At 66.4% G+C, this 227,212-nt stretch carries 201 protein-coding genes, 1 tRNA gene and 2 pseudogenes (2 of these 204 only partly in view); 91 read left to right on the forward strand and 113 right to left on the reverse strand.

What is annotated here, in order from left to right:
- A protein-coding gene (locus tag PI990_RS25400; RefSeq protein WP_271658850.1) for an NAD(P)/FAD-dependent oxidoreductase crosses the window boundary here: on the forward strand, window positions 1-1,098 show its 3' portion. The gene continues 765 nt to the left of window position 1, outside the view; 1,098 of the gene's 1,863 nt are visible here — the last part of the coding sequence; its start codon lies beyond the left edge, outside the window; it ends in the stop codon at window positions 1,096-1,098.
- Window positions 1,099-1,341: 243 nt separating this feature from the next.
- Here the strand turns inward: PI990_RS25400 and PI990_RS25405 are convergent, their stop codons facing one another.
- The 5 genes and pseudogenes from PI990_RS25405 to PI990_RS25420 all read right to left on the reverse strand — a co-directional run bounded on the left by PI990_RS25405 (window position 1,342) and on the right by PI990_RS25420 (window position 6,245).
- Window positions 1,342-1,911 (reverse strand): DUF4166 domain-containing protein, encoded by a 570-nt coding sequence (locus PI990_RS25405; RefSeq protein ID WP_265169620.1) that lies wholly within the window; start codon window positions 1,909-1,911, stop codon window positions 1,342-1,344.
- Window positions 1,908-2,279, reverse strand: a complete 372-nt coding sequence (locus PI990_RS25410) for a hypothetical protein (RefSeq protein ID WP_271658851.1) — start codon at window positions 2,277-2,279, stop codon at window positions 1,908-1,910. Before PI990_RS25410 ends, PI990_RS25405 begins: the two co-directional genes overlap by 4 nt.
- 809 nt (window positions 2,280-3,088) lie before the next feature.
- Window positions 3,089-3,952 carry a methyl-accepting chemotaxis protein gene (locus tag PI990_RS31645; RefSeq protein ID WP_374981941.1) on the reverse strand — a complete coding sequence of 288 codons (864 nt, stop codon included), beginning with the start codon at window positions 3,950-3,952 and terminating at the stop codon, window positions 3,089-3,091.
- Window positions 3,953-3,991: 39 nt separating this feature from the next.
- A pseudogene (locus PI990_RS31650) lies at window positions 3,992-4,714 on the reverse strand (MCP four helix bundle domain-containing protein); the annotation flags it as partial.
- A gap of 151 nt (window positions 4,715-4,865) precedes the next feature.
- Complete coding sequence (locus PI990_RS25420) at window positions 4,866-6,245, reverse strand: CSLREA domain-containing protein (RefSeq protein ID WP_271658853.1); 1,380 nt, start codon at window positions 6,243-6,245, stop codon at window positions 4,866-4,868.
- A 329-nt stretch (window positions 6,246-6,574) separates the two neighbouring features.
- On the opposite strand from PI990_RS25420, the gene PI990_RS25425 reads away from it, so the two are divergent.
- The gene (locus tag PI990_RS25425; protein ID WP_271658854.1) at window positions 6,575-7,369 is read left to right on the forward strand and encodes an SDR family NAD(P)-dependent oxidoreductase; all 795 of its coding nucleotides are present in this window, start codon (window positions 6,575-6,577) and stop codon (window positions 7,367-7,369) included.
- Between the two features lie 400 nt (window positions 7,370-7,769).
- On the opposite strand, the gene recJ is transcribed toward PI990_RS25425, so the two are convergent.
- A complete protein-coding gene (recJ, locus tag PI990_RS25430) occupies window positions 7,770-9,485 on the reverse strand; it encodes a single-stranded-DNA-specific exonuclease RecJ (RefSeq protein ID WP_021217191.1) in 1,716 nt (571 codons plus the stop codon).
- An 88-nt stretch (window positions 9,486-9,573) separates the two neighbouring features.
- Window positions 9,574-10,113, reverse strand: coding sequence for a YaeQ family protein (locus PI990_RS25435; RefSeq protein WP_021217192.1), 540 nt, complete (start codon window positions 10,111-10,113; stop codon window positions 9,574-9,576).
- Between the two features lie 189 nt (window positions 10,114-10,302).
- On the opposite strand from PI990_RS25435, the gene PI990_RS25440 reads away from it, so the two are divergent.
- Window positions 10,303-11,985, forward strand: a complete 1,683-nt coding sequence (locus PI990_RS25440; RefSeq protein WP_271658855.1) for a hypothetical protein — start codon at window positions 10,303-10,305, stop codon at window positions 11,983-11,985.
- Between the two features lie 540 nt (window positions 11,986-12,525).
- On the opposite strand, the gene PI990_RS25445 is transcribed toward PI990_RS25440, so the two are convergent.
- The 9 genes from PI990_RS25445 to bacA form a co-directional block, all read right to left on the reverse strand.
- Window positions 12,526-13,701 (reverse strand): GGDEF domain-containing protein, encoded by a 1,176-nt coding sequence (locus PI990_RS25445; protein ID WP_271658856.1) that lies wholly within the window; start codon window positions 13,699-13,701, stop codon window positions 12,526-12,528.
- Window positions 13,702-13,881: 180 nt separating this feature from the next.
- On the reverse strand, window positions 13,882-16,611 hold the full coding sequence (locus PI990_RS25450; protein WP_271658857.1) for an AAA domain-containing protein: 2,730 nt from the start codon (window positions 16,609-16,611) through the stop codon (window positions 13,882-13,884).
- A gap of 297 nt (window positions 16,612-16,908) precedes the next feature.
- Entirely contained in the window at window positions 16,909-17,598 is a 690-nt protein-coding gene (locus PI990_RS25455) for a phospholipase D-like domain-containing protein (RefSeq protein ID WP_021217059.1), read from the reverse strand.
- 49 nt (window positions 17,599-17,647) lie between these two features.
- Complete coding sequence (locus PI990_RS25460; RefSeq protein ID WP_271658858.1) at window positions 17,648-22,900, reverse strand: DNA repair ATPase; 5,253 nt, start codon at window positions 22,898-22,900, stop codon at window positions 17,648-17,650.
- An 83-nt stretch (window positions 22,901-22,983) separates the two neighbouring features.
- Complete coding sequence (locus PI990_RS25465) at window positions 22,984-23,223, reverse strand: hypothetical protein (RefSeq protein WP_021217061.1); 240 nt, start codon at window positions 23,221-23,223, stop codon at window positions 22,984-22,986.
- Window positions 23,224-23,299: 76 nt separating this feature from the next.
- The gene (locus tag PI990_RS25470) at window positions 23,300-25,375 is read right to left on the reverse strand and encodes a hypothetical protein (RefSeq protein WP_442969301.1); all 2,076 of its coding nucleotides are present in this window, start codon (window positions 25,373-25,375) and stop codon (window positions 23,300-23,302) included.
- Window positions 25,376-25,412: 37 nt separating this feature from the next.
- Entirely contained in the window at window positions 25,413-26,042 is a 630-nt protein-coding gene (locus PI990_RS25475; protein ID WP_043240232.1) for an OB-fold-containig protein, read from the reverse strand.
- A 61-nt stretch (window positions 26,043-26,103) separates the two neighbouring features.
- Window positions 26,104-26,799, reverse strand: a complete 696-nt coding sequence (locus tag PI990_RS25480; RefSeq protein WP_043240230.1) for a PspA/IM30 family protein — start codon at window positions 26,797-26,799, stop codon at window positions 26,104-26,106.
- Window positions 26,800-26,813: 14 nt separating this feature from the next.
- Window positions 26,814-27,434: a biofilm formation regulator BacA gene (bacA, locus tag PI990_RS25485; protein ID WP_271658859.1), complete on the reverse strand. Its 621-nt coding sequence runs from the start codon at window positions 27,432-27,434 to the stop codon at window positions 26,814-26,816.
- 332 nt (window positions 27,435-27,766) lie between these two features.
- On the opposite strand from bacA, the gene PI990_RS25490 reads away from it, so the two are divergent.
- The 8 genes from PI990_RS25490 (at window position 27,767) to PI990_RS25525 (ending at window position 34,790) form a co-directional block, all read left to right on the forward strand.
- On the forward strand, window positions 27,767-28,966 hold the full coding sequence (locus tag PI990_RS25490) for a CaiB/BaiF CoA transferase family protein (RefSeq protein WP_184487556.1): 1,200 nt from the start codon (window positions 27,767-27,769) through the stop codon (window positions 28,964-28,966).
- Window positions 28,967-28,986: 20 nt separating this feature from the next.
- Window positions 28,987-29,871, forward strand: a complete 885-nt coding sequence (locus PI990_RS25495) for a TIGR02285 family protein (RefSeq protein ID WP_271658860.1) — start codon at window positions 28,987-28,989, stop codon at window positions 29,869-29,871.
- Between the two features lie 367 nt (window positions 29,872-30,238).
- Window positions 30,239-31,387: a copper-containing nitrite reductase gene (nirK, locus tag PI990_RS25500; RefSeq protein ID WP_442969302.1), complete on the forward strand. Its 1,149-nt coding sequence runs from the start codon at window positions 30,239-30,241 to the stop codon at window positions 31,385-31,387.
- 57 nt (window positions 31,388-31,444) lie between these two features.
- Window positions 31,445-32,257, forward strand: coding sequence for a formylglycine-generating enzyme family protein (locus PI990_RS25505; RefSeq protein WP_271658861.1), 813 nt, complete (start codon window positions 31,445-31,447; stop codon window positions 32,255-32,257).
- A gap of 65 nt (window positions 32,258-32,322) precedes the next feature.
- Complete coding sequence (locus PI990_RS25510; RefSeq protein ID WP_021217071.1) at window positions 32,323-33,051, forward strand: Crp/Fnr family transcriptional regulator; 729 nt, start codon at window positions 32,323-32,325, stop codon at window positions 33,049-33,051.
- 93 nt (window positions 33,052-33,144) lie between these two features.
- Window positions 33,145-33,816 carry an iron-sulfur cluster repair protein YtfE gene (ytfE, locus tag PI990_RS25515; RefSeq protein WP_271658862.1) on the forward strand — a complete coding sequence of 224 codons (672 nt, stop codon included), beginning with the start codon at window positions 33,145-33,147 and terminating at the stop codon, window positions 33,814-33,816.
- A 101-nt stretch (window positions 33,817-33,917) separates the two neighbouring features.
- Window positions 33,918-34,601: a Crp/Fnr family transcriptional regulator gene (locus PI990_RS25520; RefSeq protein WP_184487550.1), complete on the forward strand. Its 684-nt coding sequence runs from the start codon at window positions 33,918-33,920 to the stop codon at window positions 34,599-34,601.
- A 3-nt stretch (window positions 34,602-34,604) separates the two neighbouring features.
- Window positions 34,605-34,790, forward strand: a complete 186-nt coding sequence (locus tag PI990_RS25525; RefSeq protein ID WP_184487549.1) for a protein DnrP — start codon at window positions 34,605-34,607, stop codon at window positions 34,788-34,790.
- Window positions 34,791-34,950: 160 nt separating this feature from the next.
- Here the strand turns inward: PI990_RS25525 and PI990_RS25530 are convergent, their stop codons facing one another.
- The 6 genes from PI990_RS25530 to PI990_RS25555 all read right to left on the reverse strand — a co-directional run bounded on the left by PI990_RS25530 (window position 34,951) and on the right by PI990_RS25555 (window position 40,522).
- Window positions 34,951-36,798: a nitric oxide reductase activation protein NorD gene (locus tag PI990_RS25530; protein ID WP_271658863.1), complete on the reverse strand. Its 1,848-nt coding sequence runs from the start codon at window positions 36,796-36,798 to the stop codon at window positions 34,951-34,953.
- Window positions 36,799-36,926: 128 nt separating this feature from the next.
- Window positions 36,927-38,345, reverse strand: a complete 1,419-nt coding sequence (locus PI990_RS25535) for a cbb3-type cytochrome c oxidase subunit I (RefSeq protein ID WP_021217076.1) — start codon at window positions 38,343-38,345, stop codon at window positions 36,927-36,929.
- Between the two features lie 2 nt (window positions 38,346-38,347).
- Window positions 38,348-38,788 carry a c-type cytochrome gene (locus PI990_RS25540; protein WP_031286928.1) on the reverse strand — a complete coding sequence of 147 codons (441 nt, stop codon included), beginning with the start codon at window positions 38,786-38,788 and terminating at the stop codon, window positions 38,348-38,350.
- A 114-nt stretch (window positions 38,789-38,902) separates the two neighbouring features.
- On the reverse strand, window positions 38,903-39,151 hold the full coding sequence (locus PI990_RS25545) for a cytochrome C oxidase subunit IV family protein (protein ID WP_271658864.1): 249 nt from the start codon (window positions 39,149-39,151) through the stop codon (window positions 38,903-38,905).
- On the reverse strand, window positions 39,148-39,741 hold the full coding sequence (locus PI990_RS25550; protein ID WP_271658865.1) for a cytochrome c oxidase subunit 3: 594 nt from the start codon (window positions 39,739-39,741) through the stop codon (window positions 39,148-39,150). Before PI990_RS25550 ends, PI990_RS25545 begins: the two co-directional genes overlap by 4 nt.
- Window positions 39,725-40,522: a CbbQ/NirQ/NorQ/GpvN family protein gene (locus PI990_RS25555; RefSeq protein WP_271658866.1), complete on the reverse strand. Its 798-nt coding sequence runs from the start codon at window positions 40,520-40,522 to the stop codon at window positions 39,725-39,727. Before PI990_RS25555 ends, PI990_RS25550 begins: the two co-directional genes overlap by 17 nt.
- 194 nt (window positions 40,523-40,716) lie before the next feature.
- Between PI990_RS25555 and PI990_RS25560 the strand changes: the two genes are divergently transcribed.
- A complete protein-coding gene (locus PI990_RS25560; protein ID WP_271658867.1) occupies window positions 40,717-41,022 on the forward strand; it encodes a c-type cytochrome in 306 nt (101 codons plus the stop codon).
- 414 nt (window positions 41,023-41,436) lie between these two features.
- On the forward strand, window positions 41,437-42,018 hold the full coding sequence (locus tag PI990_RS25565) for an RNA polymerase sigma factor (protein WP_021217082.1): 582 nt from the start codon (window positions 41,437-41,439) through the stop codon (window positions 42,016-42,018).
- Between the two features lie 43 nt (window positions 42,019-42,061).
- Here the strand turns inward: PI990_RS25565 and PI990_RS25570 are convergent, their stop codons facing one another.
- Window positions 42,062-42,721, reverse strand: coding sequence for an EndoU domain-containing protein (locus PI990_RS25570; RefSeq protein ID WP_184487543.1), 660 nt, complete (start codon window positions 42,719-42,721; stop codon window positions 42,062-42,064).
- Between the two features lie 179 nt (window positions 42,722-42,900).
- Here PI990_RS25570 and PI990_RS25575 point away from each other — a divergent pair, with 179 nt between their 5' ends.
- From PI990_RS25575 to PI990_RS25595, 5 genes are all read left to right on the forward strand, one after another.
- Window positions 42,901-43,524 (forward strand): hypothetical protein, encoded by a 624-nt coding sequence (locus PI990_RS25575; RefSeq protein WP_184487542.1) that lies wholly within the window; start codon window positions 42,901-42,903, stop codon window positions 43,522-43,524.
- A gap of 190 nt (window positions 43,525-43,714) precedes the next feature.
- Window positions 43,715-44,311 (forward strand): hypothetical protein, encoded by a 597-nt coding sequence (locus PI990_RS25580; protein WP_271658868.1) that lies wholly within the window; start codon window positions 43,715-43,717, stop codon window positions 44,309-44,311.
- 192 nt (window positions 44,312-44,503) lie between these two features.
- Window positions 44,504-45,127, forward strand: a complete 624-nt coding sequence (locus tag PI990_RS25585; protein WP_271658869.1) for a hypothetical protein — start codon at window positions 44,504-44,506, stop codon at window positions 45,125-45,127.
- A gap of 188 nt (window positions 45,128-45,315) precedes the next feature.
- Window positions 45,316-45,942, forward strand: a complete 627-nt coding sequence (locus PI990_RS25590; RefSeq protein ID WP_271658870.1) for a hypothetical protein — start codon at window positions 45,316-45,318, stop codon at window positions 45,940-45,942.
- 144 nt (window positions 45,943-46,086) lie between these two features.
- Window positions 46,087-46,380, forward strand: a complete 294-nt coding sequence (locus PI990_RS25595) for a hypothetical protein (RefSeq protein WP_271658871.1) — start codon at window positions 46,087-46,089, stop codon at window positions 46,378-46,380.
- A 66-nt stretch (window positions 46,381-46,446) separates the two neighbouring features.
- Here PI990_RS25595 and thrC read toward each other — a convergent pair whose 3' ends face one another.
- The 4 genes from thrC to xerD all read right to left on the reverse strand — a co-directional run bounded on the left by thrC (window position 46,447) and on the right by xerD (window position 51,142).
- Entirely contained in the window at window positions 46,447-47,856 is a 1,410-nt protein-coding gene (thrC, locus tag PI990_RS25600) for a threonine synthase (protein ID WP_184487539.1), read from the reverse strand.
- A 93-nt stretch (window positions 47,857-47,949) separates the two neighbouring features.
- A complete protein-coding gene (locus tag PI990_RS25605; RefSeq protein WP_184487538.1) occupies window positions 47,950-49,254 on the reverse strand; it encodes a homoserine dehydrogenase in 1,305 nt (434 codons plus the stop codon).
- A 120-nt stretch (window positions 49,255-49,374) separates the two neighbouring features.
- On the reverse strand, window positions 49,375-50,103 hold the full coding sequence (locus tag PI990_RS25610) for a disulfide isomerase DsbC N-terminal domain-containing protein (RefSeq protein ID WP_021217090.1): 729 nt from the start codon (window positions 50,101-50,103) through the stop codon (window positions 49,375-49,377).
- Window positions 50,104-50,245: 142 nt separating this feature from the next.
- Window positions 50,246-51,142 (reverse strand): site-specific tyrosine recombinase XerD, encoded by an 897-nt coding sequence (gene xerD, locus PI990_RS25615; protein ID WP_271658872.1) that lies wholly within the window; start codon window positions 51,140-51,142, stop codon window positions 50,246-50,248.
- Window positions 51,143-51,218: 76 nt separating this feature from the next.
- On the opposite strand from xerD, the gene PI990_RS25620 reads away from it, so the two are divergent.
- Entirely contained in the window at window positions 51,219-53,048 is a 1,830-nt protein-coding gene (locus PI990_RS25620; RefSeq protein WP_184487535.1) for a cation:proton antiporter, read from the forward strand.
- 104 nt (window positions 53,049-53,152) lie between these two features.
- Window positions 53,153-53,827 (forward strand): hypothetical protein, encoded by a 675-nt coding sequence (locus PI990_RS25625; RefSeq protein ID WP_184487534.1) that lies wholly within the window; start codon window positions 53,153-53,155, stop codon window positions 53,825-53,827.
- A gap of 19 nt (window positions 53,828-53,846) precedes the next feature.
- Here the strand turns inward: PI990_RS25625 and PI990_RS25630 are convergent, their stop codons facing one another.
- Window positions 53,847-54,272: an acyl-CoA thioesterase gene (locus PI990_RS25630; RefSeq protein ID WP_021217094.1), complete on the reverse strand. Its 426-nt coding sequence runs from the start codon at window positions 54,270-54,272 to the stop codon at window positions 53,847-53,849.
- A 442-nt stretch (window positions 54,273-54,714) separates the two neighbouring features.
- Between PI990_RS25630 and PI990_RS25635 the strand changes: the two genes are divergently transcribed.
- Window positions 54,715-58,344, forward strand: coding sequence for a transporter substrate-binding domain-containing protein (locus tag PI990_RS25635; protein ID WP_271658873.1), 3,630 nt, complete (start codon window positions 54,715-54,717; stop codon window positions 58,342-58,344).
- An 88-nt stretch (window positions 58,345-58,432) separates the two neighbouring features.
- On the opposite strand, the gene rplS is transcribed toward PI990_RS25635, so the two are convergent.
- The 5 genes from rplS to ffh form a co-directional block, all read right to left on the reverse strand.
- Window positions 58,433-58,783 carry a 50S ribosomal protein L19 gene (gene rplS, locus PI990_RS25640; protein WP_043240180.1) on the reverse strand — a complete coding sequence of 117 codons (351 nt, stop codon included), beginning with the start codon at window positions 58,781-58,783 and terminating at the stop codon, window positions 58,433-58,435.
- 42 nt (window positions 58,784-58,825) lie between these two features.
- A complete protein-coding gene (gene trmD, locus PI990_RS25645; protein ID WP_043240177.1) occupies window positions 58,826-59,578 on the reverse strand; it encodes a tRNA (guanosine(37)-N1)-methyltransferase TrmD in 753 nt (250 codons plus the stop codon).
- 10 nt (window positions 59,579-59,588) lie between these two features.
- On the reverse strand, window positions 59,589-60,125 hold the full coding sequence (gene rimM, locus PI990_RS25650) for a ribosome maturation factor RimM (RefSeq protein WP_021220790.1): 537 nt from the start codon (window positions 60,123-60,125) through the stop codon (window positions 59,589-59,591).
- Between the two features lie 8 nt (window positions 60,126-60,133).
- Window positions 60,134-60,385 carry a 30S ribosomal protein S16 gene (gene rpsP / locus PI990_RS25655; RefSeq protein WP_021220791.1) on the reverse strand — a complete coding sequence of 84 codons (252 nt, stop codon included), beginning with the start codon at window positions 60,383-60,385 and terminating at the stop codon, window positions 60,134-60,136.
- Between the two features lie 194 nt (window positions 60,386-60,579).
- On the reverse strand, window positions 60,580-61,956 hold the full coding sequence (gene ffh / locus PI990_RS25660; RefSeq protein WP_021220792.1) for a signal recognition particle protein: 1,377 nt from the start codon (window positions 61,954-61,956) through the stop codon (window positions 60,580-60,582).
- A gap of 157 nt (window positions 61,957-62,113) precedes the next feature.
- Here ffh and PI990_RS25665 point away from each other — a divergent pair, with 157 nt between their 5' ends.
- The 3 genes and pseudogenes from PI990_RS25665 to PI990_RS25675 all read left to right on the forward strand — a co-directional run bounded on the left by PI990_RS25665 (window position 62,114) and on the right by PI990_RS25675 (window position 65,340).
- Window positions 62,114-62,914 (forward strand): cytochrome C assembly family protein, encoded by an 801-nt coding sequence (locus PI990_RS25665; RefSeq protein ID WP_021220793.1) that lies wholly within the window; start codon window positions 62,114-62,116, stop codon window positions 62,912-62,914.
- A 184-nt stretch (window positions 62,915-63,098) separates the two neighbouring features.
- Window positions 63,099-63,737, forward strand: a pseudogene (locus PI990_RS25670) (transporter associated domain-containing protein); the annotation flags it as partial.
- A 289-nt stretch (window positions 63,738-64,026) separates the two neighbouring features.
- The gene (locus PI990_RS25675; RefSeq protein WP_271658875.1) at window positions 64,027-65,340 is read left to right on the forward strand and encodes an MFS transporter; all 1,314 of its coding nucleotides are present in this window, start codon (window positions 64,027-64,029) and stop codon (window positions 65,338-65,340) included.
- Window positions 65,341-65,358: 18 nt separating this feature from the next.
- Here PI990_RS25675 and PI990_RS25680 read toward each other — a convergent pair whose 3' ends face one another.
- Genes PI990_RS25680 through PI990_RS25700 form a run of 5 tightly spaced genes read right to left on the reverse strand, consistent with a single transcriptional unit; the run spans window position 65,359 to window position 68,721 of the window.
- The gene (locus PI990_RS25680) at window positions 65,359-66,135 is read right to left on the reverse strand and encodes an SGNH/GDSL hydrolase family protein (protein WP_271658876.1); all 777 of its coding nucleotides are present in this window, start codon (window positions 66,133-66,135) and stop codon (window positions 65,359-65,361) included.
- Complete coding sequence (gene purT / locus PI990_RS25685) at window positions 66,132-67,313, reverse strand: formate-dependent phosphoribosylglycinamide formyltransferase (protein WP_271658877.1); 1,182 nt, start codon at window positions 67,311-67,313, stop codon at window positions 66,132-66,134. The genes PI990_RS25680 and purT overlap by 4 nt, the downstream gene beginning before the upstream one ends.
- Before the next feature lie 58 nt (window positions 67,314-67,371).
- Window positions 67,372-67,572 (reverse strand): DUF1289 domain-containing protein, encoded by a 201-nt coding sequence (locus PI990_RS25690; protein ID WP_021220798.1) that lies wholly within the window; start codon window positions 67,570-67,572, stop codon window positions 67,372-67,374.
- Window positions 67,572-68,096 (reverse strand): gamma carbonic anhydrase family protein, encoded by a 525-nt coding sequence (locus PI990_RS25695; RefSeq protein ID WP_271658878.1) that lies wholly within the window; start codon window positions 68,094-68,096, stop codon window positions 67,572-67,574. Before PI990_RS25695 ends, PI990_RS25690 begins: the two co-directional genes overlap by 1 nt.
- Window positions 68,097-68,118: 22 nt before the next feature.
- Entirely contained in the window at window positions 68,119-68,721 is a 603-nt protein-coding gene (locus PI990_RS25700) for a CoA pyrophosphatase (protein ID WP_263400096.1), read from the reverse strand.
- A 156-nt stretch (window positions 68,722-68,877) separates the two neighbouring features.
- On the opposite strand from PI990_RS25700, the gene PI990_RS25705 reads away from it, so the two are divergent.
- Complete coding sequence (locus PI990_RS25705; protein WP_043240155.1) at window positions 68,878-69,432, forward strand: NUDIX hydrolase; 555 nt, start codon at window positions 68,878-68,880, stop codon at window positions 69,430-69,432.
- A 40-nt stretch (window positions 69,433-69,472) separates the two neighbouring features.
- On the forward strand, window positions 69,473-69,976 hold the full coding sequence (locus PI990_RS25710) for a L,D-transpeptidase family protein (protein ID WP_021220802.1): 504 nt from the start codon (window positions 69,473-69,475) through the stop codon (window positions 69,974-69,976).
- 152 nt (window positions 69,977-70,128) lie between these two features.
- Here PI990_RS25710 and PI990_RS25715 read toward each other — a convergent pair whose 3' ends face one another.
- The 3 genes from PI990_RS25715 to purL form a co-directional block, all read right to left on the reverse strand.
- On the reverse strand, window positions 70,129-70,446 hold the full coding sequence (locus PI990_RS25715) for a Nif3-like dinuclear metal center hexameric protein (protein ID WP_043240153.1): 318 nt from the start codon (window positions 70,444-70,446) through the stop codon (window positions 70,129-70,131).
- Window positions 70,447-70,660: 214 nt separating this feature from the next.
- Complete coding sequence (locus tag PI990_RS25720; RefSeq protein WP_271658879.1) at window positions 70,661-70,975, reverse strand: CDGSH iron-sulfur domain-containing protein; 315 nt, start codon at window positions 70,973-70,975, stop codon at window positions 70,661-70,663.
- Window positions 70,953-74,849, reverse strand: a complete 3,897-nt coding sequence (purL, locus tag PI990_RS25725; protein ID WP_271658880.1) for a phosphoribosylformylglycinamidine synthase — start codon at window positions 74,847-74,849, stop codon at window positions 70,953-70,955. The genes PI990_RS25720 and purL overlap by 23 nt, the downstream gene beginning before the upstream one ends.
- A gap of 223 nt (window positions 74,850-75,072) precedes the next feature.
- On the opposite strand from purL, the gene mltF reads away from it, so the two are divergent.
- Window positions 75,073-76,530, forward strand: coding sequence for a membrane-bound lytic murein transglycosylase MltF (gene mltF / locus PI990_RS25730; protein WP_184487525.1), 1,458 nt, complete (start codon window positions 75,073-75,075; stop codon window positions 76,528-76,530).
- A 41-nt stretch (window positions 76,531-76,571) separates the two neighbouring features.
- Here the strand turns inward: mltF and tadA are convergent, their stop codons facing one another.
- The 6 genes from tadA to guaB all read right to left on the reverse strand — a co-directional run bounded on the left by tadA (window position 76,572) and on the right by guaB (window position 84,537).
- Complete coding sequence (gene tadA / locus PI990_RS25735; RefSeq protein WP_184487524.1) at window positions 76,572-77,057, reverse strand: tRNA adenosine(34) deaminase TadA; 486 nt, start codon at window positions 77,055-77,057, stop codon at window positions 76,572-76,574.
- Between the two features lie 2 nt (window positions 77,058-77,059).
- On the reverse strand, window positions 77,060-78,424 hold the full coding sequence (locus PI990_RS25740; RefSeq protein ID WP_271658881.1) for a multicopper oxidase family protein: 1,365 nt from the start codon (window positions 78,422-78,424) through the stop codon (window positions 77,060-77,062).
- Window positions 78,425-78,593: 169 nt separating this feature from the next.
- Window positions 78,594-80,174 (reverse strand): ABC transporter permease, encoded by a 1,581-nt coding sequence (locus PI990_RS25745; protein ID WP_021220809.1) that lies wholly within the window; start codon window positions 80,172-80,174, stop codon window positions 78,594-78,596.
- Window positions 80,174-81,193: an extracellular solute-binding protein gene (locus PI990_RS25750; RefSeq protein ID WP_184487521.1), complete on the reverse strand. Its 1,020-nt coding sequence runs from the start codon at window positions 81,191-81,193 to the stop codon at window positions 80,174-80,176. Before PI990_RS25750 ends, PI990_RS25745 begins: the two co-directional genes overlap by 1 nt.
- A 181-nt stretch (window positions 81,194-81,374) precedes the next feature.
- Entirely contained in the window at window positions 81,375-82,955 is a 1,581-nt protein-coding gene (guaA, locus tag PI990_RS25755; protein WP_271658882.1) for a glutamine-hydrolyzing GMP synthase, read from the reverse strand.
- 112 nt (window positions 82,956-83,067) lie between these two features.
- Complete coding sequence (gene guaB / locus PI990_RS25760) at window positions 83,068-84,537, reverse strand: IMP dehydrogenase (RefSeq protein WP_271658883.1); 1,470 nt, start codon at window positions 84,535-84,537, stop codon at window positions 83,068-83,070.
- A gap of 521 nt (window positions 84,538-85,058) precedes the next feature.
- Between guaB and PI990_RS25765 the strand changes: the two genes are divergently transcribed.
- Both PI990_RS25765 and PI990_RS25770 read left to right on the forward strand, forming a co-directional pair.
- Window positions 85,059-85,772, forward strand: a complete 714-nt coding sequence (locus PI990_RS25765) for an acid phosphatase (RefSeq protein WP_271658884.1) — start codon at window positions 85,059-85,061, stop codon at window positions 85,770-85,772.
- A 95-nt stretch (window positions 85,773-85,867) separates the two neighbouring features.
- Entirely contained in the window at window positions 85,868-87,223 is a 1,356-nt protein-coding gene (locus PI990_RS25770) for an OprD family outer membrane porin (protein WP_271658885.1), read from the forward strand.
- Window positions 87,224-87,266: 43 nt separating this feature from the next.
- On the opposite strand, the gene PI990_RS25775 is transcribed toward PI990_RS25770, so the two are convergent.
- Window positions 87,267-88,046, reverse strand: coding sequence for a sulfite exporter TauE/SafE family protein (locus PI990_RS25775; RefSeq protein ID WP_271658886.1), 780 nt, complete (start codon window positions 88,044-88,046; stop codon window positions 87,267-87,269).
- Window positions 88,047-88,155: 109 nt separating this feature from the next.
- On the opposite strand from PI990_RS25775, the gene PI990_RS25780 reads away from it, so the two are divergent.
- From PI990_RS25780 to leuA, 7 genes are all read left to right on the forward strand, one after another.
- Window positions 88,156-89,055 carry a LysR family transcriptional regulator gene (locus PI990_RS25780; RefSeq protein WP_271658887.1) on the forward strand — a complete coding sequence of 300 codons (900 nt, stop codon included), beginning with the start codon at window positions 88,156-88,158 and terminating at the stop codon, window positions 89,053-89,055.
- A 72-nt stretch (window positions 89,056-89,127) separates the two neighbouring features.
- Window positions 89,128-89,679, forward strand: coding sequence for a sugar ABC transporter ATPase (locus PI990_RS25785; protein WP_271658888.1), 552 nt, complete (start codon window positions 89,128-89,130; stop codon window positions 89,677-89,679).
- Between the two features lie 47 nt (window positions 89,680-89,726).
- Window positions 89,727-91,106 (forward strand): exodeoxyribonuclease VII large subunit, encoded by a 1,380-nt coding sequence (gene xseA / locus PI990_RS25790; protein WP_271658889.1) that lies wholly within the window; start codon window positions 89,727-89,729, stop codon window positions 91,104-91,106.
- Window positions 91,107-91,109: 3 nt separating this feature from the next.
- On the forward strand, window positions 91,110-91,931 hold the full coding sequence (locus PI990_RS25795) for a peptidoglycan DD-metalloendopeptidase family protein (protein WP_271658890.1): 822 nt from the start codon (window positions 91,110-91,112) through the stop codon (window positions 91,929-91,931).
- A gap of 153 nt (window positions 91,932-92,084) precedes the next feature.
- Window positions 92,085-93,371, forward strand: a complete 1,287-nt coding sequence (locus PI990_RS25800) for a mechanosensitive ion channel family protein (RefSeq protein ID WP_271658891.1) — start codon at window positions 92,085-92,087, stop codon at window positions 93,369-93,371.
- Window positions 93,372-93,453: 82 nt separating this feature from the next.
- Window positions 93,454-95,124: a flagellinolysin gene (locus PI990_RS25805; protein ID WP_271658892.1), complete on the forward strand. Its 1,671-nt coding sequence runs from the start codon at window positions 93,454-93,456 to the stop codon at window positions 95,122-95,124.
- A gap of 284 nt (window positions 95,125-95,408) precedes the next feature.
- On the forward strand, window positions 95,409-97,079 hold the full coding sequence (leuA, locus tag PI990_RS25810; RefSeq protein ID WP_271658893.1) for a 2-isopropylmalate synthase: 1,671 nt from the start codon (window positions 95,409-95,411) through the stop codon (window positions 97,077-97,079).
- Between the two features lie 73 nt (window positions 97,080-97,152).
- Here leuA and PI990_RS25815 read toward each other — a convergent pair whose 3' ends face one another.
- The gene (locus tag PI990_RS25815) at window positions 97,153-97,518 is read right to left on the reverse strand and encodes a winged helix-turn-helix transcriptional regulator (protein WP_021220824.1); all 366 of its coding nucleotides are present in this window, start codon (window positions 97,516-97,518) and stop codon (window positions 97,153-97,155) included.
- A 115-nt stretch (window positions 97,519-97,633) separates the two neighbouring features.
- Between PI990_RS25815 and PI990_RS25820 the strand changes: the two genes are divergently transcribed.
- Window positions 97,634-98,737, forward strand: a complete 1,104-nt coding sequence (locus tag PI990_RS25820; RefSeq protein WP_271658894.1) for an alkene reductase — start codon at window positions 97,634-97,636, stop codon at window positions 98,735-98,737.
- Between the two features lie 55 nt (window positions 98,738-98,792).
- Here the strand turns inward: PI990_RS25820 and PI990_RS25825 are convergent, their stop codons facing one another.
- From PI990_RS25825 to trmJ, 23 genes are all read right to left on the reverse strand, one after another.
- Entirely contained in the window at window positions 98,793-99,257 is a 465-nt protein-coding gene (locus PI990_RS25825) for a hypothetical protein (RefSeq protein ID WP_271658895.1), read from the reverse strand.
- Window positions 99,258-99,374: 117 nt separating this feature from the next.
- Window positions 99,375-102,326 carry a discoidin domain-containing protein gene (locus PI990_RS25830; RefSeq protein ID WP_271658896.1) on the reverse strand — a complete coding sequence of 984 codons (2,952 nt, stop codon included), beginning with the start codon at window positions 102,324-102,326 and terminating at the stop codon, window positions 99,375-99,377.
- Between the two features lie 219 nt (window positions 102,327-102,545).
- The gene (locus PI990_RS25835; RefSeq protein WP_271658897.1) at window positions 102,546-103,340 is read right to left on the reverse strand and encodes an amidohydrolase; all 795 of its coding nucleotides are present in this window, start codon (window positions 103,338-103,340) and stop codon (window positions 102,546-102,548) included.
- The gene (locus tag PI990_RS25840; protein ID WP_271658898.1) at window positions 103,328-104,476 is read right to left on the reverse strand and encodes a pyridoxal phosphate-dependent aminotransferase; all 1,149 of its coding nucleotides are present in this window, start codon (window positions 104,474-104,476) and stop codon (window positions 103,328-103,330) included. Before PI990_RS25840 ends, PI990_RS25835 begins: the two co-directional genes overlap by 13 nt.
- 158 nt (window positions 104,477-104,634) lie before the next feature.
- On the reverse strand, window positions 104,635-106,113 hold the full coding sequence (gene der, locus PI990_RS25845) for a ribosome biogenesis GTPase Der (protein WP_271658899.1): 1,479 nt from the start codon (window positions 106,111-106,113) through the stop codon (window positions 104,635-104,637).
- Between the two features lie 79 nt (window positions 106,114-106,192).
- Window positions 106,193-107,344 carry an outer membrane protein assembly factor BamB gene (gene bamB, locus PI990_RS25850; RefSeq protein ID WP_021220832.1) on the reverse strand — a complete coding sequence of 384 codons (1,152 nt, stop codon included), beginning with the start codon at window positions 107,342-107,344 and terminating at the stop codon, window positions 106,193-106,195.
- A complete protein-coding gene (locus PI990_RS25855; RefSeq protein ID WP_043240102.1) occupies window positions 107,337-107,981 on the reverse strand; it encodes a YfgM family protein in 645 nt (214 codons plus the stop codon). The genes bamB and PI990_RS25855 overlap by 8 nt, the downstream gene beginning before the upstream one ends.
- 25 nt (window positions 107,982-108,006) lie before the next feature.
- On the reverse strand, window positions 108,007-109,296 hold the full coding sequence (hisS, locus tag PI990_RS25860) for a histidine--tRNA ligase (RefSeq protein ID WP_184487505.1): 1,290 nt from the start codon (window positions 109,294-109,296) through the stop codon (window positions 108,007-108,009).
- A 13-nt stretch (window positions 109,297-109,309) separates the two neighbouring features.
- Window positions 109,310-110,422 (reverse strand): flavodoxin-dependent (E)-4-hydroxy-3-methylbut-2-enyl-diphosphate synthase, encoded by a 1,113-nt coding sequence (gene ispG, locus PI990_RS25865; RefSeq protein ID WP_043240098.1) that lies wholly within the window; start codon window positions 110,420-110,422, stop codon window positions 109,310-109,312.
- A gap of 3 nt (window positions 110,423-110,425) precedes the next feature.
- Window positions 110,426-111,466 carry a RodZ domain-containing protein gene (locus PI990_RS25870; protein ID WP_271658900.1) on the reverse strand — a complete coding sequence of 347 codons (1,041 nt, stop codon included), beginning with the start codon at window positions 111,464-111,466 and terminating at the stop codon, window positions 110,426-110,428.
- Window positions 111,463-112,218: a type IV pilus biogenesis/stability protein PilW gene (gene pilW, locus PI990_RS25875; RefSeq protein WP_271658901.1), complete on the reverse strand. Its 756-nt coding sequence runs from the start codon at window positions 112,216-112,218 to the stop codon at window positions 111,463-111,465. The genes PI990_RS25870 and pilW overlap by 4 nt, the downstream gene beginning before the upstream one ends.
- A gap of 13 nt (window positions 112,219-112,231) precedes the next feature.
- Window positions 112,232-113,380, reverse strand: coding sequence for a 23S rRNA (adenine(2503)-C(2))-methyltransferase RlmN (gene rlmN, locus PI990_RS25880; RefSeq protein WP_271658902.1), 1,149 nt, complete (start codon window positions 113,378-113,380; stop codon window positions 112,232-112,234).
- Window positions 113,381-113,404: 24 nt separating this feature from the next.
- Complete coding sequence (gene ndk / locus PI990_RS25885; RefSeq protein ID WP_021220839.1) at window positions 113,405-113,836, reverse strand: nucleoside-diphosphate kinase; 432 nt, start codon at window positions 113,834-113,836, stop codon at window positions 113,405-113,407.
- A gap of 93 nt (window positions 113,837-113,929) precedes the next feature.
- Window positions 113,930-114,130 carry a Fe-S cluster assembly protein IscX gene (iscX, locus tag PI990_RS25890; protein ID WP_021220840.1) on the reverse strand — a complete coding sequence of 67 codons (201 nt, stop codon included), beginning with the start codon at window positions 114,128-114,130 and terminating at the stop codon, window positions 113,930-113,932.
- A 9-nt stretch (window positions 114,131-114,139) separates the two neighbouring features.
- The gene (gene fdx / locus PI990_RS25895; RefSeq protein ID WP_021220841.1) at window positions 114,140-114,478 is read right to left on the reverse strand and encodes an ISC system 2Fe-2S type ferredoxin; all 339 of its coding nucleotides are present in this window, start codon (window positions 114,476-114,478) and stop codon (window positions 114,140-114,142) included.
- Between the two features lie 3 nt (window positions 114,479-114,481).
- Window positions 114,482-116,341 carry a Fe-S protein assembly chaperone HscA gene (gene hscA / locus PI990_RS25900; protein ID WP_271658903.1) on the reverse strand — a complete coding sequence of 620 codons (1,860 nt, stop codon included), beginning with the start codon at window positions 116,339-116,341 and terminating at the stop codon, window positions 114,482-114,484.
- A gap of 48 nt (window positions 116,342-116,389) precedes the next feature.
- Window positions 116,390-116,911: a co-chaperone HscB gene (gene hscB / locus PI990_RS25905; protein ID WP_271658904.1), complete on the reverse strand. Its 522-nt coding sequence runs from the start codon at window positions 116,909-116,911 to the stop codon at window positions 116,390-116,392.
- 8 nt (window positions 116,912-116,919) lie between these two features.
- On the reverse strand, window positions 116,920-117,243 hold the full coding sequence (iscA, locus tag PI990_RS25910; protein WP_021220844.1) for an iron-sulfur cluster assembly protein IscA: 324 nt from the start codon (window positions 117,241-117,243) through the stop codon (window positions 116,920-116,922).
- A gap of 26 nt (window positions 117,244-117,269) precedes the next feature.
- The gene (gene iscU, locus PI990_RS25915) at window positions 117,270-117,656 is read right to left on the reverse strand and encodes a Fe-S cluster assembly scaffold IscU (protein WP_021220845.1); all 387 of its coding nucleotides are present in this window, start codon (window positions 117,654-117,656) and stop codon (window positions 117,270-117,272) included.
- Between the two features lie 31 nt (window positions 117,657-117,687).
- A complete protein-coding gene (locus PI990_RS25920) occupies window positions 117,688-118,902 on the reverse strand; it encodes an IscS subfamily cysteine desulfurase (RefSeq protein ID WP_043240086.1) in 1,215 nt (404 codons plus the stop codon).
- Window positions 118,903-118,932: 30 nt separating this feature from the next.
- A complete protein-coding gene (iscR, locus tag PI990_RS25925) occupies window positions 118,933-119,439 on the reverse strand; it encodes a Fe-S cluster assembly transcriptional regulator IscR (RefSeq protein WP_021220847.1) in 507 nt (168 codons plus the stop codon).
- Between the two features lie 148 nt (window positions 119,440-119,587).
- On the reverse strand, window positions 119,588-120,364 hold the full coding sequence (gene cysE / locus PI990_RS25930) for a serine O-acetyltransferase (protein WP_021220848.1): 777 nt from the start codon (window positions 120,362-120,364) through the stop codon (window positions 119,588-119,590).
- Complete coding sequence (gene trmJ, locus PI990_RS25935) at window positions 120,364-121,137, reverse strand: tRNA (cytosine(32)/uridine(32)-2'-O)-methyltransferase TrmJ (protein WP_043240082.1); 774 nt, start codon at window positions 121,135-121,137, stop codon at window positions 120,364-120,366. Before trmJ ends, cysE begins: the two co-directional genes overlap by 1 nt.
- 145 nt (window positions 121,138-121,282) lie before the next feature.
- Between trmJ and suhB the strand changes: the two genes are divergently transcribed.
- Window positions 121,283-122,098, forward strand: coding sequence for a type III secretion system regulator SuhB (suhB, locus tag PI990_RS25940; RefSeq protein WP_271658905.1), 816 nt, complete (start codon window positions 121,283-121,285; stop codon window positions 122,096-122,098).
- Between the two features lie 94 nt (window positions 122,099-122,192).
- Here the strand turns inward: suhB and PI990_RS25945 are convergent, their stop codons facing one another.
- The 6 genes from PI990_RS25945 to queA form a co-directional block, all read right to left on the reverse strand.
- A complete protein-coding gene (locus PI990_RS25945) occupies window positions 122,193-122,747 on the reverse strand; it encodes a glycine zipper 2TM domain-containing protein (protein WP_021220851.1) in 555 nt (184 codons plus the stop codon).
- Between the two features lie 202 nt (window positions 122,748-122,949).
- Entirely contained in the window at window positions 122,950-123,864 is a 915-nt protein-coding gene (gene secF, locus PI990_RS25950; protein ID WP_184487499.1) for a protein translocase subunit SecF, read from the reverse strand.
- A 7-nt stretch (window positions 123,865-123,871) separates the two neighbouring features.
- Window positions 123,872-125,734, reverse strand: coding sequence for a protein translocase subunit SecD (gene secD / locus PI990_RS25955; protein ID WP_021220853.1), 1,863 nt, complete (start codon window positions 125,732-125,734; stop codon window positions 123,872-123,874).
- Between the two features lie 61 nt (window positions 125,735-125,795).
- Complete coding sequence (gene yajC / locus PI990_RS25960) at window positions 125,796-126,137, reverse strand: preprotein translocase subunit YajC (protein WP_184487498.1); 342 nt, start codon at window positions 126,135-126,137, stop codon at window positions 125,796-125,798.
- 56 nt (window positions 126,138-126,193) lie between these two features.
- Window positions 126,194-127,309 (reverse strand): tRNA guanosine(34) transglycosylase Tgt, encoded by a 1,116-nt coding sequence (gene tgt, locus PI990_RS25965; protein ID WP_271661355.1) that lies wholly within the window; start codon window positions 127,307-127,309, stop codon window positions 126,194-126,196.
- Between the two features lie 14 nt (window positions 127,310-127,323).
- On the reverse strand, window positions 127,324-128,373 hold the full coding sequence (gene queA / locus PI990_RS25970) for a tRNA preQ1(34) S-adenosylmethionine ribosyltransferase-isomerase QueA (RefSeq protein WP_271658906.1): 1,050 nt from the start codon (window positions 128,371-128,373) through the stop codon (window positions 127,324-127,326).
- Window positions 128,374-128,480: 107 nt separating this feature from the next.
- Between queA and PI990_RS25975 the strand changes: the two genes are divergently transcribed.
- From PI990_RS25975 to PI990_RS25985, 3 genes are all read left to right on the forward strand, one after another.
- A tRNA-Leu gene (locus tag PI990_RS25975) sits at window positions 128,481-128,566 on the forward strand.
- A 344-nt stretch (window positions 128,567-128,910) separates the two neighbouring features.
- A complete protein-coding gene (locus tag PI990_RS25980) occupies window positions 128,911-129,123 on the forward strand; it encodes a cold-shock protein (RefSeq protein ID WP_003298189.1) in 213 nt (70 codons plus the stop codon).
- 113 nt (window positions 129,124-129,236) lie between these two features.
- The gene (locus tag PI990_RS25985) at window positions 129,237-129,734 is read left to right on the forward strand and encodes an RDD family protein (RefSeq protein WP_031288248.1); all 498 of its coding nucleotides are present in this window, start codon (window positions 129,237-129,239) and stop codon (window positions 129,732-129,734) included.
- A 63-nt stretch (window positions 129,735-129,797) separates the two neighbouring features.
- Here PI990_RS25985 and lptG read toward each other — a convergent pair whose 3' ends face one another.
- Both lptG and lptF read right to left on the reverse strand, forming a co-directional pair.
- Complete coding sequence (gene lptG / locus PI990_RS25990) at window positions 129,798-130,859, reverse strand: LPS export ABC transporter permease LptG (protein WP_271658907.1); 1,062 nt, start codon at window positions 130,857-130,859, stop codon at window positions 129,798-129,800.
- Window positions 130,852-131,970 carry an LPS export ABC transporter permease LptF gene (gene lptF, locus PI990_RS25995; RefSeq protein WP_043240067.1) on the reverse strand — a complete coding sequence of 373 codons (1,119 nt, stop codon included), beginning with the start codon at window positions 131,968-131,970 and terminating at the stop codon, window positions 130,852-130,854. Before lptF ends, lptG begins: the two co-directional genes overlap by 8 nt.
- Before the next feature lie 143 nt (window positions 131,971-132,113).
- Here lptF and PI990_RS26000 point away from each other — a divergent pair, with 143 nt between their 5' ends.
- The 8 genes from PI990_RS26000 to rlmF all read left to right on the forward strand — a co-directional run bounded on the left by PI990_RS26000 (window position 132,114) and on the right by rlmF (window position 141,351).
- The gene (locus PI990_RS26000) at window positions 132,114-133,598 is read left to right on the forward strand and encodes a leucyl aminopeptidase (RefSeq protein WP_271658908.1); all 1,485 of its coding nucleotides are present in this window, start codon (window positions 132,114-132,116) and stop codon (window positions 133,596-133,598) included.
- A 63-nt stretch (window positions 133,599-133,661) separates the two neighbouring features.
- A complete protein-coding gene (locus tag PI990_RS26005; protein ID WP_184487495.1) occupies window positions 133,662-134,081 on the forward strand; it encodes a DNA polymerase III subunit chi in 420 nt (139 codons plus the stop codon).
- A gap of 9 nt (window positions 134,082-134,090) precedes the next feature.
- The gene (locus PI990_RS26010; RefSeq protein ID WP_271658909.1) at window positions 134,091-134,564 is read left to right on the forward strand and encodes a DNA polymerase III subunit chi; all 474 of its coding nucleotides are present in this window, start codon (window positions 134,091-134,093) and stop codon (window positions 134,562-134,564) included.
- A gap of 109 nt (window positions 134,565-134,673) precedes the next feature.
- Window positions 134,674-137,523: a valine--tRNA ligase gene (locus PI990_RS26015; protein ID WP_271658910.1), complete on the forward strand. Its 2,850-nt coding sequence runs from the start codon at window positions 134,674-134,676 to the stop codon at window positions 137,521-137,523.
- 55 nt (window positions 137,524-137,578) lie between these two features.
- Window positions 137,579-138,028 carry a hypothetical protein gene (locus tag PI990_RS26020; protein WP_271658911.1) on the forward strand — a complete coding sequence of 150 codons (450 nt, stop codon included), beginning with the start codon at window positions 137,579-137,581 and terminating at the stop codon, window positions 138,026-138,028.
- 13 nt (window positions 138,029-138,041) lie between these two features.
- Window positions 138,042-138,338, forward strand: coding sequence for a winged helix-turn-helix domain-containing protein (locus PI990_RS26025; RefSeq protein WP_184487491.1), 297 nt, complete (start codon window positions 138,042-138,044; stop codon window positions 138,336-138,338).
- Between the two features lie 109 nt (window positions 138,339-138,447).
- Window positions 138,448-140,277: an SLC13 family permease gene (locus PI990_RS26030; protein WP_271658912.1), complete on the forward strand. Its 1,830-nt coding sequence runs from the start codon at window positions 138,448-138,450 to the stop codon at window positions 140,275-140,277.
- Window positions 140,278-140,355: 78 nt separating this feature from the next.
- Window positions 140,356-141,351 carry a 23S rRNA (adenine(1618)-N(6))-methyltransferase RlmF gene (rlmF, locus tag PI990_RS26035; RefSeq protein WP_271658913.1) on the forward strand — a complete coding sequence of 332 codons (996 nt, stop codon included), beginning with the start codon at window positions 140,356-140,358 and terminating at the stop codon, window positions 141,349-141,351.
- 98 nt (window positions 141,352-141,449) lie between these two features.
- Here rlmF and PI990_RS26040 read toward each other — a convergent pair whose 3' ends face one another.
- Window positions 141,450-142,976: an MFS transporter gene (locus tag PI990_RS26040; protein WP_271658914.1), complete on the reverse strand. Its 1,527-nt coding sequence runs from the start codon at window positions 142,974-142,976 to the stop codon at window positions 141,450-141,452.
- Between the two features lie 110 nt (window positions 142,977-143,086).
- Between PI990_RS26040 and PI990_RS26045 the strand changes: the two genes are divergently transcribed.
- Window positions 143,087-143,986: a LysR family transcriptional regulator gene (locus PI990_RS26045; protein ID WP_271658915.1), complete on the forward strand. Its 900-nt coding sequence runs from the start codon at window positions 143,087-143,089 to the stop codon at window positions 143,984-143,986.
- A 130-nt stretch (window positions 143,987-144,116) separates the two neighbouring features.
- On the opposite strand, the gene PI990_RS26050 is transcribed toward PI990_RS26045, so the two are convergent.
- Together PI990_RS26050 and sbcD are read right to left on the reverse strand one after the other, a co-directional pair.
- Window positions 144,117-147,542, reverse strand: a complete 3,426-nt coding sequence (locus PI990_RS26050) for an AAA family ATPase (protein WP_271661356.1) — start codon at window positions 147,540-147,542, stop codon at window positions 144,117-144,119.
- Window positions 147,543-147,632: 90 nt separating this feature from the next.
- Window positions 147,633-148,853, reverse strand: a complete 1,221-nt coding sequence (gene sbcD / locus PI990_RS26055) for an exonuclease subunit SbcD (RefSeq protein ID WP_021220871.1) — start codon at window positions 148,851-148,853, stop codon at window positions 147,633-147,635.
- A 123-nt stretch (window positions 148,854-148,976) separates the two neighbouring features.
- On the opposite strand from sbcD, the gene PI990_RS26060 reads away from it, so the two are divergent.
- The gene (locus tag PI990_RS26060; protein WP_271658916.1) at window positions 148,977-150,305 is read left to right on the forward strand and encodes a TAXI family TRAP transporter solute-binding subunit; all 1,329 of its coding nucleotides are present in this window, start codon (window positions 148,977-148,979) and stop codon (window positions 150,303-150,305) included.
- Between the two features lie 7 nt (window positions 150,306-150,312).
- On the opposite strand, the gene PI990_RS26065 is transcribed toward PI990_RS26060, so the two are convergent.
- Entirely contained in the window at window positions 150,313-155,280 is a 4,968-nt protein-coding gene (locus tag PI990_RS26065) for a tetratricopeptide repeat protein (protein WP_271658917.1), read from the reverse strand.
- Between the two features lie 173 nt (window positions 155,281-155,453).
- Between PI990_RS26065 and yejK the strand changes: the two genes are divergently transcribed.
- The gene (yejK, locus tag PI990_RS26070) at window positions 155,454-156,461 is read left to right on the forward strand and encodes a nucleoid-associated protein YejK (RefSeq protein WP_271658918.1); all 1,008 of its coding nucleotides are present in this window, start codon (window positions 155,454-155,456) and stop codon (window positions 156,459-156,461) included.
- 58 nt (window positions 156,462-156,519) lie between these two features.
- On the opposite strand, the gene PI990_RS26075 is transcribed toward yejK, so the two are convergent.
- The 6 genes from PI990_RS26075 to PI990_RS26100 all read right to left on the reverse strand — a co-directional run bounded on the left by PI990_RS26075 (window position 156,520) and on the right by PI990_RS26100 (window position 159,958).
- The gene (locus PI990_RS26075; protein ID WP_021220875.1) at window positions 156,520-157,455 is read right to left on the reverse strand and encodes a glutathione S-transferase family protein; all 936 of its coding nucleotides are present in this window, start codon (window positions 157,453-157,455) and stop codon (window positions 156,520-156,522) included.
- 168 nt (window positions 157,456-157,623) lie between these two features.
- Complete coding sequence (locus PI990_RS26080; protein WP_184487483.1) at window positions 157,624-158,031, reverse strand: type II toxin-antitoxin system HicB family antitoxin; 408 nt, start codon at window positions 158,029-158,031, stop codon at window positions 157,624-157,626.
- Window positions 158,032-158,066: 35 nt separating this feature from the next.
- The gene (locus tag PI990_RS26085) at window positions 158,067-158,249 is read right to left on the reverse strand and encodes a type II toxin-antitoxin system HicA family toxin (protein ID WP_184487482.1); all 183 of its coding nucleotides are present in this window, start codon (window positions 158,247-158,249) and stop codon (window positions 158,067-158,069) included.
- Between the two features lie 153 nt (window positions 158,250-158,402).
- The gene (locus PI990_RS26090; RefSeq protein WP_271658919.1) at window positions 158,403-158,702 is read right to left on the reverse strand and encodes a GIY-YIG nuclease family protein; all 300 of its coding nucleotides are present in this window, start codon (window positions 158,700-158,702) and stop codon (window positions 158,403-158,405) included.
- Entirely contained in the window at window positions 158,699-159,397 is a 699-nt protein-coding gene (locus tag PI990_RS26095; RefSeq protein ID WP_271658920.1) for a glutathione S-transferase family protein, read from the reverse strand. Before PI990_RS26095 ends, PI990_RS26090 begins: the two co-directional genes overlap by 4 nt.
- Before the next feature lie 90 nt (window positions 159,398-159,487).
- Window positions 159,488-159,958, reverse strand: a complete 471-nt coding sequence (locus PI990_RS26100) for a nuclear transport factor 2 family protein (protein WP_271658921.1) — start codon at window positions 159,956-159,958, stop codon at window positions 159,488-159,490.
- Between the two features lie 118 nt (window positions 159,959-160,076).
- On the opposite strand from PI990_RS26100, the gene PI990_RS26105 reads away from it, so the two are divergent.
- Together PI990_RS26105 and PI990_RS26110 are read left to right on the forward strand one after the other, a co-directional pair.
- Window positions 160,077-161,027 carry a GlxA family transcriptional regulator gene (locus tag PI990_RS26105; protein ID WP_271661357.1) on the forward strand — a complete coding sequence of 317 codons (951 nt, stop codon included), beginning with the start codon at window positions 160,077-160,079 and terminating at the stop codon, window positions 161,025-161,027.
- A 414-nt stretch (window positions 161,028-161,441) separates the two neighbouring features.
- On the forward strand, window positions 161,442-162,569 hold the full coding sequence (locus PI990_RS26110) for an IS481 family transposase (protein WP_265170506.1): 1,128 nt from the start codon (window positions 161,442-161,444) through the stop codon (window positions 162,567-162,569).
- Between the two features lie 233 nt (window positions 162,570-162,802).
- Here PI990_RS26110 and PI990_RS26115 read toward each other — a convergent pair whose 3' ends face one another.
- The 4 genes from PI990_RS26115 to PI990_RS26130 all read right to left on the reverse strand — a co-directional run bounded on the left by PI990_RS26115 (window position 162,803) and on the right by PI990_RS26130 (window position 166,959).
- Window positions 162,803-163,564, reverse strand: a complete 762-nt coding sequence (locus tag PI990_RS26115; RefSeq protein ID WP_021220881.1) for an amino acid ABC transporter ATP-binding protein — start codon at window positions 163,562-163,564, stop codon at window positions 162,803-162,805.
- A 13-nt stretch (window positions 163,565-163,577) separates the two neighbouring features.
- Window positions 163,578-164,672 carry an amino acid ABC transporter permease gene (locus PI990_RS26120; protein ID WP_021220882.1) on the reverse strand — a complete coding sequence of 365 codons (1,095 nt, stop codon included), beginning with the start codon at window positions 164,670-164,672 and terminating at the stop codon, window positions 163,578-163,580.
- A gap of 10 nt (window positions 164,673-164,682) precedes the next feature.
- Window positions 164,683-165,867, reverse strand: coding sequence for an amino acid ABC transporter permease (locus PI990_RS26125; protein ID WP_271658922.1), 1,185 nt, complete (start codon window positions 165,865-165,867; stop codon window positions 164,683-164,685).
- Between the two features lie 63 nt (window positions 165,868-165,930).
- Window positions 165,931-166,959, reverse strand: coding sequence for an amino acid ABC transporter substrate-binding protein (locus PI990_RS26130; RefSeq protein WP_021220884.1), 1,029 nt, complete (start codon window positions 166,957-166,959; stop codon window positions 165,931-165,933).
- A 473-nt stretch (window positions 166,960-167,432) separates the two neighbouring features.
- Between PI990_RS26130 and PI990_RS26135 the strand changes: the two genes are divergently transcribed.
- The 8 genes from PI990_RS26135 to PI990_RS26170 all read left to right on the forward strand — a co-directional run bounded on the left by PI990_RS26135 (window position 167,433) and on the right by PI990_RS26170 (window position 177,214).
- Complete coding sequence (locus PI990_RS26135) at window positions 167,433-168,092, forward strand: alpha/beta hydrolase (protein WP_031288254.1); 660 nt, start codon at window positions 167,433-167,435, stop codon at window positions 168,090-168,092.
- 27 nt (window positions 168,093-168,119) lie between these two features.
- Window positions 168,120-170,027: an acyl-CoA synthetase gene (locus PI990_RS26140; protein ID WP_271658923.1), complete on the forward strand. Its 1,908-nt coding sequence runs from the start codon at window positions 168,120-168,122 to the stop codon at window positions 170,025-170,027.
- A gap of 301 nt (window positions 170,028-170,328) precedes the next feature.
- Window positions 170,329-171,267 carry a GGDEF domain-containing protein gene (locus PI990_RS26145; protein WP_271658924.1) on the forward strand — a complete coding sequence of 313 codons (939 nt, stop codon included), beginning with the start codon at window positions 170,329-170,331 and terminating at the stop codon, window positions 171,265-171,267.
- Window positions 171,268-171,341: 74 nt separating this feature from the next.
- The gene (locus tag PI990_RS26150; RefSeq protein ID WP_021220888.1) at window positions 171,342-172,502 is read left to right on the forward strand and encodes a dipeptidase; all 1,161 of its coding nucleotides are present in this window, start codon (window positions 171,342-171,344) and stop codon (window positions 172,500-172,502) included.
- 163 nt (window positions 172,503-172,665) lie between these two features.
- A complete protein-coding gene (gene rhlB, locus PI990_RS26155) occupies window positions 172,666-174,153 on the forward strand; it encodes an ATP-dependent RNA helicase RhlB (RefSeq protein WP_271658925.1) in 1,488 nt (495 codons plus the stop codon).
- 268 nt (window positions 174,154-174,421) lie between these two features.
- Window positions 174,422-175,378, forward strand: a complete 957-nt coding sequence (locus PI990_RS26160; protein ID WP_271658926.1) for an ornithine cyclodeaminase family protein — start codon at window positions 174,422-174,424, stop codon at window positions 175,376-175,378.
- The gene (locus tag PI990_RS26165; protein WP_271658927.1) at window positions 175,375-176,499 is read left to right on the forward strand and encodes an NAD(P)/FAD-dependent oxidoreductase; all 1,125 of its coding nucleotides are present in this window, start codon (window positions 175,375-175,377) and stop codon (window positions 176,497-176,499) included. Before PI990_RS26160 ends, PI990_RS26165 begins: the two co-directional genes overlap by 4 nt.
- A 73-nt stretch (window positions 176,500-176,572) precedes the next feature.
- Window positions 176,573-177,214 (forward strand): helix-turn-helix transcriptional regulator, encoded by a 642-nt coding sequence (locus PI990_RS26170; RefSeq protein WP_184487472.1) that lies wholly within the window; start codon window positions 176,573-176,575, stop codon window positions 177,212-177,214.
- Between the two features lie 278 nt (window positions 177,215-177,492).
- On the opposite strand, the gene PI990_RS26175 is transcribed toward PI990_RS26170, so the two are convergent.
- A complete protein-coding gene (locus PI990_RS26175; RefSeq protein WP_184487471.1) occupies window positions 177,493-178,269 on the reverse strand; it encodes an ABC transporter substrate-binding protein in 777 nt (258 codons plus the stop codon).
- 325 nt (window positions 178,270-178,594) lie between these two features.
- Here PI990_RS26175 and PI990_RS26180 point away from each other — a divergent pair, with 325 nt between their 5' ends.
- Window positions 178,595-178,756 carry a hypothetical protein gene (locus tag PI990_RS26180; protein ID WP_021220894.1) on the forward strand — a complete coding sequence of 54 codons (162 nt, stop codon included), beginning with the start codon at window positions 178,595-178,597 and terminating at the stop codon, window positions 178,754-178,756.
- Window positions 178,757-178,765: 9 nt separating this feature from the next.
- Here PI990_RS26180 and moaE read toward each other — a convergent pair whose 3' ends face one another.
- The 6 genes from moaE to PI990_RS26210 form a co-directional block, all read right to left on the reverse strand.
- Window positions 178,766-179,230, reverse strand: coding sequence for a molybdopterin synthase catalytic subunit MoaE (moaE, locus tag PI990_RS26185; RefSeq protein WP_271658928.1), 465 nt, complete (start codon window positions 179,228-179,230; stop codon window positions 178,766-178,768).
- A gap of 1 nt (window position 179,231) precedes the next feature.
- The gene (locus PI990_RS26190; protein WP_271658929.1) at window positions 179,232-179,480 is read right to left on the reverse strand and encodes a MoaD/ThiS family protein; all 249 of its coding nucleotides are present in this window, start codon (window positions 179,478-179,480) and stop codon (window positions 179,232-179,234) included.
- Between the two features lie 2 nt (window positions 179,481-179,482).
- Window positions 179,483-179,953 (reverse strand): cyclic pyranopterin monophosphate synthase MoaC, encoded by a 471-nt coding sequence (gene moaC / locus PI990_RS26195; RefSeq protein ID WP_271658930.1) that lies wholly within the window; start codon window positions 179,951-179,953, stop codon window positions 179,483-179,485.
- A gap of 116 nt (window positions 179,954-180,069) precedes the next feature.
- Window positions 180,070-181,461 (reverse strand): PhoH family protein, encoded by a 1,392-nt coding sequence (locus PI990_RS26200; protein ID WP_263402755.1) that lies wholly within the window; start codon window positions 181,459-181,461, stop codon window positions 180,070-180,072.
- Window positions 181,462-181,792: 331 nt separating this feature from the next.
- The gene (locus PI990_RS26205; RefSeq protein ID WP_271658931.1) at window positions 181,793-182,923 is read right to left on the reverse strand and encodes a polysaccharide deacetylase family protein; all 1,131 of its coding nucleotides are present in this window, start codon (window positions 182,921-182,923) and stop codon (window positions 181,793-181,795) included.
- A 58-nt stretch (window positions 182,924-182,981) separates the two neighbouring features.
- Window positions 182,982-184,166, reverse strand: a complete 1,185-nt coding sequence (locus tag PI990_RS26210) for a tetratricopeptide repeat protein (RefSeq protein ID WP_442969303.1) — start codon at window positions 184,164-184,166, stop codon at window positions 182,982-182,984.
- A 271-nt stretch (window positions 184,167-184,437) separates the two neighbouring features.
- Here PI990_RS26210 and yaaA point away from each other — a divergent pair, with 271 nt between their 5' ends.
- The 20 genes from yaaA to PI990_RS26310 all read left to right on the forward strand — a co-directional run bounded on the left by yaaA (window position 184,438) and on the right by PI990_RS26310 (window position 206,159).
- Entirely contained in the window at window positions 184,438-185,217 is a 780-nt protein-coding gene (gene yaaA, locus PI990_RS26215) for a peroxide stress protein YaaA (RefSeq protein ID WP_271658932.1), read from the forward strand.
- A 183-nt stretch (window positions 185,218-185,400) separates the two neighbouring features.
- Complete coding sequence (locus tag PI990_RS26220) at window positions 185,401-185,646, forward strand: hypothetical protein (RefSeq protein WP_271658933.1); 246 nt, start codon at window positions 185,401-185,403, stop codon at window positions 185,644-185,646.
- A 318-nt stretch (window positions 185,647-185,964) separates the two neighbouring features.
- Window positions 185,965-187,275 carry a GDP-mannose 6-dehydrogenase gene (algD, locus tag PI990_RS26225; RefSeq protein ID WP_043240280.1) on the forward strand — a complete coding sequence of 437 codons (1,311 nt, stop codon included), beginning with the start codon at window positions 185,965-185,967 and terminating at the stop codon, window positions 187,273-187,275.
- A gap of 116 nt (window positions 187,276-187,391) precedes the next feature.
- Window positions 187,392-188,873: a mannuronan synthase gene (alg8, locus tag PI990_RS26230; protein ID WP_271658934.1), complete on the forward strand. Its 1,482-nt coding sequence runs from the start codon at window positions 187,392-187,394 to the stop codon at window positions 188,871-188,873.
- A gap of 26 nt (window positions 188,874-188,899) precedes the next feature.
- Window positions 188,900-190,069, forward strand: coding sequence for an alginate biosynthesis protein Alg44 (locus PI990_RS26235; protein WP_271658935.1), 1,170 nt, complete (start codon window positions 188,900-188,902; stop codon window positions 190,067-190,069).
- A 40-nt stretch (window positions 190,070-190,109) separates the two neighbouring features.
- Window positions 190,110-191,459, forward strand: coding sequence for an alginate biosynthesis TPR repeat lipoprotein AlgK (algK, locus tag PI990_RS26240; RefSeq protein ID WP_271661359.1), 1,350 nt, complete (start codon window positions 190,110-190,112; stop codon window positions 191,457-191,459).
- Between the two features lie 10 nt (window positions 191,460-191,469).
- The gene (locus PI990_RS26245) at window positions 191,470-192,921 is read left to right on the forward strand and encodes an alginate export family protein (protein ID WP_271658936.1); all 1,452 of its coding nucleotides are present in this window, start codon (window positions 191,470-191,472) and stop codon (window positions 192,919-192,921) included.
- 28 nt (window positions 192,922-192,949) lie between these two features.
- Window positions 192,950-194,509 (forward strand): mannuronan 5-epimerase AlgG, encoded by a 1,560-nt coding sequence (gene algG, locus PI990_RS26250; RefSeq protein ID WP_184487465.1) that lies wholly within the window; start codon window positions 192,950-192,952, stop codon window positions 194,507-194,509.
- Window positions 194,510-194,520: 11 nt separating this feature from the next.
- Window positions 194,521-195,951 carry an alginate O-acetyltransferase gene (locus tag PI990_RS26255; RefSeq protein WP_271658937.1) on the forward strand — a complete coding sequence of 477 codons (1,431 nt, stop codon included), beginning with the start codon at window positions 194,521-194,523 and terminating at the stop codon, window positions 195,949-195,951.
- A 13-nt stretch (window positions 195,952-195,964) separates the two neighbouring features.
- A complete protein-coding gene (locus tag PI990_RS26260) occupies window positions 195,965-197,071 on the forward strand; it encodes a mannuronate-specific alginate lyase (RefSeq protein WP_271658938.1) in 1,107 nt (368 codons plus the stop codon).
- Window positions 197,072-197,244: 173 nt separating this feature from the next.
- A complete protein-coding gene (locus PI990_RS26265; RefSeq protein ID WP_043239986.1) occupies window positions 197,245-198,801 on the forward strand; it encodes an MBOAT family O-acyltransferase in 1,557 nt (518 codons plus the stop codon).
- 11 nt (window positions 198,802-198,812) lie between these two features.
- Window positions 198,813-199,964 carry an alginate O-acetyltransferase gene (locus PI990_RS26270; protein ID WP_271658939.1) on the forward strand — a complete coding sequence of 384 codons (1,152 nt, stop codon included), beginning with the start codon at window positions 198,813-198,815 and terminating at the stop codon, window positions 199,962-199,964.
- Between the two features lie 86 nt (window positions 199,965-200,050).
- Complete coding sequence (locus PI990_RS26275; protein ID WP_021220912.1) at window positions 200,051-200,695, forward strand: alginate O-acetyltransferase AlgF; 645 nt, start codon at window positions 200,051-200,053, stop codon at window positions 200,693-200,695.
- A gap of 140 nt (window positions 200,696-200,835) precedes the next feature.
- Window positions 200,836-202,281, forward strand: coding sequence for a mannose-1-phosphate guanylyltransferase/mannose-6-phosphate isomerase (locus tag PI990_RS26280; RefSeq protein ID WP_021220913.1), 1,446 nt, complete (start codon window positions 200,836-200,838; stop codon window positions 202,279-202,281).
- Window positions 202,282-202,449: 168 nt separating this feature from the next.
- A complete protein-coding gene (locus tag PI990_RS26285; RefSeq protein ID WP_271658940.1) occupies window positions 202,450-202,914 on the forward strand; it encodes a multidrug transporter in 465 nt (154 codons plus the stop codon).
- Between the two features lie 52 nt (window positions 202,915-202,966).
- On the forward strand, window positions 202,967-203,806 hold the full coding sequence (locus PI990_RS26290) for an SDR family oxidoreductase (RefSeq protein WP_043239976.1): 840 nt from the start codon (window positions 202,967-202,969) through the stop codon (window positions 203,804-203,806).
- Window positions 203,803-204,171, forward strand: coding sequence for a hypothetical protein (locus PI990_RS26295; RefSeq protein WP_410478779.1), 369 nt, complete (start codon window positions 203,803-203,805; stop codon window positions 204,169-204,171). Before PI990_RS26290 ends, PI990_RS26295 begins: the two co-directional genes overlap by 4 nt.
- 184 nt (window positions 204,172-204,355) lie before the next feature.
- Window positions 204,356-205,087 carry a hypothetical protein gene (locus tag PI990_RS26300; RefSeq protein WP_271658941.1) on the forward strand — a complete coding sequence of 244 codons (732 nt, stop codon included), beginning with the start codon at window positions 204,356-204,358 and terminating at the stop codon, window positions 205,085-205,087.
- Window positions 205,088-205,328: 241 nt separating this feature from the next.
- Entirely contained in the window at window positions 205,329-205,865 is a 537-nt protein-coding gene (locus tag PI990_RS26305) for a GNAT family N-acetyltransferase (RefSeq protein WP_271658942.1), read from the forward strand.
- Between the two features lie 57 nt (window positions 205,866-205,922).
- A complete protein-coding gene (locus tag PI990_RS26310; RefSeq protein WP_271658943.1) occupies window positions 205,923-206,159 on the forward strand; it encodes a hypothetical protein in 237 nt (78 codons plus the stop codon).
- Here PI990_RS26310 and PI990_RS26315 read toward each other — a convergent pair.
- Both PI990_RS26315 and PI990_RS26320 read right to left on the reverse strand, forming a co-directional pair.
- Complete coding sequence (locus PI990_RS26315; RefSeq protein ID WP_271658944.1) at window positions 206,156-206,473, reverse strand: cupin; 318 nt, start codon at window positions 206,471-206,473, stop codon at window positions 206,156-206,158. The genes PI990_RS26310 and PI990_RS26315 overlap by 4 nt on opposite strands.
- Window positions 206,470-207,375, reverse strand: a complete 906-nt coding sequence (locus tag PI990_RS26320; RefSeq protein WP_271658945.1) for a DMT family transporter — start codon at window positions 207,373-207,375, stop codon at window positions 206,470-206,472. Before PI990_RS26320 ends, PI990_RS26315 begins: the two co-directional genes overlap by 4 nt.
- Window positions 207,376-207,525: 150 nt before the next feature.
- Here PI990_RS26320 and PI990_RS26325 point away from each other — a divergent pair, with 150 nt between their 5' ends.
- Window positions 207,526-208,398: a helix-turn-helix domain-containing protein gene (locus PI990_RS26325; RefSeq protein WP_271658946.1), complete on the forward strand. Its 873-nt coding sequence runs from the start codon at window positions 207,526-207,528 to the stop codon at window positions 208,396-208,398.
- 456 nt (window positions 208,399-208,854) lie between these two features.
- Here the strand turns inward: PI990_RS26325 and PI990_RS26330 are convergent, their stop codons facing one another.
- Both PI990_RS26330 and PI990_RS26335 read right to left on the reverse strand, forming a co-directional pair.
- Entirely contained in the window at window positions 208,855-209,811 is a 957-nt protein-coding gene (locus tag PI990_RS26330) for a PA2778 family cysteine peptidase (protein WP_271658947.1), read from the reverse strand.
- Window positions 209,811-210,209 (reverse strand): PA2779 family protein, encoded by a 399-nt coding sequence (locus PI990_RS26335; RefSeq protein WP_263402730.1) that lies wholly within the window; start codon window positions 210,207-210,209, stop codon window positions 209,811-209,813. Before PI990_RS26335 ends, PI990_RS26330 begins: the two co-directional genes overlap by 1 nt.
- A 170-nt stretch (window positions 210,210-210,379) precedes the next feature.
- Here PI990_RS26335 and PI990_RS26340 point away from each other — a divergent pair, with 170 nt between their 5' ends.
- The 3 genes from PI990_RS26340 to PI990_RS26350 all read left to right on the forward strand — a co-directional run bounded on the left by PI990_RS26340 (window position 210,380) and on the right by PI990_RS26350 (window position 214,506).
- Window positions 210,380-210,889, forward strand: coding sequence for a sigma-70 family RNA polymerase sigma factor (locus PI990_RS26340; RefSeq protein WP_271658948.1), 510 nt, complete (start codon window positions 210,380-210,382; stop codon window positions 210,887-210,889).
- Entirely contained in the window at window positions 210,889-211,851 is a 963-nt protein-coding gene (locus tag PI990_RS26345) for a FecR domain-containing protein (protein ID WP_271658949.1), read from the forward strand. The genes PI990_RS26340 and PI990_RS26345 overlap by 1 nt, the downstream gene beginning before the upstream one ends.
- A 468-nt stretch (window positions 211,852-212,319) precedes the next feature.
- On the forward strand, window positions 212,320-214,506 hold the full coding sequence (locus tag PI990_RS26350; protein ID WP_271661360.1) for a TonB-dependent receptor: 2,187 nt from the start codon (window positions 212,320-212,322) through the stop codon (window positions 214,504-214,506).
- Between the two features lie 73 nt (window positions 214,507-214,579).
- Here PI990_RS26350 and PI990_RS26355 read toward each other — a convergent pair whose 3' ends face one another.
- The 4 genes from PI990_RS26355 to PI990_RS26370 form a co-directional block, all read right to left on the reverse strand.
- Window positions 214,580-215,524 carry a transposase gene (locus PI990_RS26355; RefSeq protein ID WP_271658950.1) on the reverse strand — a complete coding sequence of 315 codons (945 nt, stop codon included), beginning with the start codon at window positions 215,522-215,524 and terminating at the stop codon, window positions 214,580-214,582.
- A gap of 420 nt (window positions 215,525-215,944) precedes the next feature.
- The gene (locus tag PI990_RS26360) at window positions 215,945-216,268 is read right to left on the reverse strand and encodes a DUF3325 domain-containing protein (RefSeq protein ID WP_184487450.1); all 324 of its coding nucleotides are present in this window, start codon (window positions 216,266-216,268) and stop codon (window positions 215,945-215,947) included.
- Window positions 216,268-217,791 carry a PepSY-associated TM helix domain-containing protein gene (locus PI990_RS26365; protein ID WP_271658951.1) on the reverse strand — a complete coding sequence of 508 codons (1,524 nt, stop codon included), beginning with the start codon at window positions 217,789-217,791 and terminating at the stop codon, window positions 216,268-216,270. The genes PI990_RS26360 and PI990_RS26365 overlap by 1 nt, the downstream gene beginning before the upstream one ends.
- Entirely contained in the window at window positions 217,788-218,084 is a 297-nt protein-coding gene (locus PI990_RS26370; protein ID WP_021222039.1) for a DUF3649 domain-containing protein, read from the reverse strand. The genes PI990_RS26365 and PI990_RS26370 overlap by 4 nt, the downstream gene beginning before the upstream one ends.
- A gap of 368 nt (window positions 218,085-218,452) precedes the next feature.
- Here PI990_RS26370 and PI990_RS26375 point away from each other — a divergent pair, with 368 nt between their 5' ends.
- Window positions 218,453-218,776: a DUF3509 domain-containing protein gene (locus PI990_RS26375; protein ID WP_021222038.1), complete on the forward strand. Its 324-nt coding sequence runs from the start codon at window positions 218,453-218,455 to the stop codon at window positions 218,774-218,776.
- A 22-nt stretch (window positions 218,777-218,798) separates the two neighbouring features.
- Here PI990_RS26375 and PI990_RS26380 read toward each other — a convergent pair whose 3' ends face one another.
- On the reverse strand, window positions 218,799-219,287 hold the full coding sequence (locus PI990_RS26380; protein WP_021222037.1) for a phosphate-starvation-inducible protein PsiE: 489 nt from the start codon (window positions 219,285-219,287) through the stop codon (window positions 218,799-218,801).
- 269 nt (window positions 219,288-219,556) lie between these two features.
- Here PI990_RS26380 and PI990_RS26385 point away from each other — a divergent pair, with 269 nt between their 5' ends.
- Both PI990_RS26385 and PI990_RS26390 read left to right on the forward strand, forming a co-directional pair.
- Window positions 219,557-219,820, forward strand: a complete 264-nt coding sequence (locus PI990_RS26385) for a YebG family protein (protein ID WP_021222036.1) — start codon at window positions 219,557-219,559, stop codon at window positions 219,818-219,820.
- A 167-nt stretch (window positions 219,821-219,987) separates the two neighbouring features.
- Complete coding sequence (locus tag PI990_RS26390) at window positions 219,988-220,872, forward strand: sterol desaturase family protein (RefSeq protein ID WP_271658952.1); 885 nt, start codon at window positions 219,988-219,990, stop codon at window positions 220,870-220,872.
- Window positions 220,873-221,615: 743 nt separating this feature from the next.
- Here the strand turns inward: PI990_RS26390 and PI990_RS26395 are convergent.
- Window positions 221,616-222,293, reverse strand: coding sequence for a helix-turn-helix domain-containing protein (locus PI990_RS26395; protein WP_271658953.1), 678 nt, complete (start codon window positions 222,291-222,293; stop codon window positions 221,616-221,618).
- A gap of 555 nt (window positions 222,294-222,848) precedes the next feature.
- Here PI990_RS26395 and PI990_RS26400 point away from each other — a divergent pair.
- Window positions 222,849-223,301 carry a BRO-N domain-containing protein gene (locus PI990_RS26400; RefSeq protein ID WP_271658954.1) on the forward strand — a complete coding sequence of 151 codons (453 nt, stop codon included), beginning with the start codon at window positions 222,849-222,851 and terminating at the stop codon, window positions 223,299-223,301.
- Window positions 223,302-223,610: 309 nt separating this feature from the next.
- On the opposite strand, the gene PI990_RS26405 is transcribed toward PI990_RS26400, so the two are convergent.
- Window positions 223,611-224,714 (reverse strand): HD-GYP domain-containing protein, encoded by a 1,104-nt coding sequence (locus PI990_RS26405; protein ID WP_271658955.1) that lies wholly within the window; start codon window positions 224,712-224,714, stop codon window positions 223,611-223,613.
- Between the two features lie 10 nt (window positions 224,715-224,724).
- Window positions 224,725-227,212, reverse strand: the 3' portion of a protein-coding gene (locus tag PI990_RS26410) for a hybrid sensor histidine kinase/response regulator (protein WP_271658956.1). Its footprint extends 182 nt past the window's final position; the window shows 2,488 of its 2,670 coding nt (coding positions 183-2,670); its start codon lies beyond the right edge, outside the window — the gene reads right to left on this strand; it ends in the stop codon at window positions 224,725-224,727.

Below are 227,212 nucleotides of genomic sequence, written 5' to 3' on the forward strand. Positions count from 1 at the left end.
ACCAGCTACCAGGACTTCCTGCGCAAGGACGTGGGCCTGAGCGAAGCGGCCACCCGCTACTTCCTCGCCCGCACCAACGACTTCTCGGCCCTGAGCATCGACGCCGTGGCCGCCGCCGACGCTTATTCGGTGGGCTTCCCCGGCTTCGCCGCCATGGACCTCTCCCCCGTCAGCGAAGAAGCCAAGGCGGAGATGGAAGAGCCGTACATCTACCACTTCCCCGACGGCAACGCCTCGCTGGCACGCCTGCTGGTGCGCGGCCTGATTCCGGCCGTGGCCTCGGGCAAGGGCATGGACGACATCGTCCTCGCCGACTTCGACTACGCCAAGCTCGACGAAGCCAGGAGCCCGGTGCGCCTGCGCCTGAACAGCACCGTGGTCAGCGTGCGCAACCGCGATGGCGGCGTGGACGTCGGCTACAGCCGTGGCGGCCAACTGCACCGCGTGCGCGGCAAGCACACGGTGCTGGCCTGCTACAACATGATCATCCCCTACATCCTGCGCGACCTCTCCGCCGAGCAGGCCCACGCCCTGGCACAGAACGTGAAGTTCCCGCTGGTGTACACCAAGGTGGTGATTCGCAACTGGCAGAGCTTCCGCAAGCTCGGCGTGCACGAGATCTACGCGCCGAACCAGCCCTACAGCCGGGTCAAGCTCGACTACCCGGTGGACATCGGCGGCTACCGCCACCCGCGCGACCCGAACCAGCCCATCGGCCTGCACATGGTCCACGTGCCCACCAGCCCAAACATGGGTATGGACGCCCGCACCCAGGCGCGGGTCGGCCGCACCAAGCTCTACGCCATGAGCTTCGAGCAGATGGAAAAGGCCATCCGCGACCAGCTCCAGGCCATGCTCGGCCCGGTCGGTTTCGACCACCAGAAGGACATCCTCGGCATCACCGTGAACCGCTGGTCCCACGGCTACGCCTACTTCGCCAACAGCCTGTTCGACGATGAGGACGAGAGCGAGAAGCTGATGAACCTGGCCCGCACCAAGGTCGGCAACGTCACCATCGCCAACTCCGACGCCGCCTGGAGCGCCTACGCCCACGCAGCCATCGACGAAGCCTGGAGGGCGGTGGGCGAGCTGGGTTGATCGTCAACCGATGAAGAGGACGGGCTCCCAGATGGAGCCCGTTTTTTTATGAGGGCTGCGGTATTTCAGGCATAACGCGGTGCCAGGTTCGACTCCGCCCGGTGGAGGTAAAAAGCGACCTCCACCCTACACAACGGTCAGGTCTTTTCGGCGGGGATGCATCTGTAGGGGCGACTTCAGTCGCCAAGCGGCGCGCAGCGTCGCCGCTCTTCCTGTGGGAGCGAATTCATTCGCGATCGGACTTCACCCTGCCTCCGCCACCACAGCCGGCACCAGCTCCAACCCACCGCTATAGGACAACAACGTCCCCAGCCCCGGCAGGGAGAAGCCGACGAAGAAGTGATAACGCCCGTCTTCGATGCGCTTGTAGGCGGTGGTACGCGGCAACAGGAACAACGGCACACGGAGGCCACGCACCCAGGCCGCAATCGGCACCCAGCGCCAGCCGCCGTCGTGGCTGTCCACCTTCAGGGCCAGGCGCAAGGCACCGGTGCTTTCCTCCCAGTGCCCATCCGGCCAGTGCCCCACGGGGCGGAACAGGGAAACCAGGGTGGCGGATTCGGCGAAGCGCCGATTCCAGTGCAGGCCCGCCTCGTCGCTGTGGATATCCACCCGCAAGGGCACCCGTCGCGCCCCCAGGGGCAGCCCCAGCTTCGCCGCCAGCCGGCGACCCAGCCAACCGGCAAGACCGCTGCCGGTCGCCAGCTCCACCTCGCCCTGGAGCACCCCGCCCTGGCGGTGCAGCTGCTGCAACAAGGGGTGCAGCCCGGCGAAGCCCGCGCCGAACCAGCGCTCGACCAGCTCCGCGCTCATCGCCCAGCCAACTGGCGGCGCACGGCCTCGTCGTTCAGCTCATCGCCGATATGCACCCGCACCCGGCGGCTGCCGATGCCGGCGCCGAGCTCATGGAAGATGCGCTCCTCCACCTGGGACAGGCCGCCTTCGATCATCTCCATGGGGTGCACCAGGATGGTCGGCGCCATGGACATCCACTGGCCACGCAGCATCAGCTTGATGGCCTGGCGCAGCGCGACACGGGCATCGTTGAACTGCCCCACCAGCAAGCGCTCGGTGCTGAAAGTGGCATGCACGTCCTGCTCACGCTGGGCCACGAGTTCGCGGATCAGCATGCGGTTGCGATAGACCCGGACGTACAACATCGGCTTGAGAAGATCGAACACCATTACTCCTTGGAACGCTGTGAAAACCACGCCAACCCGGCGCCCGGCAACGCTATGCCGCCGCCAGGCCGCTTGTCCAGAGGCCTACAGGTGTTCGTCCGTGGGAGTGGGAGATGGTTCCCATGCCGGGAAGCGCTGGGCTGAAGCGGAGCGCACCCCGGCCCACCCTGCGAAGCGCAGCACGGCTCCGTAGGTTGGCGCCGAGTGCAGCGAGGCCCAACGCAGCGATGGCCATGTTGGAGCCAACCCGTGAAGCATTTCGCCAATGAATTCGCTCCCACCGGGAGAGGCGGCGCGGGGCGAATGAATTGGCTCTGTTTGCGTTAGCTGTTGTGGCTTTAATGCAAGCGCTCAAGCACGGCCCTTTCCGGGCCCCAAAGGGTTTGTGCCACCTCCACCGCATGGGTTTCGCTCCGCTCTACCCATCCTACGAAAGTCCGTGCGCACCACGTGGTGATGCGCTGGACGAAGAAAGGTGGGGCAGCCGCCAACGCCCCTCCAGGAGGCCGAACGCAGTCGTTGCGCCGGGGGACGAGCGGCATGGATGCCGCGAGAGGCGCGCCAGGCCATGGATGGCCCATCGCGCCGGCCCCAGAGCGGCGATGGAGTGAGGGAACCCGACGCAGTCGGGCCGGATGATGGGGCAAGTTTTTTGGTTCCTTTTCAACGACTGGAAAAGGGACTCGCCCGGGGGGGCGAAACCAGAAACATCACCAGAGCTCGGCAATCAGCTGGACTCAAATCCTCTAGCAACACTTAACGCAGACAGAGCCAATGAATTCGCCCCTACGGTCGCCCCGGAAATCGCATTACACGCTGAAGCGTGCCACCAGCCCTTTCAGGTCCACCGCCAGGCGCGCCACTTCGCTGCTGGCGACCGTGGTCTGGTGGGCGCCGGCGGCGCTCTGGATCGACAGGTCGCGGATGCTCATCAGGTTGCGGTCCACCTCGCGGGCGACGTGGGCCTGCTGCTCCGAGGCGGTGGCGATCTGCAGGTTGCGCTCGTCGATGGTGCCCACCGCTTCGGTGATTTCCTGCAGGGCGCGCCCGGCCTCGTCGGCGGACAGGCGCGTGGCCTGGGCCTGGCTGTTGCTCGCCTGCATGGCCTGAACCGCCGAGCCGGTGCCGTTCTGGATGGAGGCGATCATCTTCTCGATCTCCAGGGTCGAGGTCTGGGTGCGATGGGCCAGGGCGCGCACCTCGTCGGCCACCACGGCGAAGCCACGGCCCTGCTCGCCGGCCCGCGCCGCTTCGATGGCGGCGTTGAGGGCCAGCAGGTTGGTCTGCTCGGCGATGGCACGGATGACGTTGAGCACCTGGCTGATGTCCACCGCCTGCTGGGCCAGGCCCTGCACCTGGGCTTCGGTTTCCTGCACCTGCACCGAGAGGCTGCGGATCGCCTCCAGGGTTTCGGCCACGCGCTGGTTGCCCAGGTTCGCCGCTTCGCTGGACTGGCGCGCCGAGGTAGAGGCCGAGGCGGCGTTGCGGGCCACTTCCTCCACGGCGGCGGTCATCTGGTTGACCGCTGCTGCGGCCTGCTCGATCTCGGAGTTCTGCTGCTGCAGGGTGAGGCTGCCCTGCTCGGTGACGGTGGTCATTTCTTCCGCCGCCGAGGCGAGCTGGATGGAGGAATCGGAAATCTGCCGGATGGTCTGCCGCAGGTTCTCCTGCATGCGCTGCAGGGCTTCGCTGAGGCGCGTGGCCTCGTCCTGGCCGCTGACTTCGACGGTGCGGGTCAGGTCGCCCTTGGCGATGGATTCGGCGAAGCGCAGCGAGTCGCCCAGGGGCCGCACGATGCTGCGGGTGAGGGTCATGGCCAGGGCCACGGTCATCGCCAGGGCCAGCAGCACCGAACCGATGACGATGTTGATGCTGGTGTCGTAGGCATCGCTGGCGGCAACGCCCGAGCGCTTGACGCCAGCGGCGTTGAGGTCGATCAGCTTGGTCACGTGCTGCTGGTAGGTCGTCGCCAAGTCGCGTTGGCCGCCGTTGGCCCAGAGCAATGCCTGGGCGGGGTCGCGGCCTTGCAGGTCGATCAGCTTCTGCAACCCCGCCATGTAGGCCTGCAGGGCCTGCGCCGAGCCATCGAACACGCGCTGCTCTTCGGCACTGGTGATCATGTTACGGCGGTATTGCTCGCTCTTCTCGGTCAGGGTCTGGCGCGCGCTCTGCAACTGGTCGAGCGCGTTGCGCTGTTCGTCGGGGGTGGTGCTGGCCAGCAGCCTTAGGCTCTCCAGGCGGACGTGCAGCAGGCCGGTCTGGATGTCGTTGGCGGTCTGGATGGAGGGTAGCCAGTTGGTCTCGATGTCCTGCTCGGCACCCCGCAGCACATGCATCTGCTGCCATGAGAAACCACCGAGGACGATCACCAGCAGGGTGATCAGTGCGAAACACAGGGAAGCGCGCGAAGCGATGGTGATGGATCGTATGGACATGGCAGTACCTGCGGGTTGGGGTCTCGCCAGCGTCCCTGCCGATTCGGATTGCAGCTCCAGTCTTATCAGCCGAACCGGGCCGATCCTGAAATTGCTTTTTCTAATCGACGCTTCAGGCTTGAAACAATTTGCAAAAAAATCCGCCTATGCCTCAGGGCTTGGGTCGCTCATAGGCACCCAGGTCGCACAGCGCCATGCCGTCGCCGTCGCCATCCCGGGGGCGCATGGAGCCGCGCTGGTCCTGCTGGGTACAGGAACCGACGCCGGTGTCCACCGCTGGGCTGCGCGGGCGCAGGGCGTGGGTCGGCAGGCTGGAACCATTGGCCGCCAGCGGGTAGAGCACCCGAGTGAAGGCCTCGGCATCGTTCACCTGGATGTCGGCGGTGCAATTGCCGGTATCGGTGCCCAGCAGCAGGCCACTGGCCTGGTAGCTCGTTGTATCACCGCCATTGGCGCAGTTGGCGACGCCGATGGATTCGTTGCCGTTGCCGACGATCAGGCTGTTGCGAACCGACAGACGGCCATGGTTGAGCAGGCCGAGGGTGAGGTTGTCGGCGATGGTGACGTTGACCAGTTGCAGGCTCGGCGTACCGGCGAACATCGGGTAGTCGGAGCCGTTGGCGACCACGGCGTCGTAATCCCCCTCGCCGTTGGCGTTCTTCCCGGAGACGGTGACGTTGGTCAGCCTGAGCACGCCGTTGCCGTCGTTGCGGATGACCACGCCGGGCCCGTCGGCGCGGTGATGGAGGAAGGCGCTGCGGGCGACATCGGCGGTGCCGGTGTTGAACAGCGCCCCTCCGAGGGCGACCACGTCGTCGCCATTGGTGACGTTCTCGCTGAACAGGCTGTCGCGCACGGTGAGCAGGCCGCCGTTGAAGATGGCCCCGCCCAGGGCGCGGCCGGAGTCGCCGAAGTCGGCACGGTTGCGCTCGAACACCGAGCTGTGGACTTCCAGGGTGCCGCGGTTGGAGATCGCGCCGCCGTCGCCATCGTAGAAGCCGAAGCTGGCGCGGTTGTCCTGGAAGGCCACGCGGCGCACCACCAGGTAGCCGAAGTTCTCGATGGCACCGCCGTTGCTGGTGGTGTGGCCGTTGCGCAGGGTCAGGTCCTGGAGCAGGACGGTGACGCCGAGGTCGATCTCCAGCAGGCGGTCCAGGCCCGAACCGTCGATGACGCTGGCACCCACGCCGGCACCGACCAGGGTCAGGTTGCCGGCCCGCACGTCGAGGTCGCCGTTGAGGTTCTGGTCCTCGTCGAGGATCTCGCCCTCCTCCCCCATCGCTGGCGGCAGGGTCAGGGCGTAGATGCCGGCGGGCAGGACGATGCGGTTCTTGCCACCCAGGCGGTTGGCGGCTTCCACCGCGTCGCGCAGCGTGCAGTCGGCATCGCAGAGGCCGTCGAAGCCGTCATCGGTGCGGGTGACCTGGAAATCCCGCGCCATGGCCAGGGTCGGCAGCGCGAGCAGGGAGGCGAGCATCAGCAAGGTGGCCAGGCGCGGCGGGGTGCGGGAGTGGGTGCGGAGCTGGGTCATGGCGAGTTCCTTTCGGCGGGGGCCGGTCATTGGCTACGCAGCGGCGGCCTGCTCGGCTGCCACGTCGACATGGTCCGCATCCGCGTCCTGCCATCCTGGCGACCACGGGGCAATTGACCGGCCACCGCGGCGGCGGTTCACGGCCGTTCATCAGCCCGGAGCCCACCGGCCATGCCACCCGTCAGCTTGCGGCCAGCGGCCTGGAATCCTTTCGTCGCTCCGCTTGAATGACTCTGATCCTGTGCTTGACAGTTAAAATTATAATCATAATATAAATTGTGAATTACACGCATCATATAAACATTCCCCCTCTTCCCGGAGACCCCGCAATGAGCTCGCACAACCTCAAGGGCACCGCACTGATCACTGGCGCATCCTCCGGGATCGGCGCCACCTACGCCGAACGCCTGGCCCGCCGTGGCCTCGACCTGCTGTTGGTGGCCCGCGACCAGAAACGCCTCGACGAACTGGCCAAACGCCTCGGCGGCGAATACGGCGTCAAGGTGGAAACCCTCAAGGCCGACCTGACCCGGCGCGCTGACCTGCGCGCGGTGGAACAGCGCCTGGCCAGCGATGCCGCCATCAAGGTGCTGGTGAACAACGCCGGGGTGGCGCAGAACGGCCAACTGGCCGATGCCGACCTGGACCAGATCGACTCGATGATCGAGCTCAACGTCACCGCCCTCACCCACCTCTCGGTGGTGGCCGCCAAGCGCTTCGGCGAGGCCGGCGAAGGCGCGATCATCAACCTCGCCTCGGTGGTCGCGCTGATCCCCGAGATGTTCAACGCCACCTACAGCGCCACCAAGGCCTATGTACTGAGCCTGACCCAGACGCTGAACCACGAGATCGCGCCCAAGGGCGTGCAGGTACAGGCCGTGCTGCCGGGCATCACCCGCACCGAGATCTGGGAGCGCTCCGGCATCGACGCCGCGCACCTGGACCCGAACATGATCATGGAAGCCGGCGAGATGGTGGACGCCGCGCTGGCCGGCTTCGACCAGGGCGAACTGGTCACCATCCCCTCGCTGCCCGACGCCGCCGACTGGGCCGCCGTGGTCAGCGCCCGCACCAAGCTCGGGCCGAACATGTCCCGCAGCAGTGCGGCGGCGCGGTACAAGTGAGCACGACTTGGTAAGGCCCGGAAACTGCGGCGCTGCGCGCCGCTTGGCGACTGAAGTCGCCCCTGCAGGACTGCCGGGCTGACGCGCGGAGATGACCGCTGCGTAGGGTGGAGGTCGCTTTTTACCTCCACCAGGCGGAGTCGAACGTGGCACGCGGCTGTGCCTGGAACACGGGAGTTCGGCAGGGTTTCGAAATGGCTGGGGGTCGGAGAAACGGTGGGCTGAAGCGCCACCCTACGCCCCCTTGCCCATCCTGTACCCGCCGGCGCGATCAGCGTCGAACGTGACACGGGAAACATCGCCCACTCCATGAGCAACCAGCCGCTCGAAACCCCGCACGGTGGATGGATGAAGCGTCATCCACCCTACACAGCCGTCATCACCGTGCAGGGGGTGACGATCAGCGTGGCGCGATGTGCGCCACCATCAGTTGCACGCTTTCCTGCCCGCGGTATTCGTTGACGTCCAGCTTGTAGGCCACCTCCGCCCAGCGCACGGTGGGGTTGGGCCATTGGTCGCGGTCGATGTTGAAGGCGATGCCGTCCAGCTGCACCGAGCCGCATTCGGTCTTCAGCACCAGCTTGAGGTGGCGCTCGCCCACCAGGCGCTGCTGCACCACCTGGAAGATGCCGTGGAACACCGGCTCGGGGAAATGCTGGCCCCAGGGGCCGGCCTGGCGCAGGGCGCGGGCCAGCTCCAGGTGGAACTCCTGGATGCTCAGCTGGCCGTCGGAAAGCAGGCGGCCGGTGAGGTCCTCCTCGTCCAGCTGGCGACGCACTTCGGCGTCGAAGGCCGCGGCGAAGGCCCCGAAGTTTTCCACAGGCAGGGACAGGCCGGCGGCCATGGCGTGGCCGCCGAACTTGCTGATCAACCCCGGGTGGCGCGCGGCCACGGCGTCCAGGGCGTCACGGATATGGAACCCCTGCACCGAGCGCGCCGAGCCCTTGAGCAGGCCCTCGCCGGCGTCGGCGAAGGCGATGGTCGGGCGGTGGTAACGCTCCTTCATGCGCGAGGCGAGGATGCCGATCACGCCCTGGTGCCAGTCCGCCTCGAACAGGCACAAGCCGAAGGGCAGGTCTTCCAGGGGCAGGTCCTTGAGCTGCGCCAGGGCTTCGCGCTGCATGCCCTGCTCGATGGCCTTGCGGTCCTGGTTGAGCTGGTCGAGCTGCACCGCCATGTCGCGGGCCAGGGCCTCGTCCTCGCACAGCAGGCATTCGATACCCAGGCTCATGTCATCCAGGCGGCCGGCGGCGTTGAGGCGCGGGCCGAGGATGAAGCCGAGGTCGGTGGAGGTAATGCGCGCCGCCGGGCGACCGGCGACTTCCAGCACCGCCTTGAGCCCGGCGCGGGCACGGCCGGCGCGGATGCGCGCCAGGCCCTGGTGCACCAGGATGCGGTTGTTGGCGTCCAGCGGCACCACGTCGGCGACGCTCCCCAGGGCCACCAGGTCGAGCAGCTCGGCGAGGTTGGCGTCCGGGCGGCCGGTGCGGGTGAACCAGTCCAGCTGACGCAGGCGCGCGCGCAGGGCCAGCAGCACGTAGAAGATCACGCCGACGCCGGCCATGGCCTTGCTGGGGAACTCGCAGCCCGGCTGGTTGGGGTTGACGATGGCGTCCGCCGCCGGCAGTTCCGGGCCCGGCAGGTGGTGGTCGGTGACCAGCACCTTGAGCCCAGCCGCCTTGGCCGCCGCCACGCCATCGACGCTGGAGATGCCGTTGTCCACGGTCACCAGCAGGTCGGGGCGACGCTCCAGGGCCACGGCGACGATCTCCGGGGTCAGGCCGTAGCCATATTCGAAACGGTTGGGCACCAGGTAATCGACATGGGCCGCGCCGAGCATACGCAGGCCGAGCACGCCGACGGTGCTGGCGGTGGCGCCGTCGGCGTCGAAGTCGCCGACATAGAGGATGCGCTGGCGCTGTTCCAGGGCCTGCACCAGCAGTTCCACCGCCGCGTCGATGCCCTTGAGCTGCTGGTAGGGGATCAACCGCGCCAGGCCCTTGTCCAGCTCGGCGGCGGACTGCACGCCACGGGCGGCGTAGAGGCGGGTCAGCAGGGGCGGCAGGTCGCCGAGGTCAGGCAGGGTGGCGGGCAACGGGCGGGGATCGATACGCATGCGGCTCAGTCTTCAGGCTTGCGGGGCGGGAGGCCCGCCGTGGAACAGGGGGCCGCGCGACGGAGCCGGCGGCCGCGTGGGACAGCGGTCAGCGTTCGCCGGCCAGCCACTCCAGGGGGATCTCGTGCTGGCCACGCTCGTCGGTGATGAACAGCTCGCCGTCACTGATCATCACGCTCCAGTTGATGGCGCGCGGCATGTCCTTGGCGAGGTTCTCCAGGGCTTCCTGGTCGACCCCCACCACATTGATGTTCTTCAGGCTGCGCACACCGTCGAGCACCTTGGTCTGCCATACGCGCAGGTTGCCGTAGGCCACCAGGCTGAAGCGTTCGGTGCGACGCGAGCACCAGGTGATGCGTTCGGCATCCGGCTGGCCGACTTCGATCCAGTGCAGGACGCGGTCGTCGAGGCTCTTCTCCCACAGCGCCGGCTCGTCGACGTCCGACAGGCCGCGGCCGAACGCCAGCTGCTCGTGGTACCAGAGCGCGTAGGCGATCAGGCGCACGGCCAGGCGTTCCTCGGTTTCCGAGGGGTGCTTGGCGACGGTGAAACGCAGGTTCTCGTAGACGCTGCGATCGAGGTCGGTGAGATTGAGGTCGACTTTGTAGGGCGTCGCTTGCAGGGCCATGTGCGGGCTTCTTGGTTAGGCGAAAAGGCGGCAAGTCTAACCCGAAACCCGGCACCGCGCCCGGGCGCCGTCCGGCCGTTCGGCACCCGGAAATGCGCTCGGGTTCCCAGCCCGCGCGACTCGGGGTTGCCAGCCCGGGCCGGGCCCCTTTATAAGCCGCCCCGGTCCGCACTTCAGGAAAGGAAGCCAATGGAAGCGTTCATCATCGTGGCTGGCATCGTGGCACTCCTGGCCATCGCGCTGTGGCGCTCGGCCCGACGCACCCACGCCCCCCGCGTCAGCGCCGAGGGCGCCGCACAGATCAACCGGGTGGCCTTGCTCACCCTGCTCGAACCGCACCTGGGCCACCAGTTGGCGCAGCGCCTGGACGGCGAGGCACGCCAGTTGGCCATGCACCAGGTGGCCCCGGCGCTATTGCTCGCCGGCGACCGCGACCTGGCGCTGGGCGCCCTGGCCGAACTCACGGCCGGCTATCGCCAGTCCGCCCTGGAGGCGATGCTGGAGAACCAGCTGGAACAGACGGGCGCCCTCGCCGCCCTCGACCTGCTGGAAGCCAGCGCCAGCCCCCTGCCCGAAGCCCCCCTGCTGAGCATCCCGCTGATGGCCGCCGCCGGCCGCCGGGACCAGGCGCAGCAGTTGCTCGACAGCGTCACCGCCGGCCAGGAAGGCCAGGTAGGCCAGGCCCTGTCCGTCCGCCAGAACCTGCTGCTGGCCGGCCTGCAGCGCCAGCTGGAGCGCCCCGAAGCCGCCGACCGCAGCCTGGAGCGCGCCCGCGCCATGCTCAGCGTGCCGGTGCAGGACGCGCCCGCCGACTTCCAGGCCCTGCTGCGGGAATGCCTGGCCCAGGAACGCCTCGACCTGTTCACCGAGCTGGCCGTCGCCCCCGACGCGCTGCTGGCCAACGACGCCATCACCCTGCTGCTGGCAAGCAACCGCGAAGCCCAGGCCCTGGAGCTGCTGGCGCGCCCGGACATGCCGCTGCATGCCCTCGACTGGCACGAGCTGCTGCGCCTGGCCCTGGACAGCGAGCGCCCGCAACTGGCCGAACGCCTGCTGGCCCTGGCCCCCGAACAGATGCACCTGGAGCTGCTGGCCGACCTCATGGCCTGGCACGCCGGCCATGCCGATACCGCCCGTGCCGACGCCCTGCTGCGCGCCAGCGGCCTCGACGGCAGCGACGCCACCTGGCTGCGCCTGGAACTGGCCGGCCGCTGCACCGAGGCCCAGCCGGCCTGGAGCGCAGCATTGCTGCACCAGGGGCTGGAGGCCATGGAGGCGGTGGATAACGAGACCGATTGGATACGCCTGCGCCTGCTGGCACTGCGCAGCCGGCTGCAGGGCGAGGAAGCCCGCGACCCGGCAAGGATGACCGCCGACCTGGAGGAATTCGACGCCCTGCGCCAGCAACTGGACTGGGATGAACAGTTGGACCAGGCCTGCCACCTGGCCCGCCTGCAGCACCAGCTGGACTTGCAGGATGCCGCCCTGGAGACCCTGGAAAAGGCCGTGGCGCTCTGGGAAGCGCAGGAAATCGACGACCCGGACGAACGCACCTGGTACCTGGAAACCCTGGCCGAAGCCGCCATCGCCCTCGACCAGATGGAGCGAGCCACCGCCCTGCGCGATCGCCTGCTGGAACTGGACGGTGACAGCCGTGGCCTCGACGCCACGCTGCTGCGCCAGCACATCGACCAGGGGCGCTACCCGCAAGCCATCGCCCTGCTCGACCTGCGCAACCTCATGGCCCCCGAGAATCCCCTCGCCCGCCTGCGCCAGGCCATCGAACGCCTGCGCCCGGAAGCGCCGCAGCGGGCCGACGAGTTGCAAAGGGAGTTGCTCGATGCCCTCGCCAACGGCGCCCTGGGCACCTAAGAACGGCGGCGCTGCGCGCCGCTTGGCGACTGAAGTCGCCCCTACACAAAGCTGGGACATGACCGCTGTGTAGGGTGGAGGTCGCTTTTTACCTCCACCAGGCGGAGTCGAGCCCGGCACTGCGGCAATGCCTGGACCCCGCATTGATGGGTTTCGCGGAGCTCTACCCATCCTACGAGTCTGAAGTCGCCCAGGGACATGACCGCTGTGTAGGGTGGAGGTCGCTTTTTACCTCCACCCAGCGGAGTCGAGCCCGGCACTGCGGCAATGCCTGGACCCCGCATTGATGGGTTTCGCGGAGTTCTGCCCATCCTACAAGTCTGAAGTCGCCCAAGGACATGACCGTTGCGTAGGGTGGAGGTCGCTCTTTACCTCCACCAGGCGGAGTCGAGCTTGGCACGCGGTAATGCCTGGGACTGCGCATTGATGGGTTTCGCTCCGCTCTACCCATCCTACGAATTGGCCCTGTAGGTCGGGTGCAACCCGACGCATGCGTCTTGAGCCCGTTTTTAACGCCGCGATGGCCACGCAGGTCGTTTTTCAACTGCCCCGGGCGGGGCGGGTGGGAATGGCGGCGTGATAGTGCTCCACCCGGTTGCGGCCCTGGTTCTTGGCCTCGTAGAGCGCCTTGTCCGCCAGGGACAGCAGGCGGTACAGCTCGTGCCCGGCCTGGGAGGAAGTGGCGATGCCGATGCTGACGCTGAGGCGGCCCGGTCCGAGCAGGTCGCTTTCGGCGAACTCGCGGCGGATGCGCTCGGCCACCAGGGTGGCGGTGGCGGCGTCGGCATCGCTCAGCAGGCAGGCGAATTCCTCGCCACCGATGCGCCCGAACACGTCGTGCTTGCGCATGCGCGCGGTGGTCACCGCGCAGAAGGCCATCAGCACTTCGTCCCCGGCCGAGTGGCCGAAGGTGTCGTTGAGGCGCTTGAAGTTATCCAGGTCGCAGAGCAGCAGCGCCACCGATTCCTTGCGCGCCGCGCAGCCCTTGAGCAGCGTCTCGCCGGAGGTCATGAAGGCGCGGCGGTTGCCGATGCCGGTGAGCGGGTCGCTGAAGGCGGCGTGCTTGTACTGCAGCTCGGCGCGCTCCTTGACCATGGCCAGGGTGACGAAGGCCATGCCGATGCCGTAGAGCAGCGTCTCGAACACCATCACCGCGAAGAAGCCGGTGCTCTGTCCGTCCACCGCCGCCTGGAAGGGCACGCCGCGGTCGATCACCAGACGCACGCCGTAGGTGACGAAATGGATCAGGTGCAGCGCCAGCGCCGGTTTGACCGACACCTGCAGCTCACGCCGGGCGCGCCACAGCTCGAACGCGGCGAGCAGGGTGTAGGACAGGGTCATCGCCGTGCTGGCGAAGACCCGCAGCGGTAGCGATTCGTAGAAGGCCGGCACGGCGCACAGCCCGGCCCACAGCAGCGGCCCGGCGAGTATTCCCGGCAGGTACGCGCGGCGCCCAGCGAACACGCGCATGGCGGTCCAGTTCATGGCGCAGCTGAACTGCAGCACGATATTGCCGAGCAGGATGGGCACCAGGTCGATGTTCATCCCGCGCAGGCTGCCCAGCACCGTGGCCAGGGCGCCAAGCAGGAGCATCAGGCTCAGGTAGCCGAGGGTGGGTTCCGGGCTGCCCCGGCGCCAGGCGCGGCCGGCCAGCAGGCCGAGCAGCACGAGGATGTAGACGTCCACCAGCACCAGGGTGGGGATGTTCAGTGCCATGACGCCACTCCATGGCGAACGATCGCCGCCCCGGAGAGGGTCGGCGGGCTGGAGTGACGAGCGAGGGCGCGCATGGTGATACCGGAAAGGGCAGCGAATGAAAATGTGACTCGCGTCGCACTTTACGCGTAACCGTGTGCGCCCGCCACGGCCTGCCGTCGGCCAATGGCCAGCCGCCATTCACAGCCGCATCAGCAATGCCTCCAGGGCCACCTGGGGCTGCAGCTTCCACACCGCATAGCTGAGCGGAATCATCTCCAGGCCGGCGCGTGCCAGGACCTGGTAGCGCTCCAGGTCGAAGACGTCTTCGCTGGCGCCGGGGTAGCCGATCAGGTCGATGGCCAGCACCCGCTCGCCGCGCTGGCAGAACAGGTCCAGGCAATGCCCGGCCACCGGGTAGCCGGACCAGACGCGCACGCCCTGCCCTTGCAGCGCCTCCGCCACCTGCTGCTGGAAGGCATCCACCGCCTGGCCGCCGTGGTCATGGCCCTGGCCCTGTTCCAGGCGCTCCAGGTAGCGCCGCAGCAGGTGACCGGGGGCGAGCTGCCGTTCATCGCCGCTGAACAGCAACATCTGGTGCTCGCGGGCGCGGGTGATGGCGACGTTGAACATGTCTTCGCGGTTGAGGTAGTGGGCGGCCTGGGCGCCGGCAGCGTCGAGGGCGAAGCTGAGGATCATCAGGTCGCGCTCCTCGCCCTGGAAGCCGTAGGGCGTGGCCACGCGCACGCGGAACTGCGCCAGCAACTCGCCCGGCAGGCGCTCGGCGAGCAGGCGGCGCAGGTGTTCCACCTGGTCGCGGAAGGGCGAGAGCAGGCCGACACTGGGCTTGATCTGGCTGTCACGGTAGCGGCCCACATGCTCTTCGAGCAGCGCCAGGGCGCGCTCCGCCTCCACCGGGTTGTGCCCGGCCGGCACGCGCTGGCCTTCCAGCCGATGCAGGCTGAGGCTTTCGGCGGCGACCTGCTCGGGGCGCTCCTTCATCACCCGGATACGGCCGTTGTAAAAGGCCTCGTTGCTGAAGCGGATCAGCGCCGGGCGGCCACGGAAGTGTTCGTCGAGAAAGGTCAGCGCACGCTGGCTGGCCAGGCGCTCGCCCACCAGGTCGAGCAGGCTGTTGTCGCGGTAGCTCCAGGCCTGCTGGTCGCTCTCCGGCAGTTCGGCACGCTGCAGCAGCTGGCGCTCCTGGGCGCGGGAGAGGAAGGACACATGGCGCAGCTGGCGGCTGTCACCGGCCACCACCGCGCGCTTGCAACGCTGCAGGGCCGGCAGTGCGCTGGCGATGTCGCACTGGGTGGCTTCGTCGATCACCAGTACGTCGAACAGCCCCTCGCGCAGCGGCAGCACCTTGTGCAGGTCGTCCAGGCTCACCACCCAGATGGGGAAGGCGGCGAGCAGGCGCGCCGGGTCGAGTTCGTCGAACAGCGATTGCTGGCGCTGCGAGCTGCGCGCGCGGATCGCCTGGTTGTAGCGCAAGAAGGTCTGCCGGTCGCTGTCCAGCAGGCGTTGCAGGCGCTCCACCCGCAGGCTGTCGATGTACTGCCGGCTGTGGGCCTCGCGGCGGCGCTGGCAGTCGCGCAGGTCGTCGAGTATCTGCCAGTGGCGCACGCTGCCGCGTACCCGTCGCTCGACCCAGGGCACCTGCAGCCAGCGCTGCCAGAAGGCCAGGGTGCCGCGCTCGGCGCGCACCAGCAGACCGCTCCAGCGCAGGGCCTGGCGGCTGCGTTTGTCGAAGGCCCGGGACAGCGCGGCCTCCTCGTCCAGCAGGTCTTTCAGTGCCCGCTGCTGGCGGGCCACGGCGCCCTCCTCCAGCGGCGGCAGTTCGCCCTGCAGCAGTTGGTCGAGGCGCGCACGCAGGGTGCGCAGCAGGGATTGCTCCTCCACCTGCAACACGCCGTCGCGCAGGCCGAGGTCATCACGCAGCTTGTCGGCGATCACCGTGACCGCCTGCTGGCTGCGGCTGACCAGCAGTACGCTCTCGCCCTGCAGGTGGCGGTCCAGGGCCAGGGCAGCCAGGGTGTAGCTCTTGCCGGTGCCGGGTGGCCCAGCGACGAAGCTCAGGGGGTAGCGGGTGGCGTTGGCCAGGGCCTGGCGCTGGGCCAGGCTGAGGGATGCCGGCAGGGCTTCCGGACGGCTGGGGCTGCCGAGGGTCGCGCCCACTTCACCGCCCGCCTCAGCCCCCGCGTCTTCACCCAGCAACTGCCGCAGGGCCGGCGAATGACGCTCCGCTGCCTGTAGCAGTTGCAGTTCATGGAGGATGCCGCGGCTGCCGGCACCGCGCTCGGCCAGTGCCACCAGTGCCGCCGAACGCAGCGACAGGCGCTGGGCAGCCATGGCCTTCTTCAGGGGCGCGGCGTCTTCCAGGGCGGGGAAGGCGGTGGCCGGGAGCACCTCGCCGACCACGGTGAAGCGTTGCAGCCAGGCCATCAGGTCGGCCAGGTAGTGATCGTCCAGCGCGCCGCTGGGCAGCGGCAGGCTTTCCAGCCCCTGCTCGGCATCGGTCTTGAGCAGTTGGCGCAGCAGGCGGCGGTTGAGCTGGGGCTGGGCCAGGTCGATGGCCAGGCTCGGTGGCGCGCCCTCGCCGAGGCTTTCCAGACGCGCTTCGAAATACACCAGCGGCGCGCAGTGGCGCACCGCCTTGCCCTCGGCATCGCTGCGCCGCCCGCATACCGGCAGCACGCCGTAGATCAGCTGCAGCTCGCGCTGGTAGAGGCTCTGCTGTTGCAACAGGTGCTCGCCCAGCTCGGCGGAGAGCGCGGCGAAGGGCATGGCACCGCTGGCCAGTTCCTCGCGCCCGTCCAGCCAGCCCCAGCGCTCGGCCTTGAAGGTGCTGACATCGTCCAGTTGCAGTTCGCGGCTATCGGCCTGGTAGCAGGCGCGGTAGAAGGACAGGCGTTTCGCGATCGACGGCATGGGGCGTCCCGAGGCGGTTTCCAGCGGCGCATTGTGCCGGAATCAGGGGGTTGGGCTGAATCGGTTGGTGCGTGTTTTGGCGATGGGTTGGGGATTGGGGCGTTCGGGAGCGTCGAGGCAGCGGGGTGAAAGCGGTGGGCTGAAGCGGAGCGCCGCCCGGCCCACCCTACGCGCTGCCCCCTAGGTCGCCCCGGTACAAGCAGGCGGTTTCGAGCCTGGTACATCCGTGATGCCTGGGAGTCCGTATTGATGGGTTTCGTGCCTCTACCCATCCTACGAGAGCGGTGCCGCGCTCAATCAGCGCGGAGCATAGCGTTTCCACAGTTGTTCGAACTCGGCCTGGTAGCTGCCGACCAGGTGCGCGTTGTCGATCACCAGCAGGTTTTCCTCGTTGCTGGTGCTGGCGCTGCGGGTCCAGTTGAAGCTGCCGTTGAGCAACAGGCGGCCATCGAACAGGGCGAACTTGTGGTGCATGTGGAAGGGGCTGTCGTCGATGCGCAGGGGCACGCCGGCGGCCTGCAGCTGGCGGATGTCGCTGCCTTCGTCGAAGAGCTTCTCGTTGTCGCTGATCACCCGCACCGCAATGCCGCGCTGGTGGCAGGCGAGGATTTCGCTGCTGAGCTGGTCGTCGGAGATGGTGTAGACGCAGATGTCCACGCCCTGCCGTGCCTGCCGCAGCAGCTCGCGGATCTTGCGCCGGCATTCTTCGCCTGGGCTGAAGTGGGCGCTGGCGATGTTGCGCACCGGCGCGGCGCTGACGTCCAGGGTCTTGATCACCTGCTCCAGCCACTTCAGCGCCGGCAGGGTGTTGGCGGCGTCGGCCAGGGCCAACTCGCGCACCAGGTCGAAGGCGCGGTTGCGCAGGTAGCGCACCTGGTCCGGGCCCAGCTCGGTGCCCAGTTGGCGCAGTTCGTCGCGCTCCTCGTTGCTCAGCTTCAGGTCCAGCAGGCTGTCACGCAGCTGCTGATCGAGTCCGTCGAAATCCATGGAGCCTCCCTCTCTTCGGGTTGTTCGCCGGGCTGGCCAGCCCAGCGGGTCAGGACGATTCGCCACCCGGTGCCTTGCCGGCGCCCATCATCTCGCCCAGCTGGTTGAGGCGGTTGGAGATGTCGTTGATGCGGTGGTGGGTGCGCAGGTCGATGTCGATCTTCTTGTCCATCACCTTGATCAGCGGCAGGAAGCTGTTCTCCAGGCTCTCGGCCAGGCTGACCAGCACCTCGCGCACGCCCTGCTGGGCCGGGGCGACCACCTCGACCTCGAGGTTGGCCGGTTTCTGCACCAGCTTCTCCAGCCCGGCGAGCAGTTCCTGCCAAGGCACCTGGGCATCCGCCGGGGCCTCTTCCACGTCAGGCTGACGGGCGAGGCCGCGCACGCTTTCCACCAGGTCGTTGAGCTGGGCCACGACGCGGCCGCCAACGTCGGTGTCGCTGCCGCCCATGGACTTATTGCGCTGGAAGTCGCGCTTGATCTGCGCCCAGCGCTCGAGCTGTTCCGGGCTCTGGTTGCCGCGCAGCTCGGCGAGCTTGAGCAGGTTCTCCTCGGCGCCGGTGGTGAGCAGCTGCGACTCGCCCTGGTAGTGGTCGGCCAGCAGTTGCAGCAGCTCGGCGTCGTTCATCACGGCGGAGATCTTCTCCGCCATCTTGTTCATGTTGCGGTAGGAGCCCTGGAGCTTGAACGGTGGCTCGGTGCGGTACTGGTCGGCCTGGGCGGCGCTGGCGATGTACTGCTGGTTGACCTTGAGCACCACGTCGCGCACCTGCATCAGGCGTTGCAGGGTGGTGGTGATCTCGTTGATCTCGGCGCCGCTGTAGCTGTGGCTCAGCTCGTTGCTGGAGAAGGGCTTGCCCTCGGCCTTGGCGACGAAGCGATAGACATCGGCCATGTCGCGGGTGGCCAGGGGCGCCAGCACCGGGTTGGAGGTCAGGCCGTTCTCGATGTAGCTGAGGGAGAAGGCTTCCTGCATGCCGCCCAGGGTGTCGCCGAGGTTATAGATATCGGCACGGTTGGCGAGCATGTCGGGGATCTTGAACACGTCGCCGGACTCGGTGTACGGGTTGCCCGACATCACCACGCAGAACTTCTTGCCACGCATGTCGTAGGTCTTGGTACGGCCCTTCCACACGCCTTCGATGCGCCTGGTGCCGTCGCACAGCGAGATGAATTTCTGCAGGAATTCCGGGTGGGTGTGCTGGATGTCGTCGACATAGAGCATCACGTTGTTGCCCATCTCCAGGGCCAGGTTGAGCTTCTCCAGCTCCTGGCGCGAGGTGGCGTCCGGCGCCTGGGCCGGGTCCAGGGAGCGCACTTCGTGGCCCAGGGCCGGGCCGTTGATCTTCATGAAGATCAGCCCGAGGCGGTGCGCCACGTATTCCATCAGCGTGGTCTTGCCGTAGCCGGGGGGCGAGATGAGCATCAGCAGGCCCATCAGGTCGGTGCGCTTGTTCTCGCCCACGGTGCCCATCTGCTTGGCCAGGTTGTCGCCGATCACGCCCAGGTAGACGTCGTTGATCAGCTTGTTGCGCACGAAGGAGCTGAGCGGGCGCGGCTTGAATTCGGCCAGGCGCAGGGCATCGCGCTCGCGGCCGATGATGACCTGACGCAGCGCCTGGTAGCGCTGCAGCCCGGGCAGGAAATCCTCGCGGTGGCCGCGCAGGCGGGCGAAGAAGTCATCCACCGCCAGTTGCAGGCTGCGCTCGGCGATGCGCGGGTGCTCGCCCATGAGGTTGCCGACGGTGAAGCGCAGGTCGACCTCGGTGATGCGCCGCGGGAAGTCCTCGGCCAGCAGCGACAGGGCCACCGCCTCGGGGATGTAGTCGGCCAGGGCGGCATGCTCGCCCTCCGAGCACAGCCCCTGCAGCCAGTTGCTCGCCAGCGCCCATTGCGCCGCCGGGCGCTCGGCCAGGCGTGACAGGGCCTGCTGGTAGTCGTCCCACATGCGCGCGCCCTGCAGGCGCAGCTTGAGCGCCTCCTGCAGCTGGCGGGCGTATTTGCTGAAGGTGAATTCAATGCGTTCGGCGGCCAGTTCCTGCACCAGGTACTCGGCGGCTTCCGCCGGGGCGGCGGCGCCCAGCCCCAAGGGCTGCTCGACGAGGAAGGCCTGCATCGCGGCGAGGATTTCCGCCTGCAACTGCAGCAGGCCCTCGCGGCGGCCGAACAGCTGCTGGATGTGCCGGCTGGTACGGGCCCGCTCCGGCCATTGGGCGGCGGCTTCGTCGCTGCGGCGGATGTCCCAGAACAGGCTGGCGAAGGCCCGCGCCGGGGCGGCATGGCGCAGCAGCCCGGCGCTTTCGCGCAGCGGCAGCAGCTGGGCCAGGATGGCGGCGGCGTCGTGGTCGTGGATGCCCTTCTCGTAGCCTTCCTTGTAGCGCGGCGCGGCGAAGTCGCGGATCACCCGCGCCAGTTCGTCGGGCTGCCCCAGCAGTTGCTTGAGGCCGTCCAGGCTGAGGTTTTCCTGCCCGGCGTCGGCGGCGTCGAGCACCTGCCCGGCGAGGTATTCGGCGCGGTACAGCTGCGCGGATTCGGACTCCAGCGCCACCTGCCAGAAGGCCTTGAGGGCATCCAGCTCGGGGTCGCGCAGGGGTTCGAGGAAGTCGGTGCCGGTGAGGTGCAGGTGCAGCTCGTCGCCCCGGGGCATCAGGGTCAGGTCCAGCTCCTGGGTGTTGACGCTGAAGCGGTGGCGCGGGCCGAGCTTGATGACGTTGCCGCCCTCTTCGAACAGCTCGGTCTTGTCGCGCAGGGCACGCACCGCCTGGTCGCGGGCGCCCTTGAGGCGGGCCTCGACGTCATCGGCCTTGACGCTGTCCTTGAGCTCGCGCAGGCGCTCGGCCAGTTCGCGCAGCTTGAGGATCAGCGGGTCGGCGGCGAAGAAGGCGTTGAGCTCTTCGGCCTGGGTGAATTTCGCCGTTCGCCGGCCGAGGCTTTCGAGGATGCGCCGGGCCGCGTCGAGCAGGCCCTGGGCCTTGCGCTGGCGCTCGTCGAGCAGGGATTGCTTGTGCGCCTCGAAGGTTTCCAGCAGCTCTTCGCGCTTGGCGAGGATGTCGCCGAGGAACTGTTCGTGGTCGCCGAAGCGGCTCTCCAGTTCCTCCAGCTGCACCAGCAGGCGCGACAGCTGTTCGTCGCAGCGCTCCGGGTCCTGGGCCTGGCCCAGGGCGTTGGTGATGCCCTGGCTGAAGAGTTTGAACTGGGCACCGAACTGGGCCACGGTCTCGGTGGAACCCAGCCCCTTGCGCCGCTGCTCGGCGCGGGCCTTGGCCTGGTTGAGGCGGGCGTAGATCTCGGAGATGGATTCGATGATGCGGGTGCGCTGGGTGGCGTCGTCGATCTGCAACGAGGCCATCAGGCTGGAGAGCATGTCGAGGTCGGCGGCCATGGCCTGCAGCGCGGCCAGGGGCTCGGCCAGCTGGGCCACGGTCTCGGCCGTCTGCGCCTCGGCGTCGAGGGCCTCCAGGCGGGCGACGAAGGGCTGCAGCGCCTGCTCGCTGGCAAGGAAGCCGGCGGTGGCGGCGGCAGTGCGTTCCTGGGCCTTGAGCAGCTCGGCTTCCATGGCGTCGATGCGCGCCACGTCTATGTAGCGGTAGTCGCGGATGGTCAGCAGCAGGCCGCGCTGGGCGGTGATGCCGTTGAGGGCATCGACGAAGCTCTGCACCTGGTCCCAGCTGTCCGGCAGCAGGCCGTCGAGCAGGGCTTTCTGTTTCTCTTCGGCGCCGACCATGGCCTGGTCGGACTGGCGGCGGATGCTCTCGACCTTCTCGTATTCGTCGAGCACCAGCTCGGCGGTGGCGGCCACTTCGCGCAGCAGCGGCGCCAGGCCTTCCAACTGGTCGCTGCCGAGCCAGTGGTAGACGTCGAACAGGCGGCGGGTGTTCTGGCACAGCTGGGAGTAGCGCTGCACCGAGACCGCGGGGGTTTCGATCTCGCGGCTGAGGTCGTAGAGGTCGGAGACGCCACGCACCAGTTCGGCGTTGCCGATGCGCCCGAGGAAGCCACTGCGGGCCGGCTGGCGGGCGGCGTATTCCTCGGTGAAGAAGGGGGTCTGCCAGACCTGCATCGGGTGGATACGGGTGGGCTCGTCGCCCTCGGCGGCGAAGATCACCATGCGCCCGTCTTCCAGGCGCGCGTAGCCGTGGCCGAACAGCGGGTTCTGCAGCTGGCGGTTGATCATGTTGTAGGTGAGCAGCACCGCCCGCCCCTGTTCGGGGTGGTAGAAGATGTACTGCACGTCCTCGCCGTTGGGCGAGCGCACGGCACGCTTGAAGCGCATGCCGTCCATGGATTGCTCGAAGGTCTTGTACTCGCCGTTCTGCAGGTAGTAACCGCCGGGGAAGATGATGCCGTGGTCTTCCGGCAGCTGGACGCAGGCCAGGCCGATGGCGTCGATGCGCTCGACCTTGCGGGTGAGGCTGTTGAACACCAGGTAGCGCCACTGCTCCTCACGATAGGGCAGCACCTTGAGCAGGATCAGGCTGCCGAGGCGGGCGAACTCCACCTGGGCATCGTCGAGGGACTGCGTCTTGTCGAGCACCTCCTCGCGGTAGATGCCGAGGCCGTCCTCGGTGTTGTTCTCGACCTTGATGGTGAGGTCACCGCCGATGGTTTCGACGAACACCGTGTCGAGGATGTTCAGGTGCGGGAAGCGCCCCTGTACCACCATGTCGCGGGTGGCCTTCTTCCATTCGAAGTCGAAGGGCGCCGGCAGGGCGATGTCGCGCTCGCCACGGTTGTCGATGTAGCGCACATCGCGGCCGTCGGCGGAAATGGACCAGCGGAACACGCGGATGTCGGTGATGCGCTCGCCGATCTGGAAGCTCGCCAGCAACTTGCCGTCGCGGATGGCCAGCTGCAGCAGGCGGGTGTTCTTGTAATAGGTGTAGAGCTCGTTGAAGTCGTTGACGAAGCCCTGGGCCGCGAGGAACGAACCCTCCAGCGGCACCGGCTCGGCTTCGTAGCCCTCGCCCTCCTCCACCAGGCGGTAGAGGGAGAACACGTCGGCGACGTGGGTCTCCTTCTTCAGGCCGATGAAGACGTTGTAGCCGAACAGCAGGCAGTCGCCGACCTGGACGATGTCGCGGGCGATGCAGTTGTTCTCGGTGCGGATGCGCACCCGGCCGACCACTTCCATGCGGCTGTTGCCGAACTCTTCCAGGCGCTTCTGGTTGAGGGACTCGGTGGTCTGCCGCAGGCGTTGCCCCTGGTCCAGCAGGCGCTTGTGCAGCACCTCGTAGGCGCCGCCTTCGGCGACGGCCTTGTCCAGTACATCCTGAGCGGGGGTTGCGGCTTGGGCATCCGACATCGTGGTCTTCCTGAATCTGCGCTGTCTGCAAGCGAGGCGCCCCCACGCGGCGGTGGGGGCTGGGGGTGTGGGGCGTGGAGCGGTTAGGCGCCGATCTTCCGGGCGACTTCGGCGACCTTCTCGCGCATCGCCGGGTCGAGCTCCTCGGGCTTGATATGCGCGATGATCTTCTTCAGCACGCGGATTTCGTTCTCATCGATCACGCCGTCACGCTCGGCGATGGCCAGCAGCGAGCCCAGCTCGTGCACGTCCAGCCGGCCGTCGTTGGCGAAGCAGTGGATCGAGCGGAAGGACAGTTCCAGATAATCCCTGGGTTCGGACATGACATGTTCCCTGTTCATTCGTGGGGTTCAGGCACCCGGGTGCACCGGGTGCCTGGCGGTTTGAGGCAGGCCTTCGTCAGGCGCCGGCGACCGGGTCCTGGGGCTCAGCCTTGGCCGGTGCGGCGACGGCAGCGGCAGCGGCAGGCGCCGACTTGCCGTTGAGCAGGCGGGCGAGCACGTCCTGCACCACCGGGCTCTTGCCCACCACACCTTCGATGGCCTTGCCCACGGAGAGCGACTTGGCGAAGGAGTTGAAGAAGTCGCCTTCGCCGCCGACGATCTCGATCTTCGCCTTGCCCAGCGCGGTGGCGAGCACCTCGGCCTGGTCCTTGGCGATGTCCTTGTTGGCGGCGATGGCGGCCATGGCCTCCTCGAAGCTCTTCTCCAGCTGCATGCGGAATTCCTCGTGCTGGCGAGCGCTGTCGCTGAGGGCATCCAGGGCACCGAACTTCTTGCCCAGGCCTTCGGCTTCGGCGTTGAGGCGCTGCAGCAGGATTTCCGCTTCCGCCGAACCCAGGTCCTTGGTGGCCTTGGCCTTGGCGGCGCCGAGCTGTTCCTCGCCACGTGCCTGGGCACCCAGCTTCTCTTCCAGAACCTTGGCTTCGGCCAGGCCGTCTTTCTCCTTGGCAGCCGCGGCGGCTTCCAGCACGCGGGCATCGGCCAGGCCTTTCTCCTGCTCGCCGCGGGCCTCGGCAATCAGTTGCTCGGCGCGTACGCGGGCTTCGGCGAGGCCTTCCTTCTCCTTGGCGGCGGCGGTGACTTCCAGCACCCGCGCATCGGCCAGGCCGGGGGCGGCGCGCTCGGCCTCGATGCCTTCGGCCAGGCGTTTCTTGGCTTCGGCCTGCTTGGCCGCGGCTTCCAGCTCGGCCTGGGCCAGGTTGTTGATTTCCACGGCCTTGTGCTTGGAGCGGGTTTCGTCGGCTTCGGCCTGCTTGACCTGGCGCACCAGCTCCTGCTCGGCTTCGGCTTGCGCCTGGAGCACGATGACCTGCTTGGCGCGCTCGGCCTCGGAGATCTCACGCACTTCCTTGATGCGCTCTTCTTCCTGGGCCACGGTCTTCTCGACGGCGACGCGGTCGCGGATCACGTTGGCGATGTTCTTGCGCTGTTCTTCCAGCGCCTTTTCCTTCTCGATGCGCTGCAGCTCGACCTCGCGCTCGCGGGCGACCACTTCCAGGTCCTTGGCCCGGGTGACCTTCTCCACCTCGATGACCACGGCGCGCTGGCGGTTCTGCTGGGCCACTTCCACTTCGCGCTGGTGGTTCTCGACGCGCACGTCGATTTCCTGCTGCGCCTGGATGCGGGCCTGCTCGGCCTTGAGGCGTTCCTCTTCCTTGACCTTGGCGGTCTCGGCTTCCTCGCGGGCGCGGATGGTCTCGATCTCGCGCTTCTGCCGGGCCTCGGCGTCGGCCTGCTGGCGTTCCAGGGCCAGGGCGGCTTCGCGGGTCTCGACGTTCTTCTTCTGGATCGCCAGCTCTTCGTTGCGCTCCAGTTCGTTGGTGATGACGTTCTGCGCGGCGGTCAGCTCGGTGATCTTGCGGATGCCTTCGGCGTCGAGGATGTTGCTCGGGTCGAGGGAGTTCTTCGCGGTCTGCTCCAGGTAGTCGATGGCGACGTCTTCGAGCACATAGCCGTTCAGGTCGTTGCCGATCACTTCGATGATGCGGTCGCGGAAGTCCTGGCGGTTCTCGAACAGCTGGACGAAGTCGAACTGCTTGCCGACGGTCTTCAGCGCCTCGGAGAACTTGGCGTTGAACAGCTCGTTCACCGCGGCGCGGTCGGAAGCACGCTCGACGCCGATGGCCTTGGCCACCTTGAGCACGTCTTCCTGGGTTTCATTGACGCGCAGGTAGAAGGCCACGGTGATGTCGGCGCGCATGTTGTCGCGGCAGATCAGCCCGTCCTTGGCGCGGCGGTCCACTTCCAGGGTGATCAGCGAGATGCGCATGAACTCCTTGAGGTGGATGACCGGGTACACCAGGGCGCCGGTGAAGTGCACCTTGGGCGTGGAGGACATGTCGTTGACGATCAGCGCGGTGCCCTGGGGAACCTTGATGTAGAAGGCCTTGAACAGGGCCAGGATGCCGACCACGAACAGGACGACGAGTCCGAGCACGGTCAGGAAGGGCATCACCCACTCGATGTTGTTCATTTGCAATCACTCTCCTTTGATGCTGAGGCGCACCGGGTCAGATGCCCCGGAATTCGTCCTCGGTGATGACCCGATAGGCGTGCTGCGCCTCCAGGTATTCCAGTAATACGACGCGGTCGCCACGCTTGAAGCCCTTGGCCTCCTCGGCGCGGACCTTGAGGATCAGCCCGGCGCCACCGTCTTCGAGCACGGCTTCGCCATGCTCCAGGGTGACGCGGCCGCTGCGGATCACCGCGGTCTGGCCGAGCACGCTCTTGCTGGTGACGGCCTCCGCCTTGTGGAACAGCGGCCGCAGCGGGCTGCAGATGAGCGCCGCCACGGGCAGCGACAGGCCCAGCGCAACGACGGCCACCACCAGGCCCAGCGGGTAGCGCAGGAGGCCCAGGGGCAGGTGGCTGAGGACCAGGAGTTCGGCGAAATAACTGAGGAACCAGGAGCCGGCGAACAGCAGGCTGAGCACCAGGGTGACCGGTACGCCGTTGAGCTTGAGCTTCGACAGCAGGGCAGCGACGCCATCGCCGGCGAGCAGCGAGTCGGCCTCGACGTCCAGCAGGTCGACCTCCACCAGCCCGAGCGCGACGATCGCCCAGTAGATGATGGCCAGGCACAGCAGGAAGCTGAATAGCACGGTGGGGAACGACAGTGCGGTCTGCAGGAAGATGTCCATCGCTTTCCTATCCCTGAAAAGGCTGGACGGAGCCGAGCAGCTCCGCCCGTTCAACGGTGAATCAGGACTTGCCCTTGTCCTTCAGGCGGGCCAGCACGCTGTCGGCGCTGGTGCCGTCGGCGACGATGCCGGCTGCACGCAGCTTGGCATCGAGGTCATCGTCCGGGCTGCTGGTGGCGGCCAGTTCGGCTGCCGCCTCCAGTTTCGCCGCGCGCTCGGCCTGCTGGCGCTTGATGCGCTCCAGCGATTCGACGGCAGTGTGCAACTTGGTCTGCGAGCCGCTGTAGCGCTGGGCCACGGCCATCTGCGCCTTCTGCACGCTCTCGGTGGCCTTGACGGTATCCACCTGTTGTTTCAGATGCTTGATGTTGCCTTCGGCCTGGGTCACCGCCTTGCGCAACTGGGCAACGTTGGCGGCGAAACCGGCGACCTGCTCGCGCTCCACAAGCAGTTCGTTCTCCAGGTTGGCGATCTTCTCCGCCACTTCCTTGGCCAGGGCTTCGTTGCCCGCTTCCAGGGCCTTCAGCGCGTAGGCTTCGTACTCGCCTACCTTGGCGGCGCATTTGCCGGCACGGTCCTCGGCCAGTTTCTGCCGCGCCATGATCTCGGCCAGGGCTTCCTTGGACTTGCGCAGCTCCAGGTCGGCATCGCGAATCTCCTGGTCGAGGATACGCAGGGCCTGGCTGTCGACAATGGCCTCACCGGCTTCGTTGACACCGCCACGCAGGGCGGCCAGCAGCTTGCTCCAAACGTTCATGTGCATCCTCCAGGTCAGGCCTGAGCCTTCAGATAGGCTTCGTAGGCTTCGGTGGCCCGAATCACGTTGCTGGCGAGGGTTTCGATCTCGTAGACCACGTTGGACAGGATCGAGGTGGCGCTCAGGGCACCGAACATGGTGTAGCAACGCTCACCGCCGGGCAGCGTCTCCAGGCCGATGCTGGAAAGCGGGAACAGCTGGCGGCTGAGCAGCACTTCTTCGTTGAAGGCCACCAGGTCGGTGACTTCGCTCTGCGGCCAGAGCAGCGCCTCGACGATGATCTGCTCACCGTGCAGGGCGACGAACAGCGGCAGGTCGCCGTATTCATGCATGGTGACGTGCAAGCTCGGTTCGGCGCCTTCGATCAGCTCGATGCCGGCATCGCCACGGGTGAAGAGCTCGGTCGCGGCCAAGGCCTCGCAGAGCGCACGCGCATTCCAGATCTGAGGCATTTCCATGACCCCCTCCTTTTCCAGATTGACCGGCCCTGGCTGGGGCTGGCGCAGCTTGCGTTCAACCGCCAGAAGCGCCTGGGCGTTCTCCGGCAGTATCCAGACTTCCTTTTTCACCAGCCCCTGATCACGCAGGCGCTGGCGGAACAAACGTTGGTAATGGGCGGATGACTTGTTTTGCATGGGCGCAGAATAATTCATCACATGTAAGCTTTCAATACATCACATGTGATATTTGCGAGCCCCTGCAAAAGGCGCGCAGCACTAAGCCCCGAAGCGGGTCGGGAGGGTTCTGGAAGGGTGTGGGGATGAGCGCCGAGCATGAGGACCTGTCCCTGGTTTCCGATGTGCGCGATGGGTATCGCCAGGGATTAGAACCCCGTGACGTCCCCTTGGAAAGCGGACAGGGACCGAAGACCGACGTGTTTCACGAAAAAGCAGCCGGCGGACGGCTGCACTGCAACGGGGCAATGGTCTAGGCTACGCGGGATTTTTCCCTGCCCCACGGATGTGCCATGGATACCCTCGCCAAGCCCCTCGCCGGATTGAAAGTCATCGAACTCGGCACCCTGATCGCCGGCCCCTTCGCCTCGCGCCTGTGCGCCGAGTTCGGCGCCGAGGTGATCAAGGTCGAGTCCCCCGATGGCGGCGACCCGCTGCGCAAGTGGCGCAAGCTTTACGAGGGCACCTCGCTCTGGTGGTTCGTGCAGGCGCGCAACAAGAAGTCGCTGACGCTCAACCTCAAGCACCCGGACGGCATCGCCATCCTCAAGCAACTGCTGGGCGAGGCGGACATCCTTATCGAGAACTTCCGCCCCGGCGTGCTGGAGAAGCTCGGCCTCGGCTGGGAGGTGATCCACGCACTGAACCCGAAGCTGGTGATGGTGCGTCTCTCCGGCTTCGGCCAGAGCGGGCCGATGAAGGACCAGCCGGGCTTCGGTGCGGTGGGCGAATCCATGGGCGGGCTGCGCTACATCACCGGCTTCGAGGACCGCCCGCCGGTGCGCACCGGCATCTCCATAGGCGACTCCATCGCCGCGCTCTGGGGCGTGATCGGCGCGCTCATGGCGCTGCGTCACCGCGAGGTCAACGGCGGCCAGGGCCAGGTGGTGGACGTGGCGCTGTACGAGGCGGTGTTCGCCATGATGGAAAGCATGGTCCCGGAGTTCGACGTGTTCGGCTTCATCCGCGAGCGCAGCGGCAACATCATGCCCGGCATCACCCCCTCCTCCATCCACACCAGCGCCGACGGCCGCCACGTACAGATCGGCGCCAACGGCGATGCGATCTTCCGCCGCTTCATGCTGGCCATCGACCGCGAGGACCTGGCCACCGACCCGAGCCTGGCCAGCAACGATGGCCGCGATGCGCGCCGCGACGAGCTCTACGGGGTAATCGACCGCTGGGTGGGCTCGCTGCCCCTGGACCAGGTGCTGGCGACCCTGACCCGCGCCGAGGTGCCGGCCAGCCGCATCTACTCCGCCGAAGACATGTTCAACGACCCGCAATTCATCGCCCGGGAGATGTTCCTCCAGGCCCGCCTGCCGGACGGCAAGCCCTTCCGCATGCCCGGCATCGTGCCCAAGCTCTCGGCGACGCCGGGCTCGGCCGAATGGGTCGGCCCGGAGCTGGGCGAGCACACCGCCGAGCTGCTCGCCGGCCTCGGCTACGACGCGGGACGCATCGACACCCTGCGCAAGGAAGGCGCCATCTGAACCGCAGCACGCCACCCACCTTGCGGCACGCCCCATCGCTGCGCGCCCGCCTGCGCCGCGCCCTGCTCGGTTGCGCGCTGCTGGGCGCAGCCGGCGCCTGCCTGGCCGAGCCCGCCCCGCTGATCACCTGGACGGTGCGCGACATGGCGCCGTTCAACATCATGGAGGGCCCGCTCAAGGGCCAGGGCATCGCCGACCGCATGCTCGGCCTGTTGCAGCAGCGGCTACCGCAGTACCGCCACCTCAACAGCCGGGTCAACCGCGCCCGGGCCAACCAGATGTTCGCCCGCGACACCCTCACCTGCGACGCCGGGGTGCTGAGGACCCAGGAGCGCGAACAGCTGATGTACTTCTCCATCCCCACCCTGGGCGTGGTCACCAACGGCGTGGTGGTGCGCCAGGAGCGGGAGGCGCAGATGCGGCCCTTCCTGCACGACGGCAAGATCGACCTGGCGGCCTTTCTCGCCGACTCGCACCAGCGCCTCGGCGTGCTGGTGGAGCGCAGCTACGGGCCGGCGATCGATGCCACGCTGCATGCCGCCCCGCCCGAACGCCTGCTGGTGCACCACGGCAACAACGCCCTGGGCAGCCTGTTGCAGATGCAGGAGCACGGCCGCATCAGCGCACTGCTCGGCTACTGGCCCGAGGTGCGCTACCTGGCCGAGACCGAGGGCATGGAGGTCTCCAACCTGCGCTTCTACCCGGTGCAGGGCATGCCCAGCTACCTGCTGGCCCATGTCGGCTGCTCGAAGACGCCCGAAGGCAAGAAGGCCATCGAGGCGATAAACGAGGTGATCCGCGAGCTGCGCGGCGAGGAGCTGATCCAGCTCTACGCCCGCTGGCTGGACGGCCCCACCCGCGAGGCCTACCTGAAGGACGCCAAGGGCTTTTTCGAGAAGGATTGAGTCCCAAAACTATGCTGCCGGAGGGTTTTGAGCCCAGCTGAGTGCCGAGCCTTGCTGATGCGTTGCTATAGATTCGATGCGCTCCCCTCAAGCACGGCGCTTTCCGGGGTTCTTCAGGATTTCTGCAACTCCGCGCGATGGGTTTCGCTTCGCTCGCGGAACGCCGCCCGACACATCCTACGAAAGCCGCTGCGACGCAGCGCGCACCGCGAGTGATGCGCACATCGATCGACAAACGCGACCTGACGCACATCTCCCCCTGCGACAGGTTGTCCAGTTGCAGGCTTGTTTGTCTCAGCTCAAAGAACGTTTCTACCCACGCGGTATCTCTGTAGCCACGACGAATCGTCCTTTACGGAGATGCACCATGCACGATCAGGAAGAGCTGTCCCTTTCCCGCCGTACCCTGCTGGCAGGCGCGGTGGTGCTCGGTGTCACCGGCTCGGTACTTGGCAGCGCCAAAGCGATGGCCGGCGAGCCGGCACCGAAGAACATGGGCAAGGCGCCCGACCTGTCCAGGCTGGAACGGGTCAAGGTCGAGCTGGTGGCGCCGCCCTTCGTCCATGCCCATGAGGCGCGCGCCAGCGGCAAGCCGAAGGTGGTGGCGTTCACCCTGACCATCGAAGAGAAGACCCTGGTGCTCGATGACGAGGGCACCGAGGTCCACGCCATGACCTTCAACGGTTCGGTGCCCGGGCCGCTGATGGTGGTGCACCAGGACGACTACGTGGAACTCACCCTGGTCAACCCGGCCAGCAACAGCATGGCCCACAACATCGACTTCCATGCCGCCACCGGCGCCCTGGGCGGCGGTGCGCTGACCATCGTCAGCCCCGGCGAGCAGGTGAAGCTGCGCTTCAAGGCGACCCGCGCCGGCGTCTTCGTCTACCACTGCGCGCCGGGCGGAGCGATGATCCCCTGGCACGTGGTCTCGGGCATGAACGGCGCGATCATGGTGCTCCCGCGTGACGGCCTGAAGGACCGCGCCGGCAAGGCGCTGAAGTACGACAAGGTGTTCTACGTCGGCGAGCAGGACTTCTACGTCCCCCGTGACAAGGACGGCAAGTTCAAGCGCTACGCCAGCCCGATGGAAACCTTCGTCGACATGCAGGCGGTGATGAAGGGGCTGATCCCCAGCCATATCGTGTTCAACGGCAAGGTCGGCGCGCTGACCGGCAAGAACGCGCTCAAGGCCAACGTCGGCGAGACGGTGCTGATCGTCCACTCCCAGGCCAACCGCGATACCCGCCCGCACCTGATCGGCGGCCACGGCGACCACGTCTGGGCCAGCGGCAAGTTCAACAACCCGCCGGAGGAAGACCTGGAAACCTGGTTCATCCCGGGCGGCGCGGCCGGGGCGGCGCTCTACACCTTCCGCCAGCCGGGCCTGTACGCCTACCTCAACCACAACCTGATCGAGGGTGTGCTGCTGGGTGCCACCGCGCACTTCCAGGTCGAGGGTGAATGGAACGCCGACCTGATGAGCCAGATCGAGCCGCCGTCGCCGATCAAGTAAGCCGCCGGCCGGTCCGGGAGGGCCGGCCATCCCCCTTGGCCATCGGACGCCACCGCCATGCACAAGGCCACCCTGATCAGCCTGCCCGTCGCCTTCGCGCTCGGTGCAGCCGTGCTGCTCCTCACCCCCCGCCACGAGCCCGAACTGGCACCGGAAACGGTGACACTGACGGCCCGTGCCTTCACCTTCCGCCCCGCCGGCGACTACTGGCAGGAGGCGCGGGCCATCGATGCGCCTGCCCGACGCGAGCAGGTGCAGCCCAGCTTCGAGGTGATGAAGTACCAGGTCAGCCAGGGCGAATACGCCCGCTGCGTGGCCGATGGCGACTGCCTGCCGCTGAGCGAAGGCGACACGCCCCGCGACGACCTGCCCCTCACCGGCGTGAGCCTGCTGGACGCGCAGTTCTATGCCGACTGGCTGACCCGCCGCACCGGGCAGCGCTGGCGCCTGCCCAGCGATGTCGAATGGGCCTTCTTCGCCGGTTCGCGCTGGGCCGACGACGCCCTGCTCATCGACGACGATGGCAGCAACCCGGCACGGCGCTGGCTGGCGCGCTACAGCTTCGAGGCCGAGACGCGCACCGCCGAATCGGCCCGGGCACAGGTGCGCGGCAGCCACGGGCTCAACGAATTCGGCATCGCCGACCTCGCCGGCAACGTCTGGGAGTGGACCGACAGCTGCCACCACCGGGTCAAGCTGGACAGCCAGGGCGTGCAGCTCAGCCGCATCGATGCCTGCTCGATCCGCATCGCCGAAGGCCGCCACCGCGCCGCCATCAACGACTTCGTGCGGGACGCCCGCGGCGGTGGCTGTGCCGCCGGCCAGCCGCCGGACAACCTGGGCTTCCGCCTGCTCAGGGACATCCCTTGATCCCCCTCAAGTTCTGCCGCCTGCCCTAGGGGTTATGCTGCGGCGGAACCTTGGGAATCATTGCCGTGACTGCCGATCTCGCCCTCAACCGCGCCTGGCTCGCCAGCCTGCCGCCCTTCGCCAACAGCAGCCGCGAAGAGCAGGACGACATCCTCAGCCAGGCCGCCATCCTGCGCCTGCACAACGGCGACACCGTGTTCGAACAGGGAGCGCCGGCGGAGGCGTTCTACCTGCTGGTGCATGGTCGCCTCAAGGCCAGCCAGATCACCGGCGACGGCCAGCGCGTGCTGGTGCGGGTGGTCAACCCGGGCGACCTGTTCGGCTTCGTCCGCGCACTGGGCCGTGGCGACTACCCGGCCACCGCCTGCGCCACCCAGGACAGCCTCGCCCTGGCCTGGCCGACCCGCCAGTGGGAACCGCTGCTGGCCCGGCACCCCGGCTTCGCCCTGAACACCGTGCAGGCCATCGGCGTGCGCCTGCAGGAAGCCCATGTGCGCTTTTGCGAGCTGGCCACCGAGGAGGTGGAACGCCGCGTCGCCCACACCGTGCTGCGCCTGGTGCAGCAATCCGGGCGCCCGGAGGCGGACGGCATCCGCATCGACTTCCCGGTCAGCCGCCAGGACATCGCCGAGATGACCGGCACCACCCTGCACACCGTCTCGCGCATCCTCAGCGCCTGGGAGGATCGCGGCCTGGTGCGGGGCGGCCGGCAGAAGCTGCTGGTGTGCAACCCGCAGCGGCTGATGCAGATCGCCGGTGGCGACGAGCGGGAGCCCGCCCACGAGGACGCTTGACTGCAATCAAGGCGCCCGGCGCGGGCCGTCCCTAGACTGCCGCCATCACCACGACGCCTGCCCCGCCGTGCCCCACGCCATCGGAGGCCCGCCATGCACGACAACCTCACCGAACGCACCCTGAGCGAGCTGAGCTTCAGCCTGCCCGGCAGCACCGCGCTGTTCCACGACTACAAGCTCGACTTCTGCTGCGCCGGCCAGCGCAGCCTGGGCGACGCGGCCCGCGAGCGGGGCCTCGACGCCCAGCGCATCGCCGAGCAGCTGCAGGCGCTGCCGCCCGGCAGCCCCCAGGTCGACTGGCGCCTGACCAGCAACGCCGAGCTGATCGACCACATCCTCGAGCGCTACCACGCCGTCCACCGCGAACAATTCCCGGCACTGATCCCCCTGGCTGATCGCGTCGAGAAGACCCACGCCGACCACCCACAATGCCCAGCCGGGCTCACCGCGCACCTGAGGACGATGCAGGAGGAGCTGGAGTGGCACATGTGCAAGGAGGAAAGCGTGCTGTTCCCCTGGTTGCGCCAGGGCATTCCGCTGGCCCACGTGCAGGGGCCGATCGGGGTGATGCGCCATGAGCACGACGAGCATGCGCAGTCCCTGGCGGTGCTGGCCGAGCTGACCGACGACCTCACCCCGCCGGCCGACGCCTGCAACAGCTGGCGCCGCCTCTACAGCGGGCTGGAGACGCTGCGCCGCGACCTGATGCAGCACATCAACCTGGAAAACAACCTGCTGTTCCTCGGCGCCAACCACCCGGCCTGAAGAACGCACCGGAGGTGCGACCCGTGACAGCCTGCCTCATCACCCCCTCGGGAGGCGGCGTGCATACTGGCGGGATTTCCCCTGCCCAGGAACGCCCCGCCATGCACGCGCATCGCGTCCACCACCAGATTTTGTGTGGCCACCACCTGTTCAACGTGCTCAACGAGGAACAGCTGGAGCACCTGCTGGCCAGCAGCGCACTGCTCAACCTGGAGAAGGGCGACAAGCTGTTCCTCCAGGGCGAGCCGGCGCATGCGTTCTACTTCGTGATCTCCGGTGCGGTGAAGATCTTCCGCCTGACCCCGGAAGGCCAGGAGAAGGTGCTGGAGGTGGTCGGCAGCCGGCAGACCTTCGCCGAAGCCATGATGCTGATGGACACCCCCGACTACGTGGCCTCGGCCCAGGCGCTGGAGCCCACCCAGGTCTACCGCTTCGCCAACCGCACCTACATGGAGCTGCTGCACAGCAACCCGCAGCTACCCTTCTCCCTGCTCGCCACCCTGTGCGTGCGCCTGCACCGGCGGATCAACGAAATCGAAACGCTGTCGCTGAAGAACTCCACCCACCGCGTGGTGCGCTACCTGCTGACCCAGCTGAACCACCTGGGCGATGAGGCCCACCGCTTCGAGCTGCCCATGGCCAAGCAACTGGTGGCCGGACACTTGTCGATCCAGCCGGAAACCTTCTCCCGCGTGCTGCGCCGGCTGATCGACGAGCACATCATCGACCTGGACGGGCGCACCGTGCAGGTGCTCGATATCCCCCGCCTGGAACAGTTCGAGTAAGCCATGCGCCAGTGCCTGTACTGCCAGCATGAAAGCGGCGACGACCACGACGACGACTGCCCCCAGTGCGGCATGTCGCTGCCGGTCGGCCAGGCACTGGCGCGCCAACGCCGGCTGCAGCGCTTCCGCTGGTACTGCGTGATGCTCGCGGTGTTCTGCCTGGCGATGATGCTCTGGCTGCCACGCTGACCAACACCGCGAACCCCATCAAGACCGAGCCCGTAGGATGGGTAGAGCACCGCGAAACCCATCAGGACCGAGCGCCGAAGCAGCATGGGTTTCGTACCTCGCGGAACGCCGCCCGACCCATCCTACGAATGCCTCCTGACGACCCCGCCCGCGGGATGCTTCAACCCTGCCGCTGGGTGAGCTGGCGGTAGAGCTGGGGCAAGCGCACGGGGAGTTGCGCCGGGTCGTTGATCAGCAGGTGGCCTTGGCTGCCGAACAGGTAGGGCAGGTAGTCCGCCGCTTCGCGGTCGATGGTGATGCAGAACGGCAGCAGCCCGGCGCGGCGTGCTTCGAGCACGGCCTGACGGGTGTCTTCGACGCCGTAGCGGCCTTCGTAGCGGTCCAGGTCATTGGGCTTGCCGTCGGTGAGGATCAGCAGCAGGCGCTGGCGTTCCTTGCGCTCCAGCAGCAGTTGCGTGGCGCGGCGGATGGCGGCGCCCATGCGCGTGTAGTAGCCAGGGCGCAATGCACGGATGCGGCCGCGCACGCGGTCGTCGTGGCGTTCATCGAAGCTCTTCAGCTGGGTCATGCGCACCTGGTGGCGGCGCAGCGAGGAGAAGCCGTAGAACGCGAAGCGGTCGCCCACCGCCTGCAGCGCTTCGCCGAACAGCAGCAGGCTGTCGCTGATCAGGTCGATGATCCGGTGCTGGTTGTCGATGTGCGCATCGGTGGACATGGACAGGTCCGCCAACAGCAGGCAGGCGAGGTCACGTCGGGCCTGCCGGCGTTCGCGGAACAGCCCCGGCTCGCTGCACGCCCCCAGGCGCCGCTCGACGCTGAAGTCCAGCCAGGCGTCTAGGTCGAGCTCCGTGCCCTGGGGCTGGCGATGCAGCCACTGCGGCTGCTGGCGCAGGCTTTCGAACTGCCGGCGCAGGCGCCGTGCGATGGCCGCCAGGGCATCCGGCAACGGTGCCGGCTGGGCATCACGCGGCAGCATCGGCTGCAGGCAGACATGGTCGGCGAGCAGCTGCTGGCGGCGATGGTCCCACTCCGGCAGGCGGATGCCTTCGCCCAGGGGAATGTCATCGAACTCGGCGGCGGGCAGGTCGAGGTCGAGCTTCAGCCCGCCGCCCTTCTTCTGCCGCTGCCGCGACAGGCTGAGGTGGTCCAGATCGTCCGCGACCTTGGCCGCATCGAGGTCTTCGCTGTCGTCACCGGCGCGGTCCAGCTCGACGTGCTCGGACCAGCTGAACAGGTTCTCCAGACGGAACAGCAGCAAGCCACCGCGACCGGGGTCCTGCCCGGTGCGTTCGGCCCGTTTGCGTGCCTGGCCCTTGGCCTCGCTGTGGGCGGAGCGGCCCTGCTCGTCGCCCTCCACCAGCTCGGCGTGCTGTGGCGCGGCCAGGCGTTGCGGCGGGTAGAGCCATAGCGGCAGCGGCCAGGGGGCCTTCTCGCTGCGCGGCAGGCGCTCGAGGCTGCCCGGCTTGTGCAGGGCCTGTTGCAGCGCGCGCTCCAGGGCCGCTTCGGCGGGGGGCAAGGCGGCAGGATCGGGGCGCAGGCTCAGCAGCGCCTCCACCAGGCGCTGGTAGCGCGGGCGCAGCAGCGGGTAGCGCTGCAGCACGGCGAGGGTCCAGGCCTGGTTGTCCCGCGCCCAGTGGCGCATCGGCTGGCTGTGGGCGGCCAGCAGCGCCAGCCAGCGGTACAGCTCGCGGTTCAGTTCGGCATCGGGGTAGACGGCCAGCTGCGCGGGCAGGCGCAGGGAGTCGGCATCGAACCAGGCCACGGGCAACTGCTGGCAGGTGCCGGCCACCTGTTGCAGCAGGCTGCGGCGCACCAGCAGCTCGCGGGCGCTGGCCGCTTCCACACCGACACCGGCCTCGCCGCCGGTGCCCCGGAACAGCAGGAGCAGGCTGCGGCGCATGGCGTCCAGGGGCACGGCCGCCTCGTCGAATTCGGGGCTGGCACGGCGGGTGATGAAGCGGTGCCAGGCGCGGCCGAAGCCTTCTTCGACTTCGAGGTGAAGGGTCATGGGCACCTGCCTCCTGGGAGAGGGTTGGGGGTAAGGAGTGATTCGAGCCACCGGCAGATGCGGCCTGCCGGTGGCTGCGATAACGCGAAAGGCCCGTCGCAGAAGGACGGGCCCGGATCGGTAGACCCTCAGTTCATCTGCACCTCCCCCACGGCGACGCGGCCGCGCTGACGGAAGCTGAACAGGTAGCAGATGAGCCCGATGAGGAAGCCTACGCCGGCGTACAGGCGCAGCCAGAAGAACACCTTGAGCTGGTCGACCGTGGCCATGAACGGCAGCGCGGCGCCATCGGCCGGCATGCGCTGCAGCCAGATCTGCACGATGCCGGCGGCGGTGAGCAGCAGGGTGATCAGCAACATGGAGATGGTCATCAGCCAGAAGCCCCAGATCTCCAGGCTCTGGGCGCGGGCATCGGGTGCTTCGCCGATACCCCGCAGGCGCGGCATGGCGTAGCTGATCATGGTCATGACGATCATCGCGTAGGCGCCGTAGAAGGCCAGGTGGCCGTGGGCGGCGGTGAGCTGCGAACCGTGGGTGTAGTAGTTGACCGGTGCCAGGGTGTGCAGGAAGCCCCAGACGCCGGCGCCGAGGAAGGCGGTGACGGTGGTGCCCAGGGCCCAGAGCGAGGCGGCCTTGTTGGGGTGCTCACGGCGACGGCGCCTGACCATGTTGAAGGCGAACAGCACCATGGCGAAGAACGGCAGCGGTTCCAGCGCGGAGAAGATCGAGCCGAGCCACAGCCAGACGGTCGGAGCGCCGATCCAGAAGTAGTGGTGGCCGGTGCCGATGATGCCGGTGATCAGGGCCATGGCGATGATCACGTAGAGCCACTTCTCCACCACTTCGCGGTCGACGCCGGTGATCTTGATCAGCACGAAGGCCAGCATCGAGCCCATGATCAGTTCCCACACGCCTTCCACCCACAGGTGCACGACCCACCACCAGTAGTACTTGTCGCGGGCCAGGTTCTCCGGGTTGTAGAAGGAGAACAGGAAGAACACGGCAAGGCCCACCAGGCCGGTCATCATGACCACGCTGACGGCGGTCTTGCGGCCCTTGAGCAGGGTCATGCCGATGTTGAAGAGGAAGCCCAGCGCGACGACCACGATGCCCATCTTGGTAATGGTGGGCTGTTCGAGGAACTCCCGGCCCATGGTCGGCAGCAGCTCGTTGCCGGTCATCTTCGCCAGGCCCGCATAGGGCACCAGCAGGTAGCCGAGGATGGTCAGCACGCCGGCGGCGGCGAACACCCAGAACAGCACGATGGCCAGTTTCGGGCTGTACAGCTCGCGGTCGGCCTCTTCGGGGATCAGGTAGTAGGCCGCCCCCATGAAGGCGAACAGCAGCCAGACGATCAGCAGGTTGGTGTGCACCATGCGGGCGACGTTGAAGGGGATGAGCGGGAACAGGAAGTCACCGACCACGTACTGCAGGCCCATGATCAGGCCGAAGAGGATCTGCCCGACGAAGAGCATCAGGGCGAACACGAAGTACGGTTTGGCGACCGCCTGCGAGGCGAATTTCAGGTAGGGATTGCCCGGGGTCATGATCAACCCTCCTTGTTCGGCGGCCAGTTGTTGGTATCGATCTTCGAGGTCCAGCGCAGGAACGCGGCGAGGTCGGACACCTCCTGGTCGCTGAGGTTGAACTGCGGCATCTGCCGGCGGCCGGGCACGCCCAGCGGCTGCATCTTCATCCAGGCCGCGAGGAAGGTGTCGAAGGCTTCGTCACCGCCCCGGCGGATCACCACGTTGCCCAGTTCCGGCGCGAAGTAGGCGCCCTCGCCGAGGATGGAATGGCAGCCGACGCAGTTGTTCTGCTCCCACACCAGCTTGCCGCGCACCACCGACTCGGTGAGCGCGCCCTGGTGGGTGCGTTTGGGGAAGGTGGTCTCTGTGTGATAGGTCAGGGCGAGGAATACCAGGAAGAAGAAAACGCCTCCTCCCAGGTAGATGTTCCTCGCCATACCTTTAGTGAATGTCTCTGACATGGGCCCTCCTGGGTCACGGTTGCGTGGCCATTGTAGGAACCGCGCCCAGGCACCTCGCTTGATGGCAATCAAGAAAGACCGATTGTTCCAGTCAGGTATTTTTCCTGAGGAGAATCAGGGCATTGCGTGCAGGGCGAAGATCACCCCGCTGAGCAGCAGCGGCCAGCCGAGCAGCAGCGAACGCCACAGCCGAGGGCCGTGCCCCAGTTCCATGAAGCGCAGGGCGATGAGCCAGGCCTTGCCCAGGCCGAGCAGGAGGATCGCCGCCACCGGTAACAGCGCGGCGGGCTCGCGATGCCCCAGCCAGACCCCGGCGACGGACATGGGCAGCATCGCCAGCCAGGCGAATAGCAGCGCCTTCATGGCCCGGGCGCCAGTACGTAGACCAGCGGGAACAGCACCACCCAGACCAGGTCGACCATGTGCCAATACAGCGCGCCGGATTCCAGCCCGCCGAGTTCGCCGTCGCGATACGCGCCGCGCAGGCAGCGCAGGAGCATCCAGCCGAGGATCACCAACCCCAGCCACACATGCAGGAAGTGGAAGCCGGTGATCAGCCAGAACAGGGTGAAGAAGGTGCTGTATTCCAGGCCCAGTCCGAGCGTGGCGAGGTGGTGGTACTCGGAGGCTTTCAATGCCACATGGACCAGTCCCAGCAGCACCGCGACACCCAGCAGGATGGCCGCCTGGCCCTGCCGCTGGCGACGCACCCGTAGCACCGCCAGGGCCGCGCAGAAACCGGCGCTGAGCAGCGTCAGGGTCAAGGCCAGGGCGATGGACAGGTCCAGCTGCGCACGGCCGGCGCGGAAGCCTTCCACGTCCAGGCGCTGGGCCACGGCGAAGGCGACGATGAGGATGGCGAAGACGGTCAGCTCGGCGAGGATGAAGAACCACATCGCCAGGTCGCCCGGCAAGTGCCGGGCGCTGGCAGCGGCCTCAGGCGAAGTGGACATCGACCAGGTCCATCAACGCTGCCACCGTGGCTTCATCATCCGACAGCGGTTCGGCCAGAGCGGCCCGGCAGGCGTCACGGGGGGCCACGCCAGCGTTGAGCAGGCGTGCAGCGAGCACCAGCAGGCGCGTGGAGCAGACCTCTTCCAGTTCCTGGCGGCCGAGCCGGCGCAGGGCGGTACCCAGTTGCACCAGGCGCTGCGCCAGATCCGGCGCGACACCGGCTTCGCGGACGATGATGCCGGCTTCCGCGTCGGGCGTCGGGTAGTCGAAGCGCAGGGCGACGAAGCGCTGGCGGGTGCTGGGCTTCATGCCCTTGAGCAGGTTCTGGTAGCCGGGGTTGTACGACACCACCAGCATGAAGCCGGGCGGTGCCACCAGGGATTCGCCGGTGCGCTCGATGAACAGTTCGCGGCGATCGTCCGCCAGGGGGTGCAGCACCACCACGGTGTCCTGGCGCGCTTCCACCACTTCGTCGAGGTAGCAGATGCCGCCCTCGCGCACCGCGCGGGTCAGCGGGCCGTCCTGCCACCAGGTGCCGTCGCTGCCGATCAGGTGGCGGCCGACCAGGTCCGCCGCCGACAGGTCGTCGTGGCAGGCCACGGTGTACAGCGGTCGGTTCAGGCGCTGGGCCATGTGCTGGACGAAGCGGGTCTTGCCGCAACCGGTGGGGCCCTTGATCAGCACCGGCATGCCCTGGGCGGCGGCCTCGGTGAAGAGCGCCACCTCGTTGCCGGTCGGCTGGTAGAAGAGCGGCGGGGTGTTCTGGACAGGGGCGTTCATGGCGGGGCGATTCTCCGTTCGGGTTACGGCTGGGCACGCTAGCCAGCCGCGCCGAGGGGCTCAAGCGCGATGCGCGAAGTTCTTGATCGCCATCAAGCGGTGCCCCAGCGGAGCGCTCCTAGAATCGCCGCAGACGCCGGGAAAAACCGGCGCAACCGACCGGCGCACAGGCGCCCAGCCCTGAGGAGACGTTCATGAACAAAGCACTGGTTGCCCTGCTGCTCGGCGGGCTGCTGGCCCAGGCCAACGCCATGGCCAGCCCCGGTGAAAAGCTGTTCAAGGCCAAGTCGTGCGTGGCCTGCCATGCCATCGACAAGCAGGTGCTGGGCCCACCCTTCCAGAAGGTGGCGGCCAAGTACGGCGCCGACGGCGCAGCGCATATCAGCCACAGCATCCTCACCGGCAGCAAGGGCGTGTGGGGCCCCATCCCGATGCCGGCCAACGCCGTCAGCGAGGCAGAGGCCAAGGCCCTCGCCGAGTGGATCGTCACCCTCCAGTAACCCCGCTGCATGCGGTCGACGCACCTGGCGTTGGCCGCTTCCCCTCAATGGCCGGCTGAGCCTCCTGGTTCAGTGGTGGGCGCTGCTCGCCCACCATGGCCACCCTCGCCTTCTCCGGTTCCCATCGTTCGATAGCATCACCCCGGGCATTGCTGGAGTTCCGCCTGCCGCTCCCCGCCCCATGGGTTTCGCTTCGCTCTACGCCATCCTACGAAAGCCGTCACGCCCTGATCGCCCTGCCCCGGCCCCTGCGCCTGAAATCACCTCTCGTCATAGCCGCAGCGCTCGCCTCGCCTGTTAGAAACCCCTTCACAAACCCGGGCACGCCTTCGTCCTGCTTGCTCCGGCCGGTCTGGCAAGGACTGCCAGTGCAGCACCGTCGCCACCGGCATTTAGAAGGATCAAGGAATGGTTATGGCGAGCAACCTGGACGCGAGCCTGGAGCAGGGCACGCAGCGGAGACTGCTATGGAAATTTCTCATCGACCACGAACCCCTGATGCGCAAGCGCTGCCAGCAGCTGACGCGCAATCCCCACGATGCGGAGGACGCCCTCAGCGAGCTGCGCCTGCGCCTGTTCACCCTGCTGCTGCGCGAACCCGGGCGGCTGGAGGCTGTGGATAACGTGCCGGCCTGGCTGCGTCGGGTGGCCAGCAACCACTGCATCGACCGGCTGCGCAGCACACCCTCGACCTGCAACCTCGACTGGCTCGACCAGCAGTTGCACGACAACGCCGCCTGGCAGCCGCAGCAGCTCGGCCCCGAGCGCCAGGCCTGCCTGCAGGAGGCGGTGGAGGTGCTGGACAAGGCGCTGCACCGGCTGCCGCCCAAACTCGGCCAGGCCCTGGAGCAGCACTGCATCTGCGGTGTGGAGTACGTGGACCTGGCCGGCCTGCTGCACGTCAGCGAGCCCAACCTGCGCAAGCGCGTGCAGCTGGCGCGCCGGCAGTTGCGGGACTGGCTGGGCACCCTGTGCGAGGCGGGTAACGAGGGCTGAGAGGTGAAGCGGAAAGCCCGCCCCATAGGGGCGGGCCGACCGATCAGAAGTTGCCGATGGGGTAGGCGCTGTTGATGGTCCAGAGCCCCCCGATGTTGTTGAGGTAGCCGCCGATGGTGAAGGGGTAGCCGTTTTCGCCAACGCAGTAGTTCACAGCCCCCACCGAAGGTGCTGAAGGCCCGGTGAAGAAATTGGGGCCGCCAACAGGGCCCACGCCCTGGATGGGGTGGGTGTAGGCGTAGCGGATCGATTCGACGACCTGCACCTGGGTGCAACTGTCGGGGTAGAAGGTCGAGACTCCAGCCCCCGCCTTGGGCACCCAGACTCCAGCATTGGCCACCTGGATGCCACGACCGAGGTATCGATATGGCGCGGGGTGGTTGATGCCTGGCTGCACGAAGAAATCTCGCCCCGCAGTAATGCGTGCAGCGAAAGGCGCTGCGGGACCTCCCAGGACCGGATCATGGTTGCCGGGGCGGGAGTGAAAGCCCACCGCTGCGCCCGCCCCGTTGATCTCACCGCAAAAGATATGGCGCTGGTTGATCTGGGGGTTTATCCGGCTATTGGGCAGTCCACCGCCTATCTGCACCGGCAGCGGGTTGACCCCGGGCGCATTGGCTGTGCAGTTGATCTGGGCGAGGGCCGGCAGGCTGCAGCAGGCAGCCAGCAGCCCCAGGGGCAGGGTTCTCTTGAAGCATTCCATGGCGAATCTCCTTTACTTGGCTGGGCGGAAGGTGCCCAGCAGCAATGACGGGAGGCCGCCGCATCCGTGACGCCGCCCCGGCGCGCCGTGAAAGGACTTCACAGGTCGACGGGTCGGCCGTCATGGAAGCAGGCCCGGACAGGTGTCGGGGCCGTAACGGAACCAAGGAGAAGGGAACCATGACTACTTTCAACGTGAACTTCGCTGTCGACGACATGGAGGGCAAGACCGTGCTGGTCTTCCTCAAGCCGCAGAACCCGCAGCGCGACTACCGCATCCACGCCTGGCAGGTGCTCACCGGCTCGGCCGGGGCGACCGAGTCGTTCGACTACGAGGCGGTGATCGAGACCGACGTCTCCAGCAATGGCGAGAAGGCCGGCAACCTGATCGTCTCCGGGCGCAAGGCCACCCTGCCCGGCGGCCTGTTGCAGGCCGTCAGCCCCGGCGGCCTGTCGCCGCAGCTGGAGCCGGCGGCCACCTCGCTGGCCCAGGAAAAACTCACCCCGCAGCAGTGCGGCGTGATCAACAAGACCAACCCCTACATCCAGTTCGACAGCAACTGGTACGTCAACGGCCGCCCGGTGGTGACCATGCCCAAGGTGGACTCGCGCATGACCGTGAGCTTCGAGTACGAGCCCAATTTCTACTTCATGGTGGCCACGCCGCCCATGATCGGGCAGACCTACATCGTGCAGAACTTCTCGGACATGACCCAGTACGTGGCGCCCATCACCGCCACCGAAGTGGACGTGACCCTGAGCCGCCCGAACGGCCTGTGGACCTTCGACTTCCTGTCGCGCTGAAGCCCGCTCGACCCTGCATGAAAAAGCCCCCGGCGAGCGATCGCCGGGGGCTTTTCCTTCAGCGGGCTACCGGGCTGAAGCCCGGGCTACGACGCTCACAATTAATCGGCAAAGTGGCTGTTCCTGTTCCATTATCAACACCTGCCACGGCATCCGCTGGGGCGTTCAGGGAACCCAGGAGAAAGGGACCATGGCCACGTTCAACGTGAACTCCGACGACGACATCGAGGGCAAGACCATGCGGGTCTTCCTGAAGCTGCAGACCGCGCAAGCCGATTACCAACCCAGCGCCTGGCAGGTGCTCAGCGGGGCGGCCGGGGCAACCGAGCCGGTTGTCTACGAGGCGGTGATCGAGACCGACATTTCCAGCATCGCCAGGAAGGTCGTCAACCCGTCGCCCCTTGGCATATCGTCCCTTTCCAGCGATATGCTGCAGGCGGTCAGCCCCGTTGAAATGTCGCGGCTGCCGGGATCGCAAACGCTCACTCCGCAGCAATCCGGCGTGATCAACCAGAGCACTCCCTACATCCCGTTCGACAACAACTGGTACGTCAACGACCGCCCAGTGGTCGCCATGCCCTATGTGGACCCGAACATGACCGTGGGCTTCGAGTACCAGCCCAATTTCTACTTCATGGTGGCCACACCGCCCATGATCGGACAGACCTACATCGTGCAGAACTTTTCGGACATGACCCAGTACGTGGCGCCCATCACCGCCACCGAAGTGGATGTGACCCTGAGCCACCCGAACGGCCCGTGGCGTTTCGACTTCAACGCAAGCTGAAGCCCGCTCGACCCTGCATGAAAAAGCCCCCGGCGAGTGATCGCTGGGGGCTTTTTTCGTTGAGCGGGCTCCCGGGCTGAAGCCCGGGCTACGACGCTCACAATTACTCGGCAACGTGGCCGTTCCTGCTCCATTATCAACGCCTGCCCAGGCAGGTGCCGGGGCTACGAAGGAACCAAGGAGACAGGGACCATGACCATTTTCAACGTGCATTTCGATGTAGCGGATATGGAGGGCAAGACCGTGCTGGTCTTCCTTAAGCCACAGAACCCGCAGCGCGACTACCGCATCCACGCCTGGCAGGTACTCACCGGCTCGGCCGGGTCGACTGAGGCGTTCCAATACGAGGCGGTGATCGCGACCGATGTTTCCAGCCATGGTGGGAAGGCAGGCAGCCTGATCGTTTCCGAGCGCAAAGCCATCGAGCCCGGTAACCTGCTGAAGGCCGTGTGCTCGAGCAGCATGTTGCCGTATCTGGAACCAGCATCCCGCTCGTTGGCCGAAGCAAAGCTCACCCCGCAGCAGTGCGGCGTGATCAACCAGACCAATCCCTACATCCAGTTCGACAGCAACTGGTACGTCAACGACCGCCCGGTGGTGACCATGCCCAATGTGGACACGAACATGACCGTGAGCTTCGAGTACCTGCCCAACTTTTATTTCATGGTGGCCAATCCGCCCTTGGTGGGGCAGACCTATATCGTGCAGAACTTCTCGGACATGACCCAGTACGTGGCGCCCATCACCGCCACCGAAGTGAACGTGACCCTGAGCCACCCGAACGGCCTATGGAATTTCGACTTCAACGCAAGCTGAAGCTCGCCCCCCGTATGCAAGAGTCCCCGGCGAGCGATCGCCGGGGGCTTTTCCTTCAGCGGGCTACCGGGCTGAAGCCTGGGCTACGACGCTCACAATTAATCGGCAAAGTGGCTGTTCCTGATCCATCATCAACGCCTGCTCCGGCACGTGCCGGGGCTATGACGGAACCAAGGAGACAGGGACCCATGATGGTTTTCAACGTGCATTTCGATGTGGAGGACATGGAGGGGAAAACCGTTCTGGTCTTCCTCAAGCCGCAGAATCCGCAGCGCGACTACGACATCCATGCCTGGCGGGTACTGACTGGTTCGGCGGGGGCTACGGAGCGGTTCAGCTACGAGGACCGGATCGAGACCGATCTCTCCAGCACGGGCAATGCCCCGGATGAACAGATCATCTCCGCACGCGTGGCCGTCCAGCCCGGCCAGCTGCTGCAGGCGGTCAGCCCGGCGGGGCTGTCTCCGCGCCTGCAACCGGCCCCCACATCGCTGGCGCAGGAAAAGCTCACCCCGCAGCAGTGCGGCGTGATCAACCAGACCAACCCCTTCATCCAGTTCACGTGCAACTGGTATGTCGGCGGCCACCCGGTGGTGAGCATGCCCAAGGTGGACCTGAACATGACGGTGAGCTTCGAGATGATGCCGGGGCACTTCTACTTCATGGTGGCCTCCCCACCGCTGGCGGGGCAGACCTACATCGTGCAGAACTTCTCGGACATGACCCAGTACGTGGCGCCCATCACCGCCACCGAGGTGGACGTGAACCTGAGCCGCCCGGGCGGTTTGTGGAGCTTCGACTTCAGCGCCAGCTGAAGCCGTCTGGCAAGGAGCCCGGCGAGCGATCGCGGGGCTTCCCGCCTTCCGGTTGCATCTATGAACGGCCATCAACCGGCAACCGGGCCGCTCCTGGCACATGATCAGCGTTCACCCGGTTCGCGGGCCCGATGGAGAAGGGATATGAACGACAAAGTCACGATCACTATCGATGACCAGGACCTCAAGCTGGTGAAGAGTACGCAATACACACTCGTCACATTCAAAAAAATCACCGGTACCCCCCTCCTGAACCCGGTCTGGTGCTCACCGCCCTTCTCGGAGCCGCCCACATTCATCGACTTCAACGCCAACAGTCCCTACCTCGACTACGAGCCCAGCAAAGACTCCACGCCTTTCAAGCTGGACGGTTGGGCGCGAAGTTTTCCGCTCTACGAGGCAACGCCGCTGACGAAGCGGGACAGGTCGGAGGACTGACCCGGGCGGGAGAAACGAAAAAGCCCCTGGCGATCACTCGCCAGGGGCTTTTCATTGCCGCTCAGCTTAGAGCGGCTTGCCGCGGTTGCCGTGGGCGGCGACGAAGGCCTGGATGGTCTTCAGGTCGTTGGCCAGGACGGTGCAGCGTTCTTCGCGCTGGAACAGGTCGGCGAGGTGCGGCGGCAGCGCCGGGACCGCGTCGATGCCGGCCTTCTCCACCGCTTCCGGGAACTTGACCGGGTGCGCGGTGCCGAGGGTGACCATGGGGGTGGACAGGCTGCGGCGGCATTCGCGGGCGGCGCGTACGCCGATGGCGGTGTGCGGGTCCAGCAGCTCGCCGCATTCCTTGTAGACCTCGGTGATGGTCTCGCAGGTCTGCTCGTCGTTGACGGCCAGGGAGTCGAACAGCTTGCGCGCTTCGGTCCAGCGGTCGTCCTCGACGCTGAAGCCGCCGCCCTGCTTGAAGGTGTCCATCAGGCCGGCGATGGCGGCGCCGTTGCGGCCGTGCAGGTCGAACAGCAGGCGCTCGAAGTTGGACGAGACCATGATGTCCATCGACGGCGACAGGGTCGGGTGCAGGGTGTCCTTGACGTAGCGGTTGCCGCTCATGAAGCGGTGCAGGATGTCGTTGCGGTTGGTGGCGACGATCAGCTGGCTGATCGGCAGGCCCATGTTGCGCGCCAGGTAGCCGGCGAAGATGTCGCCGAAGTTGCCGGTGGGCACCGAGAAGGCCACGGAACGGGCCGGGCCACCCAGCTGCAGGGCGGCGTGGAAGTAGTAGACGATCTGGGCCATGATCCGCGCCCAGTTGATCGAGTTGACCGCGACCAGGCGGGTGCCCTTGAGGAAGCCCTGGTCGGCGAAGCTGGCCTTGACCATCTCCTGGCAGTCGTCGAAGTTGCCTTCCACGGCGATGTTGTGGATGTTCTCGCCGAGGATGGTGGTCATCTGCCGGCGTTGCACCTCGGACACACGGTTGTGCGGGTGCATGATGAAGATGTCGACGTGCTCGCAGGCCTTGCAGCCTTCGATGGCGGCCGAACCGGTGTCACCGGAGGTGGCGCCCATGATCACCACGCGCTCGCCGCGCTTGGACAGCACGTGATCGAGCAGGCGGCCCAGCAGCTGCAGGGCGAAATCCTTGAAGGCCAGGGTCGGGCCGTGGAACAGCTCCAGCACCCACTCGTTGCCGTTCAGCTGGCGCAGCGGCGCCACGGCGTTGTGGGCGAAGACACCGTAGGTCTCTTCGAGGATCTTCTTGAAATCGGCATCGGCGATGCTGCCGGCAACGAACGGGCGCATCACGCGGAAGGCCAGCTCGTGGTAAGGCAGGCCGGCCCAGGAGGCGATCTCTTCCTGGGTGAAGCGCGGCAGGTTTTCCGGTACGTAGAGGCCGCCGTCGCTGGCCAGGCCAGCCAGCAGCACGTCTTCGAAGTTCAGGGCCGGGGCCTGGCCGCGGGTACTGATATAGCGCATTTCTTCAAACCTTCGGTTCGAGCTTGAAGCTTGAAGCTTGAAGCTTGAAGCAGTGCGGCTTCCAGCTTCCGGCTTCCGGCTTCCGGCTCCTGATTAATTGAGCTGTTCGACGCGGATGCGGACCACGCTGCCGACCACGTCGTCGAGGGCTTCCAGTGCGGCGATGGCGTCGTTAACGCGCGCTTCGACGACCCGGTGGGTAACCAGGATCATCGGCACCAGTCCGTCCTGCTCTTCGACTTCCTTCTGCATGATGGATTCGATGTTGATGCCGCGCTCGGACAGGATGGTGGCCACCTGGGCCAGTACGCCCGGGTGGTCCTTGGCCTGGATGCGCAGGTAGTACGCGCTCTCGCAGGCGTCGATCGGGAGGATCGGGTGGTCGGACAGCGAATCCGGCTGGAAGGCCAGGTGCGGTACGTGGTTCTCCGGGTCGGCGGTCAGCGCGCGGACTACGTCCACCACGTCGGCGACCACGGCGGAAGCGGTGGGCTCCATGCCGGCGCCGGGGCCGTAGTAGAGGGTGCTGCCGGCGGCGTCGCCATTGACCATCACGGCGTTCATCACGCCGTTGACGTTGGCGATCAGGCGGTCGGCCGGGATCAGGGTCGGGTGCACGCGCAGCTCGATGCCCTTGTCGGTACGGCGGGCCACGCCCAGGTGCTTGATGCGGTAGCCCAGGGCCTCGGCGTAGTTGACGTCGGCGCTGGTGAGTTTCGAAATGCCTTCGGTGTAGGCCTTGTCGAACTGCAGTGGGATGCCGAAGGCGATGGAAGCGAGGATGGTCAGCTTGTGCGCGGCATCGATGCCTTCGACGTCGAAGGTCGGGTCGGCTTCGGCGTAGCCCAGGGCTTGCGCTTCCTTGAGCACGTCGTCGAAGGCACGGCCTTTTTCGCGCATCTCGGTGAGGATGAAGTTGCCGGTGCCGTTGATGATGCCGGCCAGCCAGTTGATGCGGTTGGCGGACAGGCCTTCGCGGATCGCCTTGATCACCGGGATGCCACCGGCGACGGCAGCTTCGAAGGCGACGATGACGCCCTTCTCGCGGGCCTTGGCGAAGATTTCGTTGCCGTGCACGGCGATCAGCGCCTTGTTGGCGGTGACCACGTGCTTGCCGTTGTCGATGGCCTTGAGCACCAGGTCGCGGGCCAGGGTGTAGCCCCCGATCAGCTCGATGACGATGTCGATTTCCGGGTTGTCGGCCAGGGCGAAGATGTCGGCGGTAATGGGGGTGGTACCGGTTTCACACTTCGGGTTGGGGCGACGAGCAGCGATCTGGGCAACTTCGATTCCACGCCCGGCGCGGCGGGCAATCTCCTCGGCGTTGCGTTTGAGTACGTTGAAGGTGCCGCCACCGACGGTCCCCAGGCCACAGATGCCTACTTTTACCGGCTTCACGCTGAACTCCCCATCTTCACTGCGAAAAACGGCCGGGCATGGTCCCGGCCGTGGAAAAGAGCCGCACTTTACGAAGCGGCTGATTTTTGGTCAATCGATGTGATACGCGCAGAGCCCGTGTTACTTGGCTTCCAGGGCGATCTTGGCCAGTTGCGGGGCAGGCTGGTAGCCCGGGATCATCTGGCCGTTGCCGAGGACGATGGCCGGCGTGCCGTTGACGCCGATCAGCTGGCCCAGCTCGAACTGCTTGGCCACCGGGTTATCGCAGGTGGCCGAGGGGAGCTCTTCGCGGGACTTGGCCTTGTTCATCGCCGCCTGGCGGTCCTTGCTGCACCAGACGCTGACCAGGCTGTTGTAGCCGTGGCTGCCGAGGCCCTGGCGCGGGAAGGCGACGTAGCGCACTTCGATGCCGCGACGGTTGAGCTCGGGCACTTCGCTGTGCAGTTTCTGGCAGTAGCCGCAATCGGTGTCGGTGAACACGGTGATGTGCGCCTTGGCCGGCTCCTTGGGTGCGAAGACCACCATCTCGCTTTCGGGGATGGCGTTGATCTCCTTGGCGATGGAGCGGCTCTCGGACTGCTCGGTGAGGTTCACCGGCTTGCCGTCCTTCACGTGGTAGAGGTAGCCCTGCATCAGGTACTGGCCGTCGGCGCTGGTGTAGAGCATGCGACCGCCCTTGAGCTGCACCTGGTAGATGCCGCTCATGGGGCTTTCGCCGATGGACTCGATGGGCAGGCCCAGTTCAAGGCCGCTGAGGGTCTTGCGGATGGCCTGGTCCGGATCGTCGGCAAGGCTGAAGGTGCTGACCAGGCCAAGGGCCATGGCTGCGAAAAGACGGGTCACACGCATGGTTACTCCTGTGGAGCGGGGACATTCGGGCGGATGCCGAAGATTATCACAGAAGCCCCGAAGCACCGCGCCATGGAGCCGAACGGAGGTGCGGCGGGGATATCCGGTGCATGCAGGGCGCGGGCGATGGCCTGCTTCCGGCTCAGCCGCGCGGGTGGTGGCGGGCGTGCAGGTCCTTGAGGCGGGCCTGGGCGATGTGGGTGTAGATCTGCGTGGTGGAGAGGTCGGCATGCCCCAGCAGCATCTGCACCACCCGCAGGTCGGCACCGTGGTTGAGCAGGTGGGTGGCGAAGGCGTGGCGCAGGGTGTGGGGCGACAGCGACTTGGCGATGCCGGCGACCTTGGCCTGGTGCTTGATGCGGTACCAGAAGGTCTGCCGGGTCATCTGTTCGCCGCGCTGGCTGGGGAACAGCACGTCGCTGGGCTTGCCGTCGAGCAGGAAGGGCCGCGACTCGCGGACGTAGCGCTCGATCCAGGCGATGGCTTCTTCGCCGAGCGGCACCAGGCGCTCCTTGCTGCCCTTGCCGAAGACCTTGACTACGCCCTGGCGCAGGTTGACCTGTTCCAGGGTCAGGCCCACCAGCTCGCTGACCCGCAGGCCGCAGGCGTAGAGCACTTCGAGCATGGCGCGGTCACGCAGGCCGATGGGGTCGTCCAGTTCGGGGGCGTCGAGCAGGGCTTCGACGTCCGCCTCGGACAGCGACTTGGGCAGCGGGCGCCCGAGCAGCGGCAGGTCTACCTGCAGGGTGGGGTCTTCGATGATCAGCCCCTCGCCCAGCAGGAAGCGGTAGAAGCCCCGCGCCCCGGAGAGGAAGCGCGCTGTGGAGCGGGCCTTGTAGCCCTGCTCCAGGCGCCAGGCGAGGTGGTCGAGGATCAGGTCGCGGCCGGCGTGCTGCAGGCTCGCGCCGCGCTCCACCGCCCAGGCGTTGAAATGCGCCAGGTCGCTGCGGTAGGCGGAGCGGGTGTGGGGCGAAAGACCCTTCTCCAGCCACAGGGCGTCGAGGTAACGGTCGATCAGGGGGTGGTCGAGGGCAGGCATGACGGAACGCTGGCGGGATGAACGGCGTCTAGTCTTCCACAAGCGCCCCGACCTTCACCAGCGACAAGGAGTCCTGATGGACGAAACCGCAATCCTCCTCGCCCTCGGCGGCATCGGCCTGGCCGCCCTCGGCAGCCAATGGCTGGCCTGGCGCCTGCGCCTGCCAGCCATTCTCTTCCTGCTGCTCTCGGGCATTCTCGCCGGGCCGGTGCTGGGGGTGCTGGACCCGCAGGCGCTGTTCGGCCCGCTACTGTTCCCCCTCACCTCCCTGGCGGTGGCGCTGATCCTCTTCGAAGGCAGCCTGACGCTGCACCTTTCCGAGTGGAAGGAAATCGGCACCGTGGTGCGCCGCATGGTGACCCTGGGCGCGCTGGTGACCTGGGCGGTGATCGCGCTGGCAACGCACCTGCTGCTGGGTTTCGCCTGGGACCTGGCGCTGCTGTTCGGCTCGCTGACCCTGGTCACCGGCCCCACGGTGATCGTGCCGATGCTCCGCGTGGTGCGCCCGCGCAGCTCCATCGCCAACATCCTGCGCTGGGAAGGCATCGTCATCGACCCCATCGGCGCGCTGCTGGCGGTGGTGGTGTTCAGCTTCATCGTCAGCCGCGACCAGGGCGGCTGGAGCCAGAGCCTGGCGACCTTCGCCAGTGTGATCGCCTGCGGCTGCCTGCTCGGCGCCTTCGGCGGCTGGGCCTTCGGCACGGTGCTGCGGCGCCACTGGCTGCCCGAGTACCTGCAGAACCTGGCGGCCCTGGCCGCGGTGCTGGGCGTGTTCATCGGCGCCAACCTGCTGGTGCACGAATCCGGCCTGCTGGCGGTGACTGTGATGGGCATGGGCCTGGCCAATATGCGCGGGGTGGATATCAAGCCGATCCTGCACTTCAAGGAAAACCTCAGCGTGCTGCTGATTTCCGGGCTGTTCATCCTCCTCGCGGCGCGCCTCGACCTGGCCGCGCTGATCGCCCTGGGGCCGGCGACGCTGGCGCTGCTGGCGGTGATCCAGTTCATCGCCCGGCCATTGAATGTCGGTCTCTGCACCCTCGGCTCGCCGCTGGGCTGGCGCGAGCGCGCGCTGCTGGCCTGGATCGCACCACGGGGAATAGTCGCCGCAGCGGTATCGGCGATCTTCGCCCTGCGCCTGCAGCAGCACGGCAATGAACAGGCGCACCTGCTGGTGCCGCTGACCTTCCTGGTGATCATCGGCACCGTGGTGCTGCAGAGCGCCACCGCGCGCCCGCTGGCACGCCTGCTGAAGGTGGCCGAGCCGGCCCCGGCGGGCTTCCTGATCATCGGCGCCAACCCGGTGGCACGGGAGATCGGCAAGGCGCTGCAGCACCTGGGCAGCCGCGTGCTGCTCACCGACTCGAGCTGGGAAAACATCCGCGCCGCGCGGATGGACAACCTGCCCACCTACTTCGGCAACCCCACCTCGCAGCACGCCGATGCGCACCTCGACCTGGTGGGGCTCGGCCACCTGCTGGCGCTCTCCCCTTCCAGCGAAATGAACGCCCTGGCCTGCATGCGCTTCCGCCACGACTTCGCGGCGCTGCGCCGCTTCACCCTGCCCAGCGGTGCGGAAAGCCGGCGCACCGACAAGCACCGCGCCAGCGATCACGTGCGCGGGAGGCCCCTGGGCAGCCCGGCGCTCAGTTATCCACAGTTCGCCGGCAAGCTCGCTCGGGGTGCGGAGGTGCGCACCACCACCCTCACCGCCACCTTCGACTACGCCGCCTACCAGGCCCTGCATGGCGAGCGCGCCATCCTGCTGCTGGCCCGCGACCCACGCGGCTGGGTACACCTGGCGAGCACGGAAGTGCCCCTGAAACCGGAAGCGGGCTGGAGCCTGGTGGCATTGATCGAGGAAGAAGCCGGGGCCTTCGGGCCTGTGGATAAAAAGGCTTCCTAAGCACACGGACAAATGGTCATGTAAGCCTATCCTTTGTTGGGTGACAGCCTCTTCCTACGAGAGGATGATTTCACCTTGCCACCACTCCAATCCGGTCGAGCACCATGTCGAATCAGCAGAAATCACGTCTTGGCCAGATCCTGGTCAACAAGGGATTGATCACCAGCCAGCAGCTGGACGCCGCCATCAAACTCCAGTTGACCTGCGACAAGCGCCTCGGCGAGGTGCTGATCGAACAAGGCTTGTTGAGCCGCCGGCAACTCGACCGCGCCCTGAAGAAGCAGAACAACCTGCGCCTGGCCGCCACCCTGATCGCGGCCCTGATGAGCCCCTTCCAGATGGCCAGCGCGGACATCCAGCAGACCCCCAGCGCGATGTCCCAGCAACACACGCCCAAGGGCCTGCGCCCGTTGAGCGATGCGGAAATGAGCGATGTCAGCGCCCAGGGGCTGGACGAGGTGCTGCAAGGCCTGTTCGTCCAGGCCGAAGCCGGCGATGGCATCGGCACCGTCAAGGCACTGAGCCGCCTGGTGATGCCGGTGCTGGACAGCCTGGAGGCCGAGACCTCGATGAAGGACGTGGTCTACGACACCAGCCACATGCGCTCGACCATCAATCCCGATGGTTCGATCAACGTGCGCCTGCCCAGCTCCATCGGCGAGCTGCGCTTCGACAATGTTCGCGTCGCCGGCGCGCCACAGAACCAGAGCTTCGGCAGCCTGACCCTGAGCAACATCGACCTGTCCCAGGCCTCGCTGAAGATCGCCCTGCGCCACTGACCCACTCCTGCGAGCCGGATCAGGCCGCCTGTTCGATGGCCGATTCCGGCAACACCGGCACCGGGCGCTTCTCCTCGTCGATGGCGACGAAGCTGAACACCCCGGTGATGGCCTTCTCGCGGCCGTTCTCGTACATGCTTTCGACGAACACCTCCACCTCGACCTTGAGGCTGGTGTTGCCCACCTTCACCACGCGACCGACCAGCTCGACGATGGAGCCGGCGGGAATGGGGTGCTTGAAGTCGATGCGGTCGGTGGAAACGGTCACCAGCGGCAGTCGGCAGAAGCGCGTGGCGCAGATGAAGGACACCTCGTCCATCCAGGCCAGCGCAGTGCCGCCGAACAGGGTGTTGTGATGGTTGGTGGTCGGCGGGAATACCGCCTTGGTCACGCGGCTTTCGGACAAGGCGGTGCGCCGGGCGATCTCTTGCTCTCTCGGGGTCATGCCACTACTACCTGAATACAACCCAATGTGGCTGCCACTCGTGCGACGTCTGTTGTCGTTGTTGTGCGCTTGCGAACGGGCAGAACGGCTCCCGCTGGCCGCCGATCGCAGCACCTTCACGGGAGTTGCCCAGGGACCTGGCCCTGCGGCGGCGCGATTATTCCACAGCCCGGTGCACCCGGCAGCACCCTTGGCCAGCAGGCCCGACGCAACGCCATCCGGCTGCCACCCCCAGGATCGCCGCACGGGACGACTCCGGCCCGCCGGGCGTGTTCCTCGGCGCCAGGAGCACTCTGTGTAAGCCCTCGCCACCATCACACGACAGACGCTTCCTAAGCCCTCCTGAGGGTGATTTTGTGCGATTCGGAATGAGCTATTTTCCGCTACCGCCGCTGCCGTTCGCCCTCGGCGGCCCTCGTGGATCCGGCAAAAGGAAAGCCCCATGCACAGATCGCCACTCGCCCGCCCCTTGCTGGGCGCCCTGGCCGGCTTCCTCCTGACCCTGCTCGCGCCCCCCCTATCCGCTGACGAGCAGTTGCCACTGCTCAGCCGCCCATTGCCCACCGATGCCAAGGCCACCCTGGAGCTGCAGGACTGGCGCTGGCTGCGGGACAAGCGCGAGCTGCGCCTGGGCATAGGCGCGGACCTGCCGCCCTTCGACATCACCAGCAGCGGTCGCGACTTCGAAGGCCTCACCGCCGACGTCGCCGGCGTGATAGCCGACAAGCTCGGCATCGACATCAAGGTGCTGCGCTTCCGCAACCGGGAAGAGGCCCTGCTGGCGCTGGTGGATGGCCGCATCGACCTGCTCAGCGCCTCCAACACCTACGAGACGGCCAATCGCCAACTGCTGCTCAGCGACACCTACGCGCCGGACCAGCCGGTGCTGGTCAGTCGCGATGACGAGCGCCGCCCTCTGTCGCCCGGCCTCAACGGCATGCACCTGGTGATGCCGGCCGACTACCAGCCCCTGGAGAAGATCCGCGCGCACTATCCCCTGGCACGGGTCAGCACCGAACCCGACCCGCGCTCGGCCCTGCGCGCCGTGGCCCTGGGCCGTGCCGACCTCTACCTGGGTGACCTGGTGATGGCCAACTACCTCCTCAACCAGAGCCAGGCCGGCCGCCTGCGCCTGGCCGGCTACAGCAAGATGCCCAGCAGCGGCTTCGGCTTCGCCATGCGTAACGACCAGCCCGAGTTGCTGAAGGTGATCAACGCCGCACTGGCCAGCATCCCGCCGGAGCGCCAGGGGCAGCTGCTCAAGCGCTGGAGCGGCGGCAACGGCCCGCTGCTGTCCGAGTCCAACCTGGTGTTCACCCAGCAGGAGCAGCGCTGGCTGCTGTTGCATCCGGTGCTGCGCATCGCGACCTTCGGCAACCTGTCGCCGGTGAGCTTCTTCGACAGCGACGGCAACTACCACGGCATCACTGCCGACGTCCTCGATCAGGTGCGCATGCGCACGGGGCTGCGCTTCGAGATCATCCGCACCTCCAGCCAGGAGGAGATGGTGGAGAAGCTGAAGGCCGGTGAGGCCGACCTGATCGGGGCGTTCAATCCGGCGGCCAGCACCACCGATGACCTGGCCTACACCCGCCCCTATATGAACGCCGGGCTGGTGATCGTCACCCGCCGCAGCGATACCCGCTCGGTGGACCTGGAATCCCTGAATGGCAAACGCGTCGCGCTACCCCGCACCCCGCAGCTGGTGAAATGGTTGCTGGCCAGCTATCCCCGCCTCGTGCCCCTGGAGTACGACTCGATGCACGAGGCACTGACCATCACGGCGGATGGGGGCGCCGATGCGGCGATCCTCCCCGGCACGGTCGCCGAGCACCTGGTCCAGCGCTTCTTCGACGAGCGCCTGTGGATATCCGATGTGGTGCCCCAGCAACTGGAGTCCACGGTATTCGCCCTGCGCCGTGGCGACCTGGAGCTGCTGTCGGTGCTCGACAAAACCCTGGTCAACATTCCGCCGGATGAGCTGGCGGTGCTGGTCAACCAGCGTTGGCGCTCCACGGTGGAGGTGGCCAAGCCCGCCTGGCGCGATTATGAAAGGCTCATCTACCAGGTGAGTGGCGTGGTGGGCCTGCTGCTCAGCGTGTCGCTGATCTGGAACGCCTACCTGCGACGCCAGATGAAACTGCGCGCCAGCGCCGAGCGGGCATTGAACGATCAGTTGCAGTTGATGGAGACGCTGATCAACGGCACGCCCCACCCCATCTATGTGCGCGACCGGGACAACCATCTGCTGCTGTGCAACGACAATTACCTGGAGGCGCTCTCCATCGAACGGGAGCAAGCCATCGGCGCACCGCCTCTGGACGGGCTCTTCGGTGACGACAGCTGTTCACCGCAGATGCTGGAGGACTACCACGCGGTGATGGAAAGCGGCCAGGGCATGCAGGCCGACCACCACCTGAGCCAAAAGGGGGAGCCCTTCAGCATCTATCACTGGATCGAGCCGTTCCGTGATTCCCGGGGGATCATCAGGGGCGTGGTCGGTGGCTGGATCGATATCACCGAACGCCTGCGCCTGGTGGCCGACCTGCAGGAAGCCAAGGAGCGCGCCGATGAGGCCAGCCGCGCCAAAAGCACCTTCCTCGCCACCATGAGCCATGAGATCCGCACGCCGATGAACGCGGTGATCGGCATGCTCGAACTGGCCCTGCAGCGCGCCGACCAGGACCACTTCGACCGCCAGGCCATCGAAATCGCCCACGACTCGGCGAACAACCTGCTGGAGCTGATCGGCAACATCCTCGACATCGCCCGCATCGAGTCCGGGCGCATCAACCTGAGCCCCGTGCGCTGCAACCTCCGCGAAGAGGTCGAGGCGGTGGTGCGGGTATTCGACGGGCTGGCGCGGCAAAAGAGCCTGGCCCTGAGGCTGGAGTTCGACCCCAAGGCAGGCGTCGACGTACTGCTGGACCCATTGCGCTTCAAGCAGGTGCTGTCCAACCTCGTCAGCAATGCCATCAAGTTCACCGAACGCGGTCGGGTGACTCTCAAGGTTGCCGCCCAGGCAATCGCGAACAAGCGCCTGGAGCTGACGCTGCTCGTGGAGGACAGCGGCCAGGGCATCGAGCCCGAGGACCTGGAGCGACTGTTCCAGCCCTTCAGCCAAGGCCAGCAGCAGCCCAACAACACCATCGGCGGCACCGGCCTGGGCCTGGTCATCAGCCGAACCCTGTGCGAAATGATGGGTGGCAGCATCGAGATGACCAGCCGACCCGGCCACGGCACCTGCGTGACCGTGGAACTGGCGCTGCAGATACTCGACCCGCTGCCACGCAAGGAAGCGAGCCCGGTTGCGCAGATCGCCGCGCCCCAGCAGAGCCTCGACGTACTGGTGGTGGACGACCACCCGGCCAACCGCGAACTGCTCAAGCAGCAGCTGATCTTCCTCGGTCATCGGGTCAACGAGGCCCATAACGGCGCCAGCGGCCTCGAGCTATGGCAACGGCAGCAATTCGACCTGGTGATCAGCGACTGCAACATGCCGATCATGAATGGCTACGACCTCGCCCGGGCCGTTCGCAATCTCGAGCGCCGCGACGCACTGACACCCTGTCGCTTCATCGGCTACACCGCCAACGCACAGAACGAGGAGCACGAACGCTGCCGCCAGGCGGGCATGGACGCCTGCCTGTTCAAGCCGATCAGCCTCGGGGAACTGGCGGCCCAGTTGGTCGGCATCGCGCCACGGGCCGCCTTGACCGCGCACATGCCCGCCGCCTGCAACCTGAAGGAATTCGAGCGGTTGGCTGGACGCGACCCGGCGCTGCGCATGCGCCTGCTGGATACCCTGCTGGACAGCAACCGTAACGACATGGCGTTGATGCAGGGCTTTCTCGACGACGGCGACAGGCAGGCAATCGCCGAGGTGGCGCACAAGATCAAGGGCGCCGCGAAGATCGTCCATGCCGGCCCGCTCATCGCCTGCTGCGAATCCCTTGAAGCACTCTGCGAGGCAGAAGGCAGCGAAGACGAACTGCTCGCCGAAGTCGCCGCGCTGCGGGCGGAACTGGAGCGCCTGGAACACAGCCTGCTGGGCGAGATGAGCACGGCCTGATTTCGCCGGCGCAACCGGCAGCGCTTTCTTCGGCCCAATAAAAAGCCCGCCGCGGTTTCCCGGGGCGGGCTTTTGAGGGAAGCAGTCCTTAGACCAGCTTCTCCTTGATGCGAGCTGCCTTGCCGGACAGGTCGCGGAGGTAGTACAGCTTGGCCTTGCGCACGTCACCGCGGCGCTTGACGCTCAGGCTGTCAACCAGCGGGGAGTAGGTCTGGAAGGTACGCTCTACGCCTACGCCGTTGGAGATCTTGCGAACGGTGAAAGCGCTGTTCAGGCCGCGGTTACGCTTGGCGATGACAACACCTTCGAAGGCCTGCAGACGCTGACGGTCGCCTTCCTTTACTTTCACTTGCACGATCACGGTGTCGCCGGGGGCGAAAGCCGGGATCTCTTTGTTCATTTGTTCAGCTTCGATTTGCTGAATGATCTTGTTGGTCATCGCTGCGCTCCTAAGACAAGCCACCGGCCTGCCATCGATACGTTAACTATCGTCCCGCTGACGGATGTATTCCGCCAACAGCTTCTTCTCTTCTCCAGAAAGCGAGCGGCTATCCAGAAGATCGGCACGACGTTCCCAGGTCCGACCAAGGGACTGCTGCAAACGCCAACGCCGGATGTGTTCGTGGTTGCCACTAAGCAACACATCAGGAACACGCTTGTCCGCGTACACCTCAGGCCGGGTGTAGTGCGGGCAATCGAGGAGGCCGTCCGTGAACGAGTCTTCCTCTGCGGAGTCCGCATGGCCCAGTGCACCGGGCAACAACCGCGTCACCGCGTCGATCAGCACCATTGCCGGCAGCTCACCGCCGGACAATACGTAGTCGCCAATCGACCATTCTTCGTCGACGTGCTCTTCGATGAAGCGCTCGTCGATACCTTCGTAGCGACCGGCGATCAGAATCATGGATTCCGATTGCACCAGTTCGCGCACGGCCTCCTGCTTGAGCTGGCGGCCCTGCGGCGAAAGGTAGATCACCTTCGCCTGCTCCCCGGCCGACGCCTTGGCTGCTGCCAGGGCCCGCTCCAGGGGCTGTATCTTCATCACCATGCCTGGGCCGCCGCCGAAGGGCCGATCGTCCACCGTCTGGTGGCGGTCCTCGGTGAAGGTCCGCGGGTTCCAGCAGGTCAGCTTGAGCAGACCCTGCTTTACCGCTCGGCTGGTAATGCCGTATTCGCTGATGGCGGCGAACATCTCCGGAAAGATGCTGATGACCTCGACCTGCATGCTTTTCATGTCATGCAACTCAGAAGTCAGCGTCCCAATCCACCCGCATCTCGCCTGTTTCCAGGTCGATCGTCAGCACGCATTGCGCCGTATAGGGCAACAGGCGCTCACGGTCATCGAGGCTGCCGGGGCAGGGCTTGACCACCATCACGTCGTTGGCGCCGGTCTCCAGCAGATGATCGACGACGCCGAGCAATTGCTCCTGCTGGTCGATGACCTTGAGACCTTCCAACTGATGCCAGTAGTACTCGTCACCTTCGAGTTCCGGCAGCTCGCTGCGGGGCACGCAAATGTCGAAGCCCGCGAAAGTACGAGCGACTTCGCGATCATCGAGACCCTTCAGCTTTGCTACCAGGACCTTGCCGTGCAAGCGTCCACTGGCCACTTCGACCTGCTTTACCTCGTTGTCGCGCTTAAGCGTCCAACGGCGGTAATCGAGCACGTTATCCAGCGGATCGGTAAAGGAATACACCTTCACCTCGCCCCGTACGCCATGCACCGAAAAGATCTTGCCAAGAACGATGAGGTCCTCGGCCTGTGCCGGCGTCGTGCTCATAAAGTTGCTTAGGCAGCAGCCTTGGCAGCTTCCTTCAGCAGCTGAGCAACGCGCTCAGACGGCTGGGCGCCCTGGCTCAGCCAGTAGGTGGCGCGCTCTTGATTCACGGAGAGCTTCACTTCGGCACCCGAGGCGACCGGGTTGAAGAAACCGATACGCTCAACAAAGCGACCGTCGCGCGCATTGCGGCTGTTGGTCACGGTCAGGTGGTAGAAGGGGCGCTTCTTGGAGCCGCCACGAGCAAGACGGATGGTTACCATTGAACTTCGTTCCTATAGGTCGGTGCTTTTCAAGCTGTGCACACACATGGGCCATGGGCCCGAAAGGCCGCATATTCTAAGGATTATGCGGCCGATTGCAAATCTCTTTTACCAGCCACCTGTCGGTGGTCGCTGCAAGCCGCAGATTTCAAGCTGCCGGAGGCCCGGCAACTGATCGCTTGCAGCGCTTTCACTTACATCTTCGGCATGCCGCCGCCGGGGAACATGCCGCCCATGCCGCGCATCATCTTGGCCATGCCACCCTTGGCGGTGACCTTCTTCATCATCTTCTGCATCTGCTTGTGCTGTTTGATCAGCCGGCCGACGTCCTGCACCTGGGTGCCGGAGCCGAGGGCGATACGGCGCTTGCGCGAGCCACTGATGACTTCAGGGTCGCGGCGCTCCAGCGGCGTCATCGAGTTGATGATCGCTTCCATCTGCTTGAACTGCTTCTCCGCCGCGCCCTGGGCATTGCCCATCTGCGCGAGGTTGACGCCACCGAGCATGGGCAGCTTGTCCATGAGGCCGCCGAGGCCGCCCATGTTCTTCATCTGCTGCAATTGGTCGCGGAAATCTTCGAGGTCGAAGCCCTTGCCCTTCTTGATCTTCTTCGCGAGCTTCTCGGCCTTCTCGCGGTCCATGCCCTGCTCGGCCTGCTCGATCAGGCTGAGCACGTCACCCATGCCGAGGATGCGCGAGGCGATGCGGTCCGGGTGGAAGGGATCGAGCGCTTCGCTCTTCTCGCCCATGCCGAGGAACTTGATCGGCTTGCCGGTGATGGCACGCACGGAGAGCGCGGCACCGCCACGGGCGTCACCGTCGACCTTGGTCAGCACCACACCGGTGAGCGGCAGCGCTTCACCGAAGGCCTTGGCGGTGTTGGCTGCGTCCTGGCCGGTCATGGCGTCGACCACGAACAGGGTTTCCACCGGCTTGATCGCCGCGTGCAGCGCCTGGATCTCGGCCATCATCTCGCCGTCGATGTGCAGGCGGCCGGCGGTGTCCACCAGCACCACGTCGATGAACTTCAGCTTGGCTTCGCGGATCGCGGCCTCGGCGATGTCCACCGGCTTCTGGCTGATGTCGGAGGGGAAGAAGGTCACGCCGATATCGGCGGCCAGGGTTTCCAGCTGCTTGATCGCCGCCGGGCGGTAGACGTCGGCCGACACCACCAGCACGGACTTCTTCTTGCGCTCCTTGAGGAAGCGCGCGAGCTTGCCGACGGTGGTGGTCTTGCCCGCACCCTGCAGGCCGGCCATCAGCACCACGGCGGGCGGGGCGGCAGCCAGGGACAGGTCTTCGTTGGCCACGCCCATCAGCTCGATCAGCTCGGCCTGGACGATCTTCACGAACGCCTGGCCCGGCGTCAGGCTCTTCGATACCTCGGTACCGACGGCGCGTTCCTTGACCTTGTTGACGAAGTCCTTGACCACGGGCAAGGCCACGTCGGCCTCGAGCAGGGCCATGCGCACTTCACGCAGGGTGTCCTTGATGTTGTCCTCGGTCAGCTTGGCCTTGCCGGTGACATGGCGCAGCGTCTGCGAGAGGCGGTCTGTAAGATTTTCGAACATGCACGTTCCTTTCAGGTTCGTCCGAACCGAGGGTGAGCTTGCGGCAAGCGGCGGATTATAGCGAAGTGTCGCCAGCGCCGACACCGCCTGCGGTCTTTCGTGAGCCCCCTCATCTGTGCCAAACTCAGCGCCTTTCGGGCTTGCCTTACAAGGACTTATGCACCCTCTGCTGCCCAGCCTCCTGGCTGCCTTCCTTTATGCCGGCGCCACCACCTACCAGGGCCTGCGCCTTCGCCAGCGCACCACGCCGGACAAGCGCCTGCTGGTTCTGGTCGGCTCCCTGGCACTCGTCGCCCATGCGCTCAGCCTTTATATCCAGCTGATCACCCCGGTGGGCCTGACCCTCGACTTCTTCAACGCCGCCAGCCTGATTGCCGCAGCCGTGATCTTCCTCACACTGCTGGCCATTGCCCGGATACCGGTGGAGAACCTGCTCCTGCTGCTGTTGCCACTGGGAATGCTGACCGTCCTGCTGGCCGCCTTCGCCCCCTCCGGGACGGTGCAGGCGATCGACGAGGAGCCAGGCATCCTGGCGCATATCCTGCTGTCGATCCTGGCCTACGGCATGCTCACCATCGCCGTGTTCCAGTCGCTGCTGCTGCTGCTCCAGGACCACCAGCTCAAGCACAAGCACCCCTCGGGACTGATCCGCAACTTTCCGGCACTGCAAACCATGGAGAGCCTGCTGTTCGGCTTCCTCTGGGCCGGCTGGTCCCTGCTGTCGCTGTCGTTGCTCTCCGGCTGGCTGTTCGTCGACAACCTGTTCGCCCAGCACCTGGCGCACAAGACCATCCTGTCGTGCATCGCCTGGGTGGTGTTCGCCGTACTGCTGTGGGGCCGCCACCAGCTCGGCTGGCGCGGGCACAAGGCCATCCGCTGGACCCTGGCGGGCTTCTGCCTGCTGATGCTTGCCTACTTCGGTAGCAAGCTGGTCCGCGAATTCATCCTGCATATCTGAGATGCCCATCGACGGATTGATCGCCGGGCTGCTGCTCGGCCTGCTGCTCGCATCCCTCGCCGGCTCCGTGCTGGCCTGGAGCCTCTCCCGTCGACGTCGTGCCCCGGTGCAGGTGGAGCCCGAAGCGACGCCGCGCCTGCCCTCCTCGCTCACCGAAGCCCTGCAGCGCGTGTCCATCGCCGCGATCATGATTCCGCGCAGCGAGATCCAGGGCATCGACGTCAGCCAGTCGCCAGAACGCATCCTCGAACAGCTGCGCACCGCCACCCATACGCGCCTGCCGGTGTACCGCGAAGACATCAACCAGATCGAAGGCATCCTGCACATCCGCCAGGTCGCCCGCCTGCTGCCCCAGGATGGCGTCAGCGCCGAAGACCTGCTGGCGGCCTGCCGCGAAACCTACTTCGTGCCGGAAAGCACCCCGCTGCTCACCCAGCTGGTGAACTTCCAGAAGGAACAGCGCCGGGTCGGCATCGTCGTCGACGAGTATGGCGACGTGATCGGCCTGGTCAGCCTGGAAGACATCTTCCAGGAACTGATCGGCGAATTCGGCAGCCTCGACGACCTCGCCCCCAACCCGGCGATCCAGCCCCAGGAAGACGGCCGCTTCGAGCTGGACGGCTCCCTGCACCTGCGCGAACTCAACCGCGTGCTTGGCTGGCACCTGCCCTGCGAAGGGCCGAAGACCCTCAACGGCCTGATCACCGAGGCCCTGGAGCAGATTCCCGACACCAGCGTGTGCCTGAAGATCGGCCCCTACCGCCTGGAGATCCTCCAGTCCGGCGAGAACCGCGTACAGCGCGTACTGGCCTGGCGCGCCTGACACCTCTGCGACCTTGGTCGAGGTCCCTTGCCGTGGTTTTCCGCCGCTTTCTATAATCCTCGCGGGCTTACCCAGCCCCCTCGGCCGCCGCGGCTATCCGCCCACGCGCCATCGGCCAGCCCGCCTGGCCGCCTGAGAACCACCTGCCACGGCCCCACAGGCCCGTTCGCAGCCAGCAAGGCCCCTGGTCCGGCGACCCGCCGCATCATCCCCTTCCCTCAGCACAACACGACAGCCATGAGATTCCGTCGGGCCGTGATGGCCGCGACGACTGACAGGGGATCCACTGATGACCACCGCCACCTTGAGCGACGCTGCGAACACGACACCGGCCAACTCGCCGGCCCGCGTCGCCACCGCCAGCTTCATCGGCACCGCCATCGAGTTCTACGACTTCTACATCTACGCCACGGCCGCCGCCCTGGTGATAGGCCCGGTGTTCTTCCCGCAGACCTCCGGCACCGCGCAGATGCTCTCGGCCTTCCTCACCTTCGGCATCGCCTTCCTCGCCCGACCGCTGGGCTCGGCGCTGTTCGGCCACTTCGGCGACCGCATCGGGCGCAAATCCACCCTGGTCGCTTCGCTGCTGCTGATGGGCGCTTCCACCACCCTGATCGGCGTGTTGCCCGGCTACGACACCATCGGTGCCTGGGCGCCGATCCTGCTGTGCCTCCTGCGCTTCGGCCAGGGCCTGGGCCTCGGCGGCGAGTGGGGTGGCGCGGCATTGCTGGCCACCGAGAACGCCCCACCCGGCAAGCGCGCCTGGTTCGGCATGTTCCCCCAGCTCGGCCCGTCCATCGGCTTCCTCGCCGCCAACGGCCTGTTCCTCACCCTGGCCCTGTGCCTGAGCGACGAGCAGTTCCGCGCCTGGGGCTGGCGCATCCCCTTCCTGCTCAGCGCCGCGCTGGTGATGGTCGGCCTCTACGTGCGCCTGAAGCTGGAGGAGACACCGGTCTTCGCCAAGGCCATGGCCCAGCACGAGCGGGTGAAGATGCCGGTGCTCGAAGCCTTCGGCAGCCACTGGCGCCCGATCGTCCTCGGCGCCCTGGCGATGGTGGTGTGCTACGCGCTGTTCTACATCTCCACCGTGTTCTCCCTCAGCCACGGTGTAGGCAGCCTCGGCTACAGCCGCGAGAGCTTCCTCGGCATGCTGTGCTTCGCCGTGCTGTTCATGGCGGCGGCGACCCCGCTGTCGGCCTGGCTCAGCGACCGCTACGGGCGCAAACCGGTGCTGATCGTGGGCTGTACGCTGGCGATCCTCTCCGGCTTCGCCATGCAGCCGCTGCTGACCCAGGGCTCGACCCTCTCGGTCACCCTGTTCCTCAGCATCGAACTGTTCCTCATGGGCGTGACCTTCGCCCCCATGGGCGCACTGCTGCCAGAGCTGTTCCCCACCCACGTGCGCTACACCGGCGCCTCGGCGGCCTATAACCTCGGCGGCATCGTCGGCGCCTCGGTGGCGCCCTTCTTCGCCCAGAAGCTGGTGGCCATGGGTGGCCTGTCCTGGGTCGGTGGCTACGTATCGGTGGCGGCGGCACTCAGCCTGCTGGCGGTGCTCTGCCTCAAGGAAACCCGCGACGACGACCTGGGCACAGTGCGCTAAGACCTCGCCCCTTGGGCGTCAGGCTCCAGCCGTCTCTTCGACGAGGCGGCTGGCAGCCGGCGCCACCCTCCCCGCCCGCACGATCCACTCCGCCAGCAAGCCGCCCCAGACCGAACACCCCAGCTGTGACGGGTGATAACCGTCCAGCGCCAGGTAGTCGGCCTGCATGGCGATGCTCGCCGCGCAGTGCTCGGCCCCCAGCTCGTCGGCCAATGCCCGCACCTGCATGTCGAGCAAGCGCGCACGCCAGCCCAGCAGGCGGCGCAGCAACCAGGGCAAGGCACTGAAGTGCTGCAAGGGGGGAACGGCGGCGAACACCACCTCGACGCCCCGCGCCATGAAGGGGGCGGCCAGCCGCCGCAGGGATTCACGCCAGGCAACAGTGGAACTGAAATGGGTGGTGTCGTTGACACCGAAGACCAGCAGCGCCAGGTCCACCGGTTCGTCCTGAACCTGTGGCAACAGGCGCTCACAGGCCTCGCTCGCGGTGATGCCGTTCTCGCCACAGGCGCGCCAGGCAACGGGGCGCTGCAACTGCCGGGAAAGCGCCGCCGCCAGTTGCCCCGGCAAGGCCAGTTGCAGGCAGGAGACACCGACACCAGCGACCGTGGATTCGCCGATCAGGAGGATGCGCAGGGGCTCGCCCGCGAATTCCGCTCCCGCCAGCCCCTGATCAGGGCCGGCGGCAGGGGCCAGGCGCAGGGCGGTGCGCTTGGTGTACAGGGCCTGGGGCAGCACCAGGGGCATCAGCGCAAGCGCCGATGCCCACCAGAGCAGCCCGGCCCCTCGGCTCACAGCTTGACGTCGACGGCCTGGGCCGCGCGGGTCGCCTTGGCACGGGCCAGGTCGGTGGACTCGTCGCGAGCCAGGGCCACGCCGAGGCGACGCTGGCCATCCACCGCCGGCTTGCCGAACAGGCGCAGCGCGGTGTCCGGCTCGGCCAGGGCCGCAGAGAGGTTGCCGAAGCTCATCTCGGTGGACTTGCCTTCCACCAGGATCACCGCCGAGGCGGACGGGCCGGACTGGCGGATCACCGGGATCGGCAGGCCGAGGATGGCGCGGGCATGCAGGGCGAACTCGGACAGCTCCTGGGAAATCAGGGTGACCAGGCCGGTGTCATGGGGGCGCGGCGACACTTCGCTGAACCACACCTCGTCGCCTTTGACGAACAGCTCGACGCCGAACAGGCCACGGCCGCCCAGGGCCTCGGTCACGGCCTTGGCCACGCGCTCGGACTCGGCCAGGGCCTTGGGGCTCATCGCCTGGGGCTGCCAGGATTCGTGGTAGTCGCCCTTCACCTGGCGGTGGCCGATGGGCGCGCAGAAGGTGGTGCCGCCGACATGGCGCACGGTGAGCAGGGTGATTTCGTATTCGAAGTCGATGAAGCCCTCGACGATCACGCGGCCCTTGCCGGCGCGGCCGCCTTCCTGGGCGTAATCCCAGGCGTATTGCAGGTCGTCATCGCTCTTGAGTACCGACTGGCCCTTGCCGGAGGAGCTCATGATCGGCTTCACCACGCAGGGGTAGCCGACGCTGGCGACGCCGGCGCAGTAATCCTCGAAGGTGTCGGCGAAGTGGTACGGCGAGGTGGGCAGGCCCAGCTCCTCGGCCGCCAGGCGACGGATGCCCTCGCGGTTCATGGTCAGCTGCGCGGCGCGCGCGGTGGGGATCACGGTGTAGCCTTCGGCCTCCAGCTCCACCAGGGTGGCGGTGGCGATGGCTTCGATCTCCGGCACGATGTAGTGCGGCTTCTCCAGCTCGATGACGCGGCGCAGGGCCTCGCCGTCGAGCATGCTGATGACGTGGCTGCGATGGGCGACCTGCATGGCCGGCGCGTTCTCGTAGCGGTCGACGGCGATCACTTCGACGCCCAGGCGCTGCAGCTCGATCACCACTTCCTTGCCCAGCTCGCCAGAGCCGCAAAGCAGTACACGGGTCGCGCTCAGCGACAGCGGGGTTCCAATACGGGGCATCGGTGTTTCCTCGAAAGATGAAAGGTATTCGCTCGGGCGGCGGGCAGGTGCCGCCGCTTCAGTGGGGCTGGATCAGGAACTGGCCACCGGCCCGTGCACGCTCCATGCAGCGCACCAGCACCTCGCGGCGCTCGGCGTTGTCCATGCGTCCCCAGCGGGTGATCTCGTCGACGCTGCGCTGGCAGCCGGTGCAGATATCGTCATCGTCCAGCGCGCAGACATGCACGCAGGGCGAGGCGACGGGGCGTTCACGTTCCATCAATCTTCCTGTTCGACCAGTTCCCGTGCATAACGCTGGGCGTTGTGCACGTAGTGCGCGGCGCTGCCCTCGAGCATCTTCTTCTGCTGCTCGGTCAGCTCGCGAACTATTTTACCGGGCGAACCCATGACCAGCGAGCCATCGGGAATTTCCTTGCCTTCGGGGATCAGGGCATTGGCGCCGATGATGCAGTAATTGCCGATTTTGGCGCCGTTGAGGATCACGGCATTGATGCCGATGAGGCTGTAGTCGCCGACCGTGCAGCCATGGAGCATGGCGTTGTGGCCGATGGTCACGCCCTTGCCGATGTTCAGCGGGAAGCCCATGTCGGTGTGCATGACGGTGCCGTCCTGCACATTGCTGTTCTCGCCGATATGGATGAGTTCGTTATCGCCGCGCAGCACGGCGCCGAACCAGACGCTGGCGCCGGCGTCCAGGCGGACCTTGCCGATCACCGCCGCGTCGGGGGCGATCCAGCTGTCGGGATGGGTTTCGACACGGGCGTTGCCCAGGCGGTATTTCATCAGGCGCTCCTCGAAACGGGGCTCAGTTGAGTTTGACGAAGGTGGCCGGCGGCTCGCGCATCTCGATGCCGGCATCGAAGACCAGGTTGACCAGCTCCACCACCATGATCGCGGTGAGGCCCCAGATCTTGTACTGGCCGAACTGGTAGCTGGGCACGTACCAGCTCTGGCCGAGGTAGTCGATGCGGTGGGTCATCTCGCGGGGGTCGCTGCGGAAGAACTCCAGGGGCACGCTGAAGACCGAATCGATCTCGCCGTCGTTGGCCTTGTACTCCACGTAGTCGGGCACGAAGCCGACATAGGGCGTGACCTGGATGCCATGGCGCGAGACCAGGGTACTGAGCGGGCCGATCACCTCGACCAGGCCAGGCGGCAGGCCGATCTCCTCCTCCGCCTCGCGCAAGGCGGTGTGGATCAGGTCGCGGTCCTCGGGGTCGCGTCGGCCACCAGGGAAGGCCACTTCGCCTCCGTGGGTGGACAGGCCGCTGGCGCGCAGGGTGAGCACCAGCTCGGGTTCGGCGCTGCGGGTGATGGGCACCAGTACCGCCGCCTCGGGGAACGTGCGGTCGGTCACCAGCGTCTTCGGGGAGTAGCTCCGCACACGGCGGTGCAGGTCATCCAACATGGACAGTCTCGGCTTTTATTCTGCCGGGCATCATGGCACGAACCCGCAGGCCACCCAACCCCCGAACCGACGTTCGAGGCAAGCGCAGCCCCCGTCCCGCTTGCCGTCGAGGCACGAGCCGCGCCAAGATTGCGCCCTCGACCCCGAGGATTCCCGATGAAGTTCTGCAGCCAGTGCGGCGGCCCCGTGATCCAGCGCATCCCCGAAGGCGACAACCGCCTGCGCCATGTCTGTGGGCTATGCCACACCATTCACTACCTGAACCCGCGCATCGTCGCCGGCTGCGTACCGGTCTGGGGCAAGCAGGTGCTGCTGTGCCGCCGCGCCATCGAACCGCGCAAGGGCTACTGGACACTGCCCGCCGGCTTCATGGAGAACGGCGAGACCATGGAACAGGCCGCCGCCCGCGAGACCGCCGAGGAGGCCTGCGCGCGGGTGCGCAACCTGCAGCTCTATACCCTGTTCGACCTGCCGCACATCAGCCAGGTGTACACCTTCTTCCTCGCTGAACTGGAGGACCTGGACTTCTCGGCCGGCGAGGAAAGCCTGGAAGTGAAACTCTTCGACGAAGCCGACATCCCTTGGTCCGAGCTGGCTTTTCCGACTGTCGGGCGTACCTTAGAATGCTACTTCGCCGACCGTGTCGAGCAGGTCTATCCGGTCCGCAACGAGCCATTGGCGCCCTTACTGGCCTACTACAAGAAAGCCTGACCGTACTGCCGAATTCGAACACTCTGGGGATGCTGTAGAAATGCGCTGGTTGCTCGTTGCCTTGATCCTTTGCTTTACCTCCCTGTCCCACGCCAGCGCCGCCCCCAGCCTCGAAGGCAAGGGCATCGACAAGGTGCTGGTGGTCAAGTCCGAGCGCAAGCTGCTGCTCATGAACCGCGGCAACATCCTCAAGAGCTACCGCATCTCCCTGGGCAAGCAGCCCAAGGGGCCGAAGCTGCGCGAGGGCGACCAGCGCACGCCGGAAGGCTTCTACTGGATCGACTGGCGCAAGACCAGCGACAAGTACAACCTGGCCATGCACATCTCCTACCCCAACGCCCGCGACTCCCTGCAGGCCCGTGACAAGGGTGTACCCGCCGGCGGCATGATCATGATCCACGGCACGCCTCTGGATGAGGAATACCCCGAGTGGTACTTCCACACCCTGGACTGGACCGAGGGCTGCATCGCCATGAAGAACGCCGACATGCGCGAAATCTGGAGCCTGGTGAAGGACGGCACGCTGATCGAGATCCGCCCCTGAGGGAGCGGAGCGACAGGCGTGAAAAGGCGCCCTGAGGCGCCTTTTTTATTGGCAATGTCCCGCACACGCCGAACGAGCCACAGCGCCAAGACGGTGGGTTTCGCTGCGCTCTACCCACCCTACAAAGGCCGGGCGGCAACCCGGTACCGAAGTCAGAACACCAGGTCGGACAGGCGCCAGACCTCATAGGCCGGCGTCTCGTAGGGGTGGGCCTGCTTGAGGGCGCGCACGGCATCGTGGATCAGCTCGTCGGCCACCACCATCTCAACCTTCCATTCGGATACATGCTCAACCCGGCCGGCCTGGCCGATAAAGGGATCGGCTTCGGCCAGTGGGCGGAACTGGCCCTGCCCCAGGCTTTGCCAGCAGCAACTGTCATAGGCGCCGATGCGGCCGCCCCCCGCCGAGAAGACCGCTTTCTTGACCGGCTCCAGATGGGATTCCGGAACGTAGAAGCACAGCTTGTACATCAATTACTCCGTAGGCAATTACAGGCTGGACGCTAGTGGCCAGATGATGCCACCGGACGATGGCAATTCGCCAATACTTTGTCGCGACCAGCGTCACGATACCGGCATTCGACTGACCGCCGGTCAAAGTGTTCAGCGCAGGGATAGAGCCGTTGGCCATAAGGCCGCTCTCGTGCGGGGTGCTTTGCGGTGGGGATGCGAGCCGTGTGGGCGATCAGTCGCCCTGCCAGAACCGCCGCCACTTGTCCTTCAGCGAAGGCGCAGCAGGGGCGTGGCTGCCATCGCAGTACGGCAGGCGTCGGGAGAGGCCACAGCGGCAGAGGATGAGCAATTGCTGGCGTTCGATGTGAAGCGAGAGGCCCTGTCGGCAGTCGGAAGGGCAATCGGGAAGCCGGGGCGAATGCCCGCAGCGGCACAGCAGCAGAGTGGCGCCGGACTCGACCCGGCGCACCTCGGGTAGCGACGCGCCCTCCTCCGTGGTGGAGAGAGGGCGCTCGCCGGCGTCGTCAGTCGACCCAGACGCGGGCATTGCGGAACATGCGCAGCCAGCCGCCGTCTTCCTGCCACTCGTCGGGGCGCCAGGAGTTCTGTACGGCACGGAACACGCGCTCCGGGTGCGGCATCATGATGGTCACGCGACCATCGCGGCTGGTGAGGCCGGTGATGCCACGGGGCGAGCCGTTCGGGTTGGCCGGGTAGCCTTCGGTGACCTTGCCGTGGTTGTCGACGAAGCGCATGGCCACGCAACCGGACAGATCGGCTTCCAGCAGGGCTTCCTCGCTTTCGAACTCGGCATGGCCTTCGCCGTGGGCGATGGCGATGGGCATGCGCGAACCGGCCATGCCACGCAGGAAGATCGACGCCGACTCCTGCACCTGGACCATGGCCACGCGGGCCTCGAACTGCTCGGAGCGGTTGCGCACGAAGTGCGGCCAGAACTCGCTGCCGGGGATCAGCTCGTGCAGGTTGGACATCATCTGGCAACCGTTGCACACGCCGAGGGCGAAGCTGTCCTTGCGCTCGAAGAAGGCCTGGAATCCATCACGGGCACGGGCATTGAACAGCACCGACTTGGCCCAGCCCTCACCGGCGCCGAGCACGTCACCGTAGGAGAAGCCACCGCAGGCCACCAGGCCCTTGAACTCTTCCAGGCTGACGCGGCCGGCGAGGATGTCGCTCATGTGCACGTCGATGGCGGCGAAGCCGGCACGGTCGAAGGCCGCAGCCATCTCCACCTGGCCGTTGACGCCCTGCTCGCGCAGTACGGCGACCTGGGGACGCGCGCCCTTCTTTATATAAGGAGCGGCGATGTCCTGGTTGACGTCGAAGCTGAGCTTCACCGACAGGCCGGGGTTGTCTTCGTCCAGCAGGACGTCGAACTCCTGGTCGGCGCAGGCGGCGTTGTCACGCAGGCGCTGGACCTGGTAGCTGGTCTCGGCCCACTGGCGCTGCAGCAGGCGGCGCTCACCGGCGAACACCGGCTCGCCGTTGAAGGAAATAGCGACATCGGCACCGTTGACCGGCTGGCCGATCACGGCCACGCAGTCGCCCAGGCCGGCGGCGCTGAACTGGGCCAGCACTTCCGGCGTGGCGCCCTGCTGGACCTGGATGACCGCACCCAGCTCTTCGTTGAACAGCACGGCCGGCAGCTCGTCGGCGGCATCGGCCAGGGCGTCCAGTTGCAGGTCCAGGCCGCAATGACCGGCGAAGGCCATTTCCAGCACGGTGGTCAGCAGGCCGCCGTCGGAACGGTCGTGGTAGGCCAGCAGCAGGCCGTCCTGGTTCAGGCCCTGGATCACGGCGAAGAAGGCCTTGAGGTCTTCGGCGTCGTCGACGTCCGGCACGGCCTGGCCGAGCTTGGCGAAGGTCTGCGCGAGGATGGAGCCGCCCATGCGGTTCTGGCCGCGGCCGAGGTCGACCAGGATCAGGTCGGTCTCGCCCTTGTCCAGGCGCAGTTGCGGGTTGAGGGTGCGGCGGATGTCCTGCACCGGGGCGAAGCCGGTGATCACCAGGGACAGCGGCGAGGTGACGGACTTGTCCACACCCTCATCCTGCCAGCGGGTCTTCATGGACATGGAGTCCTTGCCCACCGGAATGGTGATGCCCAGCGCCGGGCACAGCTCCATGCCCACGGCCTTGACCGTGTCGTACAGGCGCGCGTCCTCGCCCGGGTGGCCGGCAGCGGCCATCCAGTTGGCGGACAGGCGGATATCGGAAATCTTCTCGATGCTGGCACAGGCCAGGTTGGTGACGGTCTCGCCGACCGCCATGCGGCCCGAGGCCGGGGCGTCCAGCAGGGCCAGCGGGGTGCGCTCGCCCATGGCCATCGCCTCGCCGGTGTAGACGTCGAAGCTGGTGGCGGTGACGGCGCAGTCGGCCACCGGAACCTGCCACGGGCCGACCATCTGGTCGCGGGCGACCAGGCCGGTGATGGTGCGGTCGCCAATGGTGATCAGGAAGCTCTTGCTGGCCACGGCCGGGTGACGCAGCACACGGCTCACGGCATCGGCGATGTCGACGCTGGCGGCGTTGAAGTCATCGCCCTGCTCGGCTTCGCGGCTGACGCTGCGGTGCATGCGCGGCGGCTTGCCGAGCAGGACGTTGAGCGGCATGTCCACCGGCTTGTTGCCGAAGTGGCTGTCGGCGACGGTCAGGTGCGGCTCCTCGATGGCCTCGCCGACCACCGCGAAGGGGCAGCGCTCGCGTTCGCAGATGGCCTTGAAGCGCTCGAAGTCGGCAGCATCCACCGACATCACGTAGCGCTCCTGGGACTCGTTGCACCAGATTTCCAGCGGGCTCATGCCCGGCTCGTCGTTGGGCACGGCGCGCAGTTCGAAACGGCCGCCGCGGCCACCGTCGTTGATCAGTTCCGGCAGGGCGTTGGAGATACCACCGGCACCCACGTCGTGGATGAACTTGATGGGGTTCTCGGCACCCAGCTGCCAGCAGCGGTCGATCACTTCCTGGCAGCGACGCTCCATCTCGGGGTTGTCGCGCTGGACGGACGCGAAGTCCAGGTCGGCGGAGCTGGAGCCGGTGGCCATGGAGGAAGCAGCACCGCCGCCCAGGCCGATGAGCATGGCCGGGCCGCCGAGGACGATCAGCTTGGCGCCAACGGAAATCTCGCCCTTCTGCACGTGCTCGGCGCGGATGTTACCCATGCCGCCTGCGAGCATGATCGGCTTGTGGTAGCCGCGTACTTCTTCGCCGTGGGGGGTGTCGATGGCCTGCTCGAAGGTACGGAAGTAGCCGTTCAGCGCGGGGCGGCCGAATTCGTTGTTGAACGCGGCGCCGCCCAGAGGGCCTTCGATCATGATGTCCAGCGCAGTGACGATGCGCTCGGGCTTGCCGTAGGGCTTCTCCCAGGGCTGCTCGAAACCGGGGATCTGCAGGTTGGAAACGGTGAAGCCGGTCAGGCCGGCCTTGGGCTTGGCGCCACGACCGGTAGCGCCTTCGTCGCGGATCTCGCCACCGGAGCCGGTGGAGGCACCAGGGAAGGGCGCGATGGCGGTCGGGTGGTTGTGGGTTTCCACCTTCATCAGGATGTGCACCGCTTCCTCGGTCGCGCCGTACTGGCGGGTATCCGGGTTGGGGAAGAAGCGGCCGGCGGTGAAGCCCTCGATGACCGACGCGTTGTCCTTGTAGGCGGACAGCACGCCTTCGCTGTTCATCTCGTAGGTGTTCTTGATCATGCCGAACAGGCTCTTCTCTTGCGCCTGGCCGTCGATATCCCAGCTGGCGTTGAAGATCTTGTGGCGGCAATGCTCGGAGTTGGCCTGGGCGAACATCATCAGCTCGACGTCGTGGGGGTTGCGCCCCATCTCGTTGAAGCTCTTCACCAGGTAGTCGATCTCGTCTTCGGCCAGGGCCAGGCCCAGCTCGACGTTGGCGCGGGCCAGTGCGTCGCTGCCACCGCCGAGGATGTCGACCACGGTCAGCGCCTTGGGCTGCGCGTGGCTGAACAGGCTGGAAGCTTCTTCCAGGGCGCCCAGCACCAGCTGGGTCATGCGGTCGTGCAGGGCGCTGGCGATCAGCTGCGCCTCGGCATCGGAGAACTGGCCGGCCACGTAGTAGGCGATGCCGCGCTCGATGCGCTCGATCTTGGCCAGGCCGCAGTTGCGGGCGATGTCGGTGGCCTTGCTCGACCAGGGCGAGATGGTGCCGAAGCGCGGCAGGACCAGGAACAGGCGGCCCGCAGGCTCCTGCACCGGGACGCTGGGGCCGTACTTGAGCAGACGCGCCAGGACCTTTTCCTCGTCGGCGGTGAGCACGCCGGTGACTTCGGCAAAGTGGGTGAACTCGGCATACAGACCGGTGACGGCGGGAACCTTCTGGGTCAGTTGCTCGAGCAGTTTGCCGTGGCGAAAAGCGGAAAGGGCGGGGGCACCGCGCAGGATCAACATCTTCTGGACAGCCTCTGGGAAGGGGTGTGCTTAGAGGCCGTGCATTCTAGCGCAAAGCGCCTGATTCCGGCACCCGTGCCGTCGCGCTCGAAGCGGCCATCCGAGGAGCGGCAGGGCGAGCGCCCGCCGGCCGCAAACGCCCTCCCCCGGGGGCCTGCGGCTAGCAGAGAAGATTTCCACTGTCGAGATATGGCAAGGATCGGGGTTTGCGTATACTGCGCCGATGTTCACCCCACCCGTGTTCCGCAAGCGTCGTGCCGTCTGGCTATTGGCGACCGGAATCCTCCTGCTGCTCGGAGGCTGTAAACAGCCGTCCACCCTCGAGCGCATTCAGGAGGAGGGTGTTCTACGCGTGGTCACCCGTAACAGCCCGGCCACCTACTTCCAGGACCGCAATGGCGAAACCGGCTTCGAGTACGAGCTGGTGAAACGCTTCGCCGACGACCTGGGCGTCGAGCTTCAGATCGAGACCGCCGACAACCTCGACGACCTCTTCGCCCGCCTCGGCCAGGCCAACGGCCCGGTGCTCGCCGCCGCCGGCCTGGTGGCCAGCGACGCACGCCAGCATGAGTCGCGCTTCTCCCATCCGTACCTGGAAGTCACGCCGCAGGTCATCTACCGCAATGGCGAACGTCGCCCCACCCGCCCGGAAGACCTGGTCGGCCAGCGCATCCTGGTGCTCAAGGGCAGCAGCCACGCCGAACAACTGGCCGCGCTGAAGGTGCAGTACCCGGAGCTGAAGTACGAAGAATCCGACGAAGTGGAGATCGTCGACCTGCTGCGCATGGTCGATGAAGGGCAGATCGACCTGACCCTGGTGGACTCCAACGAACTGGCGATGAACCAGGTGTACTTCCCCAATGTGCGCGTCGCCTTCGACCTGGGCGATGCCAGCAACCTGGCCTGGGCGGTCGCCCCCGGCGAGGACGACAGCCTGCTCGGCGAGGTCAACGGCTTCCTCGACAAGGCCAAGGAAAACGGCACCCTGCAGCGCCTCAAGGATCGCTACTACGGCCATGTCGACGTACTCGGCTATGTCGGCGCCTACACCTTCGCCAAGCACCTGCAGCAGCGCCTGCCCAAATACGAACAGCACTTCCGCCAGGCCTCCCAGGACAATCAGGTGGACTGGCGCCTGCTGGCCGCCATCGGCTACCAGGAGTCCCTCTGGCAGCCCACCGCCACCTCCAAGACCGGCGTGCGCGGCCTGATGATGCTGACCCAGGACACCGCCAAGGCCATGGGCGTGGCCAACCGCCTGGACCCCAAGCAGAGCATCGTCGGCGGCAGCAAGTACTTCGGCATGATCAAGCAGGGGCTGGCCGATGAGCTGCTGGAGCCGGATCGCACCTGGTTCGCCCTGGCCGCCTACAACATCGGCATCGCCCACCTGGGGGACGCGCGCAAGCTGGCCGAGGCCGAAGGCCTGAACCCGAACAAGTGGCTGGACGTGAAGCAGATGCTGCCGCGCCTGTCGCAGAAGCAGTGGTACCGCAAGACCCGCTACGGCTATGCCCGCGGTGGCGAGACCGTGCACTTCGTGCAGAACATCCGCCGCTACTACGACATCCTCACCTGGGTGACCCAGCCGCAGATGGAAGGCTCGCAGGTGGCCGAAAGCAACCTGCACGTCCCGGGTATCGACAAGCGCAAGCCCAGCGAAGACACCCCGCCGCTCTGAGTCTCCGAGCGCCTGAAAGCAGCTAGCGGATACCGGCGCCCTCAGCCCTTCAGCGAACGTCGCATCTTGAAGAATTCGCTGAGGATCGCTCCGCACTCCCCCGCCAATACACCCCCCTCCACCAGCACCCGGTGGTTGAGGAAGTCCTGGGTGAAGAACTGCCCACGGCTGATCGCCACCCCCGCCTTGGGCTCGGTGGCGCCGTAGACCACCCGCGCCACACGCGAATGGACGATGAGCCCGGCGCACATGCTGCAGGGCTCCAGGGTCACGTAGAGGGTGCTGCCCACCAGCCGATAGTTTTCCACCGCCAGTGCCGCATCGCGGATGGCGACCATCTCGGCGTGGGCGCTGGGGTCGTGACGGGAGATCGGGCAATTGAAGCCGCGCCCGATCACCTGGCCGTCCTGCACCAGCACCGCGCCGACCGGCACCTCGCCCAGGGCCGCGCCCTCGGCGGCGAGCGCGAGGGCTTCACGCATGAAGTCCTCGTCACGGCTGCGATCGACGATCATCGGCTGGCGCATCCTCAGGCCACCTCGATCGCGGCCATCAGGCCGGTCTCCATGTGGTCGATGACGTGGCAGTGGAACATCCACACGCCGGGGTTATCGGCCACCAGGGCGATGCGCGCGGTCTCGTTCTTGCCCAGCAGGTAGGTGTCGGTGAAGTAGGGAATGATGGCCTTGCGGTCCGAGCCGATCACCTTGAAAGCCATGCCGTGCAGGTGGATCGGGTGCAGGTACTGGGCCATGTTGCGCAGCTCGAAGATGTAGTGGCCGCCCTTCTTCAATGTGGCGATGGGGCGGTCGGCGCAGGTCTTATCCTGGATGTCCCAGGCCTTGCCGTTGATCTGCCAGTAGTTACTCGGCCGGCCGGCGGCGCTGGTCAGGGTCGCCGCCCACTCGAACTTGAAGCTGAGGGTCTCGGCCTTTTCCAGGTCCGGCTCCGGCACCGGGTTGGCCGGCAGCGCGGGCGGCCAGTCGCCGGCAGCCTCCTCGGTGGCGACGCTCTTCAGGGTCGCCAGGCGCAGCGGCCCGTTGCGCAGCGGCAGTTCCTGGCCGGCGGCAGGCACCTTGAGCGCCAGCTCGATGCGCATGCCCGGGCCGAGCCAGTACTCCTTGCCCAGGTCGCGCGGTGCCACCGGGTGGCCGTCCAGCGAATAGATGCGCACCTCCGCACCCGGCATGTTGAGGCGGTAGGTGATGGTGCTGTCGAGGTTGAGCAGGCGCAGGCGCACCACCTGCCCGGCAGGCAGTTCGAGGGTCGGCGCCGGCGTGCCGTTGATGGTGGTCAGGCGACCCCGGGTGCCTTCGCGGGCCGCCTCGCGGGGCACGCTGAACTGGGTGAAGGCGCCTTCCTCGTCCACGTGCCAGGTCTTCAGGCTGAGCACGCGCTCGTGGCGGAAGCCGCTGGGCTCGCGCTCTTCGACGATCAGCGGGCCGACCAGGCCGCGCCCCAACTGCTCGGCGCTGGACAGGTGCGGGTGGTACCAGAAGCTGCCGGCGTCATCGGTGCGGAAGCGGTAGTCGAAGTATTCGCCCGGCAGCACCGGCAGCTGCGAGACATAGGGCACGCCGTCCATCTCCAGGGGCAGGCGGATGCCGTGCCAGTGGATGGTGGTGGGCTCGTCGAGCTTGTTGATGAAGCGCACGCGCAGCCAGTCGCCCTGGCGTGAACGCAGCTCCACGCCCGGCGCCTGGCCGCCATAGGCCCAGGCCGGGGTGACGTGGCCGGAGACCAGCTCCAGGTCCAGCGGGGCGGCAATCAGTTCGTAGTCGTGGGTCTTGGCATCGAGGTTGCGGCCCAGCCAGTAGCGGGTGCCGCCGGCGCCCAGGCCGACCACGCCGAGGCCGACCAGGCCACCGAGAATCTGTCTGCGGGTGAATGACACGGAATCCAGGCTCCTGTGAGTAATGCTTCGCGGGGCCATCAGGCGGTGCGTTGTCGCTCTGCGGCGACAGAAAGGGCCGGCCTGCATGGGCCGGCTCACGGGTGGCACATTCTGGCACAGCCCCTGCGCATCAGGGCAGCGCCGGGCCGTGGCCAGATGCCACAGCCGCCTAGCGGTTGCGGCCCAGGTAGGCGCGGGTGGTGAGCAGGTACACCGGCAGCCCGGACACCAGCACGATCAACGCGGCATAGGGCGCAGCGGCGGCGTACTCCAGGTTGGCGGTGTGCGACCAGACGGCGGTGGCCAGCGTATCCAGGCCGGTGGGGCCGAGGATCAGGGTGGCCGTCAGCTCCTTCATGCAATCGAGGAACACCAGCACGAAACCGGCGCCGATGGCCGGGAAGATGATCGGCAGCGTCACCCGCAGGAAGGCCTTGAACGACGTCTGCCCGAGGGTGCGCGCGGCCTCCTCCAGCTGCGGCGAGGCCTTCTCCAGCGCCACGCGGATCGGCGACTGGGCCATGGGCATGAACAGCAGCGCGTAGGCCACCAGCAACAGCAACGTGGTCTGGTACAGCGCCGGCGCATAACCCAGGGCGAAGAACACCAGAGAGAGCGCGATCACCAGCCCCGGCAACGCGTGCAACAGGTAGGGCAGGCGTTCGGCCAGACGCGCCAGGCGCCCGTGGTAGCGCACCACCACCAGCCCCACCGGCAACGCCAGCAGGCAGCTGATCAGCGCACCACCGAAGGACAGGTAGAGCGACGAACCCAGGGTGCGCAGGATGTCCATCAGCGGGAAGGCCGCCGAACTGCCTTCATGGATCCAGAAGCCGAGCATGGCCAGCGGCGTGCCCGAGCCGATCACCACCAGCGCCACCAGCAGCACCTGGATCGGCCAGTTCCACAGGCCCAGGCGCACGGGCGCGGTGCGTCGCGCCACGCCTTGCCCGGTACGGGCGAAGCCGCGCCCGCGCAGGCGCAGTTCCATGCCCATCATCAACATGCACAGGGCCAGCAGCAGCGCCGAAAGCATCGCCGCGTTGGCGTTGCTGAATTCCAGTTCGAACTGCTGGTAGATAGCGGTGGTGAAGGTCTGGTAACGCATGATCGACGGCGCGCCGAACTCCACCAGCATGTGCAGCGCCACCAGCAGCCCGGTGCCCATCAGGGTCGGCCGCAGCAGCGGCAGGGTCACCCGCCAGAACACCTGGCGCCGGGTGTAGCCGAGCATGCGCGCGGACTCTTCCAGCGCCGGGTCGAGGTTGCGCAGCGTGGCCACCACCGGCAGGTAGATCAGCGGGTATTTGGACAGGATCATCACCAGCGCCGTGCCGCCGAGGCCCTCGAACACCGGGCTGATGGAAATCCACGAGAAACCGGCCACGAAGGCCGGAATCGCAAAGGGCAGGCACAGCAGCACGTTCCACTGGCGGCGCCAGCGCAGGTCGCTGCGCTCCACGCACCAGGCCAGGGCCAGGCCGAGCAGCACGCAACCGGCGGTCACCAGCACCATCAGCTTCATGGTGTTGGCCAGCAGGTGGAATACGAAGGGGCGCCACAGCAGCTGCCAGGCGGTGTGCCAGCCGGATTCCCAGCTGCGCACGGCCACGTAGAACAGGGGCAGCGCGGCGACCAGCAACAATGCCAGGACCGGCACCTGCAGCCAGATGGGCGGGGAGCGGCGACGACGGCCGAGGGGTTTCGATGCCGAGGCCGCCAGGGCCGGGTCCAGGACTTCGGCTTGCATCAGTTCAGCCCGACCTCACGCTCCAGCTCCAGGGCGTCTTCCGCCAGGCCGATGTCGGCGGCGGTGAGCTTGGGCGGGCGCAGTTGGTCATAGGGCTTGAGCAGCGGGTCGGCCGGCACTTTCTGGTTCACCGGGTATTCGGCGGACTGGCTGAGGATGGCCTTCTGGCCCTCTTCGCTGAGCATGAAGGCGACGAACTGCTGGGCCTCCTTCGGGTGCTTGCTGGCTTTCACCACCGCCACGCCGGAGACGCTGGCCAGACCGCCGGCATCGCCGTCGGCGAAGTAGTGCAGCTTGCTCTTCAGCTCGCCCTTCTCTTTCTTCAGCGCCATCCAGTAGTAGCTGTTGATCAGCGCGGCGGCGACTTCACCGTTCTCCACTGCCTTCATGGCGATGACGTTGTTGGTGTAGGTGGAGCCGAAGGCCTTGAGGCCGGTCAGCCATTCCTCGGCCTTCTCGCGGCCTTCCAGCTTGATGATGGCGGCCACCTGGCCAAGGAACTCACCACTGCTGGGCACGAAGGCGATCTTGCCGCTCCATTCCGGGTCGGCCACATCGAGCACGCTTTGCGGCAGGGCCTGGTCGCCCAGCTCCTCGGGGTTGTAGGCGAGCACGCGCACACGCGAGGTGACGCCGATCCAGTTGCCGGCGGGGTCGGCGAACTGCGGCTCGACCTGCTTGAGGGAGCTGTCATCCACCTTGGCCAACATGCCCTGGCCGGCCAGCTTGATCAGCGGCGGCGCTTCTTCGGTGTAGATGATGTCGGCGGGCGAGCGCTCGCCTTCCTCGGCGATCTGGTTGGCCAACTGGCCACCGCCACCCTTGCGGATGCGCACCTGGATGCCGGTCGCTTTGGTGAAGGCCTCGGCGACGGCCTTGCCGGTCGCTTCGTGCTGCCCGTTGTACAGAGTCAGGGTCACCGCGTCGTCGGCCCGGGCCGCCATGGGCAGCAACAGACCGAGGGACAGAACACCGGCGCCGCAGACGCGGGCCAACGCAGTTACGAGACGTGCCGACATAAGCCACTCCTATCAACTCAGCAATAATCGGAAACGATTATACGGATCAACTGCGCTTCGTTCTCAAGAAAAGGCTGCGACAGGTTGCTGCGGCAGCCATGAGAGGAAGCGATGGCGGATATGAAAAAGGCGCGGACCGCATGCGGTCCGCGCCTTCGACGCTGCCTTCAGGCGTGCGCCGTCATTCCCACTCGATGGTCGCCGGCGGTTTGCTCGACACGTCGTAGGTGACGCGGGAGATGCCTTCGATCTCGTTGATGATGCGGTTGGAGACCTTCTCCAGCAGCTCGTAGGGCAGGTGCGCCCAGCGGGCGGTCATGAAGTCGATGGTTTCCACCGCACGCAGGGCGACGACCCAGGCGTAGCGACGGCCGTCACCGACCACGCCGACGGATTTCACCGGCTGGAACACCACGAAGGCCTGGCTGGTCTTGTGGTACCAGTCGAAGGCACGCAGCTCTTCGATGAAGATGTGGTCGGCACGACGCAGCAGGTCGGCGTACTCCTTCTTCACCTCGCCGAGGATGCGCACACCCAGGCCCGGGCCCGGGAACGGGTGGCGGTAGACCATGTCGTAGGGCAGGCCCAGTTCGAGGCCGAGCTTGCGCACTTCGTCCTTGAACAGTTCGCGCAGCGGCTCCACCAGGGAGAACTGCATGTCTTCCGGCAGGCCGCCGACGTTGTGGTGGGACTTGATCACGTGGGCCTTGCCGGTCTTGGCGCCGGCCGACTCGATCACGTCGGGGTAGATGGTGCCCTGGGCGAGGAACTTCACGTCCTTCAGCTTGGTGGCTTCCTCATCGAACACCTGGATGAAGGTGCGGCCGATGATCTTGCGCTTCTCTTCCGGGTCGGAGACACCGGCCAGGCGACCGAGGAACAGCTCTTCGGCGTTGGCGCGGATCACCTTGACGCCCATGTTCTCGGCGAACATGGCCATCACCTGGTCACCCTCGTGCAGGCGCAGCAGGCCGTTGTCGACGAAGACGCAGGTCAGTTGGTCGCCGATGGCCTTGTGCAGCAACGCCGCGACCACCGAGGAGTCGACACCGCCGGACAGGCCCAGCAGCACCTTGTTGCTGCCCACCTGGGCGCGCACGGTGGCGATGGCGTCGCTGACGATGTTGGAGGGGGTCCACAGGGCTTCGCAGCCGCAGATTTCCAGCACGAAGCGAGAGAGGATGCGACCGCCCTGCTTGGTGTGGGTCACTTCCGGGTGGAACTGCACGCCGTAGTACGCGCGGCTGTCGTCGGCCATGGCGGCGATCGGGCAGCTCGGGGTGCTGGCGAGGATATGGAAGCCCTCGGGCATGGCGGTGACCTTGTCGCCGTGGCTCATCCACACGTCGAGGCCGAACAGGCCGTCAGCGTCGACATGGTCTTCGATGCCATCGAGCAGGCGGGCCTTGCCGACCACGTCGACACGGGCGTAGCCGAACTCGCGCAGGTCGGAACCCTGGACCTTGCCGCCCAGTTGCTCGGCCATGGTCTGCATGCCGTAGCAGATGCCGAACAGCGGGACGTTGAGATCGAACACCGCCTGGGGCGCGCGCGGGCTGTTGGCCTCGTGCACCGACTCCGGGCCGCCGGCGAGGATGATGCCCTTGGGCGCGAAGGCGCGGATGGCATCGTTTTCCATGTCGAACGGGTGGATCTCGCAGTACACGCCGATCTCGCGAACGCGGCGAGCGATCAGCTGGGTGTACTGGGAACCGAAGTCGAGGATCAGGATGCGGTGGGCGTGGATATCTTGATTGGCCATGAGCTTTCCTTCGGAAAGAGCTTGAAGCTGAAAGCCAGAAGCTGGAAGTGCAGGGCGAAAGTCATGCTTCCGTCCTCCAGCTTCCAGCTTCCAGCACCTGTTACGCGGCCCCTTAACCTACGCGGTAGTTGGGCGCCTCTTTGGTGATCTGCACGTCATGCACATGGGACTCGGCCATGCCGGCACCGGTGATGCGCACGAACTCCGGCTTGGTGCGCATCTCTTCGATGGTGGCGCAGCCGGTGTAGCCCATGGAGGCGCGCAGGCCGCCCATCAGCTGGTGAACGATCGCGGACATGGTGCCCTTGTAAGGCACGCGGCCTTCGATGCCTTCCGGGACCAGCTTCTCGGCACCGGCGGAGGAGTCCTGGAAGTAGCGGTCGGAGGAACCCTGGGCCTGGGCCATGGCACCCAGCGAACCCATGCCGCGGTAGGCCTTGTAGGAACGGCCCTGGAACAGCTCGACCTCGCCCGGGGCCTCTTCGGTACCGGCCAGCATGGAGCCGATCATCACGGCGGAGGCGCCGGCGACGATGGCCTTGGACAGGTCACCGGAGTAACGGATGCCGCCGTCGGCGATCAGCGGAACGCCGGTGCCGGCCAGGGCAGCGGCGACGTTGGCGACTGCGGAGATCTGCGGGACGCCGACGCCGGCGACGATACGGGTGGTGCAGATGGAGCCCGGGCCGATGCCGACCTTGACCGCATCGGCGCCCGCTTCGGCCAGGGCCTTGGCGGCTTCGCCGGTGGCGATGTTGCCGCCGATCACCTGGACGTCGGGGAAGGTCTGCTTGACCCAGCGAACGCGGTCGATCACGCCCTTGGAGTGACCGTGGGCGGTGTCGACGATGATCACGTCGACGCCGGCATTGACCAGCGCGGTGACGCGGTCAGCGGTATCGGCGCCGGTGCCGACGGCAGCGCCGACGCGCAGGCGACCCTGGTCGTCCTTGCTGGCCAGCGGATAGGCCTTGGCCTTCTCGATGTCCTTCACGGTCATCATGCCCTTCAGGCTGAAGGCGTCGTCGACGATCAGGACCTTCTCGATGCGGTGCTTGTGCAGCAGCTCGCGGACGGTGTTCTTGTCGGCGCCTTCCTTGACGGTGACCAGGCGCTCTTTCGGCGTCATCACGTCACGGACGCGAGCGTCCAGGCGGTTTTCGAAGCGGACGTCACGGGAAGTGACGATACCCACCAGATCACCGTTGGACAGCACCGGTACACCGGAGATGTTGTGCTGGCGGGTCAGTTCGAACAGGTCGCGCACGGTGGCGTCGGCCTCGATGGTGATCGGGTCCTTGACCACGCCGGCCTCGAACTTCTTCACCTTGCGGACTTCGGCAGCCTGCTGCTCGACGGTCATGTTCTTGTGGATGATGCCGATGCCGCCTTCCTGCGCCATGGCGATAGCCAGACGGGCTTCGGTCACGGTGTCCATCGCGGCGGACAGCAGGGGGATATTCAACTCGATGCCGCGCGTCAGGCGGGTCTTGAGGCTGACGTCCTTCGGCAGGACCTCGGAATACCCCGGGATCAGGAGTACGTCGTCGAAGGTGAGGGCTTCTTGGCTGATGCGCAGCATGGCGGGGCTCCCAGGCGGGAAAATTGGAAGCGCGGCATTATATCTCAGCTGTGATGGCGCGCTCAATGAAACCGTTACCTTCGGCCTCACCTTCTTCACCGCCGTACCACCCTTTCCGATGGAGTGCCATCCCGCATCTGCAGGATAGCGGCGCCGCGCCGGGTATTCCGATACTCCTCCATGACGCTGCGCCCCAGGCGGGGCGCGTTCGCCGACGCCGATAACGACAAGAATAAAGAGTGGGAACCATGCGCCAGCCCCTTGCCCTCCATCCGTCACCCGCCGACTCGGCGCTGGCCGATCCCCCTGGGCAACGCAACGGCCGCGCCTGGTTCCGCCGCAAGCGCAGCACCGGCGATCCGCGACCGCCCCACCATGCCAGGCTCCATCCCCGCCCCACCTTCCCGCTGCACCGAGCGCCCCGCGCGCACCGCCCCCAGGCGCCCCCAGACCTCCCGCCCGCTCACCACCACCGCCCATCAAGCGGCGACACCCGTTCGCCCCGAGCAAAGGACATCGTCATGACCCGTTCACCCTGGCCCCTTTTCGCCACCCTGCTGCTGATCCTGAGCCCGGCCACCCAGGCCACGCAGCCGGAACTCATGCCCTACCTGCCGCAACGGACACTGGAGCTCGCGGAGTACCTGCCACCACCGCCGCCCGCCGGCACCGCCGAAGACCGGCTCGACCTCGATACCGTGCTGCTCGTCCAGCGCGAGCGCACCCCGCAGCAGGTGGAGCAGGCCAAGCGCGACGACCACCTCGACGACGCGGCCTTCCCCTTCGCCCAGGGCATCCTCGGGGCGGAGTTCACCGTCGACCGGCACCCACAGACCGCGCACTTCTTCCGCCGCGTGCTGGTGGACCTGGAACAGACGCTGATGCCCGCCAAGCACCACTTCGCCCGCCCCCGCCCCTACCAACTCAGCCAGGAGGTGAAGCCGATACTGCCGCCCCCCATGGGCGAGTCCTACCCCAGCGGCCACACGATGGATGCCTACCTCACCGCCATCCTGCTGGCCAAGATGCTGCCGGAATACCGCGCCGAGCTCTTCGCCCGGGCCGCAGCCGCCGCGCAAAGCCGCGTGGTGGCGGGTGTGCACTACCCCACCGACCTGGAAGGCGGGCGCATATCCGCGGCGGTACTCGCCAACGAGCTGCTGAAGAACCCCGGCGCCCTGCGTGACTTCGAGCACGCCCGGCGCGAGGTGAGAAGCAACCTCGCCCTGGATTGACGCCCATCCGGGCCGCGGCGGGCGACGCCGCGGCCCGCAATGGAAGGCCCACCCCACGCTGGGAGCCGTAGCCTCTAATAAGAAGGAGCGACACCATGTTCGTGAATCGCCTCGCCCTCCCCCTCTGCCTGCCACTGCTGAGCGCCCTCGCCTGCCACAGCCAGGCGCAGGAGACCTCCTGGAGCGACGTTCTCGCCCAGGGCGACGCCCGCCTGTTCTTCGACAACCAGTACTTTGCCCGCGACTTCCGCGATGGCCCGAACAACGCCGGGCGCAACCGCTACAAACCCCGCGACGAACGCAACGGCTACCGCCAGGAATGGGGGCAGTCCGTACAGCTGCATTACCACTCGGGCTTCACCCCTGGCCTCATCGGCCTGGGCGTCGACGCCTTCGCCATGGCCGCGTTCAAACTCGACAGCGGCGGCGGGCGCACCGGCACGGGCACCCTGGCGGTGGACGGCCAGGGCCACCCGCGAGACAGCCACGGCAAGGCCGGCGGTGCGCTCAAGCTGAAAATCGCCGATGCACAGCTCAGGTACGGCAACTTCAGCACCCAGGCGCCGGTGCTGGCGGCGGACAACAGCCGCATCATCCCCGGCATGGCCCACGGCCTGCACCTGCAGGGCGACTGGGCCGGGCTGCAACTGGAGGCGGCGCGTTTCACCGCGCTTTCCGGCCCCACCGAAAGCAAGAACCGTGGCGCCATCTCCACCGTCGTTGCTCGCCCGGACCGGCGCGGCATCGATATCCACAGTGCCAGCTATATAGGGCTCAGCCATCGCGGCGAGCCCTGGAGCCTCTCCTATTACCTGGGCCAGCTGGAGGACGTCTGGACCCAGTACTACCTGCACCTGGGCCACGAACAGGCACTCGGCGCCGGCACCCTGAGCAACAGCACCCACCTCTATCGCACCCGCGACAGTGGCGCCTCGCTGTTCGGCCCCATCGACAACCTGATCGGCTCCCACGCCATCGCCTACCGCCTGGGCGCGCACCGCCTGACCCTGGCCTACCAGCGCACCTTCTCGGACACGCCCTTCGACTACATCGGCTTCGGCGATGGGCAGAGCAGCCAGTCGATCGTCCTGGCCAACGCCGCCGCGTATTCGGACTTCAACGGGCCCCGTGAGCGCTCCTGGCAGCTTCGCTATGACCAGCGCCTGCACTGGCTGGGCCTGCCGGAGCTGAACCTGGCCCTGCGCTACCAGCGGGGTTGGGGCGCAGACGGCAGCCATGCCCCCGGCCACAGCATCTACCACGGGCTCTACGGTCGCGACGGCAAGCACCACGAGCTGGACCTGGATCTCGGCTACACCTTCGCCAGTGGCCCGCTGAAAAACCTGCACCTGCGCGCGACGCAGATCTGGCACCGGAGCAACCGCGCTTATGCGGACGCCTCCATCGACCAGACGCGCCTGCGCATCCAATACCCGCTGGAGCTGTTCTAAATCCGCGCCGCCCGCTTCAGTGCCGCAGCGGGCGGCGCGCCACTCAAGGCTGCAGCGCCAGGTAGCGCGCCACCAGCGCCACGCCGCTGCACAGCACCAGCCAGGTGACCAGCCGTACAAAGGCCTCGCGGGACAGGCGCAAGGTCAGGCGCCGGCCTATCCACAGCCCCAGCGCCATGGCCGGCAGCAGGCTCAGGGCGAGCAGCAGTATCTGCCAGTCGGCATAGAGCCCGGCCACGACGAACAGCCCCAGGCGCACCAGGGTGCTGCAGCCAATCAACGCACTCTGGGTCGCGCGGATCCGCTCCTTCTCAGGCAGACGGCCGCTGAGGTACAGCGCATAGAGGAACCCTCCACTGCCGAACAGCGCCCCGAAGGTGCCGCCGAAGACACCGAAGGGCACCACCCAGAGGGGCTTCATCGGTGCCTGCCGCACCGGCTGCAGAAACAGCGACCAGATGGCATAGGCACAAACGAACAGGCCGAACAGCAGCATCAACAGCTCGGCGTCCAGGTTCACCAGCCCGTAGGCGCCGATGGCGCAGCCCAGCGCCATGCAGGGCAACAGCCGGCGCAGCTCGCTCCCGGCCACCGCCTGGCGCGCCGTGAACCAGCTGCCGGCGGAGGCGACGAAATCCAGCAGCACCAGCAGCGGGATGATCCGCGCCATGGGCAGGCTGCTCACCAGCAGCGGCCCGGCCACCAACGCCGTGCCGAAGCCGGCGATGCCGAACACCACATAGGCCAGGGCGATGACCCCTGCGATGAGCAACCAGTCGGTCGGCGAAAACGACAGCAGGGCGAACAGGCTTTCGACACTCATGGAACGGCGCTCGACAGGGAAGTGCCGCCAATCTAGCGAGCGCGGCAGGCATCGGGCCAATACAATCCACCCCCTCGCCCCATCTCCAAAAGGCATCGCAGGAGCCCCCGTGATCTCATTACGACAACTGCGCTATTTCATCGAGATCGTCGAGAGCGGCAGCTTCAGCCGCGCGGCCGAACGCCTGTTCATCGCCCAGTCGGCCCTCAGCCGGCAGATGCGCGAACTGGAAACCCACCTCGCCACCCCGCTGCTGGAACGCGGCCCGCGCCAGGTCGAGCTGACCCCGGCGGGGCGCGCCTTCCACCCCCTGGCACTGCGCCTGCTGCAGGACCTGGAAGCCGCCGGCGAACTGGCCCGCCAGGTCGGCCAGGGCCAGCACGGCACCCTGCGCCTCAGCCACTCCAGCTCGGTGCCCCTGGGCGCGCCGCTGCAGGCGCCCCTGCGCACCTACCTGGAGCGGCACCCAGGGGTGAACCTGGAGATCGTCCAGCAATCCTCCGAGCAGCAACTGGCCGATCTGCAGGAAGGCCGCCTGGATGTGTGCCTGCTGCGCCTGCCGGTGCTGCGCCAGTACCCCGGCCTCGCCCTGCAGCCGCTGTACCGCGAACCGCTGCTGTTGGCCGTGGCCGCCGAGCACCCGCTGGCCGATGAGGCAGAGCCCATCCCCCTCGCCCGCCTGGCGGACGAACCCTTCGTTTCGGTGCCGCACATGCAGCGCGGCGGCCTCAGCTACCGTGCCGCTGAGCTCTGCCTGCGCCAGGGCTTCTTTCCCCGTGCGGCCCGTGCCGTCTCGCGCAAGACCAGCCAGCTGCAACTCATCGAAGCCGGGCTCGGCGTCGCCCTGGTGCCGGCCTCGATGCGCGCCATCGCGCCTGCCGGGGTGCGCTTCCTGGCACTGGCCGATGCCGACTGCGACAGCCAGGTCGCCCTGGCCTGGCGCCACGATGACACGCCCCTGAGCCAGGGCCTGGTGGAGCACTTCCGCCAGCAACTGGGCGCAGGCTGATTCCGTCGCCCCGCGGTTGACGCCCGCCGACTGGCGGTTAAGCTGCGCGCCCCTGATCCCTCGGAGCCCCGTGTGGAAACCCGTCAACTGATCATCGTCCCGCAGATTTCCACCGTGCCCGGCCACCATGCCCTGGCCGGCCGCATGCTGCGCTGGCTGGTGCGCCAGGGTGTGGTCGAGGCCTTCCCGAGCGCCTTCGCCCGGGGTGGCAACCGCATGATCCACGCCGTCGCACCCGGGGCGCGCCAGGTGGTCGAACATCCCGACCGGCTGCCGCTGGGCAAGCCCGGCGCCGGGTTGGAAATCGTCGACAAGCGCTGCATCTACACCCCCGCCCGTGGCTTCCTGCACGAGGCCGGCTGCCCGGAGTGCCGCCGCGAGGTCGGTGAGCCGCTGTTCGAAAGCCTGGAAGAGTGGTGGCCGGGCGAGACCGATAACTTCACCTGCCCCGAATGCGGTTTCGAAGACGACATCAACGGCTTCCTTTATCTGCAGGCCTGCGGCTTCTCCAATTTGGCGTTCGTCTTCAACGATTGGCTGGAAGCCGGCTTCAGCCGCGCCTTCCTCGCTGCCTTCGCCGACCGCCTGGGCTTCCCCGTGCGCCTGGTCGAGGTGCACGACTGAACGGCACGCATTGAGCGCGGGCCATCGCCGCCCGTATCATGCCGCTCATGTTCAAAGACCCCTTCCAACGGCTCGGCCTCGACCGCGAGGTGCTGACCGTCAGCCAGCTCAACCAGCGTGCCCGCCATCTGCTGGAGGACGTGTTCCCCCAGGTCTGGGTGGAAGGCGAAATCTCCAACCTGGCCAAGCCCGCGTCCGGCCACCTGTACTTCACCCTCAAGGACAGCCAGGCCCAGGTGCGCTGCGCGCTGTTCCGGCAGAACGCCGCCAAGGTGCGCCAGGCGCTACGCGACGGCCTGGCGGTGAAGGTGCGCGGCAAGGTCTCGTTGTTCGAAGGCCGTGGCGACTACCAGATGATCGCCGATGCCGTGGAGCCCGCCGGTGACGGTGCCCTGCGCCTGGCCTTCGAGGCCCTGAAGGACAAGCTCGCCGCCGAAGGCCTGTTCGACGCCGAATCCAAGCGCCCGCTGCCGGCCCACCCGCAGCGCATCGGCATCGTCAGTTCGCCCACCGGTGCGGTGATCCGCGACATCATCAGCGTGTTCCGCCGCCGCGCCCCACAGGTGGAACTGACCCTGGTGCCCACCGCCGTGCAGGGCCGCGAAGCCACCGCGCAGATCGTCCGAGCCATCGAACGGGCCGACGCCCAGGGCTTCGATGCGCTGATCCTGGCCCGTGGCGGCGGCTCGCTGGAAGATCTCTGGTGCTTCAACGAGGAAGCCGTGGCCCGCGCCGTGGCCGCCTGCCAGACGCCCATCGTCAGTGCCGTGGGCCATGAGACGGATGTGTCCATCGCCGACTTCGTCGCTGACGTCCGCGCGCCCACGCCATCCGCCGCCGCCGAACTCCTGGCCCCGGATTCCAGCAGCCTGCGCCAGCGCCTGGAGAGCCTGCAACGGCGCCTGGTGTTGCGCATGCAGCAACAGATCGCCCATCACCACCTGCGCGTCGACGGCCTGACCCGCCGCCTGCGCCACCCGGGCGAGCGCCTGCGCCAGCAGGCCCAGCGCCTCGACGACCTGGAGATGCGCCTGCAACGCGCCCTCGACCGCCAGCTGAGCAGCCGCCGGGAACGCTTCGCGCGCCTGGAGACACGCCTGGCCGCACAACACCCGGGCCGCGCCCTGAGCCTGCTGCGCCAGCGCCTGGACAGCCTCGCCGCGCGCCTTCCGCGCGCCATGCAGGAAGGCCTCAAGGAGCGCCGCCTGCAGCTGCAAAGCCAGGTGCAGACGCTCAATGTGGTCAGCCCGCTGGCCACCCTCGGCCGGGGCTACAGCATCCTGCTCGACGAACGCGGCCAGGCCATCCGCAACGCCGCCCAGACCCGTCCCGGCCAGCGCCTGAAGGCTCGCCTGGGCGAGGGCGAACTCGACGTGCGAGTCGAAGACAACCACCTGACCCCGGTCACCCTTTCCCTGCTGGATTGATAGATGCGCCTGCTGCTCGCCCTGCTTCTCGCCGTCACCCTCCCCGCCCAGGCCGAAGGCTTCATCAGCCGCCTGCTGAACAAACCGGTGCCCGGCGGCGTCGCCGTGGTGCAACTGGGCCAGGGCGCCACGGCACCGACGGCGCGCTTCCAGGACAAGCCCGTGCTGGTGGTAAAGGAAGAGGGCCGCGACTGGATCGCCATCGTCGGCATTCCCCTCGGCACCCAGGCTGGCACCCAACAGTTAAAGGTGAGCGATGGTCGCAGCCTGCCTTTCAGCGTCGGCAGCAAGCACTACAAGGAACAGCGCATCACCCTGAAGAACACCCGCCAGGTGAACCCGCTGCCCGAGGACCTCAAGCGCATCGACCGCGAACTGGCCGAGCAGACCCGTGCCTACCGCAGCTTCACCCCGGGCACGCCGAGCAACCTGCTGTTCGACAAGCCGGTGAACGGGCCGCTCTCCAGCCCCTTCGGCCTGCGCCGCTTCTTCAACGGCGAGGAGCGCAACCCGCACTCGGGCCTGGACTTCGCCGTGGGCACCGGTACGCCGATCAAGGCACCGGCGGCCGGCAAGGTGGTGCTCATCGGCGACTACTTCTTCAATGGCAAGACGGTGTTCGTCGACCACGGCCAGGGGCTGATCAGCATGTTCTGCCACATGTCGAAAGTGGACGTGAAACTCGGCCAGCAACTGCCGCGCGGCGGCGTGGTCGGCCGCGTCGGTGCCACCGGCCGGGCCACCGGGCCGCACATGCACTGGAACGTCAGCCTCAACGATGCGCGTGTCGACCCGGCCATCTTCATCGGCGCCTTCAAGCCCTGACCTCCGGCGCGGAATAGCCCGCCGCCGGCCACGCCATACAATTCCCCTTACAGACGTCGCCTGGGCCAAGCGGCGCATTTTTGCTAAGGTCCGCCAGCTCCGGAGGCCCGCCGCAACGGCCGGCCCGATCCCACCGCTGACATGGAGCCGCACATGCCCCACGAGCTGGCAACCTGGATGGACTGGCTGAAGGGCCACCCCGAACTCCTCACTCTCTGCGCCTCCACCCTGCTGGTACTGGGTGCCTGGGTGGCCAACTGGATGGTCAAGCGCATTCTCGTGCGCGGGCTCTATCGCGCCCTGAGCGCCACCGCCGTAGGCCGCAACACGCACCTGGGCGAGAACGGCATGATCAAGCGGCTGGCCAATATCGTGCCGGCACTGATCCTCTCCAGCGGCGTGGTCCTGATCCCCGGCCTGCCGGAAACCCTGGTCACTGTAGTGCGCAACGTCTGCGGCGCCTTCATCGTGCTGACCATCGCGCTGGCCCTGAGCGCCCTGCTCGACCTGATCAACACCCTCTACCAGCTGCGCAAGGACGCTCACCTGCACCCGATCAAGGGCTACCTGCAGGTGATCAAGATACTGGTGTTCGCCATCTGCGCGATCCTCATGGTCGCCACCCTGATCGACCGCTCGCCGCTGATCCTGCTCTCCGGCCTGGGTGCCATGGCAGCCGTGCTGATGTTGATATTCCAGGACACCCTGCTGTCCCTGGTGGCCAGCGTGCAGATCTCCTCCAACGATGTGATCCGCGTGGGCGACTGGATCGAGATGCCGCAGCTGAACGCCGACGGCGACGTGATCGACATCGCCCTGCACACGGTGAAGGTGCAGAACTGGGACAAGACCATCACCACCATCCCCACCAAGCGCTTCATCACCGACTCGTTCAAGAACTGGCGCGGCATGCAGGAATCCGGCGGCCGGCGCATCAAGCGCTCGATCTACCTGGACCAGAACAGCGTGCACTTCCTCGCCGCCGACGAGATCGCCCAGTTGCGCCGCTTCCGTCTGCTGGACCAGTACCTGAAGGCCAAGGAGAGCGAACTGCTGAGCTGGAACAGCCAGCTCGACGAGCCGCTGCGGGTACCGGTCAACAGCCGCCAGCTGACCAACCTGGGGACCTTCCGCGCCTACGTGGAGAACTACCTGCGCCACAACGACGACATCCGCAAGGACATGACCCTGCTGGTGCGCCAGTTGAACCCCACCGCCGACGGCCTGCCGCTGGAGCTGTATTGCTTCACCAACACCACGGCCTGGGCGCGCTACGAGGCCATCCAGTCGGACATCTTCGACCACCTGCTGGCGATCCTCCCGGAGTTCGGCTTGCGCGTGTTCCAGCACCCGAGCGGCGCCGACATGCGTGAGCTGCGGCTGCCCGCCCAGCAGCCACAAGCCCCGGCTCCCGCAGCTTTCGACCACTCGTCGGCCTGAACCGAAGCGGCATCAAGAAGCCAGTACGCCCGCCGATGCAGTGTCGATACCGGAATTTCCGGTAGTGCGAGCGAGAAACGGGATGCTGACGGTCAATACCAACATCGCCTCCTCGTTCACGCGTAGACAGTTGAGCAACACGGACAACGCACTGGGTAAGGCCATGCAGCGTCTGTCGACCGGCCAGCGCATCAACAGCGCCAAGGATGATGCCGCCGGTTTGCAGATCTCCAATGCCCTTACATCCCAGGTGCGTGGGCTCAACGTCGCCACGCGGAACGCGAATGACGGCATGTCGATGCTGCAGGTGGGAGAAGGCGCGCTGGAAAGCGTGACTACCGCCCTGCAGCGCATCCGTACGCTCGGCCTCCAGGCCATGAACGGCTCCAACACCGAGACCGATCGCGCCGCACTGAACCAGGAGGCGCAGAAGCTCCTGGAAGAGATCAACCGGGTCAACGAGACCACCACCTTCGGCGGCCGCAAGATCTTCAGCCAGGCCTCCGGCTCGCAATTGGGCAAGCTGGACGAGCGCGCGGTGCTCAACTCGCTCAAGGGCTTCTGGATCAGCGAGGGCGAGCAGCGCGTCTTCGACGCCTACGGGATCAAGGCCGACGGCGCCACGCTGAAGATCACCCTGAGCAACGACCCCTCCAGCACCACCCTCGCCTCGGTCGCCGGCTCGCCCGGTGCCGGGGGCAAGTACTACAACCAGGTGCTCGACGTGAACCTGGCCTACTTCGATGGGTCCAGCCTGCCCAACGGCGGCAACAACCCGGGCCAGTACACCGACCGCGTCCTGGCCCACGAGATGACCCACGCGGTGATGGGCCGGGCGATGAACTTCAACGCCCTGCCCGGCTGGTTCAAGGAGGGCACCGCGGAAGCCGTGCAAGGCGCCGACGAACGCCTGCGCAGTGACATCGCCGCCAGCAGCATCGGCGCGGTGGTCGGCGCCTTCGGCGGCATCGGCAACAGCGCCGGCTACTCCGCCTCCTACGCCGCGGTGCGCTACATGCACGCCGAGATCCAGGCCGCCGGCGGCAACGGCATCAAGGACGTGATGCAGTACCTGGCCGGCCACGCCAACTCCACCCTCGACGACGCCCTGGCCAACGCCAGCCGTGGCGCTTTCGCCAGTGCAGCCGACTTCGGCACCCAGTTCTCCGCCAACGGCGCCGCGTTCATCGCCGGGATGGACCTGACCAACGAGGACACCGGCGCCATCGGCGGCTTCGATGCCGACGGTGGCGATGTGCTCACCGCCGAAAACGTGCTGCCCAACCGCGGCACCGGTACGCCCGGCTCACTGGGCTTCACGCTGGAAGAGCCCAAGCTGTTCGACGCCAACGCCACCGGTAACGGCGTGCAGACCTCGCTGCAGGTGGGCGCCAATGCCTGGGAAACCATCGACGTCGGGCTCGCCTCCTTCAACACCGGGGCGATGGCGCTGAACAACGTCAACCTGATCAAGACCCCGGGCCTGGCAGTGATGGACATCGACGACGCCCTCGCCTATGTGGACCGCCAGCGGGCCTACATGGGCGCCATCCAGAACCGCCTGGACAACACCGTCGCCAACCTGCAGAACATCGCCGAGAACGCCAGCGCCAGCCGCTCGCGCATCACCGATGCGGACTTCGCCTCGGAGTCCGCCACCCTCGCCTCCCAGCAGATTCTCCGGCAGGCGGCGCAAAGCATGCTGGTGCAGGCCAACCAGATGCCCCAGGCCGTGCTCTCGCTCCTCGGCTGACGCGCAATTCTCGCTACGTTTGGCCTCCCTCCAAGCAAGAATCTCTCACCCCGCCGGACCTACCGCACGAAATCACCAATTTTCTGACAAGCCTTGCCATATTCAACCCGAGTGAATAGGGTTGTCGGCATGAAAACCGCTCACACCCTCATCCTCCTGCGTCAACACGCCTGCCTACGTCTGGTCAGCCCACGACTGCGTAGCTGAATCGCGACGCCCTGCTCCACCCCGCATTTCATTTGGCCGGCCGCCGTCATCAGGCCCATCAGAACAAGGATTTCCCCATGAGCATGCTCAACGACCCGTCTCGCAAGTACCGCGCCTTCCCCGCCATCAACCTGCCCGACCGCACCTGGCCGTCGAAGACCATCACCGACGTGCCGATCTGGTGCAGCTCCGACCTGCGCGACGGCAACCAGTCGCTGATCGAGCCGATGGACGCGCAAAAGAAGATGCGTTTCTTCAAGACCCTGGTGCAGGTGGGCCTGAAGGAAATCGAGGTGGCCTTCCCCTCCGCCTCGCAGACCGACTTCGACTTCGTCCGCGAGCTGATCGAGAACGGCCACATCCCGGATGACGTCACCATCCAGGTGCTGACCCAGGCCCGCGAAGACCTGATCACCCGCACCTTCGAATCCCTCAAGGGTGCGAAGAAGGCCATCGTCCACGTCTACAACGCCACCGCGCCGTCCTTCCGCCGCATCGTCTTCAACCAGGACCGCCAGGGCGTGATCGACATCGCCACCGGCGCTGCCCGCCTGATCAAGCAACTGGCCGCCAAGCAGCCGGAAACCCAGTGGACCTTCCAGTACTCGCCGGAAATCTTCAGCTCCACCGAACAGGACTTCTCCCTGGAAGTGTGCAACGCGGTGATCGACGTCTGGGAGCCGACCCCGACCAACAAGATCATCCTCAACCTGCCGGCCACCGTGGAATGCGCCACGCCGAACGTCTACGCCGACCAGATCGAGTGGTTCGGCCGCCACATCAACAAGCGTGACAGCGTGATCATCAGCCTGCACACCCACAACGACCGTGGCACCGGCGTAGCCGCCACCGAGCTGGGCCTGATGGCCGGCGCCGACCGCGTCGAAGGCTGCCTGTTCGGCAACGGCGAGCGCACCGGCAACGTCGACCTGGTGACCCTGGCGCTGAACATGTACACCCAGGGCCTGCACCCGCAGCTGGACTTCTCCGACATCGACGCCGTGCGCAAGGTGGTCGAGGAGTGTAACCAGCTGCCGGTCCACCCGCGTCACCCCTATGTGGGCGACCTGGTGCACACCGCCTTCTCCGGCTCCCACCAGGACGCCATCCGCAAGGGCTTCGCCCAGCAGAAGGAAGACGGTGTCTGGGAAGTGCCCTACCTGCCGATCGACCCGGCCGACATCGGCCGCAGCTACGAGGCGGTGATCCGCGTCAACAGCCAGTCGGGCAAGGGCGGCATCACCTTCCTGCTGGAGCAGGAATACGGCATCAGCCTGCCGCGTCGCATGCAGATCGAATTCAGCCAGGTGGTGCAACGCGAGACCGACCGCCTGGGCCTGGAGATGACCGCCGAACAGATCTACAAGCTGCTCGACAGCGAGTACCTGCAGGCCACCACGCCCTACACCCTGAAGGGCCACCGCCTGCAGGAAGAGAACGGCACCAGCGCCGTGGACATCGAAGTGCAGATCAAGGGCGAGACCCAGCACCTGCGCGGCATGGGCAAGGGCCCGCTGGAAGCCCTGGTGGCCAGCCTGCCGGTGAAGGTGGAGATCATGGACTACTCCGAGCACGCCATCGGTGGCGGCGCCAACGCCAAGGCCGCAGCCTATATCGAACTGCGCCTCGACGGTGGCCGCGCGCTGCACGGCATCGGCATCGACGAGAACATCACCACCGCCAGCTTCCGTGCCCTGTTCAGCGCCCTCAACCGTGCCCTGAGCCAGACCGAAGCCGAAGCCGCCTGACACCCGGCCAGTAAATGAAAACCCCGCCAATCGGCGGGGTTTTGTTTTTCCGGGGATAACCCGGCGTGCAGCTCTAACCCTGTTGCTGCCAGTGGCAACGGCCCCAGGCGCACATCGCTTCCAGCACCGGCTGCAGGCTGGCGCCGTGCTCGGTAAGGCGGTACTCCACACGCGGCGGCACCTCGGCGAACACCGTGCGCGACAGCACGCCGTCATGCTCCAGCTCGCGCAGCTGCTGGGTCAGCATCTTTTCGGTGATGCCCGGCACCCGGCGCTTGAGTTCGGAGAAGCGCAGCGCCTCCTTCATCAGGTGGTACACCAGCAGCGACTTCCACTTGCCGCCGATCACATCCAGCGTCACCTCCACCGGCGTGTTGTAGACCTTGTCGCCCGAAACCAGACGCTTGGATTCGGTGGTGATCGGCTCGTGTTCGCTCATATTGCTTACCCACTAGTAAGTGACTCCCGGAATCGTACGTACTTGTCAGCAAGATTGCCACCTGCATAATCGACCGCCACATTCATGCCGAATGCAGCCGATGGAGATCGAACCGATGACCACACGCAACCTGTTCCAGCCCACCCGACTGGGCAGCCTCCAGCTCCCCAACGCGGTGGTGATGGCGCCCCTCACCCGCCAGCGCAGCCTGCAACCCGGCAACATCCCCAGCGAACTCAATGCCACCTACTACGCCCAGCGCGCCGGTGCCGGCCTGATCATCAGCGAGGCCACCCAGGTCTGCCCCGAAGGCCAGGGCTACGCCTGGACCCCGGGCATCCACAGCACCGAACAGGTCGAGGGCTGGAAGAAGGTCACCCGCGCCGTGCACGACAAGGGCGGCCGCATCGTCCTGCAGCTCTGGCACGTGGGGCGTATCTCCCACCCGCTGCTGCAGCCGGGCGGCGTCGATCCCGTCGCCCCCTCCGCCATCCAGGCCAAGGCTGATTGCTATGTGCAGGAAGCCGACGGCAGCCACCATCGCGAGCCCACCGCCAAGCCCCGCGCCCTGGAGATCGACGAACTCCCCGGCGTGGTCGCCGCCTACGCCCAGGGCACGGCCAACGCCCTGCGCGCCGGTTTCGACGGCGTGGAGGTGCACGCCGCCAACGGCTACCTGCTGGACCAGTTCCTCTGCTCCGGCAGCAACCAGCGCACCGACGCCTACGGCGGCTCGGCTGCCAACCGCGCGCGCCTGGTGCTGCAGGTGATCGACGCCGTGATCGCCACCACCGGCGACAGCGGCCGCGTGGGCGTGCGCATTTCCCCCATGGGCACCTTCGGCGACATCAGCGACGCCAACCCGCGCGAAACCTTCGGCTACCTGGTGGAGCAACTGAACAGCCGCAACCTCGCCTACCTGCACATCAACAAGCCGGACTGGCTGGGCGGCACCTTCGAGGGCTTCGACGACCTGCTGCGTGAACTGCGCGACCGCTACCAGGGCAAGATCATCCTCGCCGGTGGCCTGGACAGCGCCAGCGCCGAAGCAGCCCTGAGCAGCGGCCTGGCCGACGCCGTGGCCTTCGGCCGCCCCTACATCGCCAACCCCGACCTGGTGGAGCGCCTGCGCCAGGACGCGCCCCTCAACCAACCGGACGCCAACACCTTCTACGGTGGCGCCGAAGCCGGTTACACCGACTACCCGACCCTGGGTTGAACGGGGACTGAAACAAAAACGCCGGGCAATGCCCGGCGTTTTTCATGGCAACGGCTCAGACGAGCCCGAACAGCAGAAGGACCGGCACCATGGCGACGATGAACCCCAGCATGAACAGCAGGCCGATGCCCACGCTTCGCCACAGCGAGAAGAACGCGCCATTGGCGATCTTGTGCTGGTTCACTTGCGTGCCGAACAACTGCCGGGCATAGGCATTCATCGCAGTCACCTGGACCACGCCGAACACGATGGCGGGCACGTTCTCCGGCAGCAGGGCGCCGGCGACGATGATCGCGATGAAGAAACCGATGGAGACGGCCCAGAGCTTCCCGGTCTCGCCACCCCGCCCCATCGCCTTGAGATTGGCGGCGATGACATAGGCCCCCGCCAGCGGCGTGCCGAAGAAGGTGGCGATGCCGATGCCGGGGATGCTGTAGAGGCGCAGGTGCTCGGTGCCGGTGGTCGGCGTCAGCAGCTCGGCGGCGGGGGTCTGGAAGGGGTTTTCGGCTTCCGTGCTCATATCGGGCTCCTTGGGGTAATGCAGAAGAAGGACGCAGGAGCGCCATGATACGGAGCCGCCCGGCATCGGGCGACCCCGGATGAAGGGGCGGCCAGCATCAGCCGGCCGCCCCGTCCATCAGTTGCAGGCGCCCTCGTCGCGCCACACCTTGCCGCTGCCTGCACCACCGGTGAATGCCGGGTTGCCGGGCTCGTTACCCTTGGTCCACCAGCCCGCGGTGTAGAAGCGGCCCTTGTGGCTCACCCTGTCCTTGGCCACGTAGGTGCTTTGGGGGTTCCACGGGCCCTGGCAACCGACTGGGGTTTCCACCTTGTCGGCGATGACCTTGACCGAGTGATCCTGCGTCACCGTCTGCTTGCCGTTGCTCAAGCTGAGGGTGACCCGGTAGGTGACGTCCTGGGCCGCTTTCGGGGCCATGAACTTCAACAGGGCGCCCGCAGCCTGGAAGTCGACGCGAGGCGTCACGCTCCATGCATAGTTCAGGGGCAGGCCGGCCGGGTCGCTGGAGGCCGTGGCATTGAGGTAGACGGTTTCGCCGGACTTGGCCTCAGTGGCTCCGCCAATGATGGCCACAGGCGGCTTGACCGATTCCACCGGCGGCTCGACCGGGTCTACTGGCGGCTCGCTCGGCTGCCCACCCGCGCCCTGGCAAGGCCCCAGGTCACGCCAGACCTTGCCGGCGCCATCCACACCCGTGGTAGAGGCCTGGCCCGGCTCGGCACCGGAGGTCCACCAGCGGGCCTGGTACTGGCGCCCCTTCCACTGCACCACATCGTTGCCGACGTAGGTGGCGGTCTTCTTCCATTCCGGCTTGCAGTTGCCCACCGTCGCCTTGGCCTTGACCAGCACCTCATGGGTGCGGGTAGTGCTCTGCTTGCCGTTGCTCAGGGTCAGGGTGAAGCGGTAGCGGGTGTCTTCCTGCAGCTCCGGCGCGGTGAAGCTGATGCGTGCACCGTCGAAACTGAAATCGAGCCTGGGCGTCGACTCCCAGGCGAAGCTCAGGGCCAGCCCCTGTGGGTCGCTGGAGGCGGAAGCATCCAGGACGATCCGGTCACCGGCATTGGCTTCGGTCTTGCCGCTGATCTGCGCCACGGGTGGCTTGCTGGCTTCCATGGGTTTGAGCGCTGTGGCCTTGGCCTGGTTGTCGCCACTGAACTGGCCGTCGGCGAGCAAGGTCCAGCCGCCGTTGGGGCTGTCGCCGCCGTACACCTGGTAGCCCTTGATCATGCCGCTCTGGCCCGCGTCCTGACGGGGCAGGTAGTGCAATTGGGAGAAGCGGCTGTCCGTGCCCAGGTCGATGACGATCTGGTGGGGATAACGGGCACCGGCGGCGGAGCTCCAGTAGGACGCCGGGTTGCCGTCGATGGCATGGGCCGCGGGCGCAGAACCGGCAATGGCACTGCTGGTGGAGTGGACCTTCCAGCTGTCACGGGGCAGCTGCTTGCCCTGGGCATCCACCAGCAACAGTTCGGCGACGCTGGCGTTGTCCTTGCCGTCCTGGGAAGAGGTGGCCACCAGTTTCAGGTAGCGGCCCTGGGCCGTGTCTTGGGTGACACCGAAGGCCTGGCCTTCGAGCACCAGGTCACGGATGGCCTTGATATCCGACTCGATCGCCAGGTACCAGCGCCCGGGCTGAGGGTCGTTCACCCCCAGGGCCACGCTGTACTGCATGATCGAACGGTAATCGAAGCTGGAATTGCTGGGGTGCGCACCACGCTTGAGCAGCAGCCGGACCTGGCCGGCTCTCTCCGAGCCCTCGCCATCCAGCACGCTGAATACCAGGCGCTGGGTGCCTTCGGGCACATCGACCGGGTAATAACGCGTTTCACGCGGAGCCAGGCTCACTCTCTGCTCGAGAATCGAGGTTGCCTGCTCCCCCTCGAGCGGCACCACCGATGGGCTATAGGCCGACATCCGCGCCGCGTTCTCACGCCAGACACGGGCCATGTTGGCGGTGCGGGCATCCCCGAGCGGCACACCCTGGTTGTCCTTGATGTCCGGGTTGGAGTAGTAGCCCACGTGGTTACCGCAGAGGATGGTGCCGACCCGGCCGTTGTTGTAGCCGAACCGATGGCTGCTGCCGTCCGAGCAATGGTTGCCACCGATGTTGTGAGCCAGCTCGTGACGGAAGGTGGTCGACGAGTTGATGTAGTTGATCGAGTAGCGGCCGGGAAGGTAGCCCCAGCCCACGGCGGTATCCACGCCCGGGGTGCCCATGATGAAGCTGGCGACCACGTCCGGGCTGTACTGGCGCATACCCTGGGCATAGACGCGGCTCACCTGGCTCAGAGTCCCGGTGGTGATCGGGTAGTCCTCGGCCACCACCTGGGTGCCCACCAGGCGCAGGCGCACGCCCTGGACCTGGGATTGCTTCAGCGCGCGGTTGACCGAGGCCACCTGGACCAGCGCATAGGCTTCGTGGTCCCCCACCCAGTTGGCCGCCTTCTGCGAGAACCCCGCCAGCAGGTCGATCACGGTTTCACCCTGGGCGTTGCGATGGGCCTGGAAGCTGCGCTGGCCGCTTTGCGACTCCAGCTGCCCCGCCACGTCGTTCTCGTCACCGGCCACGTAGTCGATGCTGCCCGGGGTGTGGGACGGTGCGGCGTCGAAGCGGATCAGCGATTGCTCGCCATCGGCGGTGCCGCGAATGATCGCGTTGGCATCGGGCAGCAGCGCGATGAAGCTGCCGTCGGGGCGGGCCGCCAGGGTCATTTCACCGGGTGCCTGCATGGAGCGGGCGCGGCCTTCCAGTTGCCCGGTCATCACCTGCAGGTCCTTGAAGCTGTCGCCTGGCAGCACGGTCAGGCTGCGGATGCGCATCCCGGTTTCCTGCAGCAACAGCTCGGTTCCCGCTTCGGCGGTGCTGCGCAGCGAGGTACCGGCGGCCGGAGCCTGGAGGTTGATGAAGTGACCAGGGGTCACCCGCTCATGGACGGGTGCGACGCTGGCCGCAGCCTGCTCATCCTGTGCAACAACGGGGGAAGACAACGGCAGCAGCACGGCCAGGCTGAGGTGGGTGCCCCAGCGTCGGGTGGCTCGGGTCAGTGCATTCAATCGGAAGCTCGGCATAACCAGTCCTTCAATACCCAGCGCAGCCGTCAGCCTGACGAACAGCGGCCATCGGGCCGCAGCGCTGGAAGGTTCATGGAGTTGGAGGTGTGCCGGCGGCGCGATGGTAGGCAAGGCGCCTGGTCGCTGTAAAACCTAGAGGGGCTATTTCAGACCCGTCCTAGGAACGACTCATCGACGAGCACCTGAGCACCCCGAACGGTGCCCAGGTGGCAGGTATCAGGGCTGCAGGGTGAAGCCATCCGCATCCAGGTTCGCGGGGAAGCGCTCACGGTAGCTGGCCAGGGCGCTGGCGCTGAGGGTGACGCTGAAGACGCCCTCCTGTGCGGCGGCGTCGAGCAGCGTCTCGCCCTGGAAGTCCAGTGCCTGGCTGTCACCGCTGTAGGGGTGGCCCTTGCCGTCCTCGCCGACGCGGTTCACCGCCGCCACGTAGCAGAGGTTTTCGATGGCCCGGGCGGGCAGTAGGCGGTTCCAGTGGTGGCGGCGTGCGGCAGGCCAGTTGGCGGCGTAGAGCAGCAGGTCGGTGTCGTGGGGATCACGGCTCCAGACCGGGAAGCGCAGGTCGTAACAGACCAGCGGGCGCACCCGCCAGCCCTTGAGCTCGAACAGCGCCTGGGTCTCGCCCGGCGTGTAGTGCTTGTGCTCGCCGGCCATGCGGAACAGGTGGCGCTTGTCGTAGTGCAGCACTTCGCCGTCGGGGCGCGCCCAGAGCAGGCGGTTGCGATGGCTGCCGTCGGCGGCGCGGATGATCAGGCTGCCGGTGACCACGGCATCGATGCGCCGGGCCTGCTCGCGCAGCCAGGCGTAGGTGACGCCCTCTTCCTCCTCGGCGAGGGTGGCCGAATCCATGGAGAAGCCGGTGGTGAACATTTCCGGCAGCACCACCAGGTCGGCGCCACGCGCCTGTTCCAGCCGCTTCTCGAAGTGGCTGCGATTGGCGGCGGCGTCGTGCCAGACCAGGCTGCTTTGCACCAGGGCCAGCTTGAGGTCGGGCAACGTGGTCAGATCGCGCATAGTTTTTCCGCTGCCAGGCGCAGCGTCTCCTCACGTTTGGCGAAGCAGTAGCGCACCAGACGCAGGTCGCGCGGGGCGCTCTGGTAGAACACCGACACGGGAATGGCGGCAACGCCATGTTCACGGGTCAGCCATTCGGCCATGGCCACATCGTCCAGCTCGGGGCGGATGGCGCTGTAGTCCACCAGTTGGAAGTAGGTGCCGGCGGCGCGGGTGAAGCCGAAGCGGGAGCCGGCCAGCAGGTCGCAGAACAGGTCGCGCTTGGCCTGGTAGAAGCCGGGGAGCTCGATGAGGTGCTCCGGGTGGTCGGCCATGAAATCGGCCAGCGCCCATTGCAGCGGGGTGACGCCGCAGAAGTTGACGTACTGGTGCACCTTGCGCAGCTCGGCGGAAAGCGCCGGTGGCGCGACCACGTAGCCGGTCTTCCAGCCGGTGACGTGGTAGGTCTTGCCGAAGGAGCTGACCACGAAGGCGCGGGCGTAGAGCTCGTCGTGGGACAGCACGCTGACATGGGCCTGGCCGTCGAACACCAGGTGCTCGTAGACCTCGTCGGACACCAGGTAGATATCACGACCACGGATCAGCGCCGCCAACTGGTCCAGCTCGGCGCGGGAGATCAGTGCACCGCTGGGGTTGTGCGGGCTGTTGAGGATAATCATCCGGGTGCGGTCGCTGAGGGCGTCGGTCATGCCCTGCCAGTCGATGGCGAAGCCCGGCAGGGCCAGGGGCACATGCACGCAACGTCCACCGGCCAGCTCCACGGACGGCTCGTAGCTGTCGTAGCAGGGGTCGAGGACGATGACCTCGTCACCGGCGCGCACCACCGCCTGAATGGCACAGAAGATCGCTTCGGTAGCGCCGGGGGTGACCGTGACCTCGGTGTCGACATCCACCTGGCGACCGTTGAAGGTCGCGACCTTGGCGGCTACCTGCTGGCGCAGCGCCGGCAGGCCGGTCATGGGCGCGTATTGGTTGTGGCCAGCGCCGATATGACGGGCCACCGCATCGCACAACGCGGCAGGGGCGGAGAAATCCGGGAAGCCCTGGGACAGGTTGATGGCGCCGGTTTCGGCGGCGAGCTGGGACATGCGGGTGAAGATGGTGGTGCCGACGTTGGGCAACTTGCTGGCGATCATTTCATCAGGCTGCTGGCGACTGGGAAGTGGCCGCTAGCTTAAGGCCTGACGGGGCTCGTGACCAAGATGAAAGCAGTGCCGGGTGGCGCTGCCTGGGGCTCGGCGCGACGGCAATGAAAAAGGGCGCCCATGGGCGCCCTCTTCCGGTGCTGCGAGAATCAGCGGTTCTTGTCGCGGCGCTTCTTGTCAGCCTTCTTGTGGTGGGACATGAGGCGGCGCTTCTTGTTCACCTGGCGGTCGGTGAGGGTGTTCTTCTTGCCCTCGAAGGGGTTGTCGCCCCCCTTGTACTCGATGCGGATGGGCGTACCCACCAGCTTCAGCACGCGCCGGTAAGTGTTCTCCAGGTAGCGCGAGTACGACTTGGGCACCGACTCGACCTGGTTGCCGTGGATCACGATCAGCGGCGGGTTGGCACCCCCGAGGTGGGCATAGCGCAGCTTGATGCGACGACCGTTGACCAGCGGCGGCTGGTGCTCCTGCACCGCGCCTTCGAGGATCTGGGTCAGGCGGCTGGTGGGCCAGCGGGTGATGGCGGATTTGAAGGACGCCTGCACCGACTTGTACAGGTTGCCTACACCGGTGCCATGCAGCGCGGAGATGAAGTGGATGTCGGCGAAGTCGACGAAGAACAGCCGGCGCTCCAGCTCGGTCTTCACGTAGTCGCGCTCACCGGATTCCATGCCGTCCCACTTGTTCAGGGCGATGACCAGCGCGCGGCCGGTTTCCAGCACGAAGCCGAGCAGGTTGAGGTCGTGCTCGACCACGCCTTCGCGGGCATCCATGACGAAGATCACCACGTTGGCGTCCTGGATCGCCTGCAGCGTCTTGACCACCGAGAACTTCTCGACCGCTTCGAAGATCTTGCCGCGACGGCGCACGCCGGCGGTATCGATCAGGGTGTACTTCTCTTCGTTGCGCTCGAAGGGGATGTAGATGCTGTCGCGGGTGGTGCCGGCCTGGTCATAGACGATGACCCGCTCCTCGCCGAGCATGCGGTTGACCAGCGTCGACTTGCCGACGTTGGGGCGCCCGATGATGGCGATCTTGATGCCGTCCTTCTCGCTCGGCCCGGGGATGCGGCTGAGCTCTCCGCCTTCGGCGACTTCCTCGGTCTGGATCGCGGCGTCTTCCTCGGCCGCGTCATCGCGGGGGAATTCGCCGAGGGCTTCCTGCAGCATCTGGCTGATGCCACGCCCGTGGGCGGCGGCGATCGGCAGGGCGTCGCCCAGGCCCAGGGGGCTGAACTCGGCGCGGGCGAGGTCCGGGTCGACGGTGTCGACCTTGTTCGCGACCAGGTAGGTCTTCTTGTTGCGCTTGCGCAGGTGCTCCGCGATGGACTGATCGGCAGCGCTCATGCCGGCGCGGGAGTCGACCATGAACAGCACTGCATCGGCCTCTTCGATGGCCTGCAGGGACTGTTCGGCCATTTTCGCGTCGATGCCCTGCTCGTCACCCGAGATACCACCGGTATCGATGACGATGAAGGTGCGGCCGTTCCACTTCGCCTCGCCGTACTGGCGGTCACGGGTCAGCCCCGCGTACTCCGCGACGATGGCGTCGCGGGTCTTGGTCAGGCGGTTGAACAGGGTGGACTTGCCGACGTTCGGGCGGCCCACCAGGGCAATTACGGGAACCATGAGGCTCTCCAATTCGTTATTTCAGAAAACGCAACGGCCGCTGCCGTCAGACGGCAGCGGCCGGACACTATTTTTCAGCTTAGCGGATGGTCAGCGCGACCAGCTTCCCGCCGTTGCCGAAGGCATACAGCATGTCGCCGATCACCAGCGGACGGGCACGCAGGCCGTCGCCGTCGATCTTCTCGCGGCCCACGAAGTGACCATCCACCTGGCTCAGCAGGTGCAGGTAGCCTTCGAAGTCGCCGACCGCCACGTAGCTGGAGAACACTTCCGGAGCCGAAAGCTGGCGACGGGCCAGGGATTCGTTGCTCCACAGCGCCGAGGAGGAACGCTCGTCGATGCCTTCGATGGTGCCGCTAGCCTGGCTCACGTAGACGTTGCCGAAGCCCTGGGCAACGCCCACGTAGCTGGACGCTTCGCGCTGCCAGAGCACACGGCCGCTGTCCAGGTCCAGACCCGCGACGCGGCCCTGGTAGGTGGCGACGTACAGGGTGCCACCGGACAGCAGCAGGCCACCGTCGATGTCGACCACGCGATCCAGCTCGGAACGGCCTTGCGGCACGGCGACGCGCTGTTCCCAGATGGGCAGGCCGCGTTGCACGTCGAGGGCGATGACCTTGCCCGACGACAGGCCGGCAACGGCTAGGCGGTTGGTCACGATCGGCGCACCGGTGCCACGCAGGGTCAGCACGGCGGGGGTGTTTTCGTAGATCCAGCGCTGCTCACCGGTCGCGGCGTCGAAGCCGAACAGGGTGTCGTTCTGGGTCTGTACCACCACCACGTCACCGTTGGTGGCCGGCGGAGCGAGGACTTCACCGTTGACCCGGGCACGCCACTTCTCTTCGCCAGTGCTGGCGTCGAGGGCGATCACCTGGCCCTTGAGGGTACCGACCAGCACCAGGCCGTAGCCTGCACCGACCGCGCCGGATACCGGCAGGTCCAGTTCCTGTTCCCAGAGCTTGTCGCCACTCATGCGGTCGATGGCGACCACCAGGCCTTCGACGTCACCGGCATAGATGACATCGCCGTCCACGGAGGGGACCAGCATGTTGTAGGAATCACCCTGACCTTCGCCGATGGAGCGGCTCCAGACTTCTTTGAGCTGGACCTCTTCGGTGATGTCGGGCAGTTCGGCAGGCGGCAGTTCCTTCTTGCTATTGCTGCTGCAACCTGCGGCCAGAACGGCCATGGCCAGCAGTGCGGCAAATTTCCAGCGCATCACGTCACGCATCCCCTTTGGCCAGGTCGTCGAGCTTCATCTGCAAGCCACCGACCGCTGCGTCTTCCGGCAGGGCGGCCTTGGCTTTCTCATAGGCGGCATGCGCCTCGTCGGAACGACCCAGCTGTACCAGCAGATCGCCTTTCAGTTCTTCACGGCTGGCCAGGTAGGATTTGCTGGCATCGCCTTCGAGCAGCTTCAACGCGTCGTCGACCTTGCCCTGGGCAGCCAGGACACGGGCCAGGCGCTGACGGGCCAGCTCGCCGAGGGTGGCATCGGCAGGCTTGTCCACCACGGCCTTGAGTTCGGCGGCAGCGTCATCGAGCTTGCCGGATTCGACCGCCACCTTGGCGACGAACAGGCTGCCGTACTGGGCGTAGTGGGTACCGCCGAAATCGGTCTTGAGCTTGGTGGCCAGCTCGGCGACCTTGCCGGCGTCGGGCTTGCCGGACGGATTCAGCGCGGTTTCCAGCAATTGCTGGTAGACCTGGGACGCGCCCTGGGCCTGGTTGGTCTGGTGCTTCTGCCAGGCCTGCCAGCCGAAGACCACCACCAGCGCGAGGGCGCCGCCGGTGAGCAGGGGCTTGCCATTGCGCTGCCACCAATCCTTGATCGCCGCCAGCTCTTCATCTTCGGTACGCGTGCTCACCCCAATACTCCTATGTTCTAAAGGCTCAAGCCTGATCGATGCAGGCCGCCAGGCGCTCTGCGAGAGCGTCCCAGGCGATGTTCTGTTGTTCGCTGTCGTCGCGCAGGGGTTTGAAACCTACCACGCGGTTGGCCAGTTCGTCCTCACCCAGGATCAGGGCGAAGCGTGCGCCGCTCTTGTCAGCTTTCTTGAACTGGCTCTTGAAACTGCCGGCACCGGAGTTGACCAGCAGGCGCAGGCCAGGAACGGCGTCGCGCAGCTGCTCGGCCAGCGCCAGGGCCGCGAGTTCGGCAGGCTCGCCGAATGCGCAGATGAAGGCATGCGCCGGGGCGTTGAGCTCGGCGGGGATCAGCTCCAGGGTTTCCAGCAGCAGCACCAGGCGCTCGACGCCCATGGCGAAGCCGACACCCGGGGTCGGCTTGCCGCCGAACTGGGTGATCAGGCCGTCATAGCGACCACCGCCGCAGACGGTGCCCTGGGAGCCGAGCTTGTCGGTGACCCACTCGAAGGCGGTGCGGCTGTAGTAGTCCAGCCCGCGCACCAGCTTCTGGTTGATCTCGTAGCGGATGCCGACCGCGTCCAGGCGCGCCCTGAGGCCTTCGAAGTGGGCCACGGACTCGGCGTCCAGGTAGTCGTGCAGGCGCGGGGCATCGACGAGCAGGGCCTGGGTTTCCGGCACCTTGCTGTCGAGGATGCGCAGCGGGTTGGTGGTCATGCGGCGCTGGCTGTCTTCGTCGAGACGGTCGAAGCGCTCCTGCAGGTAGGCCACCAGGGCCTCGCGGTAGGCGACACGTGCCTCGCTGGAACCCAGGCTGTTGAGCTGCAGGGTCACGGCGTCGCCGAGGCCGAGCTTCTTCCACAAGCGCCAGGTGAGCACGATCAGCTCGGCGTCGATGTCCGGGCCGGGCAGGTTGAAGACTTCCACGCCGATCTGGTGGAACTGGCGATAACGGCCTTTCTGCGGCTTCTCGTAGCGGAACATCGGGCCCGCGTACCAGAGCTTCTGCACCTGGCCGCCGCCGGTCATGCCGTGCTCAAGCACCGCACGCACGCAGCCCGCGGTGCCTTCGGGGCGCAGGGTCAGGGATTCTTCGTTGCGGTCGAGGAAGGTGTACATCTCCTTGTCGACCACATCGGTGCCTTCGCCAATGCCGCGGGCGAAGAGTTCGGTGAACTCGAGGATCGGCAGGCGGACTTCACGGTAGCCGTAGCTGTCCAGCAGGTCTGCCAGGGTGCGTTCCAGATACCGCCAGGCAGGGGTCTGCTCCGGCAGGATGTCGTTCATGCCACGGATGGCTTGCAGCGTCTTGCTCACTCGGAATCCTTAATCAGCTGCGGGCGATGACGGCCGCGTCAGCCTCGACCTTTTCGGCCGCTTTGCGACGGATCAGCTTTTCCAGCTCATCCACCAGGTTGTCATTGTTCAGCTTCTGCGCCGGCTTGCCGTCGATGTAGATCAGGTTGTTCGGCGTGCCGCCGGTCAGCCCCACATGGGCTTCCTTGGCTTCGCCGGGACCGTTGACCACGCAGCCGATGACCGCGACATCCAGCGGAACCAGCAGGTCCTCAAGGCGCCCTTCCAGCTCGTTCATGGTCTTGACCACATCGAAGTTCTGCCGCGAGCAGCTCGGGCAGGCGATGAAGTTGATGCCACGGGAGCGCAGGCGCAGGGACTTGAGGATGTCGTAACCGACCTTGATCTCTTCGACCGGGTCGGCCGCCAGCGAGATGCGGATGGTATCGCCAATCCCGTCGGCGAGCAGCATGCCCAGGCCCACGGCGGACTTCACGGTGCCGGAGCGCAGGCCGCCGGCTTCGGTGATGCCCAGGTGCAGCGGCTGGACGATCTGCGTGGCCAGCAGGCGGTAGGCTTCCACCGCCATGAACACATCGGACGCCTTGACGCTGACCTTGAAGTCCTGGAAGTCCAGGCGATCCAGGTGCTCGACATGGCGCAGCGCGGACTCCACCAAGGCTTGCGGGGTGGGTTCGCCGTATTTCTTCTGCAGGTCCTTCTCCAGCGAGCCGGCGTTGACGCCGATGCGGATCGGGATGCCTCGGTCACGGGCGGCATCGACCACGGCGCGCACACGGTCTTCGCGACCGATGTTGCCCGGGTTGATGCGCAGGCAGTCGACGCCCAGCTCCGCCACGCGCAGGGCGATGGTGTAGTCGAAGTGGATGTCGGCGACCAGGGGTACGTTGACCAGTTTCTTGATCTTGCCGAAGGCCTCGGCGGCGTCCATGTCCGGTACCGAAACGCGGACGATGTCGGCGCCGGCTTCTTCCAGGCGACGGATCTGGCCAACGGTGGCAGCCACGTCGCAGGTATCGGTGTTGGTCATGCTCTGCACGGCGATGGGGGCATCACCGCCCACCGGTACCGAGCCGACCCAGATCTTGCGGGACTGGCGGCGTTTGATCGGGGATTCACAATGCATGGCTTATTGCCCCAGCTTCAGGCGAGCGGTCTCGCCGTGGGTGTAGGGCGCTACGTCGACGGACTGGCCGTTGTAGCTGACCTGGGCGCCACGGGCATAGCCGAGGCGCAGTTCGAACGGCGGCCGGCCAGCCAGCTCGACGCTCTCGCCGGTGCGCTTAAGGGCGCTGAGCAGGACCTTGCCATCGGCATCGGTCACCTGGGTCCAGCAGTTGGCGACGAACTGGATACGCACCAGGCCCTGGCCTGCGGCGGCAACTACCGGAGCCTGAGCGGGCGCGGTAGCGGACGGAGCAGCCGGAGTGGTCGGCATAGCCGAGACGACGGGAGCGGACGGGGCTGCGGGGGCCGACACGGCAGGAGCTGCCGGGGCGCTGGTGGCGGGTGCGCTGCCCTGGGGCAGCGGCAGGGCCTGGGCCGGTGCCGGGCTGGTGCCTGCGGTAGGCGGCGTGCCTTCCGGCTGCGCGGCCACTTCCGGGGACAGCTCGCCCGGTGCAGCGTCTTCGCCCTCCTGGGCGTCGGCCACGGCCTGGTCCTCAGGCTCGTCCAGCGGGTGGATCTGGGTGGTGCCGTCGGCGCTTTCGACCTCGACGTGCTCCATGCTGATGTCGGCGGTTTCACCGCTGCGACGCTCGGCCTGATCCTGCCACCAGAGGAAACCGATGACACCGAGGACCAGCAGGAGGGCGAAGCTGACGAAGCGCAGCACGCTCTGCGACAGGCGTACGGGCTCTTCGATGCGGCCGAGGCTGTGGACACTGCTGCCGGTGGCGTCGGTGCCGGTGTAGAGGTCGAAATCGGTCACCAGGCGCGCCTGGTCCATGCCCAGCAGCTTGGCGTAGGCACGGATGTAGCCACGGGCAAAGGTGTGGCCGGGCAACTGCTCGAACGAGCCCGCCTCAAGCTGACGCAGGGCCTGCTCGGTCAGGTTCAGCTGTCGGGCGACCTCGGCAAGGCTCAGGTCCTTGCTTTCACGTGCCTGGCGCAGGGTCTCGCCTGGGTTGGCACGGGTCGCGGCGGCAATTTCGGGTTGCGACGCTTTCATCTTTGCTCCGACAGGTATTGCTGGTATTCCGGCGTGCCGGGATAGAGTCGTTTGAGTTGCAGACCCAGGCTCGCGGCCTGGTCGCGATCATCGAATACGGTGGCCAGCCGAGTGCCCAGCAGCAGGCTGCGGGCGCTCTGGGGGGCAATCTTGCTATAGCGGTCGTAATACTCGCGGGCCGGGACGTACTGCTTCTCGGCGTAGGACAGGTCGGCCATCTCCAGCAGCGCAACGGGCTGCTGGCGGTTCAGGCGCAGGGACTTGTCGAAATGCTGCTTGGCCAGGTCCGGGCGGTTCATCCGCAGGGCGGTCAGGCCGAGGTTCTCGAACACGCGGGAGCGTTCGGGATAGAGGCTGTCTTCGGCGGCCTGCTCGAAGCGCTTGTAGGCTTCCTCGTAGCGTTTCTGCTCATAGAGGAAACCGCCGTAGTTATTGAGGATGCGGGAGTCGGTACGCGAGGACAGGGCCTTGCGGAAATGCTCGTCGGCGAGCTTGGGCTCCATCTCGGTCTGGAACACCAGGGCCAGCGCAGCGTTGGCGTCGGCGCTGGACGAGTCGAGCTCCAGAGCCTTGCGCAGGGGCACCTTGGCCCGCTCAGCAGCCCCTTGGGAGAGATAGCCGATGCCCAGCTGGATGTAGGCGTCGCGGGCCTTGTCGCGGCCTTCCGCGGTCTTCATCGGATCAACGGAGCCAGTGGACACGCAGCCCACCAGGCTGGCGAAAACGAGAAGCAGCGCGGGGCGCAGGGTCATGGGTGTCCTCTCTTCAGTTTCGGTTGGCAGCGTTTTGTGGCGCGTCGGTATCGCCATTGAGCTGGCGGACGGCTATGTAGCGCTCGCTGCGGCGGGTACGGTCCATGACCTGGCCAACGAGTTGACCGCAGGCAGCGTCGATGTCATCCCCGCGCGTGGTGCGCACGGTGACATTGTGGCCGGCCTTGTGGAGCATGTCCTGGAAACGGCGAATGGCGTTATTGCTCGGCCGCTCGTACCCCGAGAAAGGGAAGGGATTAAACGGAATCAGGTTGATCTTGCAAGGAAAATCCTTGAGGAGTGCGATCATCTGCTCAGCGTGGAGAGGCTGATCGTTCACATCCTTGAGCAGGGTGTACTCAATGGTCAGGAAACGTTTCTCGCCCAGTCGGGCGATGTAGCGTTGGCAGGCATCGAGCACCACCGCCAGGGGGTACTTCTTGTTGATCGGCACCAGCTGGTTGCGCAATTCGTCGTTCGGCGCGTGCAGCGACAGCGCCAGGGAAACGTCGATCTGCTCGCCCAGCTTGTCGATCATCGGCGCAACGCCCGAGGTGGACAGGGTCACCTTGCGCTTGGAAATGCCGTAACCGAGGTCGTCCATCATGATGTTCATGGCGGAGACCACGTTGTCGAAATTCAGCAGCGGCTCGCCCATGCCCATCATCACCACGTTGGTGACGGCGCGGTCGATCTTGGCCGGAACGGTGCCGAAGGACTTGTTGGCGATCCACACCTGGCCGATGACTTCGGCGGCGGTGAGGTCGCTGTTGAAACCCTGCTTGCCGGTGGAGCAGAAGCTGCAATCCAGCGCGCAGCCCGCCTGGGAGGAAACGCAGAGGGTGCCGCGCCCGCCTTGCGGGATGTACACGGTCTCGACGCAGCTGCCGGACGCCACACGCACGACCCACTTGCGGGTGCCGTCGCTGGAAATGTCCTGGCTGACGATTTCGGGGCCGCGAATCTCGGCAGAGGCCTTGAGCTTGTCGCGCAGGGCCTTGCCGATATTGCTCATGGCGTCGAAATCATCGACGCCAAAGTGGTGAATCCATTTCATCACCTGTCCGGCACGGAAACGCTTCTCCCCGATGGACTCGAAGAAGTTCTCCAGTTGCGGCTGGGTCAGACCCAGCAGGTTAACTTTACCGGTTGATTCAGTCATGGCTTCACCCTCGTGCCTTCGCTATCAGCGAATACGAGCGCACACCTCGGTGGCGGCGAAGAAGTAGGAGATCTCGCGAGCAGCGGAAGCCTCGGAGTCGGAGCCGTGTACGGCGTTTTCGTCGATGGAAACGGCGAAGTCAGCGCGAATGGTGCCGGCGTCGGCTTTCTTCGGGTCGGTAGCGCCCATCAGTTCGCGGTTCTTGGCGATGGCGCCTTCACCTTCCAGTACCTGCACGACAACCGGACCGGAGGTCATGAAGGAAACCAGATCCTTGAAGAAGGGACGCTCTTTGTGCTCGGCGTAGAAACCGCCAGCTTCGCGCTCGGAGAGCTGAACCATCTTGGCAGCGACGACGCTCAGGCCGGCTTTTTCGAAACGGGTGACGATCTCGCCCACTACGTTCTTGGCAACGGCGTCGGGCTTGATGATGGAAAGGGTACGTTCAACGGCCATGTGAAACTCCAGAAATCAGGATTAAAGCGAAAAATTAAACCCGCGAATTATACGCGGGTTCCTGTTAAATGCGTAGGGTCAGCAGACCGGGCTTCAGTCGGCTTCTTCGATCCATGCCGCCTGGATGGCTTCAAGGACCTTCTCGCCGCCGCGCTGACTGTTGTCATCGAACTCCGGCAGGCTCACGACCCAATTGTGCAGATCGACGAAGTTGACGTAGCGCGGGTCAACCTCGGGCTTGCTCTCGGCCAGCTGGATGGCGATCTCCAGAACATCGACCCATTTGAGACTCATGACCTTTCCTCAGTGCTTTTCAGAAACCTGGTTGAGAGTGTACTTCGGAATCTCCACGACGAGATCCACCTCCCCCACGACGGCCTGACAGGACAGTCGCGACTCGGCTTCCAGGCCCCAGGCCTTGTCCAGCATGTCGTCTTCCAGCTCGTCGGACGCTTCGAGGGTGTTGAAGCCCTCGCGGATCACGACGTGGCAGGTGGTGCAGGCACAGGACATCTCGCAGGCGTGCTCGATCTCCAGGCCGTTGCGCATGGCCGCCGCAATGATGGTTTCACCCGGCTGGGCCTCGACCACCATCCCTTCAGGGCAATGCTCGGCATTGGGCAGAAATACGATCTGCGGCATCAGTCATTCCTCGATTTCATTCAGTCGGCGCCCCGCCAGGGCAGCCTTGACGCTGGCATCCATGCGACGCGCCGCGAAGGCGTCGGTCACTTGGGTCAGCCGCTTGGTTTGCTGTTCGATGGCGGCACCGTCGGTGCCCTCCAGCAGAGCCTGCAGTTGCTCCAGCTGGAAGTCGATGGCGATCCGCTCTTCAGCGGTGAGTAGCGCGTCGCCATCCGCCTGCAACGCGGCCTGCACCGCCTCGATCAGGCGCTGGGCATCGACCTGCTGCTCACGCAGCACGCGGGCGACCTTGTCGTCGTTGGCGTGCTGGAAGGAGTCCTGCAGCATGCGGGTGATTTCACCGTCGGTCAGGCCGTAGGAAGGCTTGACCTGGATGCTCGCTTCCACGCCGGAGGCGGTTTCGCTGGCCGTCACGCCCAGCAGGCCGTCGGCATCCACCTGGAAGGTCACACGGATCTTCGCAGCGCCGGCAACCATGGGCGGTATGCCACGCAGCTCGAAACGGGCCAGGGATCGGCAGTCCTTGATCAACTCGCGCTCACCCTGGAGCACGTGGATCATCATGGCGGTCTGGCCGTCCTTGTAGGTGGTGAACTCCTGGGCACGGGCGACGGGAATGGTGGTATTGCGCGGAATCACCTTCTCCATCAGCCCGCCCATGGTTTCGAGCCCCAGGGACAGCGGGATGACGTCCAGCAGCAGCAATTCTTCGCCACGCTTATTGCCCGCCAGGGTGTCCGCCTGCACAGCGGCGCCGATGGCCACGACCTGATCAGGGTCGATATCGGTCAGGGGCGGACGGGAGAAAAGCTCGCCGACCGCTTCGCGCACGCGCGGGACACGAGTGGAGCCGCCGACCATGACCACGGCCTCGACCTCGTCAACCTCGATGCCGGCGTCACGAACAGCACGACGGCAAGCCTTGAGACTGCGAGCGACCATGGGCTCGATCAGCTCATCGAAGCGTGCACGGGTCAGCTGGCCCGACCACTGCGCATAACGCACTTCGACCTTATCGGCAGTGGTCAGCGCTTCCTTGGCGGCGCAAGCGGCCTCCAGCAGGCTGCGCTGGGCACCGGGATCGAGATCGGCGGAAAGCCCGGCCTGCTCGACGATCCAGCCCGCGAGGGCATGGTCGAAATCGTCGCCACCGAGGGCGCTGTCGCCACCGGTTGCCATGACTTCGAAGACGCCACGGGTCAGGCGCAAGATGGAAATATCGAACGTGCCGCCGCCCAGGTCATAGATGGCCACGACGCCTTCGGCCTGCTTGTCCAGCCCGTAGGCAACGGCAGCAGCGGTGGGCTCATTGAGCAGGCGCAGGACATTGAGCCCGGCGATACGGGCAGCGTCCTTGGTGGCCTGGCGCTGGGCATCGTCGAAGTAGGCAGGAACGGTGATCACCGCCCCCACCAGCTCACCACCCAGGGTGGCTTCGGCGCGCTGGCGCAAAGCACGGAGGATTTCGGCCGAGACTTCCACAGGACTCTTGGCGCCCTGCACGGTCTCGATGAAGGGCATGTGCGACTCACCGGTGGTGAAGCGGTAGGGGAGCTGCTCACCCAGTTGCTTCACGTCTTCCAGGCCGCGCCCCATGAAGCGCTTGACCGAGAGGACGGTGTTCAGCGGGTCGGCGGAAGCCGCCTCCTTCGCCGAACGGCCGACTTCGACGCGATCCGCGTGGTAGCGCACGGCGGACGGCATGATGACCTGCCCATCGGCATCGGCCAGCGGTGCGGAAACACCGCTGCGCACAGCGGCCACCAGGGAATTCGTGGTGCCCAGGTCAATGCCCACCGCCAGGCGGCGCTGGTGCGGTTTGGGGCTCTGTCCGGGTTCAGCGATCTGCAGTAGGGCCATGCTTGTCTGATTTTCAGGCGCACCATCGTCCATGCGGCGATGCGCGGGTTAGTCGTCGAGGCGCTCTTCCAGTTGGCGCACTTCGTGAGTCAGCTTGTCGAGGAACTGCATGCGGCGCACCAGGCGCTCGGCATCCTCGCGGCGGGCATCGTCGTTCCAGCAGGCGGAGAAGGCGCCATCCAGATCGGACTGGGCCGCCTTGAGACGCCGCTTGAAAGCAGCCACGCCGGGGAGGTCCGCACTGTCGTGGAGTTCTTCCAGCTCTTCTCGCCACTGCATCTGCTGCAACAGGAACTCGGGGTCCTTGACGGTCGCCTCAAGGGGCAGCTCATGGCCACGAATCGCCAACAGGTAACGCGCCCGACGAGGCGCGCTCTTCAGCGTCTGGTAGGCCTCGTTCAGCTGCGCCGCGTGCTCCACGGCCAGGCGCTGCTCGCGCTCGGAGGTATCGACGAAGCGATCCGGATGGGCGCTGCGCGCCAGCTCGAGATAGCGGCTCGCCAACTGATCCAGATCGAGGTCGAAGCCAGGCTTCAGTTCAAACAATGCGAAATGACAGGGGGTGCCCACGAGACGCCTCAGACGTTGAAGCTCTCGCCGCAACCACACTCGCCGCGAACGTTCGGATTGTTGAACTTGAACCCCTCGTTGAGGCCTTCGCGGACGAAGTCCAGCTCAGTGCCGTCGAGGTAGGACAGGCTCTTGGGATCGATGATCACCTTCATGCCGAAGCTCTCGAAGACCATGTCCTCGCTCGCCACTTCATCGACGAACTCCAGGACATAAGCCAGGCCGGAGCAGCCGGTGGTGCGAACACCCAGGCGGATACCTTCACCCTTGCCGCGCCCTTCGAGGGAGCGACGCACGTGATCGGCGGCGGAAGCGGTCATGCTGATGGCCATAGCGGCTCCTTAACTCAGTCGAGCGGTTAGAGCAGACCCTTTTTCTGCTTGTAATCCTGGACGGCCGCCTTGATGGCGTCCTCGGCCAGAACCGAGCAGTGGATCTTCACCGGCGGCAGCGCCAGTTCTTCGGCGATGGTGGTGTTCTTGATCGCAGCGGCTTCGTCCAGGGTCTTGCCCTTCATCCACTCAGTGGCGAGGGAGCTGGAGGCGATGGCCGAACCGCAACCGTAGGTCTTGAACTTGGCGTCTTCGATAACGCCCTGCTCGTTGACCTTGATCTGCAGGCGCATCACGTCGCCGCACGCCGGTGCGCCGACCATGCCAGTGCCGACATCGGGATCTTCAGCGTCGAGCTTGCCGACGTTGCGCGGGTTTTCGTAGTGGTCGATGACCTTTTCGCTGTATGCCATGGTGCTTATTCCTCACTCATCAGGGGTGGCGTCAGTGCGCCTGCCATTCGACCGTCGAGAGGTCGACGCCCTCTTTGTACATGTCCCACAGGGGAGACAATTCACGGAGCTTGTCTACGGCTTCACGGACCTTGCTGGCTGCGTAATCCACTTCTTGTTCGGTGGTGAAGCGGCCAAAGGTGAAACGAATGGAGCTGTGTGCCAACTCGTCGTTGCGGCCCAGTGCGCGCAGCACGTAGGACGGCTCGAGAGAGGCCGAGGTGCAGGCGGAACCCGAAGAGACCGCGAGGTCCTTCAGCGCCATGATCAGCGACTCGCCTTCGACGTAGTTGAAGCTGATGTTCAGGTTGTGCGGGACACGGGAAGTTGCGCTGCCATTGAGGTAGAGCTCTTCCATGCCATCCACTGCAGCCCAGAAGCGGTCCGCCAGTGCCTTGATGCGCTGGTTCTCGGAGGCCATTTCCTGCTTGGCGATGTGGAAGGCTTCGCCCATGCCGACGATCTGGTGGGTGGCCAGGGTGCCGGAACGCATGCCGCGCTCGTGACCACCGCCATGCATCATGGCTTCCAGACGCACACGCGGCTTGCGACGCACGTAGAGCGCGCCGATGCCTTTGGGGCCGTAGGTCTTGTGGGCAGAGAAGGACATCAAGTCGACCTTCAGCTTGTCCAGGTCGATCTCGACCTTGCCGGTGGACTGGGCCGCATCGACGTGGAACAGGATGCCGCGAGCACGGGTCAGTTCACCGATGGCCGCGATGTCGTTGATGGTGCCGATCTCGTTGTTCACGTGCATCACCGACACCAGGATGGTGTCTTCGCGCAGAGCCGCTTCGACCATCGCGGGGGTGATCAGGCCGTCTTCGCCCGGCTCGATATAGGTGACCTCGAAGCCTTCACGCTCGAGCTGGCGAGTGGTGTCCAGGACCGCCTTGTGCTCGATCTTGGAGGTGATGATGTGCTTGCCCTTGGTGTTGTAGAAGTGCGCGACACCCTTGATGGCAAGGTTGTCGGACTCGGTGGCACCGGAGGTCCAGACGATTTCGCGAGGGTCGGCATTGACCAGCTCAGCGACCTGGCGACGGGCATTCTCCACCGCTTCCTCGGCCTTCCAGCCGAACACGTGGGAACGCGAGGCCGGGTTGCCGAAGTTGCCATCGACCAGCAGGCAGTCGCTCATCTTCTGTGCAACACGAGGGTCCACCGGCGTGGTAGCGGAGTAGTCCAGGTAAATCGGCAATTTCATCGGTTATCTCCTATCAGGCGGGCGCCCTGCTCATTCGATGGCGGACACTTCAATCTTTTCTGAACGCGGCATCCTGCCACCGAGGCGGCGCTGGTCATGGCGCTCGTTCTGGCGCTGGGCCACCTCTTGGACTTCGTTACGGGCGACGATGTCACTCAGGCTGATGCTGCTGAGGAACTCGTGGATCTGCATGCTCAGGTCATCCCACAGATGGTGGGTCAGGCAGGCGCCTCCGGAAGAGTCGCAATTGCCCTGCCCCTGGCAGCGCGTGACATCGACCGACTCGTTGACGGCGTCGATGACTTCGGCCACGTAGATGCTGGCCACATCGCGGGAAAGCTGGTAACCGCCACCCGGACCACGAACGCTGCTGACCAGGCTGCCACGGCGCAACTTGGCGAAGAGCTGCTCGAGGTAAGAAAGGGAGATGCCCTGACGCTCGGAAATATCTGCCAGAGAAACCGGACCTTGCTGCGAATGCAAAGCCAGGTCGAGCATGGCTGTGACGGCGTAGCGGCCTTTAGTGGTCAAGCGCATGGGAGTTCCACGGTTCGCTGATTTGCCAGCGAGTATGCGATTCCCGACTATTTAAGTCAACTATAAGACCTATCAAATTAGTCGGGATTAGCAGATACAGGGGCGCGAATGATATCAGAGTTGCCCCCCCTATCGCACCCCTCGCCCATCAGGCCGCCGGCGGCCGCACCTCGTCCTTTACACCCTCGAAATCTTCTTCGCGAAGCGCCGGCAGTGCCTTGCCGCAGTAGTCGCTACCCAGGGCCGTCAGCGCCTTGCACATGCCCTCCAGGCGCTCATCCACCGCCTGGACGTGGTCCAGCAACTGTCCGATCGCGCGTGCCACCGGGTCAGGCATGTCCTGGCTCACGCCATAAGCATCGAAACCGAACTTCTCGGCGATGGCCTGGCGCTTGGCCACTTGCTCCGGGTCTTCCTTGACGATGACCCGCCCCGGAATCCCCACGGCAGTGGCGCCGGCCGGCACCGCCTTGGTCACCACGGCGTTGGAGCCGATCTTGGCGCCAGCTCCCACCGTGAACGGGCCGAGCACCTTGGCGCCCGCACCGACCACCACGCCGTCTTCCAGCGTCGGGTGGCGCTTGCCGGCATTCCAGCTGGTGCCACCCAGGGTCACACCTTGATAGAGGGTGACGTCATTGCCGATCTCGGCGGTTTCGCCAATGACGATGCCCATGCCGTGATCGATGAAGAAGCGCCGACCGATGCGAGCACCCGGGTGGATCTCGATACCAGTCATCCAGCGACTGAAGTTCGACACCAGGCGCGCCAGCCACTTCCAGCCCGCCAGCCACAAGGCATTAGCCAGACGATGCAGCCAGATAGCGTGCAGGCCGGGGTAACAGGTGAGCACCTCGAAGGCATTGCGCGCAGCCGGGTCACGGTGGAATACGCTTTGAATGTCTTCTCGCATGCGTTCGAACATCACTTCTCTCTCCGCTTCTGGATTTCTCCACGCGCAGCCTTCTGGGTCTCAGTCAGGATGCCGCGCAGGATATTCATCTCGAGCTTGCTGATGGCACTACGCCCGTACAGGCGACGCAGCCGTGGCATCAAATGGCGCGGGCGCTCCGGGTCGAGAAAACCGATATCGACCAACGTACGTTCGAGGTGGCCGAAGAACAGTTCCAGCTCATCCACCGTCACCGGCTGGATGTTTTCCTCGGCGGTCAGCTCCACCTTTTCCATCTTGGTCGGCTTGCCCTGCACGCCCAGCCAGGCCATGCGCGCCTCATAGGTCAGCACCTGGACAGCCGCCGCCAGGTTCAGCGAGCCGAATTCGGGATCGGAAGGGATATGCACATGGAACTGGCAGCGCTGCAGCTCTTCATTGGTGAGGCCGGCGTACTCACGCCCGAACACCAGCGCCACTTCAGCACCACCCTCCACCTGCTCGACGCAACTGGCACCGCACTCGCGAGGGTCGAGCAACGGCCAGGGAATATGGCGATCACGCGCACTGGTGCCGTACACCAGGCTGCAGCCGACCAACGCCTCTTCCAGCGTTCCGACGACCTGCGCGGACTCGAGAATGTCATCGGCACCAGAGGCACGCGCCCAGGCTTCCTGATGAGGGAACTGCTCGGGCTCCACCAGCACCAGGCGCGATAAGCCCATGTTTTTCATGGCGCGAGCTGCCCCGCCGATATTGCCGGGGTGACTGGTACCGACCAGGACCACGCGAATGTTTTGCAGCAAGGCGCTGGCTCCAACCTAAACTTCAGGGGATGAAATCTTACAGAAGCACTCGGCCGAACGCCATGAAAGCGCCGGCCTGCACTTCATGCGCAACGCTTTTCTGTTAGAATGTCCGGCTTTCTTTAACGACCCAGGTGACTCCCCCATGCAGCCTATGCTGAATATCGCCCTGCGCGCCGCTCGCAGCGCCGGTGAATTGATCTTCCGCTCCATCGAGCGCCTGGACGTGATTTCGGTGAACGAGAAGGACGCCAAGGACTACGTCACCGAAGTCGACCGCGCCGCCGAAGAAACCATCATTCAAGCGCTGCGCAAAGCCTATCCGACCCACAGCATCCTCGGCGAGGAAGGCGGCTCCATCGCAGGCAGCAGCGAAGGCGCTGACTACCAGTGGATCATCGACCCGCTGGACGGCACCACCAACTTCATCCGCGGCGTGCCGCACTTCGCCGTCAGCGTCGCCTGCAAATACAAGGGCCGCCTAGAGCACGCCGTCGTAATCGATCCGGTTCGCCAGGAAGAGTTCACCGCCAGCCGTGGCCGTGGCGCCGCCCTCAACGGCCGCCGCCTGCGCGTCAGCCCGCGCAAGAGCCTGGAAGGCGCCCTGCTGGGCACTGGCTTCCCCTTCCGCGACAGCCAGCTGGATAACCTCGACAACTATCTGAACATGTTCCGCAGCCTGGTCGGCCAGACTGCCGGCATCCGTCGCGCCGGCTCCGCCAGCCTGGACCTGGCCTACGTTGCCGCCGGTCGCTTCGACGCCTTCTGGGAGTTCGGCCTGTCCGAGTGGGACATGGCAGCAGGCGCCCTGCTGGTTCAAGAAGCCGGCGGCCTGGTGAGCGACTTCACCGGCGGCCATGACTTCCTCGAGAAAGGCCACATCGTTGCCGGCAACACCAAGTGCTTCAAGGCGGTCCTGACGGCCATCCAGCCGCACCTGCCGCCTTCGCTGAAGCGCTGATACGCACCGCAACAAGAAGAACCCGGCCAGGCGCCGGGTTTTTCATGCCCACGAAAAAGGCGCCCTTGGGCGCCTTTTTCCTTTCACCGACGGATCACTGCTGGATGCCGGCCTGACGCTGCGTCAGGACCAGGCGACCTTCCTTGGTGACAGGGATCTGCGCGCCCGGATCGTGATCCATACGCACCTGGTTCACCTTGCCATCCAATTGATACTGCACGTCATAGGCAACCACTTTCTCGTTGCTCTCCTGAACGGTGTTGCAGCGGGTTTCAGTGGTGGTATAGGTGTCGCTGTTCTGCATGTGCTCCTGCACCTTGTTACCGGCATAACCACCGCCTACGGCGCCTGCCACGGTGGCGATCTTCTTGCCGTTGCCGCCACCGACCTGGTTGCCCAACAGGCCACCCGCCACGGCACCCAACACGGTACCGGCGATCTGGTGCTGGTCCTGGACCGGCCTCTGGCGGGTCACGGCGACATCCTTGCAGACCTCACGCGGGGTCTTGAATGTCTCCTTGACCGGCTGGACCGCGAGCACCTCGGCATATTCCGGGCCGTTACCCACAAGGCTGTAGGTAGCGACGGCGCCACCGGCGGTTACACCGACGGCACCCAATACGGCGCCGACGAGCATCGACTTGTTCACATGGACCTCCTGGTTCAAAACCGGCGCATCTGCGCCCTACTCCCTGCCTTGGAGTACAGCTTTTTGCCCGAGTTCCCGTAGGACCAATCCCACGCAAGCGACTGGGACAGCCATCACATCGCGCCACTTCCCCAGGAGGAACACCGCACCCCCAAACAAAAAGGGCCTGCAGATGCAGGCCCTTTCGGCAACACACTCAAACTCAGGGACGCTCGTCCACCTCGGTGGCCACGGCAGGAGGGATCAGGTCCTCCGAACGCAGGCCCAGCCAGATGAGGACGGGGGCACTGATGTAGATCGACGAGTAGGTACCCACGACCACACCCACCAGTAGCGCGACCGCGAAGCCGTGCAGGCTGTCGCCCCCAAACACCAGCAGCGCGACCAGAGCCAGCGCGGTGGAGGTCGAGGTAGCGATGGTACGCAGCAGGGTCTGGGTGCAGGAGACGTCGATGTTCTCGATCAGGTCAGCCTTGCGCAGCACGCGGAAGTTTTCGCGGATACGGTCGAAGATGATGATGGTGTCGTTCAGCGAGTAACCGATCATTGCCAGCACCGCCGCCAGCACCGTCAGGTCGAACGGCAGCTGGAAGAACGCCAGGATGCCCAGGGTGACGATCACGTCATGCACCAGGGAAGCAATCGCGCCGACGCCGAACTTCCACTGGAAGCGGAAGGCCAGGTACAGCAGGACACCGCCCAGCGCGAGCAGCATGGCGAGGCCACCCTGGTCACGCAGCTCTTCGCCCACCTGCGGGCCGACGAACTCGACGCGCTTGACCACGAACTTGCTATCGGCGTCGATCTTGCGCAGCGCCGCGGCGACCTGGTTGCCCAGTTGCGGGTCCTCGCCAGCCATACGCACCAGCACATCGGTGCTGGCGCCGAAGCTCTGTACCACGGCATCGCGATAGCCAGCCTGCCCCAGCTCTTCCTTGATCAGCTCGAGGTTGGCGGGCTTCTCGTAGGACAGTTCGATCAGGGTGCCACCGGTGAAGTCCAGGCCGAAGTTCAGCCCCTTCATGAACAGGGCACCAATACCGACCAGGCTGATGACGACAGTGACGGCGAACGCGAGATTGCGGATCGCCATGAAGCGGATTGTTGACTTGATCATGGCTGCCTCAGATCCACAGTTTCTTGAAGTTACGGCCACCGAAGATCAGGTTGACCAGACCACGGGTGAACATGATCGCGGTGAACATCGAGGTGACGATACCCAGGGACATGGTGACGGCGAAGCCCTTGATCGGGCCGGTACCCAGCGCGAAGAGAATGCCGCCCACCAGCAGGGTGGTCAGGTTGGAGTCGACGATCGCCGCATAGGCGCGGTCGAAGCCTTCATGAATGGCACGCTGTACGGACATGCCATTGGCCAGCTCTTCTCGTATCCGTGAATAGATCAGTACGTTGGCGTCCACCGCCATGCCCAGGGTCAGCACGATACCCGCGATGCCCGGCAGGGTCAGGGTCGCACCGATGGCGGACATCAGGCCCACCAGCAGGGCCAGGTTGAAGGCCAGGGCAACAGTCGCCAGCACACCGAAGAAGCGGTAGATGGCGATGATGAACAGCGACACGAAGACCATCGCCCACTCGGTGGATTCGATGCCCTTGACGATGTTCTCGGCACCCAGGCTCGGGCCGATGGTGCGCTCTTCAGCGAAGTACATCGGCGCAGCCAGGCCACCGGCGCGCAGCAGCAGGGCCAGCTCGGACGACTCGCCCTGGCCGTTCAGACCGGTGATGCGGAACTGGTTGCCCAGCGGCGACTGGATGGTCGCCAGGCTGATGATCTTCTTCTCTTCCTTGAAGCCGGGAACCACGACTTCTTGCTCGACACCGTCCACTACCTGCTTGACCTTGCGGTTCATCGGGCGCTGTTCGATGAAGATCACCGCCATGCTGCGGCCGACGTTGTTTCGGGTAGCGCGGTTCATCAGCTCGCCGCCATGGCCATCCAGACGGATGTTCACCTGCGGGCGGCCGTTCTCGTCGTAGCTGGCCTGAGCGTCGGTAACCTGGTCACCGGTGATGATCAGGCTGCGCTCCAGCGGTACCGGCGGGCGACCCGGCTCGCGGAACTCGAAGGATTCGGTGCTGGCCTTGCTCGCATCGGGGGCGGCAGCCAGGCGGAACTCGAGGTTGGCGGTCTTGCCGAGAATACGCTTGGCTTCGGCCGTGTCCTGCACGCCCGGCAGCTCGACCACGATGCGGTTGGCGCCCTGACGCTGTACCAGCGGCTCGGAAACGCCCAGCTCGTTCACGCGGTTGCGTACGGTGGTCAGGTTCTGCTTGATCGAGTATTCGCGGATTTCGGTCAGCTTGGCCTGGGTCAGGGTCAGGCTCATCACCTGCTGATCACCACGCTCGGCGGTCTTCAGGTCGAAATCGGTAAAGGATTTGCGGATCAGCGACTGCGCCTTGTCCAGCGACTCCTGGTCGCTGAAGCCAAGCTGGAAGCCGTTGTCGATGCCCGGCAGGCTGCGGTAGCGCACGCGCTCCTTGCGCAGCAGGGTGCGGACTTCGCCTTCGTAGATCTTCACCCGGGCGGAAACGGCCTTCTCCATGTCCACTTCCAGCAGGAAGTGCACACCACCGGAAAGGTCGAGGCCCAGCTTCATCGGCGTCGCACTCACGCTGCGCAGCCAGTCCGGCGTGGTCGGTGCGAGGTTCAGCGCAACCACGTAGTCCTCGCCCAGCACCTGGGTGACGACCTCCTTGGCAGGCAGTTGATCACCCAGCTTGGTCAGGCGCAGCAAGCCACCACGCTCACTGAGGCTCGCGCTTTTGACTTCGAACCCGGCAGCCTTGAGAGCCGCCACGGAGCGATCGAGATCGCCCTGCTGGATCTTCAGCGCGGTGCTGTTGCCAGAGATCTGGATGGCCGGATCATTGGGGTAGAGGTTAGGTGCGGAATAGACCAGGCCGAGGGCGAGAACCGCCAGGATCAGCAGATATTTCCACAGAGGGTACTTGTTGAGCATGACACCGCCCGTTATGACGCGGGGCGCCTTAAGCGCCCCGTGAATGGTGAAGAACGAATCGTTAGATGGCTTTCAGCGTGCCTTTCGGCAGCGTGGCCGCGATGGCGACCTTCTGGATCTTCAGTTCGACGGTGTCGGACACCTCAATGACCACGAAGTCATCGGAGACCTTGACCACCTTGCCGGCGATACCGCCAGAGGTAACAACTTCATCGCCTTTCTGCAGGTTGCCCAGCAGATTCTTGTGCTCTTTGGCGCGCTTGGACTGGGGACGCCAGATCATCAGGTAGAAGATGACCAGGAAACCGACCAGGAAAACCCACTCGAAGCCAGTGCCGGCGGGGCCAGCGGCTGCGGCCGGGGCGGCAGCGTCGGCATAGGCGGCGGGAATCAGAAAGCTCATGTAGCACTCCTGTTGCGAAAATTTGAAGAATGTTCAGCTCTATATATGCGGCTTTATCAGTCCAGGGGCGGTGTCGGTAGTCCGCGCCGGGCATAGAAGGCATCGACAAAGGCGGCCAATTTACCCTGTTGGATTGCCTCGCGCAAACCAGCCATCAGGCGCTGGTAATGCCGCAAGTTGTGGATTGTATTCAACATGCTGCCGAGCATTTCACCGCATTTGTCCAGATGGTGCAGATAGGCCCTGGAGAAATGTTTGCAGGTGTAACAGTCGCAGGTCGGGTCCAGCGGCGAGTCGTCGTGCTTGTGCACCGAGTTACGGATTTTCAGCACCCCGGTCTCGACGAACAGGTGGCCGTTGCGGGCGTTACGGGTCGGCATCACGCAGTCGAACATGTCCACACCGCGGCGCACGCCTTCCACCAGGTCTTCCGGCTTGCCCACGCCCATCAGGTAGCGCGGCTTGTCCGCCGGCATCTGTGCGGGCAGGTAATCGAGTACACGGATCATTTCCTCCTTGGGCTCACCCACGGAGAGGCCGCCGATGGCCAGGCCGTCGAAACCGATCTCGTTCAACCCGTCCAGCGAACGCATGCGCAGCTCTTCATGCATGCCGCCCTGGACGATGCCGAACAACGCGGCCGTGCTTTCGCCATGAGCGGCCTTCGAGCGCTTGGCCCAACGCAGCGACAGCTCCATGGAGCGCTTGGCCACATCGAGGTCGGCCGGGTATGGCGTGCACTCGTCGAAGATCATCACGATGTCGGAGCCGAGATCGCGTTGCACCTGCATGGACTCCTCGGGGCCCATGAACACCTTGGCGCCATCCACAGGGGAGGCGAAGGTCACGCCCTCCTCCTTGATCTTGCGCATGGCACCCAGGCTGAAGACCTGGAAACCACCCGAGTCGGTGAGGATCGGCCCCTGCCACTGCATGAAGTCATGGAGGTCGCCGTGGCGCTTGATCACCTCGGTGCCAGGGCGCAGCCAGAGGTGGAAGGTATTGCCGAGGATGATCTGCGCACCGATGTCCTCGATGTCACGCGGGAGCATGCCCTTGACCGTCCCATAGGTGCCAACCGGCATGAAGGCCGGCGTTTCGACCACGCCACGGGGGAAGGTCAGACGGCCACGACGGGCCTTGCCTTCGGTGGCCAGCAGTTCGAAGGTCATGCGGCAGGTACGGGTCATGCTTGGTCCTCGGGCCCGCGGGGAGCGGGGTTGCGGGTGATGAACATGGCATCACCGTAACTGAAGAAGCGATAGCCCTGCTCAACCGCTGCACTGTAGGCAGCCATTGTTTCCGGATAGCCGGCAAAGGCCGACACCAGCATCAGCAGGGTGGATTCGGGGAGATGGAAGTTGGTCACCAGGGCATCCACCACATGGAAGGGCCGGCCCGGGTAGATGAAGATATCGGTGTCGCCACTGAAGGGTTTGAGCACACCGTCACGCGCGGCACTTTCCAGCGAGCGCACGCTGGTGGTGCCGACGGCGATCACCCGGCCGCCACGGGCACGACAGGCCGCCACGGCATCAACCACTTCCTGGCCAACCTCCAGCCACTCGAGGTGCATGTGGTGCTCCTCGATGCGCTCGACGCGGACCGGCTGGAAGGTACCGGCCCCCACGTGCAGGGTGACGAACGCGGTTTCGACACCCTTCGCAGCGATGGACTCCAGCAACGCCTCGTCGAAATGCAGCCCGGCCGTGGGTGCCGCAACTGCGCCGGCATGGCGGGCATAAACGGTCTGGTAGCGCTCACGGTCCGCGTCTTCGTCCGGCCTATCTATATAAGGAGGCAACGGCATATGCCCGAGGCGGTCCAGCAACGGCAGCACGTCTTCGGCAAAGCCCAGCTCGAACAACGCATCGTGGCGCGCCAGCATGGTCGCCTCGGCACCGCCGTCGATGAGAATGGTCGAGCCCGGCTTGGGCGACTTGCTCGAACGCACATGGGCCAGCACGCGATGGCTGTCCAGCACGCGCTCCACCAGTATCTCCAGCTTGCCGCCCGATGCCTTCTGGCCAAACAGGCGCGCCGGGATCACCCGGGTGTTGTTGAACACCATCAGATCGCCGGGGCGCAGATAGCCCAGTAGGTCGGCAAAGCCCTTGTGGGCCAATTCACCCGTGGGGCCATCGAGCACCAGCAGGCGGCTGGCACGCCGCTCGCTCAGCGGATGACGGGCGATGAGGTGCTCGGGGAGCTCGAAATGGAAGTCGGCAACGCGCATGGTGGGGTCTTCTTGCAGGGGCGCGAATATTAACGGAAATGCGTAAATCTGACCACGCGGGCGGATTGACCCGCCTCGGCCGCCTCCCTATACTCCGCCGCCATCGTGCCCCGGTGGCGGAATGGTAGACGCGGCGGATTCAAAATCCGTTTCTGGCGACAGAGTGAGAGTTCGAGTCTCTCCCGGGGCACCACGATTTCAGCAAGCCCGCATTTCTCGCGAGCTGCAGCCCATCGCTACACCTCAAAACAGCCCTGCCGAAACACCTTTTTCAGAAGCCGTGTATCGGTACTGGAAATCTTCTCAAACCCCGCCTAGGATTGACCTTTCGGGGGGTTGGCAATTCCAAGAAAGTTAGCGTAGAGTGTGCGCACTGTGTTTGCATGGGTCGCTGTTGAATCGTGACCTGGTGCAGTAGATCCTACAGATCCGCTACATCCCGCTCGACTTCTCTTACTCTCTGCAACCAGTTCCAGCCCTCTATGCTTTAAGAAAAGCAAGAGGCTGTCATCAACTCTAGTTTCAAGGAAATAAGACATGTCGAATCGTCAAAACGGCACCGTTAAGTGGTTCAACGACGAGAAGGGTTTTGGTTTCATCACCCCCGAAAGCGGTCCGGATCTGTTCGTGCACTTCCGCGCTATCGAAGGTAACGGCTTCAAGAGCCTGAAAGAAGGCCAGAAAGTCAGCTTCGTAGCTGTGCAAGGTCAAAAAGGCATGCAGGCTGACCAGGTTCAAATCCTGGGCTAAGCCTTCTGCTTTGAAAGAACCCCTGATGGAAACATCAGGGGTTTTTTTATGCCCGTGATTCTATGGAGCCCAGCCCTTAGAATGTCGCGACCCCACGTTTGCAAGGGCTTTCCATGCCGAACCAGAAACTGCGTCCCGAAGGCGATTTCCCCGTCGCGGGTCCGATCCGCCGCTTCGCTGCAATCTTCTACGACTTCCTTCTCTGCGTTGCCCTGATGATGGTCGTCACCCTCTTCTATCAGCAGGCGATCCTGCGCGCGATCTTCGGCAGCGAGCGCCTGCGGCAGATGGCCGAACAGGGCGCATTGATCGGCGACCCGGTGCTTTCCAGCCTGCTGTTCCTCAGCCTCTTCGCCTTCTTCAGCAAGTTCTGGATGCGCGGCGGCCAAACCCTCGGCATGCAGGTCTGGGGCGTGCGCATCCAGAATCGCGACGGCTCGGCCATCAGCCTGTGGCAGGCCCTGCTGCGCTTCGTGGTCGCCATCGGCTCCTGGCTGTGCTTCGGCCTCGGCTTCCTGTGGATGATCGTCGACAAGCAGAAGCGCAGCTGGCACGACATGTACTCCGACAGCCAGGTCGTCCAACTGCCGAAGAACATCCACAAGAAGTAGCGCCACCCGAATCGCGCCCAAGAAAAAGCCGGCTCGCAGCCGGCTTTTTCATGCCCGGGGAAACTACCCCGCGCGCCTCAGCAGCCAGGCACCGGCCAGGGCGCAGATACCCGCAGGGATCAGCACCGCCAGCAGCGGCGAAAAGCCGAACACCAGGCTGGACGGGCCAAGCAGGTCCTGGCTGATCCGTACCACGAAGCCGATCACCACGCCAGTGAACACGCGTTGCCCCAGGGTCACCGAGCGCAGCGGGCCGAAGATGAAGGAGATCGCCATCAGCACCAGCGCACCGGTGACCAGCGGCTGCAGCACCTTGGTCCAGAACGCCAGCCAGTAGCGGCCGTTGTTCAGCCCCTGGTCCGCCAGGTAATGGGTGTAGCGCCACAGGCCGGTGATCGACAGGGCCTCGGGCTCCATCACCACCGTGCCCAGCAGCTGCGGGTTCAGCTCGATATCCCAGCGCTCGTTCGCCGCGTCTACCACTTCGGTGTGGTCACCGCGGAAGTAGGTGGTGGAAACATCTTCCAGTTGCCAGTGATCGGTCTGGTACAGGGCGCGCCGGGCGAAGCTCGCCGACTGCATATGGCGTTCGCCGTCGAAGTCGTAGCGGGTCACACCATAGAGCACGCCATTGGGCTGCACGGCGTTGATGTGCACGTACTGGTTACCCTGACGGTGCCACAGGCCGCGCTTGGCGCTCTGCGCCTCACCGCCGCCTTGCGCCAGGGCGCGGTTGCCCTGTGCCAGGTTCTCGCTCCAGGGCGCGACGTACTCGCCGATCAGCACGCCCACCAGCATCAGCACCAGCAGCGGCTTCATCACCGCCCAGACGATGCGTCCGATGGACACGCCCGCCGCACGCATGATGGTCAGCTCGCTGCTGCTGGCCAGGCCGCCAAGACCGATCAGGCTGCCGATCAGCGCCGCCATCGGCAGCATCTCGTAAACCCGGCGCGGCGTGGTCATCAGCACATAGGTGGCCGCTTCCAGCACACCGTAGGAGCCATCCACATCGCCCAATTCATCGATGAAGGCGAACAGCAGCGCCAGCCCGACTATCACCCCCAGCACCGCGAGGATGCCGAAGAACACGCTGGTGCCGATATAACGATCCAACCTAACCATGGGCCACCTCACGGGCATCACGACGAGCTGCCCACTTCAGCCGCAACGGCTCCCAGTAAAGCAATGACAAGCCCACCAGCAGGAACATCCCGTGCACCCACCAGAGGCCGAGCGCCATGGGGATCTTGCCTTTGTCCAGCTGGCCGCGCGCAGCGATCAGCAAGGACAGGTAAGCCATATAAAGAAGGATCGCCGGCAGCAGCTTGAGGAAGCGGCCCTGGCGCGGATTGACCCGCGACAGCGGCACCGCCAGCAGGGTCACCACGAACACCAGCAGCGGAATGGACAGGCGCCATTGCAGCTCGGCCTGGTAGCGCGGATTGTCACTGCCGATCAGCTCGGAGGTCGGGATCGCCTCGCGCTCACCGATCTCGCCGCTGATTTCCGGCTTGGGCAGGAGGATGCCGTAGGTCTCGTACTTGATGGCACGGTAGTCGGCCTTACCCGGGTTACCGTCGTAGCGGTAGCCGTTCTCCAGGATCAGGTAGCGGCTGCCATCCTTGTGGATGACCTGGCTGCCCTTCTCCGCCACCAGCACGCCGATGCCACGCTCCTTGTTGTTCTGCGACAGGCGCTTCTCGGAGATGAACACCCCGCCCAGCTCGCCACGGTCGGCCGAAAGGCTCTCGGTGTAGGTCACCCGCGTGCCGTTCTTCATGGTCTGGAAGCGGCCCGGCACCAGGGTGTCGAACTCGGTCAGCGCGTCCTGCTCATTGAGGATGCGCGCCACCTGGGCCACGCCCTGGGGCGCCAGGCCCAGGCTCAGCCAGGCCACCAGCAGTGCCACCAGGGTCGCCGGCGCCAGGCTGTAGGCCATCAGCCGTTGCTGGCTCATGCCGGTGGCGGCGAGCACGGTCATCTCGCTGTCCAGGTAGAGCCGGCCATAGGCCAGGAGGAAACCGAGGAACAAACCCAGCGGCAGGATCAGCTCGAGGAAGCCCGGCAGGCGGAAGCCCATGATCAGGAACAGCACGCCCGGGTCCAGGACGCCTTGCGCGGCCTGGGCCAGGTACTTGATGAAGCGACCACTCATGATGATCACCAGCAGCACCGCACTTACGGCGCTCAGGGTGACCAGGACTTCGCGGGACAGATAACGGAAGACAATCAAACCAGACACTCCAGGGTTGTCAGGCTCAGGCGGCTACGCTCAAACTAGCCGCTTTGTGGCCAGCCCGCCGAACCGGCGGACCACTGAAAAATGGCCGGCATTATATCCTGCAATCCCGACTCTTTGTCTTGGGGACATACGTCATGGAATTCCTCGTCAAAAGCGCTCGTCCCGAAACCCTGAAAACCGCCACCCTGGTCGTCGCCGTCAGCGAAGGCCGCAAACTGGGCACCGCCGCCAGCGCACTGGATGGCGCCACCGGTGGCGCGATCAGCGCCCTGCTCAAGCGTGGCGATATCGCCGGCAAGGTCGGCCAGACCCTGCTGCTGCACAGCCTGCCCAACCTCAAGGCCGACCGCGTGCTGCTGGTGGGCGTGGGCAAGGAACGTGAACTCGGCGACCGCCAGTTCCGCAAGGTCGCCGCCGCCGTCAACGGCGCGCTCAAGGGCCTTGGCGGCAGCGACGCCGTACTGGCCCTGGGCGAACTCGCGGTCAAGGGCCGCGACGCCTACGGCAAGGCCCGCCTGCTGGTGGAAACCCTGGCCGACGGCACCTACCGCTTCGACCGCTTCAAAAGCACCAAGGCCGATGCCCCGGCGCTGAAGAAAATCACTCTGCTGGCCGAGAAGGCCGAAGTCGCCGACGTCGAGCGTGGCAGCGCCCATGCCCAGGCCATCGCCACCGGCATGGCCTTCACCAAGGACCTCGGCAACCTGCCGCCGAACCTCTGCCACCCCAGCTTCCTCGCCGAGGAAGCCAAGGCACTGGCCAAGGCCCACAAGAACCTCAAGGTCGAAGTGCTGGACGAGAAGAAGCTCAAGGAGCTTGGCGCCGGTGCCTTCCTCGCCGTCGCCCAGGGCAGCGACCAGCCGCCGCGGATGATCGTGCTCAACTACCAGGGCGGCAAGAAGGACGACAAACCCTATGCCCTCGTAGGCAAGGGCATCACCTTCGACACCGGCGGCATCAGCATCAAGCCCGCCGCCGGCATGGACGAGATGAAGTACGACATGTGCGGCGCCGCCAGCGTGCTCGGCACCTTCCGTGCCCTGCTCGAGCTGCAGCTGCCGATCAACGTAGTCGGCCTGCTGGCCTGCGCCGAAAACATGCCCAGCGGCGGCGCCACCCGCCCCGGTGACATCGTCACCACCATGAGCGGCCAGACCGTCGAAATCCTCAACACCGACGCCGAAGGCCGCCTGGTGCTGTGCGACACCCTCACCTACGCCGAGCGCTTCAAGCCCCAGGCGGTGATCGACATCGCCACCCTCACCGGCGCCTGCATCGTCGCCCTGGGCAGCAACGTCTCCGGCCTCATGGGCAACAACGACGGCCTGGTGAAGCAGATCCTCAAGGCCGGCGAATACGCCGACGACCGCGCCTGGCAGCTGCCGCTGTTCGACGAATACCAGGAGCAGCTCGACAGCCCCTTCGCCGACATCGCCAACATCGGCGGCCCCAAGGCCGGCACCATCACCGCCGGCTGCTTCCTGTCGCGCTTCGCCAAGAAGTTCCACTGGGCCCACCTCGACATCGCCGGCACCGCCTGGGTCAGCGGTGGCAAGGACAAGGGCGCCACCGGTCGTCCGGTGCCCCTGCTCACCCAGTACCTGCTGGACCGCGTGTAAACTGCAGCATCGCCCGGCGGCACAGGCCGCCGGGCACCCGCCCCACCTCAGGAACACCCAGCCATGACCCGCGTCGAGTTCTACGTCCTTTCTTCCAGCAGCCCGGCGGACCGCCTGCGCGCCGCCTGCCAGCTGGCGAGCAAGGCCTGGCGCCATGGCCTGCCGGTGTTCGTGCGCTGCGCCGACAAGGCCCAGGGCAACGAGTTGGACGAGCTGATGTGGCGCTTCAAGGCCGAAACCTTCATCCCCCACAGCCAGCATGAAGACGACCCGCAAGCACCGGTGGTGATCGGCGCCAACGAACAGCCCGAAGCCGCCCAGGGCCTGCTGATCAACCTCGACGCCAGCCTCTCGCCGCATCTCGAACGCTTCAGCCGCATCATCGAGATCGTCAACCAGGAGCCGGCGCTGCTGGCCGCCTGCCGTGAGAATTTCCGGACCTATCGCCAGCGCGGCTATGATCCAAAGCGAGTCGAACTCTAAGTACGCCCCATGGACAACTCCAGACCGCCGCAAAAACCCGCTCACCTGCTCGACGACCTCGAGTCGATCCGCGCCCTGCTCGATGAACACACCAGCAGCGAGCCGCCCCTGCTCACCGAGTCCGTCGACCCGGACAGCATCCCCCTGCTCTCCGAAATCGTCGAGCCGCCGCCCTTCGAGCTCACCCCGCTGGGCAGCGAGCCCGTCGCCCCGCGCCCGGCGCCGGCCATGCAGCCCGCCCCCGCACCTGCAGCGCGGGTCGAGCAACCGAGCACCACACCCATCCAGTCCGCCCTGCAGCGCAGCGCCGAAGCCGCCAGCGCCCAGGAATTCAGCCGCCTGGACACCGAGCTGCGCGCCGCCGCGCAACTCATCCTGCAAGACGTCATCGACGATTTCGTGCCCCAGATAGAAGCCGAGCTCAAGCGCCGCCTCAGCGCCCGCCTGACCCGCCTCCTGCCCCAGCCGCCCCGCCGCGGCTGACCGGTGCGCGCCTCGCGCCGCCCCATCGCGCCCCACGCTTGGGGCTTGTACCCGCAGCCGCTATACTCGGCGGCTTTCCGATCAGTTGCCGACACGGTCCCGCCGCACCATGGACAAGACCTACCAGCCCCACGCCATCGAAACCTCCTGGTACCAGACCTGGGAGAAGAACAACTACTTCGCCCCGCAAGGCTCCGGCGAGTCCTACACCATCATGATCCCACCGCCGAACGTCACCGGCAGCCTGCACATGGGTCATGGCTTCAACAACGCCATCATGGATGCGCTGATCCGCTTCCGCCGCATGCAGGGTCGCAACACCCTGTGGCAGCCGGGCACCGACCACGCCGGCATCGCCACCCAGATGGTGGTAGAGCGCCAGCTGGCCGCCCAGGGCGTCGATCGCCATGACCTCGGCCGCGAGAAGTTCCTCGACAAGGTCTGGGAATGGAAGGAACAGTCCGGCGGCACCATCACCCGCCAGATCCGCCGCCTCGGCTCCTCCGTCGACTGGTCGCGCGAGCGCTTCACCATGGACGACGGCCTCTCCGAAGCGGTCAAGGAAGCCTTCGTGCGCCTGCACGCGGATGGCCTGATCTACCGTGGCAAGCGCCTGGTCAACTGGGACACCAAGTTCCACACCGCCATTTCCGACCTCGAAGTGGAAAGCCACGACGAGAAGGGCCACCTGTGGAACCTGCGCTACCCGCTGGCCGACGGCCTGAAGACCGCCGACGGCAAGGACCACCTGGTGGTCGCCACCACCCGTCCGGAAACCCTGCTCGGCGACAGTGCCGTGGCCGTGCACCCGGAAGACGAGCGCTACAAGGCCCTGATCGGCAAGTTCGTCGAGCTGCCCCTGGTCGGCCGTCGCATCCCCATCATCGCCGATGACTACTGCGACCCCGAGTTCGGCACCGGCTGCGTGAAGATCACCCCGGCCCACGACTTCAACGACTATGAAGTCGGCAAGCGCCACGACCTGCCGCTGATCAACATCTTCGACAAGAACGCCGCCGTGCTCGCCACCGCCCAGGTGTTCCACATCGACGGCAGCGTCAACGGCGAATTCGACGGCAGCCTGCCCGCCGCCTACGCCGGCCTCGACCGCTTCGACGCGCGCAAGCGCATCGTCGCCGACATCGAAGCCCTCGGCCTGCTGGAGAAGATCGACGACCACGCCCTCAAGGTGCCCAAGGGCGACCGCTCCGGCACCGTCATCGAACCCTGGCTGACCGACCAGTGGTACGTCTCCACCAAGCCCCTGGCCGAACCCGCCATCGCCGCCGTGGAAGACGGCCGCATCCAGTTCGTGCCCAAGCAGTACGAAAACATGTACTTCTCCTGGATGCGTGACATCCAGGACTGGTGCATCAGCCGCCAGCTCTGGTGGGGCCACCGCATCCCGGCCTGGTACGACGAAGCCGGCAACGTCTACGTCGGCCGCGACGAAGCAGAAGTCCGCGCCAAGCACAACCTGGGCGACATCGCCCTGCGCCAGGACGACGACGTCCTCGACACCTGGTTCAGCTCGGGCCTGTGGACCTTCTCCACCCTCGGCTGGCCGGAACAGACCGACTTCCTCAAGACCTTCCACCCCACCGACGTGCTGGTCACCGGCTTCGACATCATCTTCTTCTGGGTCGCCCGGATGATCATGCTCACCATGCACCTGGTGAAGAACGACGACGGCAGCGCCCAGGTCCCCTTCAAGACCGTGTACGTCCACGGCCTGGTCCGTGACGGCCAGGGCCAGAAAATGTCCAAGTCCAAGGGCAACGTCCTCGACCCGCTGGACATCGTCGACGGCATCACCCTCGACGCCCTGTTGGAGAAACGCACCAGCGGCATGATGCAGCCCAAGCTGGCCGAGAAGATCGCCAAGCAGACCAAGGTCGAGTTCCCCGAAGGCATCAACAGCTACGGCACCGACGCCCTGCGCTTCACCTTCTGCTCGCTGGCCTCCACCGGCCGCGACATCAAGTTCGACATGGGCCGCGTCGAGGGCTACCGCAACTTCTGCAACAAGCTGTGGAACGCCGCCAACTTCGTCACCGAGAACACCGACGGCCAGGACACCGGCATCAACGGCGAAGCCGTCGAGCTGTCCTCGGTCGACCGCTGGATCATCTCCCAACTGCAGCGCACCGAAGCCGAAGTCACCCGCCAGCTCGACGCCTTCCGCTTCGACCTCGCGGCCCAGGCCCTCTACGAATTCGTCTGGGACGAGTACTGCTCCTGGTACCTGGAGCTGGTCAAGCCGGTGCTGTGGGACGAAAACGCCCCCATCGAGCGCCAGCGTGGCACCCGCCGCACCCTGGTGCGCGTGCTGGAGGTCATCCTGCGCCTGGCCCACCCGTTCATGCCCTTCATCACCGAAGAGATCTGGCAGCGCATCAAGGCCCAGGCCGGCGTCATCGGCGACACCCTGATGCTGCAACCCTGGCCGGTGGCCAACGAAGCCCGTATCGACGCGGCCGCCGAAGACGACATCGAATGGGTCAAGACCCTGATGCTCGGCGTGCGCCAGATCCGTGGCGAGATGAAGATCTCCATGGCCAAGCGCATCGACGTGGTCCTGGCCAACGCCAGCGATGAAGACCTGCGCCGCCTCGCCGACAACGGCCCGCTGCTGAACAAGCTGGCCAAGTTCGAATCGGTCCGCGTCCTCGCTGCCGGCGAAGAAGCCCCCATGTCCGCCACCGCCCTGGTGGGTGACCTGCAGGTGCTGGTGCCTATGGCCGGCCTGATCGACAAGGAAGCCGAGCTAGCCCGCCTGGACAAGGAAATACAGCGCCTGGACGGCGAAGTGAAGCGCGTCGGCGGCAAGCTCGCCAACGAAGGCTTCGTCGCCAAGGCCCCGGCCGAAGTGCTCGACAAGGAGCGCGCCAAGCTGGCCGAAGCCGAACAGGCCCTGGCCAAGCTGGCCGAGCAGCGCGAGAAGATCGCCAACCTGTAAGCCCACAAGGCCCGCCAATCGGCGGGCCTTGCTCTTTCATAGGGACGTGGAAGACATGCCCATCGAACTGCGCTTCGAATCCACCCTCGCCGTCAGCCCCGGCCAGGCCTGGAGCTGGATCACCGACGTCGACCGCCTGCGCGAGGAAATGCGCCCCTGGCTGCGCATGACCGTGCCCGCCGGCATCCGCAACCTCGAAGACCTCGCCTTCCAGCCCGGCGAGCCGCTGTTCACCAGCCACCTCTGGCTGTTCGGCTTTCTGCCGCTGGGCACCTCGCGGCTGACCCTGCGCGAGCTCAACCCCGGCGTCGGCTTCGTCGAAGAATCCCCCATGACCGGCATGCGCCTGTGGCGCCACGAACGCCGCCTGGAAGTACAGGGCAGCGGCACCCGGGTGATCGACCGCCTCACCGTCGAGCCACGGTTCGGCGCCCCGCTGGTGCGGCTGTTCCTGCACCTGTTCTTCGCCAACCGCCACCGCGTGCTGCGCCATCGCGCGCCCTGAACCCGGAGCCCCCATGGAAACCAGCAAGACCAAGACCAGCTTCTACCGCCGCCTCTACGTCGCCTGGCTGATCGACAGCGGCACCGCCGCCAGCGTCCCCGCCCTGATGGACGCCACCGGCATGCCCCGCCGCACCGCCCAGGACACCCTCGCCGCCCTCGCCGACCTGGACATCGACTGCCAGTTCCAGCAGGACGAAGGCGCCCGCAACAACGCCGGCCACTACGTGATCCGCGACTGGGGCGCCATCGACAAGCACTGGATCGCCGCCAACCTGCAACAGATCAAGGCCACCCTCGGCTACCCCTGACAGAATCACGCCCGTAAACAGACGTAGCCCGGGCTTCAGCCCGGGAAACTCCTCCGGTTGAAACCCGGGCTACGGTGCAACGGCCACACCCCATCCAGGAGCCCCAGCCATGACCCCGCAACTCCTCTGGGTACTCGGCCTGCTGCTGGTGGTCGTCACCCTCTTCGTGCGCAACCGCCCGCGCATGGACGCCGTCGCCCTGCTGGCCCTGGTCGCCCTGGCGCTGAGCGGCGTGCTCACCACCGAGCAGGCCCTGGCCGGCTTCAGCGACCCCAGCGTGGTGCTGATCGCCGCGCTCTTCATCATCGGCGACGGCCTGGTGCGCACCGGCATCGCCTACCGCCTGGGCGACTGGCTGGTGGCCCGCGCCGGCAGCAGCGAGACGCGTCTGCTGGTGCTGCTCATGCTCAGCGTCGCCGGGCTCGGCTCGGTGATGAGCTCCACCGGCATCGTCGCCATCTTCATCCCCGTGGTACTTGGCGTCGCCGCCCGCCTGAAGATCCCCCCGGCGCGGCTGATGATGCCCCTGGCCTTCGCCGGCCTGATCAGCGGCATGCTCACCCTGGTGGCCACGCCGTCGAACATGGTGGTGCACAGCGAACTGCGCCGCGCCGGCTTCGACGGCTTCGGCTTCTTCGGCCCCACGCCCATCGGCCTCGCCGTGCTGGTCCTCGGTGTGCTCTACATGCTCGTCGCCAGCCACTGGCTCGGCCGCGACACCCGTGACCAGAGCACCGCCGCCCCGCGCCTGACCCTCGCCGACCTGGCCGGCGCCTACCACCTCAGCGAGCGCGAACGCCGGCTGCGGGTGCGTGCCGATTCGCCCCTAGCGCGCCAGGCCCTCAACGAGCTGGAGCTGCGCCGCGAATACGGCATCAACGTCATCGCCGTCGAGCGCCAGCGCAAGTTCCGCACCCTGCTGCTGATGGCCACCGGCAACACCCAGCTGGAGCCCGGCGACGTGTTGCTGGTGGACCTCGCCAGCCCCGCCATCGGCCTGCTCGGCGCCTACCACGCACTGGGCCTGGAGCCCATGCCCCTTAACGCCTCCTACTACAGCCTGCACGCCCACCAGCTGGGCTTGGCCGAAGTCGCCCTGCCGCCGGAATCGGAGCTGCCGGGCAAAACCATCCAGGAACTGGGCTTCCGCAGCCGCCACCGCCTCAACGTCGTCGGCCTGCGCCGTCATGGCCGTCCCCTCGAAGGCGTGCTGGTGGATGAAAAGCTCAAGGGCTCCGACACCCTGCTGGTGGCCGGCGAATGGAAGGACATCCACCGCCTGCAGGCCCAGGGCCGCGACTTCCTGGTGCTCAGCCTGCCCGCCGAGGTGGACGAAGTGGCCCCCACCGCCCACAAGGCGCCCCACGCCCTGCTCAGCCTGGCGGTGATGGTGGTGCTGATGGTCAGCGGCCTGGTGCCCAACGTCATGGCCGCGCTGGTGGGCTGCCTGCTGATGGGTGCCTTCCGCTGCATCGACCTGGACAGCGCCTACCGCGCCATCCACTGGCCCACCCTGATCCTCATCGTCGGCATGCTGCCCTTCGCCCACGCCCTGCAGCAGACCGGCGGCATCGGCCTCGCCGTACAGGGCCTGGTGGCGTTGCTGGGCGATGCCACGCCGCGCCTGGTCATCGCCGCGCTGTTCGTGCTCACCGCGGTGATCGGCCTGTTCATCTCCAACACCGCCACCGCCGTGCTCATGGCCCCGGTGGCCATCGCCACCGCCCAGCAGCTCGGCGTCTCGCCGCAGCCCTTCGCCATGACCGTGGCCCTGGCCGCCTCGGCCGCCTTCATGACGCCCATCTCCTCACCGGTGAACACCCTGGTGCTCGGTCCCGGCCAGTACCGCTTCGGCGACTTCGTCAAGGTCGGCGTGCCCTTCACCCTGCTGGTAATGATCGTCACCGTGCTCCTGGTGCCCTGGCTCCTGCCCTTCTGACCGGCCGCCCGACGGCGGCTGGCCAAACCCGGCGGGTTGTGAATAATGCGCGCCTGCCCTTCGTTCCCGGACCTCGCCATGCCCAGCAAACCGCCCAGCAAGACCGCACCGGCCAAGCCGTCCGAAGGGAGCAAGGCGCCGCTGCACCCGCGCAACCGCCACCAGGGCCGCTACGACTTCCCCGCGCTGATCGCAGGCAGCCCGGAGCTGGCCGCGTTCGTCATCCTCAACCCCTACGGCAAGCAAAGCATCGACTTCGCCAACCCCGAGGCGGTCAAGGTCTTCAACCGCGCGCTGCTGCAGCAGTTCTACGGCATCCGCCAGTGGGACATCCCCGCCGGCTACCTGTGCCCGCCCATCCCCGGTCGCGCCGACTACCTGCACCATCTGGCCGACCTGCTGGGCGCCGCCCATGACGGCGTGATCCCCAAGGGCCCCGGCCTGCGCGGGCTGGACATCGGCGTCGGGGCCAACTGCATCTACCCGCTGATCGGCCACCATGACTACGGCTGGCGCTTCGTCGGTGCCGACATCGACGCGCAGTCCCTGGACTCCGCCGCCGCGATCCTCGCCGCCAACCCGCAATATGGCGACGCCATCGAGCTGCGCCGCCAGGAACACCCGCAGCACATTTTCCAGGGCCTGCTGCAAGCCGACGAACGCTTCGACTTCACCCTGTGCAACCCGCCCTTCCACGCCTCCCTGGACGAAGCCCGCAGCGGCAGCCGACGCAAGTGGAAGAACCTCGGCAAGCAGGACCCGAGCCGCGCATTGCCGGTGCTCAACTTCGGCGGCCAGTCCAACGAGCTGCATTGCGAAGGCGGCGAAGCGGCCTTCATCGCCCGCATGGCCGACGAAAGCGCCGCCTTCGGCCAGCAGGTGTTCTGGTTCAGCACCCTGGTGTCCAAGGCGAGCAACGTCGCGCCCCTGCAAGAGCGCCTCAAGGCCCTCGGCGCCACCGACATCCGCGTGGTGCACATGGCCCAGGGCCAGAAGCAAAGCCGCTTCGTCGCCTGGACCTACCTCCAGAAGAACCAGCGCCGCGCCTGGCGCAAGGAACGCTGGCCCGCCTGATCCGCTCCTTCCCTGTGGGCGAATTCATTCGCGATGCTCTTGTAGGCGTTACCGGCCACACCGACGGTGGACCGATGAAGCGTGCTCCACCCGCACGGCTACGCCTCACAGGGAACCTCTCCCGCTGCCTCCGGCTCATGGGTGCGCACCCTGCCCAGCAGTGCGAACACCAGCACCGCCGTCAGCCCGGTCACCGCCGCCAGCACCTGCAGCAGGGTGCGGAACGCCGCGTCATAGCCCGGCAGCAACGCCGCCCGGTCCATACCCAGCATCGCCGCGGCCTGGGCCAGGTCGCCCAGGGCCGCATGGCTGGCGGCGGCGACCCGTTGCGGCGGCGCCACCGCTGAAGCCGGCAGGGCCACCAGCATCAGTGCGGCCAGCAACGCGCCGACCAGGGCGATGGCCACGCCGTCGCCGGACACCCGCACGGTGTTGAAGATGCCGGTGGCCATGCCCGCCCGCTCCTTCTCCACCACGCTCACCGCCAGCCCGTCCATCAAGCCCCAGGGCAAGCCGATGCCCACGCCCACCAGCAGCATCGGCAGCACCAGGGCCTGCGGCCCGGCCACCAGCGCCTCGCTCATCCACAACAGCCCGAGCGCGTTCAGCACCAGGCCCAGGGCCGACAGCACACCGGCGGTGAACCAGCGCGACAGCCAGGCCGCCAGCATCGGCACCACCAGCAACGGCGCCGACAAGGCGATCATCAGTTGCCCGGTCTGCACGGCGCTGAGGCCATCCACACCGATGAAACGCCCCGGCAGCAGCACGATCAGCACCACGAAGGCGAAGGCGGGCGACGCCCCCAGCAGCTGCACACCGGCGAACTGCGCACGACGGAACAGGCCCAGCTCCAGCATCGGCCGTGGGCTGCGCCGCTCGATCAGCACGAAGGCCACCAGCAACGCCAGGCTGCCCCACAGCGAACCCTGCACCAGCGGGTGCGACCAGCCGTGCTCCGGCGCCAGCAGCGTGCCGCAGGTGAACAGGGTGAGCATCGCGGTGAAGCTGATCGCCCCCGGCCAATCCAGCCCCTGGGCATTGGGGTCGCGGCTCTCACGGGCGCAAACGGCCACCAGCAACGCACCGGCGATGCCGAACAGGGCCGGCAGCAAGAACACCATGCGCCAACCCAGGCCGTCGCTCAGCAGGCCGGCCAGCAACGGGCCGAACGCCAGCCCCAGGCCGAAGGTGGTGCCCAGCAGGCTGAACACCCGGGTGCGGATCGGGCCGTGAAATTCCTGAGCCAGCGCCGCCATGGCCCCGGCGAAGGCGGCGGAACCACCCAGGCCCTGGAGCACCCGCAACAGGTCGAACCACAGCACCGTGGGCGCGAAGGGAATCACCAGGGTCACCGCCGCGAACAGCGCCAGGCCCACCAGCCACACGCGCTTGCGCCCGTGGATGTCGGCCAGGCTGCCAGCGGCCATCATCGCGCTGCCGTAAGCGAGGATGTAGCCGTTGGTGATCCAGCTCAGCTCCACCGCCGAGCCGCCCAGGGCCTGGCTGATGGCCGGCAGCACCACCGCCGGGCCGGTGAAGCACAGCGGGATCAGCACCGCCGTCAGGCAGGCGGCCAGCAGCAGCCAGCGGCGAGCGCCGTCGGAAAGGGATGAATCAGTCATTTCGAAAGCTCCGCAAGGAAAGTCGGAGCAGGTTATGGCGACGGTAATTGCGGAAAAACAGGCTAGTATTCCGCACTTAACGGAATCCTGAGTCCTCAATCGGAAGCACCATGGAAAGCCTCAACCGCCTCGCCCTCTTCGTCCAGGTCACCGAAAGCCAGAGCTTCGTCGCCGCCGGCCGCGTCCTGGGCATCTCCGCCTCGGCGGTGGGCAAGGGCATCGCCCGCCTGGAGCAGCACCTCGGCGTGCGCCTGTTCCACCGCAACACCCGCAGCATCAACCTCACGGTGGAAGGCACGCTGTTCCTCGAGCGCTGCCGGCGCATCCTCGGCGAGCTGGAGGCGGCCGAGCACGAGCTGTCGCAAAACACCCAGGAGCCCAGCGGCCGCCTGCGGGTCAGCCTGCCCCTGGTGCTCGGCCTGTTCCCCGTGGTGCTGCCGGCCTTCATGCGCCGCTACCCCGGCATCGAGCTGGACCTGGATTTCAGCGACCGCCTGGTGGACGTGATCGAGGAAGGCTTCGACGTGGTGGTACGCAGCGGCATCCCCGAAGACTCGCGCCTGCGCGCCCGCCAGCTCGGCGCCTTCCACCTGCAGCTGGTGGGCTCGCCCGAATACCTGGCCGCCCGGGGTACGCCGCGGGTGCCGGCCGACCTGGAGCAGCACGCCTGCCTGCACTACAAGTTCCCCAGCACCGGCAAGCTGCAGAAATGGCCCCTGCGCCTGGACGCGGGGGAAAGCGAACCGCAGTTGCCCACCACCCTGGTGTGCAACCACGCCGACACCCTGATCCGCGTCGCCAGCGAAGGCATGGGCATCACCTGCCTGCCCGACTTCGCCGTGCGCGACGCCCTCGCCAGCGGCCAGCTGCAGGCCGTGCTCGAAGACCGCAACCAGCACTCCGCCCACTTCCGCGCCCTATGGCCCTGCTACAAGCAGATGCCCGCCAAGCTGCGGGTGTTCGTCGACTTCCTCGCCGAGCACCTGTTCCTCGACCAGAGCCAGGTGTGAACGCAGGCCTCTTCTACCTGTAAGGGCGACTTCAGTCGCCAAGGAGCGCGCAGCGGTCCCATCACAGCATGGGTTTCGCTGCGCTCTACCCATCCTACGAACTACAAACACCTCAGCGCCGAAGTCCGAGTTATGGGACGGCGAAGCGCGCCTCCAGGCGGCTGTAACCCATGCCCACGCCCTTGTGCACTTTCAACTGCACCGGGATGCGCTCCTTGAGCGCTTCGACGTGGCTGATCACACCGATCATCTTGCCGCTGGCATTGAGCGCATCCAGGGCGTCGAGGGCCACTTCCAGGGTTTCGCCGTCGAGGGTGCCGAAGCCCTCGTCGAGGAACAGCGAATCGATGCTGGTCTTGTGGCTGACCAGGTCGGAAAGCGCCAGGGCCAGGGCCAGGCTCACCAGGAAGCTCTCGCCGCCGGACAGGGTGCGGCAGTCCCTGGCGACATCGGCCTGCCAGGTGTCCACCACTTCCAGCTCCAGCTCGCCCAGGGCACGACGGCGCAGCTGGTAGCGGCCGTGCAGGCGTTCCAGCTGCTGGTTGGCCAGGTGGATCAGGTGATCCAGGGTCAGCCCCTGGGCGAAGCGGCGGTACTTGGCGCCGTCGGCCGAGCCGATCAGGCCGTTGAGGCGCTGCCAGAGGTCGCAGGCGCCTTCCTGGGCGGCGATTTCGGCGAACAGCGCCTGCTGGTTCTGCCGGCGCTGCTCGTCGCCGCTCAGTTGCCCGCGCAGCTCGCCCTGGCGCTGGGCCAGTTCGCGTCGTTGCAGTTGCAGCGCCTGCAGCTGCTCGTCCAGCTCCACCAGGGCCAGCTCGGTCTGTGGCGTCGCCTGCAATTCCGCCAGGCTCTGCCGGGCTGAGGCTTCCAGGGCCTGGGCTTCGGTCCAGGCCTTCTCCAGGTGGGCCTTGAGGGCCAGCAACTGGTGGCGTGCGTCCTCGTCCAGCAGCGCGGCGAGGTACTGCGACTCGTCGGCGAAGGGGCTCTGCGCCAGCGCCTGTTCCCAGGCGGCCCGTTGCCCGTCGAGCGTGGCGCGGGCGGTGTCCAGCCGTTCGGCCAGGGTCTGCTCGCGCCCGATCAGCGCCTGGCTGCGTTCCTGGGCCAGCGCCAGGCGCTGCTCGGCCTGCTCCAGGGCGGTGGCGGGGTTATCCACAGGGGCCAGGGCTGTGCCATCGGGCTGCGCCAGCTCGCCCCAGCGCTGCTGCCAGCGCGTGGCGGCACCTTCGGCGGTTTGCAGCTCGGCCAGCAGCAGTTGCTCGTCACGCTCCAGGCGCTGCTGCAGGACCTGGGCATCACGCCAGGTGCGCCACTCGGCGTCGCGCGCGTCCAGCCAACGCTCGTTGTCTTCCGGCAGGGCGTAACCGAGCTCGCCCAAGGCCGCGCCCAGCTCCGACTCCTGGCGAACCTGCTGCGCCTGGAGCTGGCTCAGTTGCTCGGTGTTCTCCGCTTCGCGGCGGCGCAAGGCGCCTTGTTCCTGCACCGCCAGCGCATGCTGCTGCATGGCGTCCTGCTGGTGCTTCTGGGCTTGCTCGCGCTGCCCACGGGCGGCGTCCACGGCCTGCTTGAGGCCGTCCAGCTCACCCAGGCTGCGTTGCAGGGCGGCGAGGTCCGCCTGCTGCTGCGCCTGGGCCGCCGCCACCGCCGGGCCATCGACCAGTGGCTGGCCCAGGGCGGTGCAGTGCTGCTGCCACTGCGCCTGCAGCTGTTGCAATTCATCCTGCAGGCGCTGCTCGTCCTGCTGGCGCTGGCGCAGGTGCGCGTCCAGCGCGGCCAGCTCGGTGTTCAGGGCCGCTCCCCGTTCGCGTACCTGGTCCTGCTCGGCGCGCTTGGCCTGCAACGCGGCCTGGGTCTCCGAGACATCCAGCGCGCCATAGGCTGCGATGGCCGGGTGGTCATGGGAGCCGCACAGCGGGCAGGCCTCACCCGGCTGCAAGGCGGCGCGATGGGCCTCCAGCTTGAGGATGCGCTGCTCCTGCTCCAGCAGCTTTTCCTTGTCCTGGATCTGTTGCTTGAGGTCGGTGAACTGCAGGCGCAGGGCATCCCGCACGGCGACCTTTTCCGCCTGCGCACGGCTGTCGGTGTCGATGCCACCCCGGGTATCGGCCAGTTGCCGCTCCAGGCGCGTGCGGTTTTCCGCCAGTTGCTGCAGGCGGGCGAGTTGGTGGCCCTGGTCGCTGAGGCGCTGCCAGCGCTCGCGCAGGGAGGTTTCGGAATCACCGGCCAGCAGCGCGGCCAGGGTGGCATGGCGCTGGGCCTCGTCGGCGCGGGCCTGCTCCAGGCGCTGGTCGCTTTCCGCCAATGCCGCCTGGAAGCCGACGATGCGCTGCGCCAGTTGCTCGGCGCCCTGTCGTTCCTGCTGCTGGCGGGCCAGCGACTGGGCAATGGCCTGCGCCAGGTTCCGGCGCGCACCGAGCTGTTCACGCCAGGCGCCCAGGCGCTCGCCCAGCAGGCCGTGTTGCGGGTTGGCCGCCAGCAGCGCCTCCACCTGGCCCCGTTGCTCGGCCAGCCCATCACGGCGGGCGGCGAGTGCCGCCAGCCGCTGCTGGCTGTAGCCCCGCGCCTGCCACAGGCCGTCGGCCACCTCGCGGGCGGCCTGGGCCTTCTGTTCACGCACCTGGGCCAGGGCCTCGGCCGCTTCGGTAGCGGCCTGCCCGGCGCGCTGCCAGTCACGGTGCGGCGGGCGCAGGCGCTCGGCCGGCTCGCTCTCAGCCAGGCGCTGCAGCTGCGGCCCGGCCTGCTCCATCGCCTGCCGGGCGTCCTGCCCCTGCTGCACCGCGGCGAGCTGGCGCGCCTCGGCGCCGGCCAGGGCCTCACGCCATTGGCGCTGGCGCTGCAGGCTGTCCTGCTGGCCGTGCAGGCTGCTTTCACGGCCATTGAGTTCGGCGAGTTCGTTTTGCAGTTGCTGGCGCTGCTCCGCGTTGAGCAGCTCCACGCCCTCAGCCCGTGCACGCAGCTGGCCCAGGCTGGCCTCGGCCTCCTTGGTGCGCTGGTAGACGCGCTCGGAAATCAGCCCGTACACCTCGGTGCCGGTCAGCTCCTCCAGCAGCTCGGCACGCTGGTTGGCGCTGGCTTCGAGGAAGGCGGCGAACCCGCCCTGGGCCAGCAGCATGGATTTGGTGAAGCGCTCGAAATCCAGCCCGGTGAGGCTTTCGGTCTGCTTGAGCTTGTCGTTGATCTTGTCGGTGAGAATCTCGCCGTCGGCGATGCGCGCCAGCTCCACCTTGGGCGCCTGCAGGCCGCCATCGACCTTGTCGCGGGCGCGGCGCTGGCTCCAGAAGGCACGGTAGCCCACGCCCTTCACCTCGAATTCCACCTCGGCCAGGCAGTCGGCGGTGTGGCGGGTCATCAGCTCGTTGACCGTGGCCGAGACGCTGCTCATGCGCGGGGTGCGGTGGTAGAGGGCCAGGCAGATGGCGTCCAGCAGCGTGGTCTTGCCGGCACCGGTTGGGCCGGTGATGGCGAACAGGCCGTTGCCGGCGAAGGGCTCGCCGGTGAAGTCGATCTTCCACTCGCCCTTGAGGGAGTTGAGGTTCTTCAGGCGCAGGCTGAGGATTTTCATGCAGAAGCCGCCGGGGGATGGGAGCGGCATTCTGGCATTCTCCGCCCGCCCGTGCAGGTCCGGCGGCGATAGCGGCGATCTGCACCGGCCTCAGCTGCGCTCGCTGCGGACCTCTTCCAGCACGCCACGGTGCAGGTCCCGCAGGCGCCGGGCCTGGTCCTCGTCCAGTTGCTCCAGCTCCAGGCGGCGCGCGAACACGTCCTCGGCACTCAGTTCGTCCAGGGTCTCCCGGGCCTCCCCCACCAGGCCGGGCGCGAGGCCGGCGCGTTCGCGGCGCAGGCGCAGCACCTCCACGGGCAAGCCTTCGCACAGGGCGGCGACGCGGCCCTGTAGATCGCTCAGGTAGTCGTCGGTGCCTACCTGCACTTCCAGCCATACGGGGCGCTCGGGCGTGCCCCGGCGGGCCTGCTCGGCAATGGCGCCGCCCAGTTCGCCCAGGGAGCCACGCACGCTGGCCAGGGGCTGGAAACAGGGCACAGGCAAGGGCGTGACGCTGCGCACGCCCTCCCCGTCCAGCTCCACCAGCAGCACTTCCTTGGCCTGGCCGGCTTCGTCGAAGGACAGCGGGATGGGCGAGCCGCTGTAGCGGATGTGCTCCAGGCCGCCGACCTTCTGCGGCCTGTGGATATGCCCCAGGGCGATGTAGGCGGCAGGCGGGAAGGCGCTGGTGGGGAAGGCCTCCAGCGCGCCGACATAGATTTCCCGCACCGACTCGCTGGCACTGGCGCCGACCGTGGTCAGGTGACCGGTGGCGATTATCGGCAGCCCGCCGCCCAGTTCGTCCCGGCGCCGCTCGGCCAGTTCGAACAGCTGCGCGTAATGGGCCTGGATGGCCTGCTGCAGGGACAGCTGCTTGTCCGCCGCGCTCTGCCCGGCCTGGCTCTGCAGCACGTCACGGGCGCGCACGAAGGGGATGGCGCAAAGCACCGCGCCCGGCGCGCCATCAGGGCCGCGCAGCACCAGCACCTGCTCTTGCGGGTCGGCGGCGACACCCGGCACCACGCGGGTGCCCAGGGCCGCCAGCAGGCCCTGGCTCTCGCCGAGCATGGCGGGCGAATCATGGTTGCCACCCAGCACCACCAGTTGCGCACCGGCGTCGCGCAGCTCGATAACGAAGCGGTTGTACTGCTCGCGGGCATAGCTCGGCGGCGCACCGGTGTCGAACACATCGCCCGCCACCAGCACCGCGTCCACCCGGTGTTCCTGCACCCGCTCCAGCAGCCAGGCGCAGAAGGCCTGGTGTTCGGCCTGGCGGGTCTTGCCCATGAAGTGCTGGCCGAGATGCCAATCGGAGCTGTGCAGGATGCGCATGGGGTCTGTCACTTGTCGCGGGGAACGGGAAGGCGGCCACCTTGTCATTTACCGGCACCGGGAGGCAACCGCCGCTGCGTCAGTGGCTATCCTTCCCCTCAACTCCAAGCCCCAAGGATTCCCATGCCAAGGTTCCTGAAAGACCTGAAGATCATGCTGCTGGCCAACCTCTGGACCGTGCCAGTGGTCGCCGCGCTGGTGGGCGCGGTGTTCTATTTCGTCGCCCCGCCGCCGCCCATGCACGCCACCCTGGCCACCGGCGGCGCCAATGGCGGCTATGCCCTGTTCGGCGAAAAGCTCAAGGAGGAACTGGCGCGCCAGGGCTTCACCCTGGAGCTGGTGCCCAGCACCGGCTCCCTGGACAACCTCGGCAAGCTGCAACGCGGCGAGGTGCAGATGGCCCTGGTACAGAGCGGCCAGGAGCTGACCCTGGAGCCGCGCGAACGCAAGCGCCTGCATGGGCTCGGGGTGATGTACCAGGAGCCGCTGTGGCTGTTCAAACGCAAGGACGTGGACATCGACAGCATGGGCGACCTGCTGCAGCTGCGGGTGGCCATCGGCACGCCCAACAGCGGCACCCGTGCCATCGCCTCGGCCCTGCTGCAGGCCAACCAGATCGGCCCGGAGCAGTACCCGCAGAACTGGCAGGCATTCAGCGGCACCCGGGGGGCCGATGCGCTGATCGCCGGCGAGCTGGATGCCGCCTTCTTCGTCGGCCCGGCGGAGAACGCCGTGGTGCAGCGCCTGGCCACGCGCAGCGAGCTGGACCTGGTCAGCCTGCGCCGCAGCGCCGCCTACCGTGCGCGCCTGCCCTACCTGACCAAGCTCGACGTGGGTGAAGGCCTGCTCAACCTCGCCAGCAACAGCCCCTCGCGGGACATCCTCACCCTGGGCCCGGTGGCGACCCTGGTGGCCAACGACGAATTCCACCCCTCGCTGACCCCGCTGATCCTCGAGGCCGCCCGCGAGGTGATGAAGAACGGCAGCCTGCTCGACCCCGCCGGGCGCTACCCCGCCGCCCAGCCGATGACCCTGTCGACGCTGGACGAGGCCGCCTACTACTACAAGAACGGCCTGCCGATCCTGCAGCGCTACCTGCCCTTCCGCATCGCCTCCCTGGCCGACCGCTACATCATCCTGCTGATCCCGCTGCTGGTGGTGATGTTCCCGCTGTTCAAGGCGGTGGGCCCGGTGTACCGCTGGCGCATCCGTGCGCGCATCTACCGCTGGTACAAGTACCTGCGCGAGATCGACCGCAAGCTGGACGCCGGCACCCTGCGCGCGGAGCTGGACGGCGAGATCGGCAAGCTGGAACAACTGGAGGACCAGCTGGCCAAGGTGGACGTGCCGCTCTCCTACTCCAACGAGCTGTATGAGCTGCACGTGCACCTGCGCTACGTGATCGAGCGGCTCCAGGCGCTGAAGGCCAGGAGCCGCGAAGAGGAGGCCTGAACGGGCCTCAGAAGCGCAGTTGCAGGTAGCGCAGCGGCGCCAGCCAGCGCGGCGTCGCCGGGCCGAAGGCCAGGGCCTTGGCCAGGTACCGACGCAGGCGCCAGTAGGAGCCGTGCTCGCTGCCCTTGGCCACGGCGCGGGCGGTGCGGAAGTGCGCCACCGCGACCTGGCTGTTGCCGGCGTGAAGCGCAGCGGCGACGCCTTCCAGCAGGTGCTGCATGCAACGGAAGAAGGGCCGCGGCTCCGCCCCCTGCAAGCGCTCCAGCCAGGTATCCAGGGCCGCCATGTCGCCAGCCATGGCGGCATCGAAGCCCAGCCAGACCATGGCATCGTGGTTCTGCGGGTCGCGCTCCAGGGACAGCCGCGACACCGCCGCCGCGCGCGCATCCAGCTTGCGCGCACGCATGCCCAGCGCCAGGTTGTCCAGGCCCCAGGCCGGCGCCTCCGGGTGCTGCTCCCAGTCGGCGAGCCAGTCGAACATCATTTCGTAGCGATCCTGGTTGACCATCGCGTAGCTGGCCATGCCCCAGATCACGCCATCGCTGCGGATCGTCTCGCGACAGGCTTCGAGGGCATCCACCAGCAGCCGGTTGGCGTTCTTGCGGTTGGCCAGCAGTTCCAGCATGGCGTGCTTGCCGGCGTGCTGCGGGTCGTTTTCCAGCAGGCGCAGGAAGCCCTTCCACAGCGAGCCGGGCATCCAGCGGGCATCCTCGCGGCGCAGCCATTGCAGCGCGGCGCCATGGTGCAGGGAGCCATCGGCGACACCGGCGTCGAGGGTTTCCTGCAGGTCCTTGTCCTGCTCGGGCCGCTCGAGGATCTTCAGCACCTCGCCCCAGGCGTCGATGCAACCATGGTCGCGGCACAGGGGTTCCAGCACCCGGCGCTTGAGCGCCTGATCGCCGCGGGGCACGGCGAAACGCAGGGCGCGGATCAGCACCGAGGGCTGGCTCGATGCCTCCAGCAACCGCTCCAGCACCGCGCGCGTGGCCTCCCCCGTACCGTGCTTGAGCAGCAGGTCGAACTCGTGGAGGCCGGCGAAGGTGTAGCAGGCGTCCAGCTGGTAGGCGCGGCTGAAGGACGGCAGCGCCTCTTCGCCCTTGCCGTCGAGCCACAGCGCGTGGCCGAGGAAACCGTGGGCGATGGCCTGCCGGGGTTCCAGGCGCACCATCTCCCGGGCCGACTCCACGTAGGCGGCGTATTCGCCGGCGTCGTCCTGCCAGTCGGCCAGGGTGCGCCACCCTTCGAAGAAGGCCGGTTGGCGCTCCAGCAGTTGGCGCATCTCGGCCATGGCGCTGGGCAGGTCCTGCTCCTGGCGGGTGGCGCGGGGCCCGAACAACGCCAGTTCGGGGGGCGTTCCGCCGCCCCAGCAGGGTGCCGCCAGCAGCTGGCGCAATTCGTCGTAGCGCTGGGCTTCCAGCAGCCCTTCGGCCAGCTGGGTATTGGCACTGCGATGGCGCGGGTTCAGCTCCAGGGCACGACGCAGGGCCGGCTCCTTCGCCTCGAAGCCTTCCTCCTGTTCGGCCAGGGCCAGCCAGGCATCCGGGTCGCCGGCGCGCAGGCGCGTCAGCTCGCGGGCCAGTTCCAGGGGGCGCCCGGGCGTTTCCAGGGCGGCGCTGTAGCGGCGCAGCTGGTTCCAGACCCAGCCGTTGCCCGGCTCCTCGCGCAGCACCTTCTCCGCCTCGAGGGCGCCTTCGGCGGGGTTGTCGCGCTCGCCCAGCACATAGCCCAGGTAGGCACGCAGTTCGGTGTTGTCGGGAGTGCGGGCGAGCACGCTGCGCAGCAGGCTTTCGGCCTCCTCCAGGTCTGTGCCCTCGTCCAGCAGGCTTTCGACGTAGAGGCGCACGCTGCGCGTCCACAGCGGGTTGATGCGGAAGCTCCCGCGCAGGGTCTCGCGGCACTCGGCGTACTGCTTCTGGCTGCTCTGCAGCTGGGCCCGTTCCAGGGCCAGGCGCGGCATCAGCGGGAAGCGTTCGATGGCCGACTGCAGCAGGGTCTCGGCCTGCTCCACCTGCCCCATCTCTGCCTGCTGGGCGGCGACCACCACCCACAGCTGCCAGAGGTCGGGGCGCTGTTGCAGGGCTTCGCTCAACTGCTCCAGCAACACCTGCGGTTCCAGCAGCCTGCGCGCCTGGTCCGGGTAGGCGAGCCAGCCGTCGCCGAAGGTCACCTGGGCCACCAGTTGGCGATGGATGAAGTCGAGGCTATCCAGGGCTTCGGCCTGGTCGGTGCAGGTTTCCAGCAGCATGTTGCCGGCGTAATCGTTATCGGCAGAGCGCTCCAGCGCCTCGCGGAAGGCCTCACGGGCGGCCTCGCGCTGGCCAGCCTGGAGCTGCACGAAGCCCCGGGTGGAATAGCTGCTGGAGCTGCGCGGGTCGGTGCGCCGGGCCCGCTCGCAGAATTCCAGGGCTTCCTCATGGCGCCCCAGGCGTGCCAGGGTCACCGCCAGCTCGCGGATCGCCCAGGCGTATTCCGGGTGGCTGGCCAGTAGCCGGCGCAGGGCCGCTTCGGCATTCTCCAGGGAGTGGCGCTGGGCGCGCTCCACCGCCAGTTCGGCGATGCCGCAGTGATGGGGGAAGCGCTCGGCCAGTGCGGTGACGTACGCGTCCACCGCCTCTTCGCCGGCGCTCTGGCGCAGCAGTTGCACCTGCATGCGGTGCAGGCTCATGTTCAGCGGGTCCAGCTCCACCGCTTCGCGGCACCAGGCCAGGGCGCGCTGCGGGTCGCCATCGCTGCGCTGGCTGTGCAGCACGGCGGCGCGCAGCCAGGTGCCGCGGCGGCTCACCGGCTCGGCGCGGCGCAGCATCGCCTCGTTCAGTTCCAGCTCGCCATGGCGGCCGTAGAAGTCGGCAAGGTTGAGCAGCAGGGCCGGGTCCTGGGGGCGGCGCTCCACGGCCTGCTCGAGAATCTGCCGGCATTGCAGCGGGTCGGAGAGTTCCTCGATGAACTCGCAGAGGGTCAGGGTCGGGCCGGCGGCCAGGGCACCGAGACGCACCTGGCGCTGGCGCAGGAACTCCAGCCCCGCCTCGGTGCGGCCGAGGCAGCGCAGGGCGCGGAAGTACTGGCTGCTGTAGCCCTCGTTGGTGTCGTGCAGGCAGGCGGCGATGCGGTACAGCTCGCAGGCCTGCTCGCGGCTGCCTTCGTTCCAGCGCAGGCTGGCCAGCTCGTTCCAGGCCTGGGCATGCCCCGGGGCCTGGCGCAGGGCACGGCCCAGCAGCTGCCGCGCGGTTTCCAGCTGGCTGCCGTCCTCCACCAGCAGGCCGGTGTAGCGCACCAGGATGCCGGCATCGCTCCAGCGCCCCTGGCAATGGCCGGCGAGCCAGTCCAATTGCTGCTCGCGGGCATGCAACTGGGCCAGGGAGGTGGACTTGGAGAGGATCAGGTTGGCGTCATCGGGGAAGCGTTCGAGCAACGCTTCGGTGGCCTCCAGCACCTGGGCCTCGCGGCCGTCGTACCAGCCCAGGGCGCGCTGGCCCTGGAGGGTCAGGCGGTGTTCGGGCGCGTGCTCGCGCAGGGCCTCGAAGGCGGCCAGGGCGGCTTCGCGGTCGTGCACTTCCAGGGCGCTGACCAGGCGGTAGTAGAGGTCCCAGGTCGCATGCTCCGGCAGCTCCAGGCCGTCCAGGCGATGGGCTTCCTCGGGCGGCAGCAGGAGCAGGCCACGGGGCCCGGACGCGCGCTGGGTCTCGTACAGGCCCTCGGCGATGCTCTCGCCGAACTGCGCCTGGCCGGGGTCGCGGATGAGCACAGTGCCACGGGGCTCGTCATAGCCCACCACCGCCTGCAGGTGGCCGCTGCCGGTGTACTGCAGCGACAGGGTGAAGGGCAGGCCGCGGTCGATCAGCGCGCGGCTGGTGGCCCAGTCCACGGTGAACTCGCGCACCAGCCAGCCATTGCGCTCGGCCCAGGCACGCTCGGCCTGGTAGGAGGTGCCGTCGTAGCAGATCTCCTCGGCCACCTCCAGGTGCGCCACCGGGCGACCCCAGTAGGTGGACAGCGCGGTCAGGGTGGCGGGGACGCAGGTCATGTGGTGCTGGCGGATGAAGGTCACCGGCAGCAGGACGCGTCCGCCCTTCGGTTCCGCCAGGCGCTCGGCGACCATCGTGTAGAAGGGGCTCTGCGCCTCCAGGGCGAGAGCCCGGCCCCTCTCGTGGTCACCGCGCAGGCAGGCGATGTCGCAGCGACGGCCGGCGTACCAGCCGCGCATGCCTTTCTCCAGCAGCAGCGCCAGCGCCAGGGAGCGCTCGATCAGGCGCTCGGCCTCATCCAGTTCGCCCCGTTCGATCAGCAGGTCGATCAACTGCGCGCAGAGTCCGGCGCTCTCCATCCGCTGGGTGCCGTCCAGCAGGCGCGCACGGGCGGCGTCTTCGCGTCCCAGCTGCAGTTCGAGCTGGGCGGCCTGCAGGGTCGCGGAGCGGAAGCCGGGCAGCATCGCCAGGGCGCGCTCGCAGAGGTCCAGCGCTTCGGCGTAGCGGTCTTCCTGCTCCAGGCTGTAGGAGCGTTCCACCAGCAACCAGGGGTCGGTGGTGCCCAGTTGCATGGCCGCATCGTGCAGTTCGGCGCTGCGGCCGAAGTCCCGCAGCAACGCCCGCAGGTACCCCTGGAACGACAGCCACTCGGCGCGCAGCCCGGGCTCTTCGGGCAGCCAGTCGGCGAAGCGCTGGAGGAATTCCCAGGCGCGGTACTGGCCACGGCGGGCGAGCAGGAAGCGGGCATAGCGCAGGCGCGACTCGGCGGCCTCCGGGTAGCGGCGATAGCCGAGCCAGGCCAGGGCATCCCCCAGGCGCGGGGCCCCCAGTTGCCCGGCGAGGCGCGAGGCCAGCGCCATGGCGGCCGCTCCGCGCCAGTGGCGGTAGTCGCCGAACTCGGCGGCCCGGGCATGGGCCTGGAGGAACAGGCCGCGGTCGGCCAGGGCTTCGAGGGAAAGGATCAACTCGGCATCGAGCGCATGGGAGGGCGTATCGAGGATCAGGCCGGACATCGGAACCATCCTTGGTCATTGCAGCGGAAATGGCGTCACTTTAGGGAGACACTGACTCGGCAACAAGCGATCGGGTCACAAGGCCCCTCATCCCGGCCGAGGCTGAGGTAAACTCTGCGGCCTATCGGGCGAGCCACCGGCGCGCCCTTATCCACAGCTTCACAGGTACGCCCATGCCGATCCGCCACTGCATCGTCCACCTCATCGACAAGAAGCCCGATGGCAGCGCCGCCGTGCTCCACGCACGCGACAGCGAGCTGGGCGAATCCAAGGCCATCGAAAACCTGCTGGCCGACCTCAACGAAAGCTACAACGCCAAGCAAGGCAAGGCCTGGGGCCTGTTCCACGAGGAATCCGGCGCCTACCCGTTCAGCGGCTGGCTGAAGGAATACATGGAAGGCAGCCGCGACTTCACCGCCTTCAGCCGCGAGGCCGTGGCGCACCTGCAGAAGCTGATGGAAGAGTCCAACCTCTCCACCGGCGGCCACGTGCTCTTCGCCCACTACCAGCAGGGCATGACCGACTACCTGGCCATCGCCCTGCTGCACCACAGCGAAGGCGTCACCGTCACCGACGCGCTGGACCTGGCGCCGGCCCGCCACCTGGACCTGGGCCAGCTGCACCTGGCGGCGCGCATCAACATCTCCGAGTGGCGCAACAACGCCCAGTCGAAGCAGTACATCTCCTTCATCAAGGGCAAGAACGGCAAGAAGGTCTCGGATTACTTCCGTGACTTCATCGGCTGCCAGGAAGGCGTAGACGCGCCGAGCGAGACCCGCACCCTGCTCAAGGCCTTCAGCGACTTCGTCGAGCACGAGGACTTCGCCGAGGAACAGGCCCGCGAGAAGACCAAGACCCTGGTGGACTACGCCAGCACCCAGGCCAAGCTGGGCGAGCCGATCACCCTGCAGGAGCTGTCCGGGCTGATCGACGAAGACCGCCCCCGCGCCTTCTACGAACACATCCGCAACAAGGATTACGGCCTGTCGCCGGAAATCCCGCCGGACAAGCGCACCCTCAGCCAGTTCCAGCGCTTCACCGGCCGCGCCGAGGGCCTGTCCATCAGCTTCGAGGCCCACCTGCTGGGCTCGAAGATCGAATACGACGAAGGCCGCGACATGCTGATCATCCGCCAGGTCCCGACCCAGTTGAAGGACCAGCTCAAGCGCCGCAAGGACTGAGCGAAGGTGCAAACGAAAAAGCCCGGCTAGATGCCGGGCTTTTTTGTGCGCCTGCGGATCAGCGCGCTTCGATGCGGAAGCCCACACGGGGGAAGTGCACGTGCACCACGCCGGCGCGCTCGTCCTCGCGACGCAGGATCAACTCCTCGCGGCCGGCGAACACCAGTTCGCCTTCCACCGGGTCGACGCCATAGTCGGTGGCGGCGATGGCCACCTTCTGCCCGGCGGTGAAGCCGTTGATGTCGAAGAAGGGCTCATCCGGCAGCGCCGCGGGTTCGGCGGCGCGGGCAATCTCGATGGCGTCGGCGGCGCTCAGCTCGCTGGAGGCGCCATGGCCGAAGCCGAGCACGCGGCCCAGCCAGGCGGCGACCGCCGGGTAGTCGTCCACCAGCGGCGCGGTGACCGGGGTGGCCTTGAGGAACCACAGGCAATGGGCCAGGGAGAAGTCGGCCATGCTCGGCTCGCCGAAGAGGAAGTCACCCTCCTCGCGGCCCAGCTGCTGCTCCAGGCGGGCCATGAAGGTCGGCCAGTTGTGTTTGGCCACCTCGGCCGGCAGGCGCGCGGCGGTGCCGCCGCTGAACAGCCCAGCGCGGTCGGCGATGAAGGCCTTGATCGCCTCCGGCGGCAGCTTGCCGAAGCGCACGGCGATGGATTCGGGCTGGAACACCAGGCTCACCGCGTGCTGGAAGATCACCGAATCCACCCAGTGGCAGAAGCTCGCCACGTTGAATTCCTGGCCCGCCGGGATCAACGCCGGCACGGCCTTCTCCGCCTCCAGGCGGCGGGCGATCAGCGCGGTGTCGCAGTAGATGTCGGCGCCGATCTGCAGCACCGGGGTCTTGCGGTAGCCGCCGGTCAGGGGCATCAGGTCCGGCTTGGGCATCAGCGGCGGAATGTGCACCGAACGCCAGGACAGCTGCTTGAAGCCCAGCAGCAGGCGCGCCTTCTCGGCGAAGGGGGATGTGGGGTAGTGGTGCAGGATCAACTCGTGCATGGCGGGCTCCGTATCGTTCTTGTTCAGGCTGGGCAGCTTAGCCGCCCCAGGGTTCAGGGCCTATCCGCTGGCGCTGATGGCGTGCTATCAGCCGCGGCTATTTAGTAGCGCCGGGCCAGCGTCTGGGCCGGGCTGGAATGGAAGCAGCGCGCCCAGGCTCGGCTACCGTCAACCGGCATCCGAAAGCTCGCGCAACGCGGCAGTGGCGAGAAAGCCGGACCGTGAGGCGTAGCGGGCGTCCTTACTCACGCGCTCATCGATCCGCTGCAGAAGGTTCTCCGGCAGGGTGGCATTGAAGCGTACGGCCTTGCCTAGGTAGGGCGTCACGTCGAACTCAACCACCGCCCACACGCCGCCGGCAAAGTCGGGATTACCAATGTGGACGTCAATCTGCTGCGCTTGAGGCAGTGCCTCGCCATCCGCCACCAGGCCTTCGAAGTGAAGGGCAAGCGCCTCCTTCACGTTCTCCAGGGCTTCCGCCACGGTAGCGCCCGCAGAGAAACAACCCGGCACGTCCGGCACGGTTACGCCGTAGTCAGAGTCAGGGTCCTTATGCAGAACGAGGGGAAATTTCATGGTGTTTACACTCCGTGTGTTGCGAAGCGATGGCCTCAGAGAAGGCCGGCTTGTTTCAGGATGCTGCGTACCGTCCCTATGGGTAGATCACTCTTGGGGTGTGGGACCGTGACCCGTCCCGGTTTATTCGGGTGCTTGAACTGATGGTGACTGCCTTTCACCTCCACCTCGTACCACCCATCCTCCTTGATCTTCTCTATCACCTCACGACTGCGCATCGTGGCCTCCCTAGGCGCATAGTGTGTACCGTACACACGAAATATAGGACGCGCAATGAAAACACACAGGATACGCACGAATCCGTGGCTGTGATTTCGTCCCCCGTAGCCGATACCGCCACGGGCCAGCGGCGGCGCTGGCCTGCCCCGGGCTCAGGGCCTATCCGCTGGCGCTGATGGTGCAGCGATGTACGCCTTGGCCAGCGCTTCCTTGGCGGCCTTGCGCAGGTTCTTGATGGCGCGCTCGCGGCGCAGGGCATCGCCCTTGCCCGGGCATTCCTCGATATAGACCAGCGCCTCGGCCGGGCTGGAGTGGAAGAAGCGCGCGCCCTTGCCGCTCTGGTGCTGGGCGAAGCGGCGTTGCGGGTCGTCGCTGATGCCGCAGTAGAGCGCGCCATTGGCGGCCCGCACCAGGTAGACGAACCAGGGCCGTGGTGGTGGAGCCTCGCTCATGCCCAGGCCACCTCGCGCATGCGCTGGCAATAATCCACCAGGTGCGGGTACTCGCGGGCGAGGCGGTTGAGCGGGGTTTCCAGGGTGCACTGCACCAGGTTGGCCAGCAGCCCGTAGGCGGAGGCATCGGCGCTGCAGGGGCGCTCGCCGCCGAAGAAGGCACTCGTGCCGAGCAGGTCGGTGAGGCCCTGGAGGTCCTCGCGGGCGAACACCAGCAGGTCTTCACGATCGTGACGGCCAAGGCCCTGGGCCAGCAGGTCACGGCGGACCTTGCGTCGCACCAGCGCCGGGATCAGGCGCTGGGCCACGGGCCCGAGGTTGCCGAAGAAGGCCTGGCGGGTCTGCTGCCAGCCCTCCTCCTCCAGCCAGCGGAAGTACACCAGCAGCCAATAGAGGTGCTCGTCGCAGACGCGGGTGACGGCCAGGGCGCGGCCACGGCCGGCGTCGTCGAGGTGGTCGTCCAGGGAGAGTTGCAGGCGCTCGGTGAGCACCCGCTGGATGATCGCGGTATCGGCGATCAGCTCGCCGTCGAAGTCGATGTAGGGCAGCTTGCACTTGGGGCCGCGCCGAGGGTCCATCAGGGTTTGCGCCTGGTACTGCACGCGCGCCAGGCGCAGGAAGGTCTCCAGCTTGAGGCAGAAGGGGCTGGCGTTGGGCACATCGAACCCGGCGGGAAACTGGAACAGCCTGATCATGATGGATACCGGCAAGAGAGTCGCCGGCGAGCTTAGGCAAAATTGCGCGGCGCAGCCACCCGCCGATGATCGGGCCGCGCCCCGCCCGCTTCAGCGCTGGGCGCGGAACGCCGCCAGGCCCCGGGCCGCCTGCTGGCGGATGGCGCTCTGCACCGGCGGCAGCCAGCCCAGCAGCAGGCCCTTGGTGCCCAGCGCCTGGCGGGCCCAGCGCCAGAGGTCGAAGCTGTCGCGGTGCTCGACGATCAGGCCGTTCTCGAAGCGGAAGCGCGCCTCGATGCGGTTGACCACGGTGCGCCCGGTCTGGCTGAACAGGTAGGTGGCGACCCAGCGCGCACGGCCTTCGTGCTCATCGGCCTCGACGCCGTCGAAGGTCAGGGAGAAGGCCTGGGCGCGGCTGGCCAGCATGCGCCACATGTCCGCCGCCTCGGCACCACGCAGGTCGGTGAACACCGGGTCGGCGAAGCGCACGTCGGCGGCGTAGCAGCCGGCCATGGTCTCGGCGTCCAGGACCTGGAAGGCGCGATAGAAGCGTTCGATGAGGGCAGCGTTGGGATGGCTCATGGCGATGCTCGTGGCGATTGGGATGAGGAGAGTATCGACGGCTTTCCGCCCGGCGGCGATTGGCTGCATCGCCATCTTTGTGGCAATAATCGCCACCTTCCTGTTCGAGACACCGCCGATGATCCGCATCGCCCTGCTGGTCTGCCCGCAAACGGTCTGCTCCAGCCTGGCCATGGCCGACGACGCCTTCCGCCTGGCCAACACCCTGGCGGGCGAGGCGCTGTTCGAGGTGCTGCGGGTCAGCCGCGACGGCCAGCCGGTGGACCTGGGCATGGCCAGCGTCCGCGTCGACGGCGACCTGGCCCTGGCCGCCGAGGCACAACTGGTGATGCTGCCGGCCACCGGCAGCGCGGTGGAGCGCAGCATCACCGGCAATCCCGACCTCTTGCACTGGCTGGCACGGCGCTCTGCCACCCAGCAGGTGGCCAGCCTGTGCAGCAGCGCCTTCCTTCTCGGCGCCGCCGGCCTGCTCGACGGCCGCCGCGCCACCACCCACTGGGCGCTGGCCGGTGCCTTCCGCCAGCGCTTCCCCCAGGTGCGCCTGCAGCCCGATGAGCTGCTCACCGAGGACGGCAACCTGTTCTGCTCCGGTGGCGCCCAGGCCGGGCTCGACCTGTGCCTGCACCTGATCGCCTGGCACGGCGGCGACTGGCTGGCACAACGGGTGGCCGGTGCCCTGGTGTTCGACCGCGAGCGCGGCCGCCAGTCACGCTTCACCCCGCTGCTGCCGGACGTGCCGGGAGATGCCCAACTCGGCCCGCTGCTGGCCTGGATGCAGCGCCACCACGCCGAGCCCATCGATCTCAAGGGCCTGGCCGAACGCGCCCACTGTTCGACCCGCACCCTGCTGCGGCGCTTCCGCACCGCCACCGGCCTGACCCCGAACGACTACGTGCAACGCCTGCGCATCGCCGCCGCTCAATCCGCCCTGCGCAACCCCTCCCGCTCCCTGGAGCAAGTGGCGCAGCAGGTGGGCTACAGCGACCGCGCCACCTTCGCCAAGCTGTTCAAGCAGCTCTGCGGGGAAACACCAGGGGCCTTCCGCCGGCGCCTGCGGGAACAGGCGTGATCCGCGTTATGCCCTTGTAGACTCCACCGCGTGGGTTTCGCCAAGCTCTACCCACCCTACGAAAGCGCCACCTGCGTGCTGGGTGGGTGCGCACATCAATGTGAGGATTCGAGCGAAGAAAGTTGGAGCAGCCGCCAAACGCCCCTTCCCAGGAGGCCGAGCGAATCGTCGTGGAAGGGGTTGAGCGACATGGATGTCGCGAGAGCCGCGATGGGCCAGGGATGGCCCTTCGCGGCGTGCCCCTGGAACGATGATGGAGCGAGGGAAGTCTGGCTTCAGCCAGACCCGTATGGAGGGGCAAGCTCTTTTGGTTACTTTTGGAGCGACTGCTGTATAGACCGAGGACATAGCTGACAGGTGTACGGAGACATGGTTGACACTTTCCGGCGAGCTGCCTTGCCGGGGATCCATACCATGCCTTGGAATACGAGAGACGCCATGAGCTTGAAAGAGGAATTCATTGCGTTGGCCTTACAGCCTGACAGCAACAGGCGAGAACTGTGCCGACGCTTCGGTATCAGCCCGCAAACGGCTTACAAGTGGCTTAAGCGATACGAACAGAGCGGGAGAGATGGCCTGCACGAGAAATCCCGCCGGCCGCTCAATAGCCCCAAGCGGACCCCTCCCGCGCTGGAAACGGAGGTGGTTGCGTTGCGTCAGGCGCATCCTGCGTGGGGCGGACGCAAGATCAGCCATGTCCTTAACTGCGGTATTGCCCCCAGCACTGTGACTAACGTCCTGCACCGCCATCTGCTGATCCTGCCGCCCGAAAAGGAAGCCAAGAAGCCCTGGCAGCGCTTCGAGCACGAGGCCCCCAATGACCTCTGGCAGATGGATTTCAAGGGCTACTTTCCGACCCAGCAAGGCCAGTGTCATCCGTTGACGGTTGTGGATGACCATTCCCGCTTCAACCTGGCGATCCAGGCCTGCGCCAATGAGCGCAAGGAAACGGTTCAGGAAAAGCTGAGTGAAGTCTTCCGCCGCTATGGTTTGCCTGCCCGAATCAACACAGATAACGGCTCCCCTTGGGGCTCGCCACGTAATCCGGGTGAACTATCCGAGCTGGGTGTTTGGCTGGTCCGGCTGGGCATTCGCCTGAGCTTCAGCCGGCCTTACCATCCACAAACCAATGGCAAAAACGAGCGCTTTCATCGCGCGCTCAAAGCTGAAGTACTCAAGGGAAAGCACTTTCACGACTTGATCGAAGCCCAGGCTGCTTTCGATCAATGGAGGGAGATCTACAACCTTCAACGGCCCCACGAAGCGCTGGGCTATCAGGTTCCCATGGAGCGATACCGCACAAGCCCCTGGCCATTTCCAGAAAAACTGGAGGACTTCGAATATGCCCTGGATGACGAAGTGACAAAGGTTTATCACAGCCGATTCCGCTTTAGAAAACACTACTTCCGCATCGCCAAGGGGCTTGCTGGGCACCTGATCGCTATACGTCCCAGGCCTGAAAGCGAGGTGTTGTACGACGTGTACTTCTGCCATCAATTTCTACGAACTATCGACCTGAACAACCCTGACTACGGACCATAATGTGTCAACCATGTCCCCGCACATGTGTCCACCATGTCTCCGGTCTATACAGAGCGACTGCGAAAAGTGACTCGCCCGGGGGGGGGGGGGGGCGAAACCAGAAGGCACAGCAAAGCTCGAGAATCAGCTGAGCTCGAATTTTCCAACGACACCTATTGCTTACATCGCCCTTGAAATCCCCCCGTCGGAAATGAAAAGGGGCCCGAAGGCCCCTTTCCGTATCGCGCTGGCAATCAGTGCAGAATCTGCCCGAGGAACAGCTTGGTGCGCTCGTTCTGCGGGTTGTCGAAGAAGGCGTTGGGTTCGTTCTCTTCGACGATCTCGCCCTTGTCCATGAAGATCACCCGGTCCGCCACGGTGCGGGCGAAGCCCATCTCGTGGGTCACGCAGAGCATGGTCATACCGTCCTGGGCCAGGCCGACCATGGTGTCGAGCACTTCCTTCACCATCTCGGGGTCGAGGGCGGAGGTGGGTTCGTCGAACAGCATGATCTTCGGCTTCATGCACAGGGCACGGGCGATGGCCACGCGCTGCTGCTGGCCACCGGAGAGCTGGCCGGGGAACTTGTTGGCCTGCTCGGGGATGCGCACGCGCTCCAGGTAGTGCATGGCGATTTCCTCGGCCTTGCGCTTGGGCAGCTTGCGCACCCACATGGGTGCCAGGGTGCAGTTCTGCAGCACGGTGAGGTGCGGGAACAGGTTGAAGTGCTGGAACACCATGCCCACCTCGCGGCGGATCGCCTCGATCTGCTTGAGGTCGTTGGTCAGCTCGGTGCCGTCGACGATGATCCGCCCCTGCTGGTGTTCTTCCAGGCGGTTGATGCAGCGGATGGTGGTCGACTTGCCGGAACCGGACGGGCCGCAAAGCACGATGCGCTCGCCCTGCCTGACGTTCAGGTTGATGTCCTTGAGCACGTGGAACTGCCCGTACCACTTGTTCACGCCCTGCAGCTGGATGATCGGCGCAGCGGCGTCTTTCTGGATGGCTTCACTCATTCGAATCTCTCTCCTAACGCTTGTGCCCGGTGTTCAGCTTCTGTTCGAGGCGCATGGAATAGCGCGACATGCTGAAGCAGAAGATCCAGTAGACCAGGGCGGCGAATACGTAGCCTTCGGTGGACATGCCCAGCCATTTCGGGTCGGTGGTCGCCTGCTTGATGCTGTTGAGCAGGTCGAACAGGCCGATGATGATCACCAGGCTGGTGTCCTTGAACAGGGCGATGAAGGTGTTGACGATGCCGGGGATGACCATCTTCAGGGCCTGGGGCAGGATCACCAGCGCGGTGCTGCGCCAGTAGCCCAGGCCGAGGCCGGCGGCGGCTTCGTACTGGCCCTTGGGGATGGCCTGCAGGCCGCCACGGACCACTTCGGCGATGTAGGCCGCCTCGAAGAAGATCACCATCACCAGCGCCCGCAGCAGCTTGTCGAGGTTCATGCCTTCGGGCAGGAACAGCGGCAGCATCACCGAGGACATGAACAGCACGGTGATCAGCGGTACGCCACGCCAGAACTCGATGAAGGTCACGCAGATGACCTTGATCGCCGGCAGCTTCGAACGCCGTCCCAGCGCCAGCAGGATGCCCAGGGGCAGCGCGCCGACGATGCCGACATAGGCGATCACCAGGGTCAGCATCAGGCCGCCCCAGCGGCTGGTCGACACCTCCTGCAGACCCAGGCCGCCATGCAGCAGCCAGAAGGCCACCAGCGGGTAGATCACCAGGAAGCCGATGCCGTAGAAGGCCTTGTGCGGGGTGCGTTTGATGAACAGCGGCGCCACGCCGATGATCGCCAGCCACACGGTGACATCCACCCGCCAGCGCAGCTCGCTGGGGTAGAAGCCATACATGAACTGACCGAAGCGTTGCTGGATGAACACCCAGCAGGCGCCTTCGCCGGTGCAGTCGGCGCGGGTGCTGCCGCTCCAGGTGGCGTGGATGAAGGCCCAGTTGAGGATGGGCGGGATGATCAGCCACAGCAGGTACAGCGACAGTGCGGTGAGCACCACGTGCAACGGGCTGGCGAACAGGTTATGACGCAGCCAGGCGACCGGGCCCACCACTGTGCTGGGTGGCGGCTGGTCGGGCTTGAAGGTATGCGATGTCATGTCAGTGCCCTCACCGCTCGATCAGCGCGATGCGCTTGTTGTACCAGTTCATCAGCAGGGAAATGCTGATGCTGATGGCCAGGTAGACGCTCATGGTGATGGCCATGACCTCGATGGCCTGGCCGGTCTGGTTGAGCGTGGTACCGGCGAACAGCGAGACCATGTCCGGATAGCCGATGCCGGCCGCCAGGGACGAGTTCTTCGCCAGGTTCAGGTACTGGCTGGTGAGCGGCGGAATGATCACCCGCAGGGCCTGGGGCACGATGACCAGGCGCAGCGTCTGCCCGGGGCGGATGCCCAGGGAATGCGCCGCTTCGGTCTGGCCGTGGCTGACCGACTGGATGCCGGCCCGCACCGTCTCGCCGATGAAGGCGGCGGTGTAGATCGACAGCGCCAGCATCAGCGCGATCAGTTCCGGGATCACCACCCAGCCACCGCGGAAGTTGAAGCCGGTCAGTTGCGGCACTTCCCAATGGAAGGGGCTGCCCATCACCAGGGCGGCGAGGCTGGGCAGCACCACCAGCAGGGCGAGGGTGCTCAGCAGTACCGGGAAGCGCTGGCCGGTGGCATGGCGCCGCGCCCGGGCCCAACGCCACACCAGCACACTGGCGACCAGCGCCACCACGACGGCGATCAGGAAGGACCAGAAGCCGTCGGCCATGGTGGGCGACGGCATGTACAGGCCACGGTTGTTGATGAAGAAGGTGTCACCGAAGCTCATGCTCTGCCGCGGGCCCGGCATGGGCAGCATCACGGCGAAGTACCAGAAGAAGATCTGCAGCAGCGGCGGGATGTTGCGGAAGGTCTCGATGTAGACGGTCGCCAGCTTGCGAATCAGCCAGTTGGGCGAAAGCCGCGCGACACCGAGAATGAAGCCGAGAACGGTCGCCAGGATGATGCCGACCACGGTCACCAGCAGGGTGTTGAGCAGGCCGATGAAGAAGACGCGCCCGTAGGTGTCGCTCTCCTTGTAGTCGATCAGGTGCTGGGAGATGCCGAAGCCGGCGCTCTGGTCGAGGAAGCCGAAGCCGGAGATGATCCCGCGCTTTTCCAGGTTGACCTGGGTGTTGTGGAAGAGGAACCAGCCGAACGCCACGACGGCGACTACGGCGATGATCTGGAATAGCCACGCGCGCGTCTGCGGGTCGGTCAGGACCGATCCACGGACACGCGGGGCTTGGGAAGTTTTCTGCATGACAGCCCTCGTCGGTTGGAACTGGACGCTACCGCCCGCATCCGCGGGCGGTAGCGTGGTGGGTCAGCGCACCGGCGGTGCGTACTGCAGACCACCCTTGTTCCACAGGGCGTTGAGACCGCGCTCGATCTTCAGCTCGCTGCCGGCACCGACGTTGCGATCGAAGATTTCGGCGTAGTTGCCGACTTGCTTGATGATCTGCACCGCCCAGTCTTTCGGCAGCTTCAGATCCTTGCCGAAGTCGCCTTCAGCGCCCAGCAGGCGGGCCACGTCCGGGTTCTTGGTGGACTTGGCGGTTTCCACGACATTCTTCGAGTCGATGCCGAGCTCTTCAGCGTTCAGCTGGGCGAACAGGCTCCAGCGCACGATGTCGAACCACTCCTCGTCACCCTGGCGAACGGCTGGGCCGAGGGGTTCCTTGGAGATGACTTCCGGCAGCACCACGTACTCGTCCGGCGCGGCCAGCTTGATGCGCTGGGCGTACAGCTGCGACTGGTCGGAGGTCAGCACGTCGCAACGGCCGGATTCCAGCGACTTGGCGCTCTCGTCGGAGGTGTCATAGGTGATGGGGGTGTACTTCAGGCCGTTGGCGCGGAAGTAGTCGGCCAGGTTCAGCTCGGTGGTGGTACCGGCCTGGATGCAGACGGTGGCGCCATCGAGTTCCTTGGCGCTGGAAACGCCGAGCTTCTTGTTCACCAGGAAGCCCTGGCCGTCGTAGTAGGTCACGCCGGTGAAGTTCAGGCCCATCGCCGCGTCGCGGGAGCTGGTCCAGGTGGTGTTGCGGGAGAGGATGTCCACTTCGCCGGACTGCAGCGCGGTGAAGCGCTCCTTGGCGGTGAGCGGGCTGAACTTGACCTTGCTCGCATCACCGAACACAGCCGCTGCTACAGCGCGGCAGATGTCGACGTCGATACCTTTGTATTCGCCCTTGGAGTCGGCGTAGGAAAAGCCCGGGAGGCCGTCACTGATGCCGCACTGCACGTAGCCTTTCTTCTTGACCGCATCCAGGGTGGCGCCCGCCTGAGCGAAGCCGCTGACACCGAGAACAGCTGCCGCAGTCAGCACAGCCAGGGTGGATTTCACCATCTTCATCAAAACCTCCAGTTGCTTTTTTTTGTGTTGGAGTCTCGGTCCTACCGCCGTACCCTCGTGAGGCAGGTTCAACCGCGCGAGGCGTCGGTCAACCGGGGAATCGGACCTAAGGAAGAAGTCTAGTTGGCGCCGCTCCGCGCGCCAGCTGCCCTCTTCCTCGCCCATTGGTCGAATGGGCTGGAGACGGATTTTCGACCACCTTCACGAAGAAAACGTGCCAGCGATCGTTTGCAAGGTATCGATCTGCATCGACGCCCAACCCGTTGAGCGACCTGCGAAGTGTTACCGCCGCGCAGGCCGTCTGTAAGTCTGCTGCTGGTTAGCAAAGGCCGTACCAGCACAGTGCCCGTACGCCGCTTCCGACAGGTCAATAGGGAAAGTTTTATTGGTGCGACATATTTTTCACTGATAGACCCCATCATCGCCCCGCGCAAGCACCACTTTGGTGCGAACGCCCCAAACTGGAGCCACACATGAGTAATCCGTTGATTCTGGAGCCCACACAGACGGCCGATGCGTGCGTCATCTGGTTGCACGGATTGGGGGCGGACCGCTACGACTTCCTGCCGGTGGCCGAAGCGCTACAGGAGGTGCTCGACAGCGCCCGCTTCATCCTGCCCCAGGCCCCCACGCGCGCCGTCACCATCAATGGCGGCTACGCCATGCCTTCCTGGTACGACATCCTCGCCATGAGCCCGGCCCGGGCCATCGACCAGGCCCAGCTGGAACAGTCGGCGCAAAGCGTGATCGCCCTGATCGAAGCCCAGCGCGATGCCGGCATCGACCCGGCGCGCATCGTCCTCGCCGGCTTTTCCCAGGGCGGCGCGGTGGTACTGCACACCGGCCTGCTGCGCTGGGAAGGTCCGCTGGGCGGGGTGCTGGCGCTGTCCACCTATGCGCCGACCTTCGGCGACACCCTGGCGCTGCCGGATACAAAACTACAACTGCCGGTTTTCTGCCTGCATGGCACCTTCGACGACGTGGTGCCGCTGGCCATGGGCCGCGCCGCACACGACAAGCTCGCCGCCGCCGGCGTTCCGGTGCAGTGGCAGGACTACCCGATGGGCCACGAGGTGCTGCCGGAGGAAATCCGTGACATAGGCGCCTGGCTGAGCGCTCGGCTGACCCGTTGATCCGCCCACCCACAACAAGAATTGGCCATGACCCAGACTCCCGTACCGCCCATTACCTCCCTGCGCGATATCGAGCTGATCGAACAGGTCTCGCTGCAGCAACGCGGCATGCCGGACAGCACCTACGCGCTGATCCGCCAGAGCGCCCAGCGCACGCCGGACGCCATCGCCATGACCTTCCTCATGCAGGGCAGCGCCGACGAGGCCCCCTGGCAGCTGAGCTACGCCGAGCTGCTGGCCCAGGTCACCCGCACCGCCAACGCCTTCCACCGCCTGGGCCTGCGCCCGGGCAAAGCGGTGTCCTTCCTGCTGCCCAACCTGCCGCACACCCACTTCACCCTCTGGGGCGGCGAAGCGGCGGGCATCGTCAACGCCATCAACCCGCTGCTCGATCCCGAGCACATCGCCGAACTGGTGCGCGCCTCGGATTCCGAAGTGCTGGTGACCCTGGCGCCCTTCCCCGGCACCGACCTGTGGGACAAGGTGGCTTCTCTGCGCGATGAACTGCCGGGCCTCAAGGCCATCGTCACGGTCGATTTGGCCAACTACCTGCCCGAGCCCCAGCGCAGCGGCATCAAGGCCCAGCGCGGCGCCCTGCCGGAAGGCGTGCTGGACTTCGACGAACTGATCGCCGGCTGCCCCGCCGACCACCTGGAAAGCGGCCGTGTCATCGCCCCCGACGACATCGCCTCGTATTTCCACACCGGCGGCACCACCGGCACGCCGAAGCTGGCGCCGCACAGCCACCGCAACGAGGTGGCGATGGCGATGATCCTCGCCTACACCATCAACCTCGGCCCGGACGACGTGACCCTCTGCGGCCTGCCGCTGTTCCACGTCAACGGCGTGATGGTCACCGGCCTCGCCCCGTTCTTCGCCGGCGCCCAGGTGCTGCTGGCCACGCCCCAGGGCTACCGCAACACTGCGCTGATCCAGAACTTCTGGACGATCATCGAGCGCTACAAGGTGAGCTTCTTCAGCGGCGTGCCCACTATCTATGCCGGCCTGCTGCAGGTGCCCAGCGAGGGCTACGACCTCTCCAGCCTGCGCTACGCCCTGTGCGGTGCGGCGCCGATGCCGGTGGAGCTGATCCGCCAGTTCGAGGCCAAGACCGGCCTCACCCTGATCGAGGGCTACGGCCTCACCGAAGGCACCTGCGGCAGCTGCGGCAACCCCAGCGCGGGCGAGCGCCGCCCGGGCTCCATCGGCCTGCGCATGCCCTACTGCGACGTAGCGATCAAGGTGCTGGACGAGCAAGGCGGCTTCCTCCGCGACGCGCGGGCCAACGAGATCGGCAACGTCTGCCTGCGCGGCATCACCGTGTTCAAGGGCTACCTGCAGGCCAGCAAGAACGCCGGCATCTGGGTGGACGGCGACTGGTTCAACACCGGCGACCTGGGCCGCATCGACGCCGACGGCTATATCTGGCTCACCGGGCGCAGCAAGGACCTGATCATCCGTGGCGGCCACAACATCGACCCGCAGATGATCGAGGAAGCCCTGCACGGCCACCCCGCCGTGGCCATGGCCGCTGCGGTCGGCAAGCCCGACGAGAAGGCCGGCGAGCTGCCGGTGGCCTATGTCCAGCTCAAGCCCGGCATGCAGGCCAGCGAGGCCGAACTGCTGGCCCACGCCGGCGCCCATGTGCCGGAACGCGCGGCAGTGCCCAAGGACGTGTGGATCATCGACGCGCTGCCGGTCACCGCGGTGGGCAAGACCTTCAAGCCGACCCTGCGCCACGACGCCATCCGTCGGGTCTTCGAAGACGTCCTGGCGCCCCTGGCACCGGGGCTGAGCGTCGAAGTGCGTGCCGACGACCGCCACGGTCAACTGGCCCATATCCGGGTGCCCGACCTGCACGAGAACCGCCGTGCCGACCTGGAGCAGCGCCTGGCCGGTTTCGCCGTGCGCTACGAGCTGCACCCGCACCTCTGAGGCGCGCAGCTCCCGGCCTCGCGCCGGGAGCTGACCCGCCCCGCAAGGCCCGTTCCAGGGCCTTCGCCGTCGCCTCGAACGAGACCACCTCCGCAGAAATGCACATTGTCCGACAACATTGGCCGGGAATGTGACGCGCTATGGTTTTCCAAACCACTGGTCGGCCTACCTTGCGGCAAGCATTGAAAGCCGTTGGGGGCGGGCATAAGGTCGATAACGGTTTTCAACGCAAAGACATGGAGTGTTTTGCGATGCCACCTCCCCAAGTTGCCCTAGTTGCTATCCAGGTCAGATGTAGCCCATGAAGAATGCGCACTGGCAGGCCGATCTGCAGCTGCTCAAACGCCAGCGACTGTTCCAGAACGTCGCCGCCAACAGCCTGCAGCAGGTTCTGCAGGAGTTCGCCGCCTGCGACCTGGAAAAAGGCGAGATCCTGCTCTCGCCCTTCAACCGCAACCAATACCTCTACCTGCTGCTCGACGGCCAGTTGCAGGTGTACCTGGGCTCCCTCGACAACCAGCCGATGTCCACCCTGGAAGCGGGCGACTGCGCGGGTGAAATCAGCTTCATCGACAACGACCACCCCTCCGCCTACGTGGTGGCCACCCAGCCGAGCACCGTACTGCGCCTGCACCGCGAGGCGCTGTCGAAGCTGTTCCAGCAATCGCCGCAGATGATGCAGAACCTGCTGGAGCTGCTTTGCGACCGGGTGCGCACGGGCAACCGGATCATTCTCGACACCGAGCAGAACGCCAACGTCGACACCCTCACCGGGCTCTACAACCGGCGCTGGCTGGAACATATCTACGAGCGCGAAAACACCCGCTGTGCCTTCAACGGCCAGCCCATGTGCCTGCTGATGCTCGATGTCGATCACTTCAAGGCCTACAACGACCGCCACGGCCACCTGGCCGGCGACTACGCCCTCTGCCTGGTGGCCCACACCCTGCGCAACCAGTTGCGGCCGAAGGACAGCATGGCCCGCTTCGGGGGCGAGGAATTCGTCATCCTGCTGCCGGAAATCGCGGTGGAGGAAGCGCGCAGCATCGGCGAGCGCCTGCGCCAGAGCCTGGAGCAGGTGCCCTCCTTCTATTCACCGGTGGGGATACTGCCGGGGGTCACGGTGTCCATCGGACTGACCCAGATGCAACCCAAGGACGACCTGCAGGACCTCATCGCCCGCGCCGACGCTGCCCTCTATAAGGCCAAGATGCAGGGACGTAACTGCCTTAACGGCTGAGCCCTGCTGCAGCGAGCCGGCGGCCTTGCTAGAGTTCCCGGCCACTACAACAACGAAGCCCGGATGCTCCCTCAATGCGCAAACTCCTGATCCTGCTGGTACTGGTCGTGATCGGCCTGGCGGTGTTCTTCAGCCTGCCCAGCGTCCTCGACCGGAAGATGAACAGCGTCGAATCCCCAGCGCCCTATGTCGCCAGCGAAGCGGCCAACAAGCTGCACGAGAAACTCTTCATCGCCGACCTCCACGACGACGCCCTGCTCTGGCAACGCGACCTGCTGGAGCGCCATGACTTCGGCCACAGCGACCTGCCGCGCCTGCTGGAAGGCAAGGTCGCCCTGCAGGTGTTCTCCACCGTCACCAAGACCCCGCGCGGCATCAACTACGACAGGAACGACGACGACAGCGACAACATCACCGTGCTCGCCATGGCCCAGCGCTGGCCGCCGCGTACCTGGACCAGCCTGCTGGAGCGCGCGCTGTACCAGGGTGAGAAACTCGCCGCAGCCGCCAAGGGCAGCGACGGCAAGCTGGTGCAGGTGCGCACCCGCGCCGATTTCGAAACCTTCATCGCCGCCTGGAAGAAAGACCCCAATCGCGTCGCCGCCATCCTCGCCACCGAAGGCCTGCACCCGCTGGAAGGCAAGATCGAGAACGTCGACCGTCTGTATGACGCCGGCTTCCGCATCACCGGCCTGACCCACTTCTTCGATAACGAAGTCGGCGGTTCCGCCCACGGCATGGAAAAGGGCGGCCTCACCCGCTTCGGCCGCCGCGTGGTGGCCCACCTGGAAGAGAAGAAGATGATCATCGACCTGGCGCACGCCTCCCGCGCGCTGATCGACGACGTGCTGGAAATGGCCGAGCGCCCGGTGCTGGTCTCCCACGGCGGCGTCGAAGGCACCTGCCCCGGCCCGCGCAACCTCAGCGACGACCACGTCAAGCGCATCGCCGCCACCGGTGGGGTGATCGGCATCGGCTACTGGGAAACCGCCGTGTGCGACACCTCGGTCAAGGCCATCGTCAAGGCCATCCGCTACACCAGCGACCTGGTGGGCGTCGAGCACGTGGCCCTCGGCTCGGACTTCGACGGCACCATCCACGCCCCCTTCGACACCACCGGCCTGGCCCAGCTGACCCAGGGCCTGCAGGAAGCCGGCTACAGCGAAGGCGACATCGCCAAGATCATGGGCGGCAACGTCCAGCGCCTGCTCCTGGCCAGCCTGCCCAGCGAATAACCCCCGCCCCACGCCGCCCCGACACCGGGGCGGCGCCCCCCTACCCCGCGCAACGCCCGGAACAGAGCGGCCGGCCACGGCAAAACGCCAGGGCACTTCGCCGCGATCACATCTTGCTTTACACTGGCGCCCGTTCATTCCTTAACCAATCGACGAGATGACCGTGCTCAAAGCACTCAAGAAAATCTTTGGCAAGGGCGAAGAGCCCACTTCCGGCGTCGCCCCGACTGCCCCGGCCACCCAGGCCCCGACTCGCTCCGCTAGCGAGAGAACCCCCGCCCAGCCCAAGAAGGCGCCGCGCGCCCCGGCTGAGAAACCCGCCGCCGCTGTTGCCGCCACCGCTACCGAGCAGGCCCCCCGCGCCGAGAAGAAACCCCGCAGCGACAAACCCAGGTCCGACAAGCCCCGCCGTGAGCGTGCGCCCAAGCCGGTAGACACCTGGAAGCTGGAAGACTTCGTCGTCGAACCCATGGAAGGCAAGACCCGCTTCCATGACTTCAAGCTGTCGCCGACCCTGATGCACGCCATCCATGACCTGGGCTTCCCCTACTGCACGCCGATCCAGGCGGGCGTACTGGGCTTCACCCTCAAGGGCCAGGACGCCATCGGCCGCGCCCAGACCGGCACCGGCAAGACCGCCGCCTTCCTCATCTCGATCATCACCCAGCTGCAGCAGACCCCGCCGCCGAAAGAGCGCTACATGGGCGAGCCCCGTGCGCTGATCATCGCGCCGACCCGCGAGCTGGTGGTGCAGATCGCCAAGGACGCCCAGGCCCTGACCAAGTACACCGGCCTGAACGTCATGAGCTTCGTCGGCGGCATGGACTTCGACAAGCAGCTCAAGCAGCTGGAATCGCGCTTCTGCGACATCCTCGTGGCCACCCCCGGCCGCCTGCTGGACTTCAACCAGCGCGGTGACGTGCACCTGGACATGGTCGAAGTGATGGTGCTGGACGAAGCCGACCGCATGCTCGACATGGGCTTCATCCCCCAGGTCCGCCAGATCATCCGCCAGACCCCGCACAAGGGCGAGCGCCAGACCCTGCTGTTCTCCGCCACCTTCACCGACGACGTGATGAACCTGGCCAAGCAGTGGACCGTCGACCCGGCCATCGTCGAGATCGAGCCGGAGAACGTCGCCAGCGAGACCGTCGAGCAGCACGTCTACGCCGTTGCCGGCAGCGACAAGTACAAGCTGCTCTACAACCTCGTCGCCCAGAACAACTGGGAGCGGGTGATGGTCTTCGCCAACCGCAAGGACGAAGTGCGCCGCATCGAAGAGCGCCTGACCAAGGACGGTATCAGCGCCGCCCAGATGTCCGGCGACGTGCCCCAGCACAAGCGCATCAAGACCCTGGAAGGCTTCCGCGAAGGCAAGATCCGCGTACTGGTCGCCACTGACGTCGCCGGCCGCGGCATCCACGTCGACGCCATCAGCCACGTGATCAACTTCACCCTGCCGGAAGACCCGGACGACTACGTGCACCGCATCGGCCGTACCGGCCGTGCCGGCACCAGCGGCACCTCCATCAGCTTCGCCGGCGAGGACGACGCCTTCGCCCTGCCGCCGATCGAAGAACTGCTGGGCCGCAAGATCAACTGCGAAACCCCGCCCGCCGAGCTGCTCAAGTCGGTGCCGCGCAAGCACTGATCGCAGCTGCCACGCACAGAAAAGGCGAAGCCCCCGGGCTTCGCCTTTTTCATTTCTACCCCTGTAGATCAGCAGGCGCGGGGTGGGCGTTGGGTAGGCCGGGCGGCGCTCCGCTTCAGCCCACCGCTTCTCCTTTCCTATAGCCCCCCTCCGGCCCCACCCAAAGATTTTCACCCAAGCGTCATTTCCTTGCGCCCCGTCGCCCGCCTATTGCCGATCAAGACAATAAATTCCAATATGGACAAATTGTTTATATCGGAGCCCCGCCATGTCCAGCGTCCCCCCTCTGGTCGTCACGTCCGCTGAAGCCGAACGCCTGCTGCCCCGCATCGATGTGCAGGCGGCACTGCGGCGCATGTTCCTCGACCTCGCCGCTGGCGAGGCAGTGCAGCCCGCGCAGCAACTGGTGGAATTCCCCGGCGGCGGCGACTTCATCAACTACCTCGGCGTACTCGCCCGCGAGCAGGTCTACGGGGTCAAGACCTCGCCCTACCTGCCACGCCCGGACGGCGCCGTGGTCACCGCCTGGACCCTGCTGATGTCCATGCAGAGCGGCCAGCCGCTGATGCTCTGCGATGCCGCCACCCTGACCACCGAACGCACCGCCGCCACCACCGCCGTGGCGGTCGATGCACTGGCACCGGAAGCGGTCACGCAGCTGGCGGTGATCGGCAGCGGTGCCGTGGCTCGCGCCCATATCCGCCACTGCCTGGCGCTGCGCCCCTGGCAACAGGTGCGCGTGTACTCGCCACGCCTGCAGCCCGACAGCGAGCGGGCCGACGCCCTGCGCGCCCTCGACCCGCGCGTGGAGGTCTGCGCCAGCCAGGACGCCGCCCTGGCCGACGCCGAGGTGATCCTGCTCTGCACCTCCGCCGCCGCCCCGGTACTGGACCCGCGCCAGCTCGGCCACGCCACCCTGGTCACCTCCATCAGTACCAACGCCCCGCGCGCCCATGAAGTGCCGCCGGCAGCCCTGGCGGAAATGGATGTCTACTGCGACTACCGCGCCACCACCCCCGGCAGCGCCGGCGAGATGCGCATCGCCGCCGAACAGCATGGCTGGAGCGCGGAGGCCCTGCGTGGTGACCTGCCCGAGCTGCTCGCCGACCGCGCACAGCGCCCCGACTACCGCCGCCCGGTATTCTTCCGCTCCATCGGCCTCGGCCTCGAAGACGTCGCCCTGGCCAACGCGCTCTATCACCTCAAGTGCGAGGCGTCGGCATGAACCAGCTGGACTTCATCATCATCGGCGCGGGCATCGCCGGCGCCTCCACCGGCTACTGGCTGTCGCGCCAGGGCAAGGTCGCGGTGCTGGAGCGCGAAGAGCACGCCGGCTACCACTCCACCGGCCGCTCCGCCGCGCTCTACACCGTCGCCTACGGCACGCCCCAGGTGCGCGCGCTGACCGGTGCCAGCCGGGCCTTCTTCGACAACCCGCCGGAAGGCTTCAGCGAGCACCCGATCCTCACGCCCCGTGGCGAGATAGTGGTGGACTTCAGCGATGACCCGGACGAGTTGCGCCGCCAGTTCGACAGCGCCCGCGAGAGCGTCGCCGAGGTGCAACTGCTGGACGCCGACCAGGCCTGCGCCCTGGTACCGGTGCTGCGCCGCGAGAAGGTCTTCGGCGCCATGCTCGACCCCAGCGCCGCCGACATCGACACCGATGCCCTGCACCAGGGCTACCTGCGCGGCATCCGCCGCAACGGCGGCGCCGTGCACACCGGCCATGACGTACAGGCCATCGCTCGCGAGGGCGACCTGTGGCGCGTCACCACCGGTCAGGGCGAGTTCAGCGCGCCGGTGCTGGTGAACGCCGCCGGTGCCTGGTGCGACGGCCTCGCCGCCCTCGCCGGCGTGCGCCCCCTGGGCCTGCAGCCGAAACGCCGCGCAGCCTTCATCTTCGCCGCGCCGGAAGGCGTCGACAGCCATGCCTGGCCGGCGCTGGTGAGCCTGGACGAGTCCTTCTACTTCAAGCCCGACGCCGGCATGCTGCTGGGCTCACCCGCCAATGCCGACCCGGTGGACGCCCACGATGTGCAGCCCGAAGAGCTGGACATCGCCATGGGCATCCACCAGATCGAGGAGCACACCCACATGAGCATCCGCCGCCCCGCCCGCACCTGGGCCGGGCTGCGCTCGTTCTTCGCCGACGGTGATCTTGTCGCCGGCTACGACGACCAGGCGCCGGGCTTCTTCTGGGTCGCCGGCCAGGGTGGCTACGGCATCCAGACCTCCGCCGCCATGGGCGAGGCCAGCGCCAGCCTGATCCTGCGTCAGCCGTTGCCGGAGCACCTGGGCCGCTTCGGCCTAACCGAGGCGATGCTCTCCCCGGCCCGCCTCAGGTGACGCCACCCCCGCTTTACGCCACACTCGCCGGGCCGCGCCAAAGGGGCGCGGCCAAGCCTTTGCGGAGCCTTCCATGACGCCTCGTCCCGATCCGGCATTCGACAACTTCCGGGCCATAGCCGACGGCATCGCCACCCTGTTCTTCCCCCACGCCGAAGTGGTGGTGCACGACCTGCGCACGCAGAAGGTCGCCTACATCGCCAACAACATCTCCAAGCGCTGCATCGGCGACGACGCGGCGCTGGAGGACATGCTCGAAGATGGCGGCGAGGCGCGGAATATCGGCCCCTACGAGAAGCTCAACTGGGACGGGCAGAAGATCCGCTCCGTCAGCACCGTGCTACAGGACGCCAAGGGCAAGCCGCTGGCGGTGCTGTGCATCAACCTGAATATCTCGCTGTTCGAAAGCGCCAAGGCGGCCCTGGACCTGTTCCTCGCCCCGGGCAAGCTGATCCCCCAGCCCGACGCGCTGTTCCGCGACGACTGGCAGGAGCGCATCAACACCTTCCTGCACAACTGGATGCGCCAGCGCCAGCTCGGCCTCAACCTGCTCAGCCGCGAGCACAAGCGCGAACTGGTCCTGGCCCTGCACGCCGAAGGCGCCTTCAAGGGCAAGAGCGCCGCCAACTACGTCGCCAACGTCCTCAACATGGGCCGCGCCACCGTGTACAAGCACCTGCGCGAACTCAAGGAAGAACCCGAAAACGAGGTGTAAGGGCCAATTCATTCGCCCACCCCCACACACCAGGGCCCCGTAGGATGGCGTAGAGCGCAGCGAAACCCATGCTGCCAATCGCCAACCCCACCTCCGCAGGGTGGAGGTAAAAAGCGACCTCCACCCTACGCACCGACCCACCCCGTAGCCCCCCGTAGGAGCACATTCATTCGTGATCGGGCCCACCGGCAAACGTTGGGCCTCGCTGCGCTCGGCGCCAACCTACGGAAGCTCCTCACGCCGGAACCGGGGCGGCGCATCGCACCGCCCGCTCCCCTTCAATCCCCGTAGATATCGAAGTCGAAGTACTTCGCCTGGATCTTCTGGTAGGTGCCATTGCTGCGCAGGGCGGTGATGGCCGCGTCCAGCTTGTCACGCAGCTCGGCATCGCCCTTGCGCACGGCAATCCCGGCGCCCTCGCCGAAGTACTGCGGGTCCTTCAGCACCGGGCCGACGAACTCGTAGCCCTTGCCGTTCTCGGTCTTGAGGAAGCCTTCGTTGAGCGGGAACGCATCCGCCAGCACCGCGTCCAGGCGCCCGGAGAGCAGGTCCAGGTAGATCTCGTTCTGGGTGCTGTAGCGCACCACCTTCACGCCCTTGGGCTCCAGCACCTCGGTGGCGAAGCGGTCGGTGGTGGTGGAGCGCTGGGTGCCGACGGTCTTGCCCACCAGCTGGGAGAAGTCCTCGCTCACCGCACTGCCCTTCTTCATCGCCAGGCGGGCGGGGCTGTAATAGTACTTGTGGGTGAAATCCACCGACTTGCGGCGCTCGTCGGTGATGGTCATGGACGACAGGATCGCATCCACCTTCTTCACCTTCAGCGAGGGGATCAGGCCGTCGAACTCCTGCTCGATCCACTGGCACTTGACCTTCATCTCCTCGCACAGCGCATTGCCGATGTCGTAGTCGAAGCCTTCGATCTGCCCCGCCGGGGTCTTGTAGGCGAAGGGCGGATAGGCCGCCTCGATGCCCAGGCGCAAGGGCTTGTCGGCAGCGAACAGGCTGGATGCCACGAGGCTCAGGGCGATACCGCCGAGCAGTGCGATTTTCTTCATGGTGCGACTCCCGCGATGCATGTCAGGGCCCGCCAGGGTGGCAGGCCGGTTCTTGTGAGCGTTGATGGAGGGCAGAGAAACGCAGCCGGGCGATTCCGGCGGGCGCACGGAGCGTGTTCGGCGAAGGTTGGCGTGCATGGACGCGGCCCTGTTTTGTACTTATTTGTCCACTCTGGACTTATTCGTACAAATCGTCAATTGCCGTCCGCCTCATTTCCAGGGCCGCAAAAAAGCCGGCCGGCCCGGTGGAATGACCCAGGTCAGCCCCGCGCGCGCAGGCGCCGGCTAGTCTGCAAGCAGAGACCCGGAAGGAATGGAGAACGGAATGGACAACGTGCACATCATGATCGCCCTGCTGGTCGCGGGCTTCCTCCTGCTCGGCATAGGCTTCAGCAACCGCGAACGGGAATGGGGCATCTGGCTCACGGGCCTGGGCACGGCCTCGATGTTCGCGCCCATCCTGCTGAAGATGTACATCGAGCTCTGAGCCGCCGGCTCAGCTGCGCTTGTCGTCTTCCCAGCGCTGCGCCGCTGCCTGGTCGCTGCAGCGCCCTTCGACCCAGCGCGGGCCTTCGGCGGTATCTTCCTTTTTCCAGAAGGGCGCGCGGGTCTTGAGGTAGTCCATGATGAAGTTGCAGGCGTCGAACGCCGCCTGGCGGTGGGCGCTGGCGGTGCCGACGAAGACGATCGGCTCGCCCGGTTCCAGGCGGCCGATACGGTGGAGGATGTCGACCTTGAGCAGCGGCCAGCGCTGCCGGGCTTCCTCGGCGATCTTCTCCAGGGCCTTCTCGGTCATCCCCGGGTAGTGTTCGAGGAACATCCCGGATACATCCTGGCCCTCGTTGAAATCGCGCACATAGCCGACGAAGCCGACCACCGCGCCAACGCCGACATTGGCCGCATGCAGAGCGTTCAGTTCGGTGCCGGGGTCGAAGGCCTTGGCCTGTACGCGAATGCCCATGTCAGCCTCCGGTCACGGTAGGGAAGAAGGCCACTTCGTCGCCGTCGGCCAGCACCTCGTCGAGGCTGCACAGTTCCTGGTTGCGGGCGCACATCAGGTTCTGTTCGTCGAGCACTTCCCATACACCGCCACGGTCCAGCAGGCGGCGACGCAGGTCATCCAGCTTCGCGAACGCCGGGTCCCAGGCAAGCTGCTCGCCGTCGAGGCCGAGCGCTTCACGGTAACGGGCGAAATACTGCACGCGAATCATCTTCACTCCCCGGCCTGGTAATGGCCGCTCTTGCCGCCGAGCTTTTCCAGCAGGCGTACGCTTTCGATGGTCATGCCGCGGTCCACCGCCTTGCACATGTCGTAGAGGGTCAGGGCGGCGACGCTGGCGGCGGTCAGCGCCTCCATTTCCACCCCGGTCTGCCCGGCCAGCTTGCACCGCGCGACGATGTGCACCACGTCGTCGCCTTCGGCATTGAGCTCGACCTTGACGCTGGTGAGCATCAGCGGGTGGCACAGGGGAATCAGGTCGGAAGTCTTCTTCGCCGCCTGGATGCCGGCGATGCGCGCCACGGCGAACACGTCGCCCTTGGGGTGGCCGCCGGCCTGGATCATGGCCAGGGTTTCCGGGCGCATGCGCACCCGCGCTTCGGCCGTTGCCTCACGGGAAGTCACCGCTTTTTCGGTGACGTCGACCATGTTGGCGCGGCCTTGGGAATCGAGATGGGTCAGCACTGCTTAGCTCCTCTGGCGGGCACCATGAAGTGGTCCGCAGGGGGCAGATTGTATACAAATACGCGGATTATCGAAGGGCTTTCGCCGGGCGGATCGCTCCGCCCGGCGGCCGTTCGTCACATATGGGCTTCGGCGTACTCCGCCAGCACCGAGCGCGGTACGCCCTGCAGGGTGATGTGCACACCGTGGGGGAAGTCCTTGAAGCGTTCGGTGAGGTAGGTGAGGCCGGAGCTGGGCGCGGACAGGTAGGGGGTGTCGATCTGCGCCAGGTTGCCCAGGCAGATCACCTTCGAACCGGTGCCGGCACGGGTGATGATGGTCTTCATCTGGTGCGGCGTGAGGTTCTGGCACTCGTCGATCAGGATCAGGCTCTGCTGGAAGCTGCGCCCACGGATGTAGTTGAGGGATTTGAACTGCAACGGCACCTTGCTGAGGATGTAGTCGACGCTGCCGTGGGTGCTCTCGTCATCCATGTGCAGGGCTTCGAGGTTGTCGGTGATGGCGCCTAGCCAGGGCTCCATCTTCTCGGCCTCGGTGCCGGGCAGGAAGCCGATCTCCTGGTCCAGCCCCTGCACGCTGCGGGTGGCGATGATGCGCCGGTAGCGCTTGCTGACCATGGTCTGCTCGATGGCCGCGGCCAGCGCCAGGATGGTCTTGCCGGACCCCGCCGCGCCCGACAGGTTGACCAGGTGGATGTCCGGGTCGAGCAAGGCGAACAGCGCCAGGGCCTGGTAGATATCACGCGGGCGCAGGCCCCAGGCTTCCTGGTGCAGCAACGGCTCCTGGTGCAGGTCGAGGATCAGCAGCTCATCGGCCTTGATGCCCTTGATCCAGCCGACGAAGCCCTGTTCGTCGACGATGAACTCGTTGACGTGGACGGCCGGCAGGTTGTCGGTGAGTTGCACGCGGTGCCAGGCGCGGCCGTGGTCCTGGCGGGTTTCCACCTTGCTGACGCGGTCCCAGAAGGAACCCTGCATGGTGTGGTAGCCACGGGAAAGCAGCGAAACGTCGTCGACCAACTGGTCGGTGTGGTAGTCCTCCGAGTCGATGCCGCAGGCGCGCGCCTTCAGGCGCATGTTGATGTCCTTGGTCACCAGCACCACGGACATGCCCGGGCGCCGGGTCTTCAGCTCCACCAACTGGTTGATGATCTTGTTGTCGTTGAGGTCTTCCGGCAGCCAGGTGATGGGGGCTGCGCTCTTGCTCATGAGTATCGAGAGAAAGCCGCAGGGGCCGCTCTTTTCCCGCTGGATAGGTACGCCGTGCTCAACCTGCTCGGGCGTGGCACCGCCCAGGATCTTGTCGATCAGCCGAATCGCCTGGCGGCATTCGGCGGCTACGCCTTGCTTGCCCGTCTTCAGCTTGTCGAGTTCCTCCAGCACGGTCATGGGGATGGCCACGTGGTGTTCTTCGAAGTTGAGGATGGCGTTGGGATCGTGGATCAGAACGTTCGTATCGAGGGCGTAGAGGGTTGGAGCGGTGGGGCGGGCGCGTCCGTGATCATCCATACTCGGTCACCTTCTTGTCGGTCCGGGCGACGGAATGCCATGACGGCTCTCCGCCGAGGAAGGACTACCGTCCCCTTCTGGCCGGGTCATGCCGGTCGCCAGGGGAGCCCGAGAAGCGCAGGTGAGGGCCTTGTGGCCGCCACCTGTCTTCAGGATTCGGCGGTCTGATTCGTTAATAACCCAATACGGATGACAGAAAAAAGAACTTTTTTCCCCCCGGACAATTTTTTTTCCATGCGACGAATAACCCTTGGCGTCATCCCTTGCCGTCGCTAAAGTCGAAAGTCCTCCTGCTCCACTTCCTGCATTCCGACCGCCCGGTCAGCCCTTCCTAGCGATAGCTCCGACAGTCTTCCCAGGTCAGCCCTGCCGCGCTCGTCTGTGCGTGCAACCAGGGCACCGCCGTCTGCGCCTTGGAGTGGATGTCGTGGAACAGAATCACCCCGCGCCGCCACAGCAGCATCAGGCTGAGCACGCGCTGGCCGGCCGCATCGCCGCTGACCCGGGCGTTCCAGTCCTGGGAGTCGATGTTCCACAGCGCCACCTGCAACCCCTGCCCGGCGAAGAAGGCAGCGCTGTCGGCCTTGCGCTGGCCATAGGGCGGGCGGAACAGCGGCATGGCGTTGTCCGGCAGCGTCTTGCCCAGCAGCGCCTGCACGCGGGTGACCGAGTCCTGCCACTGCTCCCAGGTGGCGTGGGATTTGTGCTCCCAGCCATGGGAGGCCACGCACTGGCCGGCATACAGCTCGCCCAGGGCCTTGGCGGAGGTCTTCTGCAAGCGCGCCTGCAGGCTCTGGCCGAGGACGAAGAAGGTGCCGTTGACGCCATTGGCCCGCAGCCAGGGGGTCAGCCGATCACTGTGGCCACCCACCGGCGTGGGGCCGTCGTCGAAGGTCAGGAGGAAGTGACGGTCCGCCAGTTCCTCACCGTTGCGCTCCTGGGCGGAGAACAGTCCGATCTCGCTGCTGACCCGGGGGAACAGAGCCGCCAGGCGCATTTCTTCGTCCAGGTAGATCTGGTGGAAACGCCGGCTCGCCTCGACCCAGGCGAAAAAGGGCGAATCCGGTGCCACATCGAAGCGCTTCGCTTGCTTGCGCAGTGCCGCCTCGTCGGCCGCCGGCGGGCAGAAGGGGCTGCTGGCGGTGCAGCCCTGGCTGGCCAGGCGGTAGTTATCCACAAGGCGCGCCCAGAAGTGCTTGCGCGTGGTCTCGATGCCATCGAGGTTGGCTGCCTTCAGGTCCAGGCGCTGCTGCCAGGCGCCGGCATCCAGCGTCTCGCTCTGCAGCAGGGCCTGGGCGAACACCAGGATCTCCGCCCGCGAGGCGTCATCGAAACGTGCCGGGCTGTCCAGCGCGGCGGGCCAGGTGCTGCGATCGAGCAAGGCGACCGCACGGGGGCCGGCGGCCTGGGCCATGCCGGCGCCAAGGGCCAGAACGAGCCCCAGGGAAATGGCTCTGAACATGAATGCGTACTCCAATGAAAAACGCGCCCCGAAGGGCGCGCTGGTTACCGATAGCGGATCAGTGGCGGTCCTGAACCCGTTGGATCGCCTTGTCGTACACCGGGTTGGCCTTCTGCTCCTTGGCCAGGTGGTAGTGGCGCAGGGCGTCGTCGAACTGCTCGGCCTCTTCATAGATGCGCGCGATGTTGTAGTAGGAGCTCGCGCGCACGGTGGCGGCATTGGCGCCGCTGGCCAGGGCGATGGCCTTGCGGTTGGCCCAGATCGCCTCGGCGGTACGGCCGGCCTTCTGGTAGGCCAGGCCGAGGTTGCTGTACGCCTGGCCGAAGTTGGCATTGAGCTCGATGGCCTGGCGGTAGAGGTCGATGGCCTGGTCCAGCTTGCCGTCGTGGTACGCCGCCTCGCCCTGCTTGTTCAGTGCCTTGGCATCGCCCTGGGCGGCCTGGGTCACGGCCTGGGCAGCCACGTCCTGGCCATTGCCCAGCAGCGGCTCGATGTCGCCGAGCACGTAGTTGGCGTCCTGGGCCTTGCTGCCTTCGAGGGTGTTGATGTCCTGGAAGTCGCCGTTGCCGGAGAGGCGGAACACCTTCCACAGGTTGCCGCGCTGGTTGGTCGGCACGTAGTAGGTGCGCACCAGGGACTGGCCGACATAGACGAAGACCTTGGCCTGACTGAGGGACAGCGCCTTGGAGGACGGGTTGTTGATATTGGTGAAGTCATGCACCGCGTACACGTAGGTCTCGCCGAAGCGCTTCTTGTGCAGGGTGATGGTTTCCGGGCCGAAGCTGTCGGTGTCGTCCACGTCCAGGTCGGCGTCGGTGCCCTCCTTGGCGTCGAAATAGATGTGGTTGCCGGGGAAGGCGATGTGCGAGTCCAGGTCCGCCGGGGTCTCGCCCCAGCTCAGCACGACGCGCATGCCGTCCAGGTCCTGCATCACCGGGCTTACCGCGTAAGTCATGCCCTTGCACGGGCACTTGGCGACCAGGTTGGAGTAGCCGTCCTTCTTGATGATCAGCAGCGCGTCGGCGTCATCGGCGAAGGCGCTGTCCAGGGTCACCTGGCCCTGGGCGTTGGTCTTGCCGGCGGCGGTCTGCGCGCCGTTCTTCTGCACCAGCACCTCGGCACCCGCGATCTTCTGGTCCTTGACCACGGCGCTGAGCACTTCGATGGGCAGCTGTTCGGCCTGGGCCAGGGCGGCGCTGGAAGCCAACAGCAGGGATAGGGCGATACGCGAGAGGGTCTTCACTACGACCTCCTTGTCAAAGTGGATGAGAGGGGGCCGGCGGATGCGCCGGGCGTCGCACTATAGCGCAACGCCCCGGGCGCCGAATGTGATGTGTGGCAACCGGGCGAGGGAATCGCTCCGGCAGCGGTGGGCTGAAGCCCTATATAGAAGGCGTTCACGGGGGCAGGCCCCCTGCCCGCCCGGGCAACACCTGACAACGTCAATCGTCCCCATAGGTGGAGCCCAACGGCGCAAATCCCTAGAATCGCCGCATTCCCGAAGGAGACGACTCATGCTGCTGGTGATTTCCCCCGCCAAGACCCTGGACTATGAAACCCCGCCGGTGACTCCGCGCCACACCCAGCCCCAGCACCTGGACCACGCCCAGGAGCTGATCCAGCAACTGCGCACCCTGGCGCCGAACGAGATCGCCGAGCTGATGCACCTGTCCGACAAGCTCGCCGGCCTCAACGCCGCGCGCTACGGCAGCTGGCACCCGGAGTTCACCCCGGCGAACGCCAAGCAGGCCCTGCTCGCCTTCAAGGGCGACGTCTACACCGGCCTCGATGCCGAGAGCTTCGCCGAGGCCGACTTCGACTTCGCCCAGCGCCACCTGCGCATGCTCTCCGGCCTCTACGGCCTGCTACGCCCGCTGGACCTGATGCAGCCCTACCGCCTGGAGATGGGCACCAAGCTGGCCAACGCCCGCGGCAAGGACCTCTACGCCTTCTGGGGCGAGCGCATCAGCGGCTGGCTCAACGCAGCGCTGGCCGAACAGGGCGACGACATCCTGCTCAACCTCGCCTCCAACGAATACTTCAGCTCGGTGAAGCGCAAGGCCCTCAATGCCCGCATCATCGACACCGAATTCAAGGACCTGAAGAACGGCCAGTACAAGATCATCAGCTTCTACGCCAAGAAGGCCCGTGGCCTGATGGCCCGCTACGTGATCAAGGAGCGCCTGACCGACCCGCAAGGCCTCAAGGACTTTGACTACCAAGGCTACCGCTACAGCGCCGAAGCCTCCTCGGCAGACAAGCTGGTATTCCTCCGCGACACCCCGCAGGACTGATTCTCCCGCCCCGTTTCCCGCCACAACCTGCCATTGGTTGGGCGACGCCTCCAGGCGTCGTCCAACCGGCCAATCTTTCTTCTCCCCCGCCACTTCAGCGCACCGGCTCGGTGCCATCACTTTAAATCCCCCTGGAACTAACGTACCGCCTGCCTAACAACTGGCCAGGGAACTTCCGCGCTGTTGCGTAAACAACGCGCAGGCTCTAGCACGGGCCATAGCGAACTACCGCTGCGCTTGCCAAAGTTAAAAACAGGGAATTTTTCCAGCGCGCTGAAATACGCAAAGTTTGCCATCAAAGTGCAATTACAAATGGCCGTAGCCGATGAATTGCAACAAATCAAATTGATGACGAACGGTAGGAACTATCCGAAAACCCGAACACTCATAACCCCGTCACTTAATTCTTCACGCAATATTTCAGCGTGATTCCAAACTGCCCCCATGTATCGGAATGCTCCGAGGGGGAAGTTGTGCGCCAGAAACCAGACAGGCGAACTAAGAGGAGAAGTTAGACACAGGATCGACTGACAAGAACCAGGGACAAGAGCCAGTAAGGTAATCAGTCCAGGAACCCTTGGAGCCAGCTTGTTCACAGGCTCCGCTTCAGGTACCCGCAGTTTCGGTGCCAGGTGTTTGTCATGCCTGCACGCAGCTGAAAGTTACGAATTGAATGTAACGGCTGCAAAACGGAAGTGGCGATTATGCCACCAATTAACAGCGTGCTAAATGGATGAGGTGAATGCGATGCGTATCAGCATCTTTGGTTTGGGCTACGTCGGTGCAGTATGTGCCGGTTGCCTGTCGGCTCGTGGTCATGAAGTTGTCGGTGTAGACGTCTCCACCACCAAGATCGACCTGATCAACAACGGTAAATCCCCCATCGTCGAGCCCGGGCTCGAAGAGCTCCTGCAGCAAGGCCGCAAGACCGGTCGCCTGCGCGGCACTACCGATGTCGCCGCCGCTGTGCGTGACACCGAAGTCTCCTTCATCTGCGTCGGCACCCCGAGCAAGAAGAACGGCGACCTGGAACTGGACTACATCGAAGGCGTGTGCCGCGAGATCGGCTTCGCCCTGCGTGACAAGTCCGAGCGCCACACCGTGGTCGTACGCAGCACCGTGCTGCCGGGCACCGTGATGAACGTGGTGATCCCGATCATCGAGGATTGCTCCGGCAAGAAAGCCGGTGACGACTTCGGCGTCGCGGTGAACCCCGAGTTCCTCCGCGAAAGCACCGCGATCAAGGACTACGACTTCCCGCCCATGACCGTCATCGGCGAACTGGACAAGGCCTCCGGCGACCTGCTCGAAACCCTGTACCGCGAACTCGACGCACCGATCATCCGCAAGGAAGTCCAGGTCGCCGAGATGATCAAGTACACCTGCAACGTCTGGCACGCCGCCAAGGTCACCTTCGCCAACGAGATCGGCAACATCGCCAAGGCGGTGGGCGTCGATGGTCGCGAAGTGATGGACGTGATCTGCCAGGACCACAAGCTCAACCTCTCCAAGTACTACATGCGCCCCGGCTTCGCCTTCGGCGGCTCCTGCCTGCCCAAGGACGTGCGCGCCCTCAACTACCGCGCCAGCTCGCTGGACGTCGAGGCCCCGCTGATCGGCTCGCTGATGCGCAGCAACGCCTACCAGGTGCAGAAGGCCTTCGACATCATCGCCGCCCAGGAGAAGCGCAAGGTCGCCCTGCTCGGCCTGTCGTTCAAGGCGGGTACCGACGACCTGCGTGAAAGCCCCCTGGTGGAACTGGCCGAGATGCTCATCGGCAAGGGCTTCGACCTGCGCATCTACGACCGCAACGTCGAGTACGCACGCGTGCACGGCGCCAACAAGGACTACATCGAATCGAAGATTCCCCATGTGTCCTCCCTGCTCGACAGCGACTTCGACGGCGTGGTCGGCGATGCCGACATCATCGTCCTCGGCAACCGCGACGAGCTCTTCGCCCCGCTGGCGCAACGGGCGCCCGAAGGCAAGCGCGTGATCGACCTCGTGGGCTTCATGCCCAAGGCGACCAACGCACAGGCCGAAGGCATCTGCTGGTAATCCCGGACACCAGCTTCTAAGCGCAACGCAAGTGATGAACCTCGGGTCGGCGAACAACAAGAAGCCGCGCCCACGCCCGAGGTTTGTCCGGCGCCAACGACGGAATGGATAAACGTATGGACAAGCTCAAGCTAAGCCTCAACGAGGCGGCGGGTTGGCTTTTCTACCTGACGGGACTGGGGCTGCTCGCGCTGGCCCTGCCCAAGTCGGTCTTCGATCCCGACTCCAAGCATTTCCTGCTGCTGATCGGTCTGGTCGGCATCTGGCGCTACTCCATGGGCGGCCTGCACTTCATTCGCGGCATGCTGTTCCTGTATGTGGTCTACCCGCACTACCGGCGCAAGGTTCGCAAGCTGGGCAAGGCGGCCGACCCGTCCCATGTATTCCTGCTGGTGACCAGCTTCCGCATCGACGCGCTGACCACCGCCATGGTCTACCGCTCGGTGATCCAGGAAGCGATCAGCTGCGGCTATCCCACCACCGTGGTCTGCTCGATCGTCGAGCTGTCCGATGAGCTGCTGGTCAAGGGCCTGTGGGAAAAGATGAACCCGCCCGCCCACGTCGCCCTCGACTTCGTGCGCATCCCCGGCACCGGCAAGCGCGACGGCCTGGCCTATGGCTTCCGCGCCATCTCCCGCCAGCTGCCGGACGAGAACGCCGTGGTCGCGGTCGTGGACGGCGACACCGTGCTGGCCGAAGGCGTGGTGAACAAGACCGTGCCCTGGTTCAAGCTCTTCCCCAATGTCGGCGGCCTCACCACCAACGAGTTCTGCGAGGTGCGGGGCAGCTACATCATGGCCGAGTGGCACAAGCTGCGCTTCGCCCAGCGCCACATCAACATGTGCTCCATGGCGCTCTCCAAGCGGGTGCTGACCATGACCGGGCGCATGTCGGTGTTCCGCGCCAAGGTGGTGACCGACCCGGACTTCATCGCCGACGTGGAAAGCGACCACCTGGACCACTGGCGCCTGGGCCGCTTCCAGTTCCTTACCGGTGACGACAAGTCCAGCTGGTACAGCCTGATGCGCCTGGGCTACGACACCTTCTACGTGCCGGACGCGGCGATCAACACCGTCGAGCACCCGCCGGAGAAGAGCTTCATCAAGGCCAGCCGCAAGCTGATGTTCCGCTGGTACGGCAACAACCTGCGGCAGAACTCCCGGGCCCTGCGCCTGGGGCCACGCCGCCTGGGCTGGTTCACCACCCTGGTGCTCAGCGACCAGCGCGTATCGATGTGGACCTGCCTGCTGGGCCTCGCCGTCGCCATCATCGCCAGCATCAAGTACAGCATCGCCTACCTGCTCGTGTACCTGCTGTGGATCGGTCTCACCCGTTTCATCCTCACCCTGCTGCTGAGCGTTTCAGGGCACCACATAGGGCCGGCCTACCCGCTGATCCTCTATTACAACCAGATCGTCGGCGCCCTGGTGAAGATCTACGTCTTCTTCCGCCTGGACCAGCAGTCCTGGACGCGCCAGAACACCAAGCTCAACCGTGATCTCGCCAGCTTTACGCGCTGGTTCAACACCTGGTCCTCACGCGCCATGACCTTCACCGCAACCAGCGTATTCGTCGCCACGCTGATGGCGTTCGTGTGACAGAACTTGAATAGGAAATCCAAGCCATGAATACAGCCGTCAACGTCAATGTGGTGCACGAATCCGAAGCCCAGCGCCAGCACGCCCGGGTCAAGATACCGGCCAAGATCCGCTACCTGGCCAACAACGAACGGGTCGAGCACCGCCTGGTCGACCTCTCCGCCGGGGGCTTCTCCTTCCAGACCAGCCCCAAGCAACGCGCCCAGGTCGGCGACTACCACCAGGGCCGCATGCTGTTCCAGCTGGACAGCCTGACCCTGGGCCTGGACGTCGAATTCCAGGTGCGTGCCGTGGACCCGGACAGCGGCCGTGCCGGCTGCCAGTTCCACAGCCTCAAGCCCCGTGACATCGCCACCCTGCGCTACCTGATCAGCGCCCACCTGTCCGGTGAAGTGATCAGCGCCGGCGACATGCTCAACACCCTGCAGCGCGAGAACTTCACCAAGCCGCGCAAGAACGGTGGCAACGGCGGCGGCATGGGCGTGTTCGGCCGCCTCAAGGCCGTCACTTTCAGCGCCGGCCTGTTCGTCGTCGGCCTCGCCGCCTTCGGCTTCATCTTCAAGTCCCTGTACGGCCTGTACTTCGTCACCCACGCCGAATCCGGCATGGTCGCGGTGCCCAGCATGCAGGTCACCATGCCCCGTGAAGGCACCGTGCAGAGCCTGATCGGCGGCGAAGGCACCAACGTCGACAAGGGCGCACCCATCGCCTCCTTCTCCGCCACCATGCTGGAGATGCTCAAGGGCCATCTGACCGACGACCAGCTCACCCCGGCCAACGTCGAAGAGCTGTTCGGCAAGCAGATGAAAGGCACCCTGACCAGCCCCTGCAACTGCAAGGTGGCGCGCCAGCTGGTCGCCGACGGCCAGTTCGCCGGCAAGGGCGACGTGATCTTCGAGCTGGTGCCCCAGGACTTCGAAGCCACCGTCAGCGCCCGCTTCCCCTACCGCAACTTCGCCCAGGCCAAGCCCGGCGCCAGCGTCACCTTCCAGGTGGCCGGCGAAGACAGCCCGCGCCACGGCAAGATCATCAGCACCAGCCTGATCGACAGCGGCCTGTCCTCCGACATCCGCGTGGTCATCCAGCCCGACCAGACCCTGGACAGCAAGCTCGCCGGCCAGCCGGTCGAGGTCAGCATCGACCGCGGCCCCTCGTTCGACTGGATGGTCGACCGCGCCCTGGCCGCCGGCTTCTAAGGAGGGAGACCACGTGGCGACATTCCCCTCCCGTTACCTGATGCTCGGCGCCGCGGTCGCGCTGGCCGGCTGTGCCGGCCTGCCCGACCAACGCCTGGCCAACGAAGCGCTCAAGCGTGGCGACACCGCCACTGCCGAGCGCAACTACCGCCAGCTGGCGGACCTGGGCTACGTCAGTGCCCAGGTCGGCCTGGCCGACCTGCAGGTCAACAGCGGTGACCCGGAGCAGATGCGCCAGGCCGAGCAGATCTACCGCCAGGCCATGGACGAATCGCCCCGCGCCAAGGCCCGCCTCGGCAAGCTCCTGGCGCGCAAGCCCGACGCCACGCCCGCCGAACGCCAGGAAGCGGCCAAGCTGCTGGACGAGGCCTTCAAGGCCGGCGAGCCCAGCAGCCTGCTGCCCCTGGTCATGCTCTACCTCACCTTCCCGCAGGACTTCCCCGGCGTGAACGTGCAGCAGCGCATCGCCCAGTGGCGCGCCGACGGCCAGCCCCAGGCCGAGCTGGCGCAGATCCTCTTCTATCGACGCCAGGGCACCTACGACCAGCACCTGGGCGAGATCGAGGACATCTGCAAGCGCACCCTGGCCCAGGCCGACGTCTGCTACGTCGAGCTGGCCACCGTGTACCAGAAGCAGAACAAGGCCGAGGAGCAGAAAGCCCTGGTCGCCCAACTGATGAACGGCTACCACGCCGGCGTCATCCCCGCCCAGCGCGTCGACTCGGTGGCCCAGGTGCTGGCCGACGCCGAGCTCGGCGGCAAGCCCGACGAAGGCAAGGCCCAGGAGATGCTCGAAGAGATCGCCCCGGCCTACCCCGCCGCCTGGGTCAGCCTGGCCAAGCTGCTCTACGAATACCCGGGCCTGGGCGACATCGACAAGATGATGGAGTACCTCGACCACGGCCGCGAAGCCGCGCAACCGCGCGCCGAGCTGCTGCTGGGCCGCCTCTACTACGAAGGCAAGCTGCTGCCACAGGACCCGCACAAGGCCGAGGAGCACCTGATGAAGGCCTCCGCCACCGAACCCAGCGCCAACTACCTGCTGGGGCAGATCTACATCCGTGGCTACCTGGGCGACATCTACCCCGACAAGGCGCTGGACTACCTGCTCAATGCCGCGCGCAGCGGCCAGATCAACGCCGACTTCGCCCTCGGCCAGATGTTCGCCCAGGGCAAGGGCATCACCCCGAACCTGGTCAACGCCTACGTCTTCAGCCAGCTGGCGCTCCCCAAGAACACACCCCAGGCCACCGAGCTGGCCCAGGCGGTGGAACAACAACTGCAGCCTGCAGAGCGTGCGCGGGCCGAGCAGCTGCTGCGTGAAGAACGCCAGCTGAGAGGCACCGCACTGCAAGACGCCGCACAGATGCAAGCCATGCAGACCCCTTGAAGGAATCGATATGAAATTCAATCTCTGGACGAATGCCAGCCTGGGCCTGGGCATCACGCTGATCACCGCGAGCAGCGCCTTCGCCGTGCAGATGAGCGACAAGAACTTCGGCCTCGACATCAAGGTCACCGCGCAATCGGAAGACGACCGCGACCTCGGCACCCAGAAGGGCGGCGACGTCAACGGCATCGGCCTCGACCTGCGTCCCTGGGTCTACGGCCAGCGTGGTGAGTGGAGCGCCTTCGCCATGGGCCAGGCGGTGACCGCCACCGACATCGTCGAGACCGACACCCTCGAATCCAGCGACATCGACAGCGAGTCCAGCCAGAACAACGACGGCCGCGAACCGGACAAGAGCTACCTCGCCCTGCGCGAGTTCTGGGTCGACTACGCCGGCCTCACCGCCTACCCGGGCGAGCACCTGCGCTTCGGTCGCCAGCGCGTGCGCAGCGACGAAGGCACCTGGTGGGACACCAACATCGAAGCCCTGCGCTGGACCTTCGACACCACCCTGCTCACCGCCAACGTCGGCGTCGCCGAGCGCTTCAGCGAATACCGAACCGACATCGACGAACTGGCCCCCGAAGACAAGGACCGCCAGCACATCTTCGGTGACGTCGCCACCCAATGGATGCCCAACCACTGGGTCGGCCTCAAGCTCCACCACAGCCGCGACAACGGCAGCCTGCCCGACAACGGCGAAGTGGTGGACCCGCTGGACAAGCGCTACACCGGCGACCTGACCTGGCTCGGCATCAACGCCGACAACGGCTTCTTCGACCGCCGCTCGCCCGAGCCCCTCAACTACTGGGCCCAGGCCACCTGGCTGACCGGCGACATCGACGAGCTGAACCAGACCGTGGTCGGCAACGACCGCCTCGCCAACGGCTCGCGCAACGTCGATGTCGACGCCTGGGCGCTGGACCTCGGCCTGCGCTGGAATATCGACGACCAGTGGAAAGTCGGTGGCGCCTACGCCCGTGGCAGCGGCGGCGGTGACGACGACAGCTCCGAGCAGTTCCGCCAGACCGGCATGGAAAGCAACCGCTCCAACTTCACCGGCACCAACTCGCGCATGCACCGCTTCGGCGAAGCCTTCCGCGGCGAGCTGAGCAACCTCCAGGTGGGCACCGCCTTCGCCTCCTGGCAGCTGCGCGAAGACTACGACGCCAGCGTCGTCTACCACCGCTTCTGGCGTATCGACGACAACCAGGACGTCGGCCAGGCCGGAATCATCGCCCCGCTGGAGGACGGCGAGAAAGACGTCGGCCAGGAGCTCGACTTCGTCGTCACCAAGTACTTCAAGCAGGGCCTGCTGCCGGCCTCGATGGCCGAGCACATGGACGACGCCTCCGCGCTGGTGCGTTTCCGTGGTGGCGTGTTCAAGCCGGGCGATGCCTATGGCAGCGGCACCGACTCGCTGATGCACCGCGCCTTCGTCGACTTCATCTGGCGCTTCTGAGGCCGCCATGCGCGAAGGGAGAACAGCCATGAGAAACCCCATCGGAACCCCCCTGCCGCTCAGCGGTGTGGTGCTTGGCGCGCTGCTCATCGCAGCGCCCTGGGTCCAGGCCGCCGAGCCGACCAAGGAACTCAAGGAAACCAAGAACTACACCGTCACCAGCGCGCCGGTGGATCAGTTGCACCTGGAAGCGCCCACGCTGCCCGACCTCTCCGGCTACACCGCGCAAGCGGTGGACGCCAAGATCGACCGCTCGAAACAGGGCAAGGTCGTGGTGCGGCGCATGCTGCAGCAGGACGCCCTGAAGGACTTCATCGGCGGCAACGAACGCATGCGCGAATGGGTCACCCGCCAGCGCGGCATGCCCCAGGCGATCTTCATCGAGGGTGGCCACGTCACCCCCGCCGACATCGCCAAGGCCCTGCCCGACACCCAGTTCAGCGAGACCGAGCCGGGCGTCTACCTGGCCCGCCTGCCCGTGGTCGTGGCCCAGGACGCCAACCTCGAGATCGGCAAGGACACCAAGGACTTCCGCCTCTCCCAGGAGCGCGGCGCGTTCCTGGTCAACGACGGCAAGCTGTTCATCACCGGCACCAAGCTCACCGCCTGGCGCGAGCAGGACAAGGGCCCGGCCACCTTCCGCACGCCCGACGAATTCCGCCCCTTCCTGGTCTCCTGGGGCGGCAGCGAGCTGTACATCGTCGGCAGCACCGTCACCAGCCTCGGCTACAACAACTCCAAGTCCTACGGCGTCTCCATCACCCAGTACACCCCGGGCATGCACGAGCGCCTCAAGCGCCCAGAGCCCACCGGCTGGCTGGTGGATTCGGAGTTCGTCGACCACTGGTACGGCTTCTACTGCTACGAAGCCCGCGACGTGGTGATCAAGGGCAACACCTACCGCGACAACATCGTCTACGGCATCGACCCCCACGACCGTTCCCACGGCCTGATCATCGCCGAGAACACCGTCTACGGGACCAAGAAGAAGCACGGGATCATCATCTCCCGCGAGGTGGACGACAGCTGGATCATCAACAACAAGACCTACGACAACAAACTCTCGGGCATCGTCATCGACCGCAACTCGGTGAACAACCTGGTGGCCTACAACGAGGTCTACCAGAACCATGCCGACGGCATCACCCTGTACGAGAGCTCCAACAACCTGTTGTGGGGCAACAAGATCGTCAACAACCAGCGCCACGGCATCCGCCTGCGCAACAGCGTGAACATCCGCCTGTACGAGAACCTCGCCATCGCCAACGGGCTGACCGGCGTGTACGGGCACATCAAGGACCTTTCCGATACCGACCGCGACATCGAGCTCGATCCCTTCGACACCAAGGTCTCGATGATCGTGGTCGGCGGCAAGCTCGCCGGTAACGGCTCCAGCCCGCTGTCCATCGACTCGCCGCTCTCCGTGGAGCTCTACCGCGTGGAAATGCTCGCCCCGAGCAAATCCACCGGCATCAGCTTCGCCGGCGTGCTCGGTGAAAAACAGGACGAAATCCTCGACCTCATGGTGCGCCGCAAGAAAGCGGTGCTCATCGACCCCGTCGAAAGCCAGGCCGAACTCCAGGATTGAGGCAACAGATCATGCACAACAACACCACCCGTTGGTTCGCCCCTACCGCCCTGGCCGCCGCCCTGCTGGCCAGCGCCCACACCGCCCAGGCGGCCGAACCGCAGTACAGCGTGCAGCGCACCGGTCCGCTGTGCGCCACGGCGCAGAACCCGAACACCTACAACACCAAGTACCTGAGCTTCTTCACCGCCCTGGTGCAGGCCAAGGACGACTGGTTGTTCCGCTCGCGCAACGACCTGCGCACCGACTTCGGCACCACCCCCTACGGCTACAGCGAGTTCAAGCGCCTGCGCGACGCGCTCAAGGCCAAGGGCATCGAGCTGATGGTGGTCTACCAGCCCACCCGCGGGCTGATCAACCGCGAGAAGCTGACCGATGAAGAGAAGGCCCGCTTCGACTTCGAGCTGGCGAAGAAGAACTACCTCAAGACGGTGGCGGACTTCCGCAAGACCGGTATCTGGGTCACCGACCTCTCGCCGCTGTTCGACGAGCAGGGCGTGGACACCGACTACTACTTCAAGGCCGACCACCACTGGACCCCGGCCGGCGCCAACCGCACCGCCAAGCTGGTAGCCGAGACGCTGAAGGAGATGCCCGGCTTCGCCGACATCCCCAAGAAGGAATTCTCCAGCAAGGTCGTCGGCCTGCTGCCCAAGGCCGGCACCCTGCACAAGACCGCCGGCCAGCTGTGCGGCACCACCTACGCCACCCAGTACGTCGAGCGCTACGAGACCGAAGCCTCGGGCGAGGCCGGCGGCGACAGCCTGTTCGGCGACGAGTCGAACCCGCAGATCGTCCTGGTTGGCACCAGTAACAGCGGCCCGGCCTACAACTTTGGCGGCTTCCTGCAGCAGCACAGCGGCGCCGAGGTGCTCAACATGGCGGTCAGCGGCGGCGGCTTCGACAGCGCCCTGCTGCAGTACATGAGCAGCAAGGAATTCCACGAGAACCCGCCGAAGATCATCGTCTGGGAATTCGCCACCCACTACGACATGGCGCAAAAGAGCTTCTACCGCCAGGCCCTGCCGCTGGTGAACAACGGCTGCGAAGGCCAGAAGGCGGTGATGCACAACAAGGTGAAGATGAAGCCCGGCGCCAACGAGGTCTTCGTCAACGGCCAGAACGGCGCGGTCAAGGACATCCGCGGTGGCGACTACCAGGTCGACCTGACCTTCAGCGACCCGTCCGTGCACGAATCCAAGGCCACCATCTGGTACCTCAACGGCCGCCGCGAAAACTTCAAGATCGAACAGAGCGACCGCGTCGACACCGGCGGTCGCTATGCCTTCGAACTGCGCAACGACCCCGACTGGCGGGACCTCAACGTCCTCGCCCTGGAAATCCACAGCCCCGAACAGATGCCGGAAAACCTCAGCGTCGACGTGACCCTGTGCAAGCGTCCCGGCAACGGTGGCGACACCCTCACGGCCAAGGCCGAGTGAGGAAGGAGGCCCCATGAAACATCCACTCAGCCTGCTCGCGCCCTGCCTGCTCGGCGGCTTCCTGCTCGCCGGCCAGGCGAGCGCGGCCGACCTGGTGCCGCCGCGCGGCTACTACGCCCCGGTGGATATCGACGACAAGAAGCCCGAGGCCTGCAAGGCACCGCCGCAGCCGTACACGGCCAAGCTCGACTTCCGCAGCAAGTACGAGGGCTCGGACAAGGCCCGTGCGACTCTCAACCCGGTGGCCGAGAAGGCCTTCCGCGAGAAGACCGCCGACATCACCGAGATGGAGCGCGGCGTCAACAAGATGGTCATGGCGTACATGCGTGAAGGGCAGCGTCCGCAGCTCGAGTGCGCCCTGCAATGGATGACCAGCTGGGCCCAGGCCAACGCCCTGCTCAGCACCGAGTACAACCACACCGGCAAGTCCATCCGCAAATGGGCACTGGGCAGCCTGTCCTCCGCCTACCTGCGGCTGAAGTTCTCCGACAGCCACCCGCTGAACGCCTACCAGACCCAGACCCAGGTCATCGAATCCTGGTTCTCGCGCCTGGCCGACCAGACGGTGCACGACTGGAGCGGCCTGCCGCTGAAGAAGATCAACAACCACTCCTACTGGGCCGCCTGGTCGGTAATGGCCACCGCCGTCGCCACCAACCGCCGCGACCTGTTCGACTGGTCGGTGGACCAGTTCCGCGTGGCCGCCAGCCAGGTCGACAACGACGGCTTCCTGCCCAACGAACTCAAGCGCCAGCAACGCGCCCTCGCCTACCACAACTACAGCCTGCCGCCGCTGGCGATGATCGCCGCCTTCGCACAGGCCAATGGCGTGGACCTGCGCGAAGAGAACAACGGCGCCCTGCGCCGCCTCGGCGAGAAGGTCATCGCCGGTGTCGACGACCAGGAGCCCTTCGACGACAAGACCGGCAAGGACCAGGACATGGACGAACTGGAGAAACACGCCAAGTTCGCCTGGCTCGAACCCTGGTGTGCCCTCTATGGCTGCAAGCCCGACACGGTCGAGTGGAAAGACTCCATGGGCCCCTACAAGACCTTCCGCCTCGGCGGCGACGTGACCCAGGTCTTCCACCCAAAGAAGGAGGGCAGCAGCGGTAGCTGATGCAGCGCCCTCCCCTACCCGGGGAGGCGCCTGACGGAATGAACCGACCGCGCAGCAGACGCGGCGGCGCAAGGATTTGAACGCCACACCCTGGGGAGGGAATGGCGGGTCGCACACCGGGCTGGAATGCCCGGCGGCGGCCCAGAAAGTTACGTACAAGTGGAGAGACTCGGATGGTCTTTTCTTCAAACGTGTTCCTGTTCCTGTTCCTGCCGATCTTCCTCGGCTTGTACTACCTGGTCGGAACGCGCTATCGCAACCTCCTGCTGCTCATCGCCAGCTACGTGTTCTATGCCTGGTGGCGGATCGACTTCCTCGCGCTGTTCGCGGGGGTCACGGTGTTCAACTACTGGATCGGCCTGCGTGTAGGCGCAGCCGGCGTGCGCACGAAAGCGGCGCAGAAATGGCTGCTCCTCGGCGTGGTGGTGGACCTCTGCGTCCTCGGCTACTTCAAGTACGCCAACTTCGGTGTCGACAGCCTCAACGCCATCATCACCTCGTTCGGCATGGAGCCCTTCGTCCTCACCCACATCCTGTTGCCGATCGGTATCTCGTTCTACATCTTCGAGTCCATCAGCTACATCATCGATGTGTACCGTGGCGACACCCCGGCAACCCACAACCTGATCGACTTCGCGGCCTTCGTGGCGATCTTCCCGCACCTGATCGCCGGCCCCGTGTTGCGCTTCCGCGACCTGGTCGACCAGTTCAACCACCGCACCCACACCGTCGACAAGTTCGCCGAGGGCTGCACCCGGTTCATGCAGGGCTTCATCAAGAAGGTCTTCATCGCCGACAGCATCGCGCCCATCGCCGACCATTGCTTCGCCCTCTCCGACCCGACCACGGGGGATGCCTGGCTCGGTGCGCTGGCCTACACCGCGCAGCTGTACTTCGACTTCTCCGGCTACAGCGACATGGCCATCGGCCTCGGCCTGATGATGGGCTTCCGCTTCATGGAGAACTTCAACCAGCCCTACATCAGCCAGTCCATCACCGAGTTCTGGCGGCGCTGGCACATCAGCCTCTCCACCTGGCTGCGCGACTACCTCTACATCAGCCTGGGCGGTAACCGCGGCACCACCTTCCAGACCTACCGCAACCTGTTCCTCACCATGTTGCTGGGTGGCCTGTGGCACGGCGCCAACTTCACTTACATCATCTGGGGCGCCTGGCACGGCATGTGGCTGGCGATCGAACGTGCCCTCGGCGTCGACGCCGCACCGCGTGTGCTCAACCCGCTGCGCTGGGCCTTCACCTTCCTTCTGGTGGTGGTCGGCTGGGTGATCTTCCGCGCCGAAAACCTCGACGTCGCCTGGCGCATGTACGCCGCCATGTTCAGCTTCGGTGACCTGGGGCTCTCCGAGCTCAACGCCGCCCAGCTGACCAGCCTGCAGATCGCCACCCTGGTGCTGGCCTACGTGGTGCTGGCCATCTTCGGCATCCGCCAGTTCTACACCAAGCCCCTGGCCGGTGCGCCCAAGGCCCGCGCCGAGGAACAGGTCGACGCCAACGGCCCGGCCACCGCCCAGCCGCGCACCCAGCAGGGCGGCGCCAACGACCCGGCGGCCATCGCCTACTCGCCGAGCGGCGGCCTGGTCTGGCAACAGGCCTGGATGACCCAGCTGCCGGTACTGGCGACCCGCATCGCGCTGCTGGTGCTGTTCGCCGCCTCGATCCTGAAGCTCTCTGCACAGAGCTTCTCCCCCTTCCTCTACTTCCAGTTCTGAGGAGCGCAACCATGAGCAGAACTGCCAACACCCTCTACATCGTGGTCTTCGCCGGCATGCTGCTGGCCCTGAGCCTGTGGTCCATGCGCGGCATCGTCGGCTTCAGCGTCGCCAAGGAAACCACCGTGCTCAACGGCAAGCTGGCCCACGCCTTCGAGAAGCACTACGACGATGAATTCCCGATCAAGCAGATCGGCACCAACCTCTGGGCGCTGGTGGACTTCGGCCTGTTCGGCGAAGGCCGCCAGGGCGTGGTGATCGGCAAGGACGGCTGGCTGTTCTCCGACGAGGAGTTCGACCCGGTCGCCGATGGCAGCCGCCACCTGCAGGAAAACCTGGCGCTGATCCAGGGCGTGCGTGACGAGCTGGCCGGGCGCGGCGTGACCCTGGTCCTGGCCATCGTGCCGTCCAAGTCGCGCCTGTACCCCGAGTACACCGGCGAAGCCCGCCCCACTGCCCTGCGCCAGGACCTCTACGCGCAATTTCGCGGCGCCGCCCGCAAGGCCGGGATCATCGCCCCGGACCTGCTCGGCACCCTGGAGCAGGCCAAGCACAACGGCCAGGTCTTCCTGCGCACCGACACCCACTGGACGCCCCTGGGCGCCGAGGCGGTGGCCAACACCCTGGGCGAGGCCGTGCGCAGCGCGGCGCCGCTCTCGGGCGATGCCCAGGAGTACGTCACCGAGGCGGTGAAGAACGAGGACTACAAGGGCGACCTGACCCGCTTCCTGCCCCTGGACCCGATGTTCGAAAACCTCATGCCGGCACCGGACAAATTGCAGAAACGCGAGACCCGCGCCGCGGTCGAAGGTGAAGCCAGCGGTGACTCGCTGTTCGCCGACAGCCAGGTGCCGGTGGCGCTGGTGGGCACCAGCTACAGCGCCAACCAGAACTGGAACTTCGCCGGCGCCCTGCGCCAGTCGCTGCAACGCGACCTGGTCAACCACGCCGAGGACGGCCACGGGCCGATCCTGCCGATGCTCAAGTACCTCAAGAGCGATGAGCTGAAGGACGCCGCGCCGCAGCTGGTGATCTGGGAGTTCCCCGAACGCTACCTGCCGATGGCCAACGACCTCAGCGAATTCGACCCGCAGTGGATCGCCGAACTGCGCAAGGGCGGCGGCACCCCGGGCGAGCGTCTCGCGGCCACCGCCGCCAACTGAAACCCAGCAGTGAGGGCCCGCCCCGCGAGCCCTCGACGACTGTGGCCCCACCGGGCCATTTCAAGAAAGAAAGATGGAGGAACACCATGAACCGACAGAAGAAACGCAACTGGACGTCGTATGCCTGCGCCATCGCCCTGGGCCTCGCCGCTGTGCATGCACAGGCTGACGAAGGCGGGCTCTACGGACCCCAGGCACCCAAGGGATCGGCCTTCGTCCGCGCCTACAACGCCGGCAGCAGCGAACTCAGCGTCAACGTCGGCAACACCGCGTTGAACGACGTCGCCCCGCTCGGCTCCAGCGACTTCAAGTTCCTGCCCGCCGGCAACTACAGCGCCCAGATCGGCGCCACCAACCTGCCGGTGAAACTGGAAGCCGACCGCTACTACACCCTGGTCAACCAGCCGGGCGCCGAGCCCAAGCTGGTGGAAGAGCCGGCCTTCAAAAACAAGCAGAAGGCCCTGCTGCGAGTGCAGAACCTCTCCGACGCCAAGCTCACCGTGAAAACCGCCGACGGCAAGACCGCCGTGGTCGAGGACGTTGCGGCCCAGGGCCGTGGCGAGCGCGAGATCAACCCGGTGAAGGTCAACCTCGCCCTGTTCGACGGCACCCGCAAGGTCAGTGACCTCAAGCCGGTCTCGCTGCAGCGCGGCGAAGTCGTCTGCCTCTACATCACCGGCAGCGGCGGCAAGCTCTCCCCGGTCTGGGTCAAGCGCCCGGCCGAATCCTGATGTACCCGGCCCGGGGCCGAGAGCCCCGGGCAACGCTTCGTACCCGCCGCAAGAGACAGTGGGACTACAAGACAGAAATCAGTGATCGATGTGATGAGCAATCTATCCACAAACGACAAGCGATTTTAGGAGATACACCCATGATTCCTGTGATCCTCTCTGGCGGTAGCGGCTCCCGACTCTGGCCCCTTTCGCGCAAGCAGTACCCCAAGCAGTTCCTGGCCCTGACCGGTGACCACACCCTGTTCCAGCAGACCCTGGAACGCCTGAACTTCGAAGGCATGCAAGCCCCGGTGCTGGTGGCCAACAAGGATCACCGCTTCATCGTCCAGGAGCAGCTGGACGCCATCAAGGTCACCCCGCAGGCCATGCTGCTCGAACCCTTCGGCCGCAACACCGCGCCCGCCGTCGCCATCGCCGCCATGCAGCTGCTGGCCGAAGGCCGCGACGAGCTGATGCTGGTGATGCCGGCCGACCACGTGCTGGAAGACCAGCGCGCCTTCCAGCAGGCCCTGGCCCTGGCCACCATCGCCGCCGAGAAGGGCGAGATGGTGCTGTTCGGCGTGCCGGCCCTGCGCCCCGAGACCGGCTACGGCTACATCCGTGGCAAGGATTCCGCCGGCAGCCTGCCGGACGGCATCAGCCGCGTCGCCCAGTTCGTCGAGAAACCCGACGCCGAGCGCGCCCAGCAGTATGTGGACTCCGGCGACTACTTCTGGAACAGCGGCATGTTCCTGTTCCGCGCCAGCCGCTTCCTCGATGAACTCAAACACCACGACGTGGACATCTACGACACCTGCCTGCTGGCCCTGGAACGCAGCCAGCGCGAAGGCACCACGGTGACCATCGATGCCAACACCTTCGCCTGCTGCCCGGACAACTCCATCGACTACGCGGTGATGGAAAAGACCCAGCGCGCCTGCGTGGTGCCGCTGTCCGCCGGCTGGAACGACGTCGGCAGCTGGAGCTCGATCTGGGAAGTCCACGACAAGGACAAGGACGGCAACGTCACCAAGGGCGACGTGGTGGTGCAGGACAGCCACAACTGCTTGGTGCACGGCAACGGCAAGCTGGTGTCAGTGATCGGCCTGGAAGACATAGTCGTGGTCGAGACCAAGGACGCCATGATGATCGCCCACCGCGACCGCGTGCAGGAGGTCAAGCAGCTGGTCAACGAGCTCGACGCCCAGGGCCGCAGCGAAACCCAGAACCACTGCGCCGTGTACCGCCCCTGGGGCTCGTACGACTCGGTGGACATGGGCGGCCGCTTCCAGGTCAAACACATCACCGTCAAACCCGGCGCGCAGCTCTCGCTGCAGATGCACCACCACCGTGCCGAGCACTGGATCGTGGTCTCCGGCACCGCCGAGGTGACCTGTGACGACAAGACCTTCCTGCTCACCGAGAACCAGTCGACCTACATCCCGATGACCTCGGTGCACCGCCTGACCAACCCCGGCAAGATCCCCCTGGAGATCATCGAGGTGCAGTCCGGCAGCTACCTGGGCGAGGACGACATCGAGCGCCTGGAAGACGTCTACGGCCGCAGCGACACGACCGCAGTGAACCACGTGACAGCACGCTGAGCCTCCTTCCCCCATCGGGAGGCCCATTCCCCCTGTGCCAGCAGGGGGAATGGCGTGCGCCAACCCAAGGGGGCCCAGCCGGGCCCCCGCGCCTGGCACATCCCACCCCGCATCGCCGCAGCGTAATGCGCTAGCATTGAGCCCCTCGAAACCCCCACGGGCGTTCCCATGCTGATCGGTGCGATCCTCATCCTGACCTGGCTGATCCTGGTCATCCGCCACCCCGCCAAGGCCCTGCCCATCTCCCTGGTCGCCGTGCTCGGCATCGGCCTGGTCGCCGCCTGGGTGCTCTGGGAGGAGCGCGTGGTGGACCGCCAGCTGGCCCTGCTCGACGTGCGCGTCGGCTACGCCCCCGACCAGTGCCCCGCCGACCGTCCCTTGCAGATCCGTGTGCACAACGGCAGCAGCACCACCCTGCTGGACCTCGCCTGGGTGATCCAGGCCTACCGCCCGGGCGATACCATCAACCTCACCCAATCGACCTACGAGGCCGAACGCTCCCTCGGCCCGCCGCGCCTGCAGGCCGGCGCCGACTGGAGCGACTGCCTGCCCCTGCCGCCCCTGCGCAGTGGCTACCGCCCGCAGACCCTGGAGTTCCGCGCCGAGCGATTACATGGCAGATTCACCGACTGAACACCCAACCGCTGTCGCCTCCACCACAACAAGACCAACAAGGAACCCAGCAATGAGCCAACCCGTTGCCCTCATCACCGGCTGCTCCAGTGGCATCGGCCGAGCCCTGGCCGATGCCTTCAAGCACGCTGGTTACAGCGTCTGGGCCTGCGCCCGCAAGGCCAATGACGTCGACGCCCTCAATGTCGCCGGCTTCATCGGCGTGCAGCTGGACGTCAACGACGAGGACGCGGTGGCGCAGCTGGGCGAGCGCCTGCAACGGGAAACCGGGCGCCTCGACGTGCTGGTCAACAACGCCGGCTACGGCGCCATGGGCCCGCTGCTGGACGGCGGCACCGACGCCCTGCGCCGGCAGTTCGAAACCAATGTCTTCTCGCTGATCGGCCTCACCCGCGCCTGCTTCCCCGTGCTGCGCGCCAGCCGCGGCCTGGTGGTCAACATCGGCAGCGTCTCCAGCGTGCTGGTCACCCCCTTCGCCGGCGCCTACTGCGCCTCCAAGGCCGCCGTGCACGCGATCTCCGACGCCCTGCGCCTGGAACTCGCGCCCTTTGCCATCGAAGTGATGGAAGTGCAACCCGGCGCCATCGCCTCCAGCTTCGGTGCCAACGCCAGTCGCGAAGCCGAAGCCGTGATCGCCGAAGGCTCGCCCTGGTGGCCGATCCGCGACGGCATCCGCGCCCGTGCCCGCGCCTCCCAGGACAACCCCACCCCCGCCACCGAATTCGCCCGCGACCTGTTCGCCGCCATCCAGCGCCACCCGCGCCCGCGTCTGCTGCGCCTGGGCAACGGCAGCCGCGCCCTGCCGCTGCTCGCCACCCTGCTGCCCAAGGGCCTGCTGGAATCGGTGCTGAGAAAGCGCTTCGGCCTCAACGTCGCCCTGGAACGCCCGTGAACGACCCGCGCCCGGCCTTCACCCTGCGCTACGCCATCGGTGGCGTAGCCCTGGCGATGGTGCTCAACCTCGCCCTGCGCAGCCTGGTCAAGGTCGGCGGCCTGCTCGCCACCCTGGTCATCGCCGGTGCCGTCGCCCTGCTGCTCGCCGCCGCCTTCCGCCTCATCCAGCGCCGCGCCCCCAGCCGCGGCGAAGCCTGGCGCATCTTCCTCGGCTACGGCGCCCTGCTCGGCGTCCTCTACCTCGGCCTGCTCGGCATGATGACCCTGCAGGACCAACCCAGCCCCATGGCCGTCTTCCTCTTCTTCCTGCACTACCTCTGCTACCCCGCCTTCGCCTGGCTCACCCTCCTCGCCCGCCGCTGACGCCCCGCCCGTTGGGCCTCGCTGCGCCCGGCGCCAACCTACGTCCATCCCCCGCACGGGCTTCACCGCTGCGTAGGGTGGATGCCGCTCTTTGCATCCACCAGCGGACTCTTCCCGAGCATCACGGCCTCAGGCTATAAACGCGACCTGCCGACAGGCCCGTCGGTGGATAAGGAGCGGCAAAATGCAGGGAAGACTGACGGCGCTGGCGCTGGTAGCCGCGACACTCGCGGGGTGCGATGCCATTGTCACGGTGGAAGGCACCATCGAACCCCGGCTGTTCGCGCGCTCCAAATGCGAGTCGTTCATTCGAAACTCGACGGGGAAGTCATCCTCGTCAGAAATCCATGAGGCCACCTTTTACGACGGCATGATGGTGTCGCCATTCGGCGACGATCTATACACCGTCCGCGTCGACTGCAAGGCCCACGACGGCACACTGCTGGCCAGCCGCCAGGAAATCGTGACCCTCGGTGACGAGGCCTCGACCCTCTACCTGGGCCTGATCAGCACGGAGCCACGCAAGGGACGGAGCCACGAGCCCGAGTGGGTCATCGCCGAGAAGGCACCGCCACCACCGCCCGACCCCACCTGCCCTCGCCGTGAATCACCGAGCGCCTACACCCAGGCATTCGACGCCATCGGGCAACGCCTCGCCGAGGATGGCCAACAGAAGGTCGCGATGAAGCGCCTGACCAGGCTGGCCCACCGCAATGGCTGGCTGCTGGTGGAGGCCGAATACGAACGCCTTGGCCCCATGAGCTTCCTCCTGGAATCCGACCAGCAGGGCTATGCCGTGAAAAGCTACTTCGTCGGTACCACTCCAAGCGGCAAGCGCAGCACGATCATCCGCACGCTGTTCGAGCAGGAAGCACCCAGCGTGCCGCCCGACCTGCTCGCCTGCCTGCTGGACTGACACCTCACCGCCCCTACCAACGCAGCGGACCCGAACCCCGCCTCGTTGGGCCTCGCTGCGCTCGGCGCCAACCTACGCCCAGCTCCCCCGCTCGAACCTCACCGGTGTGTAGGGTGGATGCCGCTCTTTGCATCCACCATGCGGCGCTCACCCGAATACCAACCTCCCCCCGAGGCACGCCCCCTCACAGTTGCAGGTCGATCCCACTAGAATCCCAGCCTCCCTCATCGGAACGGACACCATGCACCTGCGCCCCCTCGAGTTCCCCCGCGACGCCGAAGCCCTGAGCGCCTTCGATGCCGGCTACGACACCCACCTGCTCTACCGCGTGGAGCGGCAGGGCCTGGCCTTTGCGCTGGTCGAGGAACGTCGCGCGGAGCCCTTCCGCAAGCGCTATGACGCCGAGGGGTTCGCCGAGGATGTCGAGAACGCCGACTTCGCCCTCGCCGCCGTGGCCGAGGACGGCAGCCTGGCGGGGTTCGCCTGCGTACGGCTGGAGGAATGGAACCGCAGCGCCGAGCTGAGCGCGCTGTTCGTCGCGCCGGCCCACAAGGGCCAGGGGCTGGGCCGGCAGTTGCTGGACGAGGCGACCGCCTTCGCCCGCGCCAGCGACGCGCGCTGCCTGTGGCTGGAGACCCAAAGCAGCAACCACCCGGCCATCGGTTTCTACCTGAAATCCGGCTTCGCCCTCAGTGGCCTCAACACCGCCCTCTACGACCCGCGCGAGACCGCACCCGAGGAAGTCGCGCTGTTCTTCAGCCAGCCCCTGGGCGCCTGAAAAACGTTGGAACCGTCGCCCTCCCCGCCTCACTAAAAAGAGAACAAGGGGGAATCGATGGACTATCTCGACCTGCTGCAATGGCCGGCAATGCTGGTGACGGTGGCCGCCGCCTGGCTGATCGGCTCGAAGAAGCCGTCGCGCCGGCACGTAGGTTTCTGGGTGTTCCTGGCCAGCAACGCCCTGTGGATAACCTGGGGCCTGCATGCCCAGGCCTGGGCGCTGATCGTGCTGCAATTGTGCCTGGCGGCGATGAACATGCGCGGGGCGAAGAAGGCCGACGAGGCGCGCTAGACGCTGCCTTCGCGCTCCACCACCAGAATGCGCGCCGCCCCACGCGGATGGGCCACATGCTCGCAACCGGGGCCGGCATGGAAGAGGTCGCCGACGCCCAGCAGCACCGCGTGCTCCTCGCCGCCCTCGCGGTAGCGCATCTCCACCTCGCCATTGAGCACCACGAAGACTTCGCTGCCGTCGTTGACGTGCCAGATGTAGGGCTGGTCGGTCCAGTGCAGGCGCACCGTGGTGCCGTCGAGGTTGGCGATATCCAGCGCCCCCCAGGCGCGCTCGGCGGTGAAGTCGCGGCTGCGTACCACGCGCTGGCTCATGCGCGGCTCCCCAGGGGCGCGGCGGCCACCGGCGCCTTGGGCTTGCGGAACACCAGCAGGTTGCCGGCCATCACCAGCACCAGGCCGAGCAGCGCCGGGGCCGTCCAGCTGTAGCCTTCGGCGAAGGCCGAGATGTTCAGCGCCACCACCGGGAACAGCACGGTGCAGTAGGCCGCGCGCTCCGGCCCCATGCGCCCGACCAGGGTCAGGTAGGCGGTGAAGCCGATCACCGAACCGGGGATCGCCAGGTACAGCAGCGAGCCGAGGTAGCGGGTGTTCCACTCCATGCCGAAGGGCGTGCCGCTGGCCAGGCACCACAGGGTCAGCAGCGAGGCGCCATAGAACATGCCCCAGGCGTTGGTGGTCAGCGGCCGGTAGCCGGCCTTCTGCTGCAGGCTGGAGAGCATGTTGCCGGCGGAGAAGCACAGCGTGCCCAGCAGCGCCAGGCCAAGGCCCAGCAGGGTTTCACGGCTGGCCTGGTGGCCGGCCAGTTCCGGCCAGAACAGCAGCGCCAGCCCGGCCAGGCCGAGGGCACCGCCGGCCAGCACGTTGGCAGCGATGCGCTGGCCGAAGAACACCCGCGCATTCAGCGCGTTCCACAGGGTGGCGGTGGAGAACACCACGGCGATCAGCCCGCTGTGGATCCACTGGCTGGCGGTGTAGAAGCACATGAAGTTGACGCAGAACAGGCACAGCCCCTGGGCCAGGCAGATCATCTGCGCGCGGCCGTCGAGCTTCTGCAGGCGGCGGCTGAGCAGGAGGATGGCGAACAGCACCACGGCGGCCAGGGCGAAGCGGTAGGCGATGGACACGGGAATGGCCACCTCGCCCATCTGCAGCTTGATGGCGATCCAGGTGGTGCCCCAGATCAGGACGGTGAGCAGGTACAGCGAGAGGTTCATGGCGGTCATCCGGGTGGTGCATCGAGGGGCCAGTCTCCCGCGCAGCCCGTCGGCGCGCTTGCAAAAACTTGCGCTTATCCGCGCCGCCCCGCTGCGTCGCGCGGGCGCCCGCGCTAGCATGGTCACCCAAGCCACCCGGTTGCCCCGCGCATGTCGTCACTCCTGCAGAACCAGGTCTTCCAGTCCCTCGCCAGCTCGCCCCATGCCCGCCTGGAGCATGCCGCCGAGCTGGGCGATGGCATGGGCGCTGCGCTGTGGAGCAACCACCACGACGCCCGCGACTACCAGGGCACCCGCCTGCACACGCTGTCCTGCTACCTGGCCGGCGGCACCGGCACCTTCCGCCGCGAGCGCCCGGACACCAAGGGCGCGCCGGACAAGCTGTGCATCCTCCCTGCCGGGCACGAGTCCTCCTGGGTGATCAACGGCGAGATCCGCCTGGCGCACCTATACATCGCCCCGGCGCAGTTCGCCCACGCCGCCGTCACCCTGCTCGACCGCGAACCCCGCGAGCTGCAGATGCGCGAAGCGACCTTCCTCGACGACGCCGAGCAGGCCGCGCGCTTCCACCGCCTCATCCAGCTCGACTGGAACGAACCCGGCGAACGCATGCTCACCAGCAGCCTGGCCCACGAGATGCTCGGCCACACCCTGCTGACCCAGGTCGGCCTGCGCCAGAGCCCGCAGCTCAGGGGCGGCCTGGCCCCGGCGGTGCGCAAGCGGTTGATGGAGTACATCGACGCCCACCTGGCCGAGCCGCTGAGCCTGGGTGAGCTGGCGGCCTTCTCGGCGCTTTCGGAATACCACTTCGCGCGGATGTTCCGCGAAAGCTTCGGCTTGCCGCCGCACCAGTACGTGCTCGCCCGCCGCCTGGCCCACGCCCGCCACCTGCTGGCCCGCACCGCCCTGCCCCTGGGCGAGGTCGCCCTGGCCTGTGGCTTCGCCAGCGCCAGCCACTTCAGCAACCGCTTCCGCAGCGCGGTCGGCGGCACGCCGGGGGACTATCGGGCGGCGATGGGGTAAGCGACGGGCCTCCTGGTGGCACCGACGTGATGGGTTTCGCGGAGCTCTACCCATCCTACGAAAGTCCGTGCGCACCACGTGGAGATGCGTTGGACGAAGAAAGTTGGAGCAGCCGCCAACACCCCTCCAGGAGGCTGAACGCAGTCGTTGCGCCGGGGGACGAGCGGCATGGATGCCGCGAGAGGCGCGCCAGGCCATGGATGGCCCATCGCGCCGGCCCCCAGAGCGGCGATGGAGTGAAGGAACCCCGGCGAAGCCGGGGCCGGATGATGGGGCAAGCGTTTTTGGTTCCTTTTTTGTGGTTCGGCATCCCGACGATTGAAAAAAGGGACTCGCCCGGGGGGGCGAAACGGAAAGCATCCACAGAACTCGGTAACCAGCCGGGCTCGAATAAATCCGAAGCGGTGGGCTGAAGCCCACCCGAACTGGGCGAATGAATTCGCCCCTACAGGGAAATCATTGCCCCCCACATGCCGGCAGGGCTTCACACCGGCCGCCGGCCTTGGCTGCGTCACCGAGGGGTGCGGCCATGCGCGTGTCGTCCGGGGCCAGCTGGCGGGCGCAGGCGCGGGCCTGCCCGGCCTGGCTCGGGCAACCACGTTCGGCCAGCAGCTCGGAGAGATTGAACCAGCCCAGGGCGTAGTCCGGCTTGCGGGCGATGCTTTCGCGCAGGGCCTTCTCCGCGCCGTCGCGGTCACCCTCGGTGTAGCGCGCGTTGGCCAGGGCGAACAGCGGCAGCGGCTCGCGGTACCAGTGGCCGGAAGCGGTTAGGTAGGCGCGTTCGGCGCGCTCGTGCTGGCCGGTCTGCTCCAGGTCGCTGGCGCCTTGCATCCAGGCTTCCAGGCGCGGTTCGGCCGGCAGTTGTTCGGGGGGTAGGGTCACCACCGCCCAGCGCTCGGCGCGGGCCCAGGTGCGATCGAAGCTGCGCAGGTCGGTGACCCAGCGCCGCGTGGTGGCCGAGCGCAGCACCAGCTCGTCCTTGGCGCGGTCGTAGCCGACCACCACCGCGAAGTGCCATTGCGGGTACCAGTCGAGGCCGAGGTTCTGCATCACCAGCACCGGGTTGCCCGCCGCCACCTGGGCCAGCAGGGCATCCAGGCTCGGCTGCAGCGGGTAGACCAGCATGCCGCTCTGTCGCGCCGCCGCCACCAGTTCCAGCTTGAGGCTGCCGCGCCGCTCGGGCAGGTAGACCTTGGGCACCAGCGCCTCGGGCGAGGTGGTCACGCCGCGGTGCACCAGCACCGTGGCCAGCGCCGCCGGGCCGCACTGGTAGTCCTCCTGCGGGTAGAAGGGCACGTCCACCAGCTCGATGCGCTCGGGCAGCCGCTCGCTCTGCGGCGGCAGCAGCGGGCCGCTGGCGCAACCGGTGAGAAGCACGGCCAGGGCGAGGAGCCCCGGCCGCAGCAGGCGCATCAACGGATGCATTTGATGAAGCTGAAGATGTCCGTGGCGCAGAGCATGTCGGTGATGATGAAGATCACCAGGAACAGCACGATGATGCCGACGATGCCGGCACCGGCGGGCTCCTGCTGCAGCTGCTGGTTGAACTGCGCCAGCTCGGCGGGGGTGAGGCTGTTGATACGCGCCTCCACCTGCTCACGGGGCACGCCGTACTCCTGCAGCTTCTTCTGCACGTCCTGGTTATCCAGCATGCCGCGCAGCTGGGCGCGGTCGACCTGTTGCTGCTGTTCCTGCAGCGCCTGGGGCGTGCCGATCATGGCGGCCTGGGCCAGCGGTACCTGGGCGAAGAAGGTGAGTTGGCTGGCGACCAGCACGGCGGCGAGTCGGCGGTTGGTGGCGGGACTGAGCATGGTGGTTCTCCTGGATCATGTTGTTGTGATCGATTGACCCGCGCCTCGCTTCCCGGGTTCCACCCACCGATCAAGTGGGGTGCACGGCCGCATTGCGCAACGGCCACGGCACAAATAGAATGCGAAGCATTCCTATTTGATCCAACCCCAATCCCCTCCTGGAGCCTTCCTTGACCAGCAGCCAGGCCGCCCCCGAGCAGGCGTTGCACAAGCTCTACAGCGACCACAACGGCTGGCTCCGGAACTGGCTGCAGCGCAAGCTCGGCTGCCCGCAGAGCGCCGCCGACCTGGCCCAGGACACCTTCCTCAAGGTGCTGCTGGGGCGCGAGGCGCACCGCATCCTCGAACCGCGCGCCTTCCTCACCACCATCGCCAAGCGCGTGCTGGCCAACCACTACCGCCGCCAGGACATCGAGCGCGCCTACCTGCAGGCCCTCGCCGCGCTGCCGGAAGAGGAAGTGCCCAGCGAGGAAACCCGCGCCATCATCCTGGAAACCCTGATGGAGCTTGACCGCCTGCTCGACGGCCTGGCCCCGCTGGCGAAGAAGGTCTTCCTGCTGGCCCAGGTGGACGGCCGCACCTACGTCGAGATCGCCGAGCAGCTTGGCCTCTCCCTTTCCAGCGTCAAGCGCTACATGGCCAAGGCCGCTGAACGTTGCTATTTCGCGGAGTGCCTCTGATGGCCCTGCGCAAGCCCGGCGAACAACGCATCGCCCCCGCCATCGCCGCCCAGGCGGTGCAGTGGCTGGTGGAGCTGCAAGGCGGCACACCTTCGCGCCAGCGCCAGGACGCCTGGCAACGCTGGCGCGCCGCCGACCCGGAGCATGAGCGTGCCTGGCAGCGCATCGAGTCGGTCAACCAGGGCCTGCGCGGGCTGAACACCCCCAGCGCTCTTGCCGCCCTGGATGCGCCCTCCTCGCGCAGCCGGCGTGATGCGCTGAAGCTGCTCACCCTGCTGGTGATCGCCGGTGGCGGCACCCTGGCGATGCGCGAAAGCGACCCGCTGCTGGCCCTGCGCGCCGACCAGAGCACCGCCGTGGGCGAGCGCCGCAACCTGACCCTGGCCGATGGCTCGACCCTGTCACTGAACACCGACAGCGCGCTGGATATCCGCTTCGACGCGCGCCAGCGCCTGCTCCACCTGCGCCAGGGCGAAATGCTGGTGGAGGCCGTGGACGAGGCGCGGCCACTGCGGGTGGAAACGCCCCAGGGCTTGATCCTGCTCCACGGCGGCCGCCTCGCCGTGCGCCTGCAGAAGCGCCGCAGCCAGGTCAGCCTGTTCACCGGCGACGCCCAGGTGTTCAGCCATGGCCAGCGCCTGGCGCTGCAACCCGGCCAGCGCCTCAACCTCGACGCCCGTGGCAGCGGTGCGGCCCAGGCGGCGGACGAAAACAGCGTGGCCTGGATCAACGGCATGCTGGTGGCCAGCTCCATGCGCCTGGGTGACTTCCTCGCCGAACTGGGCCGCTACCGCCACGGGCGCATCGGCTGTGACCCGGCCATCGCCGACCTGCGCCTCTCCGGCACCTACCCGCTGGACCACACCGACAGCATCCTCGCGATGCTGCCGCGCACCCTGCCGGTGGAGGTGCGCAGCGTCACCCGCTACTGGATCAGCGTGCACCCCAGGGCCGCGTCCTGAGCCGCGCACCGGCACCGCGAAAACTTTTTTCATCCACCTGAACCTTTTTCCCGGCCTCGCGTGACAGGGAAGGCAACCCCCCTTTCCCTCTCCCGAACGAGTGCCGCCATGACCGCCGACCCCACCCTTCGCCGCTTCGCCCGCACGCCCCTGGCCCGCGCCATGCAACCGCTGCTGCTGGGCCTGAGCCTGGCCGCCGCTGGGCTGCCCGCCATTGCCAGCGCCCAGGACCTGGTGATCGGCGCCGAGCGCCGCCAGGCCTTCGACATCCCGGCCGGCGGCCTGGAGCCCGCGCTCAACCGCTTCGGCCGCGAAGCCGGCGTGCTGCTCTCCTTCAGCCCGGAGCTGACCCAGGGCCGCAGCACCCAGGGCCTCAAGGGCGAGTTCGCCGTGGCCGAAGGGCTCGACCGCCTGCTCGCTGGCAGCGGTCTGCGCGCCGAGGCCGGTGAAGGCGGCTTCAGCCTGCACATGGCCACCGAAGGCGCGGCCCTGGAGATCGACCGCCAGGTGGTGATCGGCTCCCGTGCACCGGTGAGCATCAGCGAGCTGCCAGGCACCGTGTGGGTGATCGACAGCCACCAGTTGCAGGAACAGACCAAGGCCGGCGTGCCCTTCAAGGAAGCCCTCGGCCAACTCATCCCGGGCATGGACATCGGCCCCCAGGGGCGCACCAACTACGGCCAGAACATGCGCGGCCGCAGCGCCCTGGTGATGATCGACGGCGTGTCGCTGAACAGCTCCCGGGGCATCAGCCGCCAGTTCGACTCCATCGACCCGTTCAACATCGAACGCATCGAAGTGCTCTCCGGTGCCAGTGCCGTGTACGGCGGCGGCGCCACCGGCGGCATCATCAACATCGTCACCAAGCGCGCCGAAGCGGGTGATGTGCGCTTCAACAGCGAGGTCGGCGTGCGCACCGGCTTCGAAACCCACCAGGACCACGACTGGCGCGTGGCCCAGTCGGTGAGCGGCGGCAGCGAGCAGGTCAAGGGCCGCCTCTCGGTGGCCTACCAGAAGAACGGCGCCGCCTACGACGGCAACGGCGACCAGGTGATGCTCGACATCACCCAGACCGACCTGCAGTACAACCAGGCGGTGGACGTGATGGGCAGCCTGGACTTCGCCTTCGCCAACGGCCAGAGCCTCAACCTCGGTATGCAGTGGTACGACTCCGGCTACGACGGCGACAAGGGCGTGAACCTGGGGCGCAACTTCCAGGGCCTGCGCGGCCAGGTGCCTTTCGAGGTGGAAGGCGGCGCCAGCTTCGACCGCGAACCGCACACCGAGCGCCAGCAGTTCAATGCCACCTGGCACGTGCCCGAAGTGCTCGGCCACGACTTCTACCTGCAGGCCTACTACCGCAGCGAGAAGATGGCCTTCCAGCCCTACCCGAGCGTCGCCTTCGGCAGTGGCGGCGCCATCGATACCGCGCGCTCCTACTACTCCGCCTCGCAGCAGGACACCGATTACTTCGGCCTCAAGTCCGTGCTGGTGAAGGAATGGGATCGCGTCAGCCTGACCTACGGCGCCGACTTCGAGTGGGAGAGCTTCGACTCCGACCAGGCCCTGTTCAACCTGACCACCGCTGCCGCCACCGGCGGGCTGGTGGCCGATGAGTACGCGCGCATCGGCCGCTACCCGGGCATCGACACCGACAGCAAATCACTGTTCGCCCAGACCAGTTGGAAGGCCACCGACGACCTGACCCTGTCCGCCGGCATCCGCCACCAGCGCATCGGCAACGACGTGGGCTCTTTCGTCGCCGCAGCCCAGCAGGTGCAGATCAGCAAGGGCAACGGCACCAGCGCCGACGCGGTGCCGGGCGGCTCGAAGGATTACCAGGTGGACCTGTACAACGCCGGCGCCGTCTACAAGCTGAGCAAGGCGCAGCAGGTGTGGGCCAACTACTCCGAGGGCTTCGAACTGCCCGACCCGGCCAAGTACTACGGCCAGGGCAGCTACACCCTGGTGGGCAACCACTGGACCCTGGGCCGCCACGTCAACGTCAAGGACTCCGCCCTGGACGGCATCAAGACCAAGCAGATCGAGCTCGGCTGGCGCCACTACGCCGACGGCCTGGATGCCCAGCTGGCGGCCTTCTATGCCTGGTCGGACAAGAGCATCACCTACAACCGCACCACCCTGCTGGTGGAACAGTTGGACAACAAGAAGCGCAACTACGGCCTCGAAGGCCAGGCCAACTACTGGCTGAACGACAACTGGCAGATCGGCGCCAGCGCCCTGGGTATCCGTTCCCAGCAGAAGATCGCCAAGCGCTGGCAGAAGCAGGACGTCACCGCCGCCAGCCCATCCAAGCTCACCGCCTTCGCCGGCTGGCAAAACGGCGAAACCAGCCTGCGCCTGCAGGCCGTGCGCAGCTTCAACCTCAGCGACGACGGCAACGTCCTGGCCAACGGCAACTTCGACGGCAACGACCACAAGATCGATGGCTACACCACCTTCGATCTGCTGGGCAGCCAGGTCCTGCCGGTGGGCACCCTCAACGTCGGCATCCAGAACCTGCTGGACAAGGACTACACCACCGTCTGGGGCCAGCGCGCCCAGGTGTTCTACGGCACCGCCGCCACTGCCGACCTGTTCGACTACCACGGCCGTGGCCGCACCTACAGCCTGAGCTACAGCGTCGAGTTCTGATGCCCCTTGCAGACCCCGGGCTGAAGCCCGGGCTACACGTGTAGGTTGGCCACACTTCGTGGGAGATTCTATGTCAACCAGCCGTAGCGTCCCGGTGTCGGTACGGCTGTTGGCTGGTCATCAGGGCAAAGGCGATTCTGGCCAGTTTCCGGGCGAGGATCGTTAGGGCCTCGGTCTTCTTCAAACCCCGCTGCAAATAAGCTTGATAGCGTTCCTTCCAGGCGGCTGTGCGACTGGCGGCCATGGCGGCGTTATGCAGTAGCCGTCGTATCTCCGGATCCCCCTGCTTGGTCAGCTTGCGCCGGCCGATGTAGCGCCCCGACTCCCTGACCCGGACATCCAGCCCGAGGAAGGCGATGAATGCATCGCTACTGCGGAAGGTACCCCGCAGGAAGGCCAGGTTCAGCGCAGCAGCGGTGATCGGGCCAACCCCTTCGATCTCCTGGCAACGTTGTGCCTGCGCGCTCAAACCGGCCTCTTTCAGCGTGGATTGCAGCGCCCTGTTGAGTGTCCGCTCCAGGTCTTTCATCTGCTGCAGGACGGGCTTCAATGCCTCCGCCAGTTGGCGATCCTGGGCGAAGCTCAGGCGCAGAGCCGTCGTTACTCGCACCAGAGTGGCGCGACGGTGCAACAGGGCCTGCAGCTTGCGGTACAGGCGGCTCGGCGGCGCCCAGGGGTGCAACTGCTTCTGCTCATGGGCTAGATAGCGGGCCAGCAGGCGGGCGTCGCTCAGGTCGTTCTTGACCCGGCCACCGATGCCTTTGCGGTAGTTGCTCAGGCGGTAACCATCGATCACGTAGACCCTGTGGCCACGTTTGTGCGCCAGCGTGGCGACGGCAACGTGGTAGGTGTTGGTGGCTTCGATGGCCAGGCTGCAACCTGCAGGCAGGCTCTTGAGCCAGGTGGCGATAGCGTGCGGCTCATTGATGAGCTCTCTGGCCTGCTCCAGATCTGCTCGATACAGACTCAGACTGTCTTTGGCGACATCGATACCGATTACGGTGCTCTGCATTGTCATGACGAACTCCCAGGGCCAAGATGGAATGACCTGTCGGGGGCTCACGATGGCGCAGGCTTGCAGATATGGTCGGTCTCGGGGGCGGACCTGAGCCGATGGATTCCTTATCGGCGCTTGCAGTGAGGTGAGGGGCGGGAGAAATCTCCCACGGTCTGGCTTGCAGAAGCGATTTCGCTCCCTCCGCCCCCCGACAGGTTCCACCCTAGGACATACAAGCGAATTCATTCGCGAAAAAGCCGGCACTTAGCCGGCTTTCAAAACAGCATGGGTTTCGCTGCGCTCTACCCATCCTACGGGCTGTATGTAGGTTGGCGCCGAGCGCAGCGAGGCCCAACGGCGCCAACCACCTCCCCGCCGCGCCGCCCCTGTAGGGGCGACTTCAGTCGCCAAGCGGGCCGCAGGCCCGCCAGCGTCAGACCATCAAAGCAGCGCCATCACCCCACCGCCCAGCGGCAGCAGTGCCACCAGGGGCAGCACCCAGCGGCTGTGCCAGGCCAGCAGGGCCACCACCAGCAGAGCGGCGAGCATCACCTGGCAGAGCCAGAGGATGGTGCCGATCTCGCCACCCTGGTCGCTTACCGCCAGGGCCAGGCCGATGGCGAAGGCGAACACTGCGACGACACGCAGCAGGCGCACCCGCGCCTCGGGCAGCGGGCCCTGGAACAGCACCTTGTGGTGGCGGGACATGGCCAGGCTCAGCGCCGTCATGGCCAGGTAGCAGAACGCGAATCCGAGCAGCAGCATCAGGCACCCTCCTCTGCCAGTTGGCGGCGCACGCGCGGGGCGGGCACGGCACGGGGTTGCGAGCGACGCCAGGCCAGCGCCGCACAGAGCAGGCCGCAGCCGAGCAGGCTCAGGTCGATGCCCGCCAGCGCCCAGTCGCCACGGGCGGCGCTGGCCAGCAGGCTGGCCTGGCCACCAGTGAAGGCATTGAGCAGCGGCAAGCCGAGGGCCAGCAGGGCGAAGACGGCGAGCAGGTCGCGCGCCACCTGGCCGCTGTTGCGCCGCAGCACCGCCCAGAGCGCCACCAGCAACCAGGCGCCGACGAAGACATAGGCCTCCGCGCTGGCGCGAGCGGCCAGGTCGGCGGGGAGCAGGCGGTTGCCGCAGAGCAGCGCCAGGCTGGCGATGGGCAGGCCGCCGATCACCGCGCCATTCAGTGCACGCACCAGGCCGATGCCCCGGCTGCTGCGCGCCTCGCGCTTGGTCAGCCACACCTGCAGGCCGCCCACCACCATGGCGCAGCCCATCAGGCCCAGCAGCAGGTACAGGGCGCGGACGATCTGCCCGCCGAACTGGGCCATGTGCAGGTTGCTCAGCCACACAAAGCTCTGGTAGCCGGCCAGGTAGGGTTTCTGCTCGTGCAGCAGCTCGCCGCTGCCGGCGTCGTAGGAGAGGGTCCAGAGGAAGTCCACCACGCGGCTGCGTTCATAGCGGCGGATGTCCACCACCGCCGCTTCGTCGCCCGGGTGGTGGAAGCTGATCCAGCCCGGCTCGCCACCGCCCCAACGCTGCTTGGCGTCCAGCACCAGGCCGTCGAGGGACACCGGCGGCGGTGCCGGGCGCTTCACGTCCTCGCGGCTGTACTGGCCGATCACCTCGTTGAAGAAGGTGGTGGTGTCGCCCTTGTAGGCCACCTGCATGCCGGCGGGCATGTAGTAGATGACGAAGATCGCCAGCCCGGTGTAGGCGATCAGCAGGTGGAACGGCAGCCCCAGCACGCCGAACAGGTTATGGGCATCGAGCCAGGCACGCTGGCCGTTGGCCTTGGGCCGCAGGGTGAAGAAGTCCTTGAAGAAGCGCCGGTGGATGATGATGCCGCTGATCAGCGCCACCAGCATGAACATGCCGGCGAGGCCGACGATGTAGAGGCCGACCATCCCGGCGTGAAGGTTGTAGTGGAGGACGAACCAGAAGCTGCCGCCGAGGGTTTCCGGCAGCACCTCGCCCGTGGCCGGGTCGAGGGCGAAGCGCTGGAACTCGCTCTCGTCCGCCGGCTCGTAGCCGGCCCACCAGAAGGGCTCGCGCTCGCTCGGCGGGCGCATCCACAGGGCGTGGGCATCGGGCGCCTTGGCCAGCAGCCAGTCACGCACCTGGTCGATGGACAGCGCGTGCTCGCCCCCCTCGTGCAGGGTCGGGCGCATCCAGCGTTCCAGCTCCTTGTCGAAGCAGGCGACGCTGCCGGCGAAGAGGATGACGAAGAGCAGCCAGGACGGCAGCAGCCCGCCCCAGGTGTGCAGGCCGGCCATGGATTGACGCAGGCTCATGGGCGCACCCCGTAGCCTTCCGGGACGAAGGCGGCGAGCGCCAGCACCAGGGTCAGGCCGCCGAGCACCAGCCAGGCACGCAGGGCCGAGCGGGCGCCGAAGGCGTAGAGGATGGCCACCGCGTACACGGCGAAACAGCCCAGGCTGGCGAAGGTGACCCGGTCGGCACGGATCAGCGGCAGATAGACGGCGAGGAAGGCGGTGGCCGCGTAGGCCACCGCATATCCGCCGAGGATCGCCGCCAGCACGCGCGAGGCGACGGCCCAGGGCGCGGAGGGGTTGGCTTTGCTCACGTCGTTCCTTTCATCAGTGGTCAACCGGTTGGAGGTGGCGCCGGTTGTCGGAGGCAGGGCAGGCCTGGAGGCCGGGTGAGACCGGAGAGCCTGCAGAACTACCTGAGAATTATTTTCACCTGTTAAGGAAATGCAATTCCTTTCTGCAGGATTGCCGCAGATTCTTCGTCGATCACGTACGGAGGCGTCTGGATTCGGCAATGGCAATGGGGGAAGGCGGGATACACGCAACGGCAGGCGTACGACCCGGAGTTGGCCATTCACGACGCCGGTCAGGTGCCCGGCTTTCCGTTCGTCAACACGGATCGAACTTTGCAGAGCCACACCCAGTCAATCGCTCCATGCGTCAACAACTCAGGTAGCTCGCCATGTACAACCCCTTTCAGATTCTGACCGATGCCTTCCAGGCCGATTACCGGGTCAACCTCAGCCTGGAGCGCCTGGACGGCAACATCATGCTCACCCTCACGGACGAAAGCGGCGTGGTGGCGCGGCGCATGATCAGCCCCGCGCAGCGCAACGACCAGAAGCGCCTGGAGCGGGTGATCGAGAGCATCCGTTTCGGGATCGCGATCGAAAAAGGGCACAACGTCGGCGAAATGCTCAGCGCGATGACCAGCGGCAAAAGTATTCCGCCCATCGCCAACCGCCAGCCCGGGCGGGTCACCGGCCCCCTCGCCGTCGGCATCTGAGCGCCCTGGCGGGCGCTCGGGCTCAGGCCTCTTCTTCGCCGCGCGTGACCTGCAGGCGGCGCCGCGGGTTGACGCTGTCGCTGGCTTCCGAGGGGAAGCGTGACGAGGCGAAGCGCACCACCAGGATCGATAGCGCCAGCAGCAGGATCGCACCGCAGACATACACGATGCTCTCGTCGGGGCGGTTATGGTGCGAAACGTCGGAGATCAGCAGGCGCGTCAGCGCGGTGATCGCCACGTAGATCAGGAAGCGCACCGGCATGTGGTTGGTCTTGAAGTAGATTCCCACCATCGCCCCCAGCTCCAGGTAGATGAACAGCAGCAGGATGTCATCGACCGTGATGTGCCCCTTCTCCACCATCCCCAGGAATGCCACTACCGCCGCCCAGGCGGTAATCCCCCCGATGGCGAACAGCGCCAGGTAGTGGAAGCTCTCCACCAGCAGGTTGCCCAGCGACTCGGCCAGCCCATGCACGTTGCCGCGCAACTCTTCAGCCCATTTGATTTTCACGATCCAGCTCCTCGGTACGTCTTGGTGGCGATGGTGAATCACCGGGATGACGATCAGACCTTGCAGGATGGAGGCCAGCGGTCCCGGCCCCATGAGATGCGCGGGTGCGGCCTAACGCCACGGGACAGGTTGTCGCAGGGGGCGACGAGGAGCAGGACAGCGGCGCTGGCATGGCCTATGAATGAGAGCTGTTGACGGAGAAATCCGACCCATATACTGTACGCACATCCAGTATCTTACAGACCGATTTCAAAGGTGAGAGGTGATGAATGGCCGTCGAAGTGGTGTACCGCAGCAGCCGCGACCCGGAGCGCTTGTTCATGGATAAAGCCGAAGCCGACCGTTACGACAAGATGCTCGAACTGGCCGAATCCCTGGCCACCGTTCTGAACAAGGCCGTACCCTCGCTGAGCGAGCAGCAGGTCGAAGAGCTTGGCATCTACATGGCCCGCAACCGCGACATCTTCGCCCGCGCCTTCAAGAACCAACCCGATGCCCTCGCCGAGCTGGACGCCCCTCCCGCCGACGAGTGACCCGAACACCCCTCATTGCAAGCATGCCCGTCCTGCACCGAGCCCGCTGCCCCAGCGGGCTTTTTTTATGCCGGGCAAAAGCCCGCGCCGACACCTTGCGCCGTTTGTTCAAGCCCCTGGCCACCGCCCGATCGCATGCTGCAAGCCCCTTGTGAAGGAGCTTCGCCATGCGCCGTCTGTTCGCCTGCCTCTATGCCCCGGTCTTTCTCCTCGGCTTGCTCGCCCTGGCCCTGTGGATGACCGAGCACCTGCCCTTGCCCTGGTTGCTGTTGTTGCTGATCCCGGCCATCACCGCCTGCTTTCTCGCCGAAGCCTGGCTGCCCTATGAACGGGCCTGGAACCGAAACCACGGCGACCGCCTGCGCGACTCGCTGCACGCGCTGGTCAACGAAGGGCTCAACTGCCTGGGCATCCTGGTCATCCCCCTGAGTGCGGCGCTGCTGCCCGACATCGGGTTCTGGCCCCACCACTGGCCCCTGGCGCTGCAACTGCTGGTCGCCATCCTCGCCGCCGACCTGGGCATCACCCTGATGCACTACGCCAGCCACCGCATCGGCTTCCTCTGGCGCCTGCACGCGGTGCACCACAGCGTGAAGCGCATGTACGGTTTCAACGGGCTGATGAAGCACCCGCTGCACCTGGGCTGCGAGGCTCTGGCCGGCACCTTGCCGCTGTTGCTGCTGGGCATGCCGGAACAGGTCGCCACCCTCCTCGCCCTGGCCATCACCCTGCAACTGCTGCTCCAGCACAGCAACGTCGACATGCGCATCGGCGCCCTGCGCCACCTGTTCGCCTGGGCACCGGTGCACCGCTTCCACCACATGAAATACGGCCGCGCGGGCGACGTGAACTTCGCCCTGTTCTTCAGTTTCTGGGACCGCCTGCTGGGCACCGCCTTCCACAGCGACTACCGCATGCACGGCGACGACCTCGGCATCGGCAGCCGCCCCGACTACCCCGACGCCTACCTCGCGCAACTGGCCGAACCCTTCCGTGAAAGCACGGGCGAACACCCCGCCCCGGAGATTCCGCAGGGGTTGATGCGTTCGTAGGGCGGGTGAAACCCGCGAAACCATGCGCCACAGACGTCGGGTTGCACCCGACCTACACGCCTGTCCGACGTCCCGAAAAGCGGGCGAATGAATTGGCTCTGTCTGCGTTAAGTGTTGCTAGAAGAACTGAGCCCAGCTGATTGCCGAGCTTTGCTGGTGCTTCTGGTTTCGCCCCCCCCGGGCGAGTCCCTTTTAACAATCGCCTTAAAAGGAACCAAAAACGCTCGCCCCTGCATACGGGTCTGGCATCGCCAGACTTCCCTCGCTCCATCATCGTTCCAGGGGCACGCCGCGAAGGGCCATCCCTGGCCCATCGCGGCTCTCGCGACATCCATGTCGCTCAACCCCTTCCACGACGATTCGCTCGGCCTCCTGAAAGGGGCGTTTGGCGGCTGCTCCAACGTTCTTCGCTCGAATCCCCACATTGATGTGCGCATCGCCTGCGGGTGTACGCCGCGGCTGGCGGCTTTCGTAGGATGGTGTAGAGCGAAGCGAAACCCATGCGGCGGAGGTGGCACGAACCCTTTGGCGCCCGAAAATGGCCGTGCTTGAGCGTCTGCATTAAAACCACAACAGCTAACGCAGACAGAGCCAATGAATTCGCCCCTACAGGTACGACCTGCCGCAATGAACTCCGTCGTAGGGTGGGTGAAACCCGCGAAAACGATGCCTCGCAAGCACGGCCCGTAGGATGGCGTAGAGCGCAGCGAAACCCATCACTGGCAGCCCCAGGATGCTTCCGCTCAACCGATCAAACGCAGTTGCAGGTTGCCGAGGTTGCGGTCGGCGCGGATGCCGAAGGTGGTGCGCATGGTGCGGGAGAAGTGCGCGGCGTCGGCGAAGCCGGCGCCGTGGGCGGCCTGGGTGAGGGGTTGGCCTTCGAGGGCCAAGCGCAGGGCCAGGCGCAGCCGGCGCCAGAGCACCAGGCGGCGGACGGAGAGGCCGACCTGTTCGCCGAACAGGCGCTCCAGCTGGCTGAGGGAGAGGCAGGCGCGGCTGGCCAGGGCCTGGGCGCTGACCTTGTCGGCCAGCAGTTCGTCCACCTCGTCCAGTGCCCGTTGCAGGCGGGCGTCCAGTGCCGGGCGCGGGGCGGCCAGCAGGCGTTCGGCCAGGGCGTGCAGATCCGTACCGGCGTCGGCCAACAACGCCAGCAAGGCCTGCGGAGCGAACGCCAGGGGTTCGGCATAGATGGCCACCAGCGCCTGCCCGGGCAGGGTCAGTGCGTGCTCGCGCATGGACTCCACCAGCACCGCCTGGCCGCTCACCGGCTCGCCTTCCACCAGCAGTTGCAGGGGCAACTGGCGCGCCAGCAGCACCTGGTGGGCGTAGTGGGCGTGAGGCCGGGCATCACCGCTGGTGCCGTCGATCAGGCAGAAATCGCGGGCCAGCCAGAGTGCGCCTTGCCAGGGGGATTCGGTCATCACGGCGTCCTGCCGGTTGCGGGGCGGACAGCATTGGGGGCGGAGGCCGATAGGGCAAGAGGAAGCTGCCGAGCCCAAGCCCATTGCAGTTCGAAGGGCGTCTGCCTAGGGTGCTGTCCTTGTCGATTTGCCTGGCGTTATGGCGGGTCGCGTGAGGAGACCTTCGGGTCTGCCGGTTCCCGTCTTGCCGGTTCGCTAACCTCACGCGCTCCGCCTCCTTTCATCGCCATCTTCTGACATGCAAACGGGACGATCTCCCCAGCAGTCCGATTGTTCGAGTGGCCCCCCCTCCCTATCCTCCGGCGGTCGCGGTCAATCCCGCGACCGGGCGTTGACGGCCCGAAGAGATGGCGCATCGTGCCCACTGGCACATGTGGAAGGCGGCGTATGCCTTTTGTGCCTGCAAACCTCCACATCGCTCAATGGCGGACTGCGCGGGGAGACCCTCAGGTCTGCCGGTCTACATCTCGCCGGTTCGTCAACCCCGCGCGGTCCGCCACCCTTACCTTGACGAAACAGAGTGGCGGCTCCTGTACCCGGAGATGGAGCTTCACCATGCACGATGCATTTATCCCCCTCACCTTCTACCGCCACAACCGCCCGCTGCGCGCGCTGATGCTGGACAACCAGCCCTGGTTCGTCGCAGAGGATTTCGCCCGCATCCTGGGCATGCAGCATCCGCAGACCCTGCACCGTCGCCTTGGCGGCGACCATGCACGTCGCGTGTTCCTCGCCTGCGCCAGCGGCCTGGAGGAACCGGTGGATGTGATCAGCGAGGCCGGCCTGTACAAGGCGCTGGTGCGCTTCGGCCACCCCGAGAACCCGCACCTGGAGCGCTGGCTCAATCGCCAGGTGATTCCCACGCTGCGCGATGCCCATGAGAGCGACGGCCGCATGCCGCGCCGGGTGTTGCTGGCCTGGCAGGGCACGCGGGTGGTGATGCTCGACTGGCAGGGGGAACTCTGGGTGCCGCTGGAGGACATGCCGAGCCTGGTGCACCTGGGTTAGCGGCATAGCGCTTTTCTGTGGGAGCGGTTTCAACCGCGAAATCTCCGTGCCAAACCAATCGCGAATGAATTCGCTCCCACGGGGAGACTCTTGCCATTCGGTCTTCCCGGGCTGAAGCCCGGGCTACGGGTTGGGTTAGCGGCATACCGCTTTTTGTGGGAGCGGTTTCAACCGCGAAAGTCCGTGCGACGAACCTGATCGCGAATGAATTCGCTCCCACCGGGGGAGACTCTTACCGTTCGGCCTTCCCGGGCTGAAGCCCGGGCTACGGGCGTGCCGCTTTGTGAGAGCGGCGTGGGCGCGCGTGACCTAGTCGTCGTGGAAGCGCCGGGCGATCTCCTGGAACTGGGGGTGGATGCGGGCGAAGGCGTCGGTGATGTCCGGGTCGAAGTGGTTGCCCCACCCCGCGAGGATGATCGGCACCACTTCGTCGTGGGGCATGGCGGCCTTGTAGCAGCGCTTGCTGATGAGGGCGTCGTACACGTCGGCCAGCGCCATGAGCCGGGCCGACAGGGGAATGTCGTCGCCGGCCAGGCCTTGGGGATAACCGCTGCCGTCCCATTTCTCGTGGTGGTAGCAGGCGATCTCCTTGGCCAGTCGCAGGAACTCCACCTCCACGCCCAGGGCCTCCTCGGCGTGGACGATGGCTTCCTTGCCGAGGACCGGGTGGTTCTTCATCTGGGCGAACTCCTCCGGTTCCAGCTTGCCGGGCTTGAGCAGGATCCGGTCCGGCACGCCGACCTTGCCGATGTCGTGCAGGGGGGCGGACTTGAACAGCAGCTCGATGGTCTTGGGCGTGAGTTCGTCCTGGAAGCGCGGGTGATCGGAGAGTTCCTCCGCCAGCAGCTTCACGTAGTGCTGGGTACGCAGGATGTGGTTGCCGGTCTCGTTGTCGCGGGTTTCGGCGAGGGACGCGAGGGAGTGGATGGTGATGTTCTGGATCAGCTCGTTCTCCCGGGTGCGCCGCTCCACTTCCTGTTCGAGGTAGGCGTTCTGGTTGTAGAGCAGGTCCCGTGCGGTCTTCAGTTCCAGGTGGTTGCGCACCCGGGCGAGGACGATCGCGGGGGTGATGGGCTTGTGGATGTAGTCCACGGCACCGAGGGCCAGCCCGTGGGCCTCGGCGCTCTCCTCCACCTGGGCGGTGAGGAAGATCACCGGCACGCCGCGTGCCTGGGGGATGTCCTGCAGCGCCTGCATCACCTGGTAGCCGTCCATGTCGGGCATCACCACGTCGAGGAGGATGAGGTCCACCCGGGTGTCCGAGCCGAGGATGTCCAGTGCCCGCAGGCCATTGATGGCGACCTTGACCCGGTAGTGGGGCGACAGCAGGGCGCTGAGCAGCGAAAGGTTTTCCGGTGTGTCGTCGACCACCAGCAGGGTGGGTTTGCTGTCGGGATCCATCAGCTTGAGCATCGAAAGCGCCTCACTCCGGTTTGAACAGATCGGGCCGGGCGGCCCGGACTTCATGCAGATGCGCCAGGGCATCGGGGAAGCGGAACTGCGTCATGGCCTCCGAGATAACCAAGGCGGCTTCGCCCAGGGCGGCGTTGAGCGACTGCCGGTGCTGCTGGAACAGGGCCACGGCATCGGCATCGTCCTCGGCCAGCAGCACCATCAGGCGGGCCAGCAGGCCGGGCATGTCGGGCTGTGCCTCGCTGGGCGGGGCGCTTTCCTCGGGCGGGAGCAGCGCCTGCAACCCGTCGGCCAGGCGCTGCTGCTCCTGCACGCCCTCCTCGGCCAGGGGCAGCAGGCTGCCCAGTTCCTCCTGGCCCGCCACGGCAGCTTCGAGCCGGGCCGAGAGTTCCCGCAGCGATTCGGCGCCCAGGGTGGCGGCGATGCCCTTGAGGGTGTGGGCGTGGCGGTGCGCCTCCTCCCGCTGGCCGGCCCGGAGGGCGGCGACCAGGTTCTGCATGGGCTGGCTGCCCTGGCGGGCGAAGCTGCGCAGCAGGTCTTCGTACCACTGCCAGTTGTGCATCAGGCGCTGCAGCGCCACCTCGGCGTTCAGGCCCAGTGCCTGCAGCGGCTCCAGCCCATGCTCCGGCGAAGCCGGGACCGGAGCCGGCGGCTCGCTCGGCGGCTCGGCCTGGTGGGCAAAGGCGGGCAGCCAGCGCAGCAGGGCGACATAGAGCTTCTCGGGGTCGATGGGCTTGGCGATGTGGTCGTCCATGCCGGCGGCCAGGCAGCGCTCGCGGTCACCGGCCATGGCGTTGGCGGTCATCGCCAGGATCGGGATGCGTTCGCTGTCCCGCTCGCGCTCGCGCAGGCAACGGGTCGCGGCCAGCCCATCCATGACCGGCATCTGCATGTCCATGAGGATCAGGTCGAAGGATTCCTGGGCGGCCATGTCCACGGCGATGGCGCCGTTTTCCGCCACCACCGCCTCCACCCCGACCAGGCGCAAAAGCTCCCTGGCCACCTGCTGGTTCAACTCGTTGTCTTCGGCCAGGAGGATCCGCGCGCCGTCGAAGCGCTGGGGCACGGGCGGCCCGCTGCTACGGGTGGGCAACGCGGTCGCCTGCTGGCCGAACAGGCCGATGAGGGTGTCGAACAGCACGGAGGCACACACCGGCTTGACCAGCACCCGGTCGAACCCGGCGCCCTCGGCCTGGCGGAACACCTCCTCGCGGCCATAGCCGGTGACCATGATGCGGTAGGGCCGGGTGGTCATGCCGCGCGCGATGAGCCGGCGCCCGGTCTCGATGCCATCGAGCCCCGGCATGTGCCAGTCCAGCAGCACCACCTCGTAGGGCCGCCCGGCCTGTTCGGCGGCGGCGATCATCTCCAGCGCCTGCTGGCCCGACTCGGCGGTGTCCACGGTGAAGGTCATGCTGCCGAGCAGGGTGGCGAGGATGTTGCGGGCGCTGGCGCTGTCGTCCACCACCAGCATGCGCCGGCCGCGCAGGTCCAGCCCCGGCAGGTAGCGCGCACGGCGCCGCCCACGGCCGAGCCGGGCGGTGAACCAGAAGGTGCTGCCCTGGCCCAGCTCGCTCTGCACGCCCACTTCGCCGCCCATCAGTTCCGCCAGGCGCCGCGAGATGGCCAGGCCCAGCCCGGTGCCGCCGTACTTGCGGGTGGTGGAGGTGTCGGCCTGCTGGAAGGACTGGAACAGCCGCTGCTGCTGCTCCGGGCTCATGCCGATGCCGCTGTCCTGCACGGAGACGTGCAGCAGGACCTCCTCCGGCCAGGTCTCCAGGCAGCTGACCTTAACCAGGATCTCGCCCTGCTCGGTGAACTTGACCGCGTTGTTGGCGTAGTTGATCAGGATCTGCCCCAGGCGCAGCGGGTCCCCCAGCAGCAGGGTGTCCAGCCGGCGGTCGATCTCGAAGAGCAGCTCGATGCCTTTGGCTTCGGCCTTCTCCCCCACCAGCGTGGCGAGGTTCTCCAGCACGTGGTCGAGGTCGAACTCGATGCGTTCCAGGTCCAGCTTGCCGGCCTCGATCTTCGAGAAGTCGAGGATGTCGTTGATGATCCCCAGCAGGTGCTGGGCCGAGCGCTGGATCTTGCTGAGGTAGTCGAACTGCTGCGGGTCCAGGTCGGTCTGCAGGGCGAGGTGGGCCATGCCGAGGATGGCGTTCATCGGCGTGCGGATCTCGTGGCTCATGTTGGCGAGGAAGTCGCTCTTGGCGTGGGTGGCGCTCTCCGCCAGCACGTAGGCTTCTTCCAGCTCGCGATTCTTCGCCTGCATCAGGGCGAACAGCTCGTCCCGGGTCGGCTCGGTGAACCGCTGGCGCATGCGCTGCTGCAGTTCGGCGTCGGGCCAGCGGGGCAGGCGGCAGCACAGGGCCAGGTTGTTCTCCGCCAGCACGGCCAGGCGGACGCCGCCGTGCACCGCCTCGGGCAGGCAATGCTGCAGGGGCTGTTCGGCCGACAGGTCCAGCACCAGCTCCTGGGCCCTGGCGTCCAGCCAGACC

This window comes from Pseudomonas sp. TUM22785 (assembly GCF_028198105.1).
GTDB lineage: Bacteria > Pseudomonadota > Gammaproteobacteria > Pseudomonadales > Pseudomonadaceae > Metapseudomonas > Metapseudomonas solani.

What these genes read in the sequence shown, in the direction of transcription:
- PI990_RS25565 (WP_021217082.1), top strand. Translation starts at nt 41,437, where the DNA reads ATGGCGAGCAACCTGGACGCGAGCCTGGAGCAGGGCACGCAGCGGAGA.
- guaB (WP_271658883.1), bottom strand. Translation starts at nt 84,537, where the DNA reads ATGCTGCGCATCAGCCAAGAAGCCCTCACCTTCGACGACGTACTCCTG.
- cysE (WP_021220848.1), bottom strand. Translation starts at nt 120,364, where the DNA reads ATGTTCGAACGCATGCGAGAAGACATTCAAAGCGTATTCCACCGTGAC.
- PI990_RS25535 (WP_021217076.1), bottom strand. Translation starts at nt 38,345, where the DNA reads ATGACCCCGGGCAATCCCTACCTGAAATTCGCCTCGCAGGCGGTCGCC.
- rlmF (WP_271658913.1), top strand. Translation starts at nt 140,356, where the DNA reads ATGCCCAGCAAACCGCCCAGCAAGACCGCACCGGCCAAGCCGTCCGAA.
- tgt (WP_271661355.1), bottom strand. Translation starts at nt 127,309, where the DNA reads ATGACCTTCGAACTGCTGGCCACCGAAGGCAAGGCCCGTCGTGGCCGT.
- PI990_RS25480 (WP_043240230.1), bottom strand. Translation starts at nt 26,799, where the DNA reads ATGAACGTTTGGAGCAAGCTGCTGGCCGCCCTGCGTGGCGGTGTCAAC.
- ndk (WP_021220839.1), bottom strand. Translation starts at nt 113,836, where the DNA reads ATGGCCGTTGAACGTACCCTTTCCATCATCAAGCCCGACGCCGTTGCC.
- PI990_RS26130 (WP_021220884.1), bottom strand. Translation starts at nt 166,959, where the DNA reads ATGAAGATGGTGAAATCCACCCTGGCTGTGCTGACTGCGGCAGCTGTT.
- PI990_RS25560 (WP_271658867.1), top strand. Translation starts at nt 40,717, where the DNA reads ATGAACAAAGCACTGGTTGCCCTGCTGCTCGGCGGGCTGCTGGCCCAG.
- PI990_RS25475 (WP_043240232.1), bottom strand. Translation starts at nt 26,042, where the DNA reads ATGGACATCTTCCTGCAGACCGCACTGTCGTTCCCCACCGTGCTATTC.
- lptG (WP_271658907.1), bottom strand. Translation starts at nt 130,859, where the DNA reads ATGGTTAGGTTGGATCGTTATATCGGCACCAGCGTGTTCTTCGGCATC.
- PI990_RS25520 (WP_184487550.1), top strand. Translation starts at nt 33,918, where the DNA reads ATGCACGCGCATCGCGTCCACCACCAGATTTTGTGTGGCCACCACCTG.
- recJ (WP_021217191.1), bottom strand. Translation starts at nt 9,485, where the DNA reads ATGCGTATCGATCCCCGCCCGTTGCCCGCCACCCTGCCTGACCTCGGC.
- PI990_RS26350 (WP_271661360.1), top strand. Translation starts at nt 212,320, where the DNA reads ATGGCCACCGAAGGCGCGGCCCTGGAGATCGACCGCCAGGTGGTGATC.
- PI990_RS25825 (WP_271658895.1), bottom strand. Translation starts at nt 99,257, where the DNA reads ATGAGCACGGAAGCCGAAAACCCCTTCCAGACCCCCGCCGCCGAGCTG.
- algG (WP_184487465.1), top strand. Translation starts at nt 192,950, where the DNA reads ATGAGAAACCCCATCGGAACCCCCCTGCCGCTCAGCGGTGTGGTGCTT.
- PI990_RS31645 (WP_374981941.1), bottom strand. Translation starts at nt 3,952, where the DNA reads ATGCAGGAGAACCTGCGGCAGACCATCCGGCAGATTTCCGATTCCTCC.
- PI990_RS26040 (WP_271658914.1), bottom strand. Translation starts at nt 142,976, where the DNA reads ATGACTGATTCATCCCTTTCCGACGGCGCTCGCCGCTGGCTGCTGCTG.
- PI990_RS25980 (WP_003298189.1), top strand. Translation starts at nt 128,911, where the DNA reads ATGTCGAATCGTCAAAACGGCACCGTTAAGTGGTTCAACGACGAGAAG.
- PI990_RS26360 (WP_184487450.1), bottom strand. Translation starts at nt 216,268, where the DNA reads ATGCTGCTGCTCGGATTCGCGTTCTGCTACCTGGCCATGACGGCGCTG.
- PI990_RS25575 (WP_184487542.1), top strand. Translation starts at nt 42,901, where the DNA reads ATGACTACTTTCAACGTGAACTTCGCTGTCGACGACATGGAGGGCAAG.
- PI990_RS26010 (WP_271658909.1), top strand. Translation starts at nt 134,091, where the DNA reads ATGGACAACTCCAGACCGCCGCAAAAACCCGCTCACCTGCTCGACGAC.
- queA (WP_271658906.1), bottom strand. Translation starts at nt 128,373, where the DNA reads ATGCGCGTTGCCGACTTCCATTTCGAGCTCCCCGAGCACCTCATCGCC.
- PI990_RS25440 (WP_271658855.1), top strand. Translation starts at nt 10,303, where the DNA reads ATGGAAGCGTTCATCATCGTGGCTGGCATCGTGGCACTCCTGGCCATC.
- mltF (WP_184487525.1), top strand. Translation starts at nt 75,073, where the DNA reads ATGTTCACCCCACCCGTGTTCCGCAAGCGTCGTGCCGTCTGGCTATTG.
- PI990_RS25585 (WP_271658869.1), top strand. Translation starts at nt 44,504, where the DNA reads ATGACCATTTTCAACGTGCATTTCGATGTAGCGGATATGGAGGGCAAG.
- PI990_RS25550 (WP_271658865.1), bottom strand. Translation starts at nt 39,741, where the DNA reads ATGTCCACTTCGCCTGAGGCCGCTGCCAGCGCCCGGCACTTGCCGGGC.
- PI990_RS26255 (WP_271658937.1), top strand. Translation starts at nt 194,521, where the DNA reads ATGCACAACAACACCACCCGTTGGTTCGCCCCTACCGCCCTGGCCGCC.
- PI990_RS25595 (WP_271658871.1), top strand. Translation starts at nt 46,087, where the DNA reads ATGAACGACAAAGTCACGATCACTATCGATGACCAGGACCTCAAGCTG.
- PI990_RS26105 (WP_271661357.1), top strand. Translation starts at nt 160,077, where the DNA reads ATGATCCGCATCGCCCTGCTGGTCTGCCCGCAAACGGTCTGCTCCAGC.
- PI990_RS26305 (WP_271658942.1), top strand. Translation starts at nt 205,329, where the DNA reads ATGCACCTGCGCCCCCTCGAGTTCCCCCGCGACGCCGAAGCCCTGAGC.
- iscU (WP_021220845.1), bottom strand. Translation starts at nt 117,656, where the DNA reads ATGGCATACAGCGAAAAGGTCATCGACCACTACGAAAACCCGCGCAAC.
- PI990_RS25815 (WP_021220824.1), bottom strand. Translation starts at nt 97,518, where the DNA reads ATGAGCGAACACGAGCCGATCACCACCGAATCCAAGCGTCTGGTTTCG.
- PI990_RS25800 (WP_271658891.1), top strand. Translation starts at nt 92,085, where the DNA reads ATGCCCCACGAGCTGGCAACCTGGATGGACTGGCTGAAGGGCCACCCC.
- PI990_RS25525 (WP_184487549.1), top strand. Translation starts at nt 34,605, where the DNA reads ATGCGCCAGTGCCTGTACTGCCAGCATGAAAGCGGCGACGACCACGAC.
- xseA (WP_271658889.1), top strand. Translation starts at nt 89,727, where the DNA reads ATGTTCAAAGACCCCTTCCAACGGCTCGGCCTCGACCGCGAGGTGCTG.
- PI990_RS25765 (WP_271658884.1), top strand. Translation starts at nt 85,059, where the DNA reads ATGACCCGTTCACCCTGGCCCCTTTTCGCCACCCTGCTGCTGATCCTG.
- PI990_RS25985 (WP_031288248.1), top strand. Translation starts at nt 129,237, where the DNA reads ATGCCGAACCAGAAACTGCGTCCCGAAGGCGATTTCCCCGTCGCGGGT.
- PI990_RS26165 (WP_271658927.1), top strand. Translation starts at nt 175,375, where the DNA reads ATGAACCAGCTGGACTTCATCATCATCGGCGCGGGCATCGCCGGCGCC.
- PI990_RS26320 (WP_271658945.1), bottom strand. Translation starts at nt 207,375, where the DNA reads ATGAACCTCTCGCTGTACCTGCTCACCGTCCTGATCTGGGGCACCACC.
- PI990_RS25795 (WP_271658890.1), top strand. Translation starts at nt 91,110, where the DNA reads ATGCGCCTGCTGCTCGCCCTGCTTCTCGCCGTCACCCTCCCCGCCCAG.
- PI990_RS26020 (WP_271658911.1), top strand. Translation starts at nt 137,579, where the DNA reads ATGCCCATCGAACTGCGCTTCGAATCCACCCTCGCCGTCAGCCCCGGC.
- PI990_RS26270 (WP_271658939.1), top strand. Translation starts at nt 198,813, where the DNA reads ATGAGCAGAACTGCCAACACCCTCTACATCGTGGTCTTCGCCGGCATG.
- PI990_RS25690 (WP_021220798.1), bottom strand. Translation starts at nt 67,572, where the DNA reads ATGGAACGTGAACGCCCCGTCGCCTCGCCCTGCGTGCATGTCTGCGCG.
- PI990_RS25490 (WP_184487556.1), top strand. Translation starts at nt 27,767, where the DNA reads ATGGATACCCTCGCCAAGCCCCTCGCCGGATTGAAAGTCATCGAACTC.
- PI990_RS25750 (WP_184487521.1), bottom strand. Translation starts at nt 81,193, where the DNA reads ATGTCGGCACGTCTCGTAACTGCGTTGGCCCGCGTCTGCGGCGCCGGT.
- PI990_RS26205 (WP_271658931.1), bottom strand. Translation starts at nt 182,923, where the DNA reads ATGTTCAGAGCCATTTCCCTGGGGCTCGTTCTGGCCCTTGGCGCCGGC.
- PI990_RS25590 (WP_271658870.1), top strand. Translation starts at nt 45,316, where the DNA reads ATGATGGTTTTCAACGTGCATTTCGATGTGGAGGACATGGAGGGGAAA.
- PI990_RS26135 (WP_031288254.1), top strand. Translation starts at nt 167,433, where the DNA reads ATGAGTAATCCGTTGATTCTGGAGCCCACACAGACGGCCGATGCGTGC.
- PI990_RS25425 (WP_271658854.1), top strand. Translation starts at nt 6,575, where the DNA reads ATGAGCTCGCACAACCTCAAGGGCACCGCACTGATCACTGGCGCATCC.
- PI990_RS26365 (WP_271658951.1), bottom strand. Translation starts at nt 217,791, where the DNA reads ATGAGCCTGCGTCAATCCATGGCCGGCCTGCACACCTGGGGCGGGCTG.
- PI990_RS25570 (WP_184487543.1), bottom strand. Translation starts at nt 42,721, where the DNA reads ATGGAATGCTTCAAGAGAACCCTGCCCCTGGGGCTGCTGGCTGCCTGC.
- PI990_RS26005 (WP_184487495.1), top strand. Translation starts at nt 133,662, where the DNA reads ATGACCCGCGTCGAGTTCTACGTCCTTTCTTCCAGCAGCCCGGCGGAC.
- pilW (WP_271658901.1), bottom strand. Translation starts at nt 112,218, where the DNA reads ATGACCCTGCGCCCCGCGCTGCTTCTCGTTTTCGCCAGCCTGGTGGGC.
- alg8 (WP_271658934.1), top strand. Translation starts at nt 187,392, where the DNA reads ATGGACAAGCTCAAGCTAAGCCTCAACGAGGCGGCGGGTTGGCTTTTC.
- PI990_RS26310 (WP_271658943.1), top strand. Translation starts at nt 205,923, where the DNA reads ATGGACTATCTCGACCTGCTGCAATGGCCGGCAATGCTGGTGACGGTG.
- PI990_RS26085 (WP_184487482.1), bottom strand. Translation starts at nt 158,249, where the DNA reads ATGCGCAGTCGTGAGGTGATAGAGAAGATCAAGGAGGATGGGTGGTAC.
- PI990_RS25710 (WP_021220802.1), top strand. Translation starts at nt 69,473, where the DNA reads ATGCGCTGGTTGCTCGTTGCCTTGATCCTTTGCTTTACCTCCCTGTCC.
- PI990_RS25835 (WP_271658897.1), bottom strand. Translation starts at nt 103,340, where the DNA reads ATGCGCGATCTGACCACGTTGCCCGACCTCAAGCTGGCCCTGGTGCAA.
- PI990_RS26110 (WP_265170506.1), top strand. Translation starts at nt 161,442, where the DNA reads ATGCCTTGGAATACGAGAGACGCCATGAGCTTGAAAGAGGAATTCATT.
- PI990_RS25805 (WP_271658892.1), top strand. Translation starts at nt 93,454, where the DNA reads ATGCTGACGGTCAATACCAACATCGCCTCCTCGTTCACGCGTAGACAG.
- PI990_RS26345 (WP_271658949.1), top strand. Translation starts at nt 210,889, where the DNA reads ATGGCCCTGCGCAAGCCCGGCGAACAACGCATCGCCCCCGCCATCGCC.
- PI990_RS26390 (WP_271658952.1), top strand. Translation starts at nt 219,988, where the DNA reads ATGCGCCGTCTGTTCGCCTGCCTCTATGCCCCGGTCTTTCTCCTCGGC.
- rpsP (WP_021220791.1), bottom strand. Translation starts at nt 60,385, where the DNA reads ATGGTAACCATCCGTCTTGCTCGTGGCGGCTCCAAGAAGCGCCCCTTC.
- PI990_RS25470 (WP_442969301.1), bottom strand. Translation starts at nt 25,375, where the DNA reads ATGAACAACATCGAGTGGGTGATGCCCTTCCTGACCGTGCTCGGACTC.
- ffh (WP_021220792.1), bottom strand. Translation starts at nt 61,956, where the DNA reads ATGTTCGAAAATCTTACAGACCGCCTCTCGCAGACGCTGCGCCATGTC.
- PI990_RS26235 (WP_271658935.1), top strand. Translation starts at nt 188,900, where the DNA reads ATGAATACAGCCGTCAACGTCAATGTGGTGCACGAATCCGAAGCCCAG.
- PI990_RS26045 (WP_271658915.1), top strand. Translation starts at nt 143,087, where the DNA reads ATGGAAAGCCTCAACCGCCTCGCCCTCTTCGTCCAGGTCACCGAAAGC.
- iscA (WP_021220844.1), bottom strand. Translation starts at nt 117,243, where the DNA reads ATGGCCATCAGCATGACCGCTTCCGCCGCCGATCACGTGCGTCGCTCC.
- yejK (WP_271658918.1), top strand. Translation starts at nt 155,454, where the DNA reads ATGCCGATCCGCCACTGCATCGTCCACCTCATCGACAAGAAGCCCGAT.
- PI990_RS26375 (WP_021222038.1), top strand. Translation starts at nt 218,453, where the DNA reads ATGTACAACCCCTTTCAGATTCTGACCGATGCCTTCCAGGCCGATTAC.
- PI990_RS25630 (WP_021217094.1), bottom strand. Translation starts at nt 54,272, where the DNA reads ATGACCCCGAGAGAGCAAGAGATCGCCCGGCGCACCGCCTTGTCCGAA.
- PI990_RS26140 (WP_271658923.1), top strand. Translation starts at nt 168,120, where the DNA reads ATGACCCAGACTCCCGTACCGCCCATTACCTCCCTGCGCGATATCGAG.
- PI990_RS26160 (WP_271658926.1), top strand. Translation starts at nt 174,422, where the DNA reads ATGTCCAGCGTCCCCCCTCTGGTCGTCACGTCCGCTGAAGCCGAACGC.
- PI990_RS25545 (WP_271658864.1), bottom strand. Translation starts at nt 39,151, where the DNA reads ATGAAGGCGCTGCTATTCGCCTGGCTGGCGATGCTGCCCATGTCCGTC.
- iscR (WP_021220847.1), bottom strand. Translation starts at nt 119,439, where the DNA reads ATGCGCTTGACCACTAAAGGCCGCTACGCCGTCACAGCCATGCTCGAC.
- PI990_RS25460 (WP_271658858.1), bottom strand. Translation starts at nt 22,900, where the DNA reads ATGTCGGATGCCCAAGCCGCAACCCCCGCTCAGGATGTACTGGACAAG.
- PI990_RS25445 (WP_271658856.1), bottom strand. Translation starts at nt 13,701, where the DNA reads ATGGCACTGAACATCCCCACCCTGGTGCTGGTGGACGTCTACATCCTC.
- PI990_RS25870 (WP_271658900.1), bottom strand. Translation starts at nt 111,466, where the DNA reads ATGAAAGCGTCGCAACCCGAAATTGCCGCCGCGACCCGTGCCAACCCA.
- secF (WP_184487499.1), bottom strand. Translation starts at nt 123,864, where the DNA reads ATGATCAAGTCAACAATCCGCTTCATGGCGATCCGCAATCTCGCGTTC.
- PI990_RS25455 (WP_021217059.1), bottom strand. Translation starts at nt 17,598, where the DNA reads ATGGATTTCGACGGACTCGATCAGCAGCTGCGTGACAGCCTGCTGGAC.
- PI990_RS25420 (WP_271658853.1), bottom strand. Translation starts at nt 6,245, where the DNA reads ATGACCCAGCTCCGCACCCACTCCCGCACCCCGCCGCGCCTGGCCACC.
- PI990_RS26190 (WP_271658929.1), bottom strand. Translation starts at nt 179,480, where the DNA reads ATGATTCGCGTGCAGTATTTCGCCCGTTACCGTGAAGCGCTCGGCCTC.
- xerD (WP_271658872.1), bottom strand. Translation starts at nt 51,142, where the DNA reads ATGCCTGCCCTCGACCACCCCCTGATCGACCGTTACCTCGACGCCCTG.
- PI990_RS26260 (WP_271658938.1), top strand. Translation starts at nt 195,965, where the DNA reads ATGAAACATCCACTCAGCCTGCTCGCGCCCTGCCTGCTCGGCGGCTTC.
- algK (WP_271661359.1), top strand. Translation starts at nt 190,110, where the DNA reads ATGCTCGGCGCCGCGGTCGCGCTGGCCGGCTGTGCCGGCCTGCCCGAC.
- PI990_RS26400 (WP_271658954.1), top strand. Translation starts at nt 222,849, where the DNA reads ATGCACGATGCATTTATCCCCCTCACCTTCTACCGCCACAACCGCCCG.
- PI990_RS26030 (WP_271658912.1), top strand. Translation starts at nt 138,448, where the DNA reads ATGACCCCGCAACTCCTCTGGGTACTCGGCCTGCTGCTGGTGGTCGTC.
- PI990_RS26065 (WP_271658917.1), bottom strand. Translation starts at nt 155,280, where the DNA reads ATGTCCGGCCTGATCCTCGATACGCCCTCCCATGCGCTCGATGCCGAG.
- PI990_RS26275 (WP_021220912.1), top strand. Translation starts at nt 200,051, where the DNA reads ATGAACCGACAGAAGAAACGCAACTGGACGTCGTATGCCTGCGCCATC.
- PI990_RS26100 (WP_271658921.1), bottom strand. Translation starts at nt 159,958, where the DNA reads ATGAGCCATCCCAACGCTGCCCTCATCGAACGCTTCTATCGCGCCTTC.
- PI990_RS26385 (WP_021222036.1), top strand. Translation starts at nt 219,557, where the DNA reads ATGGCCGTCGAAGTGGTGTACCGCAGCAGCCGCGACCCGGAGCGCTTG.
- PI990_RS25625 (WP_184487534.1), top strand. Translation starts at nt 53,153, where the DNA reads ATGTCGAATCAGCAGAAATCACGTCTTGGCCAGATCCTGGTCAACAAG.
- ytfE (WP_271658862.1), top strand. Translation starts at nt 33,145, where the DNA reads ATGCACGACAACCTCACCGAACGCACCCTGAGCGAGCTGAGCTTCAGC.
- yaaA (WP_271658932.1), top strand. Translation starts at nt 184,438, where the DNA reads ATGCTGCTGGTGATTTCCCCCGCCAAGACCCTGGACTATGAAACCCCG.
- PI990_RS25920 (WP_043240086.1), bottom strand. Translation starts at nt 118,902, where the DNA reads ATGAAATTGCCGATTTACCTGGACTACTCCGCTACCACGCCGGTGGAC.
- rimM (WP_021220790.1), bottom strand. Translation starts at nt 60,125, where the DNA reads ATGAGCACGACGCCGGCACAGGCCGAGGACCTCATCGTTCTTGGCAAG.
- PI990_RS25770 (WP_271658885.1), top strand. Translation starts at nt 85,868, where the DNA reads ATGTTCGTGAATCGCCTCGCCCTCCCCCTCTGCCTGCCACTGCTGAGC.
- PI990_RS26095 (WP_271658920.1), bottom strand. Translation starts at nt 159,397, where the DNA reads ATGATCAGGCTGTTCCAGTTTCCCGCCGGGTTCGATGTGCCCAACGCC.
- PI990_RS25465 (WP_021217061.1), bottom strand. Translation starts at nt 23,223, where the DNA reads ATGTCCGAACCCAGGGATTATCTGGAACTGTCCTTCCGCTCGATCCAC.
- algD (WP_043240280.1), top strand. Translation starts at nt 185,965, where the DNA reads ATGCGTATCAGCATCTTTGGTTTGGGCTACGTCGGTGCAGTATGTGCC.
- PI990_RS26265 (WP_043239986.1), top strand. Translation starts at nt 197,245, where the DNA reads ATGGTCTTTTCTTCAAACGTGTTCCTGTTCCTGTTCCTGCCGATCTTC.
- secD (WP_021220853.1), bottom strand. Translation starts at nt 125,734, where the DNA reads ATGCTCAACAAGTACCCTCTGTGGAAATATCTGCTGATCCTGGCGGTT.
- PI990_RS25820 (WP_271658894.1), top strand. Translation starts at nt 97,634, where the DNA reads ATGACCACACGCAACCTGTTCCAGCCCACCCGACTGGGCAGCCTCCAG.
- PI990_RS26395 (WP_271658953.1), bottom strand. Translation starts at nt 222,293, where the DNA reads ATGACCGAATCCCCCTGGCAAGGCGCACTCTGGCTGGCCCGCGATTTC.
- PI990_RS25435 (WP_021217192.1), bottom strand. Translation starts at nt 10,113, where the DNA reads ATGGCCCTGCAAGCGACGCCCTACAAAGTCGACCTCAATCTCACCGAC.
- PI990_RS25830 (WP_271658896.1), bottom strand. Translation starts at nt 102,326, where the DNA reads ATGCCGAGCTTCCGATTGAATGCACTGACCCGAGCCACCCGACGCTGG.
- PI990_RS26300 (WP_271658941.1), top strand. Translation starts at nt 204,356, where the DNA reads ATGCAGGGAAGACTGACGGCGCTGGCGCTGGTAGCCGCGACACTCGCG.
- PI990_RS26115 (WP_021220881.1), bottom strand. Translation starts at nt 163,564, where the DNA reads ATGAGTGAAGCCATCCAGAAAGACGCCGCTGCGCCGATCATCCAGCTG.
- hscA (WP_271658903.1), bottom strand. Translation starts at nt 116,341, where the DNA reads ATGGCCCTACTGCAGATCGCTGAACCCGGACAGAGCCCCAAACCGCAC.
- PI990_RS26150 (WP_021220888.1), top strand. Translation starts at nt 171,342, where the DNA reads ATGCGCAAACTCCTGATCCTGCTGGTACTGGTCGTGATCGGCCTGGCG.
- PI990_RS26125 (WP_271658922.1), bottom strand. Translation starts at nt 165,867, where the DNA reads ATGCAGAAAACTTCCCAAGCCCCGCGTGTCCGTGGATCGGTCCTGACC.
- PI990_RS26120 (WP_021220882.1), bottom strand. Translation starts at nt 164,672, where the DNA reads ATGACATCGCATACCTTCAAGCCCGACCAGCCGCCACCCAGCACAGTG.
- thrC (WP_184487539.1), bottom strand. Translation starts at nt 47,856, where the DNA reads ATGCGCTATATCAGTACCCGCGGCCAGGCCCCGGCCCTGAACTTCGAA.
- PI990_RS25450 (WP_271658857.1), bottom strand. Translation starts at nt 16,611, where the DNA reads ATGCCGTCGATCGCGAAACGCCTGTCCTTCTACCGCGCCTGCTACCAG.
- PI990_RS26180 (WP_021220894.1), top strand. Translation starts at nt 178,595, where the DNA reads ATGGACAACGTGCACATCATGATCGCCCTGCTGGTCGCGGGCTTCCTC.
- PI990_RS26145 (WP_271658924.1), top strand. Translation starts at nt 170,329, where the DNA reads ATGAAGAATGCGCACTGGCAGGCCGATCTGCAGCTGCTCAAACGCCAG.
- PI990_RS26170 (WP_184487472.1), top strand. Translation starts at nt 176,573, where the DNA reads ATGACGCCTCGTCCCGATCCGGCATTCGACAACTTCCGGGCCATAGCC.
- PI990_RS26025 (WP_184487491.1), top strand. Translation starts at nt 138,042, where the DNA reads ATGGAAACCAGCAAGACCAAGACCAGCTTCTACCGCCGCCTCTACGTC.
- PI990_RS26050 (WP_271661356.1), bottom strand. Translation starts at nt 147,542, where the DNA reads ATGAAAATCCTCAGCCTGCGCCTGAAGAACCTCAACTCCCTCAAGGGC.
- trmD (WP_043240177.1), bottom strand. Translation starts at nt 59,578, where the DNA reads ATGAAAAGCATGCAGGTCGAGGTCATCAGCATCTTTCCGGAGATGTTC.
- PI990_RS26060 (WP_271658916.1), top strand. Translation starts at nt 148,977, where the DNA reads ATGCCAAGGTTCCTGAAAGACCTGAAGATCATGCTGCTGGCCAACCTC.
- PI990_RS26200 (WP_263402755.1), bottom strand. Translation starts at nt 181,461, where the DNA reads ATGGATGATCACGGACGCGCCCGCCCCACCGCTCCAACCCTCTACGCC.
- PI990_RS25405 (WP_265169620.1), bottom strand. Translation starts at nt 1,911, where the DNA reads ATGAGCGCGGAGCTGGTCGAGCGCTGGTTCGGCGCGGGCTTCGCCGGG.
- PI990_RS26280 (WP_021220913.1), top strand. Translation starts at nt 200,836, where the DNA reads ATGATTCCTGTGATCCTCTCTGGCGGTAGCGGCTCCCGACTCTGGCCC.
- PI990_RS25505 (WP_271658861.1), top strand. Translation starts at nt 31,445, where the DNA reads ATGCACAAGGCCACCCTGATCAGCCTGCCCGTCGCCTTCGCGCTCGGT.
- bacA (WP_271658859.1), bottom strand. Translation starts at nt 27,434, where the DNA reads ATGCAAAACAAGTCATCCGCCCATTACCAACGTTTGTTCCGCCAGCGC.
- PI990_RS25540 (WP_031286928.1), bottom strand. Translation starts at nt 38,788, where the DNA reads ATGTCAGAGACATTCACTAAAGGTATGGCGAGGAACATCTACCTGGGA.
- PI990_RS26355 (WP_271658950.1), bottom strand. Translation starts at nt 215,524, where the DNA reads ATGACAATGCAGAGCACCGTAATCGGTATCGATGTCGCCAAAGACAGT.
- suhB (WP_271658905.1), top strand. Translation starts at nt 121,283, where the DNA reads ATGCAGCCTATGCTGAATATCGCCCTGCGCGCCGCTCGCAGCGCCGGT.
- PI990_RS25580 (WP_271658868.1), top strand. Translation starts at nt 43,715, where the DNA reads ATGGCCACGTTCAACGTGAACTCCGACGACGACATCGAGGGCAAGACC.
- PI990_RS25695 (WP_271658878.1), bottom strand. Translation starts at nt 68,096, where the DNA reads ATGAAATACCGCCTGGGCAACGCCCGTGTCGAAACCCATCCCGACAGC.
- bamB (WP_021220832.1), bottom strand. Translation starts at nt 107,344, where the DNA reads ATGCGTGACGTGATGCGCTGGAAATTTGCCGCACTGCTGGCCATGGCC.
- PI990_RS25610 (WP_021217090.1), bottom strand. Translation starts at nt 50,103, where the DNA reads ATGCGTGTGACCCGTCTTTTCGCAGCCATGGCCCTTGGCCTGGTCAGC.
- PI990_RS25720 (WP_271658879.1), bottom strand. Translation starts at nt 70,975, where the DNA reads ATGCCCGCGTCTGGGTCGACTGACGACGCCGGCGAGCGCCCTCTCTCC.
- PI990_RS25705 (WP_043240155.1), top strand. Translation starts at nt 68,878, where the DNA reads ATGAAGTTCTGCAGCCAGTGCGGCGGCCCCGTGATCCAGCGCATCCCC.
- PI990_RS26335 (WP_263402730.1), bottom strand. Translation starts at nt 210,209, where the DNA reads ATGCTCAGTCCCGCCACCAACCGCCGACTCGCCGCCGTGCTGGTCGCC.
- PI990_RS26325 (WP_271658946.1), top strand. Translation starts at nt 207,526, where the DNA reads ATGTCGTCACTCCTGCAGAACCAGGTCTTCCAGTCCCTCGCCAGCTCG.
- fdx (WP_021220841.1), bottom strand. Translation starts at nt 114,478, where the DNA reads ATGCCGCAGATCGTATTTCTGCCCAATGCCGAGCATTGCCCTGAAGGG.
- ispG (WP_043240098.1), bottom strand. Translation starts at nt 110,422, where the DNA reads ATGCATTGTGAATCCCCGATCAAACGCCGCCAGTCCCGCAAGATCTGG.
- PI990_RS25715 (WP_043240153.1), bottom strand. Translation starts at nt 70,446, where the DNA reads ATGTACAAGCTGTGCTTCTACGTTCCGGAATCCCATCTGGAGCCGGTC.
- rplS (WP_043240180.1), bottom strand. Translation starts at nt 58,783, where the DNA reads ATGACCAACAAGATCATTCAGCAAATCGAAGCTGAACAAATGAACAAA.
- PI990_RS25745 (WP_021220809.1), bottom strand. Translation starts at nt 80,174, where the DNA reads ATGCAAGCCGAAGTCCTGGACCCGGCCCTGGCGGCCTCGGCATCGAAA.
- PI990_RS25665 (WP_021220793.1), top strand. Translation starts at nt 62,114, where the DNA reads ATGCACCCTCTGCTGCCCAGCCTCCTGGCTGCCTTCCTTTATGCCGGC.
- PI990_RS25530 (WP_271658863.1), bottom strand. Translation starts at nt 36,798, where the DNA reads ATGACCCTTCACCTCGAAGTCGAAGAAGGCTTCGGCCGCGCCTGGCAC.
- rlmN (WP_271658902.1), bottom strand. Translation starts at nt 113,380, where the DNA reads ATGACTGAATCAACCGGTAAAGTTAACCTGCTGGGTCTGACCCAGCCG.
- PI990_RS25775 (WP_271658886.1), bottom strand. Translation starts at nt 88,046, where the DNA reads ATGAGTGTCGAAAGCCTGTTCGCCCTGCTGTCGTTTTCGCCGACCGAC.
- PI990_RS25635 (WP_271658873.1), top strand. Translation starts at nt 54,715, where the DNA reads ATGCACAGATCGCCACTCGCCCGCCCCTTGCTGGGCGCCCTGGCCGGC.
- purT (WP_271658877.1), bottom strand. Translation starts at nt 67,313, where the DNA reads ATGCCCCGTATTGGAACCCCGCTGTCGCTGAGCGCGACCCGTGTACTG.
- PI990_RS25700 (WP_263400096.1), bottom strand. Translation starts at nt 68,721, where the DNA reads ATGTTGGATGACCTGCACCGCCGTGTGCGGAGCTACTCCCCGAAGACG.
- PI990_RS26405 (WP_271658955.1), bottom strand. Translation starts at nt 224,714, where the DNA reads ATGCTCAAGCTGATGGATCCCGACAGCAAACCCACCCTGCTGGTGGTC.
- der (WP_271658899.1), bottom strand. Translation starts at nt 106,113, where the DNA reads ATGGTTCCCGTAATTGCCCTGGTGGGCCGCCCGAACGTCGGCAAGTCC.
- PI990_RS26315 (WP_271658944.1), bottom strand. Translation starts at nt 206,473, where the DNA reads ATGAGCCAGCGCGTGGTACGCAGCCGCGACTTCACCGCCGAGCGCGCC.
- moaE (WP_271658928.1), bottom strand. Translation starts at nt 179,230, where the DNA reads ATGGGCATTCGCGTACAGGCCAAGGCCTTCGACCCCGGCACCGAACTG.
- iscX (WP_021220840.1), bottom strand. Translation starts at nt 114,130, where the DNA reads ATGAGTCTCAAATGGGTCGATGTTCTGGAGATCGCCATCCAGCTGGCC.
- PI990_RS25840 (WP_271658898.1), bottom strand. Translation starts at nt 104,476, where the DNA reads ATGATCGCCAGCAAGTTGCCCAACGTCGGCACCACCATCTTCACCCGC.
- PI990_RS26015 (WP_271658910.1), top strand. Translation starts at nt 134,674, where the DNA reads ATGGACAAGACCTACCAGCCCCACGCCATCGAAACCTCCTGGTACCAG.
- PI990_RS25620 (WP_184487535.1), top strand. Translation starts at nt 51,219, where the DNA reads ATGGACGAAACCGCAATCCTCCTCGCCCTCGGCGGCATCGGCCTGGCC.
- yajC (WP_184487498.1), bottom strand. Translation starts at nt 126,137, where the DNA reads ATGAGCTTTCTGATTCCCGCCGCCTATGCCGACGCTGCCGCCCCGGCC.
- PI990_RS26000 (WP_271658908.1), top strand. Translation starts at nt 132,114, where the DNA reads ATGGAATTCCTCGTCAAAAGCGCTCGTCCCGAAACCCTGAAAACCGCC.
- purL (WP_271658880.1), bottom strand. Translation starts at nt 74,849, where the DNA reads ATGTTGATCCTGCGCGGTGCCCCCGCCCTTTCCGCTTTTCGCCACGGC.
- nirK (WP_442969302.1), top strand. Translation starts at nt 30,239, where the DNA reads ATGCACGATCAGGAAGAGCTGTCCCTTTCCCGCCGTACCCTGCTGGCA.
- tadA (WP_184487524.1), bottom strand. Translation starts at nt 77,057, where the DNA reads ATGCGCCAGCCGATGATCGTCGATCGCAGCCGTGACGAGGACTTCATG.
- sbcD (WP_021220871.1), bottom strand. Translation starts at nt 148,853, where the DNA reads ATGCGCATCCTGCACAGCTCCGATTGGCATCTCGGCCAGCACTTCATG.
- PI990_RS26080 (WP_184487483.1), bottom strand. Translation starts at nt 158,031, where the DNA reads ATGAAATTTCCCCTCGTTCTGCATAAGGACCCTGACTCTGACTACGGC.
- PI990_RS26075 (WP_021220875.1), bottom strand. Translation starts at nt 157,455, where the DNA reads ATGCACGAGTTGATCCTGCACCACTACCCCACATCCCCCTTCGCCGAG.
- PI990_RS26175 (WP_184487471.1), bottom strand. Translation starts at nt 178,269, where the DNA reads ATGAAGAAAATCGCACTGCTCGGCGGTATCGCCCTGAGCCTCGTGGCA.
- PI990_RS26330 (WP_271658947.1), bottom strand. Translation starts at nt 209,811, where the DNA reads ATGCGCCTGCTGCGGCCGGGGCTCCTCGCCCTGGCCGTGCTTCTCACC.
- leuA (WP_271658893.1), top strand. Translation starts at nt 95,409, where the DNA reads ATGAGCATGCTCAACGACCCGTCTCGCAAGTACCGCGCCTTCCCCGCC.
- PI990_RS25675 (WP_271658875.1), top strand. Translation starts at nt 64,027, where the DNA reads ATGACCACCGCCACCTTGAGCGACGCTGCGAACACGACACCGGCCAAC.
- PI990_RS25555 (WP_271658866.1), bottom strand. Translation starts at nt 40,522, where the DNA reads ATGAACGCCCCTGTCCAGAACACCCCGCCGCTCTTCTACCAGCCGACC.
- PI990_RS26290 (WP_043239976.1), top strand. Translation starts at nt 202,967, where the DNA reads ATGAGCCAACCCGTTGCCCTCATCACCGGCTGCTCCAGTGGCATCGGC.
- PI990_RS26285 (WP_271658940.1), top strand. Translation starts at nt 202,450, where the DNA reads ATGCTGATCGGTGCGATCCTCATCCTGACCTGGCTGATCCTGGTCATC.
- PI990_RS26245 (WP_271658936.1), top strand. Translation starts at nt 191,470, where the DNA reads ATGAAATTCAATCTCTGGACGAATGCCAGCCTGGGCCTGGGCATCACG.
- guaA (WP_271658882.1), bottom strand. Translation starts at nt 82,955, where the DNA reads ATGGCCAATCAAGATATCCACGCCCACCGCATCCTGATCCTCGACTTC.
- PI990_RS26090 (WP_271658919.1), bottom strand. Translation starts at nt 158,702, where the DNA reads ATGAGCGAGGCTCCACCACCACGGCCCTGGTTCGTCTACCTGGTGCGG.